We start from the raw sequence: 230,686 nt of genomic DNA, 5'->3' as shown, positions 1-230,686 counted from the left end.
AAAATTCTATCGACTAATAGGGTTTTACCCATCCCCTTGGCTGATTTAATCCGCAATAATGAACCTGCTTGACTCACCGTCTCCAGACAAAGCTGTTCCACTGGAGGACGTTCAATATACTTGGAAAAATCCGCAGCCCGGTTTTCTCCCTCATCCTCAGACGTGGCAGCAGCTGTTTCCTCCAACTCATCCCAGTCAGTGATTTCTCGATAATCAAGGGCTAATTTTTGACAAATTTCAAAAAAATTGAGATTACTAATCGATTTACCGTTAAGAAAAAGGCTAATAGTCGATTTTGCGAATCCTAAATCCTCAGCAAGCAGCTCTTGACTTGCGTAACCATTGAGTTTAACTGCTTGTTTGACTCTAGGGATATATTCTGATTTTACTTTAAGCGATCGCCCCATAAACTTCCATCAATCGACGCAATCTCTATTTTATCGCAAAAAACTCAGACATATCTCAGTCATGAGATCAGAGATTAGAGTGGTCGTTTACGCTTTTATCGCAAAAAACTCAGACATATCTCAGTCATGAACTCAGAGAGTCATGACTGAGGATCAAGATGTACTGGTCGAAGTGTATTTATAAACTACACAAAACAGAATGCTTGACATATTTCCTTCTAAGTCCAAAGACAAGGGTGATTCTGGGACTTCAGCTAAGTCTGACAATTATTTAACCTCCGCGGAGAAGTCTCTTTTATCTGATTTACTCAAAGTTAGGGCTGCCACTGCCTTGAGCTTTGAAATTGAAACAGATAGAATTGGAGAAGCTGACTTACAAGATAAATTAGAAAAACTAGCGGACAAAGGCTATATCAAAGTCAATGAAGAAGAAAGCTACAAAATCTTTACTCCCACTTGGAAAACTCGTTGGCTGAGGGTAAATGGTATTTTGTAGTCAGGTTCTAACGGAATTAGATAAGTTTCCTTTTTTCAGTTCATTCACCCATTACCTATTTTTGGTAGATTCTCAGACAGCTGCCGCCACCGACCTTTCTAGTGAAATACGGAAACTTCTGGGAGAAGATCGGTGGCCTTTTGTCGTGACTGCGATAATTATTGGAGTAGCAGTTGAAACTGGAAGTAGCTATTTCTCAGCTTTTAGGATTCGTCATTTATTTCCCGATTTAAAAAAGGATTTTTTAAATACTTTTGTTAGGTTATTAATTCTCAAAGTTCTTATATCAATACTCTTATACCTTTTTATTCAAGGTTCTTCGTTACTTGGTATGGTTCGATAGGGGGGCATAAATCGACTAAATCCTTATCTGGCAAGAGACTTAATTGATTAGTTCGCTCTAGATAAAAAACAATTGACAAAAATCGCTAAATGCCTTTCTATATAAGGGTTCCATCCCTTATAACCCCCGTCCATTGCATAACAATTACCGAAGAGCCTTATTCAATTTATATTTTCTCTATTAAGCTCAATCGAGGATAATGTATATGTTGGTTTAATCATTGCTCTGGTCTTCGGTTTTATTATTAGTTCCTTAAACCCTAATTTAGAACAAATCGACCAAGTAATGGGTGGATTTAGCTTATCGACAATTAATCCTGTCTCCAGTCTGATCAAAAAGATATTAGGGTTGTACAAACAATTTCAAGCATCTATTATTGAGCCTTTCCAAAAGAAATTGGGAAACAAGAAAACCAGCCTATATATGTCTATCAAGCCTAGATTTAATTGTTTTCAAATAGTTACTCTTCAGGAATACATCCAAGAATTAATCAGTAGATTTCCACTGAAAGAAACGCAAGAGAAATATCAAGGAAGATTAAACGCTATCATCGGGGGAAATTTTAGTGACGAGGATAAGAGAGAAAGATTAATATGGTTATTATTTGATATTATGGAGGTTACTTATGAAGAGATCAATAAAATTAGAAATCACCCAGATCAATCAGAAATTTTAATAAGACTGGGAGAAATAGAACAGGGGAATAGTACGATAAATTAAACGTCGGACAGTTAATTAAATACACTTGTACTGCTTTTATCGATTAACTGGAATTGATAAAAATCCTTGAGGGGGAGTGACGGGTTGACTTTTCCTGACAATTCTCGCCATCTGAACCAGAAAAAAAGTAACCGATGTGGTAATGATTCGGTAGTAGTGGCGTAGCCCTCTTGCTTACCTGGTATGAATTGTGTAAAATATTTATTAATAAAAATAATTGCAACCCGCTCAGTCTTTAAACCTCTAGCTTGAGCATGACTTTTATAATAAATATCTTTTTCTGGCTCCTGTCTGGCTTACTCAAATATCAGTCTAGCACCGAACAAAATACCCCCTTCACCTCTATTCCCCTGTCAAGCGTTGTGGTTCTCACCATACTATCAAGAATGGTTCTATTCATAATGGAAAACCCAAACGTCAAGGTAAAGAATGTGGTCAACCGTTGGTGATCAATCCCACTAATAAAACCGTCTCTGACGAAACCAAACAATTAATTGATCAACTCTTGCTCGAACGAATTTCCTTGCGAGGAATTGCGAGAGTAACAGGGGTAAGTTGGTCATGGTTACAAAATTATGTCAACAATAAACTGGCGGCTGTTCCCCGTCAAGTAAAGGTTTCGGACAAACCAAAAGGTAAATTGTTTAGAGAATGTGATGAGATGTGGTCTTGGGTTTTTTCTAAGACGATAAAGGTTTATATTTGGCGGTTAATTGATAGAAAGACAAGGGAAATTATTGGTTGCTATTTAGGGTATGCTGAAAAAGTTTTTCCTGGGGACAGGGTGTGGGGTGTGGGGTGTGGGGTGATGGGAGTTGGGAGCGCCGGAGTTGGGAGAATAAAGCTGCCTTTTGCATGAGTGCCTTTTGCCTTCAGAAGCTGATCACTGAAAAGACTCCCCCAACACCCATCTCACCCCGGGGAAAACCGCTATAGAATAGATAAAAAAGAGAATTGCGAGGAAAAAACCCTGTCTTTTAACCCGATTGTCATTCCCCCTTCCCCAGAAAATCCCGCTCGCTATCTAGTGATCATGCTGCACGGTTGGGGTGCAGATGCCATGGATCTGGCCCCCCTTGCATCGATGTTGGATCTGGCTGATTGTCAATTTTTGTTTCCTAATGCTCCCTTCGATCATCCGCAAGTGCCGGGGGGACGCGCCTGGTATGCTTTAGAAACCTCCGATTATCAAGGTTTAGTCCCTAGTCGTCAACAGTTGCACGATTGGATTATTTCCCTGGAAGCAACCACCGGCATTCCCCTAGAGCGTACTTTTTTGACTGGTTTTTCCCAAGGGGGAGCGATGACGCTGGATGTGGGTTTATCCTTACCCTTGGCGGGATTGGGTTCCTTGAGTGGTTATCTGCACGGTGAACCCCATCCCCAAGGCCCACAAAATGTCTTAATTGTTCATGGTAAGCAGGATCCCGTCGTTCCTATCGCTGCTGCTCGTCAAGCCAGAGATTTACTGCTTGGTTTGGGGGTTAACGTCGAATATCACGAGTTAAATATGGGTCACGAAATCCCGATTCCGGCACTGACTATTTTACGCCAATTCCTCCGCAATCGTCTAGAAACTGCATGAATAATGCTCGTCAGCTGGCTTTGCTGATTTTACGGGATATCGATCGCTCCTCCGCCTATCCCGATCGCGCTCTTGATCGCCATTTGTCCGCTAGTTCCTTAAATTGTCTTGACACAGCCTTGACAACGGAGATTGTTTATGGTATAATCCGCCGACAAAGAACTTTGGATGCGCTGCTCGATCGCTTGGGGAAAAAAACCGCGGCCCAGCAACCCCCGGATTTACGGCGAATTCTCCATATTGGTCTTTATCAACTGCGTTATCTATCCCAGATTCCCCCATCGGCGGCGGTGAATACGGCGGTAGAATTAACTAAAATCAGTCATTTAGGCAAATTAGCGGCGGTGGTTAACGGAATGCTGCGGCAATATCTCCGTTTAACTGCTAATGGCGACGATCCTTTACTTTTACCGGAAAATACCGCTTCTAGATTGGGTATTCTCCACAGTTTCCCCGATTGGTTGGTGCAATTGTGGTTAGATCGCTTTAGTGTTACGGAAACGGAACAACTGTGTCAATGGTTTAATCGCTCTCCTGACCTCGATATTCGGATTAATCCCCTGAAAACTAGCCGAGAAGCCCTAGAAAATGAGTTAGAATCAGCCAATATAACCTTTCATCATCTTAAATTACCTCTAGCTTGCCGTTTAACCTCTGGTTTAGGCAATATTGAGCGTTTAGAGGGATTTCGAGCCGGAAATTACACCCTACAGGATATTAGCGCCCAATTAGTCACTTATCTCCTCGATCCCCAGCCCGGAGAGACAATTATCGACGCTTGTGCGGCACCGGGGGGAAAAACCACTCATATTGCCGAATTAATGGGCGATCGGGGTAGAATATTAGCCTGTGATCAAACGGCATCCCGTTTACGACAGTTAGAAGCCAATATTAAAAGATTAGACTTAAAAGCGATCGAAATACATCTAGGGGATAGTCGCGATCGTCCCCAGTGGCACGGCATCGCCGATCGTGTACTAATCGATGCTCCCTGTTCAGGATTGGGAACCCTGCACAAGCGTCCTGATATACGTTGGCGACAAACACCCGAAAATTTACCTGTACTAGCCAAACGACAGGGGGAACTTTTAGCCTCGGCTGCCACTTGGGTAAAACCGAAGGGAATCTTAGTTTATGCCACCTGTACTCTCGATCCGTTAGAAAATGAAAGAGTGATCGAGCAGTTTTTAGCCGCTCATCCCGATTGGAAAATGGCCACTCCTGACTCTAATTCATGCGTCTCAGAATACTATACAGAAACGGGAGCGATCGAAGTGTTACCCCATCGGCATAATCAAGACGGTTTTTTTATGGCTAAGTTAGTCAAGGAAGTGTGGGATGAAAAATAAACAATTACTGAAAATTCTCATCGGTGTTGCTTGGATTGATGGTGTCATTCAACCATCAGAAAGAAATTATTTACGACAGGTAGCTGTGAGGGAAAAACTTGATGATGATCCGGAGATAAAACCACTATTATCGGAACTAAAACCAGTTAAAACCAGTGAATGTTATCGATGGTTAGAGTCCTATTTAGGCGATAATCCTAGTCCAGAAATCTATCAAGATCTACTAACATCGATTAGCACTTTAATCTATAGCGATGACGACGTGGATATACAGGAAGCGAAATTATTAACCAAAGTGCAGAGTTTCGATCCGACTCATGATAGCCATCGATCGATGTTAGATAAATTAGTCACGGGAATTCAGAAATTGTACCACAGGGCAATTACTGGAAGTAATTAGGGTCTGCTGAAAAAGTTTTTCCTGGGGGCAGGGTGTAGGGTGTAGGGTGTAGGGTGTAGGGTTTTACTGATTTTGAGGGGGTCAATTACCCAATTTTCAGGGAAAAAGTACCTGAATTTTCCCCCCGATCACTCCCATATCTGGTACTTTTTGGAAACCAAAAAGTCTAAAAGTCTTATACACAAGGTTTTTAGATTTATTCAGCAAACCCTAATTAAGGAGGAGCTATCAGTGGTCAGCAGGTCAAAAAATTCCCCGATAAAAACTGATAGCTGATCCCTAGATTTTAGGTAATAACCGTTGGTTGTTCCCGTCCGGTAGATTGACGAATTTGACCGATTTCTTCGGCTAAATCAATTAAGGGTTGTAGGGCCTTTTGGGTGTCGATATCGTGTTTACTCGCGTCCGGTTCATAACTTTCTAGATAAACCCGGAGAGTTGCTCCTTTAGTTCCCGTACCCGATAGACGATAAATAATCCGAGAACCATCGGTAAAACCAATGCGAATGCCTTGATTTTTACTCACACTACCATCCACGGGATCCGTATAGCTAAAATCATCGGCATATTCCACTTCATAGTTACCAAATTGTTTACCCTTAAGGTCTAAAACCAGCTTCTGGAGACGTGCCATCATCTCTTTAGCCGGTTCTAAGGCGACTTCTTCATAATCATGGCGAGAATAGAAATTACGACCGAATTCTTGCCAATGACTGCGAACAATTTCCTCTACAGATTCCCCTTTAACTGCCAAAATATTTAACCAGAAAAGAACCGCCCATAAACCATCTTTTTCGCGAATATGATTGGAACCCGTGCCGAAACTTTCCTCACCGCAAAGGGTTGCTTTCCCCGCATCTAACAAATTACCGAAGAATTTCCAACCGGTGGGAGTTTCATAACAGTCAATTCCCAGTTTAGCCGCTACTCGATCGGCCGCCGCACTGGTGGGCATCGATCGCGCCACTCCCGTGATACCATTTTGATAGCCCGGTACTAGATGAGCGTTGGCAGTCAGTACAGCTAAACTATCACTAGGGGTGACAAAAAAATTCCGACCGAGGATCATATTGCGATCGCCATCTCCATCGGAAGCAGCCCCAAAATCCGGAGCCTCTTGACCAAAGAGAATTTCTACCAGATCATGGGCATAGACTAGGTTAGGATCGGGATGACCACCACCAAAATCCTCTAGGGGAATACCATTTAATACTGTACCTTTGGGCGCACCTAAACGCTGTTCAAAGATGGCATAAGCGTAGGGACCCGTCACCGCGTGGAGAGAATCCATGCACATTTTAAACTTACCTGAAGTGAGTAGGGCCTGAATGCGATCGAAATCAAAAATCTTTTCCATCATTTTGACGTAGGGAGTGACCGCATCGATCACTTCCACATCCATAGTTCCCAGTTTAAAGGAACTGGGGCGATCGAGATTAATATCGGCCCCTAAGAGGATTTTATAACTGCTAATCACCTTAGTCTCGGCATAAATTGCATCGGTGATATTTTCCGGGGCCGGTCCGCCGTTAGTAATGTTGTACTTAATGCCAAAATCCCCCTCTGGACCGCCGGGGTTATGACTAGCAGAGAGAACAATACCGCCAAAAGCGTTATTTTCGCGAATTAACCCAGAAATAGCGGGAGTGGAGACAATACCATCGGTTCCGACGAGGATTCTACCGATACCGTTAGCGGCGGCGATTTTCAGGATAGTTTGAATAGCTTGACGGTTATAATAACGACCATCTCCACCGACAACTAGGGTTTGACCCTCGATACCGTCTAAAGTATTGAAGATAGCTTGAATAAAATTTTCCAGATAATGGGGTTGTTGAAAAACGGGAACGGATTTTCGCAATCCAGAAGTCCCCGGTTTCTGGTCACTAAAGGGTTTTGTGGCAACGGTTTCAATCGTCATAGTCTTTTCTTGATAGGCCGACGCAATTCTCAACTTAAGTATATAGCAGTAGGTTGACAGCCAAGAAATCAGCTAGGAAAGACAACAGCTGGGGAGTCCCCTGTGATACTAAATCCTGTTTAAAAAGTCTAGGAGAGTGGGGAGACCACTTCGTGCGCGTTGCGGGGGGAGATAGGGGAGTGGGGAGATAGGGAAGTGGGGGGAAGGGAAAACAAATAAAAATAGTCTCCTGAATACTGACTCCTGACGACCGACTCCTGATACTAAATCCGTTGAGTAACGCACAGAAAACGGGTTTCTCGGAGAAACCCGTTTTCTACTCATGCAGAAGGCAAAACGGAGAATAAATAATCAGTTTTTAATAACTGGATTTAGTCTTAGCCGATAATTTAACCCGATTTGGGGGTATAAACCCCCAATAATCGCCAATTTTGGCTATATCGCTTAATCGGCCCCTTCAATCGGTGCAAATCCCTGACGTTGAATATTCTCGCTGATGTGACGAGGTTCGAGGAATTGCAGCAGATAATCGGGACCCCCAGCCTTGGAACCTACCCCCGACATCTTGAAACCCCCGAAGGGTTGACGGGAGACAATCGCGCCGGTGATTCCCCGGTTAATATAGAGGTTTCCCACTTCAAATTCCTGCATAGCTCGGTTAATATGGGCAGGAGTGCGAGAATATAAGCCGCCGGTTAAAGCATAGTCGGTTCCGTTAGCTACAGCTAAAGCTTCCTCGAAATTGCTCACTTTGATAATCGCCACCACTGGACCAAAAATTTCCTCCATCGCTATTACCGCATCAGGGGGAACATTTTTAAAGACGGTGGGACTGACGAAGTAACCCACTTCTGGAATTGGCATTTCTAGGGCTAATTCAGCCTCTTTTTTACCAGTTTCGATATATTCCCGAATTCTTGCTTGAGCTTTCTCGTCGATAACCGGTCCTACTTCCGTACTCGGTAAATCCGTCGGCCCGATATTGAGGGACTTGGTAGCCTCGACAAAGCGATCCACAAAGCTATCATAGACGCTTTCCAGAACAATTATCCGCGAACAGGCGGAACATTTCTGGCCGGTGTAGCCAAAAGCGGACTTAACCGCACCGACAACGGCCTGATCTAAATCGGCACTCTCATCGACAATTAGGGCATTTTTGCCGCCCATTTCGGCGATAACTCGTTTTAGGTGTTTTTGACCCTTTTGCACGATGGAGGCATCTGTATAGATGCGACAGCCCACTTCTCGTGAACCGGTGAAGGCGATTAGGTGAACATCGGGATGGCTAACTAAATGCGCCCCCACTTGCGAACCTTTACCCGGGATATATTGGAAGACTCCGGCAGGAATACCCGCTTCTAGGAGAATCTCGGCAAATTTCGCCGTAATCACCGAGGAAGTCTCGGCAGGTTTCAATAGCGTACAGTTACCTGCTACTAAAGCCGCTACTGTCATTCCAACTGCGATCGCTAGGGGGAAATTCCAGGGAGAAATCACTAAAGCAATACCCCGGGGTTGGTAGGAATAACGATTATTCTCACCTGCTACGTCGAAATTATGCCCTAAATCCAGTCTTTCCATCTCGGAGGCGTAATAACGGCAAAAATCGATCGCTTCTGACACTTCCGGATCCGCCTGTTGGATAACTTTGCCCACTTCCAAACAAATCCAGGCCGATAACTCGTGTCGTCGCGCTTCCATCAAATCCGCCGCTTTTCGCAGTATTTCGGCTCTTTTAGCCACTGGAGTGCGTTTCCAAGCGGGAAAAGCCTGTTTTGCCGCTATGATCGCTTTTTCTGCCTGTTCCACCTCAATTAAGCCCACTTTACCCACTATTTCCTGCGGGTTACAGGGATTAACGGAATTAATTTGAACATTGGTGGCGACGTATTCGCCGTTAATTAGGGGTAAATAGGTTTTACCGAGGGAATTTTTGACAAAAGTAAGGGCTTGACTCGCTTTATTTCGTAATTGCTCGTTGGCATAATCTGTATCGGGGGCATTAGGAAAACCGGGGATAATCGGGTTATCCTTGCCTAAAACCCGGGGGGCTGCGATTAAATCTTCCACGGGACGATCCTCCAAATTTTGCCTTAGGAAGGAACTATTAGCGGTATTTTCTAATAAACGGCGGATTAGGTAGGCCATACCGGGTAAGAGTTGTCCGTAGGGGGAATAAACCCGCACCCGATGACCCCGCTTCACTAACGCTTTGGCTAATTGGTCGCCCATGCCGTACAATACCTGCATTTCAAAGCGACGACGGGGAATTTCTAAACTTTCTGCGATCGCACAGGCCAAGGCTTGTGATCGCACGTTATGACTACCGATGGCGGCGTATAAATATTGATGATTTTCCAATAATAACTGCGTCATCCGTTCATAATTGGCATCTGTGGCCGATTTTTCGTTATATACCGGCTGTGGCCAATGATTTTGCCGAGATTTAATCGTTTCCTGATCCCAGTAAGCGCCTTTGACTAGCCGGACAGTCAGGGGATAACCGCGCTTTTTGGCCCAATTAATTAAATCTTGTAAATCTTGGGCAGAATCTCTTAAATATGCCTGTAGGGTGATGCCAATATCGGTACGACTGCGAAATTCTTCTTCTAGGAGTAATTCTTTCAGGATAGCCAGGGTGAGGTTTTTATAAACGTACTGTTCCATATCAAAATGGACTGCCACCCCTAACTCCTGAGCGCGTCGCAACAGTAGGCGAATGCGATCGCAAACTTTCTCCTTACTACCAATCGGATCCATGGGATCAAACTGAGAATAAAAGGCAGTTAGCTTGACAGAAACCTGCACTTGTGGTAATAAGTCGCCGTCCGCTTCATCAATTTGGCTAACTTTATTCCATTTGCTCGCTTCTTGAGCCAAATGGGTCATTAAATCCAGATAACTTTGTAGATAAACTTGGGTTTCCGCTTCAGTAATTACCGCTTCACCGAGGAGATCTATGGTAAAAGCCATTTTTTCCTTCCGCAGACGGGTGACAGTGCGAGTAATTTGCCCTAGGTCTTCCCCGGCGATATACTTACGAGCTAAGGTTTCTACGGATTTACTGATCAGACTGGCGGCCGTTTGAGCGGGTAGGGAGTTAGGATCACTAAAGTTGAGGATACTTTTCAGCGCACTGGGCAGTTCTACGGAAGCATCACCGAGGTATTGTTGGAGATGATTAGCGATCTCGGCATTACTGCGTAAAGCGGGTAAACAGTCAATAAAACGGAATAATTGTACTCGTAAATTGGGGTTAGACATTGCCCAATCGAGTAATTTATCATCCCAACGCATTTGATCCTGTAAAGCAGACCAAAGACCTTTTTTTTCCCGAGTTTCGGCTAAAAGTTGTCTAGCGATCTCTTGGGTTTTAGTTTCGTAGTTTTGAGTTGAGTCGATTTGGATAACCACGGTGATTCAAGTAAAAAAAATATCAACGGGATTCAGCTTTCAGCAAGCTAACGTCAGCCTTCAGCCTAAAATTCAGTTTTTGAGCTTTTTCAGCTTATTGCCGCTCTTAATGGCTCTTTTCTCTGGTTTATAACTCTTACCGAAGGACTAATCAAAGCTAATAACCGATCGATTTTGCTGAACATATTGTACTCGATCAAGCGGGGAAGTGGGGGTGTGGGGTGTGGAGTGTGGGGTGTGGGGTGTGGGGTGTGGGGTGTAGGGTGTGGGGTGTGGTGCGATTCGTTGGCTAGAAACTAGACAGTAAGACGTTTAGAGGATTAGCCGCTTGGTAAATGTAGTACCTTGATAACTTTATAACCCTACAGGTGCGGGTTAGTAATAACCTTAGTCCTGTCCTCTAGATGCCTAGAGTGACGGCATTTCCTGCTGCTTTAGACTTGGTACATCTGAGGTAGTGAGCGAGGAAAAAAAAGCGGTATCTGATAGCCTAAATCAGAAACCCGTTGAGCCAGAACCTATGGATAGCCCTGGGGCGAAGATACGAATTAACCATCGTCAACACCCACGAGCCAAAAGGCTGACAGGCTCGAAACAAAAGTTAACAGAGTTGGGGCTGATAGCTCATACCACTATCAGTAAGGCATTCCCGTTACTCTGTTGTGGACAGTATCATCCTAAGGGTTCAACCAATGGTTATAGGGAACGAAGTAACCCTGATTGACTCTGCCCGTTCGGGGCAGTAGGAAACCATCCGCAAGTCAATAGAGGGAGAGGATGTCCTTAAAAGCCAAGGCTTTGAGTAATATCAAAGATATGCTGACAAAGGACGGGTAACTAGGAAGTCTAAGCAACAATCAACGGTCATATACGCCCTAAAACCAACAATCTTGTCTGGTGGGGATACAGCCAAGAGGGTTGAATAGACAAGGAAATAATAATTCCCATTATTATTCTACTAATGACAGTAGCCTAGTTACTCAGGAGCCGGATACGGCGAAAGTCGTAAGTCCGGTTTTGAAGCAGGGGGTGGGAAGGCGACTTCCTGCTCTACTGTAACGAGAAATGGGGAGAATAAATAAAATAATCTCCTAAATCCTGACTGACTTGAAAATAGAAGCTGAAATAACGCCAATTCGTCGATCATACTAAATCCTTTGAGTATAGGCTACATATCAGCAGAGACACTCCTGCAAGGGGAGTGACTCTCAAATCATTACAGATGTGTCAGCGGCTGCGTGTAAGCATCCCACCGAAAAACTAATGCGCGGGGGGTTTGGGGGCGGCGCCACGCCCCCAACGGGGGGGTTTGGGGGGTAGAACCCCCCAAAAGCTTGGATTGAGTAATCAGATCTCAAGTAATACTAAATCCCTTGAGTATAGGCTATATATCAGGACAGGCAAGAGGCAAGAGGGGGAATACATAATCAGTTTTTAATAACTGGATTTAGGATCAGAATATTTTCATGCTTGACAGTGTAACTTGTTGCATCGTGACTGCCTCCTAAATTCTGCCGGCCGTCTCCTGATACCCGATAGTCCTTGTGTATTGTCAAGGCGTTTACTTATAATGACTTTAAAAAGATTTTCGGGATCATCGGTAGCCCTATGGCAAAAATTGAAACGAGAACAGAACCCATGGTTTTAAACATGGGACCCCATCACCCTTCGATGCACGGAGTTTTGCGCTTAATCGTCACCCTTGACGGGGAAGACGTGATTGACTGTGAACCCGTGATCGGTTATCTTCATCGGGGCATGGAAAAAATTGCCGAAAATCGCACTAATGTCATGTACGTTCCCTACGTTAGTCGTTGGGATTACGCCGCAGGGATGTTTAATGAGGCGATTACGGTCAATGCTCCCGAAAAATTAGCCGATATCGCCGTTCCCAAACGAGCGCAATATATCCGGGTGATTATGTTGGAACTCAACCGCATCGCTAACCATTTACTCTGGTTAGGCCCCTTTATGGCGGATGTAGGCGCACAAACTCCCTTTTTCTACATTTTCCGGGAACGGGAGATGATTTATGACCTCTGGGAAGCTGCCACGGGAATGCGGTTAATTAATAATAATTATTTCCGTATTGGTGGCGTGGCGGTAGATTTACCCTACGGATGGGTGGATAAGTGCGTGGATTTCTGTGACTATTTTGACCCGAAAGTGGACGAATACGAGAAATTAATCACTAATAACCCGATTTTCCGCCGTCGTATTGAAGGGATAGGCTGCATTACCAGAGACGAAGCGATTAACTGGGGTTTATCTGGTCCGATGTTACGCGCTTCCGGGGTGAAATGGGATTTAAGAAAAGTTGACCATTACGAGTGTTACGACGATTTTGACTGGGAAGTGCATTGGGAAACCGCCGGCGATTGTTTTGCTCGTTATCTGGTGCGGATTCGGGAAATGCGCGAATCGGTGAAAATTATCCGGCAAGCACTGAAAGGTTTACCCGGTGGTCCCTACGAAAATCTGGAAGCAAAACGGATGGCAGAAGGGAAAAAATCAGCTTGGAATGATTTTGACTATCAATATATCGCCAAAAAAGTCGCCCCCACTTTTAAGATTCCTAAAGGTGAACATTATGTGCGCTTGGAAAGTGGTAAAGGGGAATTAGGTATCTTTATCGTCGGTAATGATGATGTTTTCCCTTGGCGTTGGAAAATTCGGGCCGCCGATTTTAATAATCTTCAAATTCTGCCTCATATCCTCAAAGGGGTAAAAGTTGCCGATATTATGGCGATTTTAGGCAGTATTGATATTATTATGGGGTCAGTTGATCGCTAAATCTCTTTCAGGGTGAGTTATCTTAACTAACTCACCCTCGTTTTGGTCCAGTCTCATGTAATACCTGGACTTCCCCCATACATAGGGTTTGCTGAAAAAGTTGTTCGTGGGGGCAGGGTGTGGGGTGTGGGGTGTGGGGTGTAGGGTGTAGAGTTTTACCAGTTTTGAGGTGGCCAATTACCTAATTTTCAGGGAAAAAGTGCCTAAATTTCGCCCCGATCACTCCCATATCTGGTACTTTTTGATTGACAAAAAGTCTAAAGGTCTTACCCAATAAGGTTTTTAGATTTATTCAGCAAGTCCTACATAAATACTAAAAAATCAACAAAACCCTTAGGGAGCGTCTCAGAAAAAATTGAAAAGAGGCTACTGGGTACATTTTTCGCTTGAAAATGTCTGTACCGTTGACTGTATCTGGAGTAGAGCGATTCCGTAGAGTTGGCTGTATAGTGATCGCTAACCTTATTATAACAGATGGTGTGATTAATCTCTAGAGTCAGCGATTCCCTCTGTAGCCATGTTTTTGCTGGTTTTCTGCCTGGAAACAAGCTATAATGGTCGAAGGGTCAAATTTGAAAATTTTTGCCTCAAACCCTATCTGCGTAAAGATTTCAGGAGTTTGTAGCCAGTAGTTTATTAGTATTACATTGCTTTAAATCAGGCTCTGTAAGACTTTTAGCCATAGCCAGTATATTCATAGGGTGGAAGTTCAGTTATCGATGACTACAATGCACAGCAAAGCAAAGGATTAAGCCCCCATCACTACTACCGAATCACCCCCCTCTTAGGCTTCGCAGAACAACAACAGGAAGCTTATGCTTTGAAAGACCCCTAGTCGCAGTAGGAGAAGAGTCTCCTACTGCCTGCAAACTTGAATGATCTCTCAATCTAGATCACTAGCACTGGTGCGACAGCAATCTTGTAACCACTCAGTTGAATGATCGCATCATTAGCGGCTTGGAAACCGGCCACTCCATTATTGAGAGCGATAAAAGTATCATTTGCATAGTTTGGATTTGCCAATGGGTCTAGTGTAAAGGCCGCCGCAGTGTTAGCAGCAAAGGCCGCATTAGTCAAGACCAACTGAATCGCCGCTTCGGTTAAAGAACTAGCTGTCCCTTTCGATGCGGTCAAAGTGATTGGTGCAATAGGCGCAGGGGCATTAATGCTATCAAGACTAGCACCTGTGCCATTGTAGCCTTGAATAACATCAAAGCCAGTCAGCAGCGACTCACCGAGAGAATTGTAATTCAAAGTATCCAATCCATCGCTTCCCGTCAGGATATCTTTGCCAAGACCACCTGTCAGGCTATCATTACCGGCCCCACCGGTGAGGGAATTGACCAGACTATTGCCCAGAATGGTGTCGTTGAGGCTACCACCAATAACATTTTCAAAGGCAGTGGCACGAGCTAGGGTGAGAGTGAGATTCCCGGCGGTGACGGTTTGGGCGGCGGTACTGCCGAGATTGAGGTTGATGGTTTTAGTTGTAGTCGCCGCAAAGTTGAGGGTATCGGTTCCAAGGGCATCAATGAGGAGATCGCTACCCAAGACCAGATCCGTGTTGAAGAGGTAAGTGTCGTTATCGGCCCCACCATCGAGGGTGTCGTTGCCTCCTAAACCGCTAAGGGTGTCATTACCTCCCACTCCAGCCAGGGCATCGGCAAAGCCTGTCCCGACCAAGTTGTCATTGGCCGCGTTACCATCATTGTCAAGAATGGTGGCCGTAGCGTTGTCAGGGCCACTAATAGTGTAGCCGACCGGGGCAGTAATTGTGGTGGTGATGGTTTCACCGGGATCACTCAAGAGGTCATCCTTGGTGGGCAGAGTGATGGTAGCTGTGGGGGAAAGTGCCGCAAAGGTGACGCTGCTGGGAGTAGTGCCTGTATAGTCAACACCTGGAGTCGCTGTCCCCCCCAGGGTGTAGTTGACGGTTAAGGCACTGGAGAGGTCGCCGGTGCGGGTGAGGGTAAAGACACTGCTCACGGAACCGGCTTCGTTACCATCGGTGGTTTTGGCGATCGAGATTGTTCCTCTGATAATACTACCAGTGATAGCGTACTGTCCCAAACTACCGTAGTCGGTATAACCCGTACCTAGAGGATCGCCCTTACCAACCCCATCCACCTTTAAGTAGTAGGTGCCAGCGCCGACGTTGGCACTAATGGAAGCAGCCAAGAAATCCGCTGGGTTAGAGCTCGCCACCAGCACACCCGAAGCATTGTAGAGTTCCGCCAGAATGTCCAGATTCGGACCGCGATTAGAGGGGGTTACGGTCAAACTAATTGGCCCAGCCGCAGTGGTGAAGCTAAAGAAGTCCACATCGGTGTTACGCTCGATAATACCGCTGGAGCTTACCGCCGTTCCAAAGACGGTTAAAGTGCTGGCTGTCGCCAAAGTATTACCCTTGTCATCGACCCTGTAACCAAAGCCATTTTGGGTGGTAATAATAGCCAGGTCATCTTCGGTGTTATTGGCGGCCAGGTACTGCCCCTTACTCCACTGGGTCAGATTCTGATAGTAGCCAGCTCCCATAATTGGAGCCCAGCCCGTTTCCCCAGCACCGTGGCCGAGGTAGTACGCTTCCGAAGGAGTGGTTCTGCCGTCGTGCTTGAGTCCCAGGGTATGACCCACTTCATGGCTGATGGCCTCAGCCGTGTACTTTTCATCCGACAAGGTTTGGGTGCTAAAAACAAAGGTGGGAGTATCACTATTCCAGTTGAAGGAGCCTACATAGGCAACACCGCCAGCACCCGCACCGAACCAGTCATAGCTGCTACCGCCAATGGCGACCCGCACACCCCAGGCCGTATCTGTAGTGCCGCTCTTAATCAAACGATCCAGGGTGGGTTCTTGGGTGGTGACGTTAACATTAAAGGGGCTAAAATCCTCGACGACTCGTTGCCAGATGTATTGAATGCGCTCCAGTTCAGTGGTACTGAAGGAAGCGGGACTACCATCTAGATCAAAGGTGGGAGTAACAATACTGCTCTTCCCAAAGGCAGTATTCCAAAGAGTACCTGTAGTGGTGTGGCCGTTAAAGTCAAGATAGATGGTGTGGTTAGCCCCGGGCAAGCTGTTTAGCGAAAAGGTCTTAGTCAGATCGAGGGACGGTAGGGGCAATTTGTTGAGAGTTTCAGCTTCAGGGACAATCCGTCGAGGATCGACCGGAGGCAAGCTACATTGCGAACAGGTGCAAGGACCCGAAGCCTTTGAATCGCCCCCATGGAGACTACTAAACAACTGGGGGGAATGATCTTGACCAATCCACCCATCTCTGAACAGCTTGCTAACGTCATCCTGTTGATCATGAGTCGGCTGAGATGAGATCAGTGTTCTTGGAAAGGAATCAGCCAGTGTAAAGGTATTAGAGGCAAAGTTGCTCACCGCCGTCCGATCGTTGGCAGGGGAGGCTGAAACCGTAGGAGCCTCCGAGGAGACTATAGATGGGGAGGGGTTAGAGTTCAGGACTCCTAAGGGAGAAGTTTCCTTCGATACAGTTAAATCGTCGGAACCTGTTAAATCAAAGGTGATTGGGAAGGCTCCATCAAAACTCAAAAAATCGGCTAGAGATGACATATCTGTACTAGATAAATCGGAACTTACTTGTGTTGTCTTCATCAGCAGGCACACCCCATTTTCCGAAAATTAATCGGTCAATTACTTGGGGGTGTTGAATTCCTTCTGTTTATGGTTAGGGAAAAAGACAAGCCCAAGCTTTCTGCCTTGGGTTTAAATTTATTATACACCTGTTATACACCTGTAATCCGGCTCTTCGGGAATTGTTATGCAAATAATTAACTTAAAATAAAATTCGATGAGAGCGCCTACGCTCAAAAGTAGCTGAAATCCATACAGGGAAGGACTTAAGGCACAAACAGGTTAATACCAAAAGATAGACAATTGAGTTAAGATTTGATATAATAGCCAAAAACGAGATTATTTTACTTATGATACTTGACAAATTTTTGAACCTAAAAGGAACCTGTATTCAAGGCTATCTACACCTAGAAAATATCGGTATAGTTTGCCGAATCGAATCGAAAAATCAAAAAGCAACCTGTCCTCGTTGTGGGTTAGAGAGCGATAAACTCCACCAAAATCATCGACATTTAGTCAAAGATTTACCAATCTCAGGTCAACCAGTATACCTACAAGTTAATCGTCGTCAATTTAAGTGCGATAATTGTCAGAAACCCTTGAGCGAAGAGTTAGATTTTGTCGCCAAGAAACGAACCTATACGAAAAGACTAGCCGCAAATATACTCGAACAATTAAAAGAAGGAGATATTTTAAATGTTAGTCGAATAAATGACGTAACGGAAGAAGAGATTCAAAGAATGATAGAGGACATCGCCGAAGAAATTACAGAGCCAGACCTATCGGAATTAAAAAGACTAGGAATTGATGAAATCGCTCTAGTCAAAGGACAAAAAAATTACTGTGCGGTTTTAGTAAATTTAGATACGGGAAAACTAATAGCTATTCTAGAGAAGCGAACACAAGAAGAGTTGAGGGAAACGCTTACTGGGTGGGGAAAAGAGGTGTTAGAGCAAATTGAAGAAGTGAGCATAGACCTTTGGTTGCCCTATAAAAATTTGGTGAAAGAATTGATGCCATCGGCCGAGGTAGTCGCCGATAGATTCCATGTCATGAAACAAATTAATCAAGAGTTAGACGAACAGAGAAGAGCGGAAAAAAGAGCCGTAGAAGCGCAGAAAAATAAAAAACAGAAAGCGGAAAAAGAAGCGAAGCTAGAAGTTTTAAAGCGAAGTAAATATAGCCTGTTAAAAAATGAAGAAGATTTAACGGAACCCCAAAAAATTAAACTAGAAGCTATCAAAGAAAAATTCCCAAATTTGAAAAAGATGCAGGAATTAAAGGAAGAATTAAGAAAGATTTATGAAACCTCAAAGAATCCGACAGAGGGACTGCTATCCATCTCGGAATGGTTGGCAAAATCCTCCAGTGTTTTTACCAAGAGTTGTCAAACAATCCGAAACTGGTTTGGAGAAATAATTAGTTATTTCGAGCGAAGGACAACGAATGGGGTGGTCGAGGGAATCAACAATAAACTTAAACTAATAAAACGGAGAGGCTATGGCTTTAGAAACTTTCGGAATTTTTGGGTTAGAAGTATGTTATCTTGGCATCTTGTCTGTTGATTTAGCATAAAGGGTAACGAAGAGCCTGTAATCCTAAATCCGGTTATTAAAAACCGATTATTTATTACCTCTTTTCCCTTTTGCCTCTTGCATGAGTGCCTCATCTCAACAAGCAATTTAAATGCCCGGGCAGCTTACCTTTCGAGAAAAAATTTTTTTGCACAGGGAGTCCTTAAAATAGAAAAGGGAACACAAAACCAAATTGCTGGTATTTTTCCTCTGGGCATGGTGGCGCAGTTTATAGAATTTAGCTGGAATTTATGAATCATTTTCTGCATTCTTTCACTGTTTTTCCTGATTCTGCCCGAAAATCTCGCTCTTACTCCCTGGGTAAACTGCGACGACCCTTAATCTTCCTGTTTACCGTCGGTTGTCTGACTAGCGTGGTCGGTTATCGTTTCTATAATCAGCCGAAATTGGCCGTCGGGACTATTTCCCCCGTTACGATTATCGCCCCCGAAGATGCCCGTTTTCAAGACCAAGAAACCACCGCCCTCAAACGCCAAAAAATTCGGGCTGGACTGCTTCCCCGGCTGAAAAGAGACCCCCAAACCACCGCCCAGATCGAGCGATCGCTGCGAGACACTTTAGGGCAATTAAGTCAAATTAGCCCAATTTTGCGAAGAAATTCCATTTTAATGGGCAGAAATATTTCCAACGCCACAATGGAAACGCTGCTCACCTTTTCTGCCCCTCAATGGTCAACTCTACAGAGCCGCCTCAACTATGAAGAATCTTTTACAAACCTCTTGACAAAAGAGCAGGAATATGCTGTTAGCGAAATCCAAGCCTATCGTCAGCGCGTGACGAAGGGAAGCTTTGAGCAATTTATCGATCGATTAGGGCAATTACGGCAAATAAAGGAGCAAACCAGCCAAAATTATCGGCATTCCAGCTTAAATAAACTCAAATACGCCGATCTGATCACAGCGGCCCAAATGGGCGATCGAGAGTGGCAAAACCTAGAAAAAGCCCTCCTGCAAGCGGGTCGCCGGATTTTGGTGCAAGGCATTCCCCCGGGGATTTCCACCAGTCACCTACAGGATACCATCGCCGTGCAGATTAGCAGCGATCGCCTAACCAGTCGCCAGCAGTCTTTAGCCGAAAATATCCTTCTAGCAGCCCTGGAGGGAGAAGCGAACCTGATAGAAGATCGGGAGGCAACCAAAGAACAAGCCACTAAAGCGGTGGAAGCGGTAGATACGGTCATGTCTAGCGCTCAAACCGGTCAAATTATCGTTAAAGCAGGCGAAAAAATTACTCAAGCTCAGTTTGTTCTCATCGATGGTTTTGGTTTAAGCGAACGGGGCATTAACTGGATGGGTTTAGGGTCAACGGCAATCCTTGTCACCAGCGCGATCGGGACTTTTTGCCTCGTTGCCCAACGTCTCCATCGGCCTCTGCGTCACCGGGATTTTATTCTCTTGGGTTTACTAAGTTTTACCACACCGATCCTAGCGATCGCCAATATTCCCTTTACCAATCTGGCCGCCGTGGGTTTATTAGTCAGCAGTTTCTACGGCCCGACTCTGGCCGTCACCCAAGTCCTCTTAACTGCCGGTCTTTCCCTATTCAGCAGCCAAGGTATCAGCGCCGATTTAATCGCCGGGACGATAGGGGGACTATTAGCGGCTATGATAGCGGGAAAATTGCGTTCTAGGGATGAATTATCGCTGCTAGGGATGGGAATCGGAGTCAGTCAAGGGGGTGTTTATCTGCTCACTTACCTAATCGTTAGCGCCACGGCCAGCACGATCATCTATACTCTACTACCCACGGCCCTCGTCTATGGTCTATCGGGGATAGCTTGGACGGTAATCGCCCTAGGATTATCCCCCTATTTGGAACGCTGTTTCGATGTGGTCACTCCCATTCGTCTGGTGGAGTTGTCCAATCCTAATTGTAGTTTGCTCAAACGTTTGGCCACGGAAGCACCGGGTACTTTTCAACATACCCTTTTTGTCGCCTGTTTAGCTGAAGCGGCCGCCCGAAAACTGCACTGTAATGTGGAATTAATTCGCACGGGAACTCTCTATCACGATATCGGGAAAATGCACGATCCTCTCGGTTTTATTGAAAATCAAATGGGTGGCCCGAATAAACACGATGAAATTAACGATCCCTACGTCAGCGCCGAGATTATTAAAAAGCACGTTAGTGAAGGGTTAGTCATGGCCCGCAGACACGGTTTACCGCGAGTGATCCGCGATTTTATTCCCGAACACCAAGGCAATCTCTTAATTTCCTATTTTTATCAGCAAGCTTTGCAAAAATCCGCCCAAAATGGTCAAGAATTCGTCGATGAGGCGGCCTTTCGCTACGATGGTCCGATTCCCCAATCGCGAGAAACGGCGATCGTTATGTTAGCCGATAGTAGTGAGGCCGCTTTGCGATCGCTGAAGGAGGCCTCCCCAGAACAAGCTATGGATATGATTAAAAAGATTTTTCAGGCCCGATGGCGCGATCAACAATTAGTAGATAGTGGTATTCGTCAGGAGGAATTACCAATTATTGCCGAGGTTTTTGTGCAAGTTTGGCAACAATTCCACCATCAACGCATTGCCTACCCGAAAGCAGTTTTAGAAGTCTCCTCAGCCAAAAAAATATGAAAAAAGATACTTGGCTAAATCAGTTACAATTTCTCTACGAACAAGATGAACATCTCTGGTTGACTGAAACAATTAAACTTCTCAAGGCAAATCGTCTAGCTGAGTTGGATATTCAACATTTAATCGAGGAGTTGGAGGCTTTGAGCAAACGGGATAAAAATCGAGTTGAGAGTTTTTTAAGACAGATAATTATTCATCTTTTGCTGTGGCAATATTGGTCAAAAGAATTTGAATTAAATCATCGGCATTGGCAAGGAGAAATAGCCACTTTTAGAGTTCAGCTAAATGGATACTTAAGCACAAATTTAGAAAAATATCTCCTAGATAACCAAGAAAAAATCTATCAAGATGCCGTTTTTATTGTTGGTCAAAAAACTGAAATATCTCCTCACAATTTTCCTCTAAATTGTCCCTATTCCCTTGAACAAATGCTTGATAGGCATTGGTTGCCAGAGCGAAATTAGTTAAATCCCACAGCTAAAAATCAAGGATAATTACCAAAATGCTACTAATTACTCTCAACGAAAATACTTTATCTTTATCTCCGGGCAGTCAAGTTATTTTTCCCCATCAGACTTGGGAAGATTACGAAAGATTACTGAGTTTACGTCTCCAGAAAACCTATCCCAAACTCTATTTTAATCGCAAAACTCAAGAAATTCGGCTTATGTCTCCCTTACCAAGTCATGGCAAACGTATCAATCTTTTAAGTGATTTAGTAAAAATTATCCTTCGTCGTCAAGGTAAAGACTGGGAATGTTTTGATCCAATTACCTTGAAAATTCCGGGGGAAGCGGGAGTAGAACCAGATACTTGTTTTTATATTGATAATAGACAGGCAATTTTAGGCAAAGAGAGAATTGATTTAACTGTTGATCCTCCTCCCGATTTAGCTATAGAAGTGGACTTTACTTCTCTGACTGATGTAGAGGCCTATCAATTGCTGAAAATCCCCGAATTGTGGGTTTATCGTCGGGAAGAATTAAAAATATATCTGTTCAGAGAAGACGGTTATCAAGAAAGCGAAAATAGTCGTCTCTTTCCCGATATAAATATCAAGAAACTTTTTCCCTATTATGTAGAATTAGGCTGGAATCAAGGTTCTAGTCTTGCTTTACGTCAGTTTGAAGCTTTAGAGAATTTTAGTTAAAACACTTTTTGTATAAAAGTGAGCTTAATCCCCCCTGCCCCCCTTAATAAGGGGGGTGCCGATAGACGGGGGGATCTGACAATCCAAAAATAATTATCAAAATGCTACTAATTACTCTCAACGAAAATACTTTATCTTTATCTCCGGGCAGTCAAGTTATTTTTCCGCATCAGACTTGGGAAGATTACGAAAGATTGCTGAATTTACGTCTCCAAAAAACCTATCCCAAACTCTATTTTAACGGCAAAACTCAAGAAATTCGGCTTATGTCTCCCTTACCAAGTCATGGCAATCGTGTTGATACATTAAGGGATTTAGTAAAAATTATCCTCCGTCGCCAAGGCAAAGACTGGCAATGTTTTGATCCGATTACCTTGAAAATTCCGGGGGAAGCGGGAGTAGAACCAGATACTTGTTTTTATATTGATAATAGACAGGCAATTTTAGGCAAAGAGAGAATTGATTTAACTGTTGATCCTCCTCCCGATTTAGCTATAGAAGTGGACTTTACTTCTCTGACTGATGTAGAGGCCTATCAATTGCTGAAAATCCCCGAATTGTGGGTTTATCGTCGGGAAGAATTAAAAATATATCTGTTCAGAGAAGACGGTTATCAAGAAAGCGAAAATAGTCGTCTCTTTCCCGATATAAATATCAAGAAACTTTTTCCCTATTATGTAGAATTAGGCTGGAATCAAGGTTCTAGTCTTGCTTTACGTCAGTTTGAAGCTGTTGTCCTGAAATCGAAGGACTCTCGCTCGGAAATAGCCTCGATCGAATAAAATTCTTTCATCAGTAATCGTAAAAGAGTTTACGATCGAACTCTCGGATAATTTCCGTTTAACTAGGGGAATATAATCGGCTATCTCCATCTAATTTGATCGTAAACTTATCTCTTTTCTAGCTGCCAATAGCATTTCATAATAAACATTCCACTCGAAATAATCCATAGCGTCCCCTAGCTCACCAGAACGAAATCTAGGAGAGAATTCTTCCGAACTCATGGGATATTGATTTTCCTATTGCTTGACACGGGTTTCTAAATCCAAAATTTGAGCGTTAATCTGCCAATTTTCCCGTTGTTCGCTCTGAATTTTCCGATTCAGTAACTCTCTTTCTTCCTCGGAGAGAGAGAGAATGATTCGCGCGAGAGAATCAATCAGTTGGGTGTTCATGGTCGTTAAAATCCGAGATAAGTAGCTGGTTATAATTAAATTTAAAATGGATTTTAGGTTCGATCCCCCCTGCCCCCCTTGATAAGGGGGGGTGCCGATAGGCGGGGGGATCCCCCTTAATAAGGGGGGCATCTGAAAGTTTTCAATACCTACCTACTTAGGATTATTTCCCCTGAGAACTGTAGCAGATTCGATCGAGAACCGCTGCCATAACTTCTAGGAAATAATAGGTGGATGAGGCTGTACCTATCCACCCTAGATATCTAAATCTGCGGGGCTAAATTTCTTGTGAATCTGAGGAAAACCTAACTGTTTAATCACTTGATGTTTGCCTTCTTCCTCAAGGAATTGCAAATTATTATAATTAACCCAGTGAATACAGTTAACTGGACAAGTCTCGATCGCTTCTTGAATAATTTCTTCTTCGTCACCGTCCTGATTATAGACGCGAGAGCGACCGTATTCGCCTTCAATAAAAAAGGTATTGGGGGCAACGTGGGCGCAGTGTTTACAACCGATACAAGTGACCTCATCGACGTAAACCGCTTTCTGGCGCAGTAAACCGCCCAATTCGGGTTCAAAACCGGTGCGATCAGGGGAATCTCTTAGGAATCCCCCTAACTCTGGTTCAAAACCAGAGCGTTCGGGAGAAAAATCAGCCATTAGGCACTCCAACGTTGTACCACTAGACGAATAGAACCATCAGTATTTTTTTCCTGTGCTGCCACCTGAAAACCCTGTTTAGCAGTTTCTGCCAGGATGGTGTGGTAGGCATAACCTTGATTTACTTTTCTTAAAAATCCTTCTACGGTTAGGGGTTGTTGCCAGTATTGCAAATCGGCAACTAACTCGTACTCGTTACCATTCCAGCGAAAACCGATATCGTAATTGTTATCTTGCTCGATTACCACCTCTGCGGTTAAAGTTTGACCTTGATAACCTTTGACGGGGTGAGAACCCTCTTTCCATTCCATACCCATATCGCTCAGGGCGGCTTTTAGGTAGGATAGATCGCGGATTTTGGTTTTGATATTGCTAAAGTGTGACATGGTTTTTCAGTGGCTTAAATAAAGGGATCGGGAAAGATGAAAAATTACCAGTCGCTAAAAGTGGCTGCGTTGCTGACTTTCTCTGACTGGCTGACGGTTTGATGGTAATAATCCGAGGTTTTCTCTTGAGACATCAGCTGCCCGAGTTGTGCCTCGATCGCCGCCGTCACCTCTTGACAAGATGAACCGACTATGCCTGTCACCTTTTCCATAACGCGACCATCGGGATAGATAATAAACTCTAGGCTTTCCATGCTCATAGCTCTTCTCGGCGTGATCTGGGGTTTGCAAAGCTCCCTATCGTTTTAATTTACGATAGTTTGCTAATCGTAGCAATCTGGTTAAAATTTTAGCAAAACTTTATATTACGTCACCTAACCACTTTCATTTTTTGTAAGTTTCCCGTAACTTTTCTTCATCGTCAAGGGCGAACCTTGACCCAGGAGGCACAATTTAACAAAACTACACAAAAAAGACGACCTGAAGCGATAAATTGAAAATAAAGGAGATGCAACGGCGAACCACGACCGCCGAAATAATAGAAGTTTGTCTATAGGAATCCCAACGAATATGAATAAACAAATAGCCAGCGATCGCCTTCGGATCGGTGTTTTAGGTTTTGGTGGTTTGGGACAGGCCGCCGCCAGAATTCTCGCCCCCAAACAGGAAATGCTCTGGACTGCCGCCGCCGATAAAGCTGGTTTTGCTTACCACAAAGACGGTCTAGATGTCAATACCTGTAACAAAATTTATCATGACCGGGGTTCGATCGGTTATCTGGAAAATTACGGCAGTCTCAGCGAGAACAGTATCGAGGAATTAATCAAAACTGCCGACGTAGAAGGCTATTTTCTCGCCTTGCCGAATTTACCCAACAATTTCATGGCCGATATCGCTAAAACTTTCATTCGCTTGGGTTGGCGCGGGGTTTTAGTCGATGCGCTCAAACGTACCAGCGCCATGGAACAAATCTTAGCACTACAAACAGACCTAGAAGCCGCCGGCATCACCTACATGACCGGCTGCGGCGCTACCCCCGGACTGTTAACTGCGGCTGCCGCCCTAGCTGCCCAGAGTTATGCAGAGATTCATAGCGTTAAAATTACCTTCGGCGTGGGAATTGCCAACTGGGAGGCTTATCGTGCCACCATTCGCGAAGATATCGCCCATTTACCCGGTTACGACCCAGAAACGGCGCACCAGATGAGTGACGCAGAAGTGGAAATGCTGTTAAATAAAACCAATGGCATTCTCAGCCTCGAAAATATGGAACACGCAGACGATATTATGCTGGAATTGGCTGGAATCTGTGGACGCGATCGGGTTTCCGTCGGGGGTGTGGTGGATACGCGCAACCCGAAAAAGCCCTTGAGTACCAATGTTAAAGTCACGGGGCGGACTTTTGAAGGCAAAATTTCCACCCATACCTTCACTTTAGGTGATGAAACCAGTATGGCGGCTAATGTCTGCGGGCCGGCTTTCGGTTATCTGAAAGCGGGGGTTTCCCTACATCGTCGCGGTATCTACGGATTATCGACAGCAGCGGAGATTATGCCGCAATTTGTGCGCTAGGGGTTTCTCTGCCGTAAAATAGCTAAAACTTTCGGGAAAATAGCGGGTAAGGGAGCGATCGCTTCTAGGCTCTCTCCCGTGACCGGATGTACTAAAATTAAACGATGGGCGTGGAGTAATTGCCCGGGTAGATTAATCCCGATAGAACGACCTGAACTATAGAGGGGATCCCCAAGAATCGGATGACCGATATGGCTGCTATGAACGCGAATTTGATGAGTTCTGCCAGTTTCTAGGCGAAATTCCATTAAGGTGTAGTTGCCTAGTCTTTCCTTGACTTGCCAGTGAGTGACGGCATTTCTACCGCCTTTTTCCACGGCAATAATAGCCATCTTTTGGCGATCGCTGCGGTGACGACCGATCGGCAGATCAATTGTACCTGTTTCGCTTTTGGGGACACCGTGGACGAGGGCGATGTATTCCCGGCGGGCAGTTTTGGTTTTTAATTGTGCCTGTAGGTGTTGATGGGCCTGGTCGGTTTTGGCAATAACAATCGCACCCGTGGTATCCTTATCTAAGCGGTGGACTATACCGGGGCGTTGAATTCCACCAATTCCGGCTAAATTTGGGCAGTGATGCAGTAAAGCGTTGACCAAGGTTCCCGATTCGTGGCCGGGAGCCGGATGAACCACTAAATCAGCAGGTTTATTGATAATAATCAGATAGTCGTCTTCGTAAAGAATATCAAGCTCGATCGCCTCGGCGGTTAATTCGAGGGGTTGACTGTCGGGAATGGTAATCTTTAAGCGATCACCTTGACCAACTTTAGTATTTTTATTAGTGCAAATTTGACCATTTAACTGTATATATCCCTGTTCTATCAGTTTTTGCAGCCTCGATCTCGATAAATCGGGCAAGTGTGACCCCATCCAAGCATCTAAACGTTCTTTTTTTCCCGCAACTTCTAAGTTTAATTGGTTCATCGGTTTTTAGTGATCAGGGTGTAGGGTGTGGGGGAGAAGGGAGGGGGGCAGGGTGTGGGGAGTGGGAAGTGGGGTTTTACCAGTTTTGAGGTGGCCAATTACCTAATTTTCAGGGAAAAAGTGCCTAAATTTCCCCCCGATCACTCCCAGATCCAGTACTTTTTGATTGACAAAAGGTCTAAAAGTCTTACCCAACAAGGTTTTTAGATTTATTCAGCCAGCCCTAAATAAAAATAATCTCCTGACTCCTGATTACTAGACCTCTTGCATAAATCCGAAAACAAACGATAGAAACAATAATAGGAGGGACTTTCAGTTAATTATTTATTAGTAGTTGATAATCTTCAAAAATGTTGCTGTACAAGGATCGACTTAAGACTTTTGCAAGAGGTCTACTGACTCCTGATTACTGATTACTGATTACTGATTACTGAATTGGTCTGCCCCGGTAACGAATATCTGCATTGTTATTATCTTCGGTTTCGAGGACGATCTCGAATTCTTCTACAAAGGAATCAAGAAAGGGATTAGCTGCGGGATTTAAGAGAGGAGTTTCGGGGGTGGGGTTAGAGATAGGGAGAATTTTTTGTAATTTTGAGCGAGTTTTCTGGATTTCTACCTCTAACAATCCCGTGATCGTTTTGCCGGTTTTCACTAAAAGAAAAGCTTGGTCACTGCAAGGGGTTAAGATCAGATGACCCTGGGGACTGCGAACAGCAATTTGCTCCAGAGCAGACCAGCTTAATTCCTCTTTTGTGTTATTGACAAGATAGAGCATTGTTCCTGCTAAGATTAAGGCACTATTGTGTTCCATGCCGATGGAATCAGTCAAAGGTTGACCCTGGGGAGAAACAAGCATGATCCCCTCAACAGCGAGCGGTTTTTCGGCTAATTCTTGCAGGATTTTGGCAATTTCTACCTGATAATTTGGTTGCCTAGGTAAGGTATTTTTAGAGTTATCATCGTCATTATCGGTGGGATGTGGTCGTTCTTTGGTTTCTTTCGAGGAGATAAACCATTGCAGGGGTTTTTCTTCCCGCAGTTGCCGGTGGCTAAACAGACGAATATCTTTAGAAAGTTTAATCCCTAATTCAAAGGCATTTGCCTGATAATTGTCGGCTAAAATTACGGGGTCAAGGGAGATTTTAGCCTCATCTCTGTAAATACGTTTTAGGGGGCCTGCTTCTAGACAGGCAAGGATTTTAAACAGTTGTTTCGAGTCGAGTAGTTCCTGTAAATAATAACAATGAAAGTAGGGGATGTCCCCACGATCAAATTCATCCTTACCATCGTTAATTAACCAACCAAAGAGGGTGTTATGGAAGTCAATTTGATAGATATAGACTCCTTTAAATTTCCTGTCTGGAGGATTATAGGTGTCCCATAACTGAGAGACTATATGTTGATAAAAAAACTGTTGAATCCCTAGGGGGACATTGACACTAGCGATATATTTAAATCCCAGTTGTGAGAAACTGCTATAAATCAGTTGTTCAACGAGCAAGGACATGATCTGTAACCTTTAAGCACTTTTGTGGGCTATTATAAATAATTTTCACACAATTGTGTCTTGTTTCTAGTTTTTGGGGAGATATTTGACGGCATTTCTCCTCAAGATGAACTGTCACCTAATTTGGTGCCGACTCCCCAAAACGAAAACTTCACACCTCACCATTAAGATGACTGTTATAAGGCAGTCAGCAGATTTTTGAGAGATTTTTTTACTAATCTTGCTGCAAATGGATCGGATATAGTGCTAGTCATTTAGGAAAAGTTTACCAGTTGTTGATCGATTTGAGACAATAACCAAGATAGGGAGTCCAAAGCTTGATTTGCTTGCAGTGTGCCTTGCTGGGAATCAATTAAAACTGTTGAGTAAAAAAAACGGTGATTAACTTTTTGCTCTCGCAGTTTTTGCTCTAATTCTTGGACTTTGAATTGTAGGTTTTGCCAGCTTTTTTGGTCAGAGACAACTAGATCGCATTTGCTGATAATAATGCCTAAATTAAACCTAGTTTTATTATGGTTAATTATCTCGATCAAGGTTTGAAAAATTCTCGGGTAATTATTATGCTTGTCTGAATCATTTAATAAACTTGCTGCTTCTAAAAACAGTAAACAAGCATTAGCCTGTAAAGCCATATTGACAAAGGCTAAATTATAGATTTGACAACTTTCTCCCGGTATATCCCACCAGCGAATTGTCGCTATTTTATCCGATTGATCACCGCTTTTTTTCTCTAAACTAAAATCAAAGTTACTGATTTTTAAAGTGGCGGGGGGATATTGACCTGTTCTAGCGACATAATTGAGAATTTTTTCAATATCTTCTTCGCTTTCTTCCTCTTGATATCTGAAGACAATATTAGCCGGATTTCCCGAAGTTGCTTGATTTTTGAAAGTCTGATAAGATGCCGCTAGGAAAACTGTTTTTCCTGCTCCTCTTTGACCGATACTGAGAACTGTATAAATTTTGTTTTCTTGGCTAAGATTTTCCTGATTGTTAGTCATTTTAAAACCTCTAAATTGAATGAAAAAACTTTTGCTGCGATGATTGTGTCTCTCAAGCAAACACAGACAAGAAAAATTGACTTGAGATTAGTTAATCTCCTTAGCTCAACAATCCCCTGCTACACTCTTGTAGTTATGCTGTCTGGAAAGATGATCGAGAAAGCTTATTAGTCATCTAATTAAGATGATTATATTTGTTTTGTCTGATCGGATCATCCCGGTTAGCCAAATCTTCACACAAAGTTACTATTCTAATAGTAATTGAACTTGCTCTCGGTGCTTGAGATGGAAATCTTGGGATTAAATTTTCCTGATTTTTAACGACAAAAGCCACGGTAAGTAGGGAGGCACAATTATTTGTAGGATGGGTTAGCGGTAGCGTAACATGAGCGGGCGTTGGGTTTCATGCTTCAACCCAACCTACGTTCATCTTATATTTAATTCCACCCACCCACTTAAATCCGTAGAGATTTTCTGGGTGTAGTTCTAAGTGATCTCATAGATAAAATAATAAACATACCCTAAAGCCCTCTGGTAAATGATCGATATAACTTGTTTAACACAAACGATAATTTTTGTCAATCTTTTTGTCAATTTAATTCCCTGATTCTCAAATAAAAACTATCGCTATTTACCAAAAACTAGAGAGACGTTGTTATAATCAACGTCTCTAGATCAGACTAAGCCAAGCTGTTTTAAACAGAGGATTGCTCACTAATTAACCGAATTATTGCCCACTTTAGTCAACGAAAATGCCATTTAAAACTCCTGAAATGATCGAAACCACGATCGAACCGAATAAAGCAGCAAAAAATGATTTTACCTCAAAGCCACGGATAAAATAGGAGGCTAAAGAAAAGGAAATGGCATTAACCACAAAAATAAATAACCCTAGGGTCAAAATAGTTAAAGGCAGGGTAAAAAGAATCAACAGGGGTCTAATAATAGCATTAATTAAACCCAAAGCGACAGCAGCTATCAAAGCCACGGTAAAATCTTTAATTTCTATACCGGGTACTATTCGCGCTGTAATCAATAAAGAGACGGCGGTAATCAACCAACGGAGGAAAAAAGATAACATAAGCCCATCCATCTAAGATAGTTCATCCTCATCTATTTTAATCGCCATCGCCCCTTAAAGGGGCGACAGTTTTCAGGAGATGGCAGCGAAAACCGACATTGACTGCTGCCGCTGCTCGAAAACCAGAGCGGGAACATAAGTAGCTGGTTATAATTAAATTAAAAATGGATTTTAGGTTCGATCCCCCCTGCCCCCCTTGATAAGGGGGGTGCCGATAGGCGGGGGGATCTGACACTGATAATAAACAGGAAGATTCCCTCGGACTATCACCCCCCAGAAAGAGGCAGCACTCAAGATGATATTTAGAAAAAATTTTAGCCAAAGCCAGCAAGTAGAAATCGGTAAAACGAGAATTATTCAGGGAGCAACTGGCTTTTTAATGCTAATGAGTCTGCTTTCTCTCCTCTTAGCGCCACCTAGTTTAGCATCTCCTGAGCCACCTAATTCGGTTATCGCCGCCACCCGTCAAGATTTGAGTCGGAAAACCAAGATATCGGTTAATCGCTTGCAAATTCAAGCAGCACAACCACAAACCTGGCCCGATGGTTGTTTAGGATTAGCTAAACCGGGAGAATTCTGTACTCAAGCACTGGTGCAAGGATGGCGAATTATTCTGACTGATAACCAAAAAACTTGGGTTTATCGCACCGATAGCAGCGGCGCTAATCTTCGCTTAGAAAAGTAAATTTCTTTGGCTCTTTTCCGGCTGCTTTTTCGGCATCCTCAAAGCAGCGCTGTCCTGTCCGTTGGGTGATGAAAATCGGCTTAGAATGGCTCTAGGGTTTGTTTAAAGAATCTAGTCGTCTCTGGCAACGCTATTTAATTAATAATCCCAGTTTTTTGCTTTTTTTTGCCCTACAACTCCTGCGAGACTGGGAAAAGTAAGAAGTAATTCGGTCATCAGTCCTCAACTATCGTTAAGATGGATAGGAGAAGGTAAAGTTTTATATGTCCCCTTCAACTGCGTTTAGGAGTTCCTGCTAAAGATGACACAAGCTACTCAGATTCAAGGAAAAGGAATTTTACTCAGTGAGGCTGCCCTCAAACACCTTACCATGCTCAAAGAGCAACAGGGCAAGGATTTATGTCTGCGCGTGGGTGTGCGTCAAGGTGGTTGTTCGGGAATGTCCTATATGATGGATTTTGAGCATCCTAGCAATATTGGCCCCCAAGATGAGGTTTTCGATTACGATGGCTTCAAAATTGTCTCTGATAAAAAAAGTCTGCTCTATCTCTACGGTCTCATGTTAGATTACAGCAACGCGATGATCGGCGGTGGGTTCCAATTCACTAATCCCAACGCCAGTCAAACCTGTGGCTGTGGTAAGTCTTTTGGCGTTTAATTATTTCTCTGGGGTGATACCTTTCACCTCCGCCTCCCAGAGGCGATTTTTTTTGGCCAAAACCCTTGACAAAATCGGAGACTTGACATATACTTTTTGTATAATGGGAATCCGTGCCTGCCTGCGAACCCTTCATTTTTAGGCTAGATACCCTGCTCTGAATCAGAGACGATAATAATCTGAGGAAAACTTTTTAGACATCAAGAGGGGTTTTTGCTGAGATTCCGCAAGGTACGATTGACAAAGCTGAGGTAGTCGTCAATTTCTTCGTAGGCATCGAGTTCTTGCTTTTGTGCGGGGGTAATTGCTGATTCTTTCTCTAGTTGGAGTAATTCTTCAATCCGAGTCTGAACGGCAGTGGAGGCTCGAAATATAGCAACTCCATCTTCTAATTCTAGGCAGACGGCTCCCTCTCTGGCTAGGGCAGAGGGCAAGTGATTGAGTTTAGGGATTGCTTGGGGGGTCATTTCAGTTACCAGTTATCAGTCATCGGTGACTACCAAGGATTTTAATTTTTATCCCCATTATCGAAAATTTGGGTTAAAACCCCGTCCTTTTAGGACGGCTTTAAGCTACAATGGAAAAAGCGATAACCAAGCTAAAAACTGAACCTTGACAACAGATAGTAGGGGGTTTTGTTCAGAAAAGAATTCAAATTCGGCCTTGAACGAGTAAAACTTTCTAGGAAATAAGGTTGAACATTAGATTTTTTCGACTTGTTCAAAGTGGCCGGAGGGCATTCGGACACTCAAAACGGACGGGTCGAAAGAGTCAGACTTAAGCAATTAAGCCCACATTCCGCACCCTCAACTGTCACATAAGCTGTCCCCCGCCAGAGACTTGAGTAAAAATACTTAGCTGGTGAAGGTTTTCTCGGTGGCCGCTAGGGGGGCTTTGAGACCCTAATTATGAAAAAATAGGAATTGTTGGAAAACTGAGGCGAGTGGACTGTTCGACCATGAATCAATCAACAGAAATTGAAGTCAAAAATCTAGACCATCTGGGATTAGTAGCCGGAATTATCGATGAAATAGGAATCGTTGAAATTATCAACGAACAAGTCTCAATTGAGCGAGGAGAAATTGTCACAGCGGGGCAAGTCGTGAAAGCAATTATCCTGAATGGATTGGGATTTGTCTCCCGAGCCTTGTATTTATTTCCTCAATTTTTTGAAGATAAAGCAACCGAACATCTGCTGGGAGAAGGCATCGAAGCAAAACACCTGAATGATGATAAAATTGGTCGAGTAATGGACAAACTTTATCAACTGGATGTTTCGGGTATTTTCCTACTCATCAGTTTAGCCGCCGTGAAAAAATTTGGTGTAGCAACCGAGAACTCCCATTTAGATTCGACTTCTCTATCAGTAGAAGGAGAATATAAAAAGGAATACCCAACAGTAGAAATCCTGAAATCAGGAGCAGTGGGAGAAGAAATTGAAACCAGACAACAGCCAATAAAAATTACCTACGGATACTCCCGCGACCGAAGACCTGACTTAAAACAATTTATGATTGACTTAATCGTAAGTGGGGATGGAGATGTACCTTTATTCCTGAAAGTAGGGGACGGAAATGAAGCGGACAAAGCGGTTTTTGGTCAAATCGCCCGAGAATTTAAAAAACAAGTTGACTTTGACAGTTTAATAGTCGGCGATAGCGCCCTCTATAGCAAAGAGAATTTAAAACTAATGAAAGAAATGCGTTGGTTGTCTCGAGTACCATTAAGCATTAAAGAGGCTCAAGAGTTAGTCGATAGCATCTCAGAAAAAGAGTTAACCGATTCAGAAATACCGGGTTATTCCTGGCGGGAAACAAGCTCTAACTATGGGGGTATAGAACAAAGATGGTTGCTAGTTGAAAGTCAAGCTAGACAAGAATCAGACTTGAAAAAATTAGAGAAAAAAATCGAGCAAGAAAAGAATTCTGCCCAAGAAAAAATCCGGCAACTATCCCGAAGAGAATTTGAGAATAGAGCGGTGGCGTTGGCGATAGCCAAAGGATTATCTGACTCCTTAAAATCTCATCAGTTAACGGAGATTAAAGTCAATCTCATTCCGCCTGAGTCCCAGGGGTCAAAACTCAAATCAAAAGACGATTTACCCTCTCAAAGCTATCAAGTTCAAGCCAAATTAGAGTTGAATTTGGCAGCGATTGAGAGGCTAAAGAAACGAGCAGGACGATTCGTTTTAGCAACTAACGATTTGGAGAAACAACGATTGAGCAGTGAGGATATACTCAAAAAATATAAAGGGCAACAAGCTCCGGAAAGAGGATTTTCTTTTCTCAAAGACCCCTGCTTTTTTGCCCACAGTGTCTTTCTCAAATCTCCCCATAGAATCGAGGTCATGGCCATGCTCATGGGCTTGTGCCTGCTGGTTTATACTATTGGTCAAAGACAACTTCGTTTAAGTTTAAAACAGCAGGAGACGGGACTGAAAAATCCGTTGGGTAAGTTAACTGACCGACCGACGTTACGCTGGATATTTCAGTGCTTTCAAGGGATTCATCTCGTCCGTATTCAAGACAATCAAAAGATTAGCAACTTAACGGATGAGAGGCGCAACATTTTGAGATTTTTTCCCAAACCTTGCCAAGAATATTATCTCTTATCTTGACCAGATGGATTGACTTCAAGGGGTGACAAAACAAAGCGAGCAACTGGAACATCTCCCCCTAGATGTTAAGTCTGATTGCCTAGTCATTCTCAACAAGCACTGTTTATTGAGAATGACCGGGGGAACTCTGAAATTTTCGGCTTAGTTGCCGGCAGCTTGCCGCCAACTCACTCCTCTAGATAAGTATTTTGACTCACGCCCCTTCCTCTTTTGAGACGTTGTGACACTTAGGGTGCGGAATGTGGGATTAAGCGTTTTTCGCTATCTGCGTCAACCCCGTTGACGCGACCACCCTAAAAAAGTGGCGTGGTGAGGAATCGCCGTCCGTTTTACGGCGGCGAGGATGTCAATATACCTACGGCTGTGGTAAGTCTTGGCGATTTTTTTTTGCCAAAACTCTTGACAAAATCGGAGACTTGACATATACTTTTTGTATAATGGGAATCCGTGCCTGCCTGCGAACCCTTCATTTTTAGGCTAGATACCCTCAATGTTAGGATAATCGGCCATGTCAGGACAAACGGGCAATAAACCACTTTTTTCTCAACACTATCTTGAGCATCGGCTGCCGGATTCTGGGGAATGGCAAGAGGATGTATCGGTGGCATTTGGCCGCTTAGAGAGTCTTTATCAACAAAAAAAGGCGATTTTGCCGACTCTTAACGAAGCGCAAACGGAAGCAGAATTAATACAACCGATTCTAGAAATTCTCGGTTTTAGTTATATACCGCAGGTAAGCAGTAGGGGAAAAGGAAGGTCAGAAAGGCCAGATTATGCCCTATTTGCCACAGAAAATGACCGTTATCAAGCCTATGCTCTCCAGAATAATGAAAGAGCCTTTTATAGTCAAGTTTTAGCGATCGCTGAGGCCAAATACTGGCAACGTTCTCTTAGTGACGTTTCTAAGAATGATCAGCGAGATATCTGGAAAAATAGTAATCCTTCCTTTCAGATCACCAATTATCTGACGGGGACGGGAGTAGATTGGGGTATTCTCACTAATGGTCGAGAATGGCGCTTATATTATCGTCAAGCGTCCTCCACAGCCACGGAATTTTATCTAGTGGACTTGATGGAACTATTAGAAGGGGGAGACCGGCAAAAATTTCCGTATTTCTGGTTATTTTTCCGTCAAGAGGCTTTTATTAAGGATATTCACGGTCAGAATTTCCTTGAACGCGTCCGGGAGGGGAGTACCACCTATGCCACCAGAGTGGGTAACGAGTTAAAAGAGTTAGTCTTCGATCGCATTTTTCCCGATATTTCTCAAGGTTTTGTATCATTAAATACAGACATACAGCCAGATTTATTGTATGAGGCGAGTTTATCCTTGCTGTATAAATTATTATTTCTGCTCTACGCAGAAGCGCGGGACTTGCTGCCGGTGAGGGGAGACTATCGTGATTACAGCTTATTGCAAAAGACGCGAGAAATTGCCGTTAAAATCGATCGTCAGCAGGCCTTTAGTGGCACCTCGACGGGAATATACGATGCTCTCCTCAGTTTATTTCGCATTGTCGATCGAGGGGATGCTAATTTAGCCGTACCTCGTTACAACGGGGGTTTATTTGACATGGAAGAAGGCCGGGTGAATTGTTTTCTCGGTCAATATAAGTTATCCGATGCGGTTTTAGCGCCCATTTTAGACAAGTTAGCACGTTTTGAGGGACAGCCGATCGACTATAGTTTTTTAGGTGTGCGACAGTTAGGATCAATTTACGAGGGATTACTGGAATATCGCATCGTGATTGAGGGGGAATCGGTGCATCTGGAAAATGATCGGGGAGAAAGAAAAGCCACCGGTTCCTATTACACTCCCGATTATATTGTTAAATATATTGTCAGTCATACCCTCAAACCAATTTTAGAGCAAAGAGCGCGACAGTTCGGGGATGTGATGACAGAAATCGCCACCCGAAGACAAGAAAGCAGCGATAGACGTTTAGGAAATCTCAGTCAGCAGGGATTAGAAAAAGAGCTACAACGCTTAGAAAAAAAAGCGATCACCACCTTACTTGATCTTAAACTCTGTGACCCCGCCATGGGAAGCGGACATTTTTTAGTAGAAGCAGTGGACTATCTCACCGATGAGTTAATCCAAATTCTCAATCTTTATCCCGAAGATAATCCCGTTTTAACCATGTTGGAAACCACCCGACAAAATATTATCGACAATCTCCGACAACAGGGAATTATTCTCGATTCTCCCACCCTTGAACCCACGCAATTATTACAGAGAGTGGTGATGAAGCGCTGTATTTATGGGGTGGATATCAATCCGATGGCTGTAGAATTGGCCAAAGTTAGTCTCTGGTTACATTCTTTCACAGTGGGCGCACCTTTGAGTTTTTTGGATCATCATTTGCGTTGTGGGAACTCTCTGATCGGAACTACCGCTAAGGACGCAGAAGCCGCTATGATCGAGGAAGAAAGTGGTCAATTAACTCTTTTAACTGGCCCTTTTGTTGGGTTACTTCGGGCCGCGGAAATTATGCGGGGAATTAGTACCCTCAGCGATGCGACTTTTGCCGAAGTGGAAGCAAGTGAACAGTTATTCCGTGATTTTGATAGTCAAGCTAAACCCTACAAGCGTTTATTAGATGTTTTCCTTTCTCGCTTTTTTGGGGTTAAAACTGCTATCGAGTTTCTGCAGCGCTACGGTGGCAATATATCGGCAATTAATTGGGATAAGTTACCCCGTTCAGATCAAGGAATTTTAGACCAGGCAGCTAGTTTATATAAAAGTAAGCGCTTTTTTCATTGGGATCTGGAATTTCCTGAAGTTTTTATCGATCTTGATTCCGCTTCTTGGAAAGATAACCCCGGTTTTGATGCAGTAATCGGTAATCCTCCTTATGTTCGACAAGAAGGATTAAAAGATATTAAACCCTTTCTAAAAGAAAATTATCAATCTTTTCATGGAGTTGCCGATTTATACGTTTATTTTGTCGAAATGGGGTTACTATCCTTACAGCAAGGAGGTCACTTGGGTTTGATTATATCAAATAAATTTATGCGTGCTAATTATGGAACGAAATTAAGACAATTTCTAACCCAGCAAACAACTATAAAAGAAATTATCGATTTTGGAGAATTGCCTGTTTTTTCGGAAGCGGCAACTTTTCCATCTATTCTACTGATTGAAAATAATATTGTAGGTCAACAAAATGTTTTAATATCAAAGATTAAGTCTCTCAAATTCAATAGTTTAATTGATGTGATTAATGATCTGTCATATTATGTATGTGAAAATAGCTTGTCTGTGGAAGGTTGGTCGTTAGCTAAAAATCAGATTGCTACAATTGTCGAAAAATTACAAAAAAAAGCTGTTTTTCTGAGTGAATATGTAAACAATCAGATTTATCGTGGAATAATAACAGGATGTAACGAAGCATTTCTTATTGATCAATATACCCGTAGTAAATTAATTGAATCTGATCCAAAGTCAGCAGAAATAATTAAACCGTTAGTAGTAGGTGACGACATTAGAAAATATGAAATTAATTATCAAGAAAATTTTTTGATATTTACTCGGCGTGGTATTAACATTAATGAATATCCAACTATCAAAAAACATTTAGAAAAATTTAAAAGTAAATTAGAACCTAAACCAGAACTACATTCAGGAAGTTGGCAAGGAAGAAAAGCTGGTAATTATAAGTGGTATGAGATACAAGACACTGTAGATTATTGGACTTTTTTTGAGCATCCTAAAATTATATATCCTGTTATTGCAAGTTCCTCTCGTTTCATGCTTGATAATCAAGGTTATTTTCCCAATGATAAATGTTTTATTATCCCTTGTTCTGATTTTTATCTTCTTGCTTTGCTTAACTCAAAGTTGCTTTTTAATGTTACTAAACTCATGGTTTCTGTTTTAGGTGATGAGGATGCTGGAGGTAGACTTGAACTTAGATCGATACATTTACAAAATATCCCCATCCGAAAAATATCTTTTAACACCAAAAGCGATCGCCGTCAACAGTGTTTAGAGAAACTTATCAAAAGTTATCAAGAAAAGCAAGAGATATTAAAAGAAATCGAGGAACATATTAGGAGAGAGGAAACCGATATAGTCCATGATATTCTGGCCTACTTAGCAGAACAGATGATCGAGATAAATCGGGAAAAACAAAAAGAAATCAAAAGCTTTTTAAGATATTTAGAGAGAATAATCGGCAGTGCGATCGATAATTTAACCAACAAATCAAAAATCCAAAACTATCTCGGTGACTACCAAAAAAGCGAACCTCATCTTAGCTTGGATCAACTGTGGGAGATACTGAAAAAGAACAAAAAGAAAATTACCGTTAACTTACTTGATCGTCAAATACAGGAAACCCTAGAAAAAGAATATCAAACCAGTCTAGATAAACTTTTGCCCCTAAAACAACAATTAAGCGCCACCGATGAATTGATCGATATAATTGTTTATAAACTCTATGGATTAAGCGAGGAAGAAATTAAAATTATTGAAGGGAGAGAGTGAAAAAAGAATCAGCTGCCTGCGTATTTAAATTACTTGTTGAGATACAGATACCCGTTGAGGCGGTATAACCGTTAAATTTACGGCCAATCCTGACTCGTATCGCAGAGGAAATGGTCGGCCATGATGTTCTCGAAGGTGAAGGGACAGTGAGAGGGAAAAGTCCGTATCGGTAAATCCGTCTCGCGTAAAGCCAAATCCACTCCGGCCTCGAAAGCATCGGATAAAGCCGTCGGTATCCGGGATTTTAAACTAGGATTGCCCTCTAGATGCCGTCTGATCCCTCGTCTCTGTTCTCTAATCGTCAAAAACCAGCTGCGAGAACGTTTATCTGGCTGATATTCCCATTTGAGAAGATGTCCTACCAAAACGGTTAGACGGCTCACCAGTTCTCGATATTCTTGTTTACCCAAGGAAATGATTTCCTCCCGTAAGTTTTGCCAGTCCAGAGCTTCTACCTGTCGGTTGGCCAGAGCTTTCGCTTGTAGCTCTGTCCACCCATAGAAGTCGGATTCATACAGGGAATTCGCTTGATCTTTCATATTGGAACTTTACCTAAAATGTCGGCTGGAAGGAACCCTGGAGATGACAGGTTCCGCCAGTATAGAACAGCGAAGCACGATCAAAACGACAGCAGTTTGGCGATATTTGAATAGGCGTACTGACTCCGCACCGGATAGTGAACATTTACCGTAGCCGTGATGTTGACGTTGGACTGACGCTCGAATACCATCACGATGTCGGAGCCGCCGAAGAGGAAAGTCGAGATCATCTCGCCCTTCGACACCGTTTTTCCCACCACCTCCTGGCGCACCTTCTCGTTGATCAGTGCCACCTGCTCATCATAAGATCGCCCCTTCTTTTCCTGTTGGGTAAGACGGATAAGTTCCTGCGTCCCTGGTTTGACGAAGACAACGGAGGATACTTGTGCCATTCCAATGGGCAGTACGGCGATCTTGCCGATAGCGGTTTCCAGGACAAAAAGCCCACGGCACTGCACAAACTGATAGTCTGTGGCATCCTGTGCATCCAGATAACGGTGCGGCATGGCCACGTTGGCCAAGGATGAGTTTTCATCGGCACGTCCCTCAGCATCGAGTAGGTCAAGTTGGACATCCAGGTAAACCTGTCCTGGGATAAATTTAGCCTCAATTATCCTGCCCGCTGCCGGGGCGTGCTGCCGGTGATAGTCGAAGACATTGAGAAAGCTGTGGACGAGAATGCCGCCCTCGAAATCCTGGGCATACTCGGAACCCTTTAACAGTTCTGGGATAGGCCATTCGACGTGCTTGACCACGATTGAGGACTGTGCGGGCATCGGCTCGCCCGCCGGAGTGGTGATAGTCCATTGGCCGACGAAAGTGGACTCGGCTGGGAAGACAATAATCCGAGGATCGTCTGGCTGGGCGACTGGGCGCTGTCGATCGATATCCTTGAAAGTTCTGGAAAACCACTCGTTGAATGTCTTGTAGTTCTCGATCCCGTTTTCGCCCCCATTGTAGTCCTGGTAGGTATATTCCGGCCCGAACTTATAGGTTACGAGATGGTTGGCCGATTCGGGTGTGTCGAGAAATTCGCCCCATTCGACCGCAAATTCCCGAAGCCAGAGGGATAGCGGTGTTAGATCCTCGCCGGTAAAGGGAGCGATGGGGCTTTGCAGGGAGACGAGTTCGGGTTGGTTGAAGTAGTAATAGAACTGCGTCAGGTGCAGATAATCTGTGCGTTCATGGTAAATGTCGCCCTGCCATTCCCAGACCCGCAACCCGGGGATCCACGTTACCAGGGCATCGATGTAATAGTAAAATTGGTAGAGGTTGTGTATCCGATCGAGTTCGGGGATGCGCTGTTGTCTTACTGTCCAGATCGCGCTCTGGAAGGCTCCCCCATAGGCGTAATCGTCGATGAGCTTTTTAAGTTTCTTTGTGATCGGCTGCTTCGGCTCGTACACTGCGCTATCGGGGGGTAGCTCTTTAAGGAATTTCGGCCCCTGGGGGATTGACGATGAAACTCCCTGCTCGTTCAGGTGCTGGGCCTCCCGCGCCGACACCGCTTTCCATTTCAACCGGCCATAACTCTGGTTGTGATTTGTGTTCATGCCATTTTCCTCTTGTTGAATATCAAACTATCTATCTAAAATCTCCACAGACAGGGCCGACATTCCGCACATCTTCATATACTTTTATATATTTTTACATTCCCCAAGATGTTTTGACGAAAAACCTTCATTGTATAAACTACTATTAAGAACATTTTCAATAATTGATTTTTTCTGAGAAAAAAATTTACAATTCTTCACCTTAATAAAAAATCCATCATTGTAGCTATAATCCTGATTGGCAAAGGTTTCTCAGCAATAGATTAGTAAAAATTATCAATTGAATGTTAAGAAGTGCAGAAAGTGAGTCTAGTTGCCTGAGATAATATTAGGTCGAGGTCTATACCTAATACTAAATCCGTTGAGTATAGGCTACATATCAGGATAGGCACTCATGCAAAAGGGAGAATAAATAATCAGTTTTTAATAACCAAATTTAGTAAGTAGGTAGGTGTTAAAAGTTGTCAGACACCCCCCTTATCAAGGGGGGACTAAGGGGGGATCAGCACCCCCCTTATCAAGGGGGGCAGGGGGGATCAGAGGCAAAATCTATCTTCAATTTAATTATAACTACTTACTTATAATCTCTCTTTTTTGCCAAAAATAATTTCCCTTACATATCTTTATTTTTGCTCAGGTTAATTTTCGGTGATTGCTAAGTATCTAAGCACAATTAATTACACATCTAAGCCACTACCCCGTCAGACTTCTGATGTGAGGAAACAGTGAACTGAAAACTCAAATCCGATCCCTAATAGCTGTATCCCGTCTCCCGTCTCCCGTCTCCCGTCTCCCGTCTCCCGTCTCCCGTCTCGGAGTCTCCTGTCTCGACTAGGAAATTAATTTTGCACGACTACTTATGAGATTACAACATCTGCTCGAAAACTTGACAGACGCGGGGTTGAAAGCGCTGACGGTGTTTTATTTTTAAAAAAGGGCGCGTAAATTCGAGATAACGAGGGTATAAACCGGAAGTATCGATGACTCGAATCGATCGCAATGTGCCTAATTCTAATTCCTTTTGAACCATCAATTCGGAAATCCCGGCAGCTGCCGAACTATTCTCGATGATTGCTTTCACCATTTCTCCCGTATTTAACAGCAAAGTCACCTTTAATGTCCGTAAATCGATGCCCCAATTCTGTAACGCTTCCTCGAATCTTTGTTGAGTTCCCGATCCCGATTCTCGCATTACCCAAGGGGTTTCCACTAATTCGGGTAATTCGATCGCCTCTCTTTTATACCAGGGATGAGAACGTCCGACAATAATTAATAGGCGATCGCTGCCGACGATCTCCTGTTCTAAACAATGTGTTAAATCACTCTTGACTTCTCCCTCGATTAATGCTAGGTCAAAACGTCCGTTAGCCGTACCCAGACAGATTTCTTCCGTATTAGCTAGGGTGCAATTGATCTTAATTGCCGGATAGCGCTCCTGAAAATCGCTAATTTTTGCCGGCAGCCAATAGTTACCAATAGTCAAACTCGATCCTAATTGTAGTTCTCCCCGTTGCAAGTCGTTGAATTCCGCTAATCCCCTTTCTGTCAAAGTCACCTGGGTGAGAATGCGTTGCGCTTCTAATTGCAATAAACGTCCTGTTTCCGTGATCTCGATGTGACGACCGACGCGGTGGAATAATTTCACCCCGTATTCACTTTCTAGAGAGGCAATGGCGGCACTGACGGCCGGTTGGGTGATATATAAAGCTTCTGCTGCTTTGGTGAAGTGGAGATGTTCGGCAGTCGCTAGAAAGATTTCCAGTTGATCTAGGGTCATTCTGGCCATGGCAAGGGGTTTTCCGTCTCTATTGGTCTTTCCATCATTTTAATTTATTAAATCAACAAGAAAGAATATTTGATTTTATTAATGGCTCTTTCTAGAGTAGAAGTAGGGCGATCGAGATCAGAAGACCCGATTAAGGAAAAAAATCCCATGACTACCATGATTACTGCCATATCCACAGCAATAGCGGCCTTTATTGCCACCAATCTCGATGACATCCTGATTTTGACGATTCTTTTCGCCCAGGTCAATAAACTTTTTCGCCGTCGTCATATCGTTATCGGTCAGTATTTAGGCTTTATACTGCTTATTTTGGCGAGTTTAACTGGCTTTTTCGGGAGTTTCTTGATTCCGGCTCAGTGGATTCGTTTTCTCGGTCTTTTGCCGGTGATTGTCGGGATTCGGACTCTCTGGCAGCGAGAAGAAACCGAGACGGATAATAATGTGGAGGTGGCTGTAGAATCAGCACCGTCTTCTCCTTTGCTGGCCTGGTTTTCCCCTCAAACCGGTGCTGTGGCGGCAATTACCATCGCCAATGGTAGTGATAATATCGGCATTTATCTGCCGCTGTTTGCTAGTAATACCTGGCCAAATTTAGTCACTATCGTCAGCGTTTTTCTGATCTTGGTGGGTGTTTGGTGTTTTACTGCTCATCAGTTGACTAAATTACCGGCGATCGCTAATTTAATTACCAGTCACGGCAGCCACTTTGTCCCCTGTGTGTTGATCGGTTTGGGTGTGTTTATAATCAAGGAAAGTCTTCCCCTGGCTTTCTTGGCCCTATCCTTAAGCTATGGATGGGCGCTTCTCCAGCAGCAAGCAGAATCTATTTAGGGTTTGCGGCAAAAAGTTTTTCCTGGGGGCAGGGTGTAGGGTGTGGCCCCCCCAACCCCCCCCGACATCGGGGGGGCAGGGTGTAGGGTGTAGGGTTTTACCCATTTTCAGGGAAAAAGTCCAGGTATTTTCCCCCCGATCACTCCAATGGCCAGTACTTTTGGATTTCAAAAAGGTCTAAAAGTCTTATCGAACAATGTTTTTAGATTTATTCAGCAAACCCTATTTAATTTCTGATTCAATACAAATACATCTAAAAAGAGATTTTAGATTTTTTCCATACCATCTATAACTCAAGTGCCATAGAATAACATCATCTTATCAAGCGGTCAACTTGAAACCGACCCCTAGTCAACTCGATCATGTTATTTTTTCTCAAATCACCAGTGACGGAAAGCAAGACCAGCATTACACCGAAAAAAGTCAATCCCAATCGAGTCCGCGATCATCTGGCCAATGAACGCACCTATCTGTCTTGGATGCGAACAGCGATCGCATTAATGGGTTTTGGTATGGTTATCCTGCGTTTACGGGCCTTTCATCCTCCCCTGGTTCCCCGTCCCGGTTATGGCTGGAAATTAGGCTTAATGTTTGCTTTAGTGGGTTTATTGACCGTATTTTTGACCACGGCCCATTATTTTACAGTCAGACGAGATATAGATGAAGATACCTATGAACCAGCCGATCGATGGGTGGTACTATTTAGTTTAGTGATCGTTATTCTCGGTGCGGGAATTATCTATTTTGTCGCCACCAGTCCCGATCTGTTGATGGGTAGTATGTTGACATCCTCGCCGCCCTAAAAGTGCGGCGATTCCTAAACCTCACGATTTAAGTTTCTGCTTCCACCACCGTCGCATACCACAGTTAAAAAACCATGTACTGTCTTACACAGAGTCCACAGACTTTCGCCCCATTTCAGAAGCCCGATTCCGTGTGTCCCACGGTACGTTGACCGCCTATAGCTTCTTGTACTTGTTGCGCGCGACTTTTTACCCGGCCAAGCTTTTCTGGTCGGAACCCCCTAAGCCGAGTTTTCAAGGTGCTGCGCCGTCCACTTGGTTTTCGAGACTGGCCTTTTAATTCTAACGTAAAGCCAACCTAGAACGGCGGGGTTTCAGACCCAAAATTTCCGATGACCTTCGAGTGAACTCTGGGGATTAGGTGGGTTGGAGTAAGCGCCAACTGACCGTGACTAGAACCGTATAAAGCAGTATTTTTAGGGCATTTTTGGGGAAATATTCCGATAATCTTGCTCCCACTACTACCCCCGGTATCCCACCCAACCAGATGGGAAGTACCAGATTCCAGTCTACTGTTCCTAATCCCAGATGACCGATGGAAGTACAGGTTAAGAGGATGGAAGCTTGCGATAGATCTGTACCGACTAATTTGCGAGAATCAAGCTGAAAAAAGGTCATCAAGACCAATGCAAATAAGGAACCACTGGAAATACTGGTTAAACCGACCAAATAGCCTAAAACTGCCCCCAATATCGTTGTTTTTATCTGACCAGAGCGAGTGGTTAAATCTAATTTTGGCCAGGACCAAGGGGACAAATCGGGAAAAAACAAGGAGATTAGTAGTTCCAGGGCCGCTAGGACAGTCACGATCATCAAGACAAGACCGATGATAGGAGGCAACCATTGATCGAGATTGAGAGAGCTATTCTGCTGAAAATAGCGAAAACCGACTAATCCTAACAGAGAACCGGGTACACTGCCAATTACTAGCCATTTTACCACTTCTAACTCGATCGTTTGCTGTTGCCAGTGACGAACAGTGCCGACCACTTTCATCAACCCGGCCGCTACCACATCGGAACCCACTGCGGTGGTAGCGGGAACCTGAAATACAAAGATTAATAGGGGTGTAATCAAGGATGAACCGCCAATTCCCGTTAATCCCACGACAATTCCGATAAAAAAGCTAAATATTGTCAATAAAGAATAGTCCATTTTTGCCTCAGTTGTCTCTTTTCTCCGGTGTGTTTCTGGTGGTTAAGGGACAAAATTAGTTAATTAAGCCTTTAGAACCGACTAAAAGAGCAAAAAAGAGTATTAGTAAGCTTTTATCGCTGTTTAATCTTTTAGTCTCTGTTTACAACCAGTAATCTCCGAATCGAAACTTAATTTTCTTGCTATCTTGTAAAATGTAAGTGTATTTTAATACGATTGCGATTAAATCATGGTTAAAATACGGTCAAACCCTATACATTTTTTTGCCAGAGGATTACCGTGAGCATCATCATCGAGCGAGTATCGAAAAAATTCGGCACCTTTACTGCTTTAGACAACATCAACCTAGAGATCAAATCGAATCGTCTGGTGGCACTGCTGGGGCCGTCCGGTTCAGGAAAAACCACTCTCCTGAGAGCGATCGCAGGATTAGAACCTCCCGACACAGGCAAAATTATCATCAACGGCAAAGACACAACCCATTTAAATGTCAGAAAAAGGAATATTGGCTTTGTTTTTCAGCATTATGCGCTTTTTAAACACCTGACGGTGCGTCAGAATATCGCTTTCGGTTTAAAGATTCGCAAAGCTGCCCCGGACTACATTCAAAAACGAGTGGACAATCTCTTGAGTTTAATTCAATTGCAGGGATTAGGCGATCGCTATCCGGCCCAACTATCCGGGGGTCAACGTCAACGGGTTGCCCTGGCCCGGGCCTTAGCGGTGGAACCGGAAGTATTATTATTAGATGAGCCTTTTGGGGCCTTGGATGCCAAAGTTAGAAAAGAGCTACGAGTTTGGTTGCGACAGTTACACGAGGAGGTCCATGTCACCAGTGTTTTTGTCACCCACGACCAGGAGGAAGCCATGGAAGTGGCCGACGAGATCGTAATTTTCAATGAGGGTAAAATCGAACAGGTGGGAACTCCCGATCAGGTGTACGATCATCCTGCCTCTGCTTTTGTGATGAGTTTTATCGGCCGGGTGAATGTTTTACCACCGACCTCGGCTGCACTATTCGAGCAGCTCGGAGGGGGTACTAACGGAGTCAAGATTTTCATTCGTCCCCACGACCTAGAAATTCTCTCTTCTCCCAATGGGTCTAGCATTGCGGCAAAAGTCGAGCGTATTATCCATCTGGGTTGGGCCATCGATGTGGAATTAATTCTACCCGATCGCTCTCTCCTGATTGCCCATCTGAATCGAGAACAACTGGATCAACTGCACCTCCAAGTCGGGGAGCAAGTTTATGTTCGTCCTCGGGATGCTCGCGTTTTTGCTTAAAAGTCACCCTTATTGTTAGCACCTGACGGTCGCAGGATGAACGGCGATTATTTCCGGGTAACGGCTAAAATCGTCAACATTAAAGGTCAGAATATGTGTAAGGTCATGAACGCACATGGCTGCTACTAGCTTCGCATCATGTACCTGCACACCCTTGACTGAATAGGTGAAGACTAAGCGTTCCCATTCGGGATAAATAGCGGGCAGATCGTCAATAATGGGAAAAAGTGACTTTAGGCGATCGATTTCAGCCTTGGCTGCGGCCACTGTGCGTCCTAAACCATTTCTATTAATTGGACGGGTGTAAACGTTCCAAAACTCGATTAAATTCTGTGGTGCGATATAGAGTTTTTCTCCTTGTCCCAATAATAGACTTGTCGCACCCACAGCATCGCCATACATGGTGTGATCAGGTTCCGCACTTCGCAATAAGACATTAGTATCAACTAAAAAAGTCACAGGCACTCATCGTCATAGATACTATCGCGACTTACGGCATAGTCGGATAAAAGTGCGCTGCCTCGATCGTGACTACTTGCCCAATCCCGAAAAGCTTGCGCTCGTTCCGTCGATGTTGCCGTCTCGTAGAAAGGTGTTTTTGGCTCTATCAGTTGTTTTAGCATTGTCTCCAAGAGAATTTCTACCTTTTCTGGTGATTGGTGACTAATTCTTGCCAAAATCTCGGCAATTGCCTTTAAATCTTGCTGATGGGCTTTTTTAAAGTCTAGCAGCATTTCCGCTCCCTCCCCATCTAGCGATCGCTGAGAAAAAGGAGTAATTTCCATAGATATTGCTCTCCTTGAAAACCGCTAAAACTTGATTCTGCCATAAAAACTTTTTTTAGAATAGATTGGGATCGACACCGATCGCCCCTTCACCGTCCGCATCTTGCAGGTTAGCACCGTCTAACCGAGCATTAGTGAGATTGGCCTTCTCTAAGTCAGCTTTTTGCAGATTGGCGTTGGTTAAGTTTGCTCCTTGCAGGTTAGCTTTTTCTAAATCTGCACCTAAGAGATTGGCCTTGCTTAAATCGGCTCCCGCTAGGAGAGTTTTGCCGAGGTCGGCTCCCCGGAGGTCAGTCCCTTTGAGATTAGCACCCTGTAGGTTAGTTCTTTCTAGATCCGCTTGACTGAGGTTTGCTCCTTCTAGATTGGCCGAGGACAAGTTTAAATCTTTGAGGCTAATTCCGTTAAAGTCACAACCGACACAGGCGTTAGTTTCCTGTAGTTTTTGCAGATTATCGGCGGCAGCCGGCTCGACCAGAGTAATTTTTGCCGGTACGCCGCCAGTGGGGGTAACGGCCCTAGCGATGGCAGGGTGGAAGCAAGAAAAAACTGTGATTAGCAATAGACAGAAGGCTGTCAGTAGCTTCGGTTTCATCGTTTTTGATCTCCTTGAGTGATCTTTTTGAGTCTCTGTTTTCACTCTAGGCAATGGCTTTAATAAAAACAAATATTCTTTGTTTTCAAATCCATAAATTCCCTTTATGCAAAGCCAAGAAAGTCCCTCGCCCTTTCATCACTTTTATTTATTAAAACGACAATTAATAATATTTGCTTTTATGCTTGTCCCGTACCTAAGATGATAGTGTCCGGCCAAAATCCTAGTCAAGGAGAGCGTTTTCAGCAATCTCGCCATCGATCGCAAGCTCAAGAACTTGACCTTAGATTTATACCGACAAAAAAATAGTCAAGAATCCTAGCAGGAAATACCAAGACGCATCTACAACGTCATAGGAGTAAAAATATAATTATATGTCCCCTCAAATTCTCGATATAGCTGAAAATCTCTCTCTAACCACTTGCGGCACTATTCTCACCCTGGCAGTCTTAGAAACCATTCTATCGGCCGATAATGCCGTCGCCCTGGCCGCTTTGGTGCGAGAACTTCCCGACCCCAGACAACAACGCCAGGCTTTAAACTGGGGATTGGCCGGGGCATTTGTGTTAAGAGTTGCCCTGTTACTCAGTGCCAGTTGGACAGTTAAATTCTGGCAGGTGGAGGTACTGGGTGCTATTTACCTGATCTGGTTAGCGGGTAAGCATTTTTGCCAGAAATTTTTAAATATAGAAATAGAAGACGAAAATTTTGCCACTAATCTCGCCATAGAATCTTTTGGCCGTGTTATTGTTCTGATTGCTTTTACGGATCTGGCTTTTTCCCTCGATAGTGTGACAACAGCGATCGCCCTAGCCGATCGATTCTGGATTCTCCTGACTGGTGGTATTTTGGGAATGTTAGCCCTACGATTTTTGACCGGTTTATTTGTCAGGTGGTTAGCTGAGTTTGTTTACCTACAAGATGCGGCCTATCTGACGGTTTTAGCGGTAGGGGGAAGATTGTTATTAAAAGCTTGTCAACCAACCTATTTGCCGCCAGAGTGGATGGTATTAATGATGGTGGCGGCCTCCTTAAGTTGGGGCTTTTCTAGGCGTGTTGTGGTGGAATAGTTCTGGCAGCAAGGGATTTTCTCAATTTTTTAGGAGCGTGTCAACCGTTATACTCCGGGAGGATGGGCGACTGTGACATAATTTGGGACTAGGTACGGTAAGAGTCGCTAGTGAACCCCGTTAGCCTTGGAGACTTCCTTGCTAGACACCATTTCCACCCTATCCCCAAAACTAACAGCGATCGAAACCAAGGGAAATCCTCTCCCCAAAGTTGTCAGTTGTTCCTCCACCTGTCGTTATTGTCGGTTTTATAAGTTTCAGGGGAGAGGAAACGGCTATTGTCAACGCTTGGGAGTCGCTGTCCACAGTCATTGGCGCGCCTGTCCTTTGATTTGTCCACCTTTCGCCCCTTCCTGGGAAAGGTCGGAAAATGGGTAATTCTAAGTAGTTATCTGGATTTTACCGCCTGTATCGAGCAATTTTCTCCCCATCCCGCTCCGTGCGAGGATGGGGTTTTAATCGAAACCGATGCTTTCTACTCCACCGCTATCGGGACTGGTGGCGACAAAATAGAGAATTCCCGACCCTAGACAAGCGATCGCTATACTAAAGCAAATAATCCAGACTTGAGCAGGTTCGTAGCTATTACTATCGATCGCTCGCCGGATGAGAAAATATCGGCGCGTGGCGATGACAACGGTTAATAATCCCACCATAGCGAAGACAAAACCCAACAGCCACCCCAATCCTAGGACGGTAGAAGATGCCGTCCGTAAACGCAAAATGACCAGACCAAAACCCATCAAAGCGATCGAGGCACGCATCCAAGACAGATAGGTGCGTTCGTTGGCCGAATGATCTCGCCAGTAATCGGGGTTAAATTTCTGCTTTGTCTTTCGGGATTTAAACAGCATAGAGGAGTTCCTCGCAGTGAACTTCAATAAAATCAAGTATTCTTTCTTATGGTTTTAATAAATTGTTTTTATCATCTAGTTTTTCGCTTATCTTTAGCCAATTCAAGGGACTTAAGCAGATTATCATCCATAAATAGGGGAAGTTTACCGTCCCATCTTTCGATCGCTTTGTTCTGTAAAACTTCTGGACTTAAGGAATCTTGGAGAATGCGATGAGCTGCCGCCTCTCCCTTAGCCAGATTGATTTTTACTTCCGATTCTTTCAAGGCTTTCAGCACCATAAAACCGGCTTTTTTGGCCTCCTGTTCGGCAATTTGTTTGGCTTCCACCGCATCGGTAAAGCGATCGGAAAAATTGACATGAACCAAAGAAATATCATCGACACCGATATGATAATTTTTCAGTCTTTCGCTCAAACGAATATCTACTTCCCCTTTCACCTCCTCCCGTTTAGTAATTAATTCTTCGGCGGTATATTTAGCCATAACTGCCTTGAGAATTTCCTCCACTGCTGGATCGATCACTCGTTCAATGACAGCCGCTTCATCGCCAATTTGTTGAAAAATAGTATTAACTTCTGATGCTAAAATATGCCAATTCAGGGCCACATCTGTGAATACTTCCTGTAGGTCTTTGGAGGAAGCTTCGGCCGCTATCTGTTGTTTTTGAATTCTCACACTTAGTTTTTTCACCGTGTTAACAACGGGAATAATCCCGTGAATACCCTCATTAAGTATTTTATCCTGTACTTGACCAAAGACCATTAAAACTCCTCTTTCTCCCGCATTAACAATCACGAAAGGATTAAAAATAATCGCCAAAATTAATAACAAAAAAAAGAGATTACTTGGTCTAGCTAAAAGACGAATTTTGAGCATTTTAATTGATAATATAGATGGTTGATAGGATAGTTTTGCAAATAAATAAAATGACTAATTTTATGTTGATAATTAGCGATATTTTTATCTACCTTAAGAATTTTATCAACTAGAAAATGAAGGTAAAGTTGTCCTATATTATTTAGATGAAGTCAGATTTAGCCTCGTTATTTTTTCCTTCTGGCTGGCAAAATATCGGGAAATAATTGTCTATTTATAGTTACCATAGTCGCCGATTAAATGTTTTACTAATCATGAATCAAAACGATTATCTCGTTAGTTTTAGTCAGAAACTTGACCAAAAAAGCATTTATTTGTCCAAGAAAGGAATCGGGATTATCCAGAAACAATTATAACAAAATTTCCCTTGTCTTAAATGGTACATTCTCATTCCACCAGTCTAGCTGGTACTTTCTTTTGTAGCAATTACCTTAACACAATCTAGTTTCGGCATAAAAGATATTCTGTATACAGGATATCTCGATAAATTGACTCGCAGAAATGGCTATGATAGAAAAATACAGTAAGCGAATAAGCCTACTGTACCCATTCCATCCCCTAATGAGGTCATTTAATCACCCTTTTTCCTCGAGCGCACAGATCGAGGAATTTATCCTTTATTTTCGTCCCCGAGCGCCCATGTCTGACCGTTACCGTTTCGAGACGCTACAAGTACACGCCGGCCAGGAACCTGCCCCCGGAACCAACGCCCGCGCCGTTCCCATCTATCAAACCACTTCCTACGTTTTCAACGATGCCGACCACGGGGCGCGACTGTTTGCCCTGGAAGAGTTCGGCAACATCTACACCAGGATCTTGACATCCTCACCGCCGTAAACGGACGGTGATTCCCAAACCTCACGATTTAGGTTTCTGCTTCTTTCCCGAAGGATTTTTCGCACCTGCCTTAACAGATTTACTCTGTTCTGGTCTTATGGTCGCTCTACAGACTGACACCGCAAGCCCTGCGGCCAAAATATTTTTACTGGCGTTAATATCTCGGTCATGGTGAGTCCCACAGTCTGGACAGTCCCATTCTCGAACATTTAACGGCATTTTCTCAGCAATATGCCCACAATTACTACATCTTTTAGAACTAGGAAACCATCTATCTATTTCGATGTAATTTCTTCCGTACCAACGGCATTTATAGGCTAATTGTCGAGTGATTTCTCCCCAGCTTACATCAGATATTGCCTGAGATAATTTCGGGTTTTTGACCATATTCTTGACGGCTAAATTCTCAACCACAATCGTTTGGTTTTCACGAACTAATTGAGTGGTTAGCTTGTGTAAATGGTCTTTTCTGCTATCGGTGATTTGAGCGTGAATCTTGGCTACTTTGATTCTCGCTTTTTCCCGATTTTTTGAGCCTTTCTGTTTTCGAGAAAGACTTTTTTGTGCCTTTCGCAGTCTCCGATAATGCCTTTTAAAATGCTTGAGATTAGATACCTTGTCTCCATCGCTGGTAATTACTAGGCTACTAATTCCTAAGTCAATTCCGATGGCTTTATCTGTTACTGGTAATGGCTTAATCGTTGGGTCATCAAATCTTATTGAAATATGCCAACGTCCAGAAGGATGTAATCTGACTGTTACTGTGCTTGGTTCACAGCTTTCTGGTATTTGTCTTGACCATCGAATAGGTAAAGGTTCTGTGCATTTGGCTAAATAGATTTGTTTGTCTTTAAATTTAAAGGCTGATTTGGTAAATTCGGCACTTCCTCCCTGATGTTTTTTCTTAAAGTTAGGATACTTAGTACGACCAGCAAAGAAGTTAGTAAAAGCTGTTTGTAAATGCCTTAACCCTTGTTGTAAAGGTACACAGCTAACTTCGTTTAAAAAGTCTAATTCTTCTTGTTTTTTCCAATCGGTCAACATTGAAGAAGTTTGAGCGTAGCCTACTCTTTCTTGCTTTTCGTACCAAGCTTGTGTTCTGACATGGAGAGCTTTGTTGTAAACTAATCTTACACAGCCCAAAGTGCGCCGCAATAGCGACTCTTGTTCGGGTGTGGGGTAAAATCGAAACGAATAGGCTTTTTCCATACCTCACATTTTAGCATATATTTCGTAAACGATGCTCATATTTAACAGTAAAGCCGTCGTAGAACGACGGGGTTTCAGACCCAAAATTTTCGATGAACCCGACCACCGATGTCTTCGAGAAGCGGATCGCCGCTTTAGAAGGAGGCGCGGCGGCCCTGGCCACCTCTAGCGGTCAGGCGGCGCAATTTCTAGCGATCGCTAATATTGCCGGTGCGGGGGATAATATCGTTTCCACTAGCTACCTCTACGGCGGAACCTATAATCAGTTCAAAGTCTCCCTACCGCGTTTAGGAATAAATGTCAAGTTCGTCGATGGCGATGAGGCCGAGGCTTTTCGAGCGGCGATCGACGATCGCACTAAAGCCTTATACGTCGAGACGATCAGCAATCCCCGATTTAATATTCCCGATTTTGCCGCCCTGGCCCATATCGCCCACGAGAACGGCATTCCCCTGATCGTCGATAATACCTTCGGCTGCGGCGGCTATCTCTGTCGCCCGATCGAACAGGGGGCCGATATCGTGGTGCAATCGGCCACCAAATGGATCGGCGGTCACGGCACTTCCATCGGCGGAGTAATCGTCGATTCGGGGAAATTCGACTGGGGAAACGGCAAATTTCCCCAGTTTACCGAACCCGCGCCGGGTTATCACGGGTTGAATTTCTACGAGGTGTTCGGACCGTCCGGCCCTTTGGGCAATATCGCCTTTATTATCCGGGCCCGGGTGGAGGGATTGCGGGACTTCGGACCCGCCTTGAGTCCGTTTAACGCATTTTTACTGCTACAGGGATTGGAAACCCTCTCCCTACGGGTCGATCGTCATGTATCCAATGCGTTGGCCCTGGCGAACTGGCTCAAAGAACAGCCACAGGTGCAATGGGTGGACTATCCCGGATTACCGGAACATCCTTACCACGAACGGGCGAAGAAGTACCTAAAACACGGCTTCGGCGGGGTTTTAGCCTTCGGGATTCGGGGCGGTTTCGAGGCCGGGCGGAATTTTATCAACCGGGTGAAACTGGCCAGTCATCTCGCCAATGTGGGCGACGCAAAAACCCTGGTTATCCATCCCGCCTCCACGACTCACCAGCAGTTAAACGAGGAAGAACAGCGTTCGGCGGGAGTAACGCCCGAATTAATCCGCGTTTCCGTGGGTTTGGAACATATTGACGATATTATCGAGGATTTCCAGCAAACTTTCCAGAGTTTATAACCCACCACCCTGCCCATGGATCGCCTAGACTTGATCTCCCCAGAAACCCGTTTCTATTCCCCACCGCATCCTTTTGTTCTCGAATCGGGGGCGGTTCTCGAAAGGGTGCGGATCGCCTATCGAACCTGGGGAATTTTGAATAACAAGCGGGATAACGGGGTTATTGTCTGTCATGCCTTCACGGGATGGGCCGACGTGGAAGCTTGGTGGGAACCTTTGTTAGGAACCGGACGCGTTCTCGATCCGACCCGGGATTTTATTGTCTGTAGCAATATTCTCGGCAGTTGCTACGGGACAACCGGCCCCACTTCGATCGATCCCCGTACCGGTAAACCCTACGGTCCGACTTTCCCGGAGATCACCATTCGGGATCTGGTTCACCTATACTTTGCACGGCTACAACTTGCATTTTTTACTCAAGGACAATAATATAGTTTAAGAGTCATAATTAGAAGCAAAGCACTCATTAAAAACATGATTAACCTAGAATTCACGGAAGAAGAAAAGAACTCACTGTCTTAGGAAAGATTTCATCATCCCCATCCCCGGGTTCAACTGAAGATGGAAGTTCTCTGGTTAAAGAGCCAAAAGATACCGCACAAAAAAATTTGTCAGTTAGCAGGAATCTCGCCAAATACCTTATTAACCTATCTTCGAGATTATGAAGAAGGCGGAATAGAAAAATTAAAAGAAATCAACTTCTATCGCCCTAAAAGTGAATTAGAGTCTCAAAAAGAAACGCTCAAAAAATACTTCGAGAAAAATCCACCAGCCACAATAAATGAAGCTGTATATAGGAGAGAAGAATTAACGGGAATAAAACGAAGTCCTACCCAAGTGAGAAAATTTTTAAAATCAATGGGAATGAAATGTTTAAAAGTAGGTTCTCTTCCTTCTAAAGCTGACCCAGATGAACAAGAGGACTACAAAGAAAAAAAGCTAGAACCCAGACTAAATGAGGCTAAAGAAGGAAAAAGGGCTGTTTTTTTTGTTGATGCCGCTCACTTCGTCATGGGAGCATTTCTCGGTTTTGTTTGGTGTTTTGAGAGACTTTTTGTTAAGTCACCGAGCGGGCGTAAACGCTTCAATGTTTTAGGAGCATTAAATGCAATAACTCATGAAGTTATTCTGGTTACGAATGACACTTATATTACAGCAACTCAAGTCTGTGAACTCCGGTCAAAAATAGCTGCTTTAGGAATAACTATTCCCATCACTCTAGTCTTAGATAATGCCCGCTATCAAAAATGTAAAATTGTTGAAAAATTGGCTCTTTCTTTGTCAATAGAGCTACTCTATTTGCCGTCTTATTCGCCTAATCTAAATTTAATTGAAAGGCTGTGGAAATTTGTCAAAAAGAAATGTTTGTATGGTAAATACTATGAAAACTTTTCTGACTTTTCTTCAGCCATTTATGAATGTTTGAATGATGCCCATTTGAAACATAAAAAAGAACTGTATTCCTTGCTGACTCTACGATTTCAGAAGTTTAATAAATCTCAGATTATGAACGTCTAAAGTATACAACGGCTGTTGGTGGACGCATTGGGGATCGAGTCTTTGCGGTTGGTGATCGGGGGTTCCTTGGGAGGGATGCAGGTTTTGGAGTGGGCGCTACTGTACCCGGAGAAGACGCGCTCGATCGCTGTCATCGCCGCTTCGGGACGACATTCGGCCTGGTGTATCGCACTAGGAGAGGCTCAAAGGGGAGCGATCTATGCCGATCCCCATTGGCAAGGGGGAAATTATGCGCTCGATCGCCCTCCGTCCCGGGGTTTATCGGCAGCCCGGATGATGGCGATGACTACCTACCGATCGCACGCCAGTTTCGAGTCCCGTTTCGGCCGGGAGTACGGGGAGGGGGGAGAGTTTACGATCGCCCGCTATTTAGAATATCAGGGGAGAAAGTTAGTCGAACGTTTTGACGCGAATGCTTATATCACCCTAAGTAGGGCGATGGATCGTCATGATGTCACCCGGACGGGAAAAAGTTACGAATCGGTTTTACAGTCGATTCAACAACCGACGGCGATCGTGGCGATCGATTCGGATCTTCTTTATCCTCCCGTGGAACAAGAGGAGTTGGCGAAATACATCCCCAATTCTGAATTATTCTGGTTGCGATCGCCGCACGGTCACGACGCATTTTTAATGGATGGCGATATGGAAGCGTTGAATGATCTTCTCGTGACTTTCGGGAATGGGTGGGAAATGGGAAATGGTCGCGGGTTGGGGATGGTGGGGTAGAGAGCGCTTGCGGTACTATGGTCTATAGCCGGATAGAGAGCGCACGCATCTATGCAAAAAATTATCATTAAAAATTTCGGAGCGATCGAGTACGCTGAAATCGAGATTAAAAAGGTTCTAGTTTTAATCGGTGAACAGGCAAGCGGCAAGAGTACGATCGCTAAATTGATTTATTTTTTTAAATCATTAAAAGAAAATCTAAAATCTGAAAGTTTTTTATTCGCCCAAGAAAAAATACCGAAATATACAGATATTGATACTTATTTTAGAGAATTTATAAAAATAAAGTTTTATGATTTTTTTGGTTCTACGCTCAATTTTTTGAATTTTGAGGTTAGATTTTATTATAGTTTTCAAAAAAATAGATATATACAATTGAATCTTGATTTAAATAAAAATTTATGCTTAATATTTAGCGAAAATTTTTTAGATGAACAGTTCAAAAACGGTTTTGCAGATTATATTAATTTGTCCAAAAAAAATATTGATAACTCCGAAAAACCATATATCAAAATAGATAATTTGACCCAGTATAGTTTATCCTATCAATATCTATCAAAGTTATTGAATAATTTATTTGAAAACGAGCAAGAAGATTTACTATTTATAATTGCTGGAAGAAATGCAACGGTAACTTATTCTGACTTATTTGAGAAATATTTATTTGCAAGTATTGAAATTGATTTAAAAGAAAATAGTAAAAAATATTTTGCTAACAAACTGCAAATGATAGATGAATTTTTAATGCTACAATTTATAGAAAAAGTGGAACTTATTAAACAAATTTTTAGAAAATTTTCTGGCTTTGATGGATTAATTAACTATCAGGCAAATAAAAAAGGAATTGAGTATTTAAGAGTGATAAAAAATAAAATAGATTTAATATTAAAAGGTGAATACTTAATTGGCAATTCTGAAGAAAAGATTATATTTAACAAAAACGAGCGATATTCTATTGATCTTCGTAATGCTTCATCTGGTCAGCAGGAATGTATTAGAATTTTACAGGACATCTTTTTAAATATTATTTATGGTTCGATAATTTTGAGAATTATAGAGGAACCAGAAGCGCATTTATTTCCAGTTGCCCAAAAACATTTAATTGAATTATTAGCGATAATGGTTAATCGGAATGAAGATAATCAATTAATTATCACTACCCACAGTCCTTATATTTTATCGGTTTTTAATAATTTACTATTCGCCAAAAGAGTTGTTGAAAAAAATCCATCGGCACAGTCTGAAGTGTCGGAAATAATACCAGAAGATTACTGGTTGAATGCGGCTGAATTTTCGGCGTACTCTCTAGGAAATCAATCTTTAGACGAAGAGGCTAATTATTGTGAATCTATTTTTGATAGTAACACGGGATTGATCGCTCAGAATTATCTAGATACCGTATCCGAAATGATGGGAGGGGAATTTAATAAGCTATATAATATTCACGCTAGAACGTTTAAACGCAAATGACAGAGTTTGACGAAATCAAAAGCTATCTATCCCAAAAAATAGACAAACTCGATCAATTTATACAAATCGAGGAGAGACATGAGTTTCTAATTATCGACTACAATGGTCAGTCTTTTATCATTATCGATATTCCCGTGAATTCGACTTGTACTATTAACTTGAACGATGAGGACATTTTAATTAACGATTTCGACGACACTAAAACATTCAAGGTTAGCAACAATACAATAATTGGCTTTATCCCTATTGATGGCAGAAAAGGTCTTTTAGGATTTGGAACTTCCCATTGTGATTGTGTATTTTTCGATAAAAGTGATTTCTGCTTTGTCGAATTTAAATTCAATGCAACCAGCGCCAAAAAAGTTACTGAAAATCGTTGTAAAGCGATCAATCAATTAAGCAACACGATCAGTTATTTCGACGCAAGGCTGGACAAAAACTATCTAGACTTGAATCTAGAGGCGTATGTCTGTACACCCGAATTTTATCCTAGAGATGATGCGACTTGGAAATCTCTAGCGATCGAGTTTCTAGAAAATTACGGGATCGCGCTTTTCGAGAAAACGTATAAAATCTGTAAATAATAGTGCATTGGCTTTATATTTTCTGTTGTTTATCGCGGCGATTTTTCGCTACCAGTTCGGGAAAATGACTTAAATCCTCGATCGAACGCGGTGCGGGATAAATTTCTCCCGGTTCGGCCGTCACCCGATCGAGATAAATTTGAAAGGCCCTCTCGTCCTCTCTATGTTCGAGAATATAACTCCGTAGTTCCTCGCGACTCATCGATTCAAACTCGCGTTTTATCATACATACCTCCAATCGCCATTTTTAAAAATAATAATTTCTTGCTCTTCCCCAGCGAGAAAAAAGATATTTCCCGTTCTTTCGTCAATCCGAACAATATTAACGGGCAAATACATCTTCGTTGCCCAATAACTTAAAATAAAACAGGTTAGCTGTTGCGCGGCAGTAGGAATGGGCTTTTACTCCTCTGGTGTTTCGTTATCCAGTGTAGCGCAGGACCGACGGGGCGATCAATCGCTTGCCCGTTTATCGAAAATTTGGGTTAAAACCCCGTCCTTTTAGGACGGCTTTAAGCTACAATGGAAAAAGCGATAACCAAGCTAAAAACTGAACCTTGACAACAGATAGTAGGGGGTTTTGTTCAGAAAAGAATTCAAATTCGGCCTTGAACGAGTAAAACTTTCTAGGAAATAAGGTTGAACATTAGATTTTTTCGACTTGTTCAAAGTGGCCGGAGGGCATCCGGACACTCAAAACGGACGGGTCGAAAGAGTCAGACTTAAGCAATTAAGCGTTTTTCGGTGAAGCGTCAACCCCGTTGACGCGACCACCCTAAAAAAGTGGCGTGGTGAGGAATCGCCGTCCGTTTTACGGCGGCGAGGATGTCAAATCTGATAATCCATGACGAAAACCACCTTACCACCCCGTGCGTTGGCACTTAAGGCCGCAGTCATCTTCTTGGGATAGGGGAGATTGAGATTATTCATTAACTGAATAAAATCCTGACGATTGCGGCCGGCGAAACGGGGATTCCAGCGCTTTTCCTCACCGATCGAGGAGACCGTTCTTCCCAGATAATCGTGACAGGGATAAACAAGCGTATCATCGGGGAGAGTGAATAACTTCTCCGTCACCGTCTTGTATAGTACTTCCGGCGAACCGTTCTGAAAATCGGTACGACCGCAACCGCGAATTAAGAGTGCATCCCCCGTTAATAGGCGTTTTTCATCGATGAGATAGGCTATATGACTATCGGTGTGGCCTGGAGTGGCGATCGCTTTTAGCTGCTGACCTGCCACGGTCCAGAGGTCGCCATCGCGTACATAACCATCGATATCGCTCACTTCGGCGTTTTCGGGAACGAGGATCGAACAGTTGGTTAACTCCCGTAAGCGGTGCGCTCCGGTGATATGGTCGGCGTGGACATGGGTTTCCATCGTGTAGCCTAGAGTTAACCCCAACTGCCAAAGAATCTGCCGATCGCGATCAACCTGTTCGAGGACCGGATCAATTAAAATCGCCTCCCCCGTACCCGAATCAGCGATCAGATAGGTGTAGGTACTCGATTCCCTATCAAAAAGCTGGCGGAAAATCGGCGCTGCCGGCCGGAATGCGATCGAGTAGGCCGTGGGGAGAGAAATTCTCTCTTTCAGCGATCGCAACAAATCCCGGGCCAGTTCGGCCGCCTGTAAACGCAGTTCGGGAATGGCGGTGGTTTCCCAGAGATCGCCTTTGCGGGGATTTCCCAAGCTGTACAGCGTGTCCGATGCCGTACCGTCTGGCCGGAGAATCGCCCCGTTGTCCGCGGTTTCGATGCCACAACCTAGGGGATGGGGACGGATTAACCCCCGTTGGCGAAGATGAACGACGAGGGGATCGGTGATCGTCCGGTAATCGTTACCCGCGCCGGTACAGTTAATAATTCGATCGATCGTTAGGTTTAACAGGTTTCCCGTCCCCCGTTGACGGATAGTAACCTCTACACAGCCGTTTTTAACCTCAGCAGTTTCAATTCTTCCCCCATGATAGGTTAATTGTCCCGATTCTACGGCCTCGTCGAGGATACCGGCGATCTCGTCGGCGACGCGATGGCGAAGAACCTCCCAATAGGCTTTCAGGTGGCGTAGAAATCTGGCGCGTTCCGCTATCGGCAGACAATGCCATAGACCTTGAGATATCGGGCGTAAGGCGTTTAAAACGGCCCGCCAGTCGTGACCTCGACTCTCGGCGGTTTTTACCTCCGCGCGAATCTGCCGTAGGAGTCCCCGGGTGGTCTGGGGCGCGGTTTCGAGGGTGAGGAACGGGGGATAGGGATCGGTGGGTCGGTGCGATCGAGGGATCAGGCCATGACGGGAAACTGCGTGGATTTTGCCCGTGAATCCCCTTTGTGCCAGGGAAACCACCATATCCACCATCGTTAACCCCGTACCGACGAGCAGAATCGTCCCGTCGGGTTTTAGCTCGGCGAGTGTGTCCGTCTCCCAAGCGTCGCGGAGATAGAGGGAATTGAGAGACGCGAGGGGTTGGGGAACCGTTGCGGGAAAATTGCCCAGCGCCAGAACTACTTTAGCGGCGCTGATTTTCTTGCCTCCTTTGAGGGTAATTGTCGCCTTTTCCCCGTCGAGTACCAGATCGATCGCCGCATCGGTAAATGTTTCCAGACGGTGATCGGCAATGGCGTTGTCCCGCGCTTCTTCTAGGATCGATCGGATGTATTTGCCGTACACTAGACGCGGTACGAAGCTGGCCGGATCGATCGATCGATAGCCGTTATCCGCTAACCAGTGGAGGAAATGTTCGGGATCGTCCTCGAAGGCGCTCATTTTGCCCGCAGGAATATTGAGCAGGTGGCCGCTGTCTCGCGTTCCGTAGGCGATCCCCGTACCGAGGGGTTTTCGGCGCTCGATCAGGGCGATCGATAATGGAGTCCCCGTGTCGCGTAACAGGTTCGCCGTCACGAGGGAACCACTAAATCCTCCCCCGATAATGGCGATGTCGAAAGTTGCAGAAAATTGATTCCGGTCAATGTAGCTCATAGATAAGGGGTATGGTAAGGGTGTCCTTGGGGAGAAAAGAAGCGTTTAGTTGAGCATTTCGGTCATCGATAGGCGATGCCCATTTGTTGAAAAATATAGTCATTTCAAATAAGTGTGAGACGAGGGAAAAATAAGGTAAAATCAAGAGAAACGAGCAACCCATACAGAAAAATGTCTTATAGCCTAGACTTGAGAAAAAAAGTAATCGATTATGTAGAGAATGGGGGAAGCATAACCAAAGCCGCCGCTCTATTTAATATAGGAAGAGCGACGATATATAGATGGCTAGGTAGGGAAAAACTGGAAGCAACAAAGGTAAAACACCGTCAGAGAAAGCTGGACTGGAAAGCACTGTCAAAAGATGTCCAAGAAAATCCCGAGGCAAGATTAAGAGACAGAGCCGAGAAATTTGGAGTGAGACCAAGTGCCATTTGCTATGCCTTAAAAAACATGAAAGTTACCAGAAAAAAGAAGGAACTTCGTTATAGAGAAAGAAACCGAGAAGAAAGAATGAAATACTACAGAGTGCTGAGAGAATTGATTAAAATATATGGAAGTGAAAGCCTTGTATTTATTGATGAGTCAGGGTTTGAAGAATTTCAAGCCTGTTTTTATGCTTGGTCAAAAAAAGGGAAGAAAGTCTTTGGAGATAGACAAGGAAAACGAGGAAAAAGAGAGAACCTTGTCGCTGGTAGAAGAAAGGGAAAAAAAGACTTTATTGCACCGATGGTATTTACGAGAAGCCTGAATGCCGAAGGTTTTGAAGGGTGGTTATCTTTATATTTGTTGCCCTCTCTAACCATAACATCAGTATTAATTATGGATAATGCACCAATTCATCGGAAGACAGTCATTAAACAACTGGTAGAGGAAGCAGGTCATCAGGTCGTGTTTTTGCCAAAATACTCTCCTGATTTAAATGATATCGAACATGATTTTAGTGCATTAAAGAGGGCAAGAATGTATGCTCCTGTGGGGACACCCCTTGATGAAATTATTCGTACTTATTGTGTCGCCTAGTGTCTCGTTCTTATTTGAAATAACTATAGTATTAATTCGCCGATGTCGGTTTTTGCAGGAAGCTTCGGCCGCTATCTGTTGTTTTTTAATTCTCATAACAAATCCTTTTATAGCGGTTCTCACACCTGTGTGGCACACTTAAACCTTTGCTAATTAAGCTTTTCAACATCGATAATGTACCTAGTGCGAACAGGAAACGCTATATAACTTTTCAAGAGAACGTAGGTTGGGTTGAAGCATGAAACCCAACGCCTGATTACGTTACGCTACCGCTAACCCATCCTACAAATAATTTTGCCTCCCTACTTAAAAGATAATTTTTGGGCATTCTTGGTTAAGACATTAAAAATAAACGATAGGATCGGCTGTCAACTAATATATAAATCCCTAGAAAAATATAGATAAAAGGACTAATTTTATGTCCGTAGTTTGTAACCACTTTAGCTATCCTGGGATGGGTAATCAAAAAATAGGCTAGGGCGCACCAAATCCCCATCATGAGATAAAAAATTATCATGATAATTAAGACGTGCATCGGGGAATTATTGGCAAAAAGAGAGGTATAGATACCAATATTATCACCGCCATTAGCCACGGTCACGGCAGCAACGTAATAGGTTTGGGAGGGAAAACGAGGAAAAAAGGAGCGATTTTTAGAATAATTAACATCTTCTCTTACTTCTTGAATATAATCCTCATTTTCCCTTGACAAAAGTTGTTTAATGCCGATAATCAAAGGAATAAATCCTAATAGACCAATCCATTCTTTAGAAACCAGTAACCCAAATAGTAACCCGAGGGAACTAGCTAGGAGAATGAGGGTAAAACCGAGGTATTGACCAATAATCAGGTGTCGAGGTCGAAAATTAGCATTAAGTCGCGAGAAAAACAACATTAGCACCATCAGATCATCGAGATTTGTGGCTACAAAACTCGTCACGCTAGTAATTAAAAGGGCTACTAACCAATTCATAGATTGAAAAAAGGGATAATCCTTCCCATTCTAAATCTCGTAGTGCCAGATTTCCTCCTCTCGTAAAAGAAGACGATGGACGGGAAGACGTTCCACGGCCCCTTGTTGTTCAAGGTGATTAAGTGCGCGGGTAATTGTGACTCTAGTGGTTCCTAATAAGTCAGCGATATCCTGATGAGTTAGACGCACATCAATTAATTGTCCGGTACCGGTTTGTTTACCAAATTGATTGCCTAACCATGACAGTAATTTCAAGACCATAACATCAGTACGTTTGTAGCTACGAATAATACTTAGTTCTTGTGCTTGCTGAAGATGAGACAGCAGAATTTCTGCCATTTGATAACTCTCAACTGTGGAAAAGGAAACTGCTTGTACAGGAGTGATGCACTCAACTTGATAGGGATTGACTCTCTCTAGGGTTTTACCAACAAAATTGCCAGGTCCCCACAATCCCAAGACGATCAGGGTTCCATCTTCTAACCAGGTGGAGGTTTTCACGACTCCACTCTCGATTTTCCAGAAATTAGGGTTTCTGAGGGGCAAAATCGCCCGATTATCAAAGTGCCAGCGATGGGGGGTTGGTGGTTGATAGGTAAGCGTCATGATTGGTAAGTAGTCGTGCAAAATTAATTTCCTAGTCGAGACTCCGAGACTCCGAGACTCCGAGACAGGAGACAGGAGACAGCTATTAGGTATCGGATTTGATAATTTTGGGGTAAAAACGATAATTACCCCAAAAAAGACCGATTTTATGCCCTTGTAAGCCCTATTTATTTCGGGGTGCTAGTCTTCTCCAGTTCCGTTGTGGCCGAGGAGATCAGTTCTTGCCAAGCTCGATCGCTTTCCTGTAGAGTCTGTTTAACCGCGTCGATGGTCTTTTCCACGCGAGTTTTCAGGAAAGGGGAAGCATTGTCTTTGAGTCGTTCGGTGTCGTCGGCTAAGATATCGATCGTCTCGGAGGTATTAACAAGGCTATTTTCTAGGGTAATAAGGTTGTTTTGCAGGGTTTCACTGAGTTTAGCCCCAGATTTGGTCAATTTTTTCGTAAATTTACTCACTTTTTCCCCTAGATCGTCAATATTATCCGCTAAGTCCTCTAGGTTGTCCTGTTGAGCTTCGATAATCTTCTTGTCGAGAGAAGGAGCGGCTAGTTGAGCCTTTAGGTCATCGATAGCCGATTTTGTCGCTTGGATGGCTTTTTCATAGGCAATTTGGGCATCTTCCAGAATTTTTGGGCTAGAAACCTCATTTTTTTTCTTAACTGGTTCCACCACGGTGCCACCCGTTGCCGTTGCACGGTCGATGACGGCCAACTGTTCGGGGAGTAGGGGCAAGGCGATCGCATTTCCTCTTCCCCCTAGGAGCAAAGTGACAGTTAAGAGGAAAATCAGCAGCTGGAAAACTTGATTTTTGAGGCTTTTAAAGCTCTTATTTCGGTTGATCATGATTTAATTTTCTCCTGTTTAGAAAAATTAGTTACTCTATCTAAATGTTATCATACAAAATACTTGTATGTTATTTATATACAGAAAATTTTATAAAAAATTTATTATATTTTTTAAACGATAAATTTTAGACAAAATATAAACTTTTTGAGCCAAAAGCCATTATAGAAAAGCTTTTGCTCTTTTAATAAAAAATTAATTTTTATCACTTTTTTTATTAATGAGATGCTGAATTATCCGATGGATTTATTTCTTGATTAATCGTAGATATTTTCTTACGACCTTTAATATATTTGCCTAAAGATTTATTTTTCTTAAGTCGTTTAATGCCACTTAAAGTGCACAGAGAGAATAGAGTTCCCACCAGAACCATCTGCCATAAACCGCAACCAGAAGCGGCGCCTAATCCTGCCGCTAACCAGATAGTCGCCGCCGAAGTCAAACCTTTTACTTGTACCTTATTTAGTTCCCGATGGGATTGTTGTAGGATGATTCCCGCCCCTAAAAAACCGACACCAGAAGCGACCCCTTGAATAGTGCGACTGAGGGCATTAGAAGACGCATAACCCACATCTCCTTCCGCTTGTAGGGGAATCATGACAAACATGGCAGCCCCGAGACTAACGATGATAAAAGTTCTCAATCCAGCCGGACGACCGCCTCGCTGTCGGTTATAACCAATCAGACAGCCGACGGCCATAGCCATACTGAGCCGAAAAATAATCGTTTGCCAATCTTCCGAGTCAAAAAACATTGTTTAACCCATCAAATGAGATAAAAACTTCGCCTAACCAATCAAAGCCCTTTCCAGATCCCGCTTTAAATCGTTTCTATTCTCGATCCCGATCGATAATCGTAGTAAAGCCGGTGTTATAGGTGGAAGTGAGATAAATGGGAATCGTTACCGCACCATGGCTAGAGTCTGGTTCTTGCCCCCCATGAATCGCCCTCGTTGCAAATTCCATCAATTTATTTTCCTATTAGTCGATATCTTCGAGGTCTTTAAACAGGGCCGTGCTGAGGTAACGTTCCCCGAAACTAGGCTGAATCATGACGATTAATTTATCTTCGTTTTCGGGTCTTTTGCCCACCTGAATCGCCGCCCATAAAGCCGCTCCGGCCGAGATGCCCGATAGTAGTCCCTCCTGACGAGCTAACCGTCGCGCGTAGGCGAAAGCCTCTGTATCATCGACGATAATCACCTCATCGATTAATTCCGGTCGGAAAATTGCCGGGATAAAACCGGCGCCGATGCCTTGGATTTTGTGCGGCCCCGGTGGTCCTCCCGATAAGACGGGACTATTAGAGGGTTCAACTGCGATCGCTTGAAATTGGGGACGACGGGGTTTAATGGTTTCGGCAATACCGGTAATGGTTCCCCCGGTTCCCACGCCACCGATAACGATATCTACCAGACCATCGGTATCGGCCCAGATTTCCTCGGCGGTGGTTTCCCGGTGAATTTTCGGGTTAGCCGGGTTGCGGAACTGTTGCAAACTATAGGCGTTGGGGATGTTTTCGACTATTTCCTCGGCCCGGGCGATCGCTCCTTTCATGCCTTGGCTACCCGGGGTTAATTCTAATTGCGCTCCGTAAGCTTTTAACATCGCCCGTCGTTCTAAACTCATGGTTTCGGGCATAGTCAGGATTAAGCGATAGCCTTTGGCCGCCGCTACCATGGCCAGGGCGATGCCGGTATTACCGGAAGTTGGTTCCACCAGAATTGTTTTATCGGGGTGAATTAGTCCGGCAGCTTCCGCGTCCTCCACCATACTGACCCCGATGCGATCTTTAACCGAGGCGGCGGGGTTCATACTTTCCAGTTTGACGACGATGCGGGCTTTTACTCCCTCTGCCACTGGGATTCGATTCAGTTGGACTAGGGGAGTCCTTCCTACCAATTGGGTGATGTCTCTTGCGATCGGCATAATCCCACTTGCTTTATACTTGTTGACTATTTTTGATTATATATGTATTTAAGATGTTTTACAATACTTTTTAAGTCGGAGTACACTGCAAAATGCTGGTGTTGGCACCTCTGATCACAACGTCGGCGGGGATAATCCCTGTCGATTTTTATTACCTTGCCACTTTTTTTGTATATCGAAGCACAATCGGCAAAGTTGTCTTGGGAAATTTCTCTTAATTTAGTTAATTATTATTAGTATATAAAAGCACATTTGTTTAAACAACTTAAAGGAATTATTAGAGAGATGAAAAGAGCGATACTTTTTCTTGGTATAGGGTTACACATTTAAAAAAGTTTTCTGAGATTTATCCTAAAAAATTATTTTTTTGCTGGTTTTTTAGGAAACAATTTTTAATAAATAAAAGTAGGAAAATGGTTTATAAAATAATTCATGGCAAAAACGAAGTGTGTCTAGGAGCGTCAATAAACGCTAAATTCAATTAACAAGAATTGTTCCTCGATATACAAAAAAATCTGGCCAAGGGAGAGTAAATTTTTTTCAAGGACGATAGTATAGTCCCAAGAAAAAAACTCCTAGATACTTTATCGGAAAAAATAAAGAAAAGCCAGAGCAATCAACCTCGATATTTTGCCGAAACCAATCATCATTATAGGAGATGAAAACTATGGTGTTAGATGCCTTTGCCAAAGTCGTTTCTCAGGCCGATACCCGGGGGGAATACCTGAGCGAGAATCAAGTCAATGCCCTAATTGCCTTCGTCAAAGATGGTAATAAACGCGTGGATGTGGTCAATCGTCTTTCCAGTAATTCTTCTGCGATCGTTACCGATGCCGCGCGTAGTTTGTTTTCAGAACAGCCCGTTTTAGTTGCCCCCGGTGGCAACGCCTATACAAACCGTCGTGCGGCCGCCTGCTTGCGGGATTTGGAAATTATCCTGCGCTACGTTACCTATGCCACCTTCACCGGCGATGCCAGCATCCTCGATGATCGCGCCTTGAACGGTCTCCGGGAAACCTACGTCGCCCTGGGAGTTCCGGGAGCTTCTGTTGCGGCCGGAATTCTCAAGCTCAAAGACGCTTCCCTTGCCCTAGCGGCCGATCCCAACGGGATCACTCGCGGGGATTGCAGTTCTTTACTAGCAGAAGTCGCTTCTTACTTCGATCGAGCGGCGGCGGCAGTTTCCTGATGCTGTGACTTTCTTATCTCAATCCGATTAAACTTTTGTAGGAGCAATTCCATCCATGACCAAAACACCTTTAACCGAAGCGGTAGCTACTGCCGATTCCCAAGGCCGTTTTCTCAGCAGTGCTGAATTACAAGTAGCGTTCGGTCGTTTCCGTCAGGCCGCCATCACCCTAGAAGCGGTAAAAATCCTCGCCCAAAAAGCCCCCAGTTTAGCCCAAGAAGCAGCCAACGCTGTCTATCAAAAATTTCCCTACACCACCCAACTCCAGGGGCCGAACTATGCCTACGATGAGCGGGGGAAATCCAAGTGCGTTCGCGATATCGGCTACTATATCCGAATTATCACCTATGCCCTCGTGGTGGGCGGTACGGGCCCGATCGATGAATATCTAGTCGCTGGTTTGAGTGAAATTAATAGTGCCTTTGAACTATCTCCTAGTTGGTATATCGAAGCCTTAAAATACATCAAAACCAATCACGGATTAAGTGGGGATGCTGCTGTAGAAGCTAATTCCTACATTGACTATGTGATTAACGCCCTTAGCTAATTTACGTCAACTTCACGTCAACACAAGCTCAAATCTCCTAAATTCACCTCGGGATGAGCGCCGAGGTTTTTTTGCGTCCGTCTAACTTAGGGCTTGCTGAAAAAGTTTTTCGGTGGTGGCAGGGTGTGGGGTGTGGGGTGTGGGGTGTGGGGTGTGGGGTGTGGGGTGTGGGGAAGTGGGGTTTTATCGATTTTCAGGTGGTCAACTACCTAATTTTCAGGGAAAAAGTACCTGAATTTTCCCCCCAATCACTCCAATGGTCGGCAATTTTTGAGAGAAAAAAAGTCTAAAAACCTTATCCAACAAGATTTTTAGATTTATTCAGCAAACCCTCACTTAGTCGTCGTCGGGAACCTACCCTAACAAAAAAACCATCTTGGGCAAGATGGTTAAACACAACGAGTATAAACCGACAAACTTGACTTTAGACTGCTTTTTCTGGCCCGGTAGCGACGGGCAGATCTGTGGTACTGTACTCTGTCCAAGAACCTTCGTAAATTCGCACCTTGGGATAACCGAGCAGATGTTTGAGGACAATATACTGTAAAGTCGCTTCCCGTCCCGTACTGCAACTGACAATAATATTATCGGAGGGCTTGATGTTGCGTTGGGCAAGAATCTTCCTGATTTCGTCTAAAGATTTCAATTTATGGGGATTTTTTAGAGATTCATCGGGATTATTCGCTTCCGTAAAAGTCGGCCAGGGTATATTTTTCGCCCCCGGAATATGACCATTTCTCAGCCAGATATCCTGTTTCCCCTGAAAAAGTTCTTCCGGTCTAGGATCGATAAAAACCACATCGGGTTTGCCGATCAATTTCTCTACTTCTGCTAAATTTACCCGAATCGAGGGATTATCACGGACAGTAAAGCTCCCTGGTTGATATTTAGGGAATTCTTTAGTTACCTTTTGTTCAGAACCCTTATAACCCTTAAAACCACCATCTAAGACCGCCACATTTCGGAAACCCGATCGCTCTAATAAATAAGCGACCATGGTTGCCCCCAAGACATCGCGACCATCGGAATATACTACCACTCGATCGCCATTAGTGATTCCCGCAGCGGCAAAGAGACTGCCAATTTTATCCTCTTGCCAATATTGAACCGGTAAAAATCCGTTTGGACCGCGAAAATTATTGTCGGCTATATTCACCGCTTTCGGTAAATGACCGGTGATATATTCTAAAGGATTAATCCGCACATCGAGAATTTTTAACTTCGGATCGTTGAGATTTTGTGCCACCCACGCCGGCGATACAAAGTCTATCTTAGTCTCAGATTTAGACGTGGCCATCAGGGGCGATGACGGGGCTAAGGTAAAGGTTAAAATGCAGAGGAGAACTAAAGTGAAAAAAGCAAGGGGACGGCTGTGAAACCGTCCCAGGGATAGACCCTTCCCTTGACGCAGTTTTGGTTTCATGATTCAGTGTCAGCGACGAGTATCAAACGATAATTACTATAGGGCTTTGATTAGCTTTCTCCAAAAATTTAGGTATAACGTGATATTTTTTTTGCAGCAAGTCGTCAACTAATTATTAGTTTCCTCTTGGGTGTTGATCGCCTTGGGTGTCTCTAATAACTGTTGCCACCAGAGATGAACTAGGAGAGACCAAGCGATCGCTAAAAGCCAAGCGGCAAGGATATCACTAGGAAAGTGAACTCCTAAATAAAGACGGGTCCAAGCAATAACCAAGACGAAGGGAATCCCCAGTAAAACTACCCCTAAAAACCACCGCTTTCTCCAAGATAGGATCAGTAAAGAAATGACTAACAGGGAACTAAATAAAGCATGACCGCTAGGGAAGGCAAAATCATCGGGTAAGGGATAAAATAACTGCCAAAATTGCGGGCGGTTTCGATGAAAAAGAATCTTGAGATTATAACTAATTGCCCAACCTCCCGCCATGGTCACAAGGAGATAAGCGAACCCATACCAGTATTTTTTTAGGGCAAAAATCAGCAGTGAAATTGTTAGTATCGGGGCCACTCCCCAATAAGTGCCTAATCCCGTTAGTTTTATGACCAAAAAGTTTAGGTTTAAATTAGCAGTTTGATGAATAGATAGCAGCAGCGATTTTTCCCAAGCAAATCCTTGGGGATGCTGGTCAATAGCGATCGCTAAATCCGTAAAACTTAGCGATGTTAACAAGATGGCTAAGAAAATTAAGCTATTGTTTAAGTAGATTTTGGGCATTACGGGGAAAAAGTAGCGATCGAGGATAACAGGGGCATTTCTAAAACCTGAAAATGCAGCAAAGCTAGGATTACTAAAGTATAAACTGTCGAGGAAAGTAATCCATTTCTTAATTCTTTTTGCCAATTGCGTTCTTTTTTCTCTCCACCGATTAATTCTTTCGTTCCGAATTGCATCAGTAGGATTCCCACAAGATTAGATAACCAATAACCAACCACGGCTGCGGGGAGAAAAAAATCGGCGTGCAAGCAAGCAATTAAACGACCGAAACCGTAGGCGATCGGCAGATTAAAAATTAGATCGTTCCACCAACACAGGGGCGATAATAAGTAACCAATCAATACCAAGCTTCCGTTTTTTATTTTGTCAAGTAGATACATCTTTTTTTTAGTTACTAACTATTAGTTTTGTTTTTTTGCCATCAGCTATCTAAGTAGGGTTTGCGGCAAAAAGCTTTTCGGTGGTGGCAGGGTGTGGGGTGTGGGGTGTGGGGTGTGGGGTTTTATCGATTTTCAGGTGGTCAACTACCTAGGGTCTGCTGAAAAAGTTTTTCCTGGGGGCAGGGTGTGGGGTGTGGGGTGTGGGGTTTTATCGGTTTTGAGGAGGCCAATTACCTAATTTTCAGGGAAAAAGTCCAGGAATTTTCCCCCCGATCCCCCCAATGGCCGGCACTTTTTGAGGGTAAAAAAGTCCAAAAGTCTTATCCAACAAGGTTTTTAGATTTATTCAGCAGACCCTAAGTAAGTAGGTGTTGAAAATTGTCAGATACCCCCCTTATTAAGGGGAGCAGGGGGGATCAAAAGCAAAATCTATCTTCTATTTAATCAGAACCACTTACTTAGCTGACGGCTGACGGCCTACTACTAATTAACGCTGAATTTGGTCAAAAATCGCCCCATCAGCGAAGAATTTTTTCTGGATCGCATCCCAGCTACCGACCGCCGTATAGGGGAACAGATTCGACACTTTTGGGTATTGTTTACTAAACTCTTTAGCCACATTAGCATTAACGGGACGGAAACCCACCTTGGCGAATTCCCGCTGTGCTTCGGGAGTAAAGAGAAATTGGGCAAAAGCTGTCGCTACTTCCCGGGTTTTGCGTTTATCAACTATTTTATCCACTACGGCCACGGGCGGATCGATCGAAACATTGACCGCAGGAATAGTATAGGAAAAACCAGTTTCTCCTTTTTGACGGGCCAGAATCACTTCGTTTTCGTAGTTAAGCAGCACATCCCCCTGATCCTGTTTAAAGAAGACATCGCTGGCTTCCCGGGCATCTTTGGGTAGTACAGGCACGTTTTTATAGACATTGCGGACGAAATTGGTCGCTTGTGCTTCATTGCCGCCGGTCCGAGTTACCGATCCCCACAGGGCCAGAAAATTCCACCGGGCCACCCCAGAGGTTTTCGGGTTGGCAGTGATGACTTTAATCCCCGATTTGGCTAGATCTGGCCAGTTGCGGATTCCTTTGGGATTGCCCTGACGAGTAACTAAAGCTACCACGGAACGAGTGGCGATGGCATTGTTGGGTAATTCTTTCTGCCAACCGGGGTTAACTAAACCCGCTTTTTGCAAGCGTTCCACATCGGAACCGATAGCCAAATTTACCACATCTGCATCTAATCCGTCGATAACAGCGCGGGTTTGGGAACCAGAGCCGCCATAACTCTGTTTAATCACCACATCCTGTTTTTTCTCTCTTTTCCATTTGTTGACGAATAGAGGAATAATTTTTGAGTAGGCCGATTGAGTCACCGCGTAGGAAACCAGGGTGATTTCCACGGTTTGTTGTTTAGCTTGCTCTTTATCCGCAGCTGCCAGCAGATTACTCGATGCTGATAGGGGACTAGAAGCTAGTCCGATTCCCGTTGTGACGACGGCAGCCGTAGCTAGAGAAATAAAAGGTAAGAGGGTTTTCGGTTTTGGGGATCTAGGATCAGGGATCACGATGTCATCGGCTCCTTTGTTTATTTATGGGAGATTGCTAGGTATTTTTTCTAGAATTGTATTCTATACGAAATAAAAAACAATTTCAATACATTGGAGAAAAATTTATACACTCTTAGTTAGGTTAGATGCAAATAAATCAAGCCATTAATGGCTTGATTAGCTCAAAAAACTGGAAATATTCGATTTATACGGGTTCAATGTCCCTTTAAATTCGCCTGAAGCCTCTTTATGCTTCCAGAATAGAGATTTTATTGTCTTTATGGAGAAGAAAAAATTTTTTAGCGCTCAAAAACCTCTCCCTAGGTGGCTTCACCGGTGAGGTTAGCGAACCTTAGCAACTAAGCTAAAACGCACTTAAACCACCTAAAATAGAAATAGTAATTTTAGAAAAATCCTACTTATGCCAGCCAAAGATTTCCTAGACTTAGAAGAAAAGAAAAACTTACAAAAAGCTCTTAAAGAAGAAGAAAGAGCAGAGGTTAGGGAAAGAATTTTAATGTTTCTCTTGCTAAACGACGGAAAAACTCAACGAGAAATAGCTGACTTTATTGGCTGTTCACTCAAAACGGTCGCCCCTTGGTGTGTTCACGGTGATCCTAACAATTTAGAAAGTCTAGAAGATGGGAGAAAAAATGGAAATCATAAAAAAGCCACAGAGGAATATATTAATTTACTATTAAAAATAGTTGATGAAGACCCGAAGGAATTTGGATATGAATTCGGGAGATGGACAGCGGCAAGATTAGCAGAGCATCTAGAAAAGGAAACAAGAATTAAACTGAGTGGCTCGCAAGTGAGAAGAATATTGAGAAGAAAAAAGTATGTGTATATCTGGGCGAAATATAGTCTAGAAGATAAGCAAGACAAGAAATTAAGAAAAGCATTTAAAGAAAAATTAGATGAATATTTAAGGTTGGCTAAAGAAAAGTCAGAGTCAATCCAGGTATGGTTTTGGGACGGGGCTTTCAAGGTGGCGACGCAGGTTCGCCACACAGCCCCTCATGAGTGTGGATTTAGTTTGAGAGTAATAAGAAGGAGAGCTTGGACAAAAAAAGGAAAGCGAAAAAAAGTGAATGGACAAAGAAAAAGAGGAAGGGTGAATGTGATGGGAGCCTTAAGATATAATGACAAAAAACGAGTCTGTTTTATGATCAAAAAAGGAAATTCAGAAACTTTCCATGAACAATTAAAGAAACTTCATGAAGAGATTCGTCAAGAATGGATAAACTTGGGAAATCTGCCCGAAGATTTTCGAGAAAAAGGACCGAAAATTATCATCATATTAGACAATGCTAGTTATCACAAAAAGAAAGATGTTATTGAGCAGGTGGAAAAAGAGTTGCCCAATATTAGGCTAGAGTTTTTACCAGCTTATAGTCCAGATTACAACCTAATAGAATTAGTGTGGCATTCCGCTAAAGAGTACATAGCTAATCGAGAATTTGAAAATAAAGAAGAACTGGAAAAAGTAGTCAATCAGCTTTTAAATGAAGGGGGATTGATTATTAAATGGAGTAGAAAACTTAAAAATAAGGGTAATGCTGTCAATGTAACTTAAATGCGTAAAAGCTTATTACCCTAAAATTGAAGCGGTCTAACGACTTCAATCAATGTGCATGGTGCGTTCCCCAAAAATCCTGCATTAGGGAACGCACCCTACAGCGGTAGCCATCCCACTTATCGACCTCGCCCTGGCTTACAGTCGGCAAAACTTAATGCCTCTGTGTCTAAAAAACTGGCGATCGCCATCTCAAGAATCGCTTCAACGGGATAATCAATTTCAGTAGCGCGAGCAATCAAAGCATCCTGAATCCAGTCTGGTAAGCGTCTTAAAATAATTTCTGCATCAGTGGACGAGATTTGCTCTGAAAGTTTCGCTCGCATGGGTTAGGACTCCAGCATGAATTTGAACATTATAGGGTGGCTCAGTCGCTCTCAAAATGATCGCATCTAATTCTAATAGTAGCGCAGGGTTTTTCGAGTAAGGTATTGTCTGCACTGCAATTCGTATAGTCATTTCAATTAAGATTGAGAATATCAATGCCAGAGTCCATAAGAGTTTAACTGGTCTAGAGTGTATCAGACTTATCTGAAATGATTATAGATTGTCGGTTGTCGAACTGATCATGCCACAGAAAAAGATCCTTTACATTTCATTAACGCACTGCTAGGCAGTGCCTTCGGCATCGCACTGTCAGGAATTTAGAAATTTGGTATAAATAGTCTAATCATAGGTCGGGTGCAGTGATTTGTTAGACATTTTTCTAACTAGAGACTATGACAAAGGTTTAATTGTCACTAATCCCCCAGCAAAACCCTGAATATTCAACTCATAGCCATCAAGTAAACCCATACCAACTAATGGATCTGTCTCTGACTCATTGATTTCAATAGATTTGATCTGACCATCCCAGATCACAGTTGCCTCAAATACGTTAAACATACAGAGGCTTCCATCGCCCAAGATTCCCTCTTCTTGCATATACCACGTTAATCCTAGTGTTGTAATGATAGCAGAAGGCAACGTGAGAAATCCAGTGTAACCAGTGTCAATAACTGCTTTAATCGCTTGCCTCTGGTGATTTTCGCCTAGCACTACGAATTGAATAATTGCTTCTCGGCGCGAATTGACGCTCCCCATCATCATGGCGATACACTGGGGGAACGAAAGCCAAAACGATGGACGGCACGATGTCCAATGCGAATACCAAATATTTGTGCATCAGGAAAACGTATTAACAGTTGTTTAGCAGCTGTTAGGCTGTCGTCAGCCACTTCAAAAGCCCCTGTTTCGATGTCTATTGCTACAATCTTCCCATGATTCCCTTCCTCGATTTGGGAGCGTACCTGAGATTCATAGACTTCGTGTCCACGTCGGGCAAATTCTTCTTTGCTGTAGCGGGGTTGTCGAACTGTCATTGAAGCGACCCTGTGGCAACTTTTGCCCCTCTATTTTAACCTAAACATTGGCAATCTTCGCTAACATTCCTCAACTGGTCCCACAAGAGCAGCACCGCACCTAACCTCACAGCTTCAATCAATGTGCATGGTGCGTTCTCAAAAATCCCGCATTAGGGAACGCACCCTAGGGCTGAAACAGTCCAGTAGGGTGTGTTAGCGTCAGCATAACGCACGGATTTTGAACATTAGATAAGGTGCGTTACATTGCATTAACGCACCCTACAAGATCGGCGATCGCACTAATACCATTTCATCTTTGGGGTCGCGCAGGAATGGTCGCCAAAGAAAGAAAATTTCATGCTGTACGCCTACTGCACAGTAGAAATCAATTAGGTCGTCAACCTCTTCACGACTCAGGCAAAGGTTTGGCAATTCCCGCAGTAAAACTTCTGTATATTCGAGTACCAGAGGCACTGACAAATGTATATCAAACTGCCCTGTATCGATGAGCGTGAGCAATTGAAATGCACTACCTCGCCTAGACCTCAACCCAGCAACAATGACGTTGGTATCAATAACCACTTGAGGTAATGGCATTTGGAACTAGACAACTATCACTATCAGTACAACTCAACTCTATCATCACAGGATAAAAATGAGGTGCGTTACATTCCATTAACGCACCCTACCAGATCGGCGATCGCACTTCCTAAACAAACTGGATTACAAGGAGATATGCCAACTGACTAGCAAGCCAGGAACTTGCTATACTTTAGACGTTCATAATCTGAGATTTATTAAACTTCTGAAATCGTAGAGTGAGCAAGGAATCCAGTTCTTTTTTATGTTTCAGGTGGGCATCATTCAGACATTCATAAATAGCTGAAGAAAAGTCAGAAAAGTTTTCATAGTATTTACCATACAAACATTTCTTTTTGACCAATTTCCACAGCCTTTCAATTAAATTTAGATTAGGCGAATAAGACGGCAAATAGAGTAGCTCTATTGACAAAGAAAGAGCCAATTCTTCAACAATTTTACATTTTTGATAGCGGGCATTATCTAAGACTAGAGTGATGGGAATAGTTATTCCTAAAGCAGCTATTTTTGACCGGAGTTCACAGACTTGAGTTGCTGTAATATAAGTGTCATTCGTAACCAGAATAACTTCATGAGTTATTGCATTTAATGCTCCTAAAACATTGAAGCGTTTACGCCCGCTCGGTGACTTAACAAAAAGTCTCTCAAAACACCAAACAAAACCGAGAAATGCTCCCATGACGAAGTGAGCGGCATCAACAAAAAAAACAGCCCTTTTTCCTTCTTTAGCCTCATTTAGTCTGGGTTCTAGCTTTTTTTCTTTGTAGTCCTCTTGTTCATCCCGGTCAGCTTTAGAAGGAAGAGAACCTACTTTTAAACATTTCATTCCCATTGATTTTAAAAATTTTCTAACTTGGGTAGGACTTCGTTTTATTCCCGTTAATTCTTCTCTCCTATATACAGCTTCATTTATTGTGGCTGGTGGATTTTTCTCGAAGTATTTTTTGAGCGTTTCTTTTTGAGACTCTAATTCACTTTTAGGGCGATAGAAGTTGATTTCTTTTAATTTTTCTATTCCGCCTTCTTCATAATCTCGAAGATAGGTTAATAAGGTATTTGGCGAGATTCCTGCTAACTGACAAATTTTTTTGTGCGGTATCTTTTGGCTCTTTAACCAGAGAACTTCCATCTTCAGTTGAACCCGGGGATGGGGATGATGAAATCTTTCATAATACAGTGAGTTCTTTTCTTCTTCCGTGAATTCTAGGTTAATCATGTTTTTAATGAGTGCTTTGCTTCTAATTATGACTCTTAAACTATATTATTGTCCTTGAGGAAAAAATGCAAGTTGTAGCCGTGCAAAGTATAGCCCAACACATATCGCAAAAATAAGTACAACCGCAACTCTTTCTACTTCCGTGTTCACTTCAGGGGCTGATGTCACAAAAGATGGAATGGCAAAGATCGCAGCCGGAATGAATCCCCCCAACATCACAGTGCAACAGATTGCGATCGCCTGAAATACAACTACTGGTAAATCGTTCCTGTCGTAACCGCACAGAATAGCAAACAGACTCGCTCCAGCAACCGCACCGATATAACCATAGAATGGCAAAATTACAGGAACAAAGATAAATCCTGCGGCTTGTGATTCCATCCAGTCACGGTGAAAAAGCTGTAACCAGAAAATCCCAAACGGCACAATGCTGATCGTTCCAGTGATCGCTCCCACCAATACCATCAACAGCGACATGAGAGATTGACTGAACAGAAACGCGATCACTCCAGATGCAATCAGCGGTGTAACCACGAGTATAAGATATAGATAACTTAGCATCGCTTGATTCCATCGACTGACTACACCATTAAACGCTAACGAAATAGGATTCAACGTTGCTAAGGTTCAGGTTTGCCAAATCCAAGTCTTCGATAAAAAAGTAAAAGTTATTATCGATATCAAAAGGATGTTGAAGTTCTAGCAATAAGCGTCCTCTAAATCCCTCTATGGTTTCATCCACATAGGAGTGAAGTTCTGGATATCCACCCAGTTTATTGATCCGCCCATGCCTCAGCGTACACTCGTCCTCATAGTCTGAAATCCATTCAGTAAAGTCTTCCCCCAGTTCCGTCAACGCTTCGGGCATCTCAAACGATTCATCCAGTTGCCGACGAGCATTCCAGAACACGTCCCGCTGCACAGAAAAATTTAAGGCATAAACATCGTCGTACCATTCCAGAGAGCTAGCAGGTTCTGCTAAAAAGCTAAAGTCAGTGATTAAGTCATTTTTATCTTTAGAAACGTCGGGGTAATACAGAACGCGGTGTTGTTCAGGACTCAGCGTGCACATGGGGACATCTAAACCGATGTAAAATTGCAAAAGCCCCTGTCGTGGCAAGTTAAGACTTTCGATTACCGGCAGATCGGCGCAGTTGATCTGCATGAGAAACATCATCATCTCACCCGTTTCGGCATCGGTAGGATAGCTCGTGCCTTTCGGTAGGTAAGGATGACCGCCAATTTTACTTTGCCAAAGTTCTAACGGATCGCCACTCCAGTCGGCGGGGCCACGGAAGCTCGCAGAATTGAGATGTCCCGCGTCTGTCGCCGTGAATTTGATGTAAGGCACTAAGTTGGCTTCCAGAAACAATCGCAGCGGCTCAAACTGAGGCGGCAAATTTTCCAGAAACGCTGGCATATCGGTTATCTCCTGCGGTGGTAATGGGGGTTGCTCTATGGCAGGTGCAGTCTGCTCAAATACCTGCACTGACTGCACCTGCAAATTTTCAGGCGGATAAACAATATGAACGGTATTGATTTGAGTCAGAGGCAGGCAGTGGGCATACCGAGTTAGCACCCGGCCATTGAGGTAAACTACCAACTCTTGCTCAACCGCAATCTTGAGGGTAAAGGGCTGAGAAGAGACGAACTCAGGGGGCATGGACAAAATTTCTCCCCCTGCACCCCAAGCTCCAGCAACACAGGTATTTTGCACAATTCGCCCTTCAGAGGAACGCGCATCGAAGTGATAGGCGATATCTGAACCAGCATCCAGATTGATCGTGAACGTGGGGTAGTGGCAAATCGCTGTGATTTCAACAGCCACCAGCAGTTCCTGGAGTGGCACCCCTAGAAAAATGCGATCCTGATAGATGCCGAGTCGTAACTTAGCAAGGTCGAAACTTTGCTTTGCCATTGTTTTCTCTCCTTTTGACTTGACTGATGATCATTGGATGGACTCGGACAAAAAACGTTCGGTCAATCCTGATGAGTTGTGATTCATCTCTGGCATTAGAGCAAAATCATAGTGACCACCTCCTTTGCGAATCATTGGCTTCGCCTAACTATATATTATGCGGAAATTTTCCGTATATCACGCCAAATATGCATTTTTTAAAGAATCTTTCCATATATCATTCCAAATTCGAGTGATCGTAAGAAGTTTTCCGTATAACATTACAATAAGCGTGTTATTGGGACTTAAACGCCAAATAAAGATCAAATCGAGTATAATCGTTAAAGAGTAAGCACTTTACGTTGAAAGAGCAGCGATGAAAGAGACAACCCCAGCCGCGATGCCCCCATGCTTTGACCGATGGTGTCGGCGGTTTGACAATTGCTTCAAAAACGAAGCGCAAAAAAACGGCTTCAGACAATATTTAGGAGGATTATTAGGGGAAAGTGAGCGGAAAAACCTCACTCAAATGGCCAATAATGCCGTCGGAGTAGTTTATAACCGATTACATCACTTTTTGACCGAATCTCCCTGGTCAGACCGTCAGGTGAATGAATGTCGGTTGCAAGTGATGAACCAATGCCGCCAGACGCAAATCCCCCGAGGATTTTCCCTGATTGTCGATGACTCAGGACATCGAAAAAGTGGCAATCTGACCGCCGGAGTTGGCAGGCAGTACCTAGGAGAAATTGGCAAGACAGACAACGGAATAGTCGCCGTCACTACCCATCTCTACGACGGCAAAAAAAGTGTCCCCCTAGACATTGAAATTTATCAACCGGCTAGTTCCTTAGCCGAGGGGAAAGAAGACAAAGAATTTAAGAAGAAACCGGAGATAGCGATAGATTTAATTGACCGGAGCTTAACCAGAGGCTATCGACCGAAAATCGTCTTAATAGATGCTGGTTATGGCAACAACACAAATTTTCTCAAAGCCCTGGAAGAAAGAAAGCTAAAATACTTAGGAGGATTGGCAAAAAATCGAAAAGTAATTATTGAAAAAGAAGGGGGTGTGGAAGAAACAATCCAGCTTGAGCAACTAGCAAAAAGCCTATCAGAAAAGGATTGGGAGAAAATCACCCTAAATCTAGATAAAGAAAAAACGGTTTGGGTAGCGGTATTCAGAGCGAAAATATCTCAACTAGAAGGAGAAAGGAACTTGGCGATCGTCATGAATGCAAGTTCAATGGAAAAAGCCACAGAGGTGGACTATTTCATCACCAATGTAGTTGAGGCAGATACAGTAACAGCGTCGTGGATAGTCAAGACTTACACCGAAAGAAATTGGGTGGAAGTATTCTACCGAGAAGCCAAAGGATGGTTAGGGTTAAGGGAATACCAAGTCAGGGATAAACGAAGCTTACTTCGTCATTTTATCCTGGTGTTTTGTGCCTATACATTTATCCTGTGGCATAAGTTAACTGGGGGATTGCAAAGGCAGTGGGCGAATCGACCTTTAAACACTTTTGTGGAAGCCTTGGAAGCTTTTCGGACAGCGATGTCTTTCCGTTTCTTTGAGTGGCTGACCGAGAATCGGGATGTGTTTGCCGCTTACAAAGCCAGTTTAGGCTTTGTTTGGGCTTGAAATTTGTTTAAGTCCCACTATCACTATAGTGATAGTCTTCTTTTTTATCTTGTCCAGGTTGCATGGGTATCGGAGGGTAAACTTCTCCAAGTAGTTGCTTTGATGCTTCATCCATCGCGATTAACGGTTCTTCTTCCGATGGCTGAGTGCCATACAGGTCAAGGACAACTTCCATCTGGGCAACAAATCGGGCTAAATCCTGTTCCGGAATACAGTATCTTTGGGTTTTCCAAGGGCGTAATTGGTTTTTTTTAGAGTACGCCACACCGTTGGACTGGAAATCTCGGTGATAATTTGTCTTTGTTTGAGTTCCGAGGTTAATAGTCGGATTGTCCACTCGGCTCGGCCAGATGGTGGCTCCGAACAGCACAGGGCAATGATTTGGGCGGCGGCGGCTCCATCAACTTTTGCCGGAGTGGGGGGAGTTTTTCTCGATTTCCGTTCTAATGCTGGTTTTTCGCCTTTTTGAAGAAATCTTTGACGAATACGTCCCACTGTATTTCTATGAACTTCTAAAGCTTCGCCTATTTCTTCATCTGTCCATTTCCTTTTCGCCTGTTCTCCCTCGTCACACATCAGCAAAATCCGAGCGTGGAGAATTTTTTTAGCTGGTGCATAGCCATTACGACTGATTTGTTCGAGGTTTTCTCTTTGTTCCCCTGTTAGATTGACTTTATCTCGCCGACCTCTTCCCATGATTGATGTCCTCTGCTTGTTCGAGCTATTGCCCTATTTTAGCTGAAACAGTCCACTACAATATCTCTTGACTGAATTTTATTTGTCCCTCATTCTATCGCATTTGAGCTTTATTTTGAGGGTTTGCGAGGGAATTAGTGCGTTCACTTCGTTAACGCACCCTACGAGATCGGCGATCGCACTAAAACTTTATAAATTATGAAGGTGAATCTCCTTTAATGAAGGATAACTTAGGAATAGGAAAATGTGTTGATACCTCAAACCATTGAAAGATATTCATTGCACATTCTATAGCCTCTAAAGCATCTTCTTCGGTCAGTGCAAATGTTGTTTGATTTCCAGCATGAGGTTGGCCTAAATGCGCTATCTTGTTTCGAGTTTTATAAAGCCTGGTAGCTTTTTGGTATAAAGCCTCATTATCAACCAGTAAAGATTTTCCAAAAATATATAAGGGTATCTCATGAAGAAGCTCTAGAAACTTGCTTCTACTACGTAGCAATTCATAAACAGGATCTTTAGTAATTAAAGTTCCTCCTTTTTGAGAAAAAGGAACTAATCTTAAAACATTATCAGCATCTCCATTTTGAGTAATAAGTTCATATGCTTCATCTGATTTTGTCGCAGCTAATGTTTCGACAGAAATAGCTGTATACAGCAGAGATCTTCTATAATCTTTGTCTTTGTAAGCATGGATTGAGTCGAGTAACAGTCTTTCATATACAAAGCTCTTTGAAGCCAAAAAATCTAAATCTGCATCCTTTAAATTTTCCCATGTAACCGCCGTGTCTACTATGTATCTTTGTATACCCAACACTGTTTTTTTGGCAGCCGTAAAATTTAATTCAGGTAGCTCAAGGAGTTCACGTTCGGAAATACAGGAAAAACTTTTAGGGATTGTAACCTGCTTACTCATTTGACGCAGGCTTGAAGAGAAGCGTTCTACATAAGTGGGAAGTGGGTTATAGTCAGAACTTACTTTTCCTCCTGAATCAATCCGAAAAATCTTTGCCTCTTCTTCTTCTATAGGAAATGGAATAGAAGTAGGGTCAAACTCCCCAAGCGAGGTTCCTAATATAAAACCTCCTGTCAAAACAATGATCGTGCCATTAACAACTCCAACCTTTTTGAAACTAAAACTTTTAGAGGCTAATTCTACTTCTGAGTAGGTTAAGGGATTGATAAAAAACCATCCAGGCAAGGACTTAAGATTTAGTATTAATGGATCATTGGGGTGAATCCTCCAATAGACATTACCTACGAGTGATATAGCGTAAATTTTCATATTCCACTAATGTCTTCATTCTTTTTAATTTGACTAAGCTAAATATGCTGCCGTTACCAAAACCTAAAGCAGCCCGACTATATAATATACGGAAAGTTTCCGTATGTGACGCTAAATACGCATTTTTTTAAGAATCTTTCCGTATATTACGCTCAAATGGAGCGATCGCAAGAAGTTTTCCGTATAATATTACGATAAGGTGCGAAACGTTTAGGCATGAAATAGGGCTGAAATGCCCGAAATAACCGCCTAGTAAGGTCTTCAGTCCCCCGACTGAATCTAAGAGGTCAACCCAGACCAACCTTATAACTGTTTATATGTCCCGACGTTTAGTATCGTCAGATACCAAACTAGGCAAGGGGACTCAAGGTCAAAACACTTTGTAACAATTATTTACAATCGCTACAAAGGTGAGAGTAACGGCGATAGCCACCCCCAGATTCAGAAATCACAACTCTGGGACTGAAGCGGGGAACGGAAGGCTCCTAGATGTAACCTAACATCCAAACCGAGACCACTGCCAACCATCCATGATTAGGTGTGAACCGAATGTCCGACTTGAACCATCGTAAATATTGCAGTAGTGAAATAGGTTGACACACTGCGTTCAAAAGAACAAGGGGAAACAGTAAGGTACTCATATCATCACTTACACAGACCTTTAAAATACCCCGGTGGAGAGGACAAATCTAAAGATGGAATGCCCACATAAACGGAACGTTATAAGCCCTTTTAGGCTCTGAGTATCGGTCGAAATACTCAGTAGTGATAAGTGTAAACGCAAGCCTTCAAGGGTGTGAGATGTAACCAAAAGCCAACGCCTGACAGTAATAATCAGGATATGCTGACGGGTTACGGTTTGATTGTAAGGATAGAGTCTAGTAGGAGTCTATATGACGAAATCGAGAGAAGGTAAAGGATTCGGGAAACCGAAAACCACTAAGACTACGAATGTATGGAAAACTATCAATTGGGCAAAAGTCCAAAGATATGTTTTCAAGCTCCAAAAGAGAATATACCAAGCGGCTAAATCGGGACAGGATGCAAAGGTTAGAAGGTTGCAACGTCTATTGGTGAAATCATACTATGCTCGTTTATTAGCAGTTCGCAAAGTAACCCAAGATAATCAAGGAAAGAAAACAGCAGGAGTCGATGGAATGATAGCAATATCCCCAGAACAAAGGCTAAATCTAACCGAAGAAATCAAAGGAACACTTAAAGCAAAACCGCTAAGAAGGGTATGGATTCCTAAACCCGGCAGGGATGAAAAACGCCCATTAGGAATACCAACCATCAAAGACAGAGCTAGACAAGCGTTGATTAAATCGGCACTTGAACCAGAATGGGAGTCAAAAATGGAAGGAACCAGCTATGGTTTCCGACCCGGAAGGTCTGACCATGACGCTATATCAAGGATATACATCACCATTAATCAAAGTAGCTACTTTGTATTAGATGCTGATATTGCCAAGTGTTTTGACCGAATTAATCACGACTTTTTACTGTCCAAAATTCATTGTCCAAGCTCCCTGAAAAGAGACATCAAACAATGGCTCAAAGCAGGAGTTTTGGATAACGGTGTATTTGAAGAAACAGAAACAGGGACACCACAAGGAGGGGTAATAAGTCCACTACTAGCCAACATCGCACTGGATGGAATGGCAAGATTAATTGAAACACTATTTCCCAAAAAGGGAAATGGTAAAAATCAAGCTGTTTTAATAAGGTACGCCGATGATTTTGTGGTGATTTCACCATCACTCGAAATCATTGAACAGTGCAAAACTGCCATTTCTGAATGGTTAAAGCCTATTGGATTAGAACTTAAACCAGAAAAAACCAGAGTGTGTCACACACTCAAACCTATTGAATACAATGGGAAAATGGAAGAACCCGGTTTTGACTTTCTAGGATTCAATATCAGGCAATATCCAGTAGGAAAATACAAATCTGGGAAAGATGGGGCAAAACGATTAATTGGTCACAAAACCCACATCAAACCCAGCCAAAAAGCAGTTAAAACCCACACAGAAGCGATTAAAGGTGTAATCAAAAAACACAAAACAGCACCTCAATCAGCCCTGATTAGTCGACTAAACCCAATCATTAGAGGTTGGGCTAACTACTACTCAGGAGTAGTATCTATGGATACCTTCAATAAACTAGACAATACAACCTGGTTAATGTTAAGGGCATGGACAGTATCAAGATGCGGTAAAGCGAACTACGAAAAGCTGAGAAATTATTTTAGACCGGATACAGTTAAACTCAGCAATGGGAAAGAAAGACACGAATCTTGGTTATTTAAGACCAAAGACGGTCATCAATTATGGAAACATAATTGGACACCAATTGTCAGACATACCCTAGTACGCGCCGACGCCTCACCTTATGACGGAAATTGGACTTACTGGGCGACCAGACGAGGACAAGCAATCGACACACCGACAAGAGTAGCCAAACTACTCAAAAAGCAACAAGGCAAGTGTAGCCGATGTGGACAATACTTCACCCCATCGGATTTAATTGAAGTTGACCACATTCTCCCGTTAAGCCTAGGCGGAAAGGATGAATATAAAAACCTTCAATTACTACACCGCCACTGTCACGATGATAAATCGGCAACCGATGGAAGCCTAGAATCATCTAGTTTGACATCATCTGTTAAACAGGATAACACAAGGTCAACCAAAAGAAGTCAAGCTGTATCCTTAACAAGGGAACAATCAAGCTAGGAGCCGTGTGAGGTGAAAGTCTCATGCACGGTTCTGAATGGGAGGGGAGGTCGGTGACGACCTTCTCGACCCCTAATCGTGTTATGCCGATTAGCGTACTCTGTGATGAACCCTTCCCCACTGATTTGTTCAAAGTTTTCGGGAGCATCTCACTTACGCGATAAGTAATTATACTTAGCCTAAAAGCCACTCTTAATCGTGTCTTGGAACGAAATAGAGGCTTTTAAAGACTGCGTACATGGAGAATTAAAACAAGAATTACCCTCGAAAAGCCTATTTTTCCACTAAGTATTTATGCTCATTGCAAAGGTGAGATGCTCCCAAGTTTTCTCGTTGTGCGACTGTCAGATGAACTTTATCTCGCCTACATCTTCCCATGATTGATGTCCTCAGTTGAGCCTATCTATTGCCCTATTTTAGCTGTGTCAGTCCACTACCAGATCGGCTACCTAAAATTTCAGCTAAGCTAAACGGCGCTTAACCTGCATGATCCAACAGCTATAACCCTTTTGGAGTCTATATCGGTGATCCGAAGTAAAAGCCGTTTAGCTTATCTGTAATGAAATTTCATCTATCTGTAACCCTACAGGCCAAAATAGTTTAAAAATCCGTCGAGAATTTCTAGGATAGAAGTAAAGACCATCCTTGCCTACTTTTTCTATGATCCTAGCCGCCGAAACTGGACTAAAAACCGCTACTCTAGACGTAAAAGGCATGAAATGCGCTGGCTGTGTGAGTGCCGTGGAACGACAACTCAGCCAAAATCAAGGGGTAAAATCGGCCCAAGTTAATCTAATCACGGAAATTGCCGTGATTGAATACCAACCAGATGCGATCGCACCAGAGCAATTAGCCGCAAAATTAACCGCAATCGGATTCCCCACCCAACCGCGCAGCTCATCGACTCCCCTTTCTCAACAAAATCAACGGCTGCAAAACCAACAAAAAGAACGGCAACAACAATTATACCGATTAGCGATCGCTTGTTGTTTACTGGTTTTTTCCCTGATTGGTCACTTACACCACATCGGGGGACCAGAAATCCCCATCTTTCAAAGTATTGCTTTTCACTGGATTTTAGCCACCCTAGCCATTTTATTCCCCGGCCGCGATATTTTCATCGATGGTTGGCGGGGATTACGGCACGGGATGCCAAATATGAACACTCTCGTTAGTTTAGGCACAGGTAGCGCCTATATAGCCAGTTGTTTGGCTCTTATCTTCCCTAATCTCGGTCTAGAGTGCTTTTTTGATGAACCAGTCATGCTGTTAGGTTTTATTCTCCTCGGACGGACTCTAGAAGCGCATTCCCGTCATCGCGCAGCCGCAGACTTAGAAGCGCTTACTTCCCTACAACCGGCAGTGGCTCACCTGATTGGTAGTACAGATGACCGTGTGGGTGTGGCGATTCCGGTGGAACAGCTGCGCGTCGGGGAATGGGTGCGCGTCTTACCCGGGGAAAAAATTCCCGTGGATGGGGAGATTATTCAGGGAAGAACCACGGTAGATGAAGCTTTGTTAACGGGGGAATCGCTGCCGGTGGTCAAGGAAATGGGAGATCTAGTCATTGCTGGCAGTTTTAATCTCTCTGGTGCGATCGCTGTGCAAACTCGTCAGGTGGGGACCGATACCACCCTAGCTAAGATTATCGCAGCCGTGGAATCAGCCCAAACTCGCAAGGCCCCGGTACAGAAGATAGCGGACCGGGTAGCGGGTTATTTTGCCTACGGAGTCATGATAATTGCCCTAATTGTGCTGCTCTTTTGGTATTTTTGGGGAACTAGGCTCTTTCCAGAGGTGTTAGGGTCAACCACAGGACACCACGAGATGATTCAACCCACTTCTCCCCTACTTTTGTCCCTAAAATTAGCGATTTCCGTGCTTGTGGTCGCTTGTCCCTGCGCTCTCGGTTTAGCCACACCGACGGCCCTACTGGTGGGAACCAGTTTAGCAGCCGAACGGGGTATTTTAATTAAAGGGGGCGATGTTTTGGAAACCGTCTCGCAACTGCAAACGGTGGTTTTTGACAAAACGGGAACCCTCAGCCAAGGTCATCCAGAAATTACCGATTGTTTGAGTTTTTCTATCCTTAATTCCCTGGAAATTCAACAATTAGCGGCAGTAGTGGAGAGTGGTACTAATCATCCCCTCGCTCGGGCGATTTTAGACGCGGTTACTCCCCCTACTAACCTGACGGGGGAAGATTTTCAAACTGTCGCCGGATTGGGAGTTTCGGCAAGGGTGCAGGGGTCGAAAATTGTTCTGGGAAATCGGCAATGGTTGGCGCAAAACGGCATTAAAATCGATGAAACTATCTGGGGGATTCAAGAGCTTTTACAAGCGGGTAAAACGGTGATTTATCTGGGGATGGAAGAACAATTACTCGGTGCGATCGCTTTTCAGGATCGATTACGTCCCGATGCTCAAACAACCGTGAATCAGTTGCAAAAACTCGGTTTAGAGGTGATTTTACTCAGTGGTGATCGCCAAGAAGTGGTGACAGCGATCGCTAATAGTTTGGGTATTAGCCAATTTTATGCCGAAGTTGCCCCCACCGAAAAATCCGCCTTAATTGCCGACCTACAGACAAAAGAGGGCAAAATCGTGGCTATGGTCGGGGATGGTATCAATGATGCTCCCGCACTAGGACAGGCTAACATCGGTATTGCTCTGGCCGGTGGCACAGAAGTGGCCATGGAAACGGCTGGGATCGTTTTAATTAGCGATCGCCTGGAGGATGTGGTGCAATCTCTGCATTTAAGTCTGGCCACATGGCAAAAAATCCGACAAAATCTTTTTTGGGCTTTGGGTTATAATACCTTTGCTATTCCCATTGCCGGTGGTTTATTACTGCCCCGTTGGGGTCTAGCTTTCAGTCCGGCCTTAGCAGCAGCTTTAATGGCTTTTAGTTCGGTTATGGTAGTGAGTAATTCCCTGCTTTTACGTCGTCAATTTCCTCCGCTCAAATCGACGCAGGAAGGCAAAAACTAAAGCAATTACCGATTTTTTCTCGATAAATCTATCAAGCACCAAAAAGAGCGGCTCTCTTATTCTTTGTGTGATAAGTTTCACTGATACAGGAGCGATCAATCTCTGTGTCCTCTGTGTCTTTGTGGTTCGTTACCCAAGAGAGCCAAGATGGTATTTTGTCCCCGTCTTTGTCAGTTGACGGAGACAGGAACAAATCGGGTTAAGCAGTAATTCTGGTCAGGGATTGGCCTTGATAATTTTTGGTAATAATCTGGTGAATAGATTGGAAAAATTGCCGACAACGATTATTAGTTCTCAGGGGCAATTCATGATTTTTTACCAATAAATCGATCTGAAGTTCCGAGCTAGTGGGAGGATGAATAAATAATTCCACTTTCACTAACTGGGGAAAGAGCGCATCGTTAGGAACCTCCGATAAAAGTAACACATCGGGCCGGCGCTTGATGATTTCAAATTCACCCAAACTTAGGATATCATCGTATAAAAGCCCGGTCTGATGGGGAGAAATTCCGACAAAATAAGAACAGGAATAGCGAGCCATGGCAGGGAAAAGATGATAGATTGGTCACGGTTAATCGGTCAAAATCAGGCCATTGAACTACTACAAAGAGCGCTTGAAATCAATTCGATCGCTCCCGCTTACTTATTCGCCGGCGCTAAGGGGATTGGACGCAATCTAGCAGCAAAATGTTTCTGTCAAGACTTGTTAACTAGAGATCGATCTCCGGAAACAAGGGAATTAATCCTGAAACGCTTTCTCGGGGGCAATCATCCCGATTTACTCTGGATTGAACCCACTTATCAACACCAAGGCAAACTGCTCACCGCAAAAGAAGCACAGGAAAGCAATCTCAAGCGTAAAGCCCCCCCGCAAATCCGCATCGAGCAAATTCGCGAGATTACTAACTTTTTAAGTCGTCCTCCCCTGGAATCGTCCCGCTCTGTGGTAGTGATCGAGCAAGCAGACACCATGACGGAATCAGCAGCAAATGCCCTCTTAAAAACGCTTGAGGAACCGGGAAAAGCCACTTTAATCCTGATTGCTCCCAGTCCTTCCTCTTTACTACCCACTCTCGTTTCTCGCTGTCAACATATCCCTTTTCAGCGTCTTTCGGAAGAAAATCTCGCTCAAGTCTTGCGCTCTAACGGACACGCTCGCGTTCTCAATTATCCGGCAATTCTCGGTTTAGCCCAAGGTAGCCCCGGAGAAGCGATCGCCGCTTTAGAATTTCTCGACAGTCTCCCCCAAGATTTACCGCGATCTTTGAGCAAATTTCCCCTAAAACTCTCCCAAGCACTGGAATTAGCCAAAATTATTGCTCAAACTCTTGACACGGAAACCCAATTATGGTATGTGAGTTATCTTCAGTATGAGGATTGGCAACGACGACGAGAGCGATCGATTTTAGAAATCTTGGAAAAAACCCGCCGGCAGCTGTTAGCCTACGTTCAACCCCGTTTAGTCTGGGAATGCACTTTCTTGGCATTAGCCAAGCTATCCACCGCCCAAAAGTCTTAAAATTGTTATATTTATCGATCGAGTGGGGAGAAAGACCATGAAAATGAAATCCTTAGTTTTGCTGATTCTGTTAACCTTGACTACGGTTTTAGGTGCTTGTCAGGGAGGAAAAGAAGCCGAAGAACCGAAAAACGTCCCTACCACGGTGGAATCGCCGCAAAAAGACGAAGATAGCGATAAAGACGGAGAAAAGCAGCAAAAAGACGGTGATAATGACCAGAATAAAGACGATGACGATGACGATGACGACTAATTGTAAAAATCAAAAAATTATTGTTAGGGTTAGGAGTCAGTAGCCAGTAGTCAGTAGTCAGGAGAATTAAGAATGAGAATAATAATCAATTAAATGGTCTATTTACAGATTTTAGGCAATTTAATCCTTATTTTTGCAGCTTTTGAACCCTTAACTAGGGTTTGCGGCAAAAAGTACGGGCGAAGCATTCGGTTAGAAAATCTACGGTTTCACCGATAGGTGATTGTCCGAATGCTTCGCCCCTACAGGACGCGGGCCGATGAAGACGCAAGGTTTTGAACGACGATTCTCTCAAAATCTTGCACCTGTTTCGCGAAAAAAGCCACAAAACTCTTACCTTGCCTACATTTCACATTTATTCAGCAAACCCTAACTAGGATAAAAAAATCGGGTGAGCCTTAACCCACCCGATCGCATATAGATTGAAATCAACCTATAACTGTGGTACAAACTGTTCTTTTTCGGGAACGTAGGCGTATTCAGCCACAATTTGCCGGAATTCTCCCCCATCGATCGTTTCTTTTTCGATCAGCAGGTCCACCACTCGATCGATCACTTCGCGATGATCGCGAATAATTTGCCGAGAAATTTCATGGCAGTGTTCCACGATCGAGCGCACCTGATCATCGATGCGAGTAGCGACCTTCTCAGAATACTCGGAACGAGTCATCAAACCGCCACCGAGGAACACTTCACCCCCTTGACTTTCTAGGGACAAAGGACCCAAATCGCTCATCCCGAAACGAGTCACCATCTGACGCGCCATATCAGAGACTTGCTGTAAATCGCCACCGGCACCGGTAGTCACCTCATCATAGCCGAAGATTTCTTCCTCGGCTGCCCGACCACCTAAAGCACCGGAAATCCGGGCCATTAACTGAGCTTTCGTGGTTAAACCCTGTTCTTCGTTGGGAGTGAACCAAGTTAAACCCTGGGCCTGGCCCCGGGGAATCAGAGTCACTTTCTGGACGGGATCGTGATCTTTTAAGAGCGTACCCACGATCGCATGACCCACTTCATGGTAAGCGATTAAGCGCTTGCTCTTGCTATCGACTAAAGGAGTGCCTTCCATACCGGCGATAACGCGATCTACCGCGTCATCTATCTCTAGGAGGGTAATGGCATCTTTACGACGACGGGCGGTTAAAATTGCCGCTTCGTTCAGTAAATTGGCTAAATCTGCTCCACTGAACCCTGGAGTGCGACGGGCGATCGCTTCGATGGAAACGTCGTTGGCCAGCTTTTTATTGCGGGCGTGAACGTCTAAAATCTCTAAACGACCTTTAAAATCGGGCGCATCGACGGTTACTTGGCGATCAAAACGGCCCGGACGCATGAGAGCGGAATCGAGAACATCGGGGCGGTTAGTGGCGGCAATGATGATAATTCCCGTATTCCCCTCGAAACCGTCCATTTCTGTCAATAATTGGTTTAGGGTTTGTTCCCGTTCATCGTTACCACCACCGATACCGGCACCCCGTTGACGACCTACTGCGTCAATTTCATCGATAAAGATTAAACAGGGAGCATTTTCCTTGGCTTTTTTGAACAAGTCGCGCACGCGAGAAGCACCGACACCGACAAACATTTCCACAAATTCCGAACCGGAAATGCTGAAGAAAGGTACACCCGCTTCACCGGCGATCGCTTTAGCCAACAGGGTTTTACCCGTACCAGGAGGGCCAACCAAAAGGACTCCTTTGGGGATTTTGGCACCGACGGCGGTAAATTTCTCCGGTTGTTTGAGGAAAGTGACGACTTCCTGTAATTCTTCCTTCGCTTCGTCAATTCCCGCCACATCATCAAAGGTGATACCGGTTTTCGCTTCCATCTGGAAACGGGCTTTTGATTTACCAAAACTCATCGCTTGACCCGGACCGCCTGGGATATTATTAGAACGGCGGAACAGGAAAAAGAGAGCGGCAATCAGCAAAAAGGGGAAAAGTAGATTACCGAGGAATCCCCACCAAGCGCCGTCATTCCGCATCGGGTGAGCATCGAAACTAATTTTAGAATCGCGTAAACGGGCGATCAAATCCGGGGAATTGGCCGGTAAATCGACCCGTAGGCGTTGTACTCGGTTTTCTAGTTCTGGATCTAGGGCCTGTACGATCGCGGTTCTGCCCCCTTCGTAGAGATCGACGCTGACAACCCTACCACTGTCTAGGTATTCTAGAAAGCGTCCGTAGGTCATGCGGGTAGTGGCGGTGTTATTGCCGATATTACTGGTGGCGGTGGCAAAAGTGCCTTGCCAGAGGAAAAAACCGACCACGAGGGCGGGCAATGTCCACAGTAAAATCGTTTTCCAAGATAGTTTCATGTTTGTTTAGTGGTTCTAGGATAAAGATTTTTGCTTAACTCATTTAGCTGTTTTTGTCAAGGATTTTACGTTATTTTTTCGATATTAATCCCCGCAGCCAATTAAATCTTAACTAAATGTAACGTAATTCTCATAATTCTGACAAGAATGGTGACGAGAGATTTTTTTAGTTCATTTGTTCTAGCAAGAGTCTCATGGTTTCTGGGATAAGCTGGATTAGAGAAGGACTATCTCGATGGTCAAGATTTAACAGTAGAAGTTTTTACTATTCTTTACTCTAGAGCGTGTAAACTACACAGTGTATAAGCTGTTCGCAATTTAAATCGTGGGTGAACGGTGTTGAAACCCTTGCCTTTTCTCGATCTGCTCGGAAATTTAGAGACTGAACAGCTTATCAAAAGCCACTGATTATCTGAGAGATTTATGACTCCAGAACATTTTTTGCAACTTTTACAACATCAAACTTCTTCCTTTGCTCAAACTGTGTCAACTAATGAAGGTGAATGGATTATTAAGGGTTTTATCGATATACATAAAAAAGTATATACTATATCTATTGATACGAAAATCATCTCTAAAATCCTAGAATTGCTTCTTTTTCCCATATTTGATAATTTTGCTAGATGTAACCAATTAAAGATAGAGTTAGTATCTCAACAAAATTTTTACCCTGATTTGACCTTTATTCACGAGCCAACAGGAGCTAAGTTTGCTGTGGATATAAAAAGCACTTACAGAAAAAATAATCAAGAAGTCAATGGAATGACATTAGGTACATTTACTGGATACTTTCGACAGAGGAATAGCTGCAAAAATATAAAATATCCTTACCAAGAGTATTCAGGTCACTATGTTCTGGGTGTTATTTACACTAAGTGCGATCTGGTAGCTGATGAGAGAAAATCCTTCAGACTTGAAGATATAGAAAAAATACCTTCTGTTATTAAAGATTTTCAATTCTTTGCTCAACCTAAATATAAAATTGCCTCCTCCAGTCCTGGTAGTGGTAATACAAAAAATATCGGTTCTGTGACTAAAATTTCTGAATTAATCGAAGGAAAAGGTATTTTTTCTTTATTAGGAGAAGAAGTATATGATGACTATTGGATGTATTACCTGACAACAGATATGGCAAAACAAGTAGATTCCTCTCGTCCTTATACCAATCTTAAAAGTTATCTTGAATATAAACAAAGAGGTAGTGATGCCCTAAAACTTCGTGAAGATGAAATAATTAATTTATCATCAGACTATCAAGAAATTACTGTTAATGAGGAGAGTGTTTAGTGAAGTTAACGCCACTTGTGCCACCGATTAAGTGTCAAGGAATTAAAACTAAATTGGTAAAAGATGTTAAAAATATTGTGTCTGATCTTAGCTTTGGGCGTTGGATAGAACCCTTTTCTGGATCGGGGGTGGTGGCTTTTAATATTAATCCCAAAAAGGCTTTACTTGCAGACACAAATACTCATATTATCCAGTTTTATAATAATCTAAAAAATCAAGTTATTACCAGTAAAACTGTGAAGCTTTTTTTGCAAGAAAATGGTCAAGTCCTTAAGGATCAGGGAGAAAGTTATTATTATCAAGTACGAGAAAGATTTAATCAATCTCCTAATTCTCTAGATTTTTTATTTCTCAATCGCTCCTGTTTTAATGGCGTGATGAGATTCAATCGTAAGGGACAGTTTAACGTCCCTTACTGTCATAAATCAGAGCGATTTTCTCAAGCATATATTACCAAAATAGTCAATCAAGTTATTGCCATAGAAAATATTCTTATTAAAACTGATTATGATTTTCAAGTTGCTGACTTTCGAGAGACTTTATCTGATTGGCAAAAAACAGACTTGATCTATCTCGATCCTCCTTATTTAGGGAGACACACCGATTATTTTAACTCTTGGTCTGAAGAGGATGAAGATTGTTTGGTGACTATTTTAAAGGATATTTCTTGTCGGTTTATTTTGTCCACTTGGCACAGTAATCAGTTTAGAAGCAATCCTTTAATTAAAAAAAATTGGAGTGCTGATAAGTTTTATATCTATACTAAACAGCATTTTTATCATGTGGGTTCCACAGAAAAATTGCGTCATCCGATCACCGAAGCGATCATTACTAACTTTAACATTCCCTTGTTGCCAGAGCGAGGAACTGATTTGCAACAACTGTCATTATCCCCATCGACAGCAGAAAATGAGGGAGTGAGAACAGTCTAGAAGATGCCTAGTTGCTAATTCTCACTCCTTACTATTTAGGGTTTGCTGAATAAATCTAAAAACCTTGTTGGATAATATCTTTAGGCTTTTTTGAAATCAAAAAGTGCCAGCGATTGGAGTGATTGGGGAGGGAAATTTCAGGTACTTTTTCCCTGAAAATTAGGTAATTGACTCCCTGAAAATGGGTAAAACCCCACACCCCACACCCCACACCCCACACCCTGCCACCACCGAAAAACTTTTTCAGCAAACCCTATTTATCCTTGGCTTTGGCGTAGATGGTCATTAATTTGGCGTTTGCGCTTTTCTTCGGGGGCAGTGCTAGTAATTTCGCCAAAATCTTCACTACTCATGGAAAGATGGGACATTATCTTTCTTTTGCGCTCTTTAGCAGTTAATTCCGGTGAAGGAGTTACTGGAGGCGGCGCTGCCACGGGTTCCGCTGCCACCGGAGGAGTTTCCACAATTGGCAGCGGTTTTTTGGGAATATAGTCAGCACCAGTGGTACTTCTGGAGAGATGATCGAGAATGCGCCGTTTGCGATCGTCAGTAGCCATAACAATCTTTGCCAATCTAGTGTGAACTTTTGTAACTATCACCTATTGTCAAACATCCCTATCCCCTTGAGAAGTCAAGGGAGATTTTATTTTCAGCGATTGAAGACATATAAAACCTGCGATCGCATCTATCTGGTCGTGGAACTGGAGGTCTTCTCGCCCAAGGTGATAAGATAAAAAACTAAGTCTTTGAAAATATGACAAAGGATTTATCTATCATGACACCCTCTTTAGCTAACTTTCTCTGGAGCCTTGTTTTAGGTGCGGCTATCGTCCTGATCCCTGCTACTATCGGTTTGATTTTCATCAGTCAATACGACAAGATCAAACGGACTTAATTTAAAATCCTAAAATGCCTAGACCGATTCCGTCTGGGCATTTTAGCTAATTTTGGAACTGGCAAGAGCGATCGCACCGACTACCCGATACCCCTCTGTTTGTAAAACCTGCACAGCCTCCTCAATCGTGGTTCCCGTGGTATAAATATCATCAATTAAGAGAATCGGCACTGATTTCGGTAAATTTTTCCCCAGTTGAAAAGCCGCTTGCATCGTCTTTTTTCTTTCCTCGGCTGCCAGACTAAATAAAGCTGCCGTGTTCTTAATCCGAATTAATCCGCGACTAGCCAGAGGATAACCGGTTAAACGGCAAAAACCCTCGCCAATGACTTCTGCTTGATTAAAACCCCTTTCCTTTAACCTTTCTGGGTGGAGAGGGATAGGAATCACCGTCAAACGTTTATCGGTGAGGGGAGGACGAAGGAGCCAAGTTTCCCCCATGCAACTGCCTAGCAAAGAGCCGAGAGCGGGATGGCGATCATATTTCATTTTAGCGATCGCCTGTTTTAATTTACCTTCATAGCGTCCCCAGATAAACAGGGGAATAGAACCACGCCAGAGAAAAAGCGGGTTATTCTGACGATAGGACTGTAATTGTCGCCCACAATCACGGCAAAGCTCTCGCTCGCTCTGCCGTTGACAAAGAGGACAGGGAGACTTAAGAAATAAAGCGAGAAAAGGTTCGAGCATGGGAAGTCAAAGTTTTAGCTAGATCCTGATTTCCATCGTCAAAAACGGTCAAATAATGGGGATTACTCCGCTCGATCGAAAGACTAATTCCTTGCGCTCCTTCGGACTCTATATCTTGTAGATAACCCCCCTGATGCTGTTGTGCTTCCTCAAAAGAAGCAAAGGGACCAAAATAGTAAATACAGTGGGGGGAAAGGGAGGTAATTTTCAGCCACCAAGGTGTATTATCGTCAGAAATTTTATTTGTCTCCAAGAAAGATAAAATCATGTTCTGGTAGTGATAGGGGACAGAGATTGCGGGAATCAAGGACAGGTTTTGAGGAACTTTGCCCCCATAATTCCGATTTGCTGGCCAAAAAATCGAGCTTTTGGCCAAAGGGAGTCTTTTTATCGTATTAGATTAACAAGGGGAGCGGTCGCAAAATCAAAAGAGATTCTAAAAATTCCCCTCAGCCAAGGGGAAGCGGATCGAGATAGGATAGTAAAAAGTTTTTTTGTAGAAAGCTAGGGAGATAAGATAACTATGAGCCAGATCACAGACACGGATAAGAGTCTTGAGGCGATGAAGAATTTTGCCGAACAGTACGCTAGACGTACAAATACTTATTTCTGTAGCGATCTCTCGGTGACAGCCGTAGTAATTGAGGGATTAGCGCGTCATAAGGACGAATTAGGCGCTCCTTTATGTCCCTGTCGTCACTACGAAGACAAAGAAGCGGAGGTAAAAAATACTTTCTGGAATTGTCCCTGTGTACCGATGCGGGAACGGAAAGAATGTCACTGTATGCTATTTATTACCCCCGATAACGAGTTTGCTGGGGAAGAACAGATAATTTCCCTCGACTATATCCAAGAAGTCCGCGAATCGATGAAGGGGCATTAGTTTAGGGTAATGACAGCCACCGCTTTTGGCCAAGGAATCGACGAATTTAATCGCCAGCAATTCTATGCTTGTCATGATACCCTGGAGGCTTTGTGGATGGAGTCCGCAGAGCCTGAAAAAACCTTTTATCAAGGCATTTTGCAGATTGCTGTCGCTTGTTACCATCTGGAAAATAATAACTGGCGCGGAGCGGTAATCCTTTTGGGAGAAGGGGTTAGACGTTTGCAACACTATCAACCCGATTACGAGGGGATCAACGTGACGCACTTGGTTGGGGAGAGTTTGGATCTATTAAACTTTTTACAGAATCTTGATCCCCAAGCATTACCGGCAGTGCTAGAAGCGATGAAAAGCAATCAGGAACATCCTCATCCCCACCTCGATCGATCTATCTGTTCTCTGCCGAAAATCCTCAAAAGTCAACCCGTTCTCTAAAAAGCTAGATTAGTTAGTCAATACAATTACGTCTATAGGTGACATTTCTATGAGAGCAAGATACGCAAAAATCAGAGGATGGCTAGTTGCCCTCGTTTCTGCTGGCTTAATCATGGGATTGGGCAATTCTCCCCTAGTCAAAGCACAGCAGAACATTGTACCAGGTAATGCCATGACAGTGCGATCGGATATTCAGGAGGCGAACTCAAAAACGGGGGTAATTACTGCGAGGGGTAACGTACAAGTGTTCTATCCCGCCCGCAAAATGCAGGCCACTTCTGCTCAAGCTCAGTATTTTAGCCGCGAACGTCGTTTAGTGATGACGGGTAACGTTTACGTTTTGCAGGAAGGCAACAGTATCCGCGCCGAAACGATGACTTATCTTGTCGATGAGGGCAGATTTATCGCTACTCCCCAAACCAGTCAGCAGGTGGAGTCAATTTATTTAGTCCAAGATAACGAAACTTCCCCCCAACCGGCTGCTTCTCCGACACCCGCACCCATACCTTCCCCTTCCCTCCCCGCTGCCCCAATGATTAACCCGCAGTGATAGTCAGGAGTCAGGAGTCAGGGGTCAGGAGATTATTTTTAGTTATTCTTCCCACACCCTACACCCTACACCCTACACCCCACACCCCACACCCTACACCCCACACCCCACACCCTACACCCTACACCCCACCCCCCCACTTCCCCACTTCCCCAACACCCAACACCGGATAAAGATGACTTTAGTATTAGAAAATATCCATAAATCCTACGGTAAAAGGCTCGTGGTTAACCGGGTGAGTATTACGGTTGCCCCGGGGGAAATTGTCGGGTTATTGGGACCAAATGGTGCGGGGAAAACCACAACTTTTTATATCGCCACGGGATTAATTAAACCGAATCAAGGGCGCGTTTGGCTCGATCAAAAAGAAATTACCAAATTACCCCTTAATCAGAGGGCGCGTCTGGGTATTGGCTATCTGACGCAGCAGGCCAGTATTTTTCGTTATTTAACTGTATCAGAAAATATTCAGTTAGCCCTAGAACAGTCGGGGGTTCCCTTTTCCCAACGGGCAAATCGTCTCTATGATTTATTAAAAGAATTTCGCCTCGATAAGATTGTTCGCACTAAAGGAGCCTACGTTTCCGGAGGAGAAAGAAGGAGGACAGAATTAGCTCGCGCTTTAGCGGTGGGAGTCAACGGACCGAGATTTTTATTATTAGATGAACCTTTCGCGGGGGTGGATCCGATCGCCGTGTCCGAGATTCAAGCGATGATTGCTGGTTTAAGGGATCGTCAGATGGGAATTTTAATTACTGATCACAATGTGCGAGAAACTTTGGCTATCACTAATCGGGCTTATATTATGCGCGAAGGGCAGATTTTAGCGGCGGGAAGTGGCGAAGAACTTTATAATAATCCTCTGGTGCGTCAGTATTATTTGGGTGATAATTTTTTCAGATAATTGTTATTAATAAAAATCGCTGCATTATATCATGAAAGTTGGCAATTGGCAAGGAAATTTAAGTAGAATACCCGGATTTAGCATCTTAGACCGCTATATTTTTGTCGAGTTATTATTGCCCTTTTTATTTGGTATGGGTTTATTCACTTCTTTGGGAGTGGCGATCGGTACTTTATTTGATTTAGTGCGACGGATTACTGAATCGGGTTTACCTTTTACTTTGGCCTTAAAAATTCTCTTATTAAAAATGCCAGAGTTTATCGTTTTAGCCTTTCCGATGTCGATACTTTTAGCGGCTTTAATGGCCTACAGTCGTTTAGCCAGTGATAGCGAATTAATTGCTTTGAAAAGTATTGGAATTAGTGTTTATCGCCTAATAATTCCCGCCATTGTGCTAAGTTTAATAGTGACGGGATTAACCTACGTTTTTAATGATTATGTGGCTCCGGCTGCCAGTTATGAAGCTAATGCTACCATGACGAAAGCTCTGCGACCAAATCGCAAATCTTTTATTGAAGATAATATTATTTATCCTGAATACGGCAAAGTGCGGCAACCGGATGGAGGGGAACCCCAAACGGTATTAAGAAGGTTATTTTATGCCGAAAGATTTAACGGTCAAGAGATGCTAGGTTTAACCATTCTCGATCGCACCCAGCCGGAAGTTAATCAAATTATTACCTCAGAATCAGCTTCTTGGAATATTGAAAAAAATATTTGGGATTTTTATAACGGCACAATTTATCTAATTGATCCTAAGGGTTCCTATCGTAATATTGTCCGCTTTCAACATCAACAATTAGCCCTACCTCGTACCCCTTTAGATTTAGCTTTTCGGGCGCGAGATGGTTCGGAAATGACCCTGAGACAAGCGCGGGAATACCTAGAAATACTGCAATTAAGCGGCAATCCCACCAAAATTAGAAAACTACAGGTTCAAATCGAGCAGAAAATATCTTTACCCTTTGTTTGTTTAGTTTTTGGGATGATTGGGGCAGCCTTGGGATTACGTCCCCAAAATTCTAACAAAGCCACCAGTTTCGGTATTTGTATTGTCCTAATTTTCTCCTATTATCTCCTATCTTTTGTCACCAGTTCCTTAGGCATTGGCGGAGTTTTAACCCCCTTGATGGCCGCTTGGTTGCCCAATATTTTAGGATTAACTGCCGGGGGAATTTTGTTACTTCAATCGGCTAAATAATCGAGGGTTAGCGGTGGGAATAAAAATTGATAATCATCAAATTTCTAAAGCTAATTTGTATAAACGACTGCGGGATAAATTAGTAACCTGTGCTAATTGTCTGCTGGCTTGCGATCGATTAACTCCTCCTTCGATAATTTGTTTTAATTCCCGTTTTAATTCCTCGTCGGATAATTGGATAGTATCGAACCGATTGTTGCCCATAACTACGATAGTAAATTCCCCTTTAGGAGTTTTATTCTCTCGATATAAATTAATCGCCTCGGCGACAGTTCCTCGCCAAATTTCTTCGTAAAGCTTGGTTAATTCCCGACCTAAAACTATCTTTCTCGTTGGTCCGAAAGTTTCTCGTAAATCCTCCAAAGTCTTAATAAGTTTGTGAGGTGCTTCATAAAAAACCATCGTTCTCGTTTCAGTTTTTAAACTCTCTAAGTGTTCTTGTCTCAGCTTTTCCTTACCCGGAAGAAATCCTTCAAAACAGAATCTTTCCGTGGGTAATCCCGACACCGCTAAAGCAGTAATTACCGCCGTTACTCCGGGGATGGGAACCACTTCGATCTGAGCTTCTATACAAGCTTTAATTAACTCATAACCCGGATCAGAAATCCCCGGCATTCCCGCATCAGTAACCAAAGCGATATCCTGACCTTGGCTGAGAATATTTAATAACTCATCGAGACGGGAAAGACGATTATGTTCGTGGTAACTAATTTGAGGGGTCAGAATATCAAAATGCTGCAATAATTTGCCGGTGTGTCTGGTATCTTCGGCAGCAATTAGAGTGACTTTTTTGAGAGTTGCCAGGGACCGGAAAGTCAGATCGTCTAAATTACCGATCGGCGTTCCCACCACATACAATTTACCGAGATTATTCATAAATTGGCTAAAAATAGGCTATTTAGTCGTATTTTCAGTGATAAGTCAACAGTAACCAGTAAACAGTGAAAAGACAGCAGAAAACTGTCCTTTAATATTCTCTTCTCCCACTGATAACCGATCACTGATAAGACTGTCCACTAAAAACTCACATCTGATCACTGCTCACTGATAACTGATAACTGACGACTGATAACCGATCGCTTTTCTCTGTTCAGGGATCGCCCAAATAGGGTAAAGTAGGTCAAGGTATGCTCACCCCTGTTATTGAATTAATCTAGTCTAAGGAGAACGTCTTAGTAATGTTAACCCTAAAAATCGCCGTTTATATCGTTGTTTCCTTCTTTGTCTTACTTTTTATCTTTGGCTTCCTTTCTGGCGATCCTACCCGTAACCCCGGACGCAAAGACTTTGAGTAGAAGACAATTATCAAACTGGTTCTAGGGTAGAGGCACAGGGAACAAGTTATCGAACTTCCCCTGTCTCCCCAGAAATAATGATCATGGTAGTATCATCGGAAATTTTGGGTCTGAAACCCCGCCGTTCTAGGTTGGCTTTACGTTAGAATTAAAAGGCCAGTCTCGAAAACCAAGTGGACGGCGCAGCACCTTGAAAACTCGGCTTAGGGGGTTCCGACCAGAAAAGCTTGGCCGGGTAAAAAGTCGCGCGCAACAAGTACAAGAAGCTATAGGCGGTCAACGTACCGTGGGACACACGGAATCGGGCTTCTGAAATGGGGCGAAAGTCTGTGGACTCTGTGTAAGACAGTACATGGTTTTTTAACTGTGGTATGCGACGGTGGTGGAAGCAGAAACTTAAATCGTGAGGTTTAGGAATCGCCGCACTTTTAGGGCGGCGAGGATGTCAATGAGGTTCGCTCGTCCTCTATTTTGATCGCCGACTCGTGCAGTCATGTCTTTTTTTCTCTTAGCTGTTGAACCACCTGCCCTGATTAATACTGTAGCCGAACCGGAAACGGAGGAGCGCCAAGTTTCTGAAAATAGTCCCGCGTCAGTAATTCCCCTCCCTGTCACCCCAGCACCTCTAGAAGCAAAAAAGCCTTCAGAAGAGAGCGTTTCTATTCCCCTAACCGTCACTCCACCCCCGGAAACCGTCGAGGTAAAACCCTTGGTTCCCGATCAGGGTATTCCCTTAGAACCTTTACCTAGCAGTGGGGGTGATGCGGCAGCTTTAGGAAAACCCCTTTCTGTCCAGAATTCTCCACCCCCCGCAGCCGTTGATGTCACCATTCATCCCGAAACCGAGATAGTTTCAGGATTAAATCAAAAAGCTCTTAACCAGAAAAATGGCTCAACTCGGCTATTAGTGCGGAAAAAAGGCGAAAAAACCAGCCAAGAATACTTGATTTCCCTCAATAACGGCCTAGGTCAGGCCGCTAATCCAGAAGGGGAAAAGCCCCTAGAATTGGTGGCCGATGAGCAGGAATTTGACCAAAATCGGCAGATTATCACCGCTAGAGGTAATGTCACCCTGCGTTTTGCCCAAAGTGTACTAACGGCCGATCGCTTACAGATTAATCTTCCCGAAAAGTTAGCGGTAGCGGAGGGCCAGGTGATCCTAACCCGGGGAGATCAAATCCTGCGCGGCGATCGCTTTGAATATTATTTCGTCCAGGATAGCGGTGTGGTATTTAATGCTAATGGGGAGATTTTTCAACCCAGCACCGCTAGGGATTTAGGACAAACGCTGCCCACGGATGTGGGGGCCGGTAGTTCTTTTGCAACCCTAACCGATCGTTTGGCATTAAATCAACCCTTGCAGAGAATTACCACGGGAGAGGGTTTTCAATTTGTCGTCGGGGGACAGGATCCCAGTCGGCGCGATCGACAGAATATTAGTAGTCCATCGGGGGGAACGATTAATCGTGTCCGTTTTCAGGCCGAACGCTTGAATTTTGATGGTAAGGTGTGGAATGCCACTAATGTGCGTCTGACTAATGACCCTTTTTCCCCTCCTGAGTTGGAAGTTCGGGCTAATTCCGCCACTTTTCGCAGTAGCGGCCCCTTTACCGATGAGTTGCGGATGAGTAATTCCCAGTTGGTTTTCGATCAACGGGTAGTGGCACCCACTTTTATTAATAGTCTCACTTTCGATCGCCGTCGTCGTCGTCCTTTTTTAATTGCTCCGGGCTATGATGGGGAGGATCGGGGCGGATTTTTCGTAGAAAGTCCCCTAACTTTAGTGGAGACACCGAAGACTCTTTTCGAGTTGACACCGCAATATTTAGTGCAAAAAGTCCTTAATCCCGATGCTTTTCCCTCAGCTAACCCTGGAGGTGGGGAAGTTTCGGCCCTTAGTCCGAAAGCTTTTGGTTTATTGGGCAATTTTGCCACTAATTTTGGCGAGCGCTCGTTTTTGCAAGCGACAGCTTCTTTTTCTAATCTAGATTTGGAACAGATCGAAAATAGTGTTCGTTCTAAAATTCGCTTTCAACAGACGATCGGACAGTTGCAGGATCCCTATCTGCTCAATGTGGAGTACAATTATCGCGAGCGTCTCTTTAACGGTTCTTTAGGGTTTCAGACGGTTAATAGCAGTTTTGGGGCAATTTTGACCTCACCGGTGATTGTCGTCCCGAATACGGATATTAGACTCAGTTATCAAGCTTCTGTTCAGAATGTTAACGCACCCACCGATCGCAGTAATCTCTTAGCGGCCAATGCAACGGATAATGTTACTAATTTAAGCCGTTTTCAGGGCGCTGTCTCCCTCAATCGCAGTTTTTTACTCTGGTCTGCCCTTACTTTACCACCGACTCCCGACCAAGGGTTAAGATTTTCTCCTCTTCCCGTTCAACCCTATATTGCTATTGTCACTGGTGTCACTGGTGTCACCGGTTATTACACCAATGGAGAGACGCAAAATTCCGTCACGGGAACCGTGGGATTATTGGGACAGTTTGGGCGTTTTTCCCGCAATTTTTTCGACTATACTGGATTTAATCTCAGTTTTAGTCAGGGTTTAGTTAACGGACAATCACCCTTTTTCTTCGATCGCTTTGTTGATCAACAAACAATGTCCTATGGTATAACTCAACAGGTATATGGTCCGATTCGCGTGGGTTTCCAGAGTATTTATAGTATCGATCAAGCTAAGGAAATCAGTACAGAATATTTTCTCGAATGGAGTCGTCGCACCTATAGTTTAATTTTGCGCTATAACCCCGTGCTGCAGTTGGGAATACTCAACATCCGCGTGTCGGATTTCAACTGGACAGGCAACCCCGGCTATTTTGAGGGCAGCGATGTCCGTCCAGTGGTGGATGGAGTAACCCGTTAAGCTGAGGAGACTCCGAGACAGGAGACTCCGAGACAGGAGAAGGGAGGGGTAATTATGAATGATGAATTATTGTGTAAGATGGTGATCGCACTACAACGCCCACCCTACTCCAATGGAAAGGCAAAAGATGACTACTACCCTTGAAAGCTTACAGGAATTTATTGATTTTTGTCAACAGCATATTACTGGCAAAGAAAAGAAAGAAGCTCAGATTTTCCTAGACCGTTTCTTTCGAGCTTTTGGTCATAAAGGTGCGTTAGAAGCGGGTGCAACCTATGAGGAGGCGATTACTAAAGGTAGCAAGAAAGGTAAAACCGGATTTGCTGATTTAGTTTGGAAACCTCGTGTTTTAATTGAAATGAAAAAACGAGGAGAAGATTTAAGTAAGCACTATCCCCAAGCTTTTGAATACTGGAGTCGATTGGTTCCTAATCGCCCTCGCTATGTCTTATTATGTAATTTTGATCAGTTCTGGATTTTTGATTTTGATCTTCAAATAGATGAACCGGTAGATCGAGTAAATCTCAACGATTTGAAAAATCGGGTCAGTGCCTTCAATTTTATGGAAGTAGGGAATCGCACCCCTATCTTTCAGAATAATCAAGTCGAGATTACAGAAACGGCCGCGCGGCGGATGGGTGAGTTGTTTCAACTGTTAAAAAAACGCGGTCATAAAAGCGGTTTTGATGAGTTGACTGCCCAGCGATTTATTTTGCAGTGTGTCTTGGCAATGTTTGCTGAGGATCGAGGATTGTTACCGAGAGATTTATTTATTTCTTGTGTACAAGAGTGTCTAAATGGTGGCAATTCCTATGATGTCTTGGGGGGATTATTTCAACAGATGAACCAACCCGGAATTACCCCCGCTGGCAAGTATCAGGGAGTGGATTATTTTAATGGGGGACTGTTTAGTATAATTCATCCGATTGAATTAACTAATAAAGAATTAGAGTTTCTGGATGTGGCGGCGCGTCAGGATTGGAGTAAGATCCGTCCGGCAATTTTTGGTAATATTTTTGAGGGGACGGCTAATGCTGAAGAACGTCATACTTACGGGATGCACTTTACCTCAGAAGCGGATATTATGAAAATTGTTCGCCCAACTATTAGCCGTTACTGGGAGGAGAAAATTGAGCAAGCTGGGACGATTGGCGAGTTAAATACACTTCAGTTAGAATTACAGCAGTATAAGGTATTAGATCCGGCTTGCGGTTCGGGTAATTTTCTCTATGTCGCCTATCAAGAATTAAAGCGCATTGAACAGTTATTAATTGAAAAGATTGCTAACCGTCGTCGTTCTTCTAGTGACCAATTACAGATTAGTTTTGTTACGCCTAAACAGTTTTATGGAATGGATATTAATCCTTTTGCTGTAGAATTAGCGCGGGTGACTTTAATGATTGCCAGAAAGGTGGCGATTGATAGGTTTAATTTGACGGAAGCTTCTTTACCTTTGGATACTTTGGATAGTAATATTATTTGTGCTGATGCTTTGTTTACGGATTGGCAAAAAGCGGACGCAATTATCGGTAATCCTCCATTTTTGGGAGGTAAACACATGAGATTAAATCTCAGTGATGATTATGTTAATAAAGTGTTTGCAAGGTTTTCTGAGGTTAAAGACTCGGTTGATTTTTGTTCCTATTGGTTTCGTCTAGCACATGATCAATTAGACGAGAAAGGAAGAGCGGGTTTAGTCGGAACTAATTCTATTAGTCAAGGAAAAAGTCGTGTAGCAGCGTTGGATTATATTACTCATAATGGTGGACACATTCATGAAGCGATTTCTACTCAGCCTTGGTCTGGTGAAGCTAATGTTCATGTTAGTATTGTCAATTGGAGTAAAATTGAACCAGTAAGTTATTATTTAGATAATCATCAAGTTTCTCAAATTAATTCTTCTTTAAAAGCGACTGTAGATGTCTCCAAATCTCCGCGATTAAAAGCTAATCTTAATCAATGTTTTCAAGGAGTGATTCCTGTTGGTAAAGGTTTTCTAGTTAGTGAAAAACAAGTTGATGAATGGATTAAACAAGATTCTAAAAATAGGAATGTCCTTAAGTTGTTTTCAATGGGAGCAAATCTAGCCCAAAATCCTCACGGTAAGCCAGAACGCTGGATTATTGATTTTAATGATATGAGTTTGGAGGATGCTAGTGAATATACACTACCTTTCGAGCATATTAAAGTAAATGTTAAGCCAGAAAGAGAGATAAATCGGATGAAAGTCAGAAGAGAGAATTGGTGGAAGATGGGATCGAATGCTTCAATAATGAGAGAATATATTGTTAAAAAATCGTTTTATTTTGCTGTCCCACGAGTCTCTAAATGGGCGGTTTTTATTCCAGCACCCCTTGACTGGCTTCCTGGAGATAAATCTGTAGTAGTTGCTTCCGATGATTATTATATCTTAGGTATTCTTTTATCTAACATTCACCGAACCTGGATGCACACCCAAAAATCTACACTTGAGGACAGAACAGCCTACACCAATACAACCTGTTTTGAAACCTTCCCTTTTCCCCAGACACCTTCACGGGAACTTGTCGAAAAAATCCGTCAAACCGCCAACGAATTACACGAATACCGCAGCCAACAGATGGAGAAAAAACAATGGGGAATCACCAAACTATATAACCAATTCTTTAACGAACCCAGTAGCCAACTGTATCAACTCCATCAGAAATTAGACAAGCTAGTAATGGAAGCATATCACTTCCAAGCTGACGAAGATATTTTAGAGAAACTATTAACCTTAAACCTGGAATTAGCAGAAAAAGAGAAGCGAGGAGAAACCGTCATCGGTCCCTGGTCTCCTTACTCTTAGATTACTCCAAAGCCTTACATTAGATTGAAACAATCTGAATTTCCCTGACTCGGTGCATTGGTTTGGTTGGCTTTTCGGTGGTGATTAGTTCATCAGCTTGAATTTGCAGCGCAGCAGCAACATGAAGTGCATCCATCGCCGCTAAACCGTAAGTGCCAGCAATTTCACGACTCACTGCACCCTCCTCGACGTGCAGCAAGTTCTTGTTCTATTTCATCTTCATTGAGCAGTTGCAATCCAGATGCGATCGCCCGATGTCGGATTTCCCATAACTTTTTGCTTAATGGTGTTTGGGGAATAAATTTAGCTTGTGGTGTTGTTTGTGACTCAGATTTAAGTATTTGAACAAATTGCCAAACTTTTTGTTGCTTTTCCGGGGTCAATTCTCGCCATTGTTCAAGTAGTTCTTCTTCTTTATCCATAAATACCTCGCTCTTAAATTACGCATTCCTCGAATCGTTGGCTGTCCAAGACATATTTGGGGATTAACTTTCGGCTCTTGTAGTAGATATGTATGGGTAGTTCAGGTGTTTTAGGTGGGAACTGGTTCACCCGGCCGCAAACTAGACCATTTACCGGTTTCGCGTAAAAAGCTTTCACAACCCACCACATCCCACTCCATTTCGATATAATCTTCCTTGGTGCGAATGTTAACGTTAATAGAAGGGTTCTTCGCTTCAAAGTCCGGTGTCTCGGTGAGATGACGTTCCTGATGTTGTGTTTCTACGGCATGATAGGTGAGACAGCGATCAACAAAATAGCAGTTAATACAAATACACATTAGGTTTAACTCTATAAGTCTTTTCCGCTAATCTAGCTCAGTCTCTCCCCAAATGGGGCCTGTCAAAATTATATTTTTGTAAATTTATCTTCTCGATGTCTTGTCAAAAAAACCTAGATAGTTTAGTTAAAGAAGTTTTTGCGATTAATCGGCAAGAATTGCCAGAAAATGCTTATTTAGTCGGTGGTGCTGTGCGAGACGCTTTATTAAACCGTCAGAAAGACTATATTGACCTAGATTTTGTGGTTCCCGAAAAAGCGATCGAAATTGCCCAAACTATTGCCCATCAGTATAAGGCCGGTTTTGTGGTTTTAGATGCCGTTCGTCAAATTGCTCGCGTCGTTTTTCCCCAGGGGACCCTTGATTTCGCACAACAGGAGGGAGAATCTCTAGAAATAGACCTAAAAAGACGGGATTTTACCGTTAATGCTCTCGCTTATAATCTCCACACCCAAGAAATTTTCGATCCTTTAGGGGGATTAAAAGATTTAGGCTGCCAATCCCTGCGGATGATTTCCCGCGAAAATCTCCAGGATGATCCCCTAAGATTATTAAGGGCCTATCGACAAGCGGCTCAATTGGACTTTGAGATCGAACCCCATACCCGTGCAACTATTCGTTCTCTTGCCCCTTTATTGCACCGTGTAGCCGCCGAAAGGGTACAATCCGAGTTGAATTACCTTTTGCTCAATTCCCGTGGCAATAAATGGCTAAAAAGTGCCTGGGAAGATGGCTTATTATCTCTCTGGTTGCGTCGGATTACCCCCGCAAAAATGGAGCGAGTTATGGGGGTGGAAGCGGCAGCGGGATTTTTAGAATCTTTGTTACCAGAAAACTTTATCTTTTCCCCTTCTCAGTTACAGTTGACAAAATTGGCCCTATTGGTATCGGATATTTTAGCAGAAGCGGAAAAAGAGTTAATCGATCTCAAGTATTCCAGGGGGGAAATTCGCACGGTAATCACGGTGATTAAGTGTTTACCTCCCCTCAAGGAGGCAGATAATTTAAGTCTGCGGGAACAGTATTTTATTTATCTAAATACGGGAAAAGTATTTCCTATCTTTGCCCTTTTTGCTCTATCGATGGGGATTAACAAAAATATCGTCGCTTCTCTGTTGACTTCCTATCTCGATCCCGATAATATTATCGCCCATCCCCGACCTTTATTAAGGGGCGATGATTTAATCAACCATTTACACCTGAAACCTAGTCCGATTATCGGTAAGTTATTAACCGAGGTACAAATTGCCCAAATTGAGGGCCAAGTTACAGTTTTTCAGGAAGCGATCGATTTTGCTAAAAAGTTATTATAAGTGGTTGGTTATAATTAAATTAAAAATGGATTTTAGGTCTGATCCCCCCTGCCCCCCTTGATAAGGGGGGTGCCGATAGGCGGGGGGATCTACCCTTGATAAGGGGGGTGCCGATAGGCGGGGGGATCTACCCTTGATAAGGGGGGTGCCGATAGGCGGGGGGATCTACCCTTGATAAGGGGGGTGCCGATCCCCCCTTAATCCCCCCTTAATAAGGGGGGCATCTGACAACTTTTAACGCCTACCTACTTAGCAATTGTTCACAGTTTGGAGAGTTTTGTATGTTAATCAGAGTTTTAGATTTGGATTGAGTCTCAGGGTTTCGACTTATCCAAAACTCAGATTATCCACAACTCAGATTTATTTAGTTTTAAGCTGTGAAGATTGGGGAGCGTTTTCTCCTTCTACGACTAAAGATTTCACATGAGAACCTTGAAACTTTTCCATATTGCTCACTCGCCACATGGCCAGGGGAAAAGTAATAGCAAATAAACCAAAAAGTCCCACTAATATCCAGACGATATCGTGCATTTTACGCGAGGAAACCTTTCTAACTTGAGCGTTCATTTTGTCACCTCCTAGGCTTTAAGTTAAGGGTAAATAGGGAAATAGTGGATGCCATGACATGGCCGTGGCGGCAATCATGAGGGCAAAAAACCAAAAGAGAATGGTCTTAGCTTTTATCTGGCGATCTTTCCAAAGATAATGCAGTATCGGCCAACTGACCAACCAGCCAATTAATATAGTTATTTCAAATAAGAACGAGACACTAGGCGACACAATAAGTACGAATAATTTCATCAAGGGGTGTCCCCACAGGAGCATACATTCTTGCCCTCTTTAATGCACTAAAATCATGTTCGATATCATTTAAATCAGGAGAGTATTTTGGCAAAAACACGACCTGATGACCTGCTTCCTCTACCAGTTGTTTAATGACTGTCTTCCGATGAATTGGTGCATTATCCATAATTAATACTGATGTTATGGTTAGAGAGGGCAACAAATATAAAGATAACCACCCTTCAAAACCTTCGGCATTCAGGCTTCTCGTAAATACCATCGGTGCAATAAAGTCTTTTTTTCCCTTTCTTCTACCAGCGACAAGGTTCTCTCTTTTTCCTCGTTTTCCTTGTCTATCTCCAAAGACTTTCTTCCCTTTTTTTGACCAAGCATAAAAACAGGCTTGAAATTCTTCAAACCCTGACTCATCAATAAATACAAGGCTTTCACTTCCATATATTTTAATCAATTCTCTCAGCACTCTGTAGTATTTCATTCTTTCTTCTCGGTTTCTTTCTCTATAACGAAGTTCCTTCTTTTTTCTGGTAACTTTCATGTTTTTTAAGGCATAGCAAATGGCACTTGGTCTCACTCCAAATTTCTCGGCTCTGTCTCTTAATCTTGCCTCGGGATTTTCTTGGACATCTTTTGACAGTGCTTTCCAGTCCAGCTTTCTCTGACGGTGTTTTACCTTTGTTGCTTCCAGTTTTTCCCTACCTAGCCATCTATATATCGTCGCTCTTCCTATATTAAATAGAGCGGCGGCTTTGGTTATGCTTCCCCCATTCTCTACATAATCGATTACTTTTTTTCTCAAGTCTAGGCTATAAGACATTTTTCTGTATGGGTTGCTCGTTTCTCTTGATTTTACCTTATTTTTCCCTCGTCTCACACTTATTTGAAATGACTATAACATCGTTTCTTTGCCGCTATAACTGCCGATATTGCCCCACATTTTGCTAGGATTTTTACTGCCAGGTATCCAACTACCCAAATTCCAAAGAAAAGTTTCTACGGTTTTTGAATGGTCTGCATCGGAAAAATGGTGAGCAACCATCATTAAAAAACAGCCAATACCAGCACTAATAATCGCCGCAGCTGCTGGGCCAGAAGTGGCAGGGGAACGTTTGGCACCTTCGGCTAAACCTTGGGGAAATTGTTTTAAAAAAGCCCAGATTTTTCCATACCAAGGACTATCGACGTAACGTTGAGTCATCAGATTTGTTCCTATTTTTTCAGAGTTCGTAAGTGTCTAAAACCGAAAAGTCCCACCGCTAAAAGTCCCCAACCGTATTACCAGCAGTAGGGAAATGACCGACGATTTGACTTTGGTTGCTAATGCTGGCCGCCTTCCTATCCGTACCATCGGGGCTAAGTTTACACCCCCTAGGACGGGAGCGGCGATAGATAACCCGAAAACCGTAGCTAAAACGAGCAAAAGTTGAATTTTGTTCACTTTTGAGGTAAAATAGCTAAATAATGGGTTAAAGGGCGTGAATTTTGGCAACACCGAGGCCGCTAACGAGTCCACCCATGGCAAAAAACATCATCGCCATCAGGGCAATGCAAGTGACCGTTAACACCGGTCGATTAGCTTTGTCTAGGATTGAGTCGCCGTATTTCCAGAGAATCCAAGTGCAGGCCACGCCTAGGGGTAGGGTAAAAAGGACGCTGAATTCGTGGTATTCCATGAGGACGTATTGACCGAGGGGCGAATTTTCCTTTAGCCATGCCCGCGCACCGCCAAACTCTAAACCGGCCCGATAGCGCATATAGGCTAAATTGCCAGTGGCGATCGCCAAAAAAGCGAGGACGGTGGACCAGAAGGTGAGGGTTCGCATTTGCCGCAAAATTTTGCCAGAACCTCTGAGCAGGGGAAAAGCGAGATGACCAGCGTAAACAATCACGACTAGGGCTAATAGGGAACCAAAACCGTGAATTGTGCCTAGCCATCGCTGCCACGGACTCGGATGCAGCAGGTTGACGAAGGGCAGAAATAAAAATAGGCCCGCCGAGAGGATTCCTAGCCCATAGACGCAAACGGTGGCTATGTCTAGGGTTTTCGGAAAATCAATTTTTTCTGATTCTGTGGTATAAGATGACATCGGTTTCTCCTTAACGGTCTAGAGAAGCTAAATGGGATTATTTTTCATTTAGCCCGGAATCTTGTTAGAACAAGTCCAGAGAGCATATGTGTCCAACCATCAGAGTATTTTTGGACTGAAGTTGACAATAAATAGAGTCAAGACTTGAATTTCGCCAATTCAAGTCTGAATTGCATCCCTGTCTGCTCTACAGCGTTTCTCGGATATATGAGGTATGTTTTCGCAACTGAGAATTCTTACTTCGGCAAGGTTTAATTTACAATTCACCTTGACGAGAAACGCTACATCTTCATATGATCCCTGATTCGGGGTGCGATAGTCAAGACATTTTCAAGGAAGATTGTTAATAAAGTTTACGGATATTTTTACCTAGTTCTTCGTTACTTGGTATGGTTTGATCGGCTGGCATAAATCGACTACATCCTTATTAGATGAGCTTACCCTGAGAATCTGGCAAAGAAGGTTAGAAACTCAGTAAATCAAAGCTTTTAGCTTAACTAATTAGGTTACCGAGTTAAATACCAAAATTAGGCGTTTTTATCGACAAAATTGTCGAATCGAATTTTAAACAAAAACACGATGCTGCAGGGACGGCATTTGTCGTCGCACCTGTTGCAGACGTTGGGGATTAATTTCGGCAATTGCCACCCCCACTTCTTCCCCCGCGTCGGCTAAAACCACACCCCAAGGATCGATAATCATAGCGTGACCGTGGGTGTGACGGCGTTCGTAATTATTGCCCGTTTGAGCAGGAGCTATTATATAACAAGTATTCTCGATCGCTCGCGCTTGTAACAAAACTTTCCAATGATCTTTCCCTGTAAAAGCTGTAAATGCCGCAGGTACAAATAAAACATCGGCTCCTTGCTGCGATAAATAGCGATAGAGTTCGGGAAAACGCACATCATAGCAAATCGAGAGACCAATTTTGCCCAAGCTATCGGAGCCATAAATTGGCGGTAAATCGATCCCTGCCATGACTGTACTCGATTCCTGATAGGTGTTACCATCCGGGACATTGACATCAAAGAGATGGACTTTTTGATAACGGGCTAATTCCGCACCGTTGCCATCAACTAAAATAGCCGTATTATAAGCCTTATCGGGAATACCCGTCACCGGCACGGGAAAACCACCCCCTAAAATGGTCACTTGAAACCGTTGGGCCATGGTGCGGAGGAATTTATCGGCTTTGAGAGCAATAGTCTCGGCCTGGGCGATTTTATCGGTTTCTGCCCCCATAAAAGCGAAATTCTCCGGTAAACCGATTAATTCCGCCCCTTTACCCACGGCAAGTTCGATCAATTCTTCAGCGGCAGCGAGATTTTTCTCTAAATCCGGCTGACTGGTCATTTGAATGGCGGCGGCGAGATAGGATTTCATGGGGGTTGAAGCTCTAGAGTCGGATAATCTCTGTAAAATTAATCATAACCTTCGATTATATCCAATTTCAGATATTTTGTCACCCCATGAGTAAAATTGTTTTCTGTGACTTTGATGGCACTATCACCGCCGTGGAAACTTTTGCGGGTATGCTCAAAGAATTCGCCCCCGATTTATCGGCCCAAATTATGCCCCAAATGTACGCTCGCACTCTGACTCTGCGCCGGGGTGTTCGTCAACTGCTAGAGTCGATACCGAGCCAAAAATACGCCGATATTCTCGCCTATGCCGAAAGCAAGCCAATTCGCCCCGGATTAGCCGAATTCCTCGCTTTTTTACAGGAGCAATCCATCCCTTTTATTATTATCTCCGGTGGCATCCAAGGCATGATTGAAACGGTCTTAAAACGGGAGGGACTATTAGATAAGGTGACGGCAATTTATGGGGTCAATCTTCATACTCAAGGGGAATATTTGCAAGTTCATTCCGATTGGGAAAATGAGACGGAATTAGTGGCTAAAGCCTTGATTATGGCTAAATATTCGGGAGTAGAAACTATTGCGATCGGTGATTCCGTTACCGATATTACCATGGCTAGAAGGGCCGATCTAGTTTTTGCTAGGGATCGTTTAATCGATTATCTGCAAGCGGAAAATCAACCCTATATTCCTTGGGATAACTTTTTTGAGATTCGCGAATATCTGTTATTGAGAGATTAGGGATTGGCTGTTAAGTAGCTGGTTGTAATTAAATTAAACATAGATTTTAGGTTCGATCCCCCCTGCCCCCCTTGATAAGGGGGGTGCCGATCCCCCCTGCCCCCCTTGATAAGGGGGGTGCCGATAGGCGGGGGGATCCCCCTTGATAAGGGGGGTGTCTGACAACTTTTAACACCTACCTACTTATAAGTAATGGTTAGGATAGGCAAGAGGCAATGATTTTCGCCGTCTCATTCCCAGGCGGAGCTTGGGAATGATTTTTGAAGGCTCTGCCTTCTGTAAAGATTACTCAGGAGGCAGAGCCTCTCATCGAAAATTTGGGTCTGAAACCCCGCCGTTTTACGGCGGCTTTGCTGTTAAATATTAGCACATTTACGAAATATATGCTAAAATATGAGACATGGAAAAAGCCTATTCTTACCGATTTTACCCGACACCAGAACAAGAGTCGCTATTGCGGCGCACTTTGGGATGTGTAAGATTGGTTTACAATAAAGCTCTCCACGAACGAACACAAGCTTGGTACGAAAGACAAGAAAGAGTAGGCTACGCTCAAACTTCTTCAATGCTAACCGATTGGAAAAAACAAGAAGAATTAGACTTTCTCAATGAAGTAAGCTGTGTACCTTTACAACAAGGGTTAAGACATTTACAAACAGCTTTTACTAACTTCTTTGCTGGTCGTACTAAGTATCCTAACTTTAAGAAAAAACATCAGGGAGGAAGTGCCGAATTTACCAAATCTGCTTTTAAATTTAAAGACAGACAAATCTATTTAGCTAAATGCACAGAACCTTTACCTATTCGATGGTCAAGACAAATACCAGAAAGCTGTGAACCAAGCACAGTAACAGTCAGATTACATCCTTCTGGACGTTGGCATATCTCAATAAGATTTGATGACCCAACGATTAAGCCTTTACCAGTAACAGATAAAGCCATTGGAATTGACTTAGGAATTAGTAGCCTCGTGATTACCAGCGATGGCGATAAAGTGTCTAATCCCAAGCATTTTAAAAAGCATTATCGGAGACTGCGAAGAGCATCTAAAAGCCTTTCTAGAAAACAGAAAGGGTCAAAAAATCGGGAAAAAGCAAGAATCAAAGTAGCCAGGATTCACGCTCAAATCACCGATAGCAGAAAAGACCATTTACATAAGCTAACCACTCAATTAGTTCGTGAAAACCAAACGATTGTGGTTGAGAATTTAGCCGTCAAGAATATGGTCAAAAACCCGAAATTATCTCAGGCAATATCTGATGTAAGCTGGGGAGAAATCACCCGACAATTAGCCTATAAATGCCGTTGGTATGGGAGAAATTACATCGAAATAGATAGATGGTTTCCTAGCTCTAAAAGATGTAGTAATTGCGGGTATATTGTCGAAAAGATGCCGTTAAATGTTCGAGAATGGGATTGTCCAGACTGTGGGACACACCATGACCGAGATGTTAACGCTAGTAAAAATATTTTGGCCGCAGGGCTTGCGGTGTCAGTCTGTAGAGCGACCATAAGACCAGAACAGAGTAAATCTGTTAAGGCAGGTGCGAAACCCCGCAAGGGAAAGAAGCAGAAACCTAAATCGTGAGGTTTGGGAATCGCCGTCCGTTTTACGGCGGCGAGGATGTCAATAAACATTTCTAGGCTCTGCCTAGAAACGAGAAATCTATCGATTGTAATCTATACCTATATCTATATATAGATATAGGTATATATATCTATATATAGATATCTATAAGTCTCTATAATCTATCGAAAGAAATACCTGGTTTCTACCTAAAGTTAGATTTAAAGAGCGGCGATTTTGTTTAGGATTACCTCAGCAGGTGGGACAATTTTAAAAACGTTTAAAATTCGTCTAACAATCCAACCAAAGCTGCCCTAAATCGGGGGGTAGAATCCCGTTATGGCTCTGTCTTGTCATTGAGGAACTGGCTTAAAATTTAGTGATTGGCAATTTTGAAAAAACCAGTCTTTCTCCCTTGCCAATGTCGCTTAATTCAAGATTTTGGTTCTTCGGTTTGTGTTATGCAAGGGACGGGATTATAAGAGATGAAACCCTTATAGAGAAAGAGATTGCTTCGAGATTTGTCAATTGTTTTCGATCTAGAACGAACTAATCAATTAAGTCTCTTGCCAGATAAGAATTTAGTCGATTTATGCCACCCGATCGAACCATACCAGGTAACGAAGAACCAAAGATTTTTTATTTTTTACTACCCTACTCTCAAGGGCAACAATAATTGTAAAATTTTTTTAATTTCTGTTGGTTTACACTTGACAAAATCGGGGGGGGGGTAGAATCCCGTTATGGCTCTGTCTTGTCATTGAGGAACTAGCTTAAAATTTAGTGATTGGCAATTTTGAAAAAACCAATTTTTCTCCCTTGCCAATGTCGCTTAATTTGAGATTTTCTCCTTTAAAGGGCATTCAGAACATTTGTTTGTTTGTTTATTTGTTTTGAGGAAAGTTTCTGAACATGAAAACTTCGATTGCAATTAAAAAACTGTCAACGGTTGTTACTGGATCGGCAGCATTTCTCGCCCTTAGTAACTTTCCTGCTAATGCGGTCAGTGTCGTCCGAATTCCGCAGAGTTCCTTCACTCCTCAAGCAGGATTGATCACCTTTAGTGAATTTGGTCTGGGTACGGTCAACCCTACTTATGCTCCGGCGGCTTACGGCGGCAATCCCTTGACGGCACCAACTGTTACCTTTGGTGGCTTCTATCAAGGCCAGAGTTTGTCTGCTAACCCTGGAGTAGATTGCCCCGGTGGTGCTGCCACTGGCTGTGTTGTCGGTACGCCCACCAACCCTCTGGCCCTGGATCCGAATTCCCCAAAAACTTTCATCAACAGTGATGGAGCAGCACCTAATAGCCCGGTGCTGTCGGGAACTCCCTTATTTAACGGTCCTATAACGGTTTTATTCGACAAAGACATGGCCGGCGTGGGGTTAGATGGCGGTTTCTTCGATGCTCCCAACTCAACTGCCATCACAGCCTTTGCCCGAGATGGCTCAGTTCTCGGTCAAGTATCCAATACTGGCACGGGCATTGAGTTTATGGGTTTAGTCACTAGCAATGGCAGTGCGGCAATTGCAGGTTTGCAGTTCAGTCTCATCGGTCCTGAGCCTGCTGGTTTTGCCATTGATAGCCTGCGCTTTGGACTTCCAGGGCAAGTTAACCCGCCACAAAAGACACCCGAACCTGCTTCAGTCTTAGGTTTACTTGCCATTGGTGCTTTGGGTGCAGGTTCAGTCTTGAAGCGCAAATTAAAATAAAAAACTGGCAAATCTAGCCTTAAATTAGCAGCGATCGCACTACATTGATAAAGTGCGATCGCTTTTTTTTGGGCATTCCACATTTTTATTAATCTTTGTTAGAATGATGAGATGGGTAATGGCTTTGAGTTGATTGGAGAACTAACCGAAATAGAGATTATCGCCGTCAACTTCCTTTTTACAATTCATTTGGAAACGTTATACAAGGTTGGGTTATGGTTCTAGTGGGGAATTGGCAATAGTTCAATAGTAACGGAACCGCCTTCAATCGCCTGAATTCGCAAATCATAGCCTCGCAACAATCCCATCCCAATTAAAGGCACTGTTTCGGATGTATTGATGTCGATTGTGCGATACTGACCGTCCCAAATTACCCTCGCAATATAAACGTCGAAAATACAATAACTGCCATCTCCCAATGTTGCGATATCACGCCCCTTCCAGGTTAAATCTAGAACCGCAATAATACTAGAAGGCAAGGTCAAAAATCCTGAAAAACCTGTATCAATTACTGCATCTACGAGTTGCCTTCTAGTATCGTTTTTCACGACAACTGGAAGGATTGCCTCACAACTCTGATTTACCGAGCCATACATCATAGAGTTTCTCTCAAACTCCGTGCGCCAAAATGATAGACTGCCCGATGCCCAATTCGGATAAACCAAGTCTGAGCATCGGGATATTTGGCCAGGAGATGCTCTGATGCGGTTACGATGTCATCAGCCACTTCAAAGGCTCCAGTTTCAATGTCGATAGCGACAATTTTACCATGATTGCCTTCCTCGACTTGAGAACGAATCTGAGATTCATAGAGGTCGTTGCCACGTCTAGCAAATTCTTCTTTGCTGTATCGGGGTTGTCGAAGTTTCATCGGTTTGATTTCGTTTAACTTTACGTTTCCATTTTAGCTGACTTGACATCCTCGCCGCCGTAAAACGGACGGCGATTCCCAAACCTCACGATTTAGGTTTCTGCTTCTTTCCCGAAGGATTTTTCGCACCTGCCTTAACAGATTTACTCTGTTCTGGTCTTATGGTCGCTCTACAGACTGACACCGCAAGCCCTGCGGCCAAAATATTTTTACTGGCGTTAATATCTCGGTCATGGTGAGTCCCACAGTCTGGACAGTCCCACTCTCGAACATTTAACGGCATTTTCAAGGGCAATATACCCGCAATTACTACACCTTTTAGAGCTAGGAAACCATCTATCTATTTCGATGTAATTTCTCCCATACCAACGGCATTTATAGGCTAATTGTCGGGTGATTTCTCCCCAGCTTACATCAGATATTGCCTGAGATAATTTCGGGTTTTTGACCATATTCTTGACGGCTAAATTCTCAACCACAATCGTTTGGTTTTCACGAACTAATTGAGTGGTTAGCTTGTGTAAATGGTCTTTCCTGCTATCGGTGATTTGAGCGTGAATTTTGGCTACTTTGATTCTTGCTTTTTCCCGATTTTTTGACCCTTTCTGTTTTCGAGAAAGACTTTTAGATGCTCTTCGCAGTCTCCGATAATGTTTCTTAAAATGCTTAGGATTAGATACTTTGTCACCATCGCTGGTAATCACGAGGCTACTAATTCCTAAGTCAATTCCAATGGCTTTATCTGTTACTGGTAATGGCTTAATCGTTGGGTCATCAAATCTAATTGAAATATGCCAACGTCCAGATGGATGTAATCTGACTGTTACTGTGCTTGGTTCACAGCTTTCTGGTATTTGTCTTGACCATCGAATAGGTAAAGGTTCTGTGCATTTAGCTAAATAGATTTGTCTGTCTTTAAATTTAAAAGCAGATTTGGTAAATTCGGCACTTCCTCCCTGATGTTTTTTCTTAAAGTTAGGATACTTAGTACGACCAGCAAAGAAATTAGTAAAAGCTGTTTGTAGGTGTCTTAACCCTTGTTGTAAAGGTACACAGCTTACTTCGTTTAAAAAGTTTAATTCTTCTTGTTTTTTCCAATGGGTTAGCATTGAAGAAGTTTGAGCGTAGCCTACTCTTTCTTGCTTTTCGTACCAAGCTTGTGTTCGTTCGTGGAGAGCTTTGTTGTAAACTAATCTTACACAGCCCAATGTGCGCCGCAATAGCGACTCTTGTGTTGGTGTTGGGTAAAATCGGTAAGAATAGGCTTTTTCCATATCTCGCATTCTAGCATATATCGTGTAAATGCGCTAATATTTAACGGTAAAGCCGTCGTAGAACGACGGGGTTTCAGACCCAAATTTTCGATGACAACATCTTCTCTCACTCCTCTCTAATGCCTCGTATCGAACATTGAAGATTGATATCTTTGGTGCAATCCAGGCGGCTGATTTTGGCGAGGATTATTGGCAGCAATTGCGCCAGCAAAAATAAATTCGGAACGATTTTGCGCCATTTCAGAGATCAATCCAAATGTTAAGAATTGTACAACCCTCTTGTCATAAGGATTTTTATGTCATGAAACCTTAAATTTGGAATTGCTGCAATTGCGCTCTCTTGATAGACGGCGATCGCTTTTTTGTTTATAATAGTTAAAGACACGATAAATTGATTCAAGTCAAGCCCATGCCACTAACTCTTAATTTAACATCGGAAATCGAACAATATCTCAGCCAAAAAGCGACGGAGAAAGGTCTTTCTCTAGAAGATTATGTCCTCAAGCTACTTAAAGATACTATTTTAGAACAAGAAAAACAGACCAAACTGGTTAATTTACTTCAATCTTGGATTGATGAAGAAGATGAACAAGAACAACAAGAAACCGGTGAATATTTAATCGAAGCACTTGACCAAGATCGCTTATCTGAGCGTCCTTTATTTCCGGCTCACTTAAAGGGAGTAACTTGGTGAATAGAGTAGTTTTATTAGATACGGGAATTATCGGTTTAATTACTAATCCTAAGCGAGCGCATGAAAGTCTAGCTTGTAATTGTTGGCTACAAATACTAATTAAAGCAGCTATTAGGGTTATTCTTCCAGAAATTGCTGATTATGAGGTGCGTCGAGAGTTGTTACGCGCTAACAAGATTAAAGGAATTAAGCGACTGGATGAGTTAGCTAACTTAATAGAATACCTAGCCATTACAACGGATGCAATGGGAAAAGCTGCTTTATTTTGGGCGCAGGCACGCCAACAAGGACAACCCACAGCAGGAGATAAAACAATTGATGGTGATATGATTTTAATTGCACAAGCTGTCACGTTATCTGTGAAAAATCTGATAATTGTAACAACAAATGTAGGTCATTTATCCAAATTTGTCAGAGCAGATTTATGGCAAAATATTAGTTTTGATTGACATCTTTCTCAGAGGAACTTTATTGCAAGGGAAGTGACGCGAACCAAACGAGAAGGTTATGAACAGGGATAAGTCAGAAATGGAAGATGATTTGCAGAAATGTTTCCTACTGCTGATGCGGTTAACGAAGCATTAAGATTTTTGCCCAGAGTAATGGGAGATAACAAAACTCTTGCTTCTACAGTACAGGCTAACATCAAGGCTGAGTCCTGACGAAATGCGGGGCGGGATTGAGTATTTATAAAAAAGCGAAGGGAATGGCGAATAAAGCTATAGTCTCGAATTAGATGCGATCACGCTATATTTGTAGAGGGCGATCGCTTTTTGTGTTATAATCCTAGTACAGCCTGGCAAATTCCTTTTCTGTAGGGGCGTATGGCATACACCCTCCCTTAGATAACCTTTTCTTATCACCACAAATACGGGAGAGCCGAAAAATTACTATGAAAATTCAAACAGATTTGACGATTCCTGAGATTGATGAAATTAGAAAAGAGGGGGTTAAAGCTCTCGTAGAGAGATTGGGAATTGCTAAAGCGGCTTTCTTTCTAAGAGAAACAGCATCCCAACCTCTAAATTATTTAGAAATTAAAGATCAGTTATTTGGTGAAATGACAGCGACGGATATTTACGATTAAATTAAAGGCGGCTATCACTGAAATGATTGAGGAAATTCGTCAAAAAGTTAGACAAAACCAATGGGAATTTTCTCAACACGCTGTCAATCAAAGTATCCTGCGTCAGATCAGTGTTCAAGAATTACGGGAGGCGATGGAACAAAGCGAAATTATTGAAGATTATCCGGCTGATAAGTATGGTGCAAGCTGTTTACTTTTGGGATTTACTCTAATTAATAGAGCCTTACACATTCATTGTAGCTATCCCTCTCGCCCTTTGCTCAAAATTATTACCCTATATGAACCCGATCCAAATTTATGGATTGATTTTAAATCAAGGATAACACCAGATGTCAACTAATTCTAGACAAGAAACCTTAATTGAACAAGAAGTTACCTATACCCTTGAAATCAATGGCAATTTTTTCATTATAGAAAATGTCCCCGCTAGAGTCTGTGTAGAAACGGGAGAGCGTTTTTTTGCACCAGAAACTGTCGAACGCTTGCAGGAAATTGTCTGGGAAAATAAGCGACCAAAACGGGTAATTGAAACACCAGTATTTGACTTTGCTAGTTAGTGTTTAATAGAAAACTGGCAAATCGAGCAACAATTGAAGTCTTAAATTAGGGGCGATTGCGCTATATTTGTAGAGTGCGATCGCTTTTTTGTTTATAATAGTTAGGGCTTGCTGAATAATGGTAAAACCCTTTTAAAATAAGACTTTTGACCTGTTAAAATCCGATGTTAGTGCAAGAATATAGGATTAAGACCTTCAAAAACCTGGCATTATCCTTTTTTTAGTACATAAACTGGTACAAAAAAAGAGGGCAACAAAGCCTGAAACGACCGGCTACTGACTCGGAGACTCCTGACGACCGACTCCTAACCCCACCAACAAACTTTTTCAGCAAACCCTAGTTAAAGACACGATAAATTGATTCAAGTCAAGCCCATGCCACTAACTCTTAATTTAACATCAGAAATCGAACAATATCTCAGCCAAAAAGCGAGGGAGAAAGGTCTTTCTCTAGAAGCTTATGTCCTAAAGTTGCTCAAGGATACTATTTTAGAACAAGAAAAACAGACCAAACTGGTTAATTTACTTCAATCTTGGATTGATGAAGAAGATGAACAAGAACAAAAAGAAACAGGTGAATATTTAATCGAAGCACTTGACCAAGATCGCTTATCTGAGCGTCCTTTATTTCCGGCTCACTTAAAGGGAGTAACTTGGTGAATAGAGTAGTTTTATTAGATACGGGAATTATCGGTTTAATTACTAATCCTAAGCGAGCGCCTGAAAGTCTAGCTTGTAATTGTTGGCTACAAACGCTAATTAAAGCAGGTATTAGGGTTATTCTTCCAGAAATTGCTGATTATGAGGTGCGTCGAGAGTTGTTACGCGCTAACAAGATTAGTAGTTAGATGTGTGTAATTAATCGTGTATAGCTACATACTAAAGGGAGCATCTCACTTACGCGATAAGTAATTATACTTAGCCTAAAAGCCACTCTTAATCGTGTCTTGGAACGAAATAGAGGCTTTTAAAGACTGCGTACATGGAGAATTAAAACAAGAATTACCCTCGAAAAGCCTATTTTTCCACTAAGTATTTATGCTCATTGCAAAGGTGAGATGCTCCCCATACTAAATTTCTCAATTCCCGACAGACATAGAGATTCTAAAATCCAAGACCAACCGGTTAAAAGATTTGGTTCTTCGGTTTGTGTTATGCAAGGGACGGGATTATAAGAGATGAAACCCTTATAGAGAAAGAGATTGCTGCGATATTTGTCAATTGTTTTCGTTCTAGAACGAACTAATCAATTAAGTCTCTTGCCAGATAAGGATTTAGTCGATTTATGCCACCCGATCAAACCATACCAGGCAACGAAGAACCAAAGATTTTTTATTTTTTACTACCCTACTCTCAAGGGCAACAATAATTGTAAAATTTTTTTAATTTCTGTTGGTTTACACTTGACAAAATCGGGGGGGGGGGTATAATAATCGCGTTATGGCTCTGTCTTGTCATTGAGGAACTAGCTTAAAATTTAGTGATTGGCAATTTTGAAAAAACCAGTCTTTCTCCCTTGCCAATGTCGCTTAATTTGAGATTTTCTCCTTTAAAGGGCATTCAGAACATTTGTTTATTTATTTGTTTTGAGGAAACTTTCTGAACATGAAAACTTCGACTGTGATCAAAAAATTTTCAACGGCTGCTGCTGGAGCAGCCCTTTCTACCTGCATTATTGCTGCTCCTAAAGCAGATGCTGGAGTAATTTTTAGCCCAACGAGCGGTATTATCAATAGCGGCGGACCGGGGTTCGGTACCCTCACAGAAACCATTAACCAGGCTGGCTTGTCCAGCAACTTTGTAAGCGGTGTCACAGACTTTGACACTTATTTAGCAACAAATCCACTGCATACTCTCACTTTTCCCGGTTATGAATGGTTCAGCAATTATGGCACTACGAGTGCGAGTGTCACTTACGACCTCGGCTCTCTAACGAATATTGATCGCTTGGCGCTTTGGAACGAGGAAACTTCAGGCATAGGGACTCTCAATTTATTTCACTCCTCGGATGGCATAAACTTTGCGCCATTGGCATTAGGATTGAAACCGACCGATAACCCTTTGGCCAACTATCCAGCTGACGTGTTCTCCTTTGCGTCGGTGAATACCCGGTATATCCGGTTTGATATGTCGGACTGTCCGCAACCAAACCCTGCTAGTTTCCCTAGCTGTGCTATTGGTGAAGTTGCTTTTCGCAAAGCAAATGTACCTGAACCTGCTTCAGTCTTAGGTTTACTCGCCATTGGTGCTTGGGAGCATCCCAATTTTGCCATAAGTATAAATGCTTAGAGACTAAAAACGTTAGCTAAGGCAAAATAAAGAGAAACAATTAAACGGTAGAATCATGAATACAGACCAAAAAGAACAACTAGATCAACATTTAAAAGCCATTGCTCAAATTCTAGTCGATAATACCCCAGAAGAACAACTACGTAGCTTTGAGGGCATTGAAACCGCCCTGCGAGACCATTGGCTGACTACATTGGGTCCTGCCATAGGCAATTTTTTTTTGAATCAGCAACAGGAACCCAAGCAGGGCGAACCAAAAGCGTAAGCAGTATCATAGGGAAAGTCAAGATAAGCGAGAAACAAGCCGATAAACTAGGATTAAGCAAGAATAATCGATTAAGTCCCATGCTGGAGAAATGTTGCTTAGGAGCAGTGGCTAAAGTCTCTTTTGAAGATGCGGAAAAAGCTATCAAAATGGCGACAGGAATGGCAGTTTCAGGCAGTAGTCAACAGAGGCTTGTACAAAGATATAAATTTGAGGAAGCAGAAGCAAAGAGTCCGGTAGAAGCATTGAGTGTAGAGGTCGGAAAAGTCAGAATCAGAACGCCCAAAGGACAACCGAGTCAAGGTCGAGATTACAAAGCAGTAAGTCTGCATGGTCAAGAATGTGCGGGATTTTTTCAGCAAAATGAAGAATTACTGGAATGGGTGAACCGTCAGCCCTTAACAGAGGTAGTCACCTGTTTAGGAGATGGTCATGATGGGGTGTGGAATCTGATGGAGAAAATCGGTGTTAAAAGGAGAGAAATATTGGATTGGTATCATTTAGTAGAGAATATGAAGAAAATAGGCGGGTCAAACAAGCGTCTGAATAGAATCAAAGAGAATTTATGGAAAGGAGAGGTGAAAAGAGTTTTAGAGGAATTAGAGGGATGCAAAAAGAAACAGGCTATAAATTTCACCAAATATGTCGATAAACATCGAGAAAGAATACCCAATTACGAACTCTATCAATCACAAGGGATTTGCATCGGTTCTGGAAGTGTAGAGTCAAAGATTAAGCAAATAGGTGCAAGAATGAAAATTGTGGGAGCACAATGGAAAGCAGAGAATGTTCCTCAGTATTTGAAGCTACGTTGTGCTTATCTCAACGGCGATATTGCCTGAGTATTTTTACTCATTGCAAAACTGGGATGCTCCCTTGGTGCTTTGGGTGCGGGTGCAGCCTTGAAGCGCAAATTAAAATAAAAAACTGGCAAATCTAGCCTTAAATTAGCAGCGATCGCGCTCTATTGATAAAGTGCGATCGCTTTTTTGGGGTTATAATAGTAGAAGTGTGAATGACTAAAGTAAAATTGAAAGTCTATCTTGATACGAGTGTTCTCAACCGAATCTTTGACGATCAGACTCAAGCCAGAATCTATTTGGAGTCAATCTCGATGCAATTAATTTTCCTGCTGGTGGAGAATGAAACAATAGAAATTGTCTCTTCTGATGCGCTAGTATATGAAACCCAGCGAAATCCTTACAGCGACCGCCGCACTTTTGTCGAGCTAGTCCTGCAACAAGCTAGGCACTTTCAACTGATTACGGAAGAGGTCTTAGCAAGATCGCAGCAAATCGAAACCTCTGCTAAAATTAAAGGAGTAGATGCTTTGCATATTGCTTGTGCCGAAGCTATAGAAGCAGACTACTTCATTACCTGCGACGATCAAATGATTAAAAAATACAGTGGCACTCTTGCTGTTAAAACTCCTGTGGAGTTTGTCGCCATTATTTTCAACGCTTGAATTGAGAAAAATTACTATGAAAGTTCCAACAGATTTGACGATTCCTGAGATTGAGGAAATTAGAAAAGAGGGAGTTAAAGCTCTCGTAGAAAGATTGGGAATTGCTAAAGCGGCCTTCTTTCTAAGAGAAACATCATCTCAACCTCTAAATTATTTAGAAATTAAAGATCAGTTATTTGGCGAAATGACAGCGAAGGATATTTACTACCAGATTAAAGACTTATGACACTAACTCTTAATTTAACATCGGAAATCGAACAATATCTCAGCCAAAAAGCGAGGGAGAAAGGTCTTTCTCTAGAAGATTATGTCCTCAAGCTACTTAAAGATACTATTTTAGAACAAGAAAAACAGACCAAACTGGTTAATTTACTTCAATCTTGGATTGATGAAGAAGATGAACAAGAACAACAAGAAACCGGTGAATATTTAATCGAAGCACTTGACCAAGATCGCTTATCTGAGCGTCCTTTATTTCCGGCTCACTTAAAGGGAGTAACTTGGTGAATAGGGTAGTTTTATTAGATACGGGAATTATCGGTTTAATTAGGGCTGGCTGAATAAATCTAAAAACCTTGCTGGATAAGACTTTTAGACTTTTTTGAAATCCAAAAGTACCAGATATGGGAGTGATCAGGGGGAAATTCAGGTACTTTTTCCCTGAAAATTAGGTAATTGACCCCCTCAAAATCGGTAAAACCCCACACCCCACACCCTACACCCTACACCCTATACCCTGCCCCTAGGAAAAACTTTTTCAGCAGACCCTAATTACTAATCCTAAGCGATCGCCTGAAAGTCTAGCTTGTAATTGTTGGCTACAAACGCTAATTAAAGCAGGTATTAGGGTTATTCTTCCAGAAATTGCTGATTATGAGGTGCGTCGAGAGTTGTTACGCGCTAACAAGATTAAAGGAATTAAGCGACTGGATGAGTTAGCTAACTTAATAGAATACCTAGCCATTACAATGGATGCAATGGGAAAAGCTGCTTTATTTTGGGCGCAGGCACGCCAACAAGGACAACCCACAGCAGGAGATAAAACAATTGATGGTGATATGATTTTAATTGCACAAGCTGTCACGTTATCTGTGAAAAATCTGATAATTGTAACAACAAATGTAGGTCATTTATCCAAATTTGTCAGAGCAGATTTATGGCAAAATATTAGTTTTGACTGACATCTTTCTCAGAGGAACTTTATTGCAAGGGAAGTGACGCGAACCAAACGAGAAGGTTATGAACAGGGATAAGTCAGAAATGGAAGATGATTTGCAGAAATGTTTCCTACTGCTGATGCGGTTAACGAAGCATTAAGATTTTTGCCCAGAGTAATGGGAGATAACAAAACTCTTGCTTCTACAGTACAGGCTAACATGGAGAGATTGGGAATTGCTCAAGCGGCTTTCTTTCTAAGAGAAACAGCATCCCAACCTCTAAATTATTTAGAAATTAAAGATCAGTTATTTGGTGAAATGAAAGCAACGGATATTTACGCTCAAATTAAAGGCGGCTATGACTGAAATGATTGAATAAATTCGTCAACAAATTGGACAAAATTAATGGAAATTTTCTCCAGAGGCTGTTAATCAAAGTATCCCGCGTCTAAGATAAGATTGAGAAGATAAATGCCAGATTTCCTAGGGTTTTTATCGGTCTAGATTGTATCAGACTTATCTGAAATGACCATATTTACAAGCGTTGTCGTAACTGATTGCTTTTCAATAAGCTGGAGAACATTTTATTCAAAATAATGCGCCAACTAATAAATTAACCTGAGTTCGGGTTAAGCAGATTAAAAATCTCCATAATATAATCAACTTGCTTGAGTTAAGCTGTTCGTAATTTAAATTGCTTGTTGAGACGAGGCAAGAGGCAAGAACCCCCCAACCCTAGGGCTGTTTCATTTAAATTAAGTAGGGTTTGCTGAAAAAGTTTTTCCTGGGGGCAGGGTGTGGGGTGTGGGGTGTGGGGTGTGGGGTTTTACCCATTTTCATCGGGTAAATTACCTAATTTTCAGGGAAAAAGTCCAGGAATTTTCCCCCCGATCCCCGCAATGGCTGGCACTTTTTGAGGGGAAAAAAGTCCAAAAGTCTTATCCAACAAGGTTTTTAGATTTATTCAGCAGACCCTAATTAATCTTTAATCTTCTGCCAATATTTATTATGAATAGATTGATAAAGCTTGTTATCAAGCCACTAAAAGCCTATCTCTCTTGAAATTGCCTGAGAGTACATCCTGTTAATTTAGCTAATTTTTCTGCTTCTTACGTCGATAAAACTATCAGTTTTTCCCCACGTTCAGCTAACCACCTCTGTCCCTCTGTTATTGAGAGAAAACCCAAACCTCTGAAAAGATTCAATCCTATAGTTGTGAGAATTGACCAATTGCTGGCCGCTTGAAAATCACTTATCTGGCTTTTATCTTCCTCAAAAATTACATCTTTTACCCAATGTAACTGATTTTCTATTTTCCAATGTCCTCGAATAATTTTAGCAAATACTTGGGCGGATTCGGTTAGGCTACTGATATAGTAAGCTGTTTCTTCATAAGTTTTATCCCCGCGACTACCCCTTCTTTCTACTTTAATAATTCGGCGCAGATTTTCAAACCCTTGTCTTTCATTTTTCCTCACTTTAAAAACTTCTATTTTTCTGGATATTTTTCGACCATGACTATTATCTTGTTCAAGAAAGCAACTTTCTGGCTTTGAGGAATTACTCAGGTCTTGTATTCGCTTATAAAGATTTTTCTGATTTCCTTTAACGGTGATAACATAGTCATTTTTACTCTTGGCTATTAAGCTGATTGTTTTTTTCTGACAGTGTAAAGCATCGCCAGTAAAAACTTTATTTTGAAGAGTGCAATCCTCAATTATAGCTTGACCTTCGTCGATTTCAGACCCTTTTTTGTTTTCAATTCTTTTTAAGTGTAATACCAAGCCACTTTCTTGACTAAACAATGAGACAAACATAATAAAATTTTGTTGTTCATTGTTAGGATTCTTTAGGGTGTTTTTGAGACTTTTTCCATCTATGTCTAGCCAATTTATATCACTTGTTTGTCCATATTCTTGTAATGCCCATTCATTAAACATTTTTAACAAAATCTGCCATTCAACTCCCATCATTACCCTTCTAATTGTTGAATAAGATGGGACTCTTTCTGGAATTATGTTAAATTCTTGACTGAGCCTGTGCCGATTATTTTTAGCAAACTCTCCTAGCTCTCTATAACCTGAGTATCCTAGCATTGTTCCCAGTATTATTACTATTAATACTATCCATAAAGGGTGTCTTTTTCCTTTATCTTTCCGAAAGTCCTTGACTTGTTTCAGGTTTTCTATTAAGCTCAACATATATTTTAAAGTTGCTGGTCACTTCTCATTTTACAAAGACAGTGATCGCTTTTACTTTTGATATTCTGATGAGAGAATGAAACAGCCCTAGGGGTTGGGGGGGTGTTGCCCCTTGCAAGAGTGCAAGAGTGCCTCATCTCAACCAGCAATTTAAATGCACGGGCAGCTTAATACTTCCACGTTTTTTCATTCTCAATAATACTGTTCTTATTGCTGTGACTCATCAGGCTCTTGGATAAATTAATTTAAGAAAAAAATTATTTTTTTCTTAAACTTGTCTATTTATAATCATAAGTAGATGAGAGATTTAGCCCTAAGGCAGAAAGGTTGGGCTTGTCTTTTTCCCTAACCATAAACAGAAAGAACTAACAAACTTAAGTAATTGACCGATTAATTTTCGGACAATTAGGGAGGCAAAATCATGAAGACAACACAAGTAAGTTCCGATTCATCGAGTATAGATGTGCCGTCCTTAAAGGATGCTTTGGGTTTTGAGCAATCCTTCCCAATCACGGTTGATCTAACAGGTTCTGACGATTTAACTGTATCGATTGAAACCCTAGTTCAAGCTGGACAGAATGCTGCTGGAAACAGAGTTGCTCTAGTAATAAAAAGTAATAATATTCAAGGCTTATTGCCGAGCCTACAAGAATTAGGCTTTCAAATTATCGAGACAAACTCGACAGATAACCAAATCAAAGGTTTTCTTCCCATTCAACGAATATCTGGGTTAGCAGACCTACACTCCTCATCTTCTGGTGGTAGTGGCGGTGTCAATAGCGGGAACGTCTTGCCGGCTGGGACAGTTGAAGAACAGACTACGAGTGTACCAGAAAGTAACAATGCCTCGGTAATTCCCTTCGATTTCTCAAAATTGCAAGCATTTACTAATGGGGTGAAAGCTGGCAGTTACAAAAAACTTTCCTCTAACCTGTCTGCTTTGCTGACAGGAAGCAATGTCTTCAATAGTCAAACTAATTCGCCCCTGAAAGTAGAGTCAGCCCTGCAGACGACAACAACAGGTGTTGCCATTGAGGCGATAGCAGATACTAACTCCTATCAACTCTTAGCCGAACTACAAACTCTAGGATTGCAGAATGCCTCACTGTTCGGGCGGATTATTTCGGGGGTGATTCCCCTATCGTCCCTGGGGCAAATGGCAAACCTCTCAAGCTTGCGCTTCGCCCGCCCCGCCTATAAACCGGTGACTAATAAATTTGACTACTTAGGCACTAGCCCAGGGCCAGTAACTAATACGGGTTCAGTAACCAGTCAAGGAGATAAAGCGCAACGCTCGGATATTGCCCGCACCACCTTTAGTGTTAACGGTGCCGGCGTGACCATAGGGGTTCTTTCCGATAGTTATAATAACTTAGGCGGAGCAGCCAGCGATGTGGCCAGTGGCGATTTACCCACAGGGGTAATCGTCCTAGATGATTTTGCTTCTGGTGGCTCCGATGAGGGACGGGCAATGATGCAGATTATCCACGACGTAGCCCCAGGATCAACCCTAGCTTTTCACACTGCTTTTGAAGGTCTAGCCAGCTTTGCCAATGGGATTATTAATTTAGCCAAACCCGTCGCCTCTGGGGGAGCAGGGGCAAAGGTGATTGTCGATGATGTCTTTTATTTCGCCGAACCTTTTTTCCAAGACGGAATTGTTACCCAAGCAGTGGAACAAGTAGCCACCACGGGGGTTGCCTATTTTTCTTCGGCAGGAAATCAAGCCCGTCAATCCTATGAAAGTGTTTTTACCGCCGGTCAAACTGCAGGGGATTATACTTTCCACGACTTCGATCCCAGTGGGGCGGTAAATGTTTTCCAAAAAATCACCATTAACAACGGAGAATTTGTACCTATCCTGCAATGGGATCAGCCCTTTGCCTCCGCCAGCACCACGGGAGCCGGTTCACAAAATGATTTGGATATGTTCCTGTTCGATGGTGATGGCAATATCATTGCTTCTAGTGTAGATGCTAACGTTGACGGTGATCCTTTCGAGTTCTTGGAGGTTCAGGGTACTGGGGAAGTATTCCTAGCGATCGCTAAATGGAACCCTGGGGGTGGACCCAACCCCTCAAAAATCAAATTTGTCGATGTGGGATTTAATAGCACCTATCAGTTTGCTACCAACAGTTCCACCTCCTTTGGACATAATCAAGCCCCCAATGGACAGGGTGTAGCAGCTGCTTATTATCAAGATACACCAGCCTTTGGCACCAATCCGCCAGAACCAGAACCGTTCACCTCTCTAGGTGGCACCCCGATCCTATTCGATACGGCGGGCAACCGACTGGCCACACCAGTTATCCGCAATCAACCGGCAATTACCGCACCAGATGGGGTCGATACCACATTCTTCGGCTTTGATAGTGATGGCAATGGAAAGCCTAACTTTTTCGGAACATCGGCGGCGGCTCCTTCTGCAGCCGGAGTGGCGGCTTTAATGCGTCAAAAAGTTCCGGGGGTTACGAATACGCAGATATACAATGCCCTCAAGAGTACGGCAGTGGATATGAATACCCCGGGATATGACTTTCTGACGGGAAATGGCTTGATTCGCGCCGATGCCGCTATCGCTTACATATTGCCCTCTTCTACCATCTCGATCGCCAAAACCACCGATGGTAAGGAAGCAGGTTCAGTGAGCAGTGTCTTTACCCTGACCCGCACCGGCGACCTCTCCAGTGCCTTAACCGTCAACTACACCTTGGCGGGGACAGCCACTCCAGGTGTTGACTACACCAACCCTGGAGCCGGCAAAGCCACCTTTGCGGCGGGTTCCTCCAAAGCTACCATCACCCTGCCCACCATAGATGACCTCTTGAGTGATCCCAGTGAAACGATCATCACCAAAATTACCGCCCCCACCGGCTACACTATTAGTGGCCCTGACAACGCTACGGCCACCATTCTTGACAATGATGGTAACGCGGCCAATGACAACTTGGTCGGGACAAGCTTTGCCGATGCCCTGGCTGGAGTGGGAGGTAATGACACCCTTAGCGGTTTAGGAGGCAACGACACCCTCGATGGTGGAGCAAGTAACGACACCTACCTCTTCGACACGGATCTGGTCTTGAATAGCGATCGCCTAATTGATGCCTCTGGAATCGATACCCTCAACTTTGCGGCGACTACAACTAAAACCATCAACCTCAATCTCGGCAGTACCGTCGCCCAAACCGTCACCGCCGGGAATCTCACTCTCACCCTAGCTAGTGCCACTGCCTTTGAAAATGTTATTGGTGGTAGCCTCAACGACAACATCGTCGGCAATACTCTGGCTAATTCCCTCAACGGTGGTGCTGGTAACGACACCCTCAGCGGTTTAGGAGGCAACGACACCCTCGATGGTGGAGCGGGTAACGACACCTACCTCTTCGACACAGATCTGGTCTTGGGTAGCGATCGCCTAATTGATGCCTCTGGAATCGATACCCTCAACTTTGCGGCGACCACAACTAAAACCATCAACCTCAATCTCGGCAGTACCGTCGCCCAAACCGTCACCGCCGGAAATCTCACTCTCACCCTAGCTAGTGCCACTGCCTTTGAAAATGTTATTGGTGGTAGCCTCAACGACAACATCGTCGGCAATACTCTGGCTAATTCCCTCAACGGTGGAGCGGGTAATGACACCCTCAACGGTGGAGCGGGTAATGACAATCTCAACGGTGGAGCGGGTAATGATAACCTGACAGGCGGTCTTGGCAAAGATACCCTGACGGGAAGCACTGGATTGGATACTTTGACCTACAATGCCCTCGGTGAGTCGCTGCTGACTGGCTTTGATGTTATTCAAGGCTACAGTGGCACGGGTGCTAGTCTTGATAGCATTAATGCCCCTGGGTCTATTGCGGCAATCAATTTGACCGCATCGAAAGGCACAGCTACTGCTTTAACCGAAGCCGCTATTCAAGCCGTCTTAACCGCCACTAAATTTGCTGCTAACACGGCGGCGGCTTTTAAAGTGACAGGTCAAAGTGGTACTTTTATCGCTCTCAATAATGGAGTGGCTGGCTTCCAAGCCGCTAGTGATGCAATCATTCAACTGAGTGGTTACAACATTGATGTCGCACCAGTGGTAGTGATCTAGATTGAGAGATCATTTAAGTTTGCAGGCAGTAGGAGACTCTTCTCCTACTGCCACTAGCGGTCTTTCAAAGCATAAGCTTCCTGTTGTTGTTCTGCGAAGCCTAAGAGGGGGGTGATTCGGTAGTAGTGATGGGGGCTTAATCCTTTGCTTTGCTGTGCATTGTAGTCATCGATAACTGAACTTCCACCCTATGAATATACTGGCTATGGCTAAAAGTCTTACAGAGCCTGATTTAAAGCAGTGTAATACAAATATACTGGCAGGTACAAACTCCTGAAATCTTTACGCAGATAGGGCTTGAGGCAAAAATTTTCAAATTTGACCCTTCGACCATTATAGCTTGTTTCCAGGCAGAAAACCAGCAAAAACATGGCTACAGAGGGAATCGCTGACTCTAGAGATTAATGACACCATCTGTTATAATAAGGTTAGCGATCACTATACAGCCAACTCTACGGCATCGCTCTACTCCAGATACAGTCAACGGTACAGACATTTTCAAAGGGAAAATGTACCCAGTGACGGCTTGTCAATTTTTTCTGAGAAGCTCCAGGCAGTAAGGGTTTTGTTAATTTTTTAGTATTTCTGTATGGGGTAAGTCCAGGAATATAACCGTTCTTGATAGTATGGTGAGAACCACAACGCCAGACAAGTAAATACAGGCGAAAGGGGGATTTTGTTCTGTGCTAGGCTGATATTTGAGTAAGCCGGACAGGAGCCACAAAAAGATATTTATCAGAAAAGTCATGATCAAGCTAGAGGTTTAAGGACTGATTGGGTTCCAATTATTTTTATTAATAAATATTTTACATACTTCATGCCGGATAAGCAACATGGCTCACTACTACTACCAAGTCATAATAAATCGGTTGAGCATAGGCTACATATCAGGACAGGCAACAGGCAGAAGGCAATAGGCAAAAGGGGGAATAAATAATCAGTCTTTAATAACCAGATTTAGTATTAAAAGGTATAGGATAGCGGGGAGCAGAGAGAAACAATTCATAACTGGGTTTTTAAGGTTGGATTGGGAGTTAATCATACTATTAAAAACGGATTTTGGGTATTACCTAAGTAGGGCTTGCTGAAAAAGCTTTTCGGTGGTGGCAGGGTGTGGGGTGTGGGGTGTGGGGTATGGGGTTTTATCGATTTTCAGGTGGTCAAGTAGCTAATTTTCAGGGAAAAAGTCCAGGAATTTTCCCCCCGATCCCCGCAATGGCTGGCACTTTTTGAGGGGAAAAAAGTCCAAAAGTCTTATCCAACAAGGTTTTTAGATTTATTCAGCAGACCCTAAGTAATACTTCTATGTTACATTATTCTCAATAAGGCTGTCCTTATTGCGGTGAATAATAGAGTTCTTGGATAAATTTAAGTACCTAAGCAAAATTAATTACACATCTAAGCCACTACTCCGTCAGACTTCTGGTGTGAGGAAACAGTGAACTGAAAACTCAAATCCGATCCCTAATAGCTGTCTCCCGTCTCCCGTCTCGGAGTCTCCCGTCTCGGAGTCTCCTGTCTCGACTAGGAAATTAATTTTGCACGACTACTTAGTAGATTTATTTTTGCTTAAAAGAGCGGCCGCTCTTGACTCAGTCGTTATACCATTTTTCTTGGTTCGTGGACCGCCCTCCCAGAAAGCTAAGCTGTTGACTATCTAGGGTTTGCTGAATATTACTGGAAGCCTACTAGAAAACGGTTTTGGCACTTTTTTAGTCAAAAAAGTGCCAGAGACAAACGTTGAGAAATCGATCCGAGGGACTCATACTAAATCCGTTGAGTAGACCTCCTGCAAAAGTAAGTTATCGGGCCGCTATTCGGTCACAATATCTAAAAGCTCGGATAAATTCGGCATAATATTAGGTTTTATGGCTAGTCTAGTCGTCTCTTGTCTTTTTTCTTCTCCTGACTCCCGACTCCTGACTACTGACTCCTAACCCTAACAACAATTTTTGATTTTTACAAGAGGTCTAGTATAGGCTACTTATGAGGACAGGCAAAAGGTACTCATGCAAAAGGCAAAAGGAGAAATAGATAATCAGTCTTTAATAACCGGATTTAGTATTCAGATCTTGATTCGGCAAGGCCAGCACTCAAATTAATACTCGCAACCATAGAGAAAAGGTTATATAAATCTAGCTAATCATTTACTTGAGTAATTGGTATTTTACAAATCGCTGAAAGCAAGTCACCATAGGAATTAAGCAAATGCAGTTCCGAATCAAATCCTGTGGGAGAGAGAAATTATGGTTGCTTTAATCACCCCAAAACCCGCTAAAACCAGCCGTTTAACCACACAAATCCAAGAAATCGCCGAAAATACTTTTACCTTGCGCTGTTTGGATTGGGATCGCGATCGTTTTGATATCGAATTTGGTTTAGAAAACGGTACCACTTATAACTCTTTTGTTATTCAAGGGGAAAAAACCGCCCTAATTGATACATCTCACCGCAAATTCGATCGCCTTTATCTGGAGGAATTAACTAAACTAATCAACATCAATCATCTTGATTATTTAATTATCAGTCACACCGAACCCGACCACAGTGGTTTAGTCAAAGAAGTTTTGGAATTAGTCCCAGAAGTTACCGTGGTTGGGGCAAAAGTTGCCATGCAATTCCTCGAAAACATGGTACACAGACCCTTTAAACAGTTAATCGTTAAAAGTGGTGATACTTTAGATTTAGGCAATGGTCATATCTTAGAATTTGTTTCAGCCCCTAATCTTCATTGGCCTGATACTATCTTCACTTTTGATGCTAAAACTGCCACCCTTTTTACCTGTGATGCTTTCGGAATGCACTTTTGTGATGATCAAATCTACGATCGAGAAAAAGACCTGCTAGAAGCCGATTTTCAAACCTATTATGACTGTCTGATGCGACCGAATGCTCGTTCAGTTTTAGGGGCAATTAAAAGAATCGAGAAATTTGAGATTAATCTCATTGCCACTGGTCACGGTCCCCTATTAAAACACCATATTTCTGATTGGGTGGGACGCTATCAAACTTGGAGTCAAGAACAAACTTCTGCCGATACTTTAGTGGCTATATTCTTTACCCAAGATTACGGACAAAGCGAACATTTAGCCACTATGATTAGTCAGGGTCTGACTAAAACTGATGTGGTGACAGAATTAGTCGATATGAATAATGCTGATCCCCACGAAGTCAGAGAATTAATCAATCAGTCTAAAGGAGTTGTCATCGGAATGCCTCCCCAATCTTCCCTGACTAACCAGACGATTTTAAGCACGATTCTTGCTGCAGTTAATGGCAAACAAGCTGTAGGATTATTTGAGTCAGGAGGTGGGGAAGATGAACCAATTTTTCCCTTAAGAAATAAATTACAGGAAATGGTCGCAATCGAAGCTTTTCCTCCTCTTTTAGTTAAAGACAATCCCAATCAATCCCTCGATTTTATTGCCGATGAAGCAGGAACCGACCTCGGCCAATGGTTAAGCCGAGAAAAAACGATTAAACAAATTAAATCGATTAACAACGACTTAGAAAGAGCTTTAGGCCGTATTAGTACCGGATTGTATCTAATTACTTCCCAAAAAGCCGATTTATCTAGTGCCATGATTGCCTCTTGGGTGACACAAGCAAGTTTAAATCCTTTAGGTGTGGCGATTGCAGTGGCCAAAGATCGGGCAATGGTATCCTTTTTACAGCCTAGCGATACCTTTGTTTTAAATGTTTTAGCTGAGGATAATTACCAGAAATTAATGAAACATTTCCTCAAGCGTTTCTCTCCCGGTGCCAATCGTTTTGAAGGCATTAAAACCTATACTGCCAATAATGGATCACCAATTTTAGCCGATGCCTTAGCTTACATAGAATGTGAAGTAACCAGTCGTTTAGATTGCGGCGATCATTGGGTAGTTTATTGTACCGTTAATACCGGACGAGTTGCCCGTTTAGATACCTTAACTGCTGTCCATCATCGCAAAGTTGGCAACCATTATTAACAGTTATCAGTTAACAGTTATCAGTTATCAGTTATCAGTTCACCGATTACTGGTTACTGCTCACTGCTCACTGAAAAATCCCCCCAACAGCTAACACCCAATTCTATCAATCTTAGGAGAAATAAAATGTACGAACCAATTAAAAACCCTTCCCCAATGATGGTGCGAGTAGTGCAAGTCTTAGAAATGATTCAAGATTTAATTGTCATTTCTCTCTGTATCGGTTTATTTAGCTTCATGGTGTTAGAAGTCAGAGAAATGTTTATGTCTCTGCTGCCACCGATTCAATTTCGGATTATTACCGCCGATATTTTATTCCTCTTAATTCTAGTAGAATTGTTCCGATTATTGATTATTTATTTGCAAGAAAAACGAGTTTCTATCGGTGTTGCCGTGGAAGTTTCTATCGTCTCGGTTTTGCGAGAATTAATTGTCAGAGGAGTCCTAGAAACTAATTGGACACAAGTATTAGCTGCCTGTGCTTTTCTAATAGTTCTCGGTACATTAATGGTGTTAAGAGTTTGGCTTCCTCCCACCTTTGAAGGTATCGATCCTGAACAAAAAGTTTCTGAACGTTATCGTCAACATTTAGTTAAAGAATTAACTGAAATAAACAGCAAAATTTAGTCAGTTATCAGTTATCAGTTATCAGTTATCAGTTATCAGTTATCAGTTATCAGTTATCAGTTATCAGTTATCAGTTATCAGTTATCAGTTATCAGTTATCAGTTATCAGTTATCAGTTATCAGTTATCAGTTATCAGTTATCAGTTATCAGTTATCAGTTATCAGTTATCAGTTATCAGTTATCAGTTATCAGTTATCAGTTATCAGTTATCAGTTATCAGTTATCAGTTATCAGTTATCAGTTATCAGTTATCAGTTATCAGTTATCAGTTATCAGTTATCAGTTATCAGTGAGAAGGGGATAGGAAAATGGGGTAATAGGGTAATGGGGAGATAGAGTAATTTCCCCTAAAACCCTACTTCCCCAACACCCCACACCCCACACCCCACACCCCACACCCCACACCCCACACCCCACACCCCACACCCAACAACTAACACCCAACTTAACAATTATGACCACTAATACTTTAATTCCCAATCCTGCTATCAATAATCGCTCCCGCGATGTTCAAACCGCCGAAATTGCCGATCAAACTTGGGTTTTTCGCTCCCGTACTTGGGACAGATTAAAATTTGAAATAGAATATGCTCGTCAACGGGGAACCACCGCTAATTCCTATCTTATCTGTGGCGATAAAACCGCCTTAATCGATCCCCCTGGAGAATCCTTCACCGAAATTTATTTAGAAGAAATTCGTCAATATATCTCCTTACATCGTCTCGATTATCTGATTCTCAGTCACGTTAATCCCAACCGTATCGTCACTTTAAAGGCCTTATTAGCCGCCACCCATCAAATCACCATCCTCTGTTCTAAATCTGCCGTCAATACCCTTAAAAATGCCTTTCCCGATGCCCAAATTTTGGGCATACGAAGCGATGAAATCCTTGATTTAGGGCAAGGTCATCAACTCAGTTTTATTAATGTCCCTACGCCCCGCTGGCCTGATGGTATCTGCACTTTTGACCAAAAAAACCAAATTTTATACAGCGATAAATTATTTAGTGTACATCTGTGCAGTGACGATCTTTGGGATAAAAATTGGAAAGAATTAGATGTGGATCGTCGTTATTATTTTGATTGTCTCCATGCCGTGCAATCCAAAGCGGTAGAAACAGCCCTCGACAAAATTAAAGAATTTCCCGCCCAATATTATGCACCCGCCCACGGTCCGATAATTCGTTATAGTCTTAGTCGTCTTGCCCACGATTATCGTTATTGGTGTCAAGAACAAAAAACTCGACCTCTACAAGTGGCTTTATTATATGCTTCTGCCTACGGAAATACTGCCACCCTGGCCCGCTCGATCGAACGAGGATTATTAGAAAATGATCTGGCCGTAGAATCAATAAATTGTGAGTTTGCCACCCCCGCCGAAATTAGTCAAGCGATCGAAAATTGTGACGGATTTATTATCGGTTCTCCCACCTTAGCCGGTCACGCTCCTACCCAGATCCAAACCGCTTTAGGAATCGTTCTTTCCACGGCAGCAAAAACTAAATTAGCCGGGGTTTTTGGTTCCTACGGTTGGAGTGGGGAAGCTGTAGATTTAATTGAAACTAAACTCAAAGATGCTAATTATCGCCTCGGTTTTGAATCCTTGCGCGTGCGTTTTAGCCCCACAGAAAGCTGTTTACAAGCAGGTTATTTAGCTGGAGAAACCTTCGCCAGGACCTTGAAAAAAACCAAAAAATTGCGGGTTCCCCAACAGGGAATGACCGAAACACAAATCGATCGCACTGCCCAGGCCGTTGGTCGGATTGTCGGTTCCCTCTCTGTTCTCACCACTCGTCAGGGCGAGGATCATGCTGGTTTCCTGACCTCTTGGGTATCCCAAGCCAGTTTTAACCCCCCGGGGCTAATTATCGCCGTTGCTGACGAACAAGCCGCTGATCGCCTAATTAACTCCGGAACCGCCTTTACCTTGAATATTCTCAAGGAAGGGCGCAATTTACGCCGTCATTTTTCCAATCGCATCAAATCTGGCGGCGATGTCTTTACGGGATTAGAAACCCAAGTCGGGGAAAATGGCTGTCTGATTTTAAGCGAAAGTCTCGCCTATCTAGAGTGTACGGCCAAAGAGCGACAACTCTGCGGCGATCGCTGGTTAGTCTATGCCACCGTCGAGCGGGGTCAAGTTTTGGATAGTAACGGTGTCACCGCCATCGGTCATCGCAAATCCGGTAGTCAGTATTAAAACTGGACCGGGGGGGTCAAGTTCCTGACTTTCCCCCTATCATCGGCCTAGATTTCTGGGGAACAAATGTTATGTTAGTATCCAAGGTTGTCCGACCGGGCCATTTTGTCTTTGTTTCCCCATGAAAAAATTGCCGCTAATCCTATCGGTGGGGAGTGTCGCTTTATTGTTGGTGGGATGTCCAGCTTCTGACCAAGCTAATCAATCCCCACCACCCAGCCAAGAAACCCCCACCCCCACCCCCTCTCCCAGTCCCCCGGCTGCCCAACCACCTGCCTTTAGCGGTGCTGTGCAACCGGCCACCGAACCAACCCCCCCAAGGGTAGCGGGATTGATTCCCGCTACCGATCCTGACCAAAAACGGGCAGAAATTAATCGCGGTCGCAGCGATCCCTTTGCCCCCTTTCCCCTACAACCAAATATTACGATTACAGCGGAAGAAAAACCCCCAGTTGGGACTCCGGCGGCTACCGCAGCCGCACCCCCATCCGCATCCGTAGGCAATCGTCCCACTCCCAGACGACCGATAGTTAAAGCGCCGCCACCACCACCGCAACCAACGGAAGCGGAAGAAGTGCAAGTATCGGGCATCGTCCAGTTACCTACCACTGCTATGGCGATCGTGAAAGCCCCCGGAGAAGCCACGGAACGTCGAGTTATCCCCGGTTCTACCCTCTCTAATGGTTTAATTTTAGTTAAAGCGATCAACACCGATCCCGATAACCCCTATATTGTTCTACAACAAAGCGGTCGAACTATTACCCGTCGCCTAGGGGATGGTGTCCCCGAACCCGCCGCCGCACCGCAAGCCTCGATCAGCTATAATATTTCCGAATCAGGAGAATAAAACCCGTGCGATCGATTGCTATTCAACAAAAACAAACCATTATTTATCCCCAAATGCCCTTGGCTATCTATCGAGAATTAGCCAGCCATTTACAACAGGTTCAGGGGGTCGAAACCCATCTCACTCCCCAGCAGTTCCAACAATTCGATTATCACCAAAGTCAGATCGGTAGTCTAGAAATTAACTATACCGAGACTTTTCAGGAAAGCGATCGCCCTCTGGTCACGGCAATTCTCGGTTATTATGCCCAACGTCACGGCTCCTATCGGCTTTCCTAAGCCTTCTCTCCTCACCTTTTCTCCGATTACCGACTTTCTTGTTAAAAACTAAAGGTATTTTATAGGATTTATCTTAATGCTGGGGATGATGCCAAATCCCGTCATACTTCATCTAAACTTAAGTAGGGTTTGCGGCAAAAAGTACGGGCGAAGCATTCGGATAGAAAATCTACGGTTTCACCGATAGGTTATTGCCCGAATGCTTCGCCCCTACAGGACGTAGGGTTCATTCATGAATCAACCCTACCTTTTATAAAAATTAAAATCTTTCTGATTTTAAGCCACCGACGACCAGTGGTAGTCACTGATAACTGATAACTGATAACTGAAATGACCCTACCCAATTCCCTAGAAGAAACGATCCTGCAAGCGAAAGCCGCCACCCAACTGGCTCTAGAATCGGGAGACAGACGCATACAAGTGGAATTAGTTATCCCAGAAATTGCTCTACAAGCGCAAGCTTTAGCCCTTGATTTTACATCTATTTTTGACAGTTATGGTTCTGGTTTAAGGGTAATTTTTCCCGATACCGGGGCTGCCATGTTAGCCCGACGGGATTGGGGAGAAACAGTTTTTCAACTGGGAGATTTAGGTAGTCGTTTTATTCCCATCGAAAACAAAATTAAGCCCGAAGATGAAGCGTTTTTAGTTGTTTGTCCCTCCTCGGTGGAGATTAATTCCGTAGAAAAACTCTGTAACTTGGCCGAAGATCGCCCCGTGGTTCTTCTGATTCCCCAATTGGAAGATGTATCGGTAGTGGGTATCGGTTACGCAGCCCGACAATTGCGAGAAAGATTTTTAAGTACCCTAGAAAGTTGTTATTATTTTCGTCCCTTGGAATCAGCGATCGTGTATCGTTCCTATCCTTCTTTGTGGCAAGTTTGGCTCGAAAAAGAAGACGGTTACGAGTTAATTTCCGAACAATCCACTAAACCCATGGGGGAAGCTTTAGAAAATCTGATTCTGAAAGCTTCTAGTAATACTCCTAATGATAGTTCTAATCCTGCTAATAAAGCCAAAAAGTCCGGTTTATTTGCCACTATGGGACGCTTCTTAAAAGCATTACAACAGTGACATACTCCCCCCGTCAAGTTAGGCTGTGACGGTGGGAGTATGTCAATCCCACTCCTGTAAGTCTCTGAGCCAATTTTGCAGCAAGCTAGTTAATTGAGTACGGCGAGTTTCAAAATTGCCAGCAATTGAGAGCAAGCTAACCCCCACCAGCAATCCGATAATCCATTTAAGCAGAGGATAAAGGGAAATCAAAATTACCAACTGATAGAAAGCATTAGCCACAAAAGTAAAAGTGCCAAGATAGAGGAAGGCGCGAATTCGTAAGGCTAATCCGGCAAAAATTGCCACTAAACTGAGGATGCCAGGCAGGATTCCCGTCTGATGATGAAACCAGAGAGCCGCACTAGCAATAATGCCTGTTCCCAAGAGGCGAAGCAGGTGGCGCAAGGATTTGCCTTGCCTCCCCTGACAGGTAGGTTCTATCCAGACAAGACAGAGGATAGACAATCCGACAAGACTGCTGTAGGCGAAGGGAGTTGCCAGAGAGAAATCCGCCAGCCAAAGGGCGATCGCCCAATTCACTAACAAGAGGGTAAGATAGCGCCACCGGGGTTGCTGCCGCAGCCAAGCCAGCCAAGCATAGAATCCAGCCACCACCAGCAAACTTAGGGGATTGAGCTTGTCTAAACTGCCCCCAAGGGCGAGTCCTGGAAGAACAAGAGCGAGGAATTGCCAAGGACGAGGCGGCCAGCCCCAAAGCCGCCAAGGGAGCAGATAGGTGAAAACAGCCACCCCAGAGGCGATTACTCCCAACCAAGAAACTAGGTATTGAGAGAAGAATTCCATCGGAGGAATAGTATTGGCAGCATAAACCCCAATCCCAGTGGCTTCTAGAATACCCAGATAGACCCAGATTTCAGCGATCGCCTGGTCAGGATGGTTGCGCCCTTGCCAGATAGCATAACGAGTCAAAAAGATACCGGTTGCCAATCCCAACAGTTGATTGACTGCAACGGGATAGAATAAAGCCCCTAGTAACAGGCAACTGCCCAAAGCCCAGTGCAGGTGGGCAACCAACTTCAATTCTGAACCCGTCAGATGCAAGTAGCCAGCCAACCAGGGAGAGAGCAACCGATAGCCGTAAACCAAGTTGGCGGCCAGGGCTGCCATTGCCAAAAATTGATCGCCTTGGGACAGGTCGGCAATTTGATAAAACAATAGCTCGTAGGCTGAGATGGAGATCCCGCCAATTCCCAGGTACAACAAGGGCTTCCCTGCCGGGGAGCGCCGCCCAACCCCGATGGCAATCAGTACCAGTCCCAGAGAACTCAAGCCAGTCCAACTACTGAAAAATCCCCAACGCAGAGCCGCTCCTAGGGCCCCATAGAGCAAGGGTAGGATATTCCAGCTATTGAGCATTTCCCGCCTGTGATCTCTGTGCCACCAATCTCCCAACAGTTGGGTAAGCAATCCCAAGAGAATATTGGCGATCGCTAGGGCAATTAAAGACTGCTTAGTTAGGTTGAGAACTTCGATGGTGAACAGTTCCAAGCTCCAGCCTACCCCGTAGATGCCCCAGTTACTCGGCTCGAGGTAGCTTCGATAGGCGATCGCCCCTAAAGTCAGGGCAGCCGCTAGGACAGGAAGGCTCGAGGCAGCCATCCAATCCGAGTAAACGGCTAGAGAATGGAGAGTCAGGGCGACTAACTCCAGACTACAGAGGGCAATTGCCCAGCCATCGCAGGCGCGGGCATAGAGGAGAGCAAGTGCAGAAGTCCGCTGGCTCAACCAATAGCGCAACAGCCAGAGGGAGAGGGGGATAAGGGCGATTGCCCCCGCCAACAGCCAATCTAATCCAGGGAGAGGCAATCTCTCTAGTAAGGCAACGCTCAAGCCCAAGGACAAGCCGACCGTGATGGCAGCCGCTGCTAATTTTTGTAGGCGATGAGTCTGAAAGAACATCAAACCAGTGGCGATCGCAAAGGTGACTAGGCGGGTTTCTACCCCTACCCAGGTGGGAATTTGGGCAACTAACAGGACTGAGATGCTCAACCAAATGACTAGGTTAGGTTGGCGCGAGGGTTGCCAACTGCGATAAGCTGTCGCCCCCATCAGCAGCCAAGTGGCGATCGCTTCTCTACCGTCTGGAGAATTAAGGACATTACCAGAAAGCGCCAATAACATCAGGAGGGAGAGGCAAGTTGCCCAACCATCGCTAACCTGGGCATAAATTCTCGCCAAATTATTCGGTAATGCCCTTAAGCATTGGCGGAGAATCCACAAGCTTGTCGCAGTAATTACCCCTGCCAACAGCCAGCTTGCTTCTTGCCGCAATGCCCAACCAAAACTGCCATCCCACAAACACAGTGCCAGCCAACTCAAGCCAAAACCTACGGTAATCGCTGCTGCTGCTACCTGCTCTAAGTTACGGCTATTGACGAACATCAATCCTGTAGCTATCCCTAAGCTAATTGAGGCAATTCCTGGTTCCAACCCTTGCGGGGGTCGGGCTGTTAAGATAAGCCACTGCCACAGGGCTAAAGCGTCTATACTCAACCAACTGGCAACTTCCCGCCGAGCCAGATTCCAAGTTGCCACCCCAGTCAGGGCCAGGGGAGCCAAACCCCAGACTAAGCCCCACTCTAGCCCCATAAGCGGGCGCTCCAACACAGAGGTCAACTGGGCGAAAACTGCCACCTGATTGAGGATAAACAAGCCATAGGATAGCCCAGCCAAGATTAGTCCCAGCTTCCAAGTTGTGTGGTGTAGGAGATGGAGCAAGGAAGTAGGAGGAAAGGGCTGTTTCACGCTGAATGCCAATTCCAGCACCGCCAGCATGATTAAAATCACGCCCCAAACTGCCCAACTCAACCTTGGCCATCCCCAGTCAATCGCCAAAATTAGGGTGAGCAAGCCAGCTAGGTGAGTGAGATAGGCCAGGGAGAGAAAACGGCGGGAAATCTCTTGAAGGGAAGCTAGTTTGACTTGCCGTTGGCTGAAAATTACTAACGCCAGGGTTGAAGCTGCCAAGTTGAGCGTCCTCAAGGCAGGATTGACTAAGGAGCAAAAGGTCAAGGTTGTTCCCCAGAACAAGGCTATCGAGCCGGTAAAAGAGGCTAATTCCCGCTTGCCCAATTGGGAGAACCAATCTGTCAGGAATAGGATTAAGACTAGGTAAGGAAAGAAAACTAAGCTTAGTAACGCCCAAGGGGTAGCTTCAGCGCCAGTTAAACCAGTCCCCAAGGTGATTGCCCCTTGCCTGAAAGTGTCTGGAAGTAAGCGCCAAGCCAGCCACAACCCCTGCAACCCAATCAGCAAGGCTGCTGCCAAGTCGAACTTCCGCCAGGAGTAACCGATGCGTCGGGCAAAAAACAGGAGTGATAAACCACTCACTGCTAGGGCTTGCCAAGGTGTTTCACCCACCGACAGTAACCAACCTAGCAGCAGCAAGCTACCGCCGATACGCTGCCACAAGGAAACAGATTGTCTGGTCTGCCAACTGGCTAACCAGCCGCAAATCCCCACAGCCAGCCCCAATTGGCTAATCTCTACCTGAGCGATAAAAATTGCCCGCACCAGCAGGATAACCAGCCCATAGACGACAATTGCCTCATTTAAGCTAAAAGGGGCTAATCTTTCTCTCCTTGATGCTGCTTCTTGTCCGGCTCCTTCAGGAACACGGGAAAGGGAGATCAAAGTTGTTCCCACCACGCCCAAGTAAGTTGCCAGCAAGGGAAAACCCCCAATTGCCCATCCCCAATGCAGATAGCTCAATCCCAAGTGATTCGGCAGACTTTGAGAAAATCCTGCCGGGCCAGTTCCCCCGTACCTCCCCCGGAATAGTTGAACTGTTACGGCGGTAAGGGAAAGGGCAGCCACTACCACAATCAACCAGGCTAGAGGGTTGCGCCACAAGCCCAAGCTATCCATGGCCAGAAAATTCATCGGTACTAGCAACAGGGTAACCAGGCGCAAAGCTTGACTGGTCAGGCGCAGGCCCGGCTGTTGGCTACTCCAAAAACTGGCTCCCCAAAAAGCTAAAGTATAAAGCCACAAAACCCCATACTGTCCGGCGCTTGAGAATTTTTCCCAAAAGTTGGCGGCGAGGACACCAGAGGAGATGACCACCATGAAGACTCCCAACAGCAGCAGCCAGAGGACGCTCAATTCTGCCATCAGAGACTGTAACATTTGTCCGAATTGACTGGGAGTTTCCTGCCGTCGAGGAGATGTTGGCGGCCGTGGCGGGATTCTACGGGGAGCTTCTGGCCGTCGAGAAGGTAGCGCGGGTGGGGGAGGCGGCTGGGAGGAGATGGGGTCTGGCAGCGGCTCTCTGGTAGGGGCAGTTGTCAGTATAGGCATGACACAGGAGAGGTTTTCCCGACACAGTTGCTTGACTTGAGATTCCCCAAGTAATCCTAATTGGAGCCATTGTTCTAAACCTTGTAGTAGAGGGGGATGGGAAGCTCTCACTCTTATAACAACCCGGATTTGAGAAGCAGTCAGCCAGCCTCGCTCTTGCCATTGCCCCAAACCTTCTAAAAAGTTAGCTATAGGGACGCTGGTGGTTATTGTCAGAGCGAGGGTTTCTTGAACTGAATTTTCTCTCGCATTTATTGCTAATTCTAGTCTTTTGTCGGCAATCAACTCTAATTCTAGCCATTGATTGAGAGCTAGTAAAAGTTCGGCTGGCGAGTTGGGATTGACGATTTCTATGGGGATGATTCGCTTCTCTTGAAAGGACATAAGTAATCAGATAAGTAGTCGGACATAAATTCTCTCGTCTGTCTTAAGAAATGTAATTCTGGCAATTCTTGCTGACTCCTGACTCCTGACTCCCACGGTTAACTTTACTTTTGTCCGACCACTTAAAGGTAAAGTTAAAGTTAACTGTGGAGACAAGGGAACAGGGAACAGTAAGGGTTTCAGCCTTGGTTAGATCTCTTAAGAAATTAATCTCATCTAAGCTGTCTTGAAAAAGCGAATAATCTCTCGTACATGATTGAGAAATTGACTGTCTTCTGTCAGTTGTGCGATCGCATTTTGTGCTTCCTGAGATAAGGTTTCATGTTCAACCTGATTTTTAGCTTCTAATTTTTCTAGTAAGGCTTTCAGACGGGCTAATTCTTGGCGAGTTATTTTGACTTCTTGTTGCTGTATATTTGCTTCTGTATCGAGTTTTTCCCTAATTATTGCCACATTAGCCTCTAAATTAGAGACGCAAACGCGCAACTCTACTACATCCTCTCTGGGATACTTAATCTGTTCTCGAATCATTGACAAACGCACGGCTAAATATTGATAAGCCCGAATCGCCGGACGTAAAGCTGTCAATAATAAAGTTGCACCGGAACTCACATATCCTACTGCACTAATTCCCGTTGCTGCTAAGGTATAAAGTCCAATTCCTGACAGCAAATGTAAGGCGATTGCGAGCCGAATTGACCAACGCGCTACTGTCTTAACATAATCAACTTGTTTCCGATCTACGGGAATATTTTTTTCTTGAGAAATTGCTGCTTCTGCGATGACTTCCTGGGCATCAAAATAAATGTTCCAAGGAACAGTCACAATTACTAACAACCACCAAAAACTGGCGATCCCAATCAACCAATCGATTAAATTTCCTGACGGGATGTGCAACCATTGTAAAATTCCAAAAGCTAGTAAGACTAAGGCTCCAAAAATCACACAAAATCCGATAAATCCTAGATAGCTTAAAAACATCTCAATCCCCCCATTTTTATTTCTCTTTCTTTTATGTTAGAAAAAGATTGATCAAGTTTCACTAACGGTTGTGACAGTTTGTGAATTTACCCATAAAATGACACAATTGTGAACCATAACTTGGCTGTTTGACAACGAGTATAGTGTAGCGACTGTCTTGATGGTCAAGGGGGAATTTAAAAAAAAACTCAAGCAGTTGCCGTAAAACTCAAAATCTCAAGCCGGAAAAAAGCGCAGCAAAAGCTAAGCTGCTCAGGTTAAACCAAAGCAAGCGCAACCCTTGATTAGAGATAACAAAAAGTGTGAATCTCTAGGAACTAAGCGAGAGATTTGTTTGGCGGTTAATTGACCGAGTTCTGGTAAGTCGGAGACGAGAGTAGTAGAAATTACTTGACCTTGACATCCTCACCGCCGTAAACGGACGGTGATTCCCAAACCTCACGATTTAGGTTTCTGCTTCTTTCCCTTGCGGGGTTCCGCACCTGCCTTAACAGATTTACTCTGTTCTGGTCTTATGGTCGCTCTACAGACTGACACCGCAAGCCCTGCGGCCAAAATATTTTTACTGGCGTTAATATCTCGGTCATGGTGTGTCCCACAGTCTGGACAATCCCATTCTCGAACATTTAACGGCATTTTTTCAGCAATATACCCGCAATTACTACATCTTTTAGAGCTAGGAAACCATCTATCTATTTCGATGTAATTTCTTCCATACCAACGGCATTTATAGGCTAATTGTCGGGTAATTTCTCCCCAACTAACGTCAGATATTGCCTGAGATAATTTCGGGTTTTTGACCATATTCTTGACGGCTAAATTCTCAACCACAATCGTTTGGTTTTCACGAACTAATTGAGTGGTTAGCTTGTGTAAATGGTCTTTTCTGTTATCAGTAATTTGGGCGTGAATCTTGGCTACTTTGATTCTTGCTTTTTCTCGATTATTTGAGCCTTTCTGTTTTCTAGAAAGATTTTTTTGTGCCTTTCGCAGTCTCCGATAATGCTTTTTAAAATGCTTAGGATTAGATACTTTATCGCCATCGCTGGTAATCACGAGGCTACTAATTCCTAAGTCAATTCCGATGGCTTTATCTGTTACTGGTAAAGGCTTAATCGTTGGGTCATCAAATCTTATTGAGATATGCCAGCGTCCTGATGGATGTAATCTGACTGTTACTGTACTTGGTTCACATCCGTCTGGGATTTGTCTTGACCATCGAATAGGTAAAGGTTCTGTGCATTTAGCTAAATAGATTTGTTTGTCTTTAAATTTAAAAGCAGATTTGGTAAATTCGGCACTTCCTCCCTGATGTTTTTTCTTAAAGTTAGGATACTTAGTACGACCAGCAAAGAAATTAGTAAAAGCTGTTTGTAAATGTCTTAACCCTTGTTGTAAAGGTACACAGCTTACTTCATTGAGAAAGTTTAATTCTTCTTGCTTTTTCCAATCGGTCAACATTGAAGAAGTTTGAGCGTAGCCTACTCTTTCTTGTCTTTCATACCAAGCTTGTGTTCGTTCGTGGAGAGCTTTATTGTAAACTAATCTTACACAGCCCAATGTGCGCCGCAATAGCGACTCTTGTTCGGGTGTGGGGTAAAATCGAAACGAATAGGCTTTTTCCATACCTCACATTTTAGCATATATTTCGTAAACGATGCTCATATTTAACAGTAAAGCCGTCGTAGAACGACGGGGTTTCAGACCCAAAATTTTCGATGACTTTCTCGGGCCATTGTTGGTTAGCTTGGGTCAATTCCTCAATTTCTTGATTGAGTTTTTCAAGGCAGTTATCGAGATACTCAAGATGGACTTCGATATCGAGCTTTACCGCGAGCGCGTTCCCGTCGGTTCTTTTCGGCAGTCCGCATCTCGACAAGTTGCCGGCGACGACTAATTAAGTCCTACCGCTAACCCATCCTACAAATAATTGTGCCTCCCTACTTATAATAAAATTAGTCGGTAGTTTCCCTAGAGGTAAATTTTTATGATTGTCAATAAGCGAGAACTCAAGCAAGCCTTAAATCGGGTGTACTTAAAAATCAAGCCTGATGCTGAAACAATTCAGGTTTTTCGAGCTAATTTGGTGCGCTTGTTGGACCAATGTGACAGCAAAAAGTCGGAAGAGTTTAATAAAAATTTGCTGATAGATTTTTTGAAAAATACCTATTATGCTGATCGCTATTTTATCAATACAAAAGAGCGCATTGATCTGGTGATTCATAATAACCAGGATGTTAAAAGTCCAGTGGGGGTCATTTTTGAGACGAAGAAGCCTACTCGGACAATAAATGCAGAAATGCCAAGACTGGATAATCTCAATACCAAGGCTTTTCAGCAGTTAGTTTTATATTTTCTCCGCGAAAGGGTGACGGATAAAAATCTTGAGATTAAACACTTGATCGTAACAAATATTTATGAGTGGTTTATTTTCGATGCGAAGATTTTTGAGGAGTTGTTTTTTGCTAATAAGGCTCTAGTTAACCAGTTTTGCGATTTTGAAGCAGGGAGACTGAGTAGTACAAAAACGGATTTTTTCTATCAACAAATTGCCGAACCAGCGATCACTAAAGTTATTGAGCAAATTAAGTTTACTCATTTTGATCTGCGAGATTTGGAAAATTTAGATTTGCTTGATATTTACAAGATTCTTTCGCCAGAACATTTACTTAAGTTACCTTTTGTTAATGACAGTAATACTTTAAATAAGCCTTTTTATAATGAGCTTTTGTATATTATTGGTTTGACGGAAATTAAGGGTAAAGGGAAGAAGTTAATCGGACGAATGAAAGAAGGCGATCGCTGTGATGGTTCCCTGATTGAAAATGCGATTAGTCGGTTGGATAGTCTAGATAAGACTTCAAAATTAACTGAAGAGTTTGGAACTACGGATGAGGAACGGCTGTATAATGTGGCGTTGCGGTTATCAATTAATTGGATTAATCGGGTTTTGTTTCTCAAATTATTGGAAGCGCAGTTAATTAAATATCATCAAGGCGATCGAGATTTTGCCTTTCTCAATTTGGCGAAAGTTCCCAGTTATAGTGATCTCGATAGTTTGTTTTTTGATGTGTTAGCCAAGGAGAAAAATAAGCGCGAGGCTAAGGTTAAAACGATTTTTGCTCATGTACCTTATTTAAATAGTTCGCTATTTCTACCAACGGAGACGGAAAAGCAAACGATTTTTATTGGCAATTTGCGGGAGCGAACTTTACCCATTTTTACAGCGACGGTGCTAAAAGATAATCAGGGTAATAAGCGAGTAGGCGAGTTAAATGCGTTGGCTTATTTGTTTGAGTTTTTGGATGCTTATAAATTCGATCGAGATGAGTTAGAAAATCCTCAAGAAGATAGCGAAAAGTTAATTAATGCTTCGGTGTTGGGGTTAATTTTTGAAAAGATTAATGGTTATAAGGACGGTTCTTTTTATACGCCGAGTTTTATTACCATGTATATGTGTCGGGAAACGATACGAAGAGCGATTGTGCAGAAGTTTAATGAAGTAAAAGGCTGGAATTGTCAAAGTTTAGATGATTTATATGAACGAATTGAGGATAAAAGAGAGGCAAATGTTATTATTAATAGCCTGAAGATTTGCGATCCGGCGGTGGGTTCAGGACATTTTTTGGTTTCAGCTTTGAATGAGATAATCGCGATTAAGAGTGAGTTACGGGTTTTATTAGATAGTTCGGGTAAGTCGCTAAAAGATTATCGGGTAGAGGTGCGAAACGATAAGTTATTGGTTTATGATGATGAGGGGACTTTATTTGCTTATCATCCGAATAATAAAGAAAAGCAACGGGTACAGCAAGCCTTATTTCATGAGAAACAGACGATTATTGAAGGGTGTTTATTTGGGGTGGATATTAACCCTAATTCCGTGACGATTTGTCAGTTGCGGTTATGGATTGAGCTTTTAAAGAATGCTTATTATCGCGAGGATGGCAACTTGGAAACTTTGCCAAATATTGATATTAATATCAAGTGTGGTAATTCTTTGATTAGTCGGTTTGGGTTGGATGTGGATGTTAAACAGGTTTTACAGAAGCAGAAGTTTAGTATTGAGGAATATCGCAATGCGGTACAGACTTATCGCAATGCGGAAAATAAGGAACAAAAGCGGCAGATGGAAACGCTGATTGCTAAGATTAAGGCTGGTTTTAGTTCCAATTTATTAATCGGTAATCCTAAGAAGGTGAAGTTACGTCAATTACAAGGGGAGCTTTATAATCTGGAAAATCAGGGTTTATTGTTTGAGGAGACTAAGACGGAGCAAAAAGCGCGGGAGAAAAAAGTAACTAAGTTAAATAATGAGATTGATAAGCTAACTGCTGAAATTGCAGATATTGAAAGCGGTAAGCTGTATGATAATGCTTTAGAATGGCGGTTTGAGTTTCCCGAAGTGTTGAATGATAACGGCGATTTTGTTGGGTTTGATGTGGTGATTGGGAATCCTCCCTATGTACCGTCAAAAAATCTAGATGAAAAAGAGAAAGCTTTATATTATGAACATTACAAGACTACAGAATATCAAATTAATACCTTTGGGATATTTACTGAGTTAGGCATAAAAATATTGAACCAGAAAGGTTTTCTTGGCTTAATAATTCCAAATTATTGGTTAACAACTAAATATGACAAAAAATTGAGAAAGTTCTTGTTTGAAGAAAATCGAACAACCAATATAGTAAATGTATATAATATTTTTGAAAGTGCAGTAGTTGAAACATTACTTTTGTTTTCAAAAAAAGAACTAAATAATGATGAGATACATATTTGTAGTATTGATCGTAATATCTCTACAATTAATGAAAGATTGGAAGCAGTTATGCTTTCTCATTGGAGCTATGACCAAAAGATTACTGTTTCAGCTTTAGATGAAGAATTAACTATATCATTCAACGATAAAATTAAAATTAATGCAGAAACTCAAATAGGTTCTTTATTTGATTTGAAATTCGGAGCAAAGTTATATGAGATAGGAAAAGGAAATCCTCCTCAAACTAAAAATGATGCTAAAAATAGAATTTATGAATCTGAATTAAAAATAGATAATAGTTATATTCAATTATTACGAGCTAGGGATATCCAAAGATACAGACTTAAAACTGATAGCTACTATGTAAAGTATGGAGAAAATTTAGCCGCACCACGCTCGATTTCAATATTTGAAGGTGAAAGAATATTAATTCAAAGAATTTTTTCAAGAAAAACATTAGATGCAACTTGTGTAGATGATACGATAATCTGTAACACAGATGTTATTACATTAAAGCCCAAAAATAACACGCTAAATGTTAAATTTTATTTAGCAATTATTTGTTCTAAGCTTTGTGCATCTGTGCTAAAGTCTCAAAATGTAAATTTAGACAGAAATGCTTTTCCAAAAATAAATACTAAAACTCTATCAACTTTTCCAGTTCCTAAATATAAGCACGAATATATCGACATCACTGCACTTGTTGACAAAATTCTCACCGCAAAAAAAGACGATCCTACTGCTGACACAAGCGAATTAGAAAAGCAGATTGATCACTTAGTTTACAAACTCTATCAACTCACCTATAATGAAGTAAAAATAATTGATCCAGAATTTGCCCTAACAGAACAAGAATATCTGGACTTACCCTAATTTATTCCCTTACCCCCCCGATGTCCTGTAGGGTTGATTCATGAATCAACCCTACTATGAATTAACCCTACGATGAATCAACCCTACTATGAATCAACCCTACTATGAATTAACCCTACCCTTACCCCCCCGATGTCCTGTAGGGCTAATTCATGAATTAGCCCTACAATGGGTGTTGTCAAATTGAAAGATGCTGGGAATCAGCTTTGCCTTTTGCCTTGTGCCTTTTGCCTCGTCTCAACAAGCAATTTAAATGCTTGACAGCTTAATTTCTGGCCAACTAGCTACCACCGAGGCCAATTTATCCAAATCCCGACGATCTTCGATAAAGGGAAAAACACCTAAAACCGGACAATTAGTCAAGGATTGAATTAAATCGATCGGTGTTAACTGCTCTATCTCCGTCTCCGTGCGCGGTTCGAGACAATTAAGGATAATTCCGCCCAAATTGACCTTTTTCTGCTCTGCTAGGGCAATATTAGCCACCGTTTGGGAAATCGCCCCCAATTTCACCGGCACCACCAAAAGGGTTTTTAACCGCCATTGAGCCGCTAAATCCGCCAAAGTTAGCTCGTGAGTGACAGGACAACCTAAACCCCCCAAACCCTCAATTAAAACCAAATCTTGGCTTTTTTGTAGGTTCAGCAGAGCTTGCCACACCGTCCCCAAAGGAATATCTCGACCTTCCAAATCAGCAGCCACAGGAGGCGCTAAGGGTGCTTGATATTGCAGCGGTGTAATCATTTCTAATTGACCCTGAAATAAGCCCTCATACCATTCTCGATCGCCTTGACCCGTTTGCATTAATTTCATCAGCCCCAGGGCCTTGGAGGGATAGTATTTTTGCCAATAAGCCACTAAACCAGTGGTGACAACGGTTTTACCCGCGTCGGTATCCGTAGCCGCAATCAAAAGACTATTCATAAAACCCCCAAGCTCAGTCAAGATCAGGTGAAATCACCAATATTTATCATCTTATCTCCCCATCACCCCACTTCCCCATCACCCCATCTCCCCACACCCCACACCCCACACCCCACACCCCACACCCCACTTCCCCATCACCCCACTTCCCACACCCCACTTCCCCATCACCCCACTTCCCACACCCCACTTCCCCATCACCCCATCTCCCCACTTCCCCATCTCCCCAGATATTGCATGGGTAAGATGCAAAAAGAAAAAAAACTGCAGCCAAAAAGGTGAGATGGAATACACTAAAAGTATAAGGTTATCAATTTTGCTATTTTTCAAGTTGCATCCTAGGCAACAGAATTGCAATTATCCCTCTAGTTAGAAATTGGACGGTTTGCCCTGTGGTTTCATCACTTCCCAAGCCCAATGACTCTTTAACAACGGTTCCCCAGCGTTGTTCTGGGGCTTATGCCTTGATGGACAGTCTCAAACGTCATGGCGTTAAGCACATCTTCGGTTATCCCGGAGGTGCGATCCTGCCCATCTATGACGAACTCTACCGCTTTGAAGAGCGGGGAGAATTACAACATATTTTAGTGCGCCACGAACAAGCGGCCGCCCATGCCGCCGATGCCTACGCTAGGGCCACCGGCAAAGTGGGGGTCTGTTTCGGTACTTCCGGCCCCGGGGCGACCAATTTGGTGACAGGCATCGCTAACGCACACATGGACTCCATCCCGATGGTAATTATCACCGGTCAGGTGAGTCGGGCGGCCATCGGTTCCGATGCTTTCCAAGAAACCGATATTTATGGTATTACTCTCCCGATTGTTAAACATTCCTATGTGGCTAGAAACGCCCGGGAAGTAGCGAGAATCGTCGCTGAAGCCTTCCATATCGCCAGTACAGGACGACCAGGACCGGTTTTAGTCGATATTCCCAAAGATGTCGGTTTAGAACTATGCGATTATATCCCCGTCGAACCGGGAGATGTGAAACTAACTGGCTATCGTCCCACGGTTAAGGGCAATCGCCGTCAAATCGAGGCCGCTTTACACCTCTTGGAAACCGCCGAAAAACCCTTACTTTACGTTGGCGGAGGTGCGATCGCAGCTAATGCCCACGCCCAAATTGCCGAGTTTGCCGAGCGTTTTCAGTTACCCGTCACCACCACGTTAATGGGGATCGGTGCTTTTGATGAACATCATCCCCTCTCGGTGGGAATGTTAGGAATGCACGGCACCGCCTACGCTAATTTTGCCGTGACCGAGTGTGATTTATTAATTGCCGTCGGCGCTCGTTTTGATGACCGAGTAACGGGGAAATTGGACGAATTCGCCTCGAAAGCTAAGGTAATCCATCTGGATATTGACCCGGCCGAAGTGGGCAAAAATCGCGCCCCTGACGTGCCGATTGTCGGGGATGTGCGGGTAGTTTTAGAACAAATACTCCAAAAAGCCAGAGAATTTGATTATCCCACTAATTCCGATCGCACCCAAGCTTGGTTAGCCCAGATCGAGCGCTGGCGACAAGATTATCCCCTGCAAGTACCTCGACCAGAAGGCAGACTTTCCCCCCAAGAAGTGATCGTTGAGGTGGGTCGTCAAGCACCCCACGCCTACTATACCACCGATGTGGGCCAGCATCAGATGTGGGCGGCCCAATTCCTCAAAAATGGACCCCGACGTTGGATTTCTAGCGCGGGATTGGGGACGATGGGTTTCGGTTTACCGGCTGCGATGGGGGTAAAGGTGGCTATTCCCGATGAGGAGGTCATCTGTATTAGTGGTGATTCCAGTTTCCAAATGAATCTACAGGAATTGGCCACCCTAACCCAATTTAATATTCATGCCAAGACGATTATTATTAATAATGGTTGGCAGGGTATGGTACGTCAATGGCAAGAAGCTTTCTATGGGGAACGTTATTCTAATTCCAATATGGAAGCGGGAATGCCGGATGTGGAACTGTTAGCCCAAGCTTACGGCATTAAAGGCATTACTATTCGCCATCGAGAGGAATTAGCCGCAAAAATTGCCGAAATGTTGGCCCATGATGGTCCGGTTTTGGTCAATGCGATCGTGACTAAGGATGAAAATTGTTATCCCATGGTCGCCCCCGGTCAAAGTAATGCCCGTATGATTGGTTTACCGAAAATTGTCACCGGGGGTTGTGAAATGCTCAATTGTCCCAGTTGTGGCGCGGTTAACAGTTGGAATAATAAATTCTGTCCTGAATGTGGGGCGAAATTGTAGCTGAAAATTGTTAATTAATTAACCAGCCTCCGTTATCCTTAACGGAGGTTTTTGGCTTTTTCTCTACTGTGTGAATATCATAAGTAGGTAGGCGTTAAAAATTATCAGATGCCTCCTTATTAAGGGGGATACCCCCGCCTATCGGCACCCCCCTTATCAAGGGGGGCAGGGGGGATCGAACCTAAAATCTATTCTTAATTTAATTATAACCAGCTACTTAGAAATTTTCAAACAGAAGCAATGGCAGCCCTAGAAAAGGCCCTAGAAAAAGAAGCAGAAAACTCGATCGCCACCGTGATTAAATTAGCCATATCTCAGTGACAACGGCAAGAGACTGACATCAACACCATGGACGACAAAGAGAAGGACAACCTAAAATCTTTTCGCTAATTTTGCCATAGACTGCACCCTTTGCTTCTAAAATGGGCTATTGCGGCTAGACCCGAATATTGGTCTAGCATTTGCCCGTAGACTGAAAAAAGCACGTTATAAAGATTATGGCCAAAGTTCTGGTATCCGATTCGATCGATCCGGTAGGAGTAGAAATTCTGTCACAGGTTGCCCAAGTGGACGTGAAAACAGGACTATCCGCTGAGGAAATCATTCAAATTATCCCCGAATACGACGCACTGATGCTCCGTTCCAGTACCCGCGTCACCAAAGAAATCGTCGAAGCGGGCAGCAAACTGCAAATTATCGGCCGCGCAGGGGTAGGAGTCGATAATATCGATGTTCCCGCGGCCACTCGTCAGGGTATTATTGTCGTTAACTCTCCCGAAGGTAACACGATCGCCGCTGCCGAACACGCCTTGGCCATGATGTTATCCCTCTCCCGTCATATTCCCGATGCCAATCAGTCGGTAAAAGCGAATAAATGGGAAAGAAATCGCTTTATCGGCACAGAAGTTTATAAAAAGAACCTAGGAGTCGTCGGTTTAGGTAAAATTGGTTCCCACGTCGCCGCCGTTGCTAGATCCCTAGGCATGAAAATTCTCGCCTACGATCCCTTTATTTCCAAAGAACGCGCCGATCAACTCGGTTGCACCTTGGTAGATCTGGAATTACTCTTTGCTGAGTCCGATTTTATCACTCTCCACGTCCCGAAAACTCCCGAAACCCAGCATCTCATCGGTCGGGAAACCCTCCCTAAGATGAAACCCACGGTCCGCATCATTAACTGTTCCCGCGGCGGCATTATCGACGAGTTGGCTTTAATTGAAGCCCTCGAATCCGGTAGAATCGCCGGGGCAGCCTTGGATGTATTTGAACAGGAACCTTTAGGCGAATCTAGATTAAGAGAATTATCTAACGTCATCCTCACTCCCCACCTAGGCGCATCGACTACGGAAGCACAGGTGAATGTGGCTATTGATGTGGCCGAACAAATTCGCGATGTCCTCCTCGGTTTGCCAGCGCGTTCGGCCGTTAATATCCCCGGACTAACTCCCGATGTTATGGAAAAACTGCGCCCTTACCTGCAATTAGCGGAAACTATGGGTAATCTCGTTAGCCAGTTGGCAGGAGGTCGCTGTGACTCGTTAAATGTCCGTTTACAGGGAGAATTGGCCACTAAAGACAGTCAACCCCTGGTGATAGCGGCAATTAAGGGTTTACTTTCCCAAGCCCTCCGGGAACGGGTAAACTATGTTAATGCGGCGATCGAAGCTAAGGAACGCGGTATCCGGGTAATCGAAACCCGGGATGCTTCCACCCGCGACTATTCGGGATCGATTCATTTGGAAGCTAATGGTTCCATGGGTACCCATTCCGTCACCGGAGCGCTGTTAAGTAACGGAGAAATCCGCATTACTGACCTCGATGAGTTCCCAATTAACGTGCCACCGAGTAATCATATGCTCTTCACCCTTCACCAGGATATGCCCGGTATTATCGGCAAAATTGGCGCACTTTTAGGCAGTTTTAATGTCAATATCGCCAGTATGCAGGTAGGACGCAAAATTATTCGCGGTGACGCAGTTATGGCCCTGAGTCTCGATGATCCTTTACCAGAAGGTCTTCTCTCGGAAATTACTAAAGTCCCCGGTATCCGTGATGCTTATACAGTGAAACTCTAGATTAAATCAGTTATCAGTAAACAGTAATCAGTAATCAGTAATAAGTGAAAAGAAAGCTCTGAACTTGCCACTTAATACTGTTGACTGAAAACTCAAATCTGATAACTGATCCCTAATCACTGATAACTGATATATGTCTAATAGTTGGTGGGAAATTACGGTTTTGTGCGAACCTAGTCTCGAAGAAACGGTTTTCTGGAGACTGGAAGATTTTGGCTGTTCGGGAACGGCCACTGCTAAAAAACAATCCTCTTTAGAGGTTAAGGCCTATATACCAGAAATTAAAGCGCAATTGCTCGATTTAGAGGCACTAAGCCTCTGGTTAAAGCAGGATGCTTTGATTTTAGGTTTTCCCGAACCTGTCAGCCATTGGCAGTTAATGGACGAGGAAGACTGGGCCAGCAGTTGGAAACAACATTGGCAAATTAGCGAGATCGGCGATCGCTTTTTGATCTGTCCTGCTTGGTTAAATCCCCCCGAAAATAACCAGAGATTGGTGATTAAAATTGACCCCGGTTCCGCTTTTGGCACGGGAACGCATCCAACCACGCAATTATGTCTAGAATCCCTAGAAATGCGTTTAAGTAGCCATCCAGAGCCTAAAATTATCGCCGATATCGGTTGTGGTTCTGGCATACTCGCGATCGGAGCGATTTTATTGGGGGCCAAAAAAGTTTATGCTGTCGATACAGATCCGCTGGCGGTGAATGCGACGCGCAGTAATCGCCATCTCAACCGAATTAACCCCGAAAATTTAGCTATTAATCAGGGTAGTGTCGAGGAGTTATTAGAATTAATTCCCGATGGTGTCGATGGCATCGTTTGTAATATTTTAGCCGAGACAATTATCGCTTTAATGCCCGAAATCAACCGTCTGGCAAAACCCACCACTTGGGGAATTTTAAGCGGCATCCTCGTCACCCAAGCACAAGCAGTTACAGATATTTTAGAACCCCAAGGCTGGACAGTGGCTGCCCTGTGGAAACGTCAAGAATGGTGTTGTCTTCAAATTCGTCGCGCTCTGGATTAATATAGCTATCAGTTATCAGCTTCTGAAAGCAAGAAGCAGCAAAAAAAATCTGGCAATTCTCCTACCCAAAAAGAAGGTTAGAAACTAAGTAGATTTAAGCTTTTAGCTTAACAAATGACAGTTTTCCACCACAGGGGAGTTCCAATGATACTTTACCGAAATTTTGGGTTAAAGCCCCGTCCTTTTAGGACGGCTTTTTAAACTATATCTTGTTAACTTAACTTTTATTGTGCTATACTGATTTTGTCTAAGTCCCCCCTGCGTAAAATGTTTGTCTTAGAGTTTAAAGTTAAAGCTAAAACTCAACAGTATCAAGCCATAGACGATGCTATTCGTACTGCTCAATTCATCCGTAACAAATGTGTAAGGTTATGGATGGATACAAAAGGTACGGGTAAGAACGATTTATACCGATATTCTAAAGAATTAGCTCAGGACTTTAAATTTGCCGATGAACTTAATTCAACTGCTAGACAGGCAAGTGCTGAACGTGCTTGGAGTTCAATTAGTCGTTTTTACGACAACTGTAAACGTAAAGTATCAGGCAAAAAGGGGTATCCTCAATTTTAAAAATCTCGCTCTGTTGAATACAAACAATCAGGATGGAAGCTTCTTAGCCCTAAAACTGTTAAGTTCACTGACAAGAAAAACATTGGTGTTCTTAAGTTGGTAGGAACTTGGGATTTAGGGTACTTTCAAGAATCCGATATTAAACGGGTTAGGTTGATTCGGAGAGCGGACGGTTATTATTGTCAATTTGTCCTTTCTTGTGACGTTAAAGAAGATGTTAAACCATCAGGTAAGTGTATTGGCTTAGATGTAGGTTTGGCTTCTTTCTATACAGATAACAATGGCAACAAGGTTGATAATCCTCAATTCTTGAGAAAGTCCGAGAAACGATTAAAACGACTTCAAAGGCGATTATCTAAAAAGAAAAAGGGAAGTAAAAATCGTCAAAAAGCTAGACAAAGATTAGCTAAAGCTCACCTTAAAGTAAATAGGCAACGTCAAGACTTTGCTGTGAAATTAGCAAGGTGCGTAGTTCACTCTAGCGATGTGATAGCCTACGAGGATTTAAGAGTTAAGAACTTAGTCAAGAATCATTGTCTAGCTAAATCGATAAATGATGCGGCCTGGTATCAGTTTCGGGAATGGATAGAGTATTTTGGGGTTAAATTCGGCAAGATAACGATTGCTGTCTCACCGAATTATACAAGCCAAAACTGTTCAAACTGTGGTGAAACTGTCAAAAAATCTTTATCGACTAGAACCCATCAGTGCAAATGTGGATGTGTTTTGGATAGGGATGAAAACGCCGCAATCAACATCCTTAAAAGGGGACTAAGTACGGTAGGGCATACCGGAACCTTTGGGCTCGATCCAATAAACGCTTGGGGAGAGAATACCTCTACTTTTTCAGAAGCAATTCTGTCTAAGCAAGTAATCTCTGTGAACCAAGAATCCCCGTCTCTTTAGAGCGGGGAGTGTCAAAATACCAACCCCTGATTTCTGAACGAGTACGGAGGGAGTCGAACCCCCGACACCCAGGACCGGAACCTGGTGCTCTATCCTCTGAGCTACGTACCCACAATAAAATACTATTATATTATACCACTAGCCGACGCAGTAGAGCAGAAATTTCTATGACTAGCGATCGCCCTTTAAAACTACTGATCAGTAACGATGACGGCATTTCCGCCCTAGGAGTCCGCACCCTCGCTAACACCCTCGCTACTGCGGGCCATCAAGTCACCGTAGTTTGTCCCGACGGCGAGCGCTCTGCTACCGGTCATGGCTTAACCTTACACCATCCCATCCGGGCCGAACAGGTGGAAGGAATTTTTCATCCCGATGTGATTGCTTGGTCCTGCTCGGGAACTCCCGCCGATTCGGTGAAATTTGCCCTTAGTGCCGTCCTCAAAGAGCGTCCCGATTTAGTTTTAGCTGGCATTAACCACGGGTCTAATCTCGGCACCGATATCCTCTATTCTGGCACGGTTTCCGCAGCCCTGGAGGGCTTAATCGAGGGTATTCCCAGTATTGCTTTTAGTCTGGCTAGTTTTAAAGCTTGTGATTTCCAACCGGCCGCCGATTTTGCCCTCACTTTAGTCAGGAAAGTTGCCCTTAACCCTTTTCCTCTTCCCACTTTACTCAATGTGAACGTCCCTCCGGTTAGTAGTGGCGAAATCAAGGGGGTGAAAATCACTAGGCAAGGATTGCGACACTACGAAGAAACCTTCGAGAAAAGACTGGATCCTAGGGGTAAAAGTTATTACTGGTTAATTGGGGAAGTGGTGGAAGATATCGAACAACCGGACTATACCCATTTACCCCCGGAAGTCCCTACGGATGTGCGCGCTATTGGCGAGAATTTTATCACCATCACGCCCCTACAATACAATTTAACTGATGTGCAGGGTTTTCAACATTTGCACCGGAATTCTTGGTTTGATTGAGGATCATCTCATGATATTCTGATTCAATCATTAGCGTTTGAGAGCCTATGTCCCCTCAATTTAATTTTCAAGAAAACGAACTCGAAGAAGCGGATATCATAACCCTCTGGGATGAGCAAGGTCGATCGCTGGACTGTTATATTGAGAACGCCTATGAAACCGATGATCTCACCTATATGCTTCTTGTCCCCGTGGATACCCCGGTGATGATTCTAGCTTGGGATGAGGAATCGGAGGAAGAAGAATCTGATGCCTTCTTAATCGAAGATAGCGAGGAAATCGAGCGGATTTTCGCCGATGCTAAGGCAGTGTTAGCAGAATTAGACCTATTGCTCAAATCCACTGCCCACACCTTGACTGTTAGTGGTGAATTACCGCCCCTAGAAGAAGATAATGTTCTCAGTTTAGAAATTGATGGCGATGAACCCTCCTCGTCATCAGAGCCGGAAGAATTGCAATTTCTCGCCAGTTTCTTTTCGGAAGACCAAAAATACTCGATTTACAGTCCCCTAGCTCCTTTGTTATTCTTAGCCGTCGGTGATGCGGAAGGGAAAGTTGAATTAGTTTCCCCCGATGATGACGGCATGGGACCAATTCTAGAGGAACTTTTGTTTGATGAACTCGATTAACTACATAATTTTACCAAATCCGCCTGGCAAAATTTTTGATAAATCTAGTGACAGTATATCTTTCGGGATTTTATAAGTAAAGAGAGGGGCAAGCGGAACCCATCCGCTAAATCTTTGCTGCCATCCCGATATTTTATGGATAAAGATACTCGATTCGCCATTTTAGTCATTGGCATCCCCTTTCTAGGACTAGCTTACTGTGGCTTGATTTTTGCCGTGATGATTTATTGGGTCTGGGGCCGGGAACATCCCGTAACCATGGCCACTTTTTTTGTCCTTGCTCCTTCTTTGATTTCTGGCTCTATTTGGCTGTTAGCTTCCTATAAAGCCCGCCAAAAGCAGCGTTTGGGGTTATGGTTGAATGTAGAGGCCGATGACATTCGTTCAAGAAGAATCAATATGATAAAAAATGACCGCTTACATTTAAAAACGTATGATTAAATTTTTATCATCGACTGTCCTGATTGCCACACAACTAACAGCGATCGCTACTAGGGCCGTCTCCCAACCTTACACACTAACAGGCTCGATTTAAGTAGGGCTGGCTGAATAAATCTAAAAACCTTGTTGGGTAAGACTTTTAGACCTTTTGTCAATCAAAAAGTACTGGATCTGGGAGTGATCGGGGGGAAATTTAGGCACTTTTTCCCTGAAAATTAGGTAATTGGCCACCTCAAAACTGGTAAAACCCCACACCCCACACCCCACACCCCACACCCTGCCCCCACCGAAAAACTTTTTGCCGCAAACCCTAGATATGTCAGTTGTCTTGGCATGGTGCGATCGCTCCAGCTAGTTGTGCAAGTGAGCAGTTAAGGGATTGACATAGCTTTAATGTTTGCGATGGGTTCATTCTGGGTTCCCTGTGGCCTGTTTCCCAATTGCTTACGGTTTGCACTGTCACACCTAACCGTTCCGCTAGTTTTCTTTGAGTTAACCCAGCGTTTTCTCGTAATTTCTGCATACGCTGTCCTAGTTCCATATCCGTCATTATATCTCAAAAATCATCTAAACATACTATTGACATTATATAACTATCATTATACATCAAGAATATAAAGAAAGACGACCGCCCTTCGGTGACTTACTGGTAAAAAGACAATGAAGTTGTTGAATAAATCGGTTTTACTTACCGTTGGTGGCCTAGTACGTCCAAGAAGAATCAATAATCAGTCTTTAGGTAAGAATCAGAGCAGCACAAGGCTGACATTTAGGGGCTGGGCGCGATAGGATGAAAAAGTGCTAGATAAAAACTCCTCTCCCTTAGAGTCCTTAGTTGCGGGTCACTGGTTCAAGCTCATCTGTGGAGCCAGTTACCAGGATTTGCCCACGATTCGCAACCTCGCTTTGACCTATACTATCGTCGGGGCCGATTGTATTGATGTGGCCGCCGACCGGGCTGTGATTGTTGCGGCCAAAGAAGGCATCGAAACCGCCGCCAAAATCGCTGGATTACCTCCCAATCGACGACCTTGGTTAATGGTCAGTCTCAATGACGGTGAAGATCCCCACTTTCGTAAAGCTGTCTTTAACCCGCAACTCTGTCCGGTCGATTGTCCCCGTCCCTGCGAAAAAATCTGTCCCGCTTATGCTATCGATAGGGGAGGAGTGATTGAGCAGCGCTGTTATGGTTGCGGTCGCTGCTTACCCGTTTGTCCCCGGCAAATAATCGAGACAAAATCCCGTGTCTGTCAACCCCAAGAAATTATCCCCTTAATTATCGAAATGGGAGTCGATGCGATCGAAATTCATACCCAAGTCGGTCATGGAGAGGAATTTGCTCGACTCTGGCAAGCGATCGCACCTGTCAGTAAAAACCTAAAAATCCTCGCCATAAGTTGCCAAGATCATGAATATATCATTGATTACCTCCACTATCTGCGAGAAACTATTTCACCCCTAAGCTGTCCTCTGATTTGGCAGACTGACGGCCGACCGATGAGCGGCGATATCGGCAAAGGAACCACCCACCCGGCCATTAACATGGCCAAAAAAGTCCTCTGTGCCAATCTAGCCGGATTTGTGCAGTTAGCCGGGGGAACCAATGACCATACCGTGACCAAATTACAGCAACTGGGACTGAGAGAAAAAATCGCTGGTATTGCCTATGGAAGTTACGCCCGTTCATTGATTTTGCCAATTTTAGAGCATTTAGACCAGCCTAACCTTGAAAATGACCCGCAAGCCTACCAAGAAGCCGTTAAAGCCGCTTCTATTCTCGTTGCTCAATTGAAGGCCTAGCCTTGGTCAAAAAACTATAATATTTTTTAAATTGACAACTAACCCCTAAATGTGTTAGACCCCAAGAAAATCTTGGCAATAAAAACAGCCAATTATCGCCAAAACCTTTTACTATTAATGCCAGAAACCCTACCCTCCTCTCGGATGCCAGTGACCGACGATTTAAACAAACTCTTGGCAATTCTACCCGCGCGGATTCGCGGCAAAATCGAGGAACACCCGCGGCAGCATCAACTGATCGAAGTAGTTATGGATTTGGGACGCATACCAGAAGCGCGTTTTCCCGATGGGGCGATCGATCTGGGGGACGAACCGATCTCAAAAGAAGAAATCCAGTATTCGATCGCCAGGGTGGGCAGTTTTAGCGGCGATAATCGCGCCGGGATTGAACGCACCCTGCACCGCATCAGTGCCATTCGCAATCGAGACGGGGAAATTATCGGTTTAACCTGTCGTATCGGTCGGGCCGTTTTCGGTACGATCACCCTGATTAACGACCTAGTGGAAACGGGTAAATCCCTGCTGCTGCTCGGTCGTCCGGGGGTAGGGAAAACCACCGCTCTCCGGGAAATAGCCCGAGTTTTAGCCGACGACCTCAATAAACGGGTAGTGATTATCGACACCTCCAACGAAATCGCCGGGGATGGAGATATTCCCCATCCGGCCATCGGTCGCGCTCGTCGGATGCAGGTGGCCCGTCCGGAATTGCAGCATCAAGTCATGATCGAAGCAGTGGAAAACCATATGCCAGAGGTGATCGTGATTGATGAGATCGGTACGGAATTAGAAGCTCTGGCCGCCCGCACGATCGCCGAACGCGGGGTGCAGTTAGTGGGAACCGCCCACGGCAATCAACTGGAAAATTTAATTAAAAACCCGACTTTATCGGATTTAGTTGGGGGAATTCAAGCAGTAACTCTCGGAGACGAAGAAGCACGCCGCCGGGGTTCCCAAAAAACCGTTTTAGAACGCAAAGCACCCCCCACCTTTGAGATTGCCATCGAAATGTTGGAACGTCAGCGCTGGGTCATCCACGAGGACGTATCCACCACGATCGACCAACTGCTGCGGGGACGGGAAGCAATTGCCCAAATCCGTTGGGTAGATGAGGAGGGAAAAGTACAGGTCACTCAGGAAGAACCAAAACCGGAAAAGTTGACCCCTTTGCGCGGCAATTATCTGCCGGAAATGGATAAACCCAAGGGATGGCGGGCCGATGGCCGGATGACTCCCGTGGCCCGTTTCGGTGCAGGCGGACTCAACCGGGAAAACGATTTTGATCGCCTCCTCGAACAATCCTGGCTGCAGGAAGAACCGGAAACGGAAAAAGTCCGCGTCCCCGGTCCCAATGGCGAAGATTGGCCGGTTTATGTCTATCCCTACGGAGTCAGTCGCGCCCCGATCGAACAGGTAGTACAGGCCCTAGATTTGCCGATCGTTTTGACCAAAGATTTACAGGAGGCCGACGCAGTGCTGGCCCTGCGTTCCCACGTTAAAAATCAGTCAAAATTGCGGCAAATTGCCAAAGTAAGACAAATTCCCATCCACGGCATCAAATCCAATACCCTGCCCCAAATTTCTCGCGGTTTAAAGCGGATTTTGGGCATTGATGACCCGATGAATCAGGAAGGTGCGGATATGCGTTTATTTGCCCGCAGCGGTAGCGATGACGAGATCGAAGCTTTGGAGGAGGCCCGGTTAGCGGTGGAACAAATCGTTATCCCTACCGGCCAACCGGTGGAGTTACTGCCGCGATCGGCGAAAGTGCGGAAAATGCAACACGAATTAGTGGAACATTACCGTCTCCAATCCGATAGCTTCGGAGAGGAACCGAATCGCCGTATTCGCATCTATCCAGCTTAGGAGTCGGGAATTTGAAGCGACGCACGCTAATTATTATGGGTACGGGGGCGGCGATCGGTGCGGTGGCCGTCCGGATTGTCCATCGTCCCCAATCGGCGGCGGAATTGCGGGCTAAAATGCCCCTAGCTGCAAGAATTAAGCTCTGTCTCGATCTGGCTAAGATTAAACTAGCTACCACGATCGACTATCTCGATAGTTATGCCCGTCGGGGAATTCTCTATCCCTATCTTACCCATCCAGAGCCATCGGGTTTTAATTTCTTCAATTGGCTACGGAGGAGGAATAGTCCCACCCCCGGCACTTGGAAGTTAGAAAAGGCTGATTTTTGGGCAGCCGGAGCTTTTGCTGCTTTATTATGGAAAATTGCTGACTTAGAATCAAACCCTATGGATGCGGGATTTTGGGCAGCTGCCGCGAAAAAATGGAGCGATCCCTTAAAAGAAGCGAGTTTGAAGAACAAAGACATCGCTCTCAATAATGTGCTGGTGTTTGCTCCTTGGTTTGAGTCGGGACGGGGCCAGGAAAAACAGGCAGCTTTAGAGATAACTTTACAGTCCGCCAGACAACTAGCGCAACCTTTTCAGGATGGCAAAGGGAGTTATCACACCGATATCGGGACTTTTGGCTGGTTACGCAAGGCCGATCGCACCGATCAGCAAGAACATTGGCAGGTTTTTATCGACCATACGATCAATATAGAACAAATGCTCTGGGCAAGTCTCCACAATCCTGACCCCAAGGAGGCAAAAGATTGGCAAGAAAAGGCCCTTTCCCACATCCGCACCATTAGCCGCACCTTTGGGGCTAACCGTCGCCCGGGTAAAACGGGAACTTGGCAAAGAGGCTATTTTGATCAAAATGTCAACTCTCCCACCTATAGAAATTTCTTATTTAATGAGGGAAAACAGGGCTGGCGCGATGATAGCACTTGGTCCCGGGGTCAAGCTTGGTTTATTTATGCTGCCACGACGGCCTATATTTACACCGGCGATCCAGAAATGTTAACCATTGCCAAGGATGCCATTAATTATTATCTGGACAATTTGCCCGATCGCTGGCCCGGTGGACAAAGACGCGCCGGGGATTTTATTCCTCCCTGGGACTTTGATTATGCCTTGCAAAAAAATGCCGCTACGGAAAAGGATTCTTCGGCAGCGGCGATCGCTGTGGCGGGGATGATTCGCTTATTAAAAGCTTTACCCAGCAGTGATCCTAGTTATGGAACCTATCGAGAGGCGATCGATAATACTCTCTTGAATTTGACTTCTTTTGCCTATTTTCCCGACGAAACCGCCCCAGAGATGAGTTTATTGCGTCATGGTTGTTATCATCATCCCGCCGCGATTCAACCCAGCCAAATCTATGATACGGGTTTAATTTGGGGAGACTTGTTTTTTATAAATGCTTTGGCTGAATACCAAGATTTACCCGCTACTTAGGGCTGGCTGAATAAATCTAAAAACCTTGTTGGATAATATCTTTAGACTTTTTGTCAATCAAAAAGTACCGGCCCTGGGAGTGATCAGGGGGAAAATTCCTGGACTTTTTCCCTGAAAATTAGGTAATTGACCCCCTCAAAATCGGTAAAACCCACACCCTGCCCCTAGGAAAAACTTTTTGCCGCAAACCCTAAATATAACTTAACTCAGTAAAAAAGACTTATTCGGATGGACAAGAAAGCCTTTTTTCAGCGCTTCTCGTCCTAATAACATCCGAAAACCCATGACATCGCGATTAGTTAAAGTTAATTCGATCGCCCATTGACGACCACCAAGCAATACACTTGTTCTAATAACAGGACGTAGTTGACTTTGACCCCCAGAATTTTTTACCTGTCGCCATTCGAGGATTTCTGCGGTAGTGGTGACAGTGTGGTGACTATCTTTTTGGTAGGGATGAACTTGAAAGCGCAGCCAATTGCGATCGCCATCTCGAAAAGGATGCAGATGAAAAGCGTGTAAGGCCGAGGAGCGAGCGCCTGTATCAATCTTGGCTTTTATTTTGGTAATGCCTAAATCAGGTAAATCGAGCCATTCTCGCCAACCGACGATCACTCGATCGAGGGTCATTTTTTTGTCTCTCGTCTAGAATATTCATTAATGTAGCAGAATTCTTAATTTCCTCCCTCTAAAAGTTTACAGATTGAATTTGAGCGACTACAATTAGACCATTCAAACTCCCGGGTGTAGTATGAATTTAAAACATCTGCTTCCGAAAATATTAACCACGATTTTGGCCACGCTCGTCACTTTTGTTTTTAGTCCTAGTGGGAATAAAGCTCTATTAGCGGCCGATACTCAGGCTGATCATCAGTCTAATCTAGAGGGGCGATTAGCAAAAGTTCGGGAAATGATCGGTCGGCAGCGCATTATCGATGAAAAGCCACAGACTTTAGATAAATCGGTTAAAATAGGGGGGCAAGCGATCGCTAAAAAAACAGATGATGGCGGTTCTGGTGGGGGTACAATTCCCACTCCCCCTACTCCTTGGCACAATTGGAACAATTGGGGTAATGAACCTCAAGCTAATCGATAAATCCTCAAACAATTTGTAGTATGTATTACATTATTTTCACGAGGCACTATGAGACAGAAACGTAACTTTTGGCAAAAACTAGCAATTTTGCTGACTACGACTCTAGCAACACTTTTCGGCTACGGTCAATCGAAAGTCTTATCAATAGAAGCTAAGGCCGCCTCTAGGTTGGGTGTGCAGGAACGTTTGGATCGGGTGAGAGAACAGCTAGAATTGCATAAACAGGAATTAAACAGTCAAGATTATGCGTCGGACTCCCCGAATAAACCAATAGATAATTTAGAGGAACAATCAGAACAAAGATTGGCACAGTGGGGCGATTGGTACAATGGCTGGAGAAACTGGGCAAATTGGGGAAATTACTAATAGTTTTCGAGCAATTATCACTCCTGAAATAGCTTAAATGTAGCCCCTCTTATTTTTGAATCCTGTGTAAAGGCTAATTTTTGTCTATATACACTTACTCCTGACACACAAAAACCTTACATCTTATTTTTAGCGAGAACTATTATCATAATTCCACGGGTAAAAATGATTGAACTTCTCAGACAATATATAGACAATTGGGGATATAAACCTTCCGAAAAGGGTTCAGTCAAGTTAGTGGTTATTCAACCCACAACTTTTTGTAATTTAGATTGTGACTATTGTTACTTGCCCGATCGCCAGCTAAAATACAAACTATCCCTAGAACTGATAGAACCAATTTTTAGAAATATTTTTGCTAGTGATTTGATTGATTTGCGGGGATTTACGATCGTTTGGCACGCGGGAGAACCGCTAACAGTGCCTATTTCTTTTTATACTGCTGCTATCCAAATCATCGATAAATTAAATCAAGAAATTAATCCTAATCCCTATCAAATCGAGCATTCCTTGCAAACTAACGCCACAATGATCACGCAAGAATGGTGTGATTTTATCAAAGAATACGACCTAAGAATAGGGGTTAGTATCGACGGGCCGGATTTTATCCATGATGCTCATCGTAGAACTCGCACCGGCAAGGGAACTCATGCAAGTACAATGAGAGGTATCAAGTTACTACAAAATAATCAGATTCCCTTTTCTGTTATCGCAGTTTTGAGCGATATATCCTTAGATTATCCCGATGAGATTTTTGATTTTTTCCTCGAAAATAAGATTCGATATGTGGGTTTCAATATCGAGGAAATAGAGGGAACAAATCGTTCATCTTCTCTGCAAAACAACGGGGTTGACGAGCGTTATCGCAACTTTATGCAAAGATTCTATGGAAGGGTTAAAGAAGCTGAAAACCTCCTGCAAGTTCGGGAATTTGATGATCTTTACAGCCTGATCTGTCAGAAGTATAGTTTTCAAGGTCAATTCACCCCTTTTACCATGATTAATATCGCTCATAATGGGGATTTTTCGACTTTTTCTCCAGAACTATTATCCATGAAAAGTGATGTTTATGGCGATTTTATTTTAGGAAATATAACTCAGCACGACCTGCGATCAATTGACCAAACTGACAAGTTTAAAAAACTCGATCGAGATATCCAAGCAGGGGTTAAAATGTGTCAAAAAACCTGCCCTTATTTTTCGCTCTGTGGTGGTGGCGCTCCCGCTAATAAATACTATGAGAATGGCACTTTTCGGAGTACAGAAACAATCTATTGTCGATACACCAAAAAAATTATTGCTGATATTATCTTAGAGGCTCTAGAGAAACAATTAGGAATTGTTTAAATTCTTGGCAATTAAGGTTCTGATGGCTGCTTTGGTATTTTTGAGCAAATCTTCTCCATTTCTTGCTTATTTTCTTCCATATTAGGAACTTCTTTACAGGCATTATCCATTAGCGAATGTAAATAATCCTTACTTTCTGGAATCGGCCAGAAACGAATTTTAGGTGCAGTGGATATGGAGATGAGTTGACGAGGTTGGTCTCGGAAGAAAATACCTCTGATTGGTCGAATATGACCATTATGTTTTGCGATTAATTCTCCACTTAGTGGTTGTGAACTGTCTATTGATTCGAGATCATCTTTCCAAGTCCATAATCGCACCGAACGATCCTCGGAAGCGGTCACCAAAACTTTGTCTTTGGGAAGATAAGCAATTCCTCTTACGGAGCCATCATGATCTTCAAATCTAACTTTTTCCTTACCGTCGAGGCTCCACAGACGAGCCGTTAGATCATCGGAACCTGTTGCCAACAACCATTGATTATCTTTATAGGGTATGTATTGAACAGTGACCACCGCCGCAAAATGGCTAAAATCCTTTTTAGGTTCCAATTGTTTATTAGAAACACATCCGCCATTATCAAGTAAATTCAATAAATAAATTTGTCCATTGGCTGAACCTATAGCTATTTGTTGATTATCGGGGCGAATAGCAATACTCAATACGTCACTATTGATAGATATTCGACAAAGAGGAGTGGTATCATTTTTCAAGAGAGCCGCCACACTCCTAATTTGAATGATACCGTCCCGGGAACCGGTTGCTAACAACGATCCATCTTGACTAAAGGTGAGACTCCAGATAGGTGAATTTGGCTGGTCAGAATTAGGCACAGAAACCTCTGCTTGATCCCGTAGTCTGTGGTTAGTTTGTGATTGGAACCTCCAGAGGCTAAGAATTCCCCCCCAGGAACCCGTGGCCAAAAGGTCTGGCTGGTTATTGTTAGGTTGAAAACTAATGCTGGTTATCGGATCAGTATTTCCATTAGACTTGTTTTGGGAGTAAAATGGTTTATCTGGTTCTTTTTCATCAGATAAATTCCAGAGTTCAATGCCTGTATTGGGGGCAGTGGCTAATAGCTTGCCATCACTGCTCAAGCTCGCTTGATATAGGGAAGTTTTAGGATTAACAGCAAATTCTTGGCGTGGGTCTAGTTTCCAGCGACGCACTTCTAGTTCTGAATTGGTAGTTAACCATTGACGATCACCAGATAATTGCAGTCCTTGTATCTCGCGGTCATGGGCTTTAAATTGAAATAATTTCTGACATTCTCTACTAATAATTTTTAGCAGGCCATTTCTATAGCCAATTGCTAGGAGACTATCGGGCATAAATTCAAATTTACTGAAGACAAGTCCTTCCGATGGGCATGATTTGATCTCATTATTTGTCAAGTCGAAATTGACCAGACTGCCATTTTCAAAGCCGATCGCCAAAAGCTGCGTATCGAAATTAAAATCTAGAGCAATTACCGCTTTTTGTACCTGGGGCTGAATAGTCCTAATTTTCGCTAAGTTATTTAAATCAACTATCGCCGTTTCACCACTGTTAAATCCTAAAGCTAGTTTTGGATTGTTCTTATTGTGGCTAAGATCGGCACTCAAAATTATCGATGATGGATTTCCCGATGATTGTCGAGATGGTCGGCTATGTTTTTGGGATGTCACATCTTCTAAACTAATTCTGTTTTTTACCGGTTTTTCTGGCGATATCTCCCAGAGGAATTCTTTTTTTTTCTGATTGACTGTATCGTATAAAATAATTTGAGATCCCGATACTGTCATCAGCCATTGCGAATTTGGGTCAAACTTGAGAAGATTGACATTACCCGGATGCTCGTAGTGATAAGTTGGTTCTTTTTGGGTTGGTTCTTTTGGGGACGATTCCCAATTTTTCCAAATCAGAACTATTTGTCTATTTCCATCCCCGATCACTAGGGCTATTTTCTGCCCATCAGGACTAAAAATAATGCGATTAATTTGCTTCAATTCTATCTTCTTACCTTGAAAGGTAAAATTAGAAATATTGGCAAGTTCTTTCACTTTCTGTTTTGAGTAGTTTCCCTGTGCATCAGTCTGGCGTTGTAGAATTTGACCATTAGTATGAATAGTAGTAACTATATTTTTATCTGGTTGCAAATTAACATCCATGATGTTACTAGACTTACCGTTATCATCTTTGCCTAGATCGTATCGATAAATATCCTGTTTATCTATAGTCTCGAAAGTTTGTTGAAGTGCCAATAAAGGGGATGTCGTCGGATAACTATCAAATCCTTGAGAAGAATTAGTCTTCACAAGTTCGTTTAACTGTTGTCCAGCTTGCCAGGCGCGAAAGAACAAGTTCTCTAAATTCCCATAGCCTGAATTAAAACTTTTTATGACCCTCGCACCATCTATTTCTGCTTTATTCTGCTTGGTTAAACGATCGCTAGTTATCCAAGCCAACCCCGACATGATTGCGCCAATTGTCGTTATCAAACCTATTGCACCAACCACATATAATTTTTTTCTCGCCTTCTCTGTCTGATGTTCGGCCTCGTTTTTTGCCTTGATTGCCTCGTCTAAATCTATCTGTAGCTTAACTTTGGCTTCGGCAGCGGCTGCCCTAGCTTCGGCTGCTGCCGCTTCTCTGGAAATTTTATCAATCTTTGCCCTGTACCATTCCTCTCGCGCTTTCGATTGCTCTCGAATCAGTCGTGATAGATAATCATGCAGGAGTTGGTATTGTTTTTCCGATGTTTCTTTATAAACTACGACTAGCTTTGATTGAACAAAAATATCCAAGACTAAAATCAATCGAATATCGTCGTTATCTTCGATAGTTTCCCTAAAATCTTTCAAGGTTTTGAGCGGTCTTTTGTCATCTTCATCAGTTAATAAGTACAACACCAGATCGGCTATCTCTTTATTTTTTTCTCCACAGGCCTTAACCACATCATTAAGGTATTTTTTGATTAAGCTATGTTTAGGGCTATTCTCTCCCTCTGCCAATTTTATATATTCTGCCAAACTGCTGATTTCTTCCTCTTGCAGTTGCGCTCCTACGATCTGTAGCTCGATCGGTCGTACCTGTTCGGTATTTCCCGCTAAATCATCGACTAATTTTTCAATCAAATTATCTTCTAGCTTAAATTGAGAATTACTGGTTAAATCCCTAATTAGCTCTTTAGCTTTCTCCTTAGTAAAATTATGAAGGGGATAACGATTTTTATAGCTCAAGACATCTTGATAATCAGCATCTGTGGTTCTTTCTGATTGCTGATTATCTTGAATATATTTCTCTAGTTCGAGAAGATAGTGCAGGTAATCCTCTCGCAACGAGATAACAATCAAGACATTGCTAATTCCGAAACATTGTTTTAAAAAATCAAAAAATCTCGTCCTCTCTTGAGGATTTTTGCAAATAAAGAAAAAGTCTTCAAATTGATCTAAAATCAACACGGTAAATACTTGATCTTGCTGACTTTTCAGCCGCTCGATCATCAATGCTTCTGGATCACTTTCAATAGCTGTAGCGATCGCAGTATTTTCTGACTCTGCATGAACTAAAGCATGAATATTAAGCAGTTTTCTTTCTTTTTCTAGCTCCTGCTGAATTTCTTCTCTCCAATCTCTTGTTTTTGATAAACGCAAGAATAAGGGCATTATTTTCAAGCCCTCGAAGATTTCTTGTCTTAATTGGGGAACTAATCCCGCTTCTAGCATGGAAGTTTTACCTACTCCTGATGGACCAAGAACGATCGTCAGCTTTTTCTGATTCCGAGGACTTAGCCTCCTGATAATTTCCTCCACATCTTGCTGACGACCGGAGGCATCGATCGCCCGATCTGGAATTTCTTCTCCTCCCGTGGGACTAACCGGAGGACGTAAACTCGAAGCCCCCACGAAGGCCAGTAGCCCGTTTTGCCCTTTAACTAACAAAATCTCTTGTTTTTTCTGAAAAGCTTCCTCATATTGCCGCTGATGGAAAAAAACCTCTTGTAATTCTTCGAGAATTTCGATATGTAGTGCTGGTTCATAGTGATCGTGGGCTGCCAGCTTATCTCTCGCATCCTCGATCGTCTGCAAGACGCGCTTGAGAGTTTTAATCGCCAGTTGCCACTTCTCTAGATGTTTTTTTGCCTGGGCCAGAAGCAACAGGTAACGGGCAGTATGCCATCTTTGGATTTGCGGACTTCTTTTTAGTCTTTTCAAGGCCTGTAGCGCTAAACTAGCCGCCTTTCTTGCTTCTAGTATCTCCTCCTGTTTTTCTTTAGTTTCCTTGGCCTTTTCCAGGGCAATTTTGGCTTGAAAACTATAATCTTGGGCGAGAGGCAGTGGATTTTGTAACTGACTATCTAGGGCGATCGAGTCGGCAGCCAATTGGGACAATTCTGGCCATTTTTCCAGATTTTGTAACACCCCCCCCAGTTCATTGCGTAATTTAGCAGCGATCTCGGCATCTTTATTGTCGAAGATTTGACAGGCATTGCTGAGATATTTCTCCTCCTCTTGCCAATGTTCTCTGGCTTTTGAGCTTTCTAACAGAGCCAAACGATGGTGACAAAGACTAAGGCAATAATCGAGAGTTCCTTCGGCGGTCTTTTCGGCAATTGTCTGACAAATTACTAAACTTTCTTGATATTTTTCGATAGCTTGTTTAACTAGCTCAACGCGCATTTCGATCGGTTGCGGTTTCAAGGAGCGGTCATAACAATCTCCTCCCTGAGCGAAAATATAACTAGCCCTGAGTTTCTGTTCCAATTCAATCTGTCTTCTTTCTAGTTCCTGCCAAGCTGAGGCGATTTCTTGGTAACGGCGACGATAATCAGCCAGTTTTGTACTATTAATAGATGTGTAGGGTAAAAAACCGATCGCCCCATTTTGCAGCACGGCACGAAATAACTCATCCGCTGCTTTATGCAAAAAGTCACTTAACTCTGTGGTTGTCCAGTGAAAGGAAAAAGACTTCCCTCCACTAACAAAATCCGGTGCATTTTGTCGGAGCGAAACCAACACTTCATCCGTTACCCATAACAAGAGAGGGAATTGAAAGCTGTTTTGAAACTGGGTTCTAACTTGATTAAAATTAGAAAAAAGGGTTTCAAGACTTTCAACTTGTTCTAACCCCAAAATAATTAGGGCTGATGGTGTTTTTTCCCGATGCCGCAAGACAGTTTCAATTTCCTCAAAAAGTCTGGTGGCTTGTGGAGAGAGCGTCAGTTCTTCTAGATCGAAGCTGCTATTCTCTTGATGAAATCGATCGAGAATAGATTCTCTTAATTGAGAATAATTACAACGGGCTAAATTCAAAGAAAACTTGCCTATGCCAGTACGAATAGCACGGGTTAAGACTTTTACCGCCCGATCATTGTCAGCCATAATCACATCATCGCTATAGTTACCGACCATGGTTAGGAAAGTGTGGGGTTAGGGAACTGGGAACGAGAGCCTATCTCTATCCTAGTCTAGAAGACTCTTTTTTAAATTGTTCGGTTTCTTTGAGCATGGGATTTACGCCAAACCATCGCCCTTGGTCATCTCTATACTCAAAAACCCACAATCGTCGAGGAAATTCTTGATAATTCTCCACGTCACTGCTGAGTTGTTTGTCTCGATCGATTTTTCGCAACATTTCCCAGTCATTGCTACCGATCCCCACCAGCATATTGTCTCGATACTCGCGAATAACTCTTTCTAAACTGTTGGGTGAGATGGGTAAATCATCATCCAGCAAACAGCTTTGTAAGACTAACAGTAAAGTACGAACATGACCCCCACTGATTTGACAGAGGCGATTCAATACGGTTTCATCTTGGAAAACTTGGGTGATTAAATCAGGCTCTAGATGTTCCTCTGGCGACACATCGGGAAAAGCTCTCGCCATCACCATCTGTTTGAGTAACTTCAATCCCTGTTCGTGAACAGTCCCTTCTCGTTCTTCCGCCAAAATCATCGGTAAAATCGAGGTACTTTTGCCAATGCGCTGTAGAAGTATCGCAGCTTGGGCAGAAAAAAGTAAACTCAGCGGTACAGTATAGACTAAATGACATTTAATTTCAGTCAGCACGCTCCCCCGATTGATAAAGATATATTCTGGTTGGGTGCAGTTATAGTTAGGAATTATTTGATTGGCGATTCGTTCTAGGTTATCCACGATCACCACTAAACCTTTTTTCCCTTTTTGTTTTAGTTTTTCGATGGCGGGTTTGAGAATCTCATCATTTAGGGACTCAATTAAAGAGGCGGTTCGAGAGTCGAGAAAGGTACGCAATTGATTACGAGCCTTGGGACTGGTCTTGATTTCTGCCGAAATTTTCGCTAGTTCTACCCCCAAACTTAGATTGACGGAATCGAGTTCTAAGGGGGTGGTTAATAACCCAGCTATTTCTCCCAGTAATCGGCGAAAATAGCCCGGAAATAGACGAATATCTATCTCTTCCAAATTCTCTACTACTTGACGAGCGATCGCTAATAAAATATCGGGAATATCGACGTTATGAGTATCTAAATACTCATCAGACATAAAATAAACCACGTGGAAACCCTCCTCAAGCAGTTCTCCTGTTAGTCGATTTAACTCGGTGGATTTTCCCCCACCAATATGTCCTGTAAAGAATTGATAACTAGAATCATTGCCACTTCTTTGCAAAGTTTTAACATCTTTCTTGATCCTGTCAATAATTTTACCGCCTCTCACACTGGCGAAGTCGGTGTAATATTTCCTATCTTCATCATTCATTTTCAGGGGTTTGAGAGAGTCACAAGCATCGTAGAATCGATCGTAATCTAGCTCTCTGTTTCCGCTCGAAGACGATGGGGCCGCTCGACGGTTAACTAGAAATTTCTCCAGTCCGTCCAAGTTCTCGCTCTGATTTTGATTCATAAACAACGCTTCTACAAAAATGGATTATCCATATCATAGATCGACGCAACTTGATAGGGAACAAATATTTTTATTCTCGACGGAAATTTTATCCCCTAATTGCTAAAACGACTTTTTCTATTGCTTCTTTCATGACCTTCTAAAACAATCTTAACATTAGTTCTCTTGACAAACGCCTCATCATAGGATTGTTTTAATTTCACAGAACTACACAGCAGTGGAATTATTTCCCACCGATTATTTAAAGACTTTAAGGACTAAATCAGATAAATTGGGCTATTATCAAGCCCAGATGCCAGATAAATCAGTTTTAACTGCTTTATTTAGTTTTTTCTTCTTCAATCTCCCGCTGCATTTGGGCGATTTCTTCGGGAGTCATCGCTTCCAGACGTTTTTTAAAGACGGCATCTTCGTAATCTTTGCGCTGTTGGCCGTAGGTCATATTATCGGTGGCGACTCGAAACAGATAGGTAAAAATCCAACCGATGACACCACCTACCAACACCGCTTGACTCCAAATTCCCGCCGAAGCACTATCTAAACCGGTTTTTTGTAGGATAATGTAGAGGATGCCGCCCACAGCAAACATCCCTATACCGATCCCGATGACATCAATGCGTCTCATGGGTTTTTTTGGTTGATAACTTAAGCTTTGAGGGTACGACGTTGGGGACGGAAGTTAAGGAAAGGACTTAACAACAGCATCCCAGGGAAGAAAAAGCTCATCAGAAAGTACATAAACCCTCTTTCCCAAGAAGAAGCCACATACCAGCGCGTATTGAGGTAGTAGTAGATAACGGCGGGAATGACGAGCAAATACAAAACACTGAGAGATAGGTAGATCAGGGCGATGATAATGGTTTCTTGCGTCAGAATTGATTGCATAAGGATTGATTTTTCTCAATAGCTGTCGGTGAACGGCAATTCACCTGCTGATTATTTTACCCCCTCTTTCCCCCTTTGCGGCGATCGAATTGGCGGGCTAAAATAATTTGCTGAAAATACTCTTGCCAATTAAATTATTTGTGATATGATAAAAAATTGTCGGTTAAATAACGGGGGCGTGGCGGAATGGTAGACGCTACGGACTTAAAATCCGTTGAGCCTTATAAGCTCGTGAGAGTTCGAGTCTCTCTGCCCCCATCGATCGAAGTCTATATTTAAACTGAGTATTGGTAATTTTAGTACAAATGCCCAAACTGCCTCTCCTTGCCCCTAGGAAAAACTTTTTCAGCCAGCCCTATCTAAAATATCCAATAATTCTAGGGGATGATGAATGAGATGATCGGGGTTAAATTGAGTGAGAATTTGAGGGGAATTAAAGCCCCAAGCGACGGCCACCACTTGCACTTGACTTTTTTGGGCAGCAGTAATATCTCTAGTTTCATCGCCGACATAAATCATTTCATCGGGACAGAATTTATTTTCTCGAATCAGGCGATCGATAATTTTGTGTTTGCCGAATAAAGGCGTTCCAGAACAGATAAAATCAAATAAATTTAAGAGTTGATTATTTGCTAAAAATATGGTGACATTTTCTTTGGTATTAGAAGTTATGATTCCTAATCTATAGCCTCTTTCTTTAAGAGTGGCGAGGCAGTGATGCCAGCCATGGAAGGGTTTCAGACATTCAATTTGTTTATTTAATTCCCGTTTAACTCGATAGAGTAAAAAAGGGATTTTAACGGGGGAAACTTGGGATTGTTTAATAATTTCTTGGGAACTAAGGTTTTTTAGTCTGGCCAAATCTTCCTCGTTGACGGGTTGATAACCAAAATTTTTAGCCAAACGATTGACAATCTCCACGAAAGTATCGTGGGTATCGGCGATAGTACCATCAAAATCGAACACGACCACTTTAATTGTCATCTTGTGCGGGGTGAGGGGAATGAGCTAAATTAGCTTGGGCATTACGTCGCCACTGCTGGGGTTTAATTCGACGTAGGGCTGACGAGATGAAACGACGATCCCACTCCTCTATAGTTAGATTAGCTAATTCATCCAACCTTGGCGAGAGGTTTTCGGGACGAGGTTGAAAATCCTCCACGTCGGTAACTTGGGCAAAACGTTGATTCCAAGGACAGACATCTTGACAGATATCGCAGCCGGCTACCCAACCTTGTAAATTCTTGGCAATTTCTGTAGGCAAAGTTACAGCACGATTTTCGATGGTATGGTATGCAATACAGCGATTAGCATCCACCACATAGGGACTAACTATTGCTTGGGTCGGACAAGAGCTTAAACAACGGCTACAGGTGCCACAATGGTCACTATGGGGTCGATCGGGTTCTAAAGGTAAATTAGTTAATATTTCGGCTAAAAACACCCAACTGCCGTAATTACGGGTAATTAAGTTACCGTTCTTGGCAATCCAGCCGATCCCTGCTCTTTGGGCCCAAACTTTATCCTGTACCGGTCCTGTATCCACATAGTAACGGGTTTGAATTTGCTCCCCCTGACTTTCTAACCATTGACTGAGGGCTTTTAATTTTTTACTTAATACTTTGTGATAATCCCTTCCCCAAGCATAACGGGAAATTTTGCCATGGTTTTGTTCTTGACTGTGTTGCTGGGGGGTGTAGTAGTTAAGGGCGAGACAAATTAGCGATCGCACTTCTGGCCAAAGAGTTGTGATATCCTGTCGTTTCGGGTTAGTCATCCAATCCATATCAGCGTGATAACCCCGCTCTAACCAGCTTTTTAGATGGGATACCGCCGAGTCTTGGCTGTCCACAGAGGCAATACCGACCCCATGGAAGCCCAACTCTAGCGCTTTTTCTTTGATCTGTGTTTCTGTCACCATAGAAATATCTTAAGTCAAGTATTTGTAACAATTATTTACAATTATCAATTTATTGAGCCAAATCCCAGGCTGAACAGTTAGAAACCATGATCAACGAAGAAACTGTGGTTCCCGTCCCCGCTATATCGTCCTCATACTAAATCCAGTTATTAAAAACTGATTATTTATTCTCCGTTTTGCCTTTTGCATGAGTAGAAAACGGGTTTCTCCGAGAAACCCGTTTTCTGTGCGTTACTCAACGGATTTGTATAACTATTGACTTGCTCAATTAACACCCGTCCCTAAAATGACTTGTACTTTGCTAGTACAATTATAGTAAAATAAGAAAGATTAAAACAAATAACCATGTCTCAACCGATTACCATCGAAGATATCTATAAACTTTTTGAGAAAACTAACGAAAAGTTTGAACAATCACGCCAAGAATACGATCGCCGGGCTGCCGAAGCCAAGGACGAAGCCGATCGCCGGGCTGCCGAAGCCGATCGCCGGGCCGCTGAATACGATCGCCGGGCTGCTGAAGCCAAGGCCGAAGCCGATCGCCGTTTAGCCAAGCTAGAGAAAACAGTGGCCAATACCAGTCGTGCCGTGGATAGTTTAACCACTCGCTGGGGAAGATTTGTCGAGGAATTAGTCGAACCTGCTGTTATTGGCCTATTTCGTAGCAAAGGTATCGATGTCAAAGAAACCTACAGTCGTGCCAGGGTAAAACGGCAAGGAATAGCCATGGAGATTGACATTTTAGCCGTCGATGAAACCGAGGTAGTTTTAGTAGAATGTAAGTCTCGTTTATCGAAAGATGATGTCAACGATTTTTTAGAAAAATTAAGTCGATTTAAACAGGCATTTCCCCATTATAGAAACTATCAGGCTTATGGTGCAGTGGCGGGAATAGAAATAGACGAAGGAGTAGATCGTTATGCCTATAAACAGGGTTTATTTGTGATTAAACCATCGGGAGAAACGGTAGAAATTATTAATGATTCTGGTTTCGAGCCTAAATTATGGTAGGAGAAAGATGGGTCTTTCATCTGGCAAAGTATTGGCGGGAGGTCTAATTTTTCCAATCTAGCACTAAACTAACTTATGGATACGATGCAGGATTAGTATTCATATCTTGGTTAAGTAACACGGCTCTTCGGTAATTGTTATGCAATGGACGGGGGTTATAAGGGATGGAACCCTTATATAGAAAGGCATTTAGCGATTTTTGTCAATTATTTTTGATCTAGAGCGAACTAATCAATTAAGTCTCTTACCAGATAAGGATTTAGTCGATTTATGACCCCCTATCGAACCATACCAAGTAACGAAGAACCAGTAACACCTTGCATAATTAATTTTTGAGGATTCAAAAACAGCAAAAATAAGGCTTAAATAGCCTAAAATCTGTGAATAGAGCATTTAAAATTCTCCTGACTACTGACGACCGGCTCCTAACCCCAACAACAATTTTTGATTTTTACCAGAGGTCTAGTAACGTCTTGTCCTAAAATTGCCAATAGCCAGTTTCAATGCACAAGAGCCTGATGGCTAAAAACTGGCTCCAGTTTTTGACCGGGATAGCACAGCTTGATCGCAGTGGATCGTAAAATGAGATAATGCTAACTTTGAGAGTCAGAGAGACTATGAGTGAATTCGACTACGATTTAATTATTATCGGTGCTGGAGTTGGTGGCCACGGGGCAGCCCTACACGCAGTCAAATGTGGGCTAAAAACAGCTATTATCGAAGCCAAAGATATGGGAGGAACCTGTGTTAATCGCGGTTGTATTCCTTCTAAAGCTTTGCTGGCAGCCTCGGGACGAGTGCGAGAATTAGCCGATAGTGACCATCTGAAAAGTCTAGGTATTGCCATCGGTGGCGTTAATTTTGACCGTCCAACAATTGCCGATCATGCTAACAACCTTGTCAGTAAAATTAGAGGCGATCTCACTAATAGTCTTAAACGTCTCAAGGTTGATACTATCCACGGTTGGGGAAAAATCGCTGGCCCGCAAAAAGTTAGCGTCATCGGGGATAGTGGCGAAAAAATCTACACCGCTAAGGATATTATGCTCTGTCCGGGGTCGGTTCCCTTTGTCCCACCGGGGATCGAGATCGATCATAAAACGGTTTTTACCAGCGATGAGGCCGTTAGATTAGAAACTTTACCCAAGTGGATCGCAATTATCGGTAGTGGTTATATCGGTCTGGAATTTTCGGATATATACACCGCTTTGGGTTGTGAAGTGACGATGATCGAAGCTTTAGATAGTCTCATGCCTGGATTTGACCCAGAAATCTCGAAAATCGCGGAAAGAGTTCTGATTAAACCTAGAGACATCGAGACTTATGTGGGAGTTTTGGCAAAAAGTATTAAACCGGGGAATCCTGTGGCCATTGAACTGGTGGACGCAAAAAGCAAAGAAGCGATCGAAATTTTAGAAGTAGATGCTTGTTTAGTCGCTACAGGAAGAATCCCGGCGACAAAGAATCTCGGATTGGAATTTGTTGGGGTAGAACTGGATAAACGCGGTTTTATTGCCGTTAATGACAAAATGCAGGTAATTCAGTCCGGTGAACCGGTTCCCCATCTCTGGGCCGTGGGCGATGCTACGGGTAAAATGATGTTAGCTCACGCTGCTTCGGGTCAAGGGGTAATAGCCATTGAAAATATCTGTAATCGCCCAAAAACCATCGATTATCGCAGTATTCCCGCTGCCGCTTTTACCCACCCCGAAATTAGTTATGTGGGTTTAACGGAACCGCAAGCAGAAGCTTTGGCACAGCAAGAAGGCTATAAGGTGGCTTCTGTCAAGACCTATTTTAAGGGAAATTCTAAGGCTTTAGCGGAAGGAGAAACGGAAGGCATCGCTAAAGTCGTTTATCGTCAGGATACGGGGGAATTACTCGGTGTTCATATTATCGGTATCCACGCATCGGATTTAATTCAAGAAGCGGCCAATGCGATCGCTGAACGCCAATCCGTCCATGAACTCGCTTTCCGCATCCACACCCATCCGACTCTCTCAGAAGTCCTCGACGAAGCTTACAAACGCGCAGAAGTGGCAGCATAGAGTCAGTTATCAGTTATCAGTTATCAGTTATCACCGTTAAGTTTCCGACTCCTGAATTCTGACTCCTTTCTCTTTTTTTACTTTTTACTTTCAAGATTATGTTTGGATTAGGTTGGCCAGAAATAGTAATTATTGCTGTCGTTGTTCTCCTGATATTTGGACCGAAAAAAATACCCGAATTTGGGGCAGCTTTGGGGAAAACTTTACGGGGATTTAAAGAAGAAATCAATCAAGATGATCAAGAAATTGAAGACAGTGACGAGAAGATGAGATAGATTTCGCCCTTATGAAACTCCGCTACAGCAGTTATCAGTTATCAGTTTTGAGTATTAAGTGAGCATCATCAAATAGCAGTTTTCTGCTGTCTTTTCACTGATTACTGATTACTGTTTACTGTTCACTAAATATCTGCTTCTCCCCCCACCACCACATCGCGGATACGGAGACTGGGGCCGCCGCAGCCGACCGGTAAACCACTTTGACCCCCTTTTCCGCAGCCTCCTGACTCATCCCAGTAGAAATCATCAGCAATTGCCTCAATATTGGCTAGGGTTTTAAAGACATTACCGGAGAGAGTCACATCTTTAACGGGTTCAGCAATTTCTCCATCGCGAATCATCCAAGCTTCCCCGGCGCTAAAAGTGAACATTTCGCCGTTAGTCATGCCTCCCTGCCAATTTTGGGCATAAACTCCCGTTTTTATCCCCGAAAATAACTCTTTAACGGGAGTGGTTCCCCGTTCAATCCAAGTGTTGGTCATGCGGACAATGGGCGGATAATGATAATTGAGACAACGAGCGTTACCTGTCGGTTTTTCGCCTAATTTGCCCGCCGTTTCCCGCGAATGCAGTCTTCCCACCAAAACCCCATCTTTAATTAACTGAGTCGTGGTCGCGGGGGTTCCCTCATCGTCATAAAAATAACTGCCCCGATGACCTTCTGGACCTGCCCCGTCAAAGATTTGCAGGTTATCCGGTCCGAAACGTTTGCCCATACTCATCACTTCCAAAAGGTCAGGATTTTCGTATAACATATCTGCCTCGGAAAGGTGGCCAAAAGCCTCATGGACGAACAGACCGGTTAAAATGGGGTCGATGACGACGGTGTAGGTATCGCCCTTGACAGGGGGCAAAACTAGGGCTTGTACAGCCCGTTTAGCCGACCCTTGCACCTGTTCCTCTAAATTGACCAGATCCTCGAAAGCTTTTCGGGATCCTGTGGTTTCCCGGCCCGTTTGTACGCTGTCGCCATCCCTAGCGGTGGCCGAAAAACGCATTTCTACGTCTGACCATTTTTGTTCGATTAAAGTCCCGTCAGAAGTGCCTAAAAGAATATGTTGACTGCTATCGCTGTAACGGACGGAAGTGGTGGCAATACTGGGATGGTGTTGACGCAGTAAATTATTATAGCGATCGCAGAGGGCTTTTTTATCGGCTAATGGTACTAAACGGGGATCTGTTCCCGTTAAAGGCAATTCACAGGAGATAATTACAGGTTCTACCGGAGCAATCAGGGTTTCTTCTTCCCCAATTAAACGGGCAGCAGCGATCGCATCTTCTAATCGTTCCTGTAAACTGGATAATTGATTAAAGCTGGCAAATCCCCAACCTCCTTTATAACAAGCGCGTACCTGACCACCGATAGCAATACCTTCGCTGAGGGTTTCCACTCGTTCGGAACGTAGTAGAATATTTGTCCCTCGCGCTTCTTCCAGACGAATTGTCAGGAAATCGACGCGGTTTTTATAACGGTTAATCAGTTCACTAATCAGGTTTTTATAATCGTTTAGAGTATCGGTCATGGGAATTAGGAAGTGGGGTGTGGGGTGTGGGGTGTGGGGTGATGGGGAGATGGGGAGATGGGGAGATGGGGTGATGGGGTGATGGGGTGATGGGGTAGTGGGGTGATGGGGTAGTGGGGCATTTGGCTGAAATTTCCCTAAACCCCTATATTCCTAAACCCCTAAATCCCTAAATCCCTAAACCCCTATATCCCCTTTCTAACTGATAACTGATAACTGATAACTGATAACTGATAACTGATAACTGATAACTGAAATTAGGCGAGATAATCCTGTAAAGCTTTCACCTCTAAAGGTTGCGATTGCAGGGATTTTAAGGCCGCTACCGTCGCTTTTGCCCCGGCGATAGTGGTGATAATTGGTAACTTATAATCGAGGGCAGTACGGCGAATTTTTCGGCCATCGTTTTGGGATTCTTCACCACTGGGAGTATTGACAATAAACTGAATCCAGTCATTTTTGATCCAATCGACAACGTCGGGACGGCCTTCGTGAATCTTTAGCACTAAATCGATATTTTCGCAACCGTTTTCTAACAAAACTTTACGAGTTCCCGAAGTAGCGACGACGCGAAAACCGAGGGATTGCAGATCCTTAACTACGGGAACCATGGGGGTTTTATCGCGATCATTCATCGAGACGAAAACCGTCCCACTGGTGGCTAAAATCACGCCAGCGGCCATTTCCGCTTTAGCGAAAGCTTTGCCAAAATCGCTGTCAATCCCCATTACTTCGCCTGTAGAACGCATTTCTGGTCCCAGGAGAGTATCAGCACCGGGGAACTTCTGGAAGGGTAAAACCGCTTCTTTGACGGCGATATGACGGGGAATTGCTTCGCTGATGATACCCAATTCCGTCAGGGTTCGGCCTGACATGACGAGGGAGGCAACTTTTGCCAGAGGAACTCCCGTTGCTTTGGAAACGTAGGGAACAGTACGACTAGCGCGGGGATTCGCTTCTAAGATATAAACTGTCTCCCCCTGTACCGCATACTGGATATTCATCAAACCGATTACTTTTAAAGCTTTCGCTAGTTCCACCGTCCATTGTCGAATTGTGGTTAAAACCGAGGCACTCAGGGACGTATGGGGGATAGAACAGGCAGAATCGCCCGAATGTACGCCCGCTTGTTCGATATGTTCCATTAATCCCCCGATAACTACTGTTCCCGTCGCATCTGACAGGGCATCCACATCCACTTCGATGGCATTTTCGAGGAATTTATCGATTAAAATCGGGTGATCCGGTTCTATCTGTACTGCGTACTTCATATAGCGTTCCAATTCGCTATCGGAATAGACGATTTCCATCGCCCGACCGCCTAAAACGTAGGACGGACGTACTACCACAGGATAACCGATGCGTTTAGCCACTGCTTGGGATTCTTGGAAATTGCGGGCAATACCGTTGAGGGGTTGTCGGATATCTAATTCTCGGAGGATTTTTTCAAACCGTTCTCGATCTTCGGCGGCATCGATCGAATCGGGTGAAGTTCCCCAAATTTTGGTATTTACGGGACAATTAGGCGATTCTAAATATTTTTGCAGGGGAACCGCCAGTTTTAAGGGAGTTTGCCCACCGAATTGAATAATTAAACCCTCTGGTTGTTCCGCTTCGATGATATTTAAGACATCCTCTTTGGTCAGGGGTTCAAAGTAAAGGCGATCGCTGGTATCGTAATCGGTGGAGACAGTTTCCGGATTAGAGTTGACCATAATCGTCTCAAAACCGGCTTGACTGAGGGAAAAAGCGGCATGACAACAACAGTAGTCAAATTCTATCCCCTGACCGATGCGATTGGGACCACCACCGAGGATCATCACTTTGCGTTGATCGGAGGGTAAAACTTCCGATTCTACCTGTTCGTAGGTGGAATAATAGTAGGGTGTCAGGGCCTCAAATTCCGCCGCGCAGGTATCCACCATTTTATAGACTGGAACAATACCCAAACCCTTGCGATAACTTCTTACTTCGTCCTCGCTGGTGTTGGTGGCGAAGGCGATTTGGCGATCGCTAAATCCCTGTTGTTTAATAGCGAATAGGTCCTCTTTGCCGAGACTTTTCAGGGGAGTTCGTTTGAGAAACTTCTCGGTTTCCATCAAATCGGCCAATTTATCGAGGAACCAGGGATCAATCCCGGTTAGTTCGTGGATTTCCGACCCATTCATGCCCAATTTAAAAGCATGATAGATACTATAAACTCGTTCGGGGTTAGGTGTCCGCAAACCGGCCCGGACTTCCGAGAGAGGGGGGAGAGTTTCGACTTTATCGCAACCAAAGCCAAAACGTCCCGTTTCTAGGGAGCGAAGCGCTTTTTGAAAGGATTCTTGGAAAGTTCGACCGATAGCCATGGCTTCCCCGACGGATTTCATCTGGGTAGTTAGAATCGGTTGGGAGCCGGGGAATTTCTCGAAGGCAAAGCGAGGAATTTTGGTGACGACGTAATCGATAGTCGGTTCAAAGGAAGCCGGGGTTTTTTTGGTGATATCGTTGGGAATTTCGTCTAAAGTGTAGCCTACTGCTAGTTTAGCGGCAAATTTAGCGATCGGGAATCCCGTGGCTTTCGATGCTAGGGCCGAAGAACGGGATACCCGGGGATTCATCTCAATCACGATTACGTCGCCGTTAGTGGGATTAACGGAGAATTGGATGTTCGATCCGCCGGTTTCTACGCCAATTTCCCGAATAATTGCCTTAGAATAGTCCCGGAGGCGTTGGTATTCTTTATCGGTCAGGGTTTGGGCGGGCGCAACCGTAATCGAGTCGCCGGTATGGACCCCCATCGGGTCAAAGTTTTCGATCGAACAGATGATCACCACGTTATCGGCTAGATCGCGCATGACCTCTAATTCGTATTCTTTCCAGCCAATTAGGGATTTTTCGACGAGAATTTGCGATGTAGGGGAACAATCTAGACCATACTGGGCCATCGGTTCAAATTCTTCTTGGTTATAGGCAATACCGCCCCCCGTTCCTCCTAAAGTGAAGGCCGGCCGGATAATGAGAGGATAGGAACCGATCTGATGGGCGATCGCTTTTGCTTCTTCTAAATTGTTGGCAATCCCCGAAGGACAGACGGGAACACCGATTTTCTCCATTGCTTTTTTGAATAGTTCCCTATCTTCGGCTTTTTCAATAGCGGGAAGTTTTGCCCCGATCAGTTCCACGTTATATTTTTCTAAAACGCCGCTTTTGGCCAAAGCTACCGCGGTATTTAGGGCAGTTTGACCGCCCATAGTCGGTAGAATGGCATCGGGACGTTCTTTGGCGATAATTTTCTCGACAATTTCCGGCAGAATTGGTTCAATGTAGGTGCGATCGGCCATTTCTGGATCGGTCATGATCGAGGCGGGGTTAGAATTGACTAAAATTACCTCATAACCTTCTTCTCGTAGGGCTTTACAGGCTTGAGTTCCCGAATAGTCGAATTCACAGGCTTGTCCGATGACAATTGGGCCAGCGCCCAAGATTAGGATTTTCTGTAAGTCATCACGGCGTGGCATAGGCTTAGGGTTGCTTGAGGATAAACCCCAATCATTGTATATGTTGTCACCCCTCTATTCCCTAAAGCTTTATTTAGGTTTAATGACCTTATTCTAGCTGTCAGCCTTGAATCAGTGATCGGTGATCAGATCTGAGCCTTGTACTAGCGACTGTTCACTATCTCCCCGCTCCCCAACACCCAGCCGATCACTGGATAGGTACTGATAATATTTGGCAACAATTGTCAAACAATTGTAAAACTTCGTTATATTTAAGGAACATTTGAGAGACTAAGGAGCATCGGAGTTGTGGCTTTATACGCAGATTTGCATCGGCATTTAGGGGGATCTGTAGTACCGAGAATTCTCTGGCGCTACTTTCACAGACATGAGCGGGATTTAGCGGCCAAATTCCAGGAATACCCCGCTTTTGAGGAATTTTACACCCGTGAACGCAATAGTTTAGATGAGTATTTGGAATTACATACCCTAGTCGAAAGTGTTCAAACCGCCCAAACTTTGCCCTATTTTATCTATCGTCTGATTCGCGGCGCTTACATCTTCGAGAATCTTGCCTATTTAGAATTGCGCTATACTCCCTACTATCGCACCGACGAACATTTGAACCAAACAGAGCGAATCGAGCAAATGCGATCGATTGTCGAGATCGTCGGTCAAGCCTCGAAAATGAGCGAATATCCGATTATTACCAGTCAAATTCTCTGTATGCACTCGCGACTTCCCTCCGAAGTCAACAAAGCGATCGTTGATCTGGCCCTAGAGATGAAAGAATACGTCTGTGCGATCGATATTGCCGGGGGTGATTCCTACTACCAAACTCGACTAGAGGAATTTGCTGGTTTATACAGTTATGCCAGGGAAGAGGGTTTAAATACCACCGGCCATCTTTACGAAACAAAGGACGGTTGTTATCCCCAATTACTGCCCTATCTGCAAAGAATTGGTCACGGTATTCAAATTCCCCTACAATATCCGGAATTGCTGCCGGAAGTTGCCCGTCGTCATCAATGTTTAGAAGTCTGTCCCACCACCTATTTAAAAACTGGCACCCTCAAAAGTTTATCGCAATTAAAGATAGTCTTCGATCGCTGTTTTGAAGCGGGGGTTGATATTGCTATCTGTACCGATAATGCTGGTTTACACAATGTCCGGCTGCCCTTCGAGTACGAAAATTTACTCACCCTAGATGTGATCGATTTTCGACAATTACAAGCTTGTCAAGATGCGGCTTTTCGTCATGCTTTTGCCTGGCCCTACAGTCAAAAACCCGCCTCACTTTTAACCGGTTTGTTATCAGTAGATAATCCCAAATTACCGGTTTATCAGTAACAAAATTAACTTTAGTTCGGGTTAAGCAACTTCTAACCCGATTTCCCATCGGGGTTTTTGCCCCCCCCGAACTACTGAATCTTGATTAAACTCAACCCAAAGAGAGTATAGGTACAGAGAGAGCCGAGACCGAACATCAGGGAACGAGCGATCGGGACATTAGTGATATAAAAAAGGGAAAATAAAAGCCGGAGGATCACGAAAGCGATCGCACAGACAGCGGCCAAGGATGAGGAGACTCCTGTAACGTAGGCCATGAGAGCGGCGGCACTATAGATCATAAAGGTTTCAAAACCATTTTGATGGGCCCAAGTTGCTCGTTTAGCGTAGTCTGGGAGTTGGTCGAACATTGCCCGGGGAGCGGAGGTATCGTAACCCACCTTAGCTCTAGCGTAAGCGACCAGCAGAAAAGGTAGATAGACAGAGATAGCGGCAGCCACTATCGAATAGAGAAGAATGGCACTGACGGAGAGATTCATCGCTGAATTTAGTCAAAATAAAATAGGGTAACTAGCTTGCGTTGATCTTCCGCTTCCGCGCAGGTTTGCAAAAGGGTCTGACTGTCGTGGAAAGCAAAACAGATTAACTGTTGACAACGATTGATAATCTCGCGATTACAGAGGCTGCTGGCTTCCCCTAGGGATAGATGGTCATTTTCGGGACATTCCACCAGATGGATAACCTGCTGGAGTTGTTCTTGGGATTCCAGGGGCTGGCGATCGAGACTTTGGGGTAAGATCACGGTTAACAGATTAGGATCTGCCCGCATTGCCCCCTTAATGACGGCGGAATTGGTTCCCGTCGCCCCGGAGGTCATAATCCGATTGCCCGCCAGCACGAGGGCATAGGCCATCATTTCGATCAATTGCTGGTGTGTGATGGGAACGTGACGGGAACCCAATAAAGCGACGCGCTTAGAACCGGTCTGCTGAATGGCGGCTAGTTCTTGAGCTAGAGTGTCTAGGGTGTTAGTGGTATCTACAGATTGACTCAAAGACTTTTACTGCAAATTCGGACTGATTAACCGTCCGTTATTGTAGCATCCAATTGTCATAATCGGAAATTTGACCCAAAAAACCCCAGCTACCGATCGAGGTGTTCTTTCTGTGGTGGTCCCCTATGATCCCTCAGAAATTGTTATTGGTGGGGAAGTGCCTCTAGATTCTACGGTAAGATAGGTGCATAGACGATATTTACCCCAGAGCCATGACCACTTCTCCTGTTCCCCAAGGGGACGATTTTAGCGATCGCCCAATCCGTCCCGTACAGTATCGGGATTTGGAAGACATTGAAGCTTTAACCCTGGATGACTTCGATGAGGATATTGATCGTCGCGCCCAAAATTTCCGCACCCAGGTGCAGCAGGTGCGGCCTTGGTTTGGGTTATTTAAAATTCTCAGTTTTTTTCCCAATCCTCTCCAACACCGTTTTCATGTCTATGTGGCTGAGGCCATGGCCAATCGGGGAGAAGAAGGGAAAATTCGCGGGGCAATCCAAGTCACCCCTTTTAATAGTAGTCGCAGCACTTGGCGGGTGGAACAGGTGCGGGTGCATCCAGGGGAGTCTTTAAGCGAACCCAAGGGCATCGGGGCGCAATTACTGCGTTATTGTCTAGAAACGGTTTGGGAAGCGCGCACCTGGGTGTTAGAGGTTAATATCAATCAAAAGGACAGTTTGGCACTTTTTCGGCAACACGGTTTTCAGCCTTTGGCAGAATTAACCTATTGGTCTTTACCGCCGCAATTATTACAGGAATTGAGCAAACAAGAGGCAGATTTACCGAATTTACTGCCTGTGAGCAATGCTGACGCTCAATTGCTCTATCAGTTAGATTGTGTGTCTATGCCGCCGCTACTGCGTCAGGTATTTGATCGCCATATCCAGGATTTTAAAATCAATTTAGTTGATAGTTTGCTCTATCGCTGTCAAAGTTGGTGCGGCAGTCCGCAAATTAGTCGCGGTTACGTTTTTGAACCGCAACGAAAAGCGGCGATCGGTTATTTTGAATTAATTCTATCTAATCGGGATGAGCGACCCCATCAAGCGAAATTAATTGTCCATCCCGCCTACACTTGGCTCTATCCTAAGTTATTAATCCAGATGGCCCAGATCACTCGCAAGTATCCCCCTCGCTCGCTAGAGTTGATATCTGCCGATTATCAGCACGAAAGACGGGAATATCTGGAACAATTGGGAGCGATCCGCAGTTCTCACACCCTGATGATGTCGCGCTCGGTATGGCACAAAATCCGCGAAACTAAGCCAGAAAATTCCGCCCTGGCAGAAATGCTGCAGGGTTTACAATCGGTGCCGCGAACTCCTATCCCTAGTCGGATGTCTTGGTTAAAATGGCCCAATAATCCCCCCCTGGACTCCCTCGACAGTCCGGGGGAACTTCCCCCAGTCAAACCGCCCTCGGAACCCCCCGATCAGGGGCATCCAGTGTGATGGAAAGAGTCGCCGCCCTCGGCTTAGATATCGGCAAAAAACGGGTAGGAGTGGCAGGATGTGACGGCACTGGTTTAATCGCCACCGGTTTAACCACGATTATCCGTTCTTCCTTTGTTGCCGACATACCACAGTTTGAGGCAATTGTCAAGGAAAGAAATATTAAGATTTTGGTGGCGGGACTGCCCTATACCATGGCCGGAGAACTAGGATTTCAGGCCCAACAGGTGCAAAAATACGCCCAAAAACTAGCGATCGCCTTAGATTTGCCCCTCGAATACATTGATGAGCGTTGCACGTCCCTAGAGGCGGAAGAATTCTTAAAAGCCAAAAAACAGTTTTCCTCTTGGGATAAGGGAGCGATCGATCGGGAAGCGGCGGCGATTATTTTACAACAATGGCTCGATCGCCGACGGCGAGTTAATACTGTTGTTTGAGGGGAAGAGCGAACATTGTCACCAGAAAAATTCCTAGGGGCAAGGGGCGAATTTTAATCATTTTCCTGTCTCTCCGTCGGTTTGTAGTCTTGTTTTAGCAATAATGCGGGTTTTCTTTAAATCTCCCTCGCTCAATTCTTCTCCCACCTGTAAACGGGTGGCATTAGTTTGGAGGACAGTGGCGGCGTTTTTTTCTCCCAATTGTAAGGCGGTTTTGGCGGCGGTTTGTAGCATGGTGGCGGCGGCTGCTCGATCGCCCTGTTTTAATTTTTCTTCAGCGATTTGGGTTTGACGATATTTGGCTAAAGTCAGAGTCGATTTCTGAACTTGCTCGTTTAATTGGGATTGATAGATAGCTTGGGAGGCGATATTAAGGCTAACAGTCGCAGTTTCTAGCCCTTTTTGACCGGAAGCGGGATCATCGTAGCGAATCTTCACCTTAGCTATGGTATGAGTACCGGGGGGAATTTGGTCGATATAGAGATTGAGGAGGATAATTTTTTCTTCATCTATCATTAAATCACCCAAACGGGTGATGTAAAAATTGCCCTCTTTTTGTATGCTCATTTCTATAGTTTCTGGGGCAACTTGGGCAATGGGTTTTAACTCCGCTAAATGAGTCCGAGCATCTAATTCTAATTGCAGGAAAGCGTTAGTTAACCGGACAGATTGCAAACGGTTAAATAGACGAGTAAATTCAATTAAAGCCTGTTCGGGTCTTTCGATATAAGATAAACTTCCGCCGGCGATATCGGCAATTTTTTCTAGGATATCTTGATTCCAATGATCGCCAAAACCGAAGGTATTTAAGGTGATACCGTACTCGGCCGCCACTTCGGCTAATTTTAAACAGCGTTGATTATTTCCGTGTTCATTTTCACCATCGGTAAGCAGAAAAATATGAGACACATAACCTTTGCTGCCGGTAGAACTTTCTTGAATACCTAATTTTATCCCTTCATCGATCGCCGTACCTCCTCCCGCTTGTAATTGTTGAATTTTTGAGCGAATTAAGGTCAGATCATCCTCTCGCGATTGGGAGGGAAGAATAACTTTGGCGCGATGATCGAAAGCTATCACCGAGAGACGATCATTAACTCCGAGGGATTCTATTAAACTTAAAGCCGCTTTTTTGACCGTTTCTAGGGGTTTTCCCTGCATAGAACCGCTATGATCGAGAACTAAACAAAGATTAATCGGTAAATTTGTGTTGATCTGTTCACTGGTGGCGGCGATCGATAGCATCAGTTGACGTTGACTGCTGCTTTGATTAGCATCGATATGACTGTCACTCAAGGCCGATTTTAGAGTTACCCGCATAAGAGTTTTTAATCGTGGTCGTTGATATTTATATTGTAATGAGTATAGTTAAATTTGTGCTTATTTTCCCGTCTGGCATCGAGTTAGACAAGTTCGAGCATTGAGTGCATCTCATTTTTGTCAATCTACGATGCACACCTGTGGTTGTTCATATATTGGGAATAATTTAAGAGTCACTGATAATTCCCGATTGTCGATATTTCTACAAAGTTAAGATGCGGCCCCAGCAGTTCTTGTGGGAAATTTTACCGTGGCCGGTCGGACTTATTCTTTCGTGGAAGTCATGGCAAAATCTCTTTAACGCGAACTAAAGTTATTTACTCTTTTTGAGATGATAATAAATTGGAATCGATGTTAATCAGGGGAAGGGAGCCTGAACCAGTCATGACGACAGGAAAACGTCCATCCCACTTTTCGATTGCTCGTTGTTGTAAAATTTCTGCTGTTAGGTTTTGGCGCAATAGTTTTTGAGCTTCTGCCTGTCCCTTCGCGCGGTTGATTTCCGCTTTCGCTTCCTGTGCTGCTTGTTGTGCGCGAAAAGCTGCTTCTTCTGCCTTTTGTTCTGCTACTTGTTTGGCTTCAATCGCCGCGTTAAACTCTTCGGAAAAACCAAAATTAACGAGAGATACATCATTGATAGTTATCCCATAACGTCTTAATCTTTGGGCGAGGGAAGTGTCAATTTCACGTTTGAGTTCTCCTCGCTCTTGCAAGATATTTTGTACGGGACGTTGTGCTGTTGCCGCTTTGACAATTTCCGATACTGCTGGGTTGATAATACCAGAGACAATCTCATTTATATCCCCAACTTGTTGATAAATCTGATTGACTTTGTCGGGGTCGATGTGCCAGTTAACGATAATAGTTGTTTCCACATCTTGCAAATCTTTGGAAGATCCTTTTGCCTTTACTTCCGTTGTTTGGACTCGAACGTTGATGGGCTTGATCTTGGTGACAATCGGTATAACGGGATGAATTCCTTCATCGAGGATTTGTTTTTGCACTTTGCCAAAGTACATGACAACGCCGCGTTCGCCAGTATCAATAACGGCAAAAGGGCGCAGTATGGTAGTAAAAGCTAATATTAAAATTCCCCCCGCCATTAATGGTATTATATTGCGATTGTAATTCATGACAACTCCTTAGATATTTGATCGGTTTTATCGTACCACTGTTATTATAAGTAAGTAATCTCAATTAATTTTTAGATAGTGGGACAAGCTTCTGGTTCTTTGTATTTTATCTTTAATTGTAATTGGCTACTTAGTTGATGATAGGTGGTGCGTTACTTCAATCATAGTCCATCACACAACACAGTCGATGATAGGTGGTGCGTTACGAGGGATTGTTACCTTCCAGTCACAGCAGCAATTTTGGCCGTCTAACGCACCCTACTGGACTGACACAGCTAAAATAGGGCAATAGATTTCGGCTTAAAGTCTTAGATTATAGAATTTATAGCATTTTTCTAATACACCAAATTAGCTGAAACAGTCCACTACGTTTTACTTTTTGTTAACCACAAAGACAGGAAGTTAGGAATTTAACTAGGGGAGAGAAGGAAGGTGAGAGGAACCATTCAAGATAAAGCTGCGATCGCTTGTTCTAAAGCTAGGGAAATATGGGTCCAATGGGTTCCCCCCTGACAAAAAACGATATAGGGTTCCCGTAGGGGTCCATCGGCGGAGAATTCCGAGGTGCTGCCATCGATAAACGTGCCACCAGCCATCACTACTTGGCTCTCATAGCCCGGCATTTGGGCAGGAATGGGGTCCAAGTAGGAACCGATGGGAGAATAGGCTTGAATGGCTTTACAGAAGGCAATCAGCTTATCGGGAGAACCGAGTTTAATCGCTTGAATAATATCGCGTCGAGGCACAAAAGGAGCCGGATTGACCGGATAACCCAACTTATCGCCCACATAGGCAATTAAATGACTGCCTTTCATCGCTTCTCCCACCATTTGCGGCGCTAGAAACAATCCCTGATAAAGAAGACGATTTTGGTCAAAAGTTGCCCCTCCCTCCCTACCGATCCCCGGTGCTGTCAGACGATAGCAGGCCATTTCCACTAATTCCGCTTTACCTGCTATGTATCCCCCGGCCGTGACAATTGTACCTCCGGGATTTTTAATTAGAGAACCGGCCATTAGATCTGCCCCCACGTTGGTGGGTTCTTGGGTGTTGATAAATTCTCCATAGCAATTATCGACAAAACAGACCGTATTCGGGTTTTGTTGTTTAACTATACGGACAATTCTCTCGATTTCGTCAATAGACAAACTCGATCGCCAGGAATAACCGCAGGATCTTTGAATATGGACTAAACGGGTTTGGGGTTTCACTGCTGTTGCCAAAGCCAACCAATCGATCGCACCGGTAGAATCTAGCTCTAATTGCCGATAACTAACGCCAAAATCCTTTAAAGAGCCTTGACCACTGCCCCTAATCCCAATTACTTCCTCTAGGGTATCGTAGGGCGCACCGGCTACCGCTAACATCTCATCCCCCGGTCGAAGAACCCCATACAAGGCACAGGCGATCGCATGGGTTCCTGAAACAAATTGTACCCGCACCGCCGCCTTTTCGGCCCCCAGGGCTTGGGCGAACACTTGATCTAAAGTATCCCGTCCCAAGTCATCATGACCATAACCACTAACACTGGCGAAATGATGCACTCCGACGCGGTTTTCACGGAAAGCACCGAGGACTTGACGGAGATTTTCCTTGACCTGTGCGTCAATTTCCGAAAAGATGGGGAGTAAGGCCTTTTCTGCCCTGTGGAGTAGAGGGGGGATATCCATCAAACAATAGACTGTGATATTTGTTACTATTCATTAAGCGTCAAAGTTCCCCCTGTGTCAAATCGAGACAGATAAGACGATGATGCTCTGTCTCCTGTTGTTTCCCTTTGGGTTATTCAATGACTGTTGCGACTTCCGAAAAACTGCCCATTGACTGGGTGACTCTCATCTACATGGCTTTTATCCACTTAGTGGCTCTTTTAGCCTTCTTACCTAGCAATTTTAGCTGGGGTGCTGTGGGAGTGACATTGATTCTTTATTGGATTACCGGGGGTTTAGGAATTACCCTCGGTTTCCATCGTTTGGTCTCCCATCGGAGTTTTAAGACTCCCAAATGGTTAGAATACTTTCTGGTTTTCTGCGGGACCCTCGCTTGTCAGGGGGGTGCGATCGCATGGATAGGTTTACATCGTATTCATCATAAATATTCTGATACTGCTCCCGATCCCCACGATTCTAATAAAGGTTTTTGGTGGAGTCACATGGGTTGGATGCTGCACGAAATTCCTGCCGACGAAGAAATCGCTCGTTTTACCCAAGATATCGCCGACGATCCTTTCTATAAATTCTGTCAAAATTATTTTGTTCCTATCCAAATTGTTTTAGGCTTAATTCTCTATGCTATGGGTGGTTGGCCGTTTGTAATTTGGGGAATTTTTGTTCGCTTGGTCTTAGTTTTCCACTCCACTTGGTTTGTCAATAGCGCCACCCACAAATTTGGTTATGTTAGCCATGAATCCCACGATAATTCTAAAAATTGTTGGTGGGTTGCCCTCTTAACTTTTGGTGAAGGTTGGCACAATAATCACCATGCCTATCAGTATTCTGCCCGTCATGGCTTACAATGGTGGGAAGTTGACCTGACTTGGATGACCATCCGTCTGCTGCAAATTCTGGGATTAGCTACTAATATTAAGTTGCCTCCCACCACAGCAACGGCGACAGAAAGTTAGTTTTATCCAGTTGTTAAATTAAATCTAGCCGAACTTAAACATAAGTTCGGTTATTTTTTCTCCGACTTAACCCAAATCTAACGGCTTTTCCCACGGCACAACTGAGGAATATAGGTAATGCGAATCCTCCCCCAAAAAACGAAATCATTGATAGGATAAACTTGATTATTTCCTCCTCTGTCGAACATTGACTGGGGAAAGCACAACTCATCCCAACAGCGAAGGATAACCAACCAAAAACGAAAAAACACAGGGGAAATAAGAGGCAAAAAACCAGGCCCCCCGCTAGACAGCCTAATCCATTGGCCTTTCTATTCGATTTCTTCCCTGTCACCATCTCTATCGCCGACCTTTTCTGACCGATAGCATAAAAAGGTCAAACTAGCAACTTTTTTAACAAATATTTAATAGAGTTCTTGCATAATTAATTCTTGAGAGTTCAAAAATGACAAAAATAGACATAAAACTGCATAAAATCCCTAAATAGAGCATTTAATTGATTAATGCACATTCTTAATTCTCCTGACTACTGACTCCTTACTCCTTACTCCTCACCTAACGGAAGATTTTTGATTTTTGCAAGAGAGCTAATATTTACACCGACGTGCCGGAGGGACCCCAGAGAACGTATATTAAAAGCTAATCCCCAAATTATATTAAGTTTCTAATGAAAAAAATCTCGATTTTAGGCTCTACAGGCTCGATCGGCACTCAAACTCTCGATATTGTCACCGATCATCCCGATAAGTTTCAAGTGGTAGGATTAGCCACGGGTAATAATATTCAACTACTATCGGAGCAAATTCGGCAATTTCGCCCGCAAATCGTGGCGATTAATAACGAAAGTCAACTAGAAGACCTAAAAAGCCTAATTTCCGACCTTGACTATACCCCGATTATCCTAGCAGGAAAGGAAGGAGTAATCGAAGTGGCCCGTTATGGCGATTCCGAAAGCGTCGTCACGGGAATTGTCGGTTGTGCGGGATTGCTGCCGACAATTGCCGCTATTACTGCTGGTAAAGATATTGCCCTCGCTAATAAAGAAACCCTGATTGCTGGCGGTCCGGTGGTGCTGCCTTTAGTGGAAAAACACCGAGTTAAATTATTACCTGCTGACTCGGAACATTCAGCTATTTTTCAATGTTTACAGGGAGTTCCCACTGGGGGATTAAAAAAGATTATTCTCACCGCTTCTGGGGGTGCTTTTCGGGATTTACCCGTGGAAAAATTGCCGCAAGTAACCGTAGCTGATGCCCTCAAACATCCTAACTGGTCTATGGGCAGAAAAATCACCATCGATTCGGCTACTTTAATGAATAAAGGTCTAGAAGTTATCGAAGCTCATTATTTATTTGGTGTCGATTATAATGCGATCGATATTGTTATTCATCCTCAAAGTATTATTCACTCTTTAATTGAGTTACAGGATACCTCAGTTTTAGCCCAATTAGGCTGGCCCGATATGCGTTTACCCCTGTTATATGCCTTGTCTTGGCCCGAAAGAATTTATACCGATTGGGAACCTTTAAATTTAGTTAAAGCCGGCAGTTTAACTTTCAAAGAACCCGATCATCAAAAATATCCCTGTATGGGATTAGCTTATGCGGCCGGCCGCGCAGGTGGGGCAATGCCAGCAGTATTAAACGCGGCCAATGAACAAGCGGTAGCATTATTTTTAGAAGAAAAGATTAGTTTCTTAGATATTCCCCGGGTGATCGAAAAAGTTTGCGATCGCTTTGCAATTCATAACACTTCTACCCCTAGCCTAGATGACATTTTAGCCGCCGATAATTGGGCGCGTCAAGAGGTATCTAACTGTCTGATTGCCAATCCGGTCTAGATAGTCTAGATTCTGTAGGGATGTTAACTCTAATGTCTCTACAGGTCTAGGATAGAAAAATTACTAATTTCGGCTATTTTTTCTAGATAACCTTCAATAAACCTCTTGCCTAATTAATTTTTTAGGTTTCAAAACCAGCAAAAATAAGGATTAAATTGCCTAAAATCCGTAAATAGACCATTTAATTGATTATTATTGATTCTTAATTCTCCTGACTACTGACTCCTAACCCTAACAACAATTTTTGATTTTTACAATGAGGTGTAATGACCCTGAAACTTGATCAAAAATAAGATAAAATAAACAAGATAGCGGTTATTACTTTTAATTTTCTATGGTTACAACTTCTCTATCCCTCCCCGAAATCGCACGAGAAACCCGTCAAGCGAGTCGTCAACTGGCTATCCTGACTAACGAAGAAAGGAATGAAGCTTTAGAGGCTATTGCTGAGGCTTTAACTGCCAATGCCGATAAGATACTAGAAGCTAATATCGCCGATGTTCAAACTGCCAAAGCGATGCAATTATCTCCGGCTTTATGTGCGCGATTAGAGTTAAGTCCCAGCAAATTAAAAGCCGCTATTGCCGGGGTGCGAGATGTGGCTAAATTAGCGGATCCTTTAGCTACGATGCAAATTAATCGGGAATTAGATCAAGGTTTAATTCTTCGGAGAATAACCTGTCCTTTAGGGGTTTTAGGCGTTATTTTTGAAGCTCGTCCCGATGCTTTAATTCAAATTACCAGTTTAGCGATAAAATCCGGTAATGGCGTTATTTTAAAAGGGGGGAAAGAAGCGATCCGTTCTTGTCAAGCTTTAGTAACAATTATTCATCAGGCATTGAGTCAAACTAAAGTTAATCCAGCGGCGGTACGATTATTAACAACACGAGAAGAAATTCAGGAACTATTAAAACTTGATCAATACATCGATTTAATAATTCCTAGAGGTTCTAACGAATTTGTGCGTTATATCCAAAATAATACCCGCATTCCTGTCCTCGGTCATGCCGATGGTATCTGTCATCTCTACATCGACAAAGAAGCCGATTTAAGCAAAGCAATTAGGATTACCGTCGATGGCAAAACCCAATATCCTGCCGCTTGTAATACCATTGAAACTTTATTGGTTCATCAAGACATCGCTAGACAATTTTTACCCGCAGTGGCACAAGCATTAGAGGAAAAAAAGGTTAAATTGTTGGGAGATGAAGCAACTCGTCAGATGATTAACGTACCATCGGCCACAGAAGAAGACTGGCAAACCGAATATAGTGATTTAATTCTGTCAATTAAAATTGTTGATAGTCTAGAATCGGCAATCGAACATATTAATTATTACGGTTCTCGACACACGGAAGGCATTGTCAGCGAAAATTTTAACACGGCCAAAACCTTTAGCGATCGAGTCGATGCCGCCGGAGTTTTTCATAATTGTTCCACCCGATTTGCCGATGGTTTCCGTTACGGTTTTGGGGCCGAAGTGGGTATCAGTACCCAAAAAATGCCCCCCCGTGGTCCGGTGGGATTAGAGGGATTAGTGACCTACAAATATCAATTAGTGGGAGATGGTCATATTGTCGCCGATTATTCCGGGGAAAATGCCCAATCTTTCACTCATAAGGATTTATAGTCGAGAAAAAAGCCGATGTTTACAGGATTAATTCAAGCCTTGGCAACGATTCGGGTCGTGGATACCGATAGACTTTATTTGTCTGTATCCTCTGATACAATTATTCAAGATTTAATGATTGGTGATAGTGTGGCTGTGGATGGGGTTTGTTTGACAGTTGAGGAAATTCTCCCAGAGGGTTTTCTGGCCACCGCTTCCCCGGAAACCCTACAGCGCACTACTTTAGGACGAAGGATTCACACAGAAACCAACGTTAACCTAGAAACCTCTCTGCGGGTGGGTAGTAAAATCGGCGGTCATTTTGTCACTGGTCATGTGGACGGTATTGGCTGTTTAGTCGAATCGATAATCGTGGCTAATTCGTGGGAAATGACCTTTGCTGCCCCTAGTTCCCTAGAAGAGCAGTGGAATAACTACATAGCTCGTTATATCGTCGGTAAGGGCAGTATAGCTGTTAATGGCATTAGTTTAACCGTGGCCGATTGTGATGCCTCTGGCAGCTGGTTTAAAGTGGCAGTCATCCCCCACACCTACGCTGAAACCAATCTTTCCCATTTAAAATTAGGCGATTGGGTGAATCTAGAAGGGGATATTTTAGGCAAATATGTGGAAAAATTGCTAGGAATGCGCTCTTATCACGCTCCTAGCGAGATTAGTCTAGAATTTCTGGCTGAACATGGTTATTAGTTTTCCAGAAAAAGCCTTTTCAACATATAAATTTATTGGCAATTTATCCATTAATTTTAGTTTTAAAATTGCCAACCTTCCCGCTCCATTAAACCCTGAACATTGGTACAATCGATAGAAAAGTGTTGACAGACTGTGGGAATTTTGGCAGCATTAGGCTTCAAGGCTTCTTCGGTAATTACGCAACCGTCTTTTATCTTGGCACAGGCAATAATAAATGGGTCTGCCACTGGTTTTCCTTGTAATCTTGCTTTTTCACTCACTAAATCATTAAAGTTTCTTATAGAAAAAATTTCAGCAATAAGTAGGGAGGCACAATTATTTGTAGGATGGGTTAGCGGTAGCGTAACATAATCGGGCGTTGGGTTTCATGCTTCAACCCAACCTACGTTCATCTTATATTTAATTCCACCCACCCACTTAAATAAAGTTTCCTGAGCAGTGGGTGGTAAAAATATTTGTTTATTGGAGTCTATCCAATCTAAAACAAATTGTTTATTATTGCCATATTCTACTTCTTTAAGCACTTCGCGTACTGATTTTAGTTTACCTTCTGACACAAGCAAATCGATTTTTTGCCAAACGGTGGGAAAACTTTTGGGAAAATAGTTTCCTAAAACCTTAAAACTACTTGTGTCAAAAATGTAAACCATCAAAACAGTCCTTTGTCTAATAAATATTGTTCAAGTTTTTCCACCGTAGCAACTTTTTTAATGTTTAGATAATCAGCAACGCGCTCAATATCGTATTGGCCTTGATAGTATTTATTGAACACCAGTTTTAGGTAATTTTCTCCCAAATATGTCGCCTGATTAGCATAGGGATTACCTCCAGATTTTTTATTTTTGTCCTGACTTTTTCCCACCTGCTCACTGTACCACTCGTTTACTTTAAGAGTATATTCTTTCTGGGAGATTAAGTTATTATCTAATAGTTTTCGTAAAACTACTTCTCGACTAACCTTATAATCACTGGAAATTTTCGAGATAATTTTATCGTTATCGTTAACGTTAACTACTGTTTCTCTAATTATCTCAGAAAAGACATGATTAGGAAGCAAAAACTCCGCAGCAAATTTATTACAAAATATCTCGATACTTTTATTTGCTCCCTGCAAACTATTAATATATCTATCGTCAGACTTAGTAATTCCATTAGTCTGCAAAAGAATATGTGCTAATTCATGAAAAATGGTAAATATTTGTCTAGATTTTTCCGTGCTATTATTAAGATAGATGATCGGAAATTCAATATCTATCAAGCAAAATCCCGAAATTTCTCGCTGCTTAAAAGAACGCTTAAAAATAAAAATACCAGCTTCTTCCACGGCACTACGCCATTTTTTTAAGGCAGTTTCCTGATCATTCCAGGTCAGTTGTTCTTCTAGAGTAACGTTTAAATAATTTCTGATCTGTTCGGCTAATCTCCTTAAATCATCACTAGAACTAACCGCAATATCCTGAAAGATTTTCTTGGTACTAGGATTAATACCATTATTAATTTCCTGTAGCGACAATTGCATCGCTTTTGCTTGTCGTAAAGCATAGATAGTATCGGCGGCCAGGTTTTCGATTTCAAAGTCTGGCAAAGTTCTAAATTCTTGTTTTTCCTCCGCTTCTAGGGGAGGTTCTGGGAAAAAGAATAAAGCGAGAGGACGTTTATATATTTCTGCTAACTTTTCCAATTGACTATAGGTAGGAAAGTCCTCTCCTGACTCCCATTTCTCGATAACAGAAACATCTTTTTTAAACTTGACCGCCACAGACTCAAGAGAATATCTCGCCCTTTCTCTTGCCCATTGGATTATCTTGGGATTAACGCCTGTCAGTTTCTCGCCCATCACTTTATCTTATCATCACCAGATAGAGATTTCTAGCTTGATTTAGATCATACAGTAGTTTTATTGTACTATATAATTACCCAAAATAGAGACAATGTACCGATTTCTGGATAGGTCAGTGAGGGATTGATAACTTTTTCCTATATAAAGAACCGGTGAAAAGCTTGACATTAGCCAAAATCCCCAGACAATGTTAAGTTAAATTAACCAATAGCCGAGGCTTGTATTTAAGGAAAACCCCTTATGGTAGCAACACCAGTTCAACAGAAATACGACATCAAAGATATTAGTTTAGCCCCCATCGGCAAACAGCGCATCGAATGGGCCGGTCGGGAAATGCCAGTTTTGCGTCAATTAGCCGAACGTTACGCCATCGAAAAACCCTTTGCCGGACTGCGTTTAGTCGCTTGCTGTCACGTTACCACCGAGACCGCTAATTTAGCCATCGCACTAAAAGCTGGTGGCGCTGATGCGTTACTAATTGCCAGCAATCCCCTTTCCACCCAAGATGATGTGGCCGCTTGTTTAGTCGCTGATTACGGCATCCCCGTTTATGCAATCAAAGGGGAAGATAACGACACCTATCACCGTCACGTTCAAATCGCCCTCGATCACAAACCCCAGATTATCATCGATGATGGTTGTGATGTAGTGGCCACCCTAGTTAAAGAAAGAAGTCACCAATTACCCGACATTATCGGTACTACCGAAGAAACTACCACCGGCATCGTCCGTTTGCAAGCCATGCTCAAAGCTGGGGTGTTATCCTTCCCGGCAATGAACGTTAACGACGCAGAAACCAAGCATTTCTTTGATAATCGCTACGGTACAGGTCAATCTACCCTTGATGGTATCATTCGCGCCACCAATATCCTCCTCGCCGGTAAAACCGTGGTTGTCGCTGGTTATGGTTGGTGTGGTAAAGGTGTCGCTATGCGGGCCAAAGGTTTAGGCTCTAATGTAATTGTCACCGAAATTAACGCCGTGCGTGCCATTGAAGCGGCGATGGACGGTTTCCGGGTTATGCCCATGGATGAAGCCGCTAAAGAAGGCGATATCTTCATCACCGTTACCGGTAACAAGCACGTTATCCGGGCCGAACATTTTGACCTGATGAAAGATGGGGCGATTGTTTCCAACTCCGGTCACTTTGATATTGAAATCGACCTGCAAGCTTTAGGCGCAAAAGCCGATAATGTCAAGGAAGTTCGCAACTTTACCCAACAATATAGACTAAAAAGCGGTAAATCCGTCGTTGTTATCGGGGAAGGTCGCCTAGTTAACCTGGCAGCCGCCGAAGGTCATCCTAGCGCCGTTATGGATATGAGTTTCGCTAACCAAGCGATCGGTGTAGAATACTTGGTTAAAAATAAAGGTAAATTAGCCCCCGGCATCTACTCAATTCCCTACGAATTAGACCAAGAAATCGCCCGCTTGAAACTGCAAGCCATGGGTATTGAAATCGATACTCTCACCGAAGCCCAATTAGAATATATCAACTCCTGGACTTCCGGAACCTAATATCAGTTATCAGTTATCAGTTATCAGTTTTTTAGCCGTCAGGAGTCGGTCGTCAGGAGTCGGTCGTCAGGAGATTGCTTTTATTTATTCTTGCCACTCCCCCACTTCCCCACTTCCCCACTTCCCCACTTCCCCACTTCCCAACCCCCTTTTTTTACTTTAAAACTGTTTTCTAAATCCTAAAAAATTATGACTGAATGGATTACAAATACAATGACTTCTATGGGCTATTTAGGCATAGCTCTATTAATGTTTTTAGAGAATCTTTTTCCTCCCATTCCCTCAGAATTAATTATGCCCCTAGCGGGTTTTACCGTCCATGAGGGACAAATGGAATTTATTCCGGCAGTGGTAGCGGGGATTTTTGGTACGGTCATCGGAGCGCTACCTTGGTATTATCTCGGTCGGGTTGTAGATGAGGAAAAAATTGAAAAACTAGCCGATAAATACGGCAAATGGATTACCGTTTCCGCTAAAGATATTCAAAAAGCTAATCAATGGTTTAACCGTCACGGTAGTAAAGCGGTTTTACTCTGTCGTTTGGTCCCCGGAGTGCGAACTTTGATTTCCCTTCCCGCCGGGATGAATCACATGGCGATGATTCCCTTTTTAGTTTACTCCACCATCGGCACGACCCTCTGGGTCGTTTTTTTAACGGCAGCAGGTTACTTTTTAGGGAAGAATTACCCCCTTGTGGAAGAATATCTGGCTCCCGTCTCAAAAATAGCTCTACTTGTCCTCGTTATCTGGTTTATCCTCTGGATTATCCGCAAACGTAACCGCCGGTACGAGTAAATGTTGATGATATACTTTAGACGTTCATAATCTGAGATTTATGGCTCTTCGGTTTGTGTTATGCAATGGACGGGGGTTATAAGGGATGGAACCGTTATATAGAAAGGCATTTAGCGATTTTTGTCAATTGTTTTTGATATAGAGCGAACTAATCAATTAAGTCTCTTACCAGATAAGGATTTAGTCGATTTATGCCCCCCTATCGAACCATACCAAGTAACGAAGAACCAAGCTAGATAGACTAATGACTAAAAATGTCAACGGTGTCACCATTCCAATTTATACAATATTAATCTTATATTTGATTTTACAGCTTATGCAAATTCCTCAAATATATGGGAATACTTTACTTAATAAACTGCGCTATGTTAATGGGACTTAGACAAAAAACAAATCGAGAAAAGCCTCAACTCCAATCCCCGCTTGGGATTTACTTCGAGAAGCCCAAAATCGCTTAAACCCAGATATATCAAGGAAAATCATAAATCGAGGTTAACCCTTTGTCCCGTAATGGTTTGAGCCTTTTTTGCTGACCGAAAACGCCTAAGTCCCATTAACTTAATTTTATCGCAAGAGGGAAATTTAATCTCTCTCTGCGAACGCCTGTTCTCGTCAGCTTGTAGGTAAAGTTTTATGTACGGATTCAACATTTCTGCAAAATGCGCTCGAAATTTTTCCTCAACAAATGCAACAATTTGCCGAGATTTTCCCCGATAATGCTAGGAATATTCAACTATTAAACTGGCGATCAATCCTGCATAATTAGGGTCTGCTGAAAAAGTTTTTCCTGGGGGTAGGAGTCAGGAGTCAGTAGCCGGTCGTCAGGAGTCGGTCGTTTCAGGCTTTGTTGCCCTTGTTTTTTTTGTACGAAGCGATGTACTATAAGAAGAATAATGCAAGGTTTTTGAAAGTCCCAATCCTATTTTCTTGCACTAACATCGGACTTTAACAGGTCAAAAGCCTTATTTTAAAAGGGTTTTACCATTATTCAGCAAGCCATAATTAAAACTGTAAATTTGACAAAAACTGATAACTGACTACTGTTTTCGATTAAGCCACCAAGAGGAAATCGTTGGCTGTTAGGCTAGGATTACCAGTGAAAACCGCAAAATTGGCACCAGTTCCCAAACCCGCTACGCTACCATTTTGGTTATAGAATAGATGGCCAGTGCCACTGCTATAAACAATAAAAGCATTACTAGCGGCAACTAAACTATTATTAGCAACGACGGCGAAATTACTAGGCTGATTAAAACCGTTACCAACCCCACTGGTTAAAGCGGCAAAAGTGGTTTTACTCAGAACTATTTTATCTTGATTAACCACGAAATCGCTGATCGTATCTACCCCAAAATCGCTGGCAACAAAAGCACGAGTAGAGCGATATTCAATTTGATCAATTCCTGCTCCACCCGTGAGAGTATCATTACCCGCATTACCTGCGAGAGTATCATTTCCTAAGTCACCATTGAGGATATTATTGCCACTATTACCTGTGATGCGATTATTGCCTGCGTTACCAGTGCCGTTAATCGGATTCGTGCCAGTCAGTTGTAGGTTTTCTAACCCATTTGTGAGGACGGTGCTGACATCGCTTTCGAGAGTATCGGTGATGGTGATCGTCGCCATCGCACGGGCGATCGTGGCGTTGACTGGGTTGGACAGGGTAACGGTAAAGGTTTCGTCCGCTTCGTTGAGGGTATCGTTAGCGATCGGGATGCGAATAAAAGCGGTGGTTGTATTGGCCGGAATCGTCAAAATTCCTGAGGACGCGGTGTAATCTGCGACCGCGATCGCCGTGCCGTTGGCGGTGGTGTAGTTGACGCGGATCGGTTCACCGAAAGGGCCGTTAAGACGGACGGGGATCAATGCGTTCGCTTCCAATCCCTCCAGGAAGATCAGGTTATCGATCGTCAGGGTCGGTAGATCGTCGTTGGCGATCGTTCCCGTGATGGCTTCCGTCGTCCCGCGGGTATAATCGACTCCTGGCGTGATCGCGAGAGAGACGGTTTCATTGGGTTCGATGAGCGCGTCGCCGACGGGATCGAGGGTGATGATCGCCGTACTTGCGCCCGCGTTAAAGCGTACCGTTCCCCCAGTCGCGGTAAAAGTCAGCGCCCCAGTTTGGGTGTAGTCGGTGGTCAAGGTTGCAGTTCCCGTGACGTTGAAGTTGACTGTGAGGGGATTGGTGAGCGGGCCGCGACGGGTGAAGGTGTACAGGAGGTTCGGCGTACCGTTCTCGGTGACGGTAGCCGGGGAAACGGTTAGGGTGATGTCTGGAAGGTTCGGTAAACGACCGATCACGGTGTCGCCGTTGAGATCCATCTCGAAATCCAACTCTAATTGTAATGCCGTCGGGGAGGTGGGGGCGATCGGAGCGTCATTTCCCGCAAACTGCCAGTCCCCGTCCATCGTCCAAAGTTCGAGCGCGTTCGTCGTCGTGTTTCGCCAGACGATCTGATTAATTCCGTTTAGCGTTTCCGCGCCGAGAATCTGTCGTCCAGGATTCGAGGTTTCCGTCAGGGGTGTACCGTTAATCGCCCCGATCGCCGTATCTCCTAAGCTCGTTCGGGCGTAGAGTCGGTTCAGGGTATCCCGGACGATCGCAACCGATCCCGCCGCTTCAAGGTTGGTGAAGGTCATACCGATCCGGCCGTCTCCGTTGGCATCGAACTGGAATTTTTTCTCTAGATTGTACGCATCTAGGGTATTTAATCCGTTTGTACTATCCCCGCCGAGCCAGCGCCAATTCGTATCGGTGTACCAAACCTGAAGATAGTTATTGCGGGTATTTTTCCATAAAATCTGGTTGAGTCCGTCGATCCGCTCGACTGCGAGTGCTTGCCAATCGGGATATTGACCGATCTGGAGCGGCGTATCCTCTAGGCTATAAAGCGGTAGGGTTTCTTCGCTTGATCGCGCGCTCAGACGATTGGCCGAATCGCGGACGAGGGTGATATTACTGCCGAGACTCGCAGGTTCGATCGCCGTGTAAACATCGTTATCGGTGAGGGTGATAACTGCGCCGCTCGTGGCTCCGAGGGTGTAGCCAGTTCCCTCGGCGATCTGTAAAAGAACGACTTCGTTCCCCTCGATTGCCGTATCCTCGAGCGGGTTAATCGTGACGGTGGCGGTACTACTTCCCGCCGCGAAAGTAACTCTTCCGGTGAGATTACTGTAATCTACCCCGTTGCTAGCCGACCCAGCAAGGAGATAGTTCACGGTCAGCGCGTTCCCTATATTCCCGCTTCGGGTGAGGGTAAAAACGCCCGCGTTGGCCGGTTCGCCCGCGCTGGCATCGCTAACAGCCACGGTGATCGTGGTTACGGGACCGGCAGGAACGAAGACAAAAACCTCGTCGCCTAGACTGATATAGCCTCTGACCCGAGCGATCAGTTCATCGGGTTCCCACAAAGGTTTAATCAGGTAAATTTCTACTGTGTCGCTACTGAAAGGTCGTTGTTGGACGAGATAGTCTGCTCGCGAACCGCGTAGTTGAATCCGATCGCCCTCGGAAAAATTGGCATCTTGGATATCGGCGTAATCTCCACTGCCCGAACTACTGGTACTACCGTCATCGTAGCCGCTCCAGTTCGCGTCACCGAGGATGAACAGATCCGCCCCCGCTCCCCCGTAGAGATCGTCCTGTTCGTTCTGTCCGGGGGTGGATGCGTTGGGGTTGACCCCGATCAGGCGATCGTTATCGTCTCCCCCGACGAGGGCATCCGATCCCCAACCGCCGATCAGAAAATCGTTCCCGTCCTCCCCGAAAAGCAAGTCCTCCCCGCTATTACCGTCGATGGTATCATCGCCGCCGTTGCCGCGGAGACCTTCTGATGTGCTAAAAAGAAGACTATCCGATCCCCAACCGCCGAGAATAAAATCGTTATCCTCCGTACCGAATAGATTGCAACGCTCGATCGAGATCAGCGTATCGACTTTATTCCCAGTAATGACCGTACCGTTACCTGTCACGGTATCGTAGGTCATGAAAACTGGGCTACCGGAAAAATCGATGGAGTAGGTATCGGTTCCCGCGCCGCCATCGACGGTATCGTTTCCACTCGACGAGAACAATCGATCGTTTCCTGCGCCACCGAAGAGGGAATCATTGCCTTCCCCACTGTCAAGATCATCGTCCCCGTCACCCCCGTCAAGGTTATCGGCTCCATTGCCGCCGAAGAGATCATCGTTTCCCCCGTTGCCGTAGAGGGTATCGTCGTGATTCTCGCCGTAGATGGTATCGGCATCGTTCCCCCCGTAGAGGAGATCTTTATCCTCGCCACCGTAGAGAACATTATTGCCAGGGTCGCCGTAGAGGGTATCGACCCCATCGCCGCCGTATAGCGTGTCTCTTCCCTCGCCCCCGTAGACGAGATCGTTATCGTCATCGCCGTAGAGAATGTCATCGCCGCCGTTGCCCACAACGGTGTCGTTTCCTTTTCCCCCGCTTACGTTGGGGTCGTTACCACCGCCACCGAGGAGGGAATCGTTATATTCCGTCCCGATGAGAAGGAGGCGTTCTACAGAGATTAATAAATCTGTTTGATTCCCGACGATAATCCGCGGATTTCCCCCAGTACCGCCGTAGTCCATCGTTATCGCCGTCGGCAGACTATTGTAAGTAGTGTCGTAGAGATCGGTTCCTAAACCCCCGTTTAGGATGTCATTGCCGCTACCGCCGACGAGGATATCATCGCCGCCATCGCCGTTCACGACATCATTCCCGATCCCACCGAGGAGATAATCGTTATCGGAACCGCCGTTGAGGATATCATCGCCACTATCGCCGGAGAGGGTATCGTTGCCCTGATTGCCGGAGATGGTATCGTTGCCCGCACCACCTTGAATATTGAAGTCGTTGCCCGACCCTCCGAAGAGGACATCGTTGAAGGAACTACCGATGAAGTTATCGAATTTCTCGATCGAGTAGAAAAAGTCCCGTTCGCTCCCGACGGTGATCGTCCCGTTACTCGAGGTGATCGAGTAGGTCATTACTACCCGGGCTGCGGAGGCGTTGTAGTCGGCGCGGTAGGTATCGTTCCCGTTACCGCCGTAGAGATAATCGTTTCCCGCGTCTTGGTAGAGAATATCGCCCCCTGCACCGCCGTCAACGAGATCGTTCCCGTTACCGCCGTAGAGTTCATCGTTTCCCTCGCTCCCGTAGAGGGAATCGTTTCCCTCGTTGCCGTAGAGTTCGTCATTGTCGCTTCCCCCGTCGAGGTAATCGTTCCCGTTCTTACCGTACACCGAGTCATCGCCGCCGTTGGTGAAAACCTTATCGTTGCCTGCGCCCCCGTCGATATTGTTATCGTTGGCGGTCCCGCCGAATAGATAATCGTCAAATGCGGAACCCAGAAAACCGCTAAAACTCTCGATCGAGGTAAAGGCATCTCTTTCTCCCCCCACCTGGATCGTCCCGCTCCCGGTCGCGATACTGTAGGTCATGATGACGTTGCTGATCGCGTTCCGATAATTGCCGACGAAGGTATCGGTTCCCCCCCCACCGTCGATGATGTCGTTCCCCGCCTCGGTAAAGAAGAAGTCGAATCCGTTGTCTCCGTACAGGGTGTCGTCACCCCCCCCGCCGAAAATCGTGTCGTTTCCGGCTAATCCCTCAATGATATCTGCGCTCGCGGTTCCCTGTAGATATCGTCATTGTTCGTACCGACGATATCCTGCTTTTCGACCACTAGCCCTCGTCCGTCCACCACGATCGTCGCGCGATCGTCTTCTTCCCGCCATCGGTTCAGAATTTCGGGCGATAGCTCCTGTCCGAGTACGAAAGCGGCAAAAATCGCGCCCTCGTCTCCTTTTGTATCGATCGGGTTCAAAGAGCGATCAATCGCGTGACCGATTTCTTCGAGAAGAAGGTTCACCAATCCCTCGAAACTCGTCTGGCGATCAGCGATATAAATAGTATCGGTGGTGATCGAGTAAGCCCCGCGTGCGCCTGCTAAGCGATCAGCTGGGAGGACTAAGATCGCTGGTAAGTTGCTAAAATCTCCCTCTTGCCATTGAATGCGTAGGGTTTCCGCTTTGCTGGTGTCGTACTGATTGCCGAAAATTGCTGTTAAGTTTTGATAATAGGTTTCTGAATTGGCAAATTGAGCAAGAATGGCTTCTAGTCCCAATCCCATCAAGATATTGCCAGAATTAGCCGCGCTAGTCATGGTAAAAACTCCTTTTTGTTTGGCCTCTATTACTTGTTTCGGAGGAAGCTTGATTTTTATGCAGTGGCAAGAAAACTTGTTACATAATTTCATAATTGTGGGAGAGCCGTAGATCCGACCGATCCCAAAAAAACAATTAAGAAGTAACGATTTGAGCGAAGTTTTTGAATGGGTTAGGGAAGAAAATGCTGGTAGTTTTACTCCAGACAAGCCACTTTTAAGATTCTAAGTGACGATCAATATAGATCATCTAATTTTTTTGTAAATTATTGCTACAAATGTCTGAAAAAATGAGGCCTTTAACATTAACAAAAATTCCTTGACAATATCTTACAAATATGATAGGGGAGCCGCCTTCTGGTAACTAAGGCTAATAGTTTACCGCTATCTATAACGAAAAAAAGGAGTGAAAATAATCACTCCTACTGATAATCAGAAGAAAAAATGGCTTAAACCTAGAGAGCGTTGGCTCCCGCTACTACTTCTAACAATTCTTGGGTAATAGCGGCTTGACGCGCCTTGTTGTAGGTACGGCTTAAAGTCCCGATTAACTCGCTGGCGTTCTCGCTGGCGTTGCTCATCGCCGTCATCCGGGCTGCTAATTCACTCGCTGCCGATTCCTGGAGAGCGCGCAGTAATTGGTTATTTAAGTACAAAGGTAGGAGAGAATCAAGGATTTGGACGGGATTCTGCTCAAAAATCATGTCTTGGGGAAAAACCTGCGCCGGTTGGCTGGCCATTTTTTCCCGTTGTACCTTAAATTTTCCTTCTTTAGTCACCAAACGGAAAATCTCGTCATCCTGTACCGCTAAACCTTGGGTAGTTAAAGGTAACAGGGTTTGAATCACCGGAGTGGCACTGATCAGGGAGATAAAACGAGTATAAATTAACTCGACGCGATCAACAGTTTCCGATAAAAATAAGGAAAGTAATTCATCCCCAATAGTGCCAGCTTCATCGGCAGTGGGAATCTGTTCGAGGTTAATAAATTTAGCGGCAATGGGAGCATTCCGGCGCTCGAAATATTGTGCCGCTTTCCGGCCGGCAACAACTAATTGATAGTTAATCCCTTGCTCTTTTAATTCATTCATCCGTTGTTCGGCACGACGGATGACGTTAGTATTATAACCGCCACAAAGACCTCGATCGCCTGTGACTACTAACAGAGCCACGGTTTTTACTTCCCGTTGGGCCAGCAGGGGTAAATTAACATCACTAAAGGCTAAACGACCTTGGAGATTATAAAGTACCTGAGCGAGGGCATCGGCAAAAGGACGGGTACAGAGAACTTGTTCTTGAGCGCGGCGCACTTTGGCGGCCGCCACCAGACGCATGGCCTCGGTAATTTTTTTGGTATTTTTGACCGATTGAATTTGGTCGCGAATCGCTTTGAGATTAGGCATAATTCAGTTATCAGTTATCAGTTATCAGTTATCAGTCATCAGTTATCAGTTATCAGATTGGAGTTTTAAGTGAGCAGTATGTGTTAAGTGAGCAGTACTAAATAGCAGTTTCTGGCCATCTTTTCACTGTTTACTGATCACTGTTTACTGATCACTGATAACTGAAAAGGCTGACAGCTTAAAGCTTACAGAAGTTTACTTGAAAGCCTGTTTGTACTCGTTGATGCCATCTTTGAGCAGGCCTTCTGCTTCGTCGTTGAGTTGTTTTTCAGTGCTGACGATCTCAACGTAGCGAGGTTTGCTGGTTTTCAGGTATTCGCGTAAACCGGCGCAGAAATCGATAACTTTATCGGTGGCGATATCGTCGAGATAACCGTTTAAACCGGCATAAACCACTGCGACCTGTTCCCAAACGGAGAGGGGGAAGTTTTGGGGTTGTTTGAGGATTTGACGCAGACGTTGACCGCGAGCCAGTTGTGCTTGGGTGGCCGCATCAAGGTCAGAAGCGAATTGAGCAAAAGCTTCTAATTCGTCAAACTGGGCTAATTCCAGTTTTAATTTACCAGCAACTTTCTTCATCGCTTTCGTTTGGGCTGCCGAACCCACGCGGGATACGGAAATACCAGCGTTAATAGCGGGACGGAAACCAGCGTTAAAGAGATCGGTGGAGAGGAATATCTGACCGTCAGTAATCGAAATTACGTTGGTGGGAATGTAGGCAGAAACGTCACCGGCTTGGGTTTCGATAATCGGCAGGGCGGTCATGCTGCCACCACCGAGGGCATCGCTGAGTTTAGCGGCACGTTCTAGTAAACGGGAGTGGAGATAGAAAACGTCGCCGGGGTAAGCTTCCCGACCGGGAGGACGACGCATGAGCAGGGATAGCTGACGATAAGCTTGAGCCTGTTTGGTGAGGTCATCGTAGATAACTAGGGTCGCTTTGCCTTTATACATGAAGTATTCGGCGATCGAAGCTCCGGTGTAGGGGGCGATATACTGGAGGGTGGCGGGGTCGTTAGCGTTAGCGGCCACCACTACGGTGTAATCCATGGCGCCTCTTTGGGTGAGGGTGTCGATTACTTGGGCGACGGTGGAGGCTTTTTGACCGATGGCGACATAGACACAGATCACGTCTTCGCTTTTCTGGTTAATGATCGTGTCAATGGCGATCGCTGTTTTACCAGTTTTTCTGTCACCGATAATCAACTCCCGTTGGCCACGACCGACGGGAATCATGGCATCGATAGCGGTGATGCCGGTTTGCATCGGTTCACAGACGGATTTGCGAGCGACAATACCGGGGGCGGGGGATTCCACCAGACGGGTTTCGCTGGCGAGGATTTCCCCCTTCCCGTCAATGGGACGACCGAGGGCATCAACCACGCGGCCGACTAAGGCGTCACCCACGGGAACCTGAGCGATTTTACCAGTAGCTTTCACCGTACCGCCTTCTTTAATCCCGAAACCGTCACCCATTAACACTGCACCGACGTTATCTTCTTCGAGGTTAAGGGCGATGCCGACGGTTCCATCTTCAAATTCTAATAGTTCTCCCGACATGGCTTGTTGTAGGCCGTAGATGCGGGCAGTACCGTCACCCACTTGCAGGACGGTTCCCACGTTGGAGACCTGTACTTCTTGGTTATAGGATTCGATCTGTTGACGAATAATCGTGCTAATTTCGTCGGGTCTGATAGCTACCATAGTTTAATCTGGGAAAAAGTAAAAAATTAGAAGGTGAAAAAACGGCAAAAAAGGGAGATTAGATGACCTTAGCGCAGGGAGAGGCTGAGGCGTTGTAGTTGACCGCGAATGCTGGCATCAAAGACTTGGGAACCGACTTTGATCACCACACCACCGATGAGGCTGCCATCAACTTTGGTTTTCAGTTCGACCACATTTGCCCCGGTCAGGGTTTTCACTTTGTCGATGACGATTTGTTTTTGGCTATCGTTCAATTCGGTGGCCGAGGAAACTTCCGCTAAAACGGTGTTAGTCAGCACTCTAGCCAGGGTGAGATATTGTTGACAAACGGGTTCTAAAAATTGAATCCGACGTTTATCGACTAATAACATCATGAAGTTAGTTAAATAGGGATTGGCACTGCTCCCCATTACTTGGGAAAGAACGGCTTTTTTAGCTTCTTCTTTGATGACGGGATTGCCAATAAAAGCTCTTAGATCGGGAGCATTTTCCAACAATTCTAAGAGGGATTTAATTTCGCCGCCGATCGCTTCTAATTGTCCGCTGCTTTGGGCGACGGAAAGTAATGCTTGGGCGTAGGGTTCGGCGATTTCTGAACTGATTAAACTTCCCTGCATCTATTTACCTCCTAGGTTCGCCAAACTGCGATCAATTAGGGTTTGTTGTACCGATTCTTCCAGGCCGGTGCTTAACTGGGATTCCACATTAGCTAAGGCTAAAGCGGTAATTCTTTGGCGTAATTCTACTAAAACGCGATCCTGTTCCGCCGAGAGATCTTTAGCGGCACTTTCGCGCATTCTTTGAATATCGAGTTCGGCTTGGGCGGCGATGTCGGCGGTGACAGCTTTAGCTCTAGATCGAGAGTTATCGATAATTTTTTCCGCCTCTTGTTTTGCTAGGGCGAGTTTTTTCTGTTCTTCGGCGAGGGCGGTAGCGGCAATATTTTTCCGGTTTTCAGCTTCGGCTAAAGCTTCCGCAATCTTCGACTGACGTTCTCCGAGGATTTGTCCGAGAACTTTGCGGCCGTAGAAGATGATTAAACCGAGCAGAATTGAGAGGTTAAATAGGTTAGTTCCTAAGATATCGGTGTTGATGCCGAATCCCTCTGCTGCCGCTTCCTTCGCCTCCGTGGCTAATAATAAAATTGTGTCGATGATCATGATTATTGAGGGCGGGGAGTAGGTTATTCAGTTATCAGTTATCAGTTATCAGAGGTAAGTTATCAGTCTTCTAACTCCTGACGACTGAGTTCTATCTTTTTACTGATCACTGTTATTAACCAATGGCTGGGGTTTAGCGAACGAGTTCGGGGCCGAGGAGTTTTTCGAGAATTTGACGGGAAAGAGAGGCCACTTGTCCTTCTAGAGAACGAAAGGCTTCTTCTTTCTGTTGGGCAATTTCGGCGGCGACGGCTTCCTTACGGGCGATCGCTTCTTTTTGGGCTGCGGCAACTCGTTCGCTGGCTAGTTTTTGGGCCTCGGCTTGCGCTTGGGCGATAATCTCTTGGGATTGTTTACGAGCCGAACTTAATTGCAATTCGTACTCTTGTACCAGGGCTTCGGTTTTGGCTAGTTGTTCTTTGGCTCCGCTTTCTGTTTGCCGAATATACTCCGCCCGTTCATCTAAAACTTTACTGAGGGGTTTATAAAAAACGGCGTTCAGGATCACTGCCAAAAGAATAAATTGTAGTGCCATCACTGGCAGGGTGGCATCGAAATCAAACATTGATTTATTCCTGATAAATAGAAGCTATAGGCAGGTTCAAAAAAGGAAGACGATCCCCCTGCTTTAACAATAAACAGTCAGGGGGAATCAGCAAAATTCCCTTAACTAGCTATCAGCCTTCCGTCCCCAAAACCAGACTTTTTAGTTGGCTCCTTTGGCGTTTTTTGAGAGTTTTGAAAACTCTGCCGCCAAGCTGCGGACTGGGGGCTGATAGCCCACTGCTTTTTTAATTAGGCGAAGGGGTTAGCGAACAGTAAAACGAGAGCGATAACCAAGCCGTAGATGGTTAAGGATTCCATGAATGCCAAGCTGAGGAGAAGGGTACCACGAATTCTTCCTTCAGCTTCGGGTTGACGGGCGATACCGGAAACAGCTTCTCCAGAAGCGGTACCTTGACCAACGCCGGGGCCGATAGCGGCTAAACCAACGGCGAGGGCGGCGGCGATAACGGAAGCGGCAGCTACTGTGGGGTTCATGGTGATTTTTTCCTCTATTTACTAATCAATTTCAATCTGTTGTTTACAGAGCGCGTTCTCAGCCGTAAAAAATGGCTGGTTTTCTGCTCAAAACTCCCGAAAGAGTTTTTGGGAAAGAACGATCTGGGAATTCAGTTGCTCATCCTGAATTCGACCAATAATTTCTTAGTTATTATCCTATTATTTGGACACTTTTCCCTAAGAAATTTTTCTTTTTTCGTCCTTCGCTTTTAAGCGTGTTCTTCTTCGTGTTCCGATTCCAGGGCCTCATGGATATAGGCCCCGGCAAGGGTGGCGAAGACAAGGGCCTGAATAGCGCTGGTAAATAAACCGAGAGCCATCAGGGGTAGGGGTACGACTAGGGGGACAAGGAAGACTAATACGGCCACTACCAACTCGTCCGCGAGGATGTTTCCGAAAAGACGGAAACTGAGGGAGAGGGGTTTGGTAAAGTCTTCTAAAATTTTGATCGGTAATAGCACGGGAATCGGCTCTAGGTAGTGAGCAAAGTAACCGAGTCCTTTTTTACTGATGCCCGCGTAGAAGTAAGCGAGGGAAGTCAGTAGGGCTAACGCCACCGTGGTATTGATGTCGTTAGTGGGGGCGGCTAATTCCCCTTCGGGCAGTTCGATTAACTTCCAAGGAATCAGGGCCCCTAACCAGTTAGAAACGAAAATAAATAAAAATAGGGTGCCGATGAAGGGCAACCAGGGTCGATATTCCTTTTCTCCTAGCTGGTTTTTGGCTAAATCGCGCAGAAATTCCAGAACGTACTCCATGAGGTTTTGAATACCGCTAGGGACTTTCTGGATTTTGCGGGTAGCGGCGATCGAGGCGATGATTAAGATAGCGAAGACGATCCAGGAGACCGCGATCACTTGCCCGTGAATTTTTAGTCCGCCGATGTGCCAGTACCAGTGTTGTCCCACTTCCAGGGAAGCGAGGCTATAAAAATTAAGCACACTTAAACTGTCTAACATTTCTACCTTAGAGAGATTCGGGTTCGCAAATCAGGGTTATTTTTAACGGTCAAAGGGTTTAGGAATCGGCTTTCTGCTCCAGCTTGAAGATGGTTTGCAGGGTATAGACGATGATCGCCCCTTTATAGGTCAAAAACCCCAAAAAAACTGGCACTATGTGCAGTTCTTGCCAACGACTGGCGATGATGATTAATCCAGCGAATAGGGCTAATCCTTTTTTGCCTACCCGATTTTTCGTTACCCCCAATTTTTCCACTTCCCCGGCCAGGAGTTTTAGGTAAACAACTCCCACCATTGCCCCTAATAGGTAATTAAGGGCGGTATTGAGGGAATAAAACAAGCACACGGGAATAAAGATCAGACCGCTTAAGATCAGGGTGGTGATCAATAGGGTGTTTTGTAGTTGATAGTATTCCCGCATCGGATCTGACGGCGGGTTGGTTTCTGGGGTTGGGGGAGATGCGATCGATGGATCAGACAAGGTACACCTAAATCAGCGATAGACTAATCTCAATATCTAGATTGCTTTCCGAGCTATGACGCTCAGGTGAGCCACAAGACATATTATCACGGCAGTGGCAACAATTATTAAGCAATTGTAAATGGCCATGATTCCCCCCGCTCGCAGCCGTCAGCCGTCAGCTTTTTTCTCCCCCCTCCCCTGCTCCCTTCTTCCCACTTCCCCAACTCCGGCGCTCCCTCTTGCCTGTTCCCTAAAACCAGAGACTTCCTACCTCTGCTTGGGAAAAGGTAAGGGTCACTATTTTTGGCTCTTCTGGTTTCTGTGTGGAAACGGGGTCTATACTGATAGAATATCCGCAAAATAGTCCTAAAAGTCTTTACCAGTAAACATTTCACGATTCTATAAGCAAAAATTATCACACAAAGTCGAGAAGAACCCTATTATTTTTTTCTATCTTGATTTTTAAACTGAACATCTATAAGAAAAAAAGTTTTTGTGTGCTTCTCTCTGACAACAATCTCTAGGCAAAAAGCCCGAGATTTTTTTTAAAGCTGATAACTGATAACTGATCACTGATAAAAACTAACTGGGAACAATATTTAAGAAAGCATCGAAATCTTTTAATGCTTCTTGGAATTGAGTAGCAGCAAGACTAGCATCTTTTTCTTTGGCTGCCGCATCGATACGTTCAAAGTGAACGAAAAGATTTTTCGCTAACTGCTTGGCTTTTTCTTGGTCTTTGGGCAGTAAATTACGGGATAATCCTACCATTTCCTGACGCAATTGCCCCAAAGGACCGTGGATATAGGTGCGAGTATCTACCCAATTTTTGTCAGCGATGAGGTCTTGCAAAACGCTCATTTTTTGGCGAAACTCTGCGATAGGTTGGATGTAAACCTGTAACTGTTCGATTTTTTGGGGACTATAGACGGTGGGGATAGTTGCTTGCGGACCACTGCAGCTAACCAGCAGCGTAGTAAGTAGGACTAAAACTAGGGAAATAATCGAGCGAAGACGTGGCATTGGTTTATATGTACTATTTAACAAACTATTGACGTTCTCTCCCGATAACCAGTCAAGGTATCGGGACGATTTTTACTTTATCAGGTTGTGGGATTCCCAAATCAGATTTTACTCCCAACGACCTTGACAGTAACTCGGTGTCAATAACTAGAGCTTATCAAACTGTTTCATAAAAGCTCGATCGATCCGATCTTTCCATAACCATAATAACGGTGATTGCCATGCGAAACCGCCCCAAGATGCGATCGCTTGTTGGTCTCCCGTCCCAATTAAACTGAGATAATTTTTCTGGGGAAAATAGGGTTTTAAGGGCTGATTTTGCAGAATTCTTCCTAAATTATCAAACAGGGGTTTTCCTTGTCGGACGGCAAAAACTCCTGCTTTCGGACGGGGATAATCTGGAATCGTGGCAATATCTCCCACGGCAAAAATATGGGGATGGGAAAGAGATTGCAGATAATTATTCACTAAAATAAACCCTTTTTCATCTGTCAGTAATCCTGAAGCTTTAATCCAACTAGGGGCCGAGGCAGTCGTTACCCAAATTGTATAATCCATCGGTAAAACTAACCCCGATGAACAGATAATCTGGTCTGCTTGCACTGCCGTCACATCCGTTGATAAATATAATCTAATTCCCCTTTGTTTAAAAATATTCTCTAAACGTTGGCCGACCCAATTATTATGGGCTGGTAGTAGTTTTTTTCCTCGATGAATTAGAGATAAATTCAAATTACTGCTAGAGTTGAGAATTTTGGCCAAACGGGACTGCATATTTAAAGCTAATTCGACCCCGCCCGCGCCACCACCAACAATGACGATATTTAGAGTATTATTAGGGTTATTAACCGCTTTTTTCAGGATTTCTTGCCATCCTTCCCGAAAAATCGGCACCGGTTTGGCGGGAATAGTGTACTCTTTAGCACCGATAACATTATCTACTGCCGGGATGCTGCCGATATCGATCGAGAGATAATCAAAGGGAATCTGTAAAGAATTATTACAAATTACTTGACATTTTTCCCTATCTATAAAATTAGCCTTAGCTAAACAGAATTGCGCTTGAGAATACCTAGCTAGAGAAGGTAAATCGATATGAGTCTCAGCAAAATCATAAAAACCGGCGATGTGGCCGGGTAACATTCCCGAATAGGGGGTATGGGTGACATCGCTAATTAAAGTTAATTGAACGTTTTTTAGGGGTGATTGCCCCCAAAGACGAAGGGCGATCGCATGACTATGACCACCACCGATAAAAACCAAGCGCTTGACTAAATCCATAAAAAAACGGGATTGCTGCCAGAAAAGTTAAATTCTAATGAATATATCTTCTTACACAGAAATTCTGTTGCAAAATCGAGGGTAGATAGACAAAAACTCAAGACATCGGGGCCAGGAACTTTTAACCAATGACAGTCAATTGGGATTTTGATCTTTTCGGACTCGATATTCTTAAGCAAATTCTATCTATTATCTTCGCTTCCCAATAGAGAGAAGTCTATGCAAGAAGTTTATATCGTGGCCGCAGTCCGGACTCCAATTGGTCGTTTTGGTGGGGGATTGATGGGATTATCCCCGGCCGATTTAGGGGCAACAGTGATGAAATCCGCCCTAGAAATCGCTAATTTGCCCCCAGAAGCCCTAGATTTGTACATTTTCGGCAATGTTTTGGGAGCGGGTCATGGTCAGTTAATTCCCCGACAAGCGGCGATTAAAGCGGGAATTCCCGTAAGCGTGGACGGATATCGGGTGGATATGGTTTGTTCTTCGGGAATGATTGCCGTTAGTAACGCTGCCACCTCAATCCGCGCCGGAGAAGCGGATCTCGTCCTCGCTGGTGGTATTGAATCCATGTCCCAAACCGGCTTTTTTCTCTCCCATCGGGCCCGGTGGGGTTATAAATTCCTCATGGGTGCGCCGGAACAATTAACCGATTTATTACTCCACGATGGCTTAACCGATGCTACCACGACTGAGGTCATGGGTTCCCAAGTGGATCGCCTCTGTCTCGATCGCGGGGTTTCTCGGCAAGCATTAGACGAAATTGCCGCCTTATCCCACCAAAGAGCGGCCACAGCCACAGAAAAAGGCTGGTTTAAGGGCGAAATCGTGCCAATTGAGCTTAAATCTAAGAAAGGTTCCACAATTATTGCTCAAGATGAGGGTATTCGTTCCGATAGTACCCCAGAAGGGTTAGGAAAACTGCGGCCGGCTTTTAATCCGTCGGGAGTTTTAACTGCGGGGAATAGTAGTCAGATTTCCGATGGGGCTGCCGCTATCCTTTTAGCCAGTCAAAAAGCTGTGGATCAGTACGGTTTAAAACCAATTGCCAAAATCCTTGGCGGCGCTGTGGGTGCTGGCAAAACCGATCGCTTCCCAGAGTTCCCCGTCCTCGCGGTGAAAAAATTACTGGCATCCCTAGATAAAACGATCGAAGATTTCGATTTAGTGGAAAATAACGAAGCTTTTGCCCTAAATAATCTGCTTTTTGAGATGGATCTGGGGTTAGCTAGGGAAAAACAAAACGTTCACGGTGGTGCGATCGCCTTGGGTCATCCTATCGGTGCTTCCGGAGCGCGGATTCTGGTGACGTTAATTAACGCGTTGAAAGTACAGGATAAAACCCTCGGTATGGGGGCCATCTGTCATGGGACCGGTGGCGGAACAGCGATCGCAATTGAAAGAGTTTAGGAGGAAAAAGCTATGGTATCTCTGGGACTAGAGGAAAAAGTTATCGTCGTGACGGGCGGAAATCGAGGCATTGGGGCGGCTATTGTCTCTCTTTTGATAGATTTGGGGGCCAAGGTGGCTTACACCGATTTAGTCACCGATAATCCCCAGGGTTTAGGCATTGTGGCCGACGTAACTAAGTTGGAATCTATGGAAGCGGCAGCTCAACAAATTGAAGCGGAATTGGGGCCGGTGTACGGCATCGTCGCTAACGCGGGGATTACCAGAGATAACTTTTTCCCTAAATTAACGCCGCTAGATTGGGATTTAGTGATTAATGTCAACCTAAAAGGGGTTAATCACACAATTAAGCCGTTTATTGAGGGAATGTATGAACGACAAGCGGGATCGATCGTTTGTATTAGTTCTATTTCCGGTGATCGCGGTAATGCCGGCCAAACTAATTACGCGGCCACAAAAGCGGCAGTTATTGGTTTAGTCAAATCCCTAGCGCGAGAAGCTGCCCGTTATAATATTCGCGCCAATGCGATTGCGCCGGGGTTTATTAACACGGAAATGACTTTAGCGATTCCCGATAAAGTTCGCGATAAAATCACCGCCGAAATTCCCTGTCGTCGCTTCGGTGAACCCGCAGATATCGCCTGGGCAACTGCCTATTTACTCTCTCCTGTTGCCAGCAGTTATGTCTCTGGAGAAGTCCTCAGAGTTAATGGGGCCCATCACACCTAATCAGTTATCAGTTATCAGTTATCAGTTATCAGTTATCAGTTATCGGGTGTAGGGTGTAGGGTGGGTTAGTAAACTAGCGAAATCAGCGTTAAAGGAAAAGGGCAAAAATAATGGATAAACCGACACAAGCTTGGAGCGAGATGGCCGCCGATTACGTCAATCTTTGGACGGAAACTGGGGCAAAAATGTGGTCAAGTTGGTTTGATATGATGGGGGCGATACCGACTCCTATGGGCAATATTAAACCAGAATTGCAAGAGGCAACCCAGCGCTATTTTGATAATCGGGATTTATTGATCAAATTCCTAAAATTATCGATGGAAGCTTGGGAAAGTATCTTCCCAAAAATGCAAACAGGAGAAGACTGGCAAACAATTTTAGATAATTATACCCAACAGATGCGCGGTCAACTGAATAGTTTTACTACTACCACTTCCCAAAGTAGTCAAGATGTCAGTCAACTATGGACAATTTACCTGCAACAATTACAAAGTCTCAATCATTTATGGTTCGATCCTTTCGTCCTGTCAAATGACACAATAACCAAAGCTTGGTTAGGTAATACTTCTTCTTTGATCGAACTCAATAATATCTATTGGCAGAAGTTTTATGATGAAACTTTTGGCCAATGGTTACAGATGCCTTTGTTGGGATTGCCGCGAGAATTTAACCGCAAATTACTCGATAGTTTTGAAACTTGGCGCGTTCTTTATCAAGCTAGTATTAACTATCAAATTGTGCTGGCTGATATTCAAGTTAAATCCTTTGAAGCTTTAACTAAAAAATTAGTTTTCCTAGCACAAAAAGGTGAACCTGTCAAGAATTGGCGAGAGTTTCAAGATGTGTGGAGTGTCGTCGCTGATGATATTTTTGAAAAGGCCTTTTGTCAACCAGAAAACCTAAAAGTACGGGGTAAATTTATTAATTCCCTCAATGATTATCGCATCAAACAGCAGGATTTAATGGAAATTTACCTGCGTTCGATGAATCTGCCTACCCGCAGCGAAGTCGATGAAATTCATCGGACTATCTATGAATTACGCAAAGAGGTAAAAAGTCTCAAAAAAACTTTAGGAGAAAAAAAAGCAGTAGAAAGTAACAATTAGTTAATTGTGCTTGACAATCAGTTATCAGTTATCAGTTATCAGTTATCAGTTATCAGTTATCGGATTGCAGTTTTCAGTATATAGTGTTAGGTGAAAACTTCGGAACTTTCTTTTCACTGATTACTGTTTACTGTTCACTGCTCACTGAAAAATCCCCACTTCCCTAGGAGAATTAAATTATGTGGCCATTTTTGACGCAAGTGAAACTGGAAGATTTTACCCAAGATTATCTAGAATTAACTCAGAAAAATCTCAAAGGGTTAGACAATCTCAAACGAGTTAAAGAAGAAGATATTCAGTGTGGAGTCTCGGAAAAAGAAGCAGTTTATCGGGAAGATAAAATCATTCTCTACCACTTTAAACCCGTGGTCGAAAAACCCTTCGAGATTCCCTTGTTGATGGTATATGCTTTGGTCAATCGTCCCTACATGGTAGATTTACAGGAAGGGCGTTCTTTAGTGGCCAATCTGCTGAAATTAGGCTTAGATATCTACTTAATTGATTGGGGATATCCCACCAGAAGCGATCGCTGGTTAACCCTTGATGATTATATCAATGGTTATGTCGATAATTGCGTCGATTTTATTCGTCAAAGTCACCATCTCGACAAAATTAATCTGTTAGGAATCTGTCAGGGGGGAACCTTTAGTTTATGCTATAGTTCCCTCTACCCCGATAAGATAAAAAATCTGGTGACAATGGTGACACCAGTGGACTTTTATCAAACCGAGACCCTCTTAAATATGCGCGGGGGGTGTTCCTTGGGAGCCGAAGCATTAGACATCGATTTAATGGTAGATACTATGGGCAATATCCCGGGAGATTTTCTCAACTTAGAATTTCTGGAATTGAAACCTTTGCAGTTAGGTTATCAGAAATACCTTGATTTTCCTGACATCATGGAAGACGAATCAAAATTAGTTAATTTTCTGCGTATGGAAAAATGGATTTTTGATAGTCCCGACCAAGCGGGAGAATCCTACCGACAGTTTCTCAAGGATTTCTATCAGCAAAATAAACTGATTAAAGGGGAAGTGATGTTAGGAGATAAACGGGTAGATTTACACAATCTGACCATGCCAATTCTCAATCTTTATGCGGATAAAGATCACCTTGTCCCTCCCGCTTCTTCCCTCGCTTTAGGGAATTATATCGGTACTTCTGACTATACCGCTTGTGCTTTCCCCGTCGGACATATCGGAATGTATGTCAGTGGCAAAGTGCAACGGGATTTACCCCCCGCTATTAGCGATTGGTTGAAAGCAAGAGCTTAACAATCCTCGCAGCTATCCCCTTTTCCCAGTTTGGGAGAGGGGTGTAACACAATACAACACATCGATAAAAAAACATCTACGGGCAGTAAAATAAACTTTTGTAACAGAGGATGTTAAGCACTGTTGCAAGATCGGGCAGAATCGGAGGATATCGTTCCTTTCGGCTAAACCCCTGTGGTACACTGCAAAGCGTACTCGCTCGTAAGTATGTAGGAGAAAACCTGAGTGTTAAGAGTCGCTGTTGTGGGTTCAGGGCCGGCCGGTTCTTCGGCGGCAGAAACATTAGCTAAAGCAGGCATTGAAACCTATTTATTTGAACGCAAATTAGATAATGCTAAACCCTGTGGTGGAGCGATTCCTCTCTGTATGGTGAGCGAATTTGACCTACCTCCTGAAATTATCGATCGCCGGGTGAGAAAAATGAAAATGATCTCCCCCTCTAACGTCGAAGTCGATATTAATCTCGATAATCAAGACGAATATATCGGAATGTGTCGTCGGGAAGTCCTCGACGGTTTTATGAGAGAACGCGCCCATAAATTAGGAGCGCATTTAATCAACGGAACCGTTTACGGTCTCGACATTCCCACCAATAGCACCGATCCCTATACCCTACACTACGCCGATCACTCCCACGGCAATTCCCAAGGGGAAATGAAATCTCTGAAGGTGGACGTGGTTATCGGCGCCGACGGTGCTAATTCCCGCATTGCCAAAGCTATTGATGCCGGGGATTACAACTATGCGATCGCTTTCCAAGAACGCATCCGTCTTCCTCAAGATAAAATGGCCTACTACGAAGACCTGGCCGAAATGTATGTAGGAAAAGACGTATCCCCCGACTTCTACGCTTGGGTATTCCCCAAATACGATCACGTCGCCGTCGGTACTGGCACAATGAAGGTCAATAAAGCCATGATTAAAGACCTACAAGCTGGTATTCGCGCTCGCGCAGCCCGTCGTCTGGAAGGGGGCGAAATCATCCGCGTGGAGGCTCACCCCATCCCCGAACATCCCCGTCCTCGTCGTGTAGTCGGTCGCGTAGCCCTCGTAGGCGATGCTGCGGGAACAGTTACCAAGTCTTCGGGAGAAGGCATCTATTTCGCCGCTAAATCGGCGCGGATGTGTGCCGAAACCATTGTCGAAGTCACTAACGGCGGCCAACGTATTCCCACAGAGGACGAATTGAAACTCTACCTCAAGCGTTGGGATAAGAAATACGGTATGACCTATCTGGTATTAGATATCCTGCAACGGGTTTTCTACCGTACCGATGCCACCCGGGAAGCTTTTGTGGAAATGTGTTCCGATAAGGACGTACAGAAGATGACTTTTGACAGTTATCTCTATAAAACCGTTGTTCCCGCTAATCCTCTCGTACAGATGAAGATTACCGCTAAAACTATCGGTTCTCTCCTGCGCGGTAACGCTTTGGCCCCTTAAAATCAATTGATAACCAGAAAACCCAATCTTCCCATCGCGGTGGTTGGGTTTTCTTTTGGGTTGTTTCATCGAAAATTTTGGGTCTGAAACCCCGCCGTTTTACGGCGGCTTTGCTGTTAAATATTAGCACATTTACGAAATATATGCTAAAATATGAGACATGGAAAAAGCCTATTCTTACCGATTTTACCCGACACCAGAACAAGAGTCGCTATTGCGGCGCACTTTGGGATGTGTAAGATTGGTTTACAATAAAGCTCTCCACGAACGAACACAAGCTTGGTACGAAAGACAAGAAAGAGTAGGCTACGCTCAAACTTCTTCAATGCTAACCGATTGGAAAAAACAAGAAGAATTAGACTTTCTCAATGAAGTAAGCTGTGTACCTTTACAACAAGGGTTAAGACATTTACAAACAGCTTTTACTAACTTCTTTGCTGGTCGTACTAAGTATCCTAACTTTAAGAAAAAACATCAAGGAGGAAGTGCCGAATTTACCAAATCTGCTTTTAAATTCAAAGACAAACAAATCTATTTAGCTAAATGCACAGAACCCTTACCTATTCGATGGTCAAGACAAATACCAGAAAGCTGTGAACCAAGCACAGTAACAGTCAGATTACATCCTTCTGGACGTTGGCATATTTCAATAAGATTTGATGACCCAACAATCCAGCCATTACCCCCAACCGATAAAGCCATCGGAATTGACTTAGGAATTAGTAGCCTAGTAATTACCAGCGATGGAGACAAGGTATCTAATCCTAAGCATTTTAAGAAACATTATCGGAGACTGCGAAAGGCACAAAAAAGTCTTTCTCGAAAACAGAAAGGCTCAAAAAATCGGGAAAAAGCGAGAATCAAAGTAGCAAGGATTCACGCTCAAATTACTGATAGTAGAAAAGACCATTTACATAAGCTAACCACTCAATTAGTTCGTGAAAACCAAACGGTTGTGGTTGAGAATTTAGCCGTCAAGAATATGGTCAAAAACCCCAAGTTATCTCAGGCAATATCTGATGTAAGTTGGGGAGAAATCACTCGACAATTAGCCTATAAATGCCGTTGGTATGGCAGAAATTACATCGAAATAGATAGATGGTTTCCTAGCTCTAAAAGATGTAGTAATTGCGGGTATATTGCTGAGAAAATGCCGTTAAATGTTCGAGAGTGGGATTGTCCAGACTGTGGGACGCACCATGACCGAGATATTAACGCTAGTAAAAATATTTTGGCCGCAGGGCTTGCGGTGTCAGTCTGTCGAGCGACCATAAGACCAGAACAGAGTAAATCTGTTAAGGCAGGTGCGAAAAATCCTTCGGGAAAGAAGCAGAAACTCAAATCGTGAGGTTTGGGAATCACCGTCCGTTTACGGCGGTGAGGATGTCAACTCCTGTCTTCTCTAATACTAAATCTGGTTATTAAAAACTGATTATTTATTCTCCCTTTTGCATGAGTGCCTCTTGCATGAGTGCCTCTCCTGATATGTAGCCTATACTCAACGGATTTAGTATAATTCAAACAAAAATAAGGTATGTTATGTTTGATTAACGCATCCGACGAGAGCGACTTGCCGCTACCCAGAGCCTTCGGCATCGTAACTATTGATATAGCTTATGACTGAAAATTCCTTCTTCAATGAGCAAAAAG

Annotated in this window: 206 protein-coding genes, 2 tRNA genes and 15 pseudogenes (2 of these 223 cut by a window edge); 117 read left to right on the top strand and 106 right to left on the bottom strand. The window is 43.7% G+C overall.

Annotated features, from left to right (window positions below; genetic code table 11):
- Positions 1–407: the beginning of an AAA-like domain-containing protein gene (locus MAE_RS22775; RefSeq protein WP_012267622.1), read on the bottom strand. 850 nt of this gene lie to the left of the window's left edge; only the first 407 of its 1,257 coding nucleotides appear in the window; it begins with the start codon at positions 405–407; its stop codon lies off the left edge, out of view.
- A gap of 199 nt (positions 408–606) precedes the next feature.
- Between MAE_RS22775 and MAE_RS22770 the strand changes: the two genes are divergently transcribed.
- The 7 genes and pseudogenes from MAE_RS22770 (at position 607) to MAE_RS22740 (ending at position 5,300) form a co-directional block, all read left to right on the top strand.
- Complete coding sequence (locus MAE_RS22770; protein ID WP_041804305.1) at positions 607–903, top strand: hypothetical protein; 297 nt, start codon at positions 607–609, stop codon at positions 901–903.
- Positions 890–1,210, top strand: a pseudogene (locus tag MAE_RS35405) (hypothetical protein); the annotation flags it as partial. The gene MAE_RS22770 and the pseudogene MAE_RS35405, both read left to right, overlap by 14 nt.
- 195 nt (positions 1,211–1,405) lie before the next feature.
- Positions 1,406–1,966: pseudogene (locus tag MAE_RS28015) on the top strand (hypothetical protein); the annotation flags it as partial.
- A 254-nt stretch (positions 1,967–2,220) separates the two neighbouring features.
- Positions 2,221–2,732, top strand: a pseudogene (locus tag MAE_RS30805) (ISNCY family transposase); the annotation flags it as partial.
- 267 nt (positions 2,733–2,999) lie between these two features.
- The gene (locus MAE_RS22750) at positions 3,000–3,551 is read left to right on the top strand and encodes an alpha/beta hydrolase (protein ID WP_002760078.1); all 552 of its coding nucleotides are present in this window, start codon (positions 3,000–3,002) and stop codon (positions 3,549–3,551) included.
- Positions 3,548–4,900: a 16S rRNA (cytosine(967)-C(5))-methyltransferase gene (locus MAE_RS22745; protein ID WP_012267617.1), complete on the top strand. Its 1,353-nt coding sequence runs from the start codon at positions 3,548–3,550 to the stop codon at positions 4,898–4,900. Before MAE_RS22750 ends, MAE_RS22745 begins: the two co-directional genes overlap by 4 nt.
- On the top strand, positions 4,890–5,300 hold the full coding sequence (locus tag MAE_RS22740) for a TerB family tellurite resistance protein (RefSeq protein WP_002760083.1): 411 nt from the start codon (positions 4,890–4,892) through the stop codon (positions 5,298–5,300). The genes MAE_RS22745 and MAE_RS22740 overlap by 11 nt, the downstream gene beginning before the upstream one ends.
- Positions 5,301–5,586: 286 nt before the next feature.
- Here MAE_RS22740 and MAE_RS22735 read toward each other — a convergent pair whose 3' ends face one another.
- Positions 5,587–7,221, bottom strand: coding sequence for an alpha-D-glucose phosphate-specific phosphoglucomutase (locus tag MAE_RS22735; RefSeq protein WP_002796000.1), 1,635 nt, complete (start codon positions 7,219–7,221; stop codon positions 5,587–5,589).
- A gap of 444 nt (positions 7,222–7,665) precedes the next feature.
- Entirely contained in the window at positions 7,666–10,635 is a 2,970-nt protein-coding gene (gene pruA / locus MAE_RS22730; protein ID WP_012267614.1) for an L-glutamate gamma-semialdehyde dehydrogenase, read from the bottom strand.
- 174 nt (positions 10,636–10,809) lie between these two features.
- Here pruA and MAE_RS35900 point away from each other — a divergent pair, with 174 nt between their 5' ends.
- Together MAE_RS35900 and MAE_RS22725 are read left to right on the top strand one after the other, a co-directional pair.
- Entirely contained in the window at positions 10,810–10,935 is a 126-nt protein-coding gene (locus MAE_RS35900; protein WP_269453943.1) for a hypothetical protein, read from the top strand.
- A 1,308-nt stretch (positions 10,936–12,243) separates the two neighbouring features.
- On the top strand, positions 12,244–13,428 hold the full coding sequence (locus tag MAE_RS22725; protein ID WP_002760089.1) for an NAD(P)H-quinone oxidoreductase subunit H: 1,185 nt from the start codon (positions 12,244–12,246) through the stop codon (positions 13,426–13,428).
- An 888-nt stretch (positions 13,429–14,316) separates the two neighbouring features.
- Here MAE_RS22725 and MAE_RS35400 read toward each other — a convergent pair.
- Positions 14,317–17,049 carry a bluetail domain-containing putative surface protein gene (locus MAE_RS35400; RefSeq protein ID WP_012267610.1) on the bottom strand — a complete coding sequence of 911 codons (2,733 nt, stop codon included), beginning with the start codon at positions 17,047–17,049 and terminating at the stop codon, positions 14,317–14,319.
- A gap of 329 nt (positions 17,050–17,378) precedes the next feature.
- Here MAE_RS35400 and MAE_RS22710 point away from each other — a divergent pair, with 329 nt between their 5' ends.
- From MAE_RS22710 to MAE_RS22690, 5 genes are all read left to right on the top strand, one after another.
- Entirely contained in the window at positions 17,379–18,593 is a 1,215-nt protein-coding gene (locus tag MAE_RS22710; RefSeq protein WP_012267609.1) for an ISL3-like element ISMae36 family transposase, read from the top strand.
- Between the two features lie 260 nt (positions 18,594–18,853).
- Positions 18,854–21,202 (top strand): HD family phosphohydrolase, encoded by a 2,349-nt coding sequence (locus MAE_RS22705; protein WP_012267607.1) that lies wholly within the window; start codon positions 18,854–18,856, stop codon positions 21,200–21,202.
- Entirely contained in the window at positions 21,199–21,666 is a 468-nt protein-coding gene (locus tag MAE_RS22700) for a DUF29 domain-containing protein (protein ID WP_012267606.1), read from the top strand. The genes MAE_RS22705 and MAE_RS22700 overlap by 4 nt, the downstream gene beginning before the upstream one ends.
- Positions 21,667–21,704: 38 nt before the next feature.
- Positions 21,705–22,352, top strand: a complete 648-nt coding sequence (locus MAE_RS22695; RefSeq protein WP_012267605.1) for a Uma2 family endonuclease — start codon at positions 21,705–21,707, stop codon at positions 22,350–22,352.
- A 101-nt stretch (positions 22,353–22,453) separates the two neighbouring features.
- On the top strand, positions 22,454–23,134 hold the full coding sequence (locus tag MAE_RS22690; RefSeq protein ID WP_012267604.1) for a Uma2 family endonuclease: 681 nt from the start codon (positions 22,454–22,456) through the stop codon (positions 23,132–23,134).
- Positions 23,135–23,224: 90 nt separating this feature from the next.
- On the opposite strand, the pseudogene MAE_RS36215 reads toward MAE_RS22690, so the two are convergent.
- From MAE_RS36215 to MAE_RS22670, 4 genes and pseudogenes are all read right to left on the bottom strand, one after another.
- Positions 23,225–23,527 (bottom strand): annotated as a pseudogene (locus MAE_RS36215) (hypothetical protein).
- A 255-nt stretch (positions 23,528–23,782) separates the two neighbouring features.
- Entirely contained in the window at positions 23,783–24,190 is a 408-nt protein-coding gene (locus MAE_RS22680) for a ferredoxin (protein ID WP_002762643.1), read from the bottom strand.
- Positions 24,190–24,576, bottom strand: coding sequence for a DUF1257 domain-containing protein (locus MAE_RS22675; protein WP_002762644.1), 387 nt, complete (start codon positions 24,574–24,576; stop codon positions 24,190–24,192). Before MAE_RS22675 ends, MAE_RS22680 begins: the two co-directional genes overlap by 1 nt.
- Positions 24,577–24,620: 44 nt before the next feature.
- A complete protein-coding gene (locus MAE_RS22670) occupies positions 24,621–24,836 on the bottom strand; it encodes a DUF2997 domain-containing protein (protein ID WP_002752708.1) in 216 nt (71 codons plus the stop codon).
- 310 nt (positions 24,837–25,146) lie between these two features.
- On the opposite strand from MAE_RS22670, the gene bioU reads away from it, so the two are divergent.
- Positions 25,147–26,148: a (S)-8-amino-7-oxononanoate synthase BioU gene (bioU, locus tag MAE_RS22665; RefSeq protein WP_012267602.1), complete on the top strand. Its 1,002-nt coding sequence runs from the start codon at positions 25,147–25,149 to the stop codon at positions 26,146–26,148.
- Here the strand turns inward: bioU and MAE_RS22660 are convergent.
- The 4 genes from MAE_RS22660 to MAE_RS22640 all read right to left on the bottom strand — a co-directional run bounded on the left by MAE_RS22660 (position 26,145) and on the right by MAE_RS22640 (position 30,663).
- The gene (locus MAE_RS22660) at positions 26,145–27,071 is read right to left on the bottom strand and encodes an RluA family pseudouridine synthase (protein ID WP_012267601.1); all 927 of its coding nucleotides are present in this window, start codon (positions 27,069–27,071) and stop codon (positions 26,145–26,147) included. The two genes, bioU and MAE_RS22660, sit on opposite strands and share 4 nt — an antisense overlap.
- A gap of 427 nt (positions 27,072–27,498) precedes the next feature.
- Positions 27,499–28,581, bottom strand: coding sequence for a roadblock/LC7 domain-containing protein (locus MAE_RS22650; RefSeq protein WP_012267599.1), 1,083 nt, complete (start codon positions 28,579–28,581; stop codon positions 27,499–27,501).
- Positions 28,582–28,835: 254 nt separating this feature from the next.
- Positions 28,836–29,582: a TRAFAC clade GTPase domain-containing protein gene (locus MAE_RS22645; protein WP_012267598.1), complete on the bottom strand. Its 747-nt coding sequence runs from the start codon at positions 29,580–29,582 to the stop codon at positions 28,836–28,838.
- Positions 29,583–30,321: 739 nt separating this feature from the next.
- Positions 30,322–30,663, bottom strand: coding sequence for a phage holin family protein (locus MAE_RS22640; RefSeq protein ID WP_002762655.1), 342 nt, complete (start codon positions 30,661–30,663; stop codon positions 30,322–30,324).
- Between the two features lie 295 nt (positions 30,664–30,958).
- Here MAE_RS22640 and MAE_RS22630 point away from each other — a divergent pair, with 295 nt between their 5' ends.
- Together MAE_RS22630 and MAE_RS22625 are read left to right on the top strand one after the other, a co-directional pair.
- The gene (locus tag MAE_RS22630) at positions 30,959–31,348 is read left to right on the top strand and encodes a hypothetical protein (protein WP_012267594.1); all 390 of its coding nucleotides are present in this window, start codon (positions 30,959–30,961) and stop codon (positions 31,346–31,348) included.
- Between the two features lie 301 nt (positions 31,349–31,649).
- On the top strand, positions 31,650–32,006 hold the full coding sequence (locus MAE_RS22625; RefSeq protein WP_002747572.1) for an iron-sulfur cluster assembly accessory protein: 357 nt from the start codon (positions 31,650–31,652) through the stop codon (positions 32,004–32,006).
- A 200-nt stretch (positions 32,007–32,206) separates the two neighbouring features.
- Here the strand turns inward: MAE_RS22625 and MAE_RS22620 are convergent, their stop codons facing one another.
- The gene (locus MAE_RS22620; protein WP_002773197.1) at positions 32,207–32,473 is read right to left on the bottom strand and encodes a hypothetical protein; all 267 of its coding nucleotides are present in this window, start codon (positions 32,471–32,473) and stop codon (positions 32,207–32,209) included.
- 491 nt (positions 32,474–32,964) lie between these two features.
- Between MAE_RS22620 and MAE_RS22615 the strand changes: the two genes are divergently transcribed.
- Positions 32,965–34,623, top strand: coding sequence for an IS1634 family transposase (locus tag MAE_RS22615; RefSeq protein ID WP_012267593.1), 1,659 nt, complete (start codon positions 32,965–32,967; stop codon positions 34,621–34,623).
- A gap of 270 nt (positions 34,624–34,893) precedes the next feature.
- Here MAE_RS22615 and MAE_RS33590 read toward each other — a convergent pair whose 3' ends face one another.
- Positions 34,894–35,046 carry a hypothetical protein gene (locus MAE_RS33590; RefSeq protein WP_012267592.1) on the bottom strand — a complete coding sequence of 51 codons (153 nt, stop codon included), beginning with the start codon at positions 35,044–35,046 and terminating at the stop codon, positions 34,894–34,896.
- Positions 35,047–35,131: 85 nt separating this feature from the next.
- On the opposite strand from MAE_RS33590, the gene MAE_RS22610 reads away from it, so the two are divergent.
- Entirely contained in the window at positions 35,132–39,112 is a 3,981-nt protein-coding gene (locus MAE_RS22610; RefSeq protein WP_012267591.1) for an Eco57I restriction-modification methylase domain-containing protein, read from the top strand.
- Positions 39,113–39,189: 77 nt separating this feature from the next.
- Here MAE_RS22610 and MAE_RS22605 read toward each other — a convergent pair whose 3' ends face one another.
- The 3 genes from MAE_RS22605 to MAE_RS22595 all read right to left on the bottom strand — a co-directional run bounded on the left by MAE_RS22605 (position 39,190) and on the right by MAE_RS22595 (position 42,990).
- Entirely contained in the window at positions 39,190–39,651 is a 462-nt protein-coding gene (locus tag MAE_RS22605) for a DUF29 domain-containing protein (protein ID WP_012267590.1), read from the bottom strand.
- A gap of 80 nt (positions 39,652–39,731) precedes the next feature.
- The gene (locus MAE_RS22600) at positions 39,732–41,204 is read right to left on the bottom strand and encodes a phosphatidylserine decarboxylase (protein ID WP_012267589.1); all 1,473 of its coding nucleotides are present in this window, start codon (positions 41,202–41,204) and stop codon (positions 39,732–39,734) included.
- 865 nt (positions 41,205–42,069) lie between these two features.
- Entirely contained in the window at positions 42,070–42,990 is a 921-nt protein-coding gene (locus tag MAE_RS22595) for a LysR substrate-binding domain-containing protein (RefSeq protein WP_041804302.1), read from the bottom strand.
- A gap of 147 nt (positions 42,991–43,137) precedes the next feature.
- Here MAE_RS22595 and MAE_RS22590 point away from each other — a divergent pair, with 147 nt between their 5' ends.
- Both MAE_RS22590 and MAE_RS22585 read left to right on the top strand, forming a co-directional pair.
- Positions 43,138–43,821, top strand: a complete 684-nt coding sequence (locus MAE_RS22590) for a cadmium resistance transporter (protein WP_012267586.1) — start codon at positions 43,138–43,140, stop codon at positions 43,819–43,821.
- Positions 43,822–44,183: 362 nt separating this feature from the next.
- Positions 44,184–44,624, top strand: a complete 441-nt coding sequence (locus MAE_RS22585; RefSeq protein ID WP_012267585.1) for a YidH family protein — start codon at positions 44,184–44,186, stop codon at positions 44,622–44,624.
- A 357-nt stretch (positions 44,625–44,981) separates the two neighbouring features.
- Here MAE_RS22585 and MAE_RS22580 read toward each other — a convergent pair whose 3' ends face one another.
- The gene (locus MAE_RS22580) at positions 44,982–45,779 is read right to left on the bottom strand and encodes a sulfite exporter TauE/SafE family protein (protein ID WP_012267584.1); all 798 of its coding nucleotides are present in this window, start codon (positions 45,777–45,779) and stop codon (positions 44,982–44,984) included.
- 279 nt (positions 45,780–46,058) lie between these two features.
- Here MAE_RS22580 and MAE_RS22575 point away from each other — a divergent pair, with 279 nt between their 5' ends.
- Entirely contained in the window at positions 46,059–47,063 is a 1,005-nt protein-coding gene (locus MAE_RS22575; RefSeq protein ID WP_002795968.1) for a sulfate/molybdate ABC transporter ATP-binding protein, read from the top strand.
- Positions 47,064–47,078: 15 nt separating this feature from the next.
- Here the strand turns inward: MAE_RS22575 and MAE_RS22570 are convergent, their stop codons facing one another.
- From MAE_RS22570 to MAE_RS22560, 3 genes are read right to left on the bottom strand one after another with little or no spacing between them, the layout of a single operon-like run.
- Positions 47,079–47,522 (bottom strand): type II toxin-antitoxin system VapC family toxin, encoded by a 444-nt coding sequence (locus tag MAE_RS22570; protein ID WP_002795967.1) that lies wholly within the window; start codon positions 47,520–47,522, stop codon positions 47,079–47,081.
- On the bottom strand, positions 47,519–47,848 hold the full coding sequence (locus MAE_RS22565) for a hypothetical protein (protein WP_002795966.1): 330 nt from the start codon (positions 47,846–47,848) through the stop codon (positions 47,519–47,521). The genes MAE_RS22570 and MAE_RS22565 overlap by 4 nt, the downstream gene beginning before the upstream one ends.
- Before the next feature lie 55 nt (positions 47,849–47,903).
- Positions 47,904–48,443, bottom strand: coding sequence for a pentapeptide repeat-containing protein (locus tag MAE_RS22560; RefSeq protein ID WP_012267582.1), 540 nt, complete (start codon positions 48,441–48,443; stop codon positions 47,904–47,906).
- A gap of 374 nt (positions 48,444–48,817) precedes the next feature.
- Here MAE_RS22560 and MAE_RS22555 point away from each other — a divergent pair, with 374 nt between their 5' ends.
- Entirely contained in the window at positions 48,818–49,513 is a 696-nt protein-coding gene (locus tag MAE_RS22555; RefSeq protein ID WP_012267581.1) for a TerC family protein, read from the top strand.
- Positions 49,514–49,651: 138 nt separating this feature from the next.
- Entirely contained in the window at positions 49,652–49,891 is a 240-nt protein-coding gene (locus MAE_RS22550; RefSeq protein WP_223210634.1) for a hypothetical protein, read from the top strand.
- Between the two features lie 77 nt (positions 49,892–49,968).
- On the opposite strand, the gene MAE_RS22545 is transcribed toward MAE_RS22550, so the two are convergent.
- Both MAE_RS22545 and MAE_RS22540 read right to left on the bottom strand, forming a co-directional pair.
- Complete coding sequence (locus MAE_RS22545) at positions 49,969–50,367, bottom strand: YidH family protein (protein ID WP_012267579.1); 399 nt, start codon at positions 50,365–50,367, stop codon at positions 49,969–49,971.
- Between the two features lie 71 nt (positions 50,368–50,438).
- Positions 50,439–51,245 (bottom strand): prohibitin family protein, encoded by an 807-nt coding sequence (locus tag MAE_RS22540; protein WP_012267578.1) that lies wholly within the window; start codon positions 51,243–51,245, stop codon positions 50,439–50,441.
- Between the two features lie 639 nt (positions 51,246–51,884).
- Here MAE_RS22540 and MAE_RS30770 point away from each other — a divergent pair.
- Positions 51,885–52,064, top strand: a pseudogene (locus MAE_RS30770) (PLP-dependent transferase); the annotation flags it as partial.
- 39 nt (positions 52,065–52,103) lie between these two features.
- Here the strand turns inward: MAE_RS30770 and MAE_RS22530 are convergent.
- Positions 52,104–53,291 (bottom strand): RNA-guided endonuclease InsQ/TnpB family protein, encoded by a 1,188-nt coding sequence (locus tag MAE_RS22530; RefSeq protein WP_012267576.1) that lies wholly within the window; start codon positions 53,289–53,291, stop codon positions 52,104–52,106.
- 92 nt (positions 53,292–53,383) lie between these two features.
- Between MAE_RS22530 and MAE_RS22525 the strand changes: the two genes are divergently transcribed.
- The 6 genes and pseudogenes from MAE_RS22525 (at position 53,384) to MAE_RS22500 (ending at position 58,806) form a co-directional block, all read left to right on the top strand.
- Positions 53,384–54,505, top strand: coding sequence for an O-acetylhomoserine aminocarboxypropyltransferase/cysteine synthase family protein (locus tag MAE_RS22525; RefSeq protein WP_012267575.1), 1,122 nt, complete (start codon positions 53,384–53,386; stop codon positions 54,503–54,505).
- 15 nt (positions 54,506–54,520) lie between these two features.
- Complete coding sequence (locus MAE_RS22520; RefSeq protein WP_231859665.1) at positions 54,521–54,934, top strand: alpha/beta fold hydrolase; 414 nt, start codon at positions 54,521–54,523, stop codon at positions 54,932–54,934.
- Positions 54,935–54,979: 45 nt separating this feature from the next.
- Positions 54,980–56,023, top strand: a pseudogene (locus MAE_RS22515) (IS630 family transposase).
- An 18-nt stretch (positions 56,024–56,041) separates the two neighbouring features.
- A complete protein-coding gene (locus MAE_RS22510; RefSeq protein ID WP_231859664.1) occupies positions 56,042–56,752 on the top strand; it encodes an alpha/beta fold hydrolase in 711 nt (236 codons plus the stop codon).
- Between the two features lie 51 nt (positions 56,753–56,803).
- The gene (locus MAE_RS22505; RefSeq protein WP_002795958.1) at positions 56,804–58,222 is read left to right on the top strand and encodes an AAA family ATPase; all 1,419 of its coding nucleotides are present in this window, start codon (positions 56,804–56,806) and stop codon (positions 58,220–58,222) included.
- Complete coding sequence (locus MAE_RS22500; protein WP_012267571.1) at positions 58,219–58,806, top strand: hypothetical protein; 588 nt, start codon at positions 58,219–58,221, stop codon at positions 58,804–58,806. Before MAE_RS22505 ends, MAE_RS22500 begins: the two co-directional genes overlap by 4 nt.
- A 13-nt stretch (positions 58,807–58,819) precedes the next feature.
- Here MAE_RS22500 and MAE_RS22495 read toward each other — a convergent pair whose 3' ends face one another.
- The 4 genes and pseudogenes from MAE_RS22495 to MAE_RS35385 all read right to left on the bottom strand — a co-directional run.
- Positions 58,820–59,032: a DUF6887 family protein gene (locus MAE_RS22495; protein WP_002795955.1), complete on the bottom strand. Its 213-nt coding sequence runs from the start codon at positions 59,030–59,032 to the stop codon at positions 58,820–58,822.
- On the bottom strand, positions 59,029–59,202 hold the full coding sequence (locus tag MAE_RS36555; RefSeq protein WP_373276090.1) for a DUF6888 family protein: 174 nt from the start codon (positions 59,200–59,202) through the stop codon (positions 59,029–59,031). The genes MAE_RS22495 and MAE_RS36555 overlap by 4 nt, the downstream gene beginning before the upstream one ends.
- Before the next feature lie 432 nt (positions 59,203–59,634).
- Positions 59,635–60,342, bottom strand: coding sequence for an MBL fold metallo-hydrolase (locus tag MAE_RS35390; protein ID WP_231859810.1), 708 nt, complete (start codon positions 60,340–60,342; stop codon positions 59,635–59,637).
- Between the two features lie 963 nt (positions 60,343–61,305).
- Positions 61,306–61,785: pseudogene (locus MAE_RS35385) on the bottom strand (FAD/NAD(P)-binding protein); the annotation flags it as partial.
- A 171-nt stretch (positions 61,786–61,956) separates the two neighbouring features.
- On the opposite strand from MAE_RS35385, the gene MAE_RS30765 reads away from it, so the two are divergent.
- The gene (locus MAE_RS30765) at positions 61,957–62,805 is read left to right on the top strand and encodes an IS630-like element ISMae21 family transposase (protein ID WP_012264307.1); all 849 of its coding nucleotides are present in this window, start codon (positions 61,957–61,959) and stop codon (positions 62,803–62,805) included.
- 334 nt (positions 62,806–63,139) lie between these two features.
- Here MAE_RS30765 and MAE_RS22480 read toward each other — a convergent pair whose 3' ends face one another.
- From MAE_RS22480 to cysK, 6 genes are all read right to left on the bottom strand, one after another.
- Positions 63,140–63,778: a cadmium resistance transporter gene (locus MAE_RS22480; protein ID WP_012267569.1), complete on the bottom strand. Its 639-nt coding sequence runs from the start codon at positions 63,776–63,778 to the stop codon at positions 63,140–63,142.
- A gap of 30 nt (positions 63,779–63,808) precedes the next feature.
- Complete coding sequence (locus tag MAE_RS22475) at positions 63,809–64,384, bottom strand: Crp/Fnr family transcriptional regulator (protein ID WP_002793798.1); 576 nt, start codon at positions 64,382–64,384, stop codon at positions 63,809–63,811.
- Positions 64,385–64,551: 167 nt separating this feature from the next.
- A complete protein-coding gene (locus tag MAE_RS22470; RefSeq protein WP_002795951.1) occupies positions 64,552–65,226 on the bottom strand; it encodes a hypothetical protein in 675 nt (224 codons plus the stop codon).
- 217 nt (positions 65,227–65,443) lie between these two features.
- A complete protein-coding gene (locus tag MAE_RS22465; RefSeq protein WP_002762685.1) occupies positions 65,444–65,980 on the bottom strand; it encodes an MgtC/SapB family protein in 537 nt (178 codons plus the stop codon).
- Between the two features lie 76 nt (positions 65,981–66,056).
- On the bottom strand, positions 66,057–66,191 hold the full coding sequence (locus tag MAE_RS35380) for a PLP-dependent transferase (protein WP_125730898.1): 135 nt from the start codon (positions 66,189–66,191) through the stop codon (positions 66,057–66,059).
- A gap of 15 nt (positions 66,192–66,206) precedes the next feature.
- On the bottom strand, positions 66,207–67,154 hold the full coding sequence (cysK, locus tag MAE_RS22460) for a cysteine synthase A (protein WP_008207376.1): 948 nt from the start codon (positions 67,152–67,154) through the stop codon (positions 66,207–66,209).
- 670 nt (positions 67,155–67,824) lie between these two features.
- Here cysK and MAE_RS22455 point away from each other — a divergent pair.
- From MAE_RS22455 to MAE_RS22445, 3 genes are read left to right on the top strand one after another with little or no spacing between them, the layout of a single operon-like run.
- Positions 67,825–68,343: a phycocyanin subunit beta gene (locus tag MAE_RS22455; protein WP_002733930.1), complete on the top strand. Its 519-nt coding sequence runs from the start codon at positions 67,825–67,827 to the stop codon at positions 68,341–68,343.
- Between the two features lie 55 nt (positions 68,344–68,398).
- Positions 68,399–68,890 carry a phycocyanin subunit alpha gene (gene cpcA / locus MAE_RS22450; RefSeq protein WP_002732914.1) on the top strand — a complete coding sequence of 164 codons (492 nt, stop codon included), beginning with the start codon at positions 68,399–68,401 and terminating at the stop codon, positions 68,888–68,890.
- A 53-nt stretch (positions 68,891–68,943) separates the two neighbouring features.
- On the top strand, positions 68,944–69,180 hold the full coding sequence (locus tag MAE_RS22445; protein ID WP_012267568.1) for a hypothetical protein: 237 nt from the start codon (positions 68,944–68,946) through the stop codon (positions 69,178–69,180).
- A 134-nt stretch (positions 69,181–69,314) separates the two neighbouring features.
- Here the strand turns inward: MAE_RS22445 and MAE_RS22440 are convergent, their stop codons facing one another.
- The 3 genes from MAE_RS22440 to MAE_RS22430 form a co-directional block, all read right to left on the bottom strand.
- Positions 69,315–70,313, bottom strand: a complete 999-nt coding sequence (locus MAE_RS22440; RefSeq protein WP_012267567.1) for a sulfurtransferase — start codon at positions 70,311–70,313, stop codon at positions 69,315–69,317.
- Positions 70,314–70,421: 108 nt separating this feature from the next.
- On the bottom strand, positions 70,422–71,087 hold the full coding sequence (locus MAE_RS22435; protein ID WP_012267566.1) for a phosphatase PAP2 family protein: 666 nt from the start codon (positions 71,085–71,087) through the stop codon (positions 70,422–70,424).
- Positions 71,087–71,467, bottom strand: coding sequence for a hypothetical protein (locus tag MAE_RS22430; RefSeq protein WP_012267565.1), 381 nt, complete (start codon positions 71,465–71,467; stop codon positions 71,087–71,089). Before MAE_RS22430 ends, MAE_RS22435 begins: the two co-directional genes overlap by 1 nt.
- A 91-nt stretch (positions 71,468–71,558) precedes the next feature.
- Between MAE_RS22430 and MAE_RS33585 the strand changes: the two genes are divergently transcribed.
- Positions 71,559–71,705, top strand: a complete 147-nt coding sequence (locus MAE_RS33585; protein ID WP_158303556.1) for a hypothetical protein — start codon at positions 71,559–71,561, stop codon at positions 71,703–71,705.
- A gap of 249 nt (positions 71,706–71,954) precedes the next feature.
- Here MAE_RS33585 and MAE_RS22425 read toward each other — a convergent pair whose 3' ends face one another.
- A complete protein-coding gene (locus MAE_RS22425; protein ID WP_002795946.1) occupies positions 71,955–73,037 on the bottom strand; it encodes a sulfate ABC transporter substrate-binding protein in 1,083 nt (360 codons plus the stop codon).
- A 403-nt stretch (positions 73,038–73,440) separates the two neighbouring features.
- On the opposite strand from MAE_RS22425, the gene MAE_RS22420 reads away from it, so the two are divergent.
- The gene (locus tag MAE_RS22420) at positions 73,441–74,598 is read left to right on the top strand and encodes an IS630-like element ISMae23 family transposase (protein ID WP_012267563.1); all 1,158 of its coding nucleotides are present in this window, start codon (positions 73,441–73,443) and stop codon (positions 74,596–74,598) included.
- 119 nt (positions 74,599–74,717) lie between these two features.
- Here the strand turns inward: MAE_RS22420 and MAE_RS22415 are convergent, their stop codons facing one another.
- The 7 genes from MAE_RS22415 to MAE_RS30745 form a co-directional block, all read right to left on the bottom strand.
- Positions 74,718–74,924, bottom strand: a complete 207-nt coding sequence (locus MAE_RS22415; RefSeq protein ID WP_012267562.1) for a hypothetical protein — start codon at positions 74,922–74,924, stop codon at positions 74,718–74,720.
- Between the two features lie 391 nt (positions 74,925–75,315).
- Positions 75,316–75,687 (bottom strand): hypothetical protein, encoded by a 372-nt coding sequence (locus MAE_RS22410; protein WP_002793820.1) that lies wholly within the window; start codon positions 75,685–75,687, stop codon positions 75,316–75,318.
- Complete coding sequence (locus MAE_RS22405; protein WP_002733756.1) at positions 75,684–75,959, bottom strand: hypothetical protein; 276 nt, start codon at positions 75,957–75,959, stop codon at positions 75,684–75,686. The genes MAE_RS22410 and MAE_RS22405 overlap by 4 nt, the downstream gene beginning before the upstream one ends.
- 261 nt (positions 75,960–76,220) lie before the next feature.
- On the bottom strand, positions 76,221–76,538 hold the full coding sequence (locus MAE_RS30750) for a putative toxin-antitoxin system toxin component, PIN family (protein ID WP_012267560.1): 318 nt from the start codon (positions 76,536–76,538) through the stop codon (positions 76,221–76,223).
- A gap of 175 nt (positions 76,539–76,713) precedes the next feature.
- Entirely contained in the window at positions 76,714–77,757 is a 1,044-nt protein-coding gene (locus tag MAE_RS22395) for an IS630 family transposase (protein ID WP_012267559.1), read from the bottom strand.
- A 45-nt stretch (positions 77,758–77,802) separates the two neighbouring features.
- The gene (locus tag MAE_RS22390) at positions 77,803–78,372 is read right to left on the bottom strand and encodes a hypothetical protein (protein ID WP_041804298.1); all 570 of its coding nucleotides are present in this window, start codon (positions 78,370–78,372) and stop codon (positions 77,803–77,805) included.
- Complete coding sequence (locus MAE_RS30745) at positions 78,347–79,675, bottom strand: DUF1963 domain-containing protein (RefSeq protein WP_012267557.1); 1,329 nt, start codon at positions 79,673–79,675, stop codon at positions 78,347–78,349. Before MAE_RS30745 ends, MAE_RS22390 begins: the two co-directional genes overlap by 26 nt.
- 355 nt (positions 79,676–80,030) lie before the next feature.
- On the opposite strand from MAE_RS30745, the gene MAE_RS22375 reads away from it, so the two are divergent.
- Positions 80,031–81,299 carry an IS701-like element ISMae34 family transposase gene (locus tag MAE_RS22375; protein WP_012264125.1) on the top strand — a complete coding sequence of 423 codons (1,269 nt, stop codon included), beginning with the start codon at positions 80,031–80,033 and terminating at the stop codon, positions 81,297–81,299.
- Between the two features lie 13 nt (positions 81,300–81,312).
- On the opposite strand, the pseudogene MAE_RS22370 reads toward MAE_RS22375, so the two are convergent.
- Together MAE_RS22370 and MAE_RS22365 are read right to left on the bottom strand one after the other, a co-directional pair.
- Positions 81,313–81,995, bottom strand: a pseudogene (locus MAE_RS22370) (IS630-like element ISMae25 family transposase); the annotation flags it as partial.
- 196 nt (positions 81,996–82,191) lie between these two features.
- Positions 82,192–83,277 (bottom strand): hypothetical protein, encoded by a 1,086-nt coding sequence (locus MAE_RS22365; RefSeq protein WP_002734824.1) that lies wholly within the window; start codon positions 83,275–83,277, stop codon positions 82,192–82,194.
- A gap of 893 nt (positions 83,278–84,170) precedes the next feature.
- On the opposite strand from MAE_RS22365, the gene ltrA reads away from it, so the two are divergent.
- Both ltrA and MAE_RS22355 read left to right on the top strand, forming a co-directional pair.
- Positions 84,171–86,012, top strand: a complete 1,842-nt coding sequence (gene ltrA, locus MAE_RS22360; protein WP_012267552.1) for a group II intron reverse transcriptase/maturase — start codon at positions 84,171–84,173, stop codon at positions 86,010–86,012.
- 660 nt (positions 86,013–86,672) lie between these two features.
- A complete protein-coding gene (locus MAE_RS22355) occupies positions 86,673–89,003 on the top strand; it encodes a heavy metal translocating P-type ATPase (protein ID WP_012267551.1) in 2,331 nt (776 codons plus the stop codon).
- 199 nt (positions 89,004–89,202) lie between these two features.
- Here the strand turns inward: MAE_RS22355 and MAE_RS22350 are convergent, their stop codons facing one another.
- On the bottom strand, positions 89,203–89,544 hold the full coding sequence (locus MAE_RS22350; protein ID WP_002795936.1) for a hypothetical protein: 342 nt from the start codon (positions 89,542–89,544) through the stop codon (positions 89,203–89,205).
- 12 nt (positions 89,545–89,556) lie between these two features.
- On the opposite strand from MAE_RS22350, the gene holB reads away from it, so the two are divergent.
- Positions 89,557–90,522 (top strand): DNA polymerase III subunit delta', encoded by a 966-nt coding sequence (gene holB / locus MAE_RS22345; protein WP_002795934.1) that lies wholly within the window; start codon positions 89,557–89,559, stop codon positions 90,520–90,522.
- A gap of 37 nt (positions 90,523–90,559) precedes the next feature.
- Positions 90,560–90,775, top strand: coding sequence for a hypothetical protein (locus MAE_RS22340; protein WP_002795932.1), 216 nt, complete (start codon positions 90,560–90,562; stop codon positions 90,773–90,775).
- Between the two features lie 433 nt (positions 90,776–91,208).
- Here MAE_RS22340 and ftsH2 read toward each other — a convergent pair whose 3' ends face one another.
- Positions 91,209–93,095 (bottom strand): ATP-dependent zinc metalloprotease FtsH2, encoded by a 1,887-nt coding sequence (gene ftsH2 / locus MAE_RS22335; RefSeq protein ID WP_002795930.1) that lies wholly within the window; start codon positions 93,093–93,095, stop codon positions 91,209–91,211.
- A 423-nt stretch (positions 93,096–93,518) separates the two neighbouring features.
- On the opposite strand from ftsH2, the gene MAE_RS22330 reads away from it, so the two are divergent.
- Both MAE_RS22330 and MAE_RS22325 read left to right on the top strand, forming a co-directional pair.
- Positions 93,519–94,382, top strand: coding sequence for an EcoRV family type II restriction endonuclease (locus MAE_RS22330; RefSeq protein WP_002741551.1), 864 nt, complete (start codon positions 93,519–93,521; stop codon positions 94,380–94,382).
- Positions 94,382–95,314: a DNA adenine methylase gene (locus tag MAE_RS22325; RefSeq protein WP_002795929.1), complete on the top strand. Its 933-nt coding sequence runs from the start codon at positions 94,382–94,384 to the stop codon at positions 95,312–95,314. Before MAE_RS22330 ends, MAE_RS22325 begins: the two co-directional genes overlap by 1 nt.
- A gap of 55 nt (positions 95,315–95,369) precedes the next feature.
- On the opposite strand, the gene MAE_RS22320 is transcribed toward MAE_RS22325, so the two are convergent.
- Both MAE_RS22320 and MAE_RS22315 read right to left on the bottom strand, forming a co-directional pair.
- Positions 95,370–95,564, bottom strand: a complete 195-nt coding sequence (locus MAE_RS22320) for a hypothetical protein (protein WP_012267548.1) — start codon at positions 95,562–95,564, stop codon at positions 95,370–95,372.
- Positions 95,565–95,571: 7 nt separating this feature from the next.
- Positions 95,572–95,871 (bottom strand): hypothetical protein, encoded by a 300-nt coding sequence (locus MAE_RS22315; RefSeq protein WP_002795928.1) that lies wholly within the window; start codon positions 95,869–95,871, stop codon positions 95,572–95,574.
- 218 nt (positions 95,872–96,089) lie between these two features.
- On the opposite strand from MAE_RS22315, the gene psbX reads away from it, so the two are divergent.
- Positions 96,090–96,209: a photosystem II reaction center X protein gene (gene psbX, locus MAE_RS22310; protein WP_002759073.1), complete on the top strand. Its 120-nt coding sequence runs from the start codon at positions 96,090–96,092 to the stop codon at positions 96,207–96,209.
- Between the two features lie 42 nt (positions 96,210–96,251).
- Here the strand turns inward: psbX and MAE_RS22305 are convergent, their stop codons facing one another.
- Complete coding sequence (locus MAE_RS22305) at positions 96,252–96,899, bottom strand: ComF family protein (protein WP_002795927.1); 648 nt, start codon at positions 96,897–96,899, stop codon at positions 96,252–96,254.
- Entirely contained in the window at positions 96,868–97,167 is a 300-nt protein-coding gene (locus tag MAE_RS22300; protein WP_002795926.1) for a DUF1816 domain-containing protein, read from the bottom strand. The genes MAE_RS22305 and MAE_RS22300 overlap by 32 nt, the downstream gene beginning before the upstream one ends.
- Positions 97,168–97,422: 255 nt before the next feature.
- Here MAE_RS22300 and MAE_RS22295 point away from each other — a divergent pair, with 255 nt between their 5' ends.
- From MAE_RS22295 to MAE_RS22275, 5 genes are all read left to right on the top strand, one after another.
- Positions 97,423–97,782: a ferredoxin thioredoxin reductase catalytic beta subunit gene (locus MAE_RS22295; protein WP_002760795.1), complete on the top strand. Its 360-nt coding sequence runs from the start codon at positions 97,423–97,425 to the stop codon at positions 97,780–97,782.
- 9 nt (positions 97,783–97,791) lie between these two features.
- On the top strand, positions 97,792–98,217 hold the full coding sequence (locus MAE_RS22290; RefSeq protein ID WP_002795924.1) for a DUF309 domain-containing protein: 426 nt from the start codon (positions 97,792–97,794) through the stop codon (positions 98,215–98,217).
- A gap of 49 nt (positions 98,218–98,266) precedes the next feature.
- Positions 98,267–98,767 carry an LptA/OstA family protein gene (locus tag MAE_RS22285; protein ID WP_002760791.1) on the top strand — a complete coding sequence of 167 codons (501 nt, stop codon included), beginning with the start codon at positions 98,267–98,269 and terminating at the stop codon, positions 98,765–98,767.
- 175 nt (positions 98,768–98,942) lie between these two features.
- Positions 98,943–99,671, top strand: coding sequence for an LPS export ABC transporter ATP-binding protein (gene lptB, locus MAE_RS22280; RefSeq protein WP_002797884.1), 729 nt, complete (start codon positions 98,943–98,945; stop codon positions 99,669–99,671).
- 31 nt (positions 99,672–99,702) lie between these two features.
- Positions 99,703–100,872, top strand: a complete 1,170-nt coding sequence (locus tag MAE_RS22275) for an LptF/LptG family permease (protein ID WP_012267543.1) — start codon at positions 99,703–99,705, stop codon at positions 100,870–100,872.
- A 36-nt stretch (positions 100,873–100,908) separates the two neighbouring features.
- Here MAE_RS22275 and rsmI read toward each other — a convergent pair whose 3' ends face one another.
- Positions 100,909–101,748, bottom strand: a complete 840-nt coding sequence (gene rsmI / locus MAE_RS22270) for a 16S rRNA (cytidine(1402)-2'-O)-methyltransferase (protein ID WP_012267542.1) — start codon at positions 101,746–101,748, stop codon at positions 100,909–100,911.
- 302 nt (positions 101,749–102,050) lie between these two features.
- Between rsmI and MAE_RS30730 the strand changes: the two genes are divergently transcribed.
- The 3 genes from MAE_RS30730 to MAE_RS22260 all read left to right on the top strand — a co-directional run bounded on the left by MAE_RS30730 (position 102,051) and on the right by MAE_RS22260 (position 107,875).
- Positions 102,051–102,167 carry a photosystem II reaction center protein I gene (locus MAE_RS30730; protein WP_002732356.1) on the top strand — a complete coding sequence of 39 codons (117 nt, stop codon included), beginning with the start codon at positions 102,051–102,053 and terminating at the stop codon, positions 102,165–102,167.
- Positions 102,168–102,660: 493 nt separating this feature from the next.
- Entirely contained in the window at positions 102,661–105,048 is a 2,388-nt protein-coding gene (locus tag MAE_RS22265) for a DUF3769 domain-containing protein (RefSeq protein WP_012267541.1), read from the top strand.
- A 127-nt stretch (positions 105,049–105,175) separates the two neighbouring features.
- Positions 105,176–107,875 carry a DNA methyltransferase gene (locus MAE_RS22260; RefSeq protein WP_041804295.1) on the top strand — a complete coding sequence of 900 codons (2,700 nt, stop codon included), beginning with the start codon at positions 105,176–105,178 and terminating at the stop codon, positions 107,873–107,875.
- 19 nt (positions 107,876–107,894) lie between these two features.
- On the opposite strand, the gene MAE_RS22255 is transcribed toward MAE_RS22260, so the two are convergent.
- The 3 genes from MAE_RS22255 to MAE_RS22245 all read right to left on the bottom strand — a co-directional run bounded on the left by MAE_RS22255 (position 107,895) and on the right by MAE_RS22245 (position 108,656).
- Positions 107,895–108,074 (bottom strand): hypothetical protein, encoded by a 180-nt coding sequence (locus MAE_RS22255; RefSeq protein ID WP_002779187.1) that lies wholly within the window; start codon positions 108,072–108,074, stop codon positions 107,895–107,897.
- On the bottom strand, positions 108,040–108,297 hold the full coding sequence (locus MAE_RS22250) for a hypothetical protein (protein WP_012267538.1): 258 nt from the start codon (positions 108,295–108,297) through the stop codon (positions 108,040–108,042). The genes MAE_RS22255 and MAE_RS22250 overlap by 35 nt, the downstream gene beginning before the upstream one ends.
- Positions 108,298–108,407: 110 nt before the next feature.
- Positions 108,408–108,656 carry a Ycf34 family protein gene (locus MAE_RS22245; RefSeq protein ID WP_002795917.1) on the bottom strand — a complete coding sequence of 83 codons (249 nt, stop codon included), beginning with the start codon at positions 108,654–108,656 and terminating at the stop codon, positions 108,408–108,410.
- 95 nt (positions 108,657–108,751) lie between these two features.
- On the opposite strand from MAE_RS22245, the gene MAE_RS22240 reads away from it, so the two are divergent.
- Positions 108,752–109,969: a CCA tRNA nucleotidyltransferase gene (locus MAE_RS22240; RefSeq protein WP_012267537.1), complete on the top strand. Its 1,218-nt coding sequence runs from the start codon at positions 108,752–108,754 to the stop codon at positions 109,967–109,969.
- Positions 109,970–110,329: 360 nt separating this feature from the next.
- Here the strand turns inward: MAE_RS22240 and MAE_RS22235 are convergent, their stop codons facing one another.
- From MAE_RS22235 to MAE_RS22225, 4 genes are all read right to left on the bottom strand, one after another.
- Positions 110,330–110,536: a hypothetical protein gene (locus MAE_RS22235; protein WP_002779193.1), complete on the bottom strand. Its 207-nt coding sequence runs from the start codon at positions 110,534–110,536 to the stop codon at positions 110,330–110,332.
- Positions 110,537–110,554: 18 nt separating this feature from the next.
- The gene (locus MAE_RS30725) at positions 110,555–110,749 is read right to left on the bottom strand and encodes a hypothetical protein (protein WP_148204770.1); all 195 of its coding nucleotides are present in this window, start codon (positions 110,747–110,749) and stop codon (positions 110,555–110,557) included.
- Entirely contained in the window at positions 110,739–111,587 is an 849-nt protein-coding gene (locus MAE_RS30720; protein WP_012264307.1) for an IS630-like element ISMae21 family transposase, read from the bottom strand. The genes MAE_RS30725 and MAE_RS30720 overlap by 11 nt, the downstream gene beginning before the upstream one ends.
- A 72-nt stretch (positions 111,588–111,659) precedes the next feature.
- Positions 111,660–111,968: a hypothetical protein gene (locus tag MAE_RS22225; protein WP_041804981.1), complete on the bottom strand. Its 309-nt coding sequence runs from the start codon at positions 111,966–111,968 to the stop codon at positions 111,660–111,662.
- Positions 111,969–112,062: 94 nt separating this feature from the next.
- Between MAE_RS22225 and MAE_RS35895 the strand changes: the two genes are divergently transcribed.
- Entirely contained in the window at positions 112,063–112,197 is a 135-nt protein-coding gene (locus tag MAE_RS35895; RefSeq protein WP_269453942.1) for a hypothetical protein, read from the top strand.
- A gap of 39 nt (positions 112,198–112,236) precedes the next feature.
- Here MAE_RS35895 and MAE_RS22220 read toward each other — a convergent pair whose 3' ends face one another.
- Both MAE_RS22220 and MAE_RS22215 read right to left on the bottom strand, forming a co-directional pair.
- Positions 112,237–112,857 (bottom strand): hypothetical protein, encoded by a 621-nt coding sequence (locus tag MAE_RS22220; RefSeq protein ID WP_012267536.1) that lies wholly within the window; start codon positions 112,855–112,857, stop codon positions 112,237–112,239.
- Between the two features lie 564 nt (positions 112,858–113,421).
- Positions 113,422–114,240 (bottom strand): carbon-nitrogen hydrolase family protein, encoded by an 819-nt coding sequence (locus tag MAE_RS22215; protein WP_012267535.1) that lies wholly within the window; start codon positions 114,238–114,240, stop codon positions 113,422–113,424.
- Positions 114,241–114,326: 86 nt separating this feature from the next.
- Here MAE_RS22215 and MAE_RS22210 point away from each other — a divergent pair, with 86 nt between their 5' ends.
- The 4 genes from MAE_RS22210 to MAE_RS22195 all read left to right on the top strand — a co-directional run bounded on the left by MAE_RS22210 (position 114,327) and on the right by MAE_RS22195 (position 118,239).
- Entirely contained in the window at positions 114,327–114,959 is a 633-nt protein-coding gene (locus MAE_RS22210; protein ID WP_004161025.1) for an HAD-IB family phosphatase, read from the top strand.
- Positions 114,960–115,359: 400 nt separating this feature from the next.
- Entirely contained in the window at positions 115,360–116,547 is a 1,188-nt protein-coding gene (locus MAE_RS22205) for an RNA-guided endonuclease InsQ/TnpB family protein (RefSeq protein WP_012267534.1), read from the top strand.
- 500 nt (positions 116,548–117,047) lie between these two features.
- Entirely contained in the window at positions 117,048–117,260 is a 213-nt protein-coding gene (locus MAE_RS22200) for a hypothetical protein (protein WP_080507109.1), read from the top strand.
- A 178-nt stretch (positions 117,261–117,438) separates the two neighbouring features.
- The gene (locus MAE_RS22195; RefSeq protein ID WP_041804291.1) at positions 117,439–118,239 is read left to right on the top strand and encodes a PEP-CTERM sorting domain-containing protein; all 801 of its coding nucleotides are present in this window, start codon (positions 117,439–117,441) and stop codon (positions 118,237–118,239) included.
- Between the two features lie 221 nt (positions 118,240–118,460).
- On the opposite strand, the gene MAE_RS22190 is transcribed toward MAE_RS22195, so the two are convergent.
- The 3 genes and pseudogenes from MAE_RS22190 to MAE_RS22180 all read right to left on the bottom strand — a co-directional run bounded on the left by MAE_RS22190 (position 118,461) and on the right by MAE_RS22180 (position 120,384).
- Positions 118,461–118,838, bottom strand: a complete 378-nt coding sequence (locus tag MAE_RS22190; RefSeq protein WP_041804289.1) for an aspartyl protease — start codon at positions 118,836–118,838, stop codon at positions 118,461–118,463.
- A complete protein-coding gene (locus tag MAE_RS22185) occupies positions 118,835–119,110 on the bottom strand; it encodes a hypothetical protein (protein WP_002795910.1) in 276 nt (91 codons plus the stop codon). The genes MAE_RS22190 and MAE_RS22185 overlap by 4 nt, the downstream gene beginning before the upstream one ends.
- An 85-nt stretch (positions 119,111–119,195) precedes the next feature.
- A pseudogene (locus tag MAE_RS22180) lies at positions 119,196–120,384 on the bottom strand (RNA-guided endonuclease InsQ/TnpB family protein).
- A 409-nt stretch (positions 120,385–120,793) separates the two neighbouring features.
- Between MAE_RS22180 and MAE_RS22175 the strand changes: the two are divergent.
- The 16 genes from MAE_RS22175 to MAE_RS33875 all read left to right on the top strand — a co-directional run bounded on the left by MAE_RS22175 (position 120,794) and on the right by MAE_RS33875 (position 128,876).
- Positions 120,794–121,078 carry a hypothetical protein gene (locus MAE_RS22175; protein ID WP_002803029.1) on the top strand — a complete coding sequence of 95 codons (285 nt, stop codon included), beginning with the start codon at positions 120,794–120,796 and terminating at the stop codon, positions 121,076–121,078.
- Positions 121,075–121,527 carry a nuclease gene (locus MAE_RS22170; RefSeq protein WP_080507042.1) on the top strand — a complete coding sequence of 151 codons (453 nt, stop codon included), beginning with the start codon at positions 121,075–121,077 and terminating at the stop codon, positions 121,525–121,527. Before MAE_RS22175 ends, MAE_RS22170 begins: the two co-directional genes overlap by 4 nt.
- A gap of 443 nt (positions 121,528–121,970) precedes the next feature.
- Positions 121,971–122,165, top strand: a complete 195-nt coding sequence (locus MAE_RS22165) for a hypothetical protein (protein WP_012267527.1) — start codon at positions 121,971–121,973, stop codon at positions 122,163–122,165.
- Between the two features lie 22 nt (positions 122,166–122,187).
- Positions 122,188–122,505, top strand: coding sequence for a DUF4258 domain-containing protein (locus MAE_RS22160; protein WP_012267526.1), 318 nt, complete (start codon positions 122,188–122,190; stop codon positions 122,503–122,505).
- Positions 122,495–122,722 carry a YgiT-type zinc finger protein gene (locus tag MAE_RS22155; protein WP_002740245.1) on the top strand — a complete coding sequence of 76 codons (228 nt, stop codon included), beginning with the start codon at positions 122,495–122,497 and terminating at the stop codon, positions 122,720–122,722. The genes MAE_RS22160 and MAE_RS22155 overlap by 11 nt, the downstream gene beginning before the upstream one ends.
- A 375-nt stretch (positions 122,723–123,097) precedes the next feature.
- Positions 123,098–123,382: a hypothetical protein gene (locus tag MAE_RS22150; protein WP_012267525.1), complete on the top strand. Its 285-nt coding sequence runs from the start codon at positions 123,098–123,100 to the stop codon at positions 123,380–123,382.
- Positions 123,379–123,570 (top strand): hypothetical protein, encoded by a 192-nt coding sequence (locus MAE_RS22145; protein ID WP_231859663.1) that lies wholly within the window; start codon positions 123,379–123,381, stop codon positions 123,568–123,570. The genes MAE_RS22150 and MAE_RS22145 overlap by 4 nt, the downstream gene beginning before the upstream one ends.
- A 366-nt stretch (positions 123,571–123,936) precedes the next feature.
- Positions 123,937–124,152 (top strand): hypothetical protein, encoded by a 216-nt coding sequence (locus tag MAE_RS33575; protein WP_158303554.1) that lies wholly within the window; start codon positions 123,937–123,939, stop codon positions 124,150–124,152.
- A gap of 175 nt (positions 124,153–124,327) precedes the next feature.
- A complete protein-coding gene (locus MAE_RS22140; RefSeq protein ID WP_012267523.1) occupies positions 124,328–125,011 on the top strand; it encodes a hypothetical protein in 684 nt (227 codons plus the stop codon).
- A 55-nt stretch (positions 125,012–125,066) separates the two neighbouring features.
- A protein-coding gene (locus MAE_RS22130) for an ISKra4-like element ISMae18 family transposase (RefSeq protein WP_125730587.1) occupies positions 125,067–126,118 on the top strand; the annotation gives its coding sequence in 2 pieces (ribosomal slippage) (positions 125,067–125,223 and positions 125,223–126,118; 1,053 coding nt in all).
- A 173-nt stretch (positions 126,119–126,291) separates the two neighbouring features.
- On the top strand, positions 126,292–126,741 hold the full coding sequence (locus tag MAE_RS22125) for a PIN domain-containing protein (RefSeq protein WP_002795908.1): 450 nt from the start codon (positions 126,292–126,294) through the stop codon (positions 126,739–126,741).
- A gap of 16 nt (positions 126,742–126,757) precedes the next feature.
- The gene (locus MAE_RS22120; protein WP_012267522.1) at positions 126,758–126,967 is read left to right on the top strand and encodes a hypothetical protein; all 210 of its coding nucleotides are present in this window, start codon (positions 126,758–126,760) and stop codon (positions 126,965–126,967) included.
- Positions 126,964–127,248 (top strand): hypothetical protein, encoded by a 285-nt coding sequence (locus MAE_RS22115; protein ID WP_012267521.1) that lies wholly within the window; start codon positions 126,964–126,966, stop codon positions 127,246–127,248. Before MAE_RS22120 ends, MAE_RS22115 begins: the two co-directional genes overlap by 4 nt.
- A gap of 383 nt (positions 127,249–127,631) precedes the next feature.
- Entirely contained in the window at positions 127,632–127,922 is a 291-nt protein-coding gene (locus MAE_RS22110) for a hypothetical protein (protein WP_231859662.1), read from the top strand.
- A 153-nt stretch (positions 127,923–128,075) separates the two neighbouring features.
- The gene (locus MAE_RS22105; protein WP_012267519.1) at positions 128,076–128,264 is read left to right on the top strand and encodes a hypothetical protein; all 189 of its coding nucleotides are present in this window, start codon (positions 128,076–128,078) and stop codon (positions 128,262–128,264) included.
- 429 nt (positions 128,265–128,693) lie between these two features.
- The gene (locus MAE_RS33875) at positions 128,694–128,876 is read left to right on the top strand and encodes a hypothetical protein (RefSeq protein ID WP_012267518.1); all 183 of its coding nucleotides are present in this window, start codon (positions 128,694–128,696) and stop codon (positions 128,874–128,876) included.
- 131 nt (positions 128,877–129,007) lie between these two features.
- Here the strand turns inward: MAE_RS33875 and MAE_RS22095 are convergent, their stop codons facing one another.
- Positions 129,008–130,099 carry an ISAs1 family transposase gene (locus MAE_RS22095; RefSeq protein WP_012267517.1) on the bottom strand — a complete coding sequence of 364 codons (1,092 nt, stop codon included), beginning with the start codon at positions 130,097–130,099 and terminating at the stop codon, positions 129,008–129,010.
- 421 nt (positions 130,100–130,520) lie between these two features.
- On the opposite strand from MAE_RS22095, the gene MAE_RS34440 reads away from it, so the two are divergent.
- Positions 130,521–134,198, top strand: a complete 3,678-nt coding sequence (locus MAE_RS34440; protein ID WP_012267516.1) for a bluetail domain-containing putative surface protein — start codon at positions 130,521–130,523, stop codon at positions 134,196–134,198.
- A gap of 598 nt (positions 134,199–134,796) precedes the next feature.
- On the opposite strand, the pseudogene MAE_RS35375 reads toward MAE_RS34440, so the two are convergent.
- Positions 134,797–134,946 (bottom strand): annotated as a pseudogene (locus MAE_RS35375) (ISNCY family transposase); the annotation flags it as partial.
- 1,498 nt (positions 134,947–136,444) lie between these two features.
- Here MAE_RS35375 and MAE_RS22080 point away from each other — a divergent pair.
- From MAE_RS22080 to MAE_RS22055, 6 genes are all read left to right on the top strand, one after another.
- On the top strand, positions 136,445–138,169 hold the full coding sequence (locus tag MAE_RS22080; RefSeq protein WP_002795906.1) for a diflavin flavoprotein: 1,725 nt from the start codon (positions 136,445–136,447) through the stop codon (positions 138,167–138,169).
- A 126-nt stretch (positions 138,170–138,295) separates the two neighbouring features.
- A complete protein-coding gene (locus MAE_RS22075; RefSeq protein WP_002763297.1) occupies positions 138,296–138,796 on the top strand; it encodes a phosphate-starvation-inducible PsiE family protein in 501 nt (166 codons plus the stop codon).
- 455 nt (positions 138,797–139,251) lie between these two features.
- Positions 139,252–140,997 (top strand): diflavin flavoprotein, encoded by a 1,746-nt coding sequence (locus MAE_RS22070; RefSeq protein WP_012267512.1) that lies wholly within the window; start codon positions 139,252–139,254, stop codon positions 140,995–140,997.
- A gap of 121 nt (positions 140,998–141,118) precedes the next feature.
- Positions 141,119–141,844 carry a hypothetical protein gene (locus MAE_RS22065; RefSeq protein WP_002795904.1) on the top strand — a complete coding sequence of 242 codons (726 nt, stop codon included), beginning with the start codon at positions 141,119–141,121 and terminating at the stop codon, positions 141,842–141,844.
- 5 nt (positions 141,845–141,849) lie between these two features.
- Positions 141,850–142,122 carry a hypothetical protein gene (locus MAE_RS22060; RefSeq protein WP_002795903.1) on the top strand — a complete coding sequence of 91 codons (273 nt, stop codon included), beginning with the start codon at positions 141,850–141,852 and terminating at the stop codon, positions 142,120–142,122.
- A 330-nt stretch (positions 142,123–142,452) separates the two neighbouring features.
- Complete coding sequence (locus tag MAE_RS22055) at positions 142,453–143,196, top strand: DUF1995 family protein (RefSeq protein WP_002795902.1); 744 nt, start codon at positions 142,453–142,455, stop codon at positions 143,194–143,196.
- Between the two features lie 42 nt (positions 143,197–143,238).
- On the opposite strand, the gene MAE_RS22050 is transcribed toward MAE_RS22055, so the two are convergent.
- The 4 genes and pseudogenes from MAE_RS22050 to MAE_RS36550 form a co-directional block, all read right to left on the bottom strand.
- Positions 143,239–147,882, bottom strand: a complete 4,644-nt coding sequence (locus MAE_RS22050) for a hypothetical protein (RefSeq protein ID WP_012267508.1) — start codon at positions 147,880–147,882, stop codon at positions 143,239–143,241.
- A gap of 216 nt (positions 147,883–148,098) precedes the next feature.
- The gene (locus MAE_RS22045) at positions 148,099–148,863 is read right to left on the bottom strand and encodes a hypothetical protein (protein WP_012267507.1); all 765 of its coding nucleotides are present in this window, start codon (positions 148,861–148,863) and stop codon (positions 148,099–148,101) included.
- A 438-nt stretch (positions 148,864–149,301) separates the two neighbouring features.
- A complete protein-coding gene (locus MAE_RS22040; RefSeq protein WP_012267506.1) occupies positions 149,302–150,489 on the bottom strand; it encodes an RNA-guided endonuclease InsQ/TnpB family protein in 1,188 nt (395 codons plus the stop codon).
- Between the two features lie 94 nt (positions 150,490–150,583).
- A pseudogene (locus MAE_RS36550) lies at positions 150,584–150,767 on the bottom strand (IS110 family transposase); the annotation flags it as partial.
- A gap of 83 nt (positions 150,768–150,850) precedes the next feature.
- On the opposite strand from MAE_RS36550, the gene MAE_RS22030 reads away from it, so the two are divergent.
- Entirely contained in the window at positions 150,851–154,495 is a 3,645-nt protein-coding gene (locus tag MAE_RS22030) for a DUF7149 domain-containing protein (protein WP_012267504.1), read from the top strand.
- A gap of 249 nt (positions 154,496–154,744) precedes the next feature.
- Here the strand turns inward: MAE_RS22030 and bioD are convergent, their stop codons facing one another.
- Both bioD and MAE_RS33565 read right to left on the bottom strand, forming a co-directional pair.
- The gene (gene bioD / locus MAE_RS22025) at positions 154,745–155,419 is read right to left on the bottom strand and encodes a dethiobiotin synthase (RefSeq protein WP_012267503.1); all 675 of its coding nucleotides are present in this window, start codon (positions 155,417–155,419) and stop codon (positions 154,745–154,747) included.
- A gap of 46 nt (positions 155,420–155,465) precedes the next feature.
- On the bottom strand, positions 155,466–155,633 hold the full coding sequence (locus MAE_RS33565) for a hypothetical protein (RefSeq protein ID WP_173351089.1): 168 nt from the start codon (positions 155,631–155,633) through the stop codon (positions 155,466–155,468).
- A gap of 178 nt (positions 155,634–155,811) precedes the next feature.
- Here MAE_RS33565 and ilvB point away from each other — a divergent pair, with 178 nt between their 5' ends.
- The 4 genes and pseudogenes from ilvB to MAE_RS22000 all read left to right on the top strand — a co-directional run bounded on the left by ilvB (position 155,812) and on the right by MAE_RS22000 (position 162,246).
- Positions 155,812–157,665, top strand: a complete 1,854-nt coding sequence (gene ilvB / locus MAE_RS22015; RefSeq protein WP_012267501.1) for a biosynthetic-type acetolactate synthase large subunit — start codon at positions 155,812–155,814, stop codon at positions 157,663–157,665.
- Between the two features lie 497 nt (positions 157,666–158,162).
- Positions 158,163–159,740: a phosphoglycerate dehydrogenase gene (gene serA, locus MAE_RS22010; protein WP_002795895.1), complete on the top strand. Its 1,578-nt coding sequence runs from the start codon at positions 158,163–158,165 to the stop codon at positions 159,738–159,740.
- Positions 159,741–159,873: 133 nt separating this feature from the next.
- Positions 159,874–160,770: a 50S ribosomal protein L11 methyltransferase gene (gene prmA / locus MAE_RS22005; protein WP_012267500.1), complete on the top strand. Its 897-nt coding sequence runs from the start codon at positions 159,874–159,876 to the stop codon at positions 160,768–160,770.
- Positions 160,771–161,037: 267 nt separating this feature from the next.
- Positions 161,038–162,246, top strand: a pseudogene (locus MAE_RS22000) (RNA-guided endonuclease InsQ/TnpB family protein).
- Positions 162,247–162,284: 38 nt separating this feature from the next.
- On the opposite strand, the gene MAE_RS21995 reads toward MAE_RS22000, so the two are convergent.
- A tRNA-Arg gene (locus MAE_RS21995) sits at positions 162,285–162,357 on the bottom strand.
- 56 nt (positions 162,358–162,413) lie between these two features.
- Here MAE_RS21995 and surE point away from each other — a divergent pair.
- From surE to MAE_RS21980, 3 genes and pseudogenes are all read left to right on the top strand, one after another.
- Positions 162,414–163,226 (top strand): 5'/3'-nucleotidase SurE, encoded by an 813-nt coding sequence (surE, locus tag MAE_RS21990; RefSeq protein ID WP_012267497.1) that lies wholly within the window; start codon positions 162,414–162,416, stop codon positions 163,224–163,226.
- Between the two features lie 47 nt (positions 163,227–163,273).
- On the top strand, positions 163,274–163,855 hold the full coding sequence (locus MAE_RS21985) for a DUF3727 domain-containing protein (protein ID WP_012267496.1): 582 nt from the start codon (positions 163,274–163,276) through the stop codon (positions 163,853–163,855).
- A 135-nt stretch (positions 163,856–163,990) separates the two neighbouring features.
- Positions 163,991–164,209: pseudogene (locus tag MAE_RS21980) on the top strand (hypothetical protein); the annotation flags it as partial.
- 406 nt (positions 164,210–164,615) lie between these two features.
- On the opposite strand, the gene MAE_RS30680 reads toward MAE_RS21980, so the two are convergent.
- Complete coding sequence (locus MAE_RS30680; protein WP_012267494.1) at positions 164,616–164,837, bottom strand: helix-turn-helix domain-containing protein; 222 nt, start codon at positions 164,835–164,837, stop codon at positions 164,616–164,618.
- A gap of 257 nt (positions 164,838–165,094) precedes the next feature.
- Here MAE_RS30680 and ldpA point away from each other — a divergent pair, with 257 nt between their 5' ends.
- The 3 genes from ldpA to MAE_RS21960 are packed head-to-tail and all read left to right on the top strand — an operon-like array spanning position 165,095 to position 169,398.
- Positions 165,095–166,096, top strand: a complete 1,002-nt coding sequence (gene ldpA / locus MAE_RS21970) for a circadian clock protein LdpA (RefSeq protein ID WP_012267493.1) — start codon at positions 165,095–165,097, stop codon at positions 166,094–166,096.
- Between the two features lie 51 nt (positions 166,097–166,147).
- Positions 166,148–167,959: a R3H domain-containing nucleic acid-binding protein gene (locus MAE_RS21965; RefSeq protein WP_012267492.1), complete on the top strand. Its 1,812-nt coding sequence runs from the start codon at positions 166,148–166,150 to the stop codon at positions 167,957–167,959.
- An 11-nt stretch (positions 167,960–167,970) separates the two neighbouring features.
- Positions 167,971–169,398 carry a hypothetical protein gene (locus MAE_RS21960; protein ID WP_002795888.1) on the top strand — a complete coding sequence of 476 codons (1,428 nt, stop codon included), beginning with the start codon at positions 167,971–167,973 and terminating at the stop codon, positions 169,396–169,398.
- 201 nt (positions 169,399–169,599) lie between these two features.
- On the opposite strand, the gene MAE_RS21955 is transcribed toward MAE_RS21960, so the two are convergent.
- A complete protein-coding gene (locus MAE_RS21955) occupies positions 169,600–170,028 on the bottom strand; it encodes an ATP-dependent zinc protease family protein (RefSeq protein WP_012267490.1) in 429 nt (142 codons plus the stop codon).
- Positions 170,029–170,149: 121 nt separating this feature from the next.
- Here MAE_RS21955 and MAE_RS21950 point away from each other — a divergent pair, with 121 nt between their 5' ends.
- The 3 genes from MAE_RS21950 (at position 170,150) to grrM (ending at position 172,207) form a co-directional block, all read left to right on the top strand.
- Positions 170,150–170,494 (top strand): hypothetical protein, encoded by a 345-nt coding sequence (locus tag MAE_RS21950; RefSeq protein WP_012267489.1) that lies wholly within the window; start codon positions 170,150–170,152, stop codon positions 170,492–170,494.
- A gap of 48 nt (positions 170,495–170,542) precedes the next feature.
- Complete coding sequence (locus tag MAE_RS21945) at positions 170,543–170,860, top strand: hypothetical protein (RefSeq protein ID WP_012267488.1); 318 nt, start codon at positions 170,543–170,545, stop codon at positions 170,858–170,860.
- Positions 170,861–171,025: 165 nt separating this feature from the next.
- A complete protein-coding gene (gene grrM / locus MAE_RS21940) occupies positions 171,026–172,207 on the top strand; it encodes a cyclophane-forming radical SAM/SPASM peptide maturase GrrM/OscB (RefSeq protein ID WP_012267487.1) in 1,182 nt (393 codons plus the stop codon).
- Positions 172,208–172,218: 11 nt separating this feature from the next.
- On the opposite strand, the gene MAE_RS21935 is transcribed toward grrM, so the two are convergent.
- The 4 genes from MAE_RS21935 to ndhL form a co-directional block, all read right to left on the bottom strand.
- Entirely contained in the window at positions 172,219–177,600 is a 5,382-nt protein-coding gene (locus MAE_RS21935; RefSeq protein WP_012267486.1) for a hypothetical protein, read from the bottom strand.
- Between the two features lie 46 nt (positions 177,601–177,646).
- Complete coding sequence (locus MAE_RS21930) at positions 177,647–179,074, bottom strand: AAA family ATPase (protein ID WP_012267485.1); 1,428 nt, start codon at positions 179,072–179,074, stop codon at positions 177,647–177,649.
- Positions 179,075–179,393: 319 nt separating this feature from the next.
- A complete protein-coding gene (locus tag MAE_RS21925; protein WP_002733819.1) occupies positions 179,394–179,699 on the bottom strand; it encodes a DUF3007 family protein in 306 nt (101 codons plus the stop codon).
- Between the two features lie 20 nt (positions 179,700–179,719).
- Positions 179,720–179,959 carry an NAD(P)H-quinone oxidoreductase subunit L gene (gene ndhL / locus MAE_RS21920; protein ID WP_002732218.1) on the bottom strand — a complete coding sequence of 80 codons (240 nt, stop codon included), beginning with the start codon at positions 179,957–179,959 and terminating at the stop codon, positions 179,720–179,722.
- A gap of 172 nt (positions 179,960–180,131) precedes the next feature.
- On the opposite strand from ndhL, the gene MAE_RS21915 reads away from it, so the two are divergent.
- Positions 180,132–180,217: transfer RNA gene (locus MAE_RS21915), tRNA-Leu, on the top strand.
- Between the two features lie 87 nt (positions 180,218–180,304).
- On the opposite strand, the gene MAE_RS21910 is transcribed toward MAE_RS21915, so the two are convergent.
- Complete coding sequence (locus tag MAE_RS21910; RefSeq protein WP_002795886.1) at positions 180,305–180,943, bottom strand: HAD-IA family hydrolase; 639 nt, start codon at positions 180,941–180,943, stop codon at positions 180,305–180,307.
- Complete coding sequence (queG, locus tag MAE_RS21905; RefSeq protein ID WP_012267484.1) at positions 180,933–181,880, bottom strand: tRNA epoxyqueuosine(34) reductase QueG; 948 nt, start codon at positions 181,878–181,880, stop codon at positions 180,933–180,935. The genes MAE_RS21910 and queG overlap by 11 nt, the downstream gene beginning before the upstream one ends.
- Positions 181,881–182,225: 345 nt before the next feature.
- Between queG and MAE_RS21900 the strand changes: the two genes are divergently transcribed.
- From MAE_RS21900 to tatA, 3 genes are all read left to right on the top strand, one after another.
- The gene (locus MAE_RS21900) at positions 182,226–182,891 is read left to right on the top strand and encodes a DUF3782 domain-containing protein (RefSeq protein WP_012267483.1); all 666 of its coding nucleotides are present in this window, start codon (positions 182,226–182,228) and stop codon (positions 182,889–182,891) included.
- 617 nt (positions 182,892–183,508) lie between these two features.
- Positions 183,509–184,939 carry a dihydrolipoyl dehydrogenase gene (lpdA, locus tag MAE_RS21895; protein WP_041804281.1) on the top strand — a complete coding sequence of 477 codons (1,431 nt, stop codon included), beginning with the start codon at positions 183,509–183,511 and terminating at the stop codon, positions 184,937–184,939.
- 98 nt (positions 184,940–185,037) lie between these two features.
- Entirely contained in the window at positions 185,038–185,214 is a 177-nt protein-coding gene (gene tatA, locus MAE_RS21890) for a twin-arginine translocase TatA/TatE family subunit (protein WP_002763330.1), read from the top strand.
- 125 nt (positions 185,215–185,339) lie between these two features.
- Here tatA and MAE_RS21885 read toward each other — a convergent pair whose 3' ends face one another.
- Together MAE_RS21885 and carB are read right to left on the bottom strand one after the other, a co-directional pair.
- Entirely contained in the window at positions 185,340–186,740 is a 1,401-nt protein-coding gene (locus tag MAE_RS21885; RefSeq protein ID WP_012267480.1) for a TldD/PmbA family protein, read from the bottom strand.
- A 257-nt stretch (positions 186,741–186,997) separates the two neighbouring features.
- The gene (gene carB, locus MAE_RS21880; protein WP_012267479.1) at positions 186,998–190,243 is read right to left on the bottom strand and encodes a carbamoyl-phosphate synthase large subunit; all 3,246 of its coding nucleotides are present in this window, start codon (positions 190,241–190,243) and stop codon (positions 186,998–187,000) included.
- Positions 190,244–190,531: 288 nt separating this feature from the next.
- Between carB and MAE_RS21875 the strand changes: the two genes are divergently transcribed.
- Positions 190,532–191,572: an adenosine deaminase gene (locus tag MAE_RS21875; protein WP_002795879.1), complete on the top strand. Its 1,041-nt coding sequence runs from the start codon at positions 190,532–190,534 to the stop codon at positions 191,570–191,572.
- Between the two features lie 71 nt (positions 191,573–191,643).
- On the opposite strand, the gene MAE_RS21870 is transcribed toward MAE_RS21875, so the two are convergent.
- Both MAE_RS21870 and MAE_RS21865 read right to left on the bottom strand, forming a co-directional pair.
- Complete coding sequence (locus MAE_RS21870) at positions 191,644–192,051, bottom strand: MAPEG family protein (RefSeq protein WP_002763339.1); 408 nt, start codon at positions 192,049–192,051, stop codon at positions 191,644–191,646.
- An 8-nt stretch (positions 192,052–192,059) separates the two neighbouring features.
- Positions 192,060–192,566 (bottom strand): hypothetical protein, encoded by a 507-nt coding sequence (locus MAE_RS21865; RefSeq protein WP_002741066.1) that lies wholly within the window; start codon positions 192,564–192,566, stop codon positions 192,060–192,062.
- Positions 192,567–192,778: 212 nt separating this feature from the next.
- Here MAE_RS21865 and MAE_RS21860 point away from each other — a divergent pair, with 212 nt between their 5' ends.
- Positions 192,779–194,020, top strand: coding sequence for a GNAT family N-acetyltransferase (locus MAE_RS21860; protein WP_002795877.1), 1,242 nt, complete (start codon positions 192,779–192,781; stop codon positions 194,018–194,020).
- Positions 194,020–194,457, top strand: coding sequence for a Holliday junction resolvase RuvX (gene ruvX / locus MAE_RS21855; RefSeq protein ID WP_012267477.1), 438 nt, complete (start codon positions 194,020–194,022; stop codon positions 194,455–194,457). Before MAE_RS21860 ends, ruvX begins: the two co-directional genes overlap by 1 nt.
- Before the next feature lie 57 nt (positions 194,458–194,514).
- On the opposite strand, the gene MAE_RS21850 is transcribed toward ruvX, so the two are convergent.
- The 3 genes from MAE_RS21850 to MAE_RS21840 form a co-directional block, all read right to left on the bottom strand.
- Positions 194,515–195,777 (bottom strand): vWA domain-containing protein, encoded by a 1,263-nt coding sequence (locus MAE_RS21850; RefSeq protein ID WP_012267476.1) that lies wholly within the window; start codon positions 195,775–195,777, stop codon positions 194,515–194,517.
- 317 nt (positions 195,778–196,094) lie between these two features.
- A complete protein-coding gene (locus MAE_RS21845; RefSeq protein ID WP_012267475.1) occupies positions 196,095–196,910 on the bottom strand; it encodes a prohibitin family protein in 816 nt (271 codons plus the stop codon).
- A gap of 446 nt (positions 196,911–197,356) precedes the next feature.
- Positions 197,357–198,580, bottom strand: a complete 1,224-nt coding sequence (locus MAE_RS21840) for an aminotransferase class I/II-fold pyridoxal phosphate-dependent enzyme (RefSeq protein ID WP_002795872.1) — start codon at positions 198,578–198,580, stop codon at positions 197,357–197,359.
- 119 nt (positions 198,581–198,699) lie between these two features.
- Here MAE_RS21840 and MAE_RS21835 point away from each other — a divergent pair, with 119 nt between their 5' ends.
- From MAE_RS21835 to MAE_RS21815, 4 genes are all read left to right on the top strand, one after another.
- Positions 198,700–199,533, top strand: coding sequence for an acyl-CoA desaturase (locus MAE_RS21835; RefSeq protein ID WP_002795871.1), 834 nt, complete (start codon positions 198,700–198,702; stop codon positions 199,531–199,533).
- A 667-nt stretch (positions 199,534–200,200) separates the two neighbouring features.
- Positions 200,201–201,373 carry a 1-deoxy-D-xylulose-5-phosphate reductoisomerase gene (gene dxr / locus MAE_RS21825; protein WP_002763350.1) on the top strand — a complete coding sequence of 391 codons (1,173 nt, stop codon included), beginning with the start codon at positions 200,201–200,203 and terminating at the stop codon, positions 201,371–201,373.
- Between the two features lie 334 nt (positions 201,374–201,707).
- The gene (proA, locus tag MAE_RS21820; RefSeq protein WP_012267473.1) at positions 201,708–203,003 is read left to right on the top strand and encodes a glutamate-5-semialdehyde dehydrogenase; all 1,296 of its coding nucleotides are present in this window, start codon (positions 201,708–201,710) and stop codon (positions 203,001–203,003) included.
- Positions 203,004–203,018: 15 nt separating this feature from the next.
- The gene (locus tag MAE_RS21815) at positions 203,019–203,690 is read left to right on the top strand and encodes a riboflavin synthase (RefSeq protein ID WP_002795868.1); all 672 of its coding nucleotides are present in this window, start codon (positions 203,019–203,021) and stop codon (positions 203,688–203,690) included.
- Positions 203,691–203,752: 62 nt separating this feature from the next.
- On the opposite strand, the gene MAE_RS36210 is transcribed toward MAE_RS21815, so the two are convergent.
- From MAE_RS36210 to MAE_RS21800, 3 genes are all read right to left on the bottom strand, one after another.
- Positions 203,753–203,920 (bottom strand): DUF4411 family protein, encoded by a 168-nt coding sequence (locus MAE_RS36210; protein WP_012267472.1) that lies wholly within the window; start codon positions 203,918–203,920, stop codon positions 203,753–203,755.
- Positions 203,921–204,058: 138 nt separating this feature from the next.
- A complete protein-coding gene (locus tag MAE_RS36205) occupies positions 204,059–204,343 on the bottom strand; it encodes a DUF4411 family protein (protein ID WP_331447936.1) in 285 nt (94 codons plus the stop codon).
- Positions 204,343–205,530: an ImmA/IrrE family metallo-endopeptidase gene (locus MAE_RS21800; protein ID WP_012267470.1), complete on the bottom strand. Its 1,188-nt coding sequence runs from the start codon at positions 205,528–205,530 to the stop codon at positions 204,343–204,345. The genes MAE_RS36205 and MAE_RS21800 overlap by 1 nt, the downstream gene beginning before the upstream one ends.
- Before the next feature lie 243 nt (positions 205,531–205,773).
- On the opposite strand from MAE_RS21800, the gene ahcY reads away from it, so the two are divergent.
- The 3 genes and pseudogenes from ahcY to MAE_RS35365 all read left to right on the top strand — a co-directional run.
- Positions 205,774–207,051: an adenosylhomocysteinase gene (gene ahcY / locus MAE_RS21795; RefSeq protein WP_002795864.1), complete on the top strand. Its 1,278-nt coding sequence runs from the start codon at positions 205,774–205,776 to the stop codon at positions 207,049–207,051.
- Positions 207,052–207,240: 189 nt separating this feature from the next.
- The gene (locus MAE_RS21790) at positions 207,241–207,846 is read left to right on the top strand and encodes a DedA family protein (RefSeq protein WP_002784839.1); all 606 of its coding nucleotides are present in this window, start codon (positions 207,241–207,243) and stop codon (positions 207,844–207,846) included.
- Between the two features lie 229 nt (positions 207,847–208,075).
- A pseudogene (locus tag MAE_RS35365) lies at positions 208,076–208,228 on the top strand (IS4 family transposase); the annotation flags it as partial.
- A 668-nt stretch (positions 208,229–208,896) separates the two neighbouring features.
- Here the strand turns inward: MAE_RS35365 and MAE_RS27785 are convergent.
- From MAE_RS27785 to MAE_RS21725, 13 genes and pseudogenes are all read right to left on the bottom strand, one after another.
- Positions 208,897–212,841, bottom strand: a complete 3,945-nt coding sequence (locus tag MAE_RS27785) for a Calx-beta domain-containing protein (RefSeq protein WP_231859661.1) — start codon at positions 212,839–212,841, stop codon at positions 208,897–208,899.
- Positions 212,842–212,982: 141 nt separating this feature from the next.
- Positions 212,983–213,441, bottom strand: a pseudogene (locus MAE_RS36545) (calcium-binding protein); the annotation flags it as partial.
- A 14-nt stretch (positions 213,442–213,455) separates the two neighbouring features.
- The gene (locus MAE_RS21780; RefSeq protein ID WP_041804279.1) at positions 213,456–214,019 is read right to left on the bottom strand and encodes a hypothetical protein; all 564 of its coding nucleotides are present in this window, start codon (positions 214,017–214,019) and stop codon (positions 213,456–213,458) included.
- A 455-nt stretch (positions 214,020–214,474) separates the two neighbouring features.
- Positions 214,475–215,422 (bottom strand): F0F1 ATP synthase subunit gamma, encoded by a 948-nt coding sequence (locus MAE_RS21775; RefSeq protein ID WP_002800073.1) that lies wholly within the window; start codon positions 215,420–215,422, stop codon positions 214,475–214,477.
- Positions 215,423–215,617: 195 nt separating this feature from the next.
- On the bottom strand, positions 215,618–217,126 hold the full coding sequence (atpA, locus tag MAE_RS21770) for a F0F1 ATP synthase subunit alpha (RefSeq protein ID WP_012267463.1): 1,509 nt from the start codon (positions 217,124–217,126) through the stop codon (positions 215,618–215,620).
- Between the two features lie 68 nt (positions 217,127–217,194).
- Positions 217,195–217,743, bottom strand: a complete 549-nt coding sequence (gene atpH / locus MAE_RS21765; RefSeq protein WP_002763366.1) for an ATP synthase F1 subunit delta — start codon at positions 217,741–217,743, stop codon at positions 217,195–217,197.
- Positions 217,744–218,286, bottom strand: a complete 543-nt coding sequence (locus MAE_RS21760; RefSeq protein WP_002795846.1) for a F0F1 ATP synthase subunit B — start codon at positions 218,284–218,286, stop codon at positions 217,744–217,746. It lies immediately after the preceding gene.
- 133 nt (positions 218,287–218,419) lie between these two features.
- Positions 218,420–218,851 (bottom strand): F0F1 ATP synthase subunit B', encoded by a 432-nt coding sequence (locus MAE_RS21755; RefSeq protein ID WP_002795845.1) that lies wholly within the window; start codon positions 218,849–218,851, stop codon positions 218,420–218,422.
- A 230-nt stretch (positions 218,852–219,081) separates the two neighbouring features.
- On the bottom strand, positions 219,082–219,327 hold the full coding sequence (gene atpE, locus MAE_RS21750; protein WP_002740068.1) for an ATP synthase F0 subunit C: 246 nt from the start codon (positions 219,325–219,327) through the stop codon (positions 219,082–219,084).
- A 230-nt stretch (positions 219,328–219,557) separates the two neighbouring features.
- Positions 219,558–220,307 (bottom strand): F0F1 ATP synthase subunit A, encoded by a 750-nt coding sequence (gene atpB / locus MAE_RS21745; RefSeq protein ID WP_002739857.1) that lies wholly within the window; start codon positions 220,305–220,307, stop codon positions 219,558–219,560.
- 58 nt (positions 220,308–220,365) lie between these two features.
- Positions 220,366–220,728 carry an ATP synthase subunit I gene (locus MAE_RS21740; protein ID WP_002789747.1) on the bottom strand — a complete coding sequence of 121 codons (363 nt, stop codon included), beginning with the start codon at positions 220,726–220,728 and terminating at the stop codon, positions 220,366–220,368.
- Between the two features lie 624 nt (positions 220,729–221,352).
- Positions 221,353–221,793, bottom strand: coding sequence for a photosystem II protein PsbQ (psbQ, locus tag MAE_RS21730; protein WP_002795844.1), 441 nt, complete (start codon positions 221,791–221,793; stop codon positions 221,353–221,355).
- 147 nt (positions 221,794–221,940) lie between these two features.
- The gene (locus MAE_RS21725) at positions 221,941–223,074 is read right to left on the bottom strand and encodes an FAD-dependent oxidoreductase (RefSeq protein ID WP_012267461.1); all 1,134 of its coding nucleotides are present in this window, start codon (positions 223,072–223,074) and stop codon (positions 221,941–221,943) included.
- A gap of 219 nt (positions 223,075–223,293) precedes the next feature.
- Between MAE_RS21725 and phaA the strand changes: the two genes are divergently transcribed.
- From phaA to MAE_RS21690, 7 genes are all read left to right on the top strand, one after another.
- Positions 223,294–224,484, top strand: a complete 1,191-nt coding sequence (phaA, locus tag MAE_RS21720; protein WP_041804277.1) for an acetyl-CoA acetyltransferase PhaA — start codon at positions 223,294–223,296, stop codon at positions 224,482–224,484.
- Between the two features lie 12 nt (positions 224,485–224,496).
- Positions 224,497–225,213, top strand: coding sequence for an acetoacetyl-CoA reductase PhaB (gene phaB, locus MAE_RS21715; protein ID WP_002744478.1), 717 nt, complete (start codon positions 224,497–224,499; stop codon positions 225,211–225,213).
- Between the two features lie 110 nt (positions 225,214–225,323).
- The gene (gene phaE, locus MAE_RS21710) at positions 225,324–226,319 is read left to right on the top strand and encodes a class III poly(R)-hydroxyalkanoic acid synthase subunit PhaE (RefSeq protein ID WP_012267459.1); all 996 of its coding nucleotides are present in this window, start codon (positions 225,324–225,326) and stop codon (positions 226,317–226,319) included.
- A gap of 179 nt (positions 226,320–226,498) precedes the next feature.
- Complete coding sequence (locus MAE_RS21705) at positions 226,499–227,593, top strand: class III poly(R)-hydroxyalkanoic acid synthase subunit PhaC (RefSeq protein ID WP_012267458.1); 1,095 nt, start codon at positions 226,499–226,501, stop codon at positions 227,591–227,593.
- Positions 227,594–227,818: 225 nt separating this feature from the next.
- Entirely contained in the window at positions 227,819–229,036 is a 1,218-nt protein-coding gene (chlP, locus tag MAE_RS21700; protein ID WP_002735532.1) for a geranylgeranyl reductase, read from the top strand.
- Positions 229,037–229,196: 160 nt separating this feature from the next.
- A complete protein-coding gene (locus tag MAE_RS21695; RefSeq protein ID WP_012267457.1) occupies positions 229,197–230,384 on the top strand; it encodes an RNA-guided endonuclease InsQ/TnpB family protein in 1,188 nt (395 codons plus the stop codon).
- Between the two features lie 268 nt (positions 230,385–230,652).
- Positions 230,653–230,686: the 5' end (the start) of a three-Cys-motif partner protein TcmP gene (locus tag MAE_RS21690; RefSeq protein ID WP_012267455.1), read on the top strand. 1,088 nt of this gene lie beyond the right edge of the window; the window shows 34 of its 1,122 coding nt (coding positions 1–34); its start codon is at positions 230,653–230,655; its stop codon lies beyond the right edge, outside the window.

The organism is Microcystis aeruginosa NIES-843, assembly GCF_000010625.1.
Lineage (GTDB): Bacteria > Cyanobacteriota > Cyanobacteriia > Cyanobacteriales > Microcystaceae > Microcystis > Microcystis aeruginosa.
This window is presented reverse-complemented; position numbering and strand designations above follow the sequence as displayed.

Coding starts and splice junctions, on each gene's coding strand:
- MAE_RS22770 (WP_041804305.1), top strand. CDS start 607: ATGCTTGACATATTTCCTTCTAAGTCCAAAGACAAGGGTGATTCTGGG.
- MAE_RS22750 (WP_002760078.1), top strand. CDS start 3,000: ATGCTGCACGGTTGGGGTGCAGATGCCATGGATCTGGCCCCCCTTGCA.
- MAE_RS22745 (WP_012267617.1), top strand. CDS start 3,548: ATGAATAATGCTCGTCAGCTGGCTTTGCTGATTTTACGGGATATCGAT.
- MAE_RS22740 (WP_002760083.1), top strand. CDS start 4,890: ATGAAAAATAAACAATTACTGAAAATTCTCATCGGTGTTGCTTGGATT.
- MAE_RS22735 (WP_002796000.1), bottom strand. CDS start 7,221: ATGACGATTGAAACCGTTGCCACAAAACCCTTTAGTGACCAGAAACCG.
- MAE_RS22725 (WP_002760089.1), top strand. CDS start 12,244: ATGGCAAAAATTGAAACGAGAACAGAACCCATGGTTTTAAACATGGGA.
- MAE_RS35400 (WP_012267610.1), bottom strand. CDS start 17,049: ATGAAGACAACACAAGTAAGTTCCGATTTATCTAGTACAGATATGTCA.
- MAE_RS22710 (WP_012267609.1), top strand. CDS start 17,379: ATGATACTTGACAAATTTTTGAACCTAAAAGGAACCTGTATTCAAGGC.
- MAE_RS22705 (WP_012267607.1), top strand. CDS start 18,854: ATGAATCATTTTCTGCATTCTTTCACTGTTTTTCCTGATTCTGCCCGA.
- MAE_RS22700 (WP_012267606.1), top strand. CDS start 21,199: ATGAAAAAAGATACTTGGCTAAATCAGTTACAATTTCTCTACGAACAA.
- MAE_RS22695 (WP_012267605.1), top strand. CDS start 21,705: ATGCTACTAATTACTCTCAACGAAAATACTTTATCTTTATCTCCGGGC.
- MAE_RS22690 (WP_012267604.1), top strand. CDS start 22,454: ATGCTACTAATTACTCTCAACGAAAATACTTTATCTTTATCTCCGGGC.
- MAE_RS22680 (WP_002762643.1), bottom strand. CDS start 24,190: ATGGCTGATTTTTCTCCCGAACGCTCTGGTTTTGAACCAGAGTTAGGG.
- MAE_RS22675 (WP_002762644.1), bottom strand. CDS start 24,576: ATGTCACACTTTAGCAATATCAAAACCAAAATCCGCGATCTATCCTAC.
- MAE_RS22670 (WP_002752708.1), bottom strand. CDS start 24,836: ATGAGCATGGAAAGCCTAGAGTTTATTATCTATCCCGATGGTCGCGTT.
- bioU (WP_012267602.1), top strand. CDS start 25,147: ATGAATAAACAAATAGCCAGCGATCGCCTTCGGATCGGTGTTTTAGGT.
- MAE_RS22660 (WP_012267601.1), bottom strand. CDS start 27,071: ATGAACCAATTAAACTTAGAAGTTGCGGGAAAAAAAGAACGTTTAGAT.
- MAE_RS22650 (WP_012267599.1), bottom strand. CDS start 28,581: ATGTCCTTGCTCGTTGAACAACTGATTTATAGCAGTTTCTCACAACTG.
- MAE_RS22645 (WP_012267598.1), bottom strand. CDS start 29,582: ATGACTAACAATCAGGAAAATCTTAGCCAAGAAAACAAAATTTATACA.
- MAE_RS22640 (WP_002762655.1), bottom strand. CDS start 30,663: ATGTTATCTTTTTTCCTCCGTTGGTTGATTACCGCCGTCTCTTTATTG.
- MAE_RS22630 (WP_012267594.1), top strand. CDS start 30,959: ATGATATTTAGAAAAAATTTTAGCCAAAGCCAGCAAGTAGAAATCGGT.
- MAE_RS22625 (WP_002747572.1), top strand. CDS start 31,650: ATGACACAAGCTACTCAGATTCAAGGAAAAGGAATTTTACTCAGTGAG.
- MAE_RS22620 (WP_002773197.1), bottom strand. CDS start 32,473: ATGACCCCCCAAGCAATCCCTAAACTCAATCACTTGCCCTCTGCCCTA.
- MAE_RS22615 (WP_012267593.1), top strand. CDS start 32,965: ATGAATCAATCAACAGAAATTGAAGTCAAAAATCTAGACCATCTGGGA.
- MAE_RS33590 (WP_012267592.1), bottom strand. CDS start 35,046: ATGTCAAGTCTCCGATTTTGTCAAGAGTTTTGGCAAAAAAAAATCGCC.
- MAE_RS22610 (WP_012267591.1), top strand. CDS start 35,132: ATGTCAGGACAAACGGGCAATAAACCACTTTTTTCTCAACACTATCTT.
- MAE_RS22605 (WP_012267590.1), bottom strand. CDS start 39,651: ATGAAAGATCAAGCGAATTCCCTGTATGAATCCGACTTCTATGGGTGG.
- MAE_RS22600 (WP_012267589.1), bottom strand. CDS start 41,204: ATGAACACAAATCACAACCAGAGTTATGGCCGGTTGAAATGGAAAGCG.
- MAE_RS22595 (WP_041804302.1), bottom strand. CDS start 42,990: ATGGCCAGAATGACCCTAGATCAACTGGAAATCTTTCTAGCGACTGCC.
- MAE_RS22590 (WP_012267586.1), top strand. CDS start 43,138: ATGACTACCATGATTACTGCCATATCCACAGCAATAGCGGCCTTTATT.
- MAE_RS22585 (WP_012267585.1), top strand. CDS start 44,184: ATGTTATTTTTTCTCAAATCACCAGTGACGGAAAGCAAGACCAGCATT.
- MAE_RS22580 (WP_012267584.1), bottom strand. CDS start 45,779: ATGGACTATTCTTTATTGACAATATTTAGCTTTTTTATCGGAATTGTC.
- MAE_RS22565 (WP_002795966.1), bottom strand. CDS start 47,848: ATGGAAATTACTCCTTTTTCTCAGCGATCGCTAGATGGGGAGGGAGCG.
- MAE_RS22560 (WP_012267582.1), bottom strand. CDS start 48,443: ATGAAACCGAAGCTACTGACAGCCTTCTGTCTATTGCTAATCACAGTT.
- MAE_RS22555 (WP_012267581.1), top strand. CDS start 48,818: ATGTCCCCTCAAATTCTCGATATAGCTGAAAATCTCTCTCTAACCACT.
- MAE_RS22545 (WP_012267579.1), bottom strand. CDS start 50,367: ATGCTGTTTAAATCCCGAAAGACAAAGCAGAAATTTAACCCCGATTAC.
- MAE_RS22540 (WP_012267578.1), bottom strand. CDS start 51,245: ATGCTCAAAATTCGTCTTTTAGCTAGACCAAGTAATCTCTTTTTTTTG.
- MAE_RS22530 (WP_012267576.1), bottom strand. CDS start 53,291: ATGGAAAAAGCCTATTCGTTTCGATTTTACCCCACACCCGAACAAGAG.
- MAE_RS22525 (WP_012267575.1), top strand. CDS start 53,384: ATGAACCCGACCACCGATGTCTTCGAGAAGCGGATCGCCGCTTTAGAA.
- MAE_RS22520 (WP_231859665.1), top strand. CDS start 54,521: ATGGATCGCCTAGACTTGATCTCCCCAGAAACCCGTTTCTATTCCCCA.
- MAE_RS22505 (WP_002795958.1), top strand. CDS start 56,804: ATGCAAAAAATTATCATTAAAAATTTCGGAGCGATCGAGTACGCTGAA.
- MAE_RS22500 (WP_012267571.1), top strand. CDS start 58,219: ATGACAGAGTTTGACGAAATCAAAAGCTATCTATCCCAAAAAATAGAC.
- MAE_RS22495 (WP_002795955.1), bottom strand. CDS start 59,032: ATGATAAAACGCGAGTTTGAATCGATGAGTCGCGAGGAACTACGGAGT.
- MAE_RS30765 (WP_012264307.1), top strand. CDS start 61,957: ATGTCTTATAGCCTAGACTTGAGAAAAAAAGTAATCGATTATGTAGAG.
- MAE_RS22480 (WP_012267569.1), bottom strand. CDS start 63,778: ATGAATTGGTTAGTAGCCCTTTTAATTACTAGCGTGACGAGTTTTGTA.
- MAE_RS22475 (WP_002793798.1), bottom strand. CDS start 64,384: ATGACGCTTACCTATCAACCACCAACCCCCCATCGCTGGCACTTTGAT.
- MAE_RS22470 (WP_002795951.1), bottom strand. CDS start 65,226: ATGATCAACCGAAATAAGAGCTTTAAAAGCCTCAAAAATCAAGTTTTC.
- MAE_RS22465 (WP_002762685.1), bottom strand. CDS start 65,980: ATGTTTTTTGACTCGGAAGATTGGCAAACGATTATTTTTCGGCTCAGT.
- MAE_RS35380 (WP_125730898.1), bottom strand. CDS start 66,191: ATGGAATTTGCAACGAGGGCGATTCATGGGGGGCAAGAACCAGACTCT.
- cysK (WP_008207376.1), bottom strand. CDS start 67,154: ATGCCGATCGCAAGAGACATCACCCAATTGGTAGGAAGGACTCCCCTA.
- cpcA (WP_002732914.1), top strand. CDS start 68,399: ATGACCAAAACACCTTTAACCGAAGCGGTAGCTACTGCCGATTCCCAA.
- MAE_RS22445 (WP_012267568.1), top strand. CDS start 68,944: ATGAGCGCCGAGGTTTTTTTGCGTCCGTCTAACTTAGGGCTTGCTGAA.
- MAE_RS22440 (WP_012267567.1), bottom strand. CDS start 70,313: ATGAAACCAAAACTGCGTCAAGGGAAGGGTCTATCCCTGGGACGGTTT.
- MAE_RS22435 (WP_012267566.1), bottom strand. CDS start 71,087: ATGCCCAAAATCTACTTAAACAATAGCTTAATTTTCTTAGCCATCTTG.
- MAE_RS22430 (WP_012267565.1), bottom strand. CDS start 71,467: ATGTATCTACTTGACAAAATAAAAAACGGAAGCTTGGTATTGATTGGT.
- MAE_RS22420 (WP_012267563.1), top strand. CDS start 73,441: ATGCCAGCCAAAGATTTCCTAGACTTAGAAGAAAAGAAAAACTTACAA.
- MAE_RS22415 (WP_012267562.1), bottom strand. CDS start 74,924: ATGCGAGCGAAACTTTCAGAGCAAATCTCGTCCACTGATGCAGAAATT.
- MAE_RS22410 (WP_002793820.1), bottom strand. CDS start 75,687: ATGATGATGGGGAGCGTCAATTCGCGCCGAGAAGCAATTATTCAATTC.
- MAE_RS22405 (WP_002733756.1), bottom strand. CDS start 75,959: ATGACAGTTCGACAACCCCGCTACAGCAAAGAAGAATTTGCCCGACGT.
- MAE_RS30750 (WP_012267560.1), bottom strand. CDS start 76,538: ATGCCATTACCTCAAGTGGTTATTGATACCAACGTCATTGTTGCTGGG.
- MAE_RS22395 (WP_012267559.1), bottom strand. CDS start 77,757: ATGATTAACCTAGAATTCACGGAAGAAGAAAAGAACTCACTGTATTAT.
- MAE_RS30745 (WP_012267557.1), bottom strand. CDS start 79,675: ATGGCAAAGCAAAGTTTCGACCTTGCTAAGTTACGACTCGGCATCTAT.
- MAE_RS22375 (WP_012264125.1), top strand. CDS start 80,031: ATGAAAGAGACAACCCCAGCCGCGATGCCCCCATGCTTTGACCGATGG.
- MAE_RS22365 (WP_002734824.1), bottom strand. CDS start 83,277: ATGAAAATTTACGCTATATCACTCGTAGGTAATGTCTATTGGAGGATT.
- ltrA (WP_012267552.1), top strand. CDS start 84,171: ATGACGAAATCGAGAGAAGGTAAAGGATTCGGGAAACCGAAAACCACT.
- MAE_RS22355 (WP_012267551.1), top strand. CDS start 86,673: ATGATCCTAGCCGCCGAAACTGGACTAAAAACCGCTACTCTAGACGTA.
- MAE_RS22350 (WP_002795936.1), bottom strand. CDS start 89,544: ATGGCTCGCTATTCCTGTTCTTATTTTGTCGGAATTTCTCCCCATCAG.
- holB (WP_002795934.1), top strand. CDS start 89,557: ATGATAGATTGGTCACGGTTAATCGGTCAAAATCAGGCCATTGAACTA.
- MAE_RS22340 (WP_002795932.1), top strand. CDS start 90,560: ATGAAAATGAAATCCTTAGTTTTGCTGATTCTGTTAACCTTGACTACG.
- ftsH2 (WP_002795930.1), bottom strand. CDS start 93,095: ATGAAACTATCTTGGAAAACGATTTTACTGTGGACATTGCCCGCCCTC.
- MAE_RS22330 (WP_002741551.1), top strand. CDS start 93,519: ATGACTCCAGAACATTTTTTGCAACTTTTACAACATCAAACTTCTTCC.
- MAE_RS22315 (WP_002795928.1), bottom strand. CDS start 95,871: ATGGCTACTGACGATCGCAAACGGCGCATTCTCGATCATCTCTCCAGA.
- psbX (WP_002759073.1), top strand. CDS start 96,090: ATGACACCCTCTTTAGCTAACTTTCTCTGGAGCCTTGTTTTAGGTGCG.
- MAE_RS22305 (WP_002795927.1), bottom strand. CDS start 96,899: ATGCTCGAACCTTTTCTCGCTTTATTTCTTAAGTCTCCCTGTCCTCTT.
- MAE_RS22300 (WP_002795926.1), bottom strand. CDS start 97,167: ATGATTTTATCTTTCTTGGAGACAAATAAAATTTCTGACGATAATACA.
- MAE_RS22295 (WP_002760795.1), top strand. CDS start 97,423: ATGAGCCAGATCACAGACACGGATAAGAGTCTTGAGGCGATGAAGAAT.
- MAE_RS22290 (WP_002795924.1), top strand. CDS start 97,792: ATGACAGCCACCGCTTTTGGCCAAGGAATCGACGAATTTAATCGCCAG.
- MAE_RS22285 (WP_002760791.1), top strand. CDS start 98,267: ATGAGAGCAAGATACGCAAAAATCAGAGGATGGCTAGTTGCCCTCGTT.
- lptB (WP_002797884.1), top strand. CDS start 98,943: ATGACTTTAGTATTAGAAAATATCCATAAATCCTACGGTAAAAGGCTC.
- MAE_RS22275 (WP_012267543.1), top strand. CDS start 99,703: ATGAAAGTTGGCAATTGGCAAGGAAATTTAAGTAGAATACCCGGATTT.
- rsmI (WP_012267542.1), bottom strand. CDS start 101,748: ATGAATAATCTCGGTAAATTGTATGTGGTGGGAACGCCGATCGGTAAT.
- MAE_RS30730 (WP_002732356.1), top strand. CDS start 102,051: ATGTTAACCCTAAAAATCGCCGTTTATATCGTTGTTTCCTTCTTTGTC.
- MAE_RS22265 (WP_012267541.1), top strand. CDS start 102,661: ATGTCTTTTTTTCTCTTAGCTGTTGAACCACCTGCCCTGATTAATACT.
- MAE_RS22260 (WP_041804295.1), top strand. CDS start 105,176: ATGACTACTACCCTTGAAAGCTTACAGGAATTTATTGATTTTTGTCAA.
- MAE_RS22250 (WP_012267538.1), bottom strand. CDS start 108,297: ATGGATAAAGAAGAAGAACTACTTGAACAATGGCGAGAATTGACCCCG.
- MAE_RS22245 (WP_002795917.1), bottom strand. CDS start 108,656: ATGTGTATTTGTATTAACTGCTATTTTGTTGATCGCTGTCTCACCTAT.
- MAE_RS22240 (WP_012267537.1), top strand. CDS start 108,752: ATGTCTTGTCAAAAAAACCTAGATAGTTTAGTTAAAGAAGTTTTTGCG.
- MAE_RS22235 (WP_002779193.1), bottom strand. CDS start 110,536: ATGAACGCTCAAGTTAGAAAGGTTTCCTCGCGTAAAATGCACGATATC.
- MAE_RS30720 (WP_012264307.1), bottom strand. CDS start 111,587: ATGTCTTATAGCCTAGACTTGAGAAAAAAAGTAATCGATTATGTAGAG.
- MAE_RS22225 (WP_041804981.1), bottom strand. CDS start 111,968: ATGACTCAACGTTACGTCGATAGTCCTTGGTATGGAAAAATCTGGGCT.
- MAE_RS35895 (WP_269453942.1), top strand. CDS start 112,063: ATGACCGACGATTTGACTTTGGTTGCTAATGCTGGCCGCCTTCCTATC.
- MAE_RS22220 (WP_012267536.1), bottom strand. CDS start 112,857: ATGTCATCTTATACCACAGAATCAGAAAAAATTGATTTTCCGAAAACC.
- MAE_RS22215 (WP_012267535.1), bottom strand. CDS start 114,240: ATGAAATCCTATCTCGCCGCCGCCATTCAAATGACCAGTCAGCCGGAT.
- MAE_RS22210 (WP_004161025.1), top strand. CDS start 114,327: ATGAGTAAAATTGTTTTCTGTGACTTTGATGGCACTATCACCGCCGTG.
- MAE_RS22205 (WP_012267534.1), top strand. CDS start 115,360: ATGGAAAAAGCCTATTCTTACCGATTTTACCCGACACCAGAACAAGAG.
- MAE_RS22195 (WP_041804291.1), top strand. CDS start 117,439: ATGAAAACTTCGATTGCAATTAAAAAACTGTCAACGGTTGTTACTGGA.
- MAE_RS22190 (WP_041804289.1), bottom strand. CDS start 118,838: ATGATGTATGGCTCGGTAAATCAGAGTTGTGAGGCAATCCTTCCAGTT.
- MAE_RS22185 (WP_002795910.1), bottom strand. CDS start 119,110: ATGAAACTTCGACAACCCCGATACAGCAAAGAAGAATTTGCTAGACGT.
- MAE_RS22175 (WP_002803029.1), top strand. CDS start 120,794: ATGCCACTAACTCTTAATTTAACATCGGAAATCGAACAATATCTCAGC.
- MAE_RS22165 (WP_012267527.1), top strand. CDS start 121,971: ATGAAAATTCAAACAGATTTGACGATTCCTGAGATTGATGAAATTAGA.
- MAE_RS22160 (WP_012267526.1), top strand. CDS start 122,188: ATGATTGAGGAAATTCGTCAAAAAGTTAGACAAAACCAATGGGAATTT.
- MAE_RS22155 (WP_002740245.1), top strand. CDS start 122,495: ATGTCAACTAATTCTAGACAAGAAACCTTAATTGAACAAGAAGTTACC.
- MAE_RS22150 (WP_012267525.1), top strand. CDS start 123,098: ATGCCACTAACTCTTAATTTAACATCAGAAATCGAACAATATCTCAGC.
- MAE_RS22140 (WP_012267523.1), top strand. CDS start 124,328: ATGAAAACTTCGACTGTGATCAAAAAATTTTCAACGGCTGCTGCTGGA.
- MAE_RS22125 (WP_002795908.1), top strand. CDS start 126,292: ATGACTAAAGTAAAATTGAAAGTCTATCTTGATACGAGTGTTCTCAAC.
- MAE_RS22120 (WP_012267522.1), top strand. CDS start 126,758: ATGAAAGTTCCAACAGATTTGACGATTCCTGAGATTGAGGAAATTAGA.
- MAE_RS22115 (WP_012267521.1), top strand. CDS start 126,964: ATGACACTAACTCTTAATTTAACATCGGAAATCGAACAATATCTCAGC.
- MAE_RS22105 (WP_012267519.1), top strand. CDS start 128,076: ATGGGAGATAACAAAACTCTTGCTTCTACAGTACAGGCTAACATGGAG.
- MAE_RS22095 (WP_012267517.1), bottom strand. CDS start 130,099: ATGTTGAGCTTAATAGAAAACCTGAAACAAGTCAAGGACTTTCGGAAA.
- MAE_RS34440 (WP_012267516.1), top strand. CDS start 130,521: ATGAAGACAACACAAGTAAGTTCCGATTCATCGAGTATAGATGTGCCG.
- MAE_RS22080 (WP_002795906.1), top strand. CDS start 136,445: ATGGTTGCTTTAATCACCCCAAAACCCGCTAAAACCAGCCGTTTAACC.
- MAE_RS22075 (WP_002763297.1), top strand. CDS start 138,296: ATGTACGAACCAATTAAAAACCCTTCCCCAATGATGGTGCGAGTAGTG.
- MAE_RS22070 (WP_012267512.1), top strand. CDS start 139,252: ATGACCACTAATACTTTAATTCCCAATCCTGCTATCAATAATCGCTCC.
- MAE_RS22065 (WP_002795904.1), top strand. CDS start 141,119: ATGAAAAAATTGCCGCTAATCCTATCGGTGGGGAGTGTCGCTTTATTG.
- MAE_RS22055 (WP_002795902.1), top strand. CDS start 142,453: ATGACCCTACCCAATTCCCTAGAAGAAACGATCCTGCAAGCGAAAGCC.
- MAE_RS22050 (WP_012267508.1), bottom strand. CDS start 147,882: ATGTCCTTTCAAGAGAAGCGAATCATCCCCATAGAAATCGTCAATCCC.
- MAE_RS22045 (WP_012267507.1), bottom strand. CDS start 148,863: ATGTTTTTAAGCTATCTAGGATTTATCGGATTTTGTGTGATTTTTGGA.
- MAE_RS22040 (WP_012267506.1), bottom strand. CDS start 150,489: ATGGAAAAAGCCTATTCGTTTCGATTTTACCCCACACCCGAACAAGAG.
- MAE_RS22030 (WP_012267504.1), top strand. CDS start 150,851: ATGATTGTCAATAAGCGAGAACTCAAGCAAGCCTTAAATCGGGTGTAC.
- bioD (WP_012267503.1), bottom strand. CDS start 155,419: ATGAATAGTCTTTTGATTGCGGCTACGGATACCGACGCGGGTAAAACC.
- serA (WP_002795895.1), top strand. CDS start 158,163: ATGGCCAAAGTTCTGGTATCCGATTCGATCGATCCGGTAGGAGTAGAA.
- prmA (WP_012267500.1), top strand. CDS start 159,874: ATGTCTAATAGTTGGTGGGAAATTACGGTTTTGTGCGAACCTAGTCTC.
- surE (WP_012267497.1), top strand. CDS start 162,414: ATGACTAGCGATCGCCCTTTAAAACTACTGATCAGTAACGATGACGGC.
- MAE_RS21985 (WP_012267496.1), top strand. CDS start 163,274: ATGTCCCCTCAATTTAATTTTCAAGAAAACGAACTCGAAGAAGCGGAT.
- MAE_RS30680 (WP_012267494.1), bottom strand. CDS start 164,837: ATGGAACTAGGACAGCGTATGCAGAAATTACGAGAAAACGCTGGGTTA.
- MAE_RS21955 (WP_012267490.1), bottom strand. CDS start 170,028: ATGACCCTCGATCGAGTGATCGTCGGTTGGCGAGAATGGCTCGATTTA.
- MAE_RS21950 (WP_012267489.1), top strand. CDS start 170,150: ATGAATTTAAAACATCTGCTTCCGAAAATATTAACCACGATTTTGGCC.
- MAE_RS21945 (WP_012267488.1), top strand. CDS start 170,543: ATGAGACAGAAACGTAACTTTTGGCAAAAACTAGCAATTTTGCTGACT.
- grrM (WP_012267487.1), top strand. CDS start 171,026: ATGATTGAACTTCTCAGACAATATATAGACAATTGGGGATATAAACCT.
- MAE_RS21935 (WP_012267486.1), bottom strand. CDS start 177,600: ATGGTCGGTAACTATAGCGATGATGTGATTATGGCTGACAATGATCGG.
- MAE_RS21930 (WP_012267485.1), bottom strand. CDS start 179,074: ATGAATCAAAATCAGAGCGAGAACTTGGACGGACTGGAGAAATTTCTA.
- MAE_RS21925 (WP_002733819.1), bottom strand. CDS start 179,699: ATGAGACGCATTGATGTCATCGGGATCGGTATAGGGATGTTTGCTGTG.
- ndhL (WP_002732218.1), bottom strand. CDS start 179,959: ATGCAATCAATTCTGACGCAAGAAACCATTATCATCGCCCTGATCTAC.
- MAE_RS21910 (WP_002795886.1), bottom strand. CDS start 180,943: ATGACAATTAAAGTGGTCGTGTTCGATTTTGATGGTACTATCGCCGAT.
- queG (WP_012267484.1), bottom strand. CDS start 181,880: ATGGTGACAGAAACACAGATCAAAGAAAAAGCGCTAGAGTTGGGCTTC.
- MAE_RS21900 (WP_012267483.1), top strand. CDS start 182,226: ATGTCTCAACCGATTACCATCGAAGATATCTATAAACTTTTTGAGAAA.
- lpdA (WP_041804281.1), top strand. CDS start 183,509: ATGAGTGAATTCGACTACGATTTAATTATTATCGGTGCTGGAGTTGGT.
- tatA (WP_002763330.1), top strand. CDS start 185,038: ATGTTTGGATTAGGTTGGCCAGAAATAGTAATTATTGCTGTCGTTGTT.
- MAE_RS21885 (WP_012267480.1), bottom strand. CDS start 186,740: ATGACCGATACTCTAAACGATTATAAAAACCTGATTAGTGAACTGATT.
- carB (WP_012267479.1), bottom strand. CDS start 190,243: ATGCCACGCCGTGATGACTTACAGAAAATCCTAATCTTGGGCGCTGGC.
- MAE_RS21870 (WP_002763339.1), bottom strand. CDS start 192,051: ATGAATCTCTCCGTCAGTGCCATTCTTCTCTATTCGATAGTGGCTGCC.
- MAE_RS21860 (WP_002795877.1), top strand. CDS start 192,779: ATGACCACTTCTCCTGTTCCCCAAGGGGACGATTTTAGCGATCGCCCA.
- ruvX (WP_012267477.1), top strand. CDS start 194,020: ATGGAAAGAGTCGCCGCCCTCGGCTTAGATATCGGCAAAAAACGGGTA.
- MAE_RS21850 (WP_012267476.1), bottom strand. CDS start 195,777: ATGCGGGTAACTCTAAAATCGGCCTTGAGTGACAGTCATATCGATGCT.
- MAE_RS21845 (WP_012267475.1), bottom strand. CDS start 196,910: ATGAATTACAATCGCAATATAATACCATTAATGGCGGGGGGAATTTTA.
- MAE_RS21840 (WP_002795872.1), bottom strand. CDS start 198,580: ATGGATATCCCCCCTCTACTCCACAGGGCAGAAAAGGCCTTACTCCCC.
- MAE_RS21835 (WP_002795871.1), top strand. CDS start 198,700: ATGACTGTTGCGACTTCCGAAAAACTGCCCATTGACTGGGTGACTCTC.
- dxr (WP_002763350.1), top strand. CDS start 200,201: ATGAAAAAAATCTCGATTTTAGGCTCTACAGGCTCGATCGGCACTCAA.
- proA (WP_012267473.1), top strand. CDS start 201,708: ATGGTTACAACTTCTCTATCCCTCCCCGAAATCGCACGAGAAACCCGT.
- MAE_RS21815 (WP_002795868.1), top strand. CDS start 203,019: ATGTTTACAGGATTAATTCAAGCCTTGGCAACGATTCGGGTCGTGGAT.
- MAE_RS36205 (WP_331447936.1), bottom strand. CDS start 204,343: ATGGTTTACATTTTTGACACAAGTAGTTTTAAGGTTTTAGGAAACTAT.
- MAE_RS21800 (WP_012267470.1), bottom strand. CDS start 205,530: ATGGGCGAGAAACTGACAGGCGTTAATCCCAAGATAATCCAATGGGCA.
- ahcY (WP_002795864.1), top strand. CDS start 205,774: ATGGTAGCAACACCAGTTCAACAGAAATACGACATCAAAGATATTAGT.
- MAE_RS21790 (WP_002784839.1), top strand. CDS start 207,241: ATGACTGAATGGATTACAAATACAATGACTTCTATGGGCTATTTAGGC.
- MAE_RS27785 (WP_231859661.1), bottom strand. CDS start 212,841: ATGACCTACTCGATCACCTCGAGTAACGGGACGATCACCGTCGGGAGC.
- MAE_RS21780 (WP_041804279.1), bottom strand. CDS start 214,019: ATGACTAGCGCGGCTAATTCTGGCAATATCTTGATGGGATTGGGACTA.
- MAE_RS21775 (WP_002800073.1), bottom strand. CDS start 215,422: ATGCCTAATCTCAAAGCGATTCGCGACCAAATTCAATCGGTCAAAAAT.
- atpA (WP_012267463.1), bottom strand. CDS start 217,126: ATGGTAGCTATCAGACCCGACGAAATTAGCACGATTATTCGTCAACAG.
- atpH (WP_002763366.1), bottom strand. CDS start 217,743: ATGCAGGGAAGTTTAATCAGTTCAGAAATCGCCGAACCCTACGCCCAA.
- MAE_RS21760 (WP_002795846.1), bottom strand. CDS start 218,286: ATGATCATCGACACAATTTTATTATTAGCCACGGAGGCGAAGGAAGCG.
- MAE_RS21755 (WP_002795845.1), bottom strand. CDS start 218,851: ATGTTTGATTTCGATGCCACCCTGCCAGTGATGGCACTACAATTTATT.
- atpE (WP_002740068.1), bottom strand. CDS start 219,327: ATGAACCCCACAGTAGCTGCCGCTTCCGTTATCGCCGCCGCCCTCGCC.
- atpB (WP_002739857.1), bottom strand. CDS start 220,307: ATGTTAGACAGTTTAAGTGTGCTTAATTTTTATAGCCTCGCTTCCCTG.
- MAE_RS21740 (WP_002789747.1), bottom strand. CDS start 220,728: ATGCGGGAATACTATCAACTACAAAACACCCTATTGATCACCACCCTG.
- psbQ (WP_002795844.1), bottom strand. CDS start 221,793: ATGCCACGTCTTCGCTCGATTATTTCCCTAGTTTTAGTCCTACTTACT.
- MAE_RS21725 (WP_012267461.1), bottom strand. CDS start 223,074: ATGGATTTAGTCAAGCGCTTGGTTTTTATCGGTGGTGGTCATAGTCAT.
- phaA (WP_041804277.1), top strand. CDS start 223,294: ATGCAAGAAGTTTATATCGTGGCCGCAGTCCGGACTCCAATTGGTCGT.
- phaB (WP_002744478.1), top strand. CDS start 224,497: ATGGTATCTCTGGGACTAGAGGAAAAAGTTATCGTCGTGACGGGCGGA.
- phaE (WP_012267459.1), top strand. CDS start 225,324: ATGGATAAACCGACACAAGCTTGGAGCGAGATGGCCGCCGATTACGTC.
- MAE_RS21705 (WP_012267458.1), top strand. CDS start 226,499: ATGTGGCCATTTTTGACGCAAGTGAAACTGGAAGATTTTACCCAAGAT.
- MAE_RS21695 (WP_012267457.1), top strand. CDS start 229,197: ATGGAAAAAGCCTATTCTTACCGATTTTACCCGACACCAGAACAAGAG.